Raw genomic sequence first — 226,816 nt, 5'->3', positions numbered from 1 at the left:
CGCCGTAATCAATTGCGGGCTCACTCCCCAGGCAGCACCGGCTTTTTCACTGATAGGCATCCATTGCATCGCGCGTTTAACCGGAACTTCTGCATTCCATGGCGGATTTTTGTAATCCTGTTTTGAACTACAGCCCGCAAGTATTACAACCAAAAAAGCAAACCATCTCAATTTCACGTCATCTATCCTTATAGCCGGAACCTGTCGCTGAGGTGACAACGACATACCTACGCGGCATGATATACATTTGGTTTTGGTTGTAGCAAGGAAATGCCATGTCCCGGTTTCACTTAATTGCCCCGTCGGGCTACTGTATCAACCAGCAGGCAGCATTACGTGGGCTTGCCCGTCTTACTGAGGGCGGTCATCAGGTCGATAACACTGCCGTCATTGCCCGCCGCTGTCAGCGTTTTGCCGGTACCGAAGCAGAGCGCCTGGCGGATGTGAATTCACTCGTTGAGCTAAAAACGCCTGATACTATTGTGATGGCGGTGCGCGGCGGCTACGGTGCGAGCCGTTTGCTGGCGGATATTGACTGGCAGGGGCTGGCCGTTCGTCAGCAGCAGGACCCACTCTTGCTATGTGGTCACAGCGATTTTACGGCCATTCAGTGTGGGCTGCTGGCGAAGAGTCATGTCATCTCGTTTAGTGGCCCGATGCTGGCAGCTAACTTCGGTGCCGAGGAAATGAACGCATTTACCGAGCACCATTTTTGGCAGGCTTTGCGCAATGCCGAATTTACCCTCGACTGGCAAGGCCATGGCCCGGATTGCGCTACCGAAGGCACGCTGTGGGGAGGAAATCTGGCAATGCTCATTTCGCTGATGGGAACGCCGTGGATGCCCGCCATTGAAAACGGCATTCTGGTGCTGGAAGACATCAACGAACACCCGTTTCGCATTGAGCGCATGCTGCTACAACTTTATAATGCCGGGATACTCGCCCGCCAGAACGCCATCATTCTCGGCAGTTTTAGCGGCAGTGCGCCAAATGATTATGATGCCGGTTACAGTCTTGATTCAGTCTGTGAGTTTTTGCGTGCCAAATTATCCGTTCCACTGTTAAGCGGCCTCGATTTTGGCCATGAACAACGCACCGTCACCTTACCTTTAGGAGCTAAAGCCGTGCTGAAAAATGATAAAAACGGCAGTCAACTCACAATCTCCGGACATCCGGTTCTTAAATCGTAAAAAAAGCCGTCCTCAGGGCTAAGTAAAACGCTGTTTCTGTCGTTATTATGTTAGGGTTTATTAATACGAAACAGCGTAATTCAGGAGTAACCGAACGTTGGATGCCGCAGCAATCATTAGCCTTTTTATTTTGGGTTCCGTTCTCGTCACCTGCAGTATCTTGCTTAGTTCATTCTCATCACGTCTTGGTATCCCGATTCTGGTGATTTTCCTCGCTATTGGCATGTTAGCGGGCGTGGACGGTGTTGGCGGCATTCCTTTTGATAACTACCCTTTTGCCTACATGGTGAGTAACCTGGCTTTGGCCGTGATCCTGCTTGACGGCGGGATGCGGACTCAGGCCAGCTCCTTTCGTGTTGCGCTAGGCCCGGCATTATCGCTGGCGACCGTGGGCGTGCTGATTACCTCTGGTTTAACCGGCATGATGGCGGCATGGCTGTTTCATCTGGATCTCATCGAAGGGCTGCTGATTGGCGCGATTGTCGGCTCAACCGATGCCGCAGCGGTATTTTCCCTGCTCGGCGGTAAAGGACTTAACGAACGTGTAGGCTCGACGCTGGAAATTGAGTCAGGTAGTAATGACCCAATGGCCGTATTTCTGACTATTACGCTTATCGAAATGATCCAGAACCACGAGACCGGTTTAAGCTGGATGTTCGCCGTGCATATTATCCAGCAGTTTGGCTTAGGCATCGCTATCGGTCTCGGCGGCGGATACCTGCTCCAGCAGATGATTAATCGTATTTCACTGCCTGCCGGTCTGTATCCGCTGCTGGCCTTAAGCGGCGGGATCCTGATTTTTGCCCTGACTACCGCGCTTGAAGGCAGCGGTATTCTGGCGGTTTATCTGTGTGGTTTCCTGCTGGGAAATCGCCCGATCCGCAACCGATTCGGTATTCTGCAAAACTTTGACGGACTGGCCTGGCTGGCACAAATTGCCATGTTCCTGGTGCTGGGATTGCTGGTGACGCCGTCCGACCTGTTGCCGATCGCGATTCCGGCGCTGATTTTGTCCGCCTGGATGATTTTCTTCGCGCGTCCGTTGTCGGTGTTCGCCGGATTGCTGCCATTTCGTGGTTTCAATCTGCGCGAGCGCATTTTCATTAGCTGGGTTGGTTTGCGCGGTGCGGTACCCATCATCCTTGCCGTCTTCCCGATGATGGCGGGTCTGGAAAATGCGCGTTTGTTCTTTAACGTCGCATTCTTTGTGGTACTGATCTCGTTGCTGTTCCAGGGAACGTCGCTGTCGTGGGCCGCCAAAAAAGCCAAAGTCGTGGTCCCCCCTGTTGGCTGGCCAGTCTCTCGTATTGGTCTCGATATTCACCCGGATAATCCCTGGGAGCAGTTTGTTTATCAACTGAGCGCGGATAAGTGGTGTGTGGGTGCCGCACTGCGTGACCTGCATATGCCAGAGGAAACACGTATTGCCGCACTGTTTCGTGACAACGTGCTGTTTCACCCATCAGGCAGTACCCGCCTGCGTGAAGGCGATGTGCTGTGCGTCATTGGTCGCGAACGCGACCTGCCCGCCTTAGGCAAGCTGTTCAGCCAGTCACCGCCGGTGTCGTTAGACCAGCGTTTCTTTGGTGATTTTATTCTCGAAGCCAGCGCGAAATATGCCGATGTGGCACTGATTTATGGCCTGGAGGATGGCACCGGGTATCGCGATAAGCAGCAAACGCTGGGTGAAATTGTTCAGCAACTGTTGGGTGCTGCGCCGGTCGTCGGTGACCAGGTGGAATTTGCCGGTATGATCTGGACGGTAGCCGAAAAAGAAGACAATGCCGTGCTGAAAGTGGGTGTCCGCGTGGCAGAAGATGAGGATGAATAACGCAGATGTTTTTTGCCGGGTGGCGGCTACGCCTTACCCGGCCTACAAAAGTTACACCGTCACTACCGGCACGCGCAGCGCCAGCGAGCACATTAACTCGTACCCCACCGTACCGGCCGCGGTAGCGACATCATCAATTTTTATCTCTTTGCCCCACAGCTCCACCGGCGTACCGATGCCTGCCTGCGGACACGGCGTCAGATCCACCGCCAGCATATCCATTGACACCGTGCCAACCGTCCCGGTGCGGACACCGTCCACCAGCACCGGCGTACCGCTTGGCGCATGACGCGGATAACCATCGGCATAGCCTGTCGCCACTATGCCGATGCGTTGTTCGCCGCTGGCGGTGTAACGGCCACCGTAACCAACCCGGTCGCCTGCTTTCAGCGTTTGCACACCGATAATCTCACTGCTCAGCGTCATCACTGGCTTAAGTCCGGTATTGGCAATATCCCGCCATTGTCCCGATGGCGACGCGCCGTACAGAATAATGCCCGGACGAACCCAGTCATAATGCGCTTGTGGGTGCCACAGCGTCGCAGCCGAATTCGACAGCGAACGTCTACACTCCAGCCCTTCCGTTGCCTGGGCAATACGCGCCATCGCGTCCCTGATGCCATCCGGATGTTCAGCATCAGCAAAATGCGACATCAGCGTCATTTCACCCACGTTAGGCATTGCCCGTAACAGTTGCCAGACGGTCGCCACTCGCTCGGGTAAGAAACCCAGCCGGTTCATGCCGCTATTCACCTTCAGGTAAATATCCAGCGGTGCGTTCAGGCGGGCATTTTGCAATGCTTTGAGCTGCCAGTTACTGTGGACACAGGTCGTCAGACGATATGTGTCATAGATCGTCAGGTCTTCGGCATGGAAAAAACCCTCCAGCATTAAAATGGGTCCTTTCCATCCCCGCTCCCGCAGGGTAATCGCCTCCTCGAGATTGAGCATAGCGAAACCATCGGTCGTTCCCAGTGCATTCCAGACACGTTCTATACCGTGTCCGTAGGCATTGGCCTTTACGACCGACCAGACACGGGAGTCCGGTGCAGCCTGACGCGTAATAGTCAGGTTTTGTTTCAACGCCTGCAGGTCAATGCTGGCCAGTATCGGGCGGGTCATCTCGCGTCCTTATTAGTTATGTGCGCCGTGTAAATGCCGCGGGCGAGACGGGGTAAATCCCGGACTGTAACGCGCCACGCTCAGATCGTCATAAGGTATGGCTGGCGTGCGACCAGAGAGAATATCGCTCAGCAACTGACCAGATCCACAGGCCATCGTCCAACCCAATGTGCCATGACCCGTATTGAGCAGCAGATTCTTAAAGCGGGTACGCCCCACCACTGGCGTTCCGTCTGGCGTCATCGGACGCAGCCCGGTCCAGAATGTTGCTTGTTCAACATGACCGCCGCGCGGAAAGAGATCGCGCACCACCATCTCCAGCGTTTCACGACGTGGTTGTAGTAGCTCAGTATTAAAACCGACAATCTCTGCCATACCGCCAACACGGATACGCTCATCAAAACGGGTAATGGCGATTTTGTAGGTTTCATCAAGAATAGTGGAAACCGGCGCACCATCATCTTCTGCCACCGGAATGGTTAATGAGTAGCCTTTGAGCGGATATACCGGAATATCAACGATCCCTTTGAGCATCGCCGTGGAGTACGAACCAAAGGCCATAACATAGGCATCGGCTTTGATCACTTCATCGCCACACTGGACACCATAGATTTGTTCGCCTTCGCTGAGTAGCTTATCGACGGGGGTATTAAAACGGAATTTTACACCCGCCTGCTCGGCCATTTGCGCCAGGCGCTGGGTAAACAGCTGACAGTCACCGGTTTCGTCATTCGGTAAACGCAGACCGCCGGTCAGCTTGTGCGCGACCTCTGCCAGCGCCGGTTCGACTTCCGCCAGACGGCTTGCTTCCAACAGCTGATAGGGTACGCCAGCATCTTCGAGCACGGCGATATCACGGGTAGCGTTCTCATATTGTTGAGCGGTTCTAAACAGCTGTAACGTACCGCCCTGACGACCTTCGTACTCAATACCGGTAGAGGCACGCAGCGCTTTCAGGCAATCACGGCTGTATTCCGCCAGGCGCACCATCCGGCCCTTGTTTTCCATGTAGTGGCTGGTGTCGCAGTTGCGTAGCATTTGCCACATCCATTTCAACTGGAACTGCGTCCCGTCGAGGCGCACGGCCAACGGAGCATGACGCTGAAACATCCATTTTATTGCTTTTAGCGGTACGCCTGGTGCCGCCCACGGCGCGGCATAACCAGGAGAGATTTGCCCGGCGTTCGCCGCACTGGTTTCCAGTGCCGGACCCGGCTCACGATCGATGACGGTGACATCGTGTCCAGCCTGACTTAAATACCAGGCGCTGGTCACGCCAACGACGCCACTTCCCAGTATGACAACTCGCATAGCCACTCCGTTAACAGTAAAAGAACAATCTTCTAATTACATCTTGATAACTCAGTTGAAAATATTATTCAACATATGGCTTTTTTATGGTGATGTATCTCACACATAGCAGTGATTGCAGGGAAGTCTCTGCTTTGGCATCTCCTGCTGCGCGTTATTTTTATCCAGCATAAAATTTTGTTGACCGGGCGTTTTTCGACTCTTAGCTGATGTGAAATCGCAAAGAAAAAATTTCTCCTGCAGCACGCTTTTTAACACCATGATCTATGCTTGAAATGAGGTACTCCAGACAGAGAGTGCCGCCAACAATGAGGGTGCGCGAATGGCTACGATTGATTCCATGAACAAGGACAGCACACGGTTAAGCGATGGACCCGACTGGACGTTTGATCTGCTGGATGTCTATCTGGCAGAGATAGACCGCGTGGCGAAACTCTACAGGCTGGATACCTACCCGCACCAAATCGAGGTGATCACTTCTGAGCAAATGATGGACGCCTACTCCAGCGTCGGGATGCCAATCAACTATCCGCACTGGTCGTTTGGTAAAAAGTTTATTGAAACCGAACGCTTGTACAAGCATGGTCAGCAAGGACTGGCCTATGAGATTGTTATTAACTCCAACCCGTGTATCGCGTACCTGATGGAAGAGAACACCATCACCATGCAGGCACTGGTCATGGCGCATGCCTGCTATGGACATAACTCTTTCTTCAAGAATAACTACCTGTTCCGCAGCTGGACGGATGCCAGCTCCATCGTCGATTACCTGATCTTTGCGCGAAACTACATTACCCAGTGTGAAGAGCGTTACGGTGTTGATGAAGTTGAGAAACTCCTCGACTCCTGCCATGCGCTGATGAATTACGGCGTTGACCGCTATAAACGCCCGCAAAAGATCTCACTACAGGAAGAGAAAGCCCGGCAGAAAAGTCGTGAAGAGTATCTGCAAAGTCAGGTGAATATGCTGTGGCGTACGTTGCCGAAGAAAGAGGAAGAGAAGACGATCTCTGCCACGCGTCGTTATCCTTCTGAGCCGCAGGAAAACCTGCTGTATTTTATGGAGAAAAACGCCCCACTGCTGGAGTCCTGGCAACGAGAGGTCCTGCGCATTGTACGTAAGGTGAGCCAGTATTTTTATCCGCAGAAACAGACTCAGGTTATGAACGAGGGATGGGCAACCTTCTGGCACTACACCATCCTCAATCACCTTTATGATGAAGGCAAAGTCACCGAGCGCTTCATGCTGGAGTTTCTGCATAGCCATACCAACGTGGTATTCCAGCCACCGTATAACAGTCCATGGTATAGCGGGATAAACCCTTATGCGCTGGGCTTTGCTATGTTCCAGGATATCAAACGTATTTGTCAGTCGCCCACCGAGGAGGACAAATATTGGTTCCCAAATATTGCGGGTTCCGACTGGCTGGAAACCCTGCATTTCGCAATGCGTGATTTTAAAGATGAGAGCTTTATCAGCCAGTTCCTGTCACCAAAAGTGATGCGCGATTTCCGCCTGTTCACAGTGCTGGATGATGATCGCCATAATTACCTGGAAATTTCAGCGATTCACAATGAGGAGGGGTATCGCGAGATCCGTAACAGGCTGTCATCGCAATATAACCTGAGCAACCTGGAGCCGAATATTCAAATCTGGAATGTCGATCTGCGCGGCGACCGTTCACTGACCTTGCGTTACATCCCACATAACCGCGCGCCGTTGGATAAAGGACGCAAAGACGTGTTGAAGCATGTTCATCGGCTGTGGGGATTTGATGTGATGCTGGAGCAGCAAAATGAAGATGGCAGCGTTGAGCTGCTGGAGCGTTGCCCGCCAAGGATAAACGGCCTGTAAAGCTTATTGCCGGAGGCGGTGTAAACACCTTATCCGGCCTACGACACAGACGCATTGTAGGCCGGATAAGACGCGCTGGCGTTACCATCCGGCATTGAGCGATTAGCGTCCCTGAATAGCTAAATCGCCCGGTAAATTCTTCTGCATACGGTGCCAAATCTCACCACTGTCGTGACCATAGCGGCGCACCGTTTCATAGACCAAATCATGAGCGCCCTGTTCACACAGCTCTGACAGCTTACGGTAGAAATTCAACGCCAGGCCGCGCGCTTCCGGATTGGCGAAATAATGACGACCAATACGCGTATAAAGTCCTTTCATACCGTTGAGGATCAAACCGTAAATCGGATTGCCCGACGCAAATGCCAGACCGCGGAAAATGTTGTAGTCCAGATCGGCAAACGCGTCAGCATGGTCAGCAACCTGATTCGCCGTGGCCAAAACGTCCTGGGCTTTATCAGGATGTTGGCGGAATGCAGTGCGAATAAAGATCGTCGAGATGTTGGTACGCACAGACAGCAGATTATCAATCAACTGCGGAACGCTTTCGTGATCGAGACGCGCCAACGTTTCCAGGATATTCAGTCCGGAGGTTTCCCAGAAGTTATTCACTTTCGTCGGTTTGCCGTGTTGAATGGTCAACCAGCCGTCCCGCGCCAGACGCTGCAATACTTCGCGTAACGTGGTACGTGTTACTCCAATAAGTTCGGAGAGTTCACGTTCAGCGGGCAAAATAGTGCCGGGTGGGAAGCGGTTATTCCAGATACTCTCAATGATGTACTCTTCCGCGAACCCAGCAGGGCTTTGCGCCTTAATGACCATAGCGATAATTCCATTACACAGCAAAACATAGTTACACACATCATACCAGACGGGTTTCTTAGCTGATAGCTGACGTAACGAAGAAAAAGTGGATCAAGGCTTCATTTTCCAGATAAGGCGGATACGCAGTCGGTACGATAAGCCACGTGAAGAGCTTGCCTGCGTTCCCTCGTGCCGCTAAGCTTTGCGGTCAAACATAAAAACATGATTTCATTTTTACAGGTAAGGGAAACTGCCATGGAGCTATCATGGGGCCGCGCTATGTGGCGCAATTTTTTAGGCCAGTCGCCGGACTGGTATAAACTTGCACTGCTCGTCTTCTTAATCATTAACCCGCTTATTTTTTTCATCAATCCCTTTATCGCGGGTTGGTTGCTGGTGGCCGAATTCATTTTTACGCTGGCAATGGCGCTTAAGTGTTATCCACTGTTGCCGGGCGGGCTGTTAGCCATCGAAGCTGTCGTCATCGGCATGACCAGCGCCACTCATGTTCGTGAAGAAGTTGCTGCCAACCTTGAAGTGCTCTTGCTGCTGATGTTTATGGTGGCGGGCATCTACTTTATGAAGCAACTGCTGCTGTTTATTTTTACCCGACTGCTGCTCAGTATTCGCTCCAAGATGCTGCTGTCGCTGGCCTTTTGTGTGGCCGCTGCCTTCCTTTCTGCGTTCCTCGACGCATTGACCGTGGTCGCGGTAGTGATAAGCGTAGCGGTTGGTTTTTACGGTATCTACCATCGCGTCGCCTCTTCCCGTGGGGAAGATAATAATATGCTGGATGACAGCCATATCGACCAGCACAACAAAGCTGTACTGGAACAGTTCCGCGGTTTTCTGCGTAGCCTGATGATGCACGCGGGAGTCGGCACAGCGTTAGGCGGCGTGATGACCATGGTTGGCGAACCGCAGAACCTGATTATCGCCAAAGCGGCTGGCTGGCATTTTGGTGATTTTTTCCTGCGCATGTCGCCGGTCACTGTCCCGGTGTTGATTTGCGGTCTGCTCACCTGCCTGCTGGTTGAAAAGTTACGTTGGTTTGGCTACGGTGAAACATTGCCGGAGGCTGTCCGTGGCGTTTTGCAACAGTTTGACGATGAAAGCCGTCAACAACGTACCCGCCAGGATAAAATCAAGCTGATCATTCAATCGGTTATCGGCGTATGGTTGGTCGTTGCCCTCGCGCTGCATCTGGCAGAAGTCGGACTCATTGGCCTGTCAGTGATTATTCTGGCCACGTCGTTAACCGGTGTCACTGACGAACACGCTATTGGTAAAGCGTTCACCGAGTCGCTACCGTTCACCGCGCTGCTGACCGTGTTTTTCTCCGTGGTGGCGGTAATTATCGATCAGCAGCTTTTTGCGCCGATCATTCAGTTTGTTTTGCAGTCTTCTGAACATGCACAGCTAACCCTGTTTTATCTTTTCAACGGCCTGCTGTCGTCAATTTCAGACAACGTCTTTGTTGGCACAATTTACATCAACGAAGCGAAAGCGGCGCTGGAGCACGGGACGATTAGCCTGAATCAATATGAACTGTTAGCGGTGGCGATTAATACCGGAACCAACCTGCCTTCCGTGGCTACGCCAAATGGTCAGGCGGCATTCTTGTTCCTGCTTACCTCCGCACTGGCACCACTGATTCGCCTCTCCTACGGTCGTATGGTGTGGATGGCATTGCCGTATACGATCGTCCTGACGCTGGTGGGTCTGTTGTGCGTAGAGTTCACGCTGGTCCCAGTGACCGAATGGATGACGCAAACAGGCTGGTTAGCTACACTTTCATAACAATAAACCGGGTAAATCACTGCCCGGTTTGACTTTTTGCATGATAATTATCCGATTACACAATATTTCAATTGCCGCTAGTGGCGCATAAATTGAATTGGTTTAAACTGCGGTCTCTACGCATGTTGCAGGGAAATTATTATGTTGCGATTTTTAAACCAGTGCTCCCGTGGTCGTGGAGCATGGTTACTGTTGGCGCTAACCGCCCTGGCGCTGGAACTCGTCGCGTTATGGTTCCAGCACGTTATGCTGCTTAAACCTTGCGTGTTGTGTATTTACGAACGTAGTGCGTTATTCGGCGTGATGGCTGCAGGCCTGGTGGGTGCTATTGCGCCAAAAACACCGTTGCGCTATGTGGCGATGATTATCTGGATTTACAGCGCCTGGCGCGGGCTTCAGTTAGCGTATGAACACACGATGATTCAGCTTCACCCGTCACCGTTCATGACCTGTGATTTTGCCGCACGCTTCCCGAGTTGGTTACCGCTGGATAAATGGCTGCCGCAGGTATTTATGGCATCCGGTGACTGCGCTGAGCGTCAGTGGTCATTTTTAACCCTGGAGATGCCGCAGTGGCTGTTGGGGATTTTTGCCGCATATCTGGTCGTTGCCGTGTTGGTACTGATTGCCCAGCCCTTTAAACCGAAAAAACGTGACCTCTTCGGTCGTTAACAGAACGCTCCTTCGGGAGCGTTTTTTTTACCTTAAATTCATTGCCTGCCGGCATCTATAAGATGTACATTAAATACATCTTATAGATGCCACATAAAGGAGATGTCTTATGTCCCATTTACGCATCCCGGCAAACTGGAAAGTTAAACGCTCTACGCCCTTCTTTACGAAAGACAATGTCCCGGCAGCTCTGCTTTCGCACCATAACACCGCTGCGGGCGTTTTTGGACAACTCTGCGTAATGGAAGGTACGGTAACGTATTACGGCTTTGCCAATGAAGACGCGAAAGAACCTGAAGTGAAAGTGGTGATTAATGCCGGTCAGTTTGCGACCAGCCCACCACAGTACTGGCATCGCGTGGAATTAAGCGACGACGCGCAGTTCAACATTAATTTCTGGGTTGAGGATGACAACCACGGAGATGAGATGTACCAGGCGAAAAAGTCTTAATCCTTAACGCCTGTTAATCGATGGGCGGCTCAGTCCGCCCATGAAGGTTTGTTCAATATATGGTCCTGCCAGTCATGCACTTCTGATTCCTTCACCGCAATATGACGAACTGAAATACGCTCACCGTGCATCGCGGCTTTAGAGCCGGTCAGCAGCGGGTGCCAGTCCGGCAGACCTTTCCCTTCCGCCAGCAAACGATACGCACAGGTCATCGGCAACCACTCAAAAGTGGGCAGATTATCACGCGTCAGCTTGATGCAGTCAGGCTCATACTCGAATCGACGCTCGTAGTTACGGCACTGGCAGGTTTTGATATTGAGCTGCTTACAGGCAACATTGGTGAAGTAAATTTCATCGGTGTCTTCATCCATCAACTTGTGCAGGCAGCATTGTCCGCAGCCGTCGCACAACGACTCCCATTCGGCGTCGGTCATTTCATCAAGGGTTTTACTTTGCCAAAAAGGTAATTCGCTCATCGGGATGTCCACATCAAAAATCAGGTTGCACCTTATAACCAGTCTGGCACGATGATGCAAGTTTTGCCGCCCGAAAAGGCGGCAAGAAGAGATTACAGCACTCTTGTCGTGAGCGTTTGACCATGGAAACTGATAGCCAGCTCATCACCGCTGTGTAACGGCCCAACGCCTGCTGGCGTCCCAGTCAGCACCACATCACCGGCCCTAAGCGTGAAGAATCGGCTCATGTAAGCAATCAATGGAACAATATGATGGATCATATCCGCCGTAGTGCCCTGCTGGCGCACTTCGCCGTTCACCGTTAATCCGAGCTGGGTATCCTGCGGATCACCGTTAAATTCCGCTACCGGAATAAACCCCGACAGCGGGCAAGAGTTGTCAAATCCCTTCGCTTTCTCCCACGGCTGCCCCGCTTTTTTCATTTTGCCCTGGATATCACGCAGGGTCAGGTCCAGCGCCACACCATAGCCAGCGATGGCTTTGCGCAAATGCTCTTCTGTCGCCTGGCGCAGGTTTGCACCGATCAGCACGGCCAGTTCAACTTCGTGATGAACGGAACCCATATCCGCCGGAATGACCAGCGGTTGGCGCAGGTCGCACAGCGCCGTTTCCGGTTTGATAAACAGCACCGGTTCATCCGGCGTTGCGCTACCCATCTCTTTAATATGGTTTGCATAATTGCTACCTACGCAAACCACTTTGCTCACCGGGTAATCCAGCAGAGCACCATGCCAGTTATGATGTTGATACATTACTTTCCCCTAACGTAGTCATAGATTTCAGGTACTGCATCGATGAGACATGCTGCTGCCGGATGCAGTTTAACGTTTAGCGTCTGGTGTATTTTGTTTTACTGCCGATAAATGCTGTTTGAGTAAATCTTCAGGTGGCGGTGGTATTTGTAAATAATAGCCCTGCTCGGTGAGTGCCTGTTTTACTTTTTCAAGATCGGCATTAACCAGTTTTTTACGACCATCAAGCGGTAAAATCATTGCCAGTTTTGGCTGACCAAATCCTTTCATCAGTTCTTCAGGAACACGCGAGAAATCGTCTTTTTTTTCGACATATAAATAGGTCTGGTCACGTTTGCTGCTTCGGTAGATCACACAAAACATATCTTTTACTCTGAATTCACGGAATGGTGGCTTGCCTCAATATAATACTGACTATAACATGCCTTATAGTCTTCGGAATATCACCCCGCACTGGGGATGATAAATAGCAAATTGAGTAAGGCCAGGATGTCAAACACGCCAATCGAGCTTAAAGGCAGTAGCTTCACCTTATCAGTGGTTCACTTACATGAAGCAGAACCCAAGGTTATTCGTCAGGCGTTGGAAGACAAAATCGCGCAGGCACCTGCTTTTTTAAAACATGCTCCCGTGGTGATCAACGTGAGTGGCCTTGAAAGCCCGGTAAACTGGTCGGCGCTGCAAAAAGTCATCACGTCCACGGGACTGCGCATTATTGGTGTTAGCGGATGCAAGGATGCAAAACTTAAGGCAGAAATCGACGAAATGGGTCTTCCTTTACTGACAGAAGGCAAAGAAAAAGCGATTCGTGCCGCACCTGTTGAAGCTCCGGCACCTGCCGCACCACCACAAAACGTTACTCCCATCACAAAAACACGATTAATAAATGTCCCGGTTCGTTCCGGTCAGCGTATTTATGCTCCACAATGTGATCTGATTGTTACAAGTCACGTCAGTGCGGGCGCAGAGCTTATCGCTGATGGCAATATTCACGTTTATGGCATGATGAGAGGCCGTGCTCTGGCGGGTGCAAGTGGCGATCGGGAAGCGCAAATTTTCTGTACCCACCTGACGGCAGAACTGGTGTCTATCGCAGGTGTTTATTGGCTGAGTGATAAAATCCCAGCAGAATTTTATGGCAAAGCGGCACGTCTGCAATTGGCAGAGAACGCTTTGACAGTTCAACCGTTGAATTGATCCCTTTTTAACAAGGAATTTCTATGGCACGCATTATTGTTGTTACTTCGGGTAAAGGGGGCGTTGGCAAAACCACCTCCAGCGCGGCCATCGCTACAGGTTTGGCCCAGAAGGGAAAGAAAACTGTCGTTATTGATTTTGATATCGGCCTGCGTAACCTTGATTTAATTATGGGTTGTGAACGTCGCGTCGTTTATGACTTCGTCAACGTTATTCAGGGCGATGCGTCGTTAAATCAGGCGTTAATCAAAGATAAACGTACCGAAAATCTCTTTATTCTTCCGGCCTCACAGACTCGTGATAAAGACGCGCTGACACGTGAAGGTGTCGCGAAAGTTCTGGATGATCTGAAAGCGATGGATTTTGACTTCATCGTCTGCGACTCCCCGGCAGGTATTGAGACCGGTGCGCTGATGGCCCTGTATTTTGCCGATGAAGCCATTATTACCACCAACCCGGAAGTGTCTTCTGTACGTGACTCTGACCGTATTCTGGGTATTCTGGCGTCGAAATCTCGTCGCGCTGAAAATGGCGAAGATCCGATTAAAGAGCATCTGCTGCTTACGCGCTATAACCCTGGCCGCGTAAATAAAGGTGACATGCTCAGCATGGAAGACGTACTGGAAATTCTACGAATCAAGCTGGTTGGCGTGATTCCTGAAGATCAGTCAGTCCTGCGCGCGTCTAACCAGGGTGAGCCGGTTATTCTCGACATCAATGCTGATGCCGGTAAAGCCTATGCTGATACCGTAGACCGTCTGTTGGGAGAAGAACGTCCTTTCCGCTTCATTGAAGAAGAGAAGAAAGGTTTCCTCAAACGCCTGTTCGGAGGATAAGTTATGGCATTACTGGATTTTTTTCTCTCGCGGAAAAAGAGCACAGCGAACATCGCTAAAGAGCGACTGCAGATTATTGTTGCGGAACGTCGTCGTAGCGACGCCGAACCGCATTATTTACCGCAGTTGAGGAAAGATATTCTCGACGTTATCTGTAAGTATGTACAAATTGATCCTGAAATGGTCACCGTACAGCTTGAACAAAAAGACGGCGATATTTCTATCCTTGAACTTAACGTGACGTTACCTGAAGCAGAAGAGTCTAAATAACGTCTTTTGTAAATAAGTCATGGTTGAAAAAAGGCAGATTATTCTGCCTTTTTTATTTCTGATCTTAGTCCGGGCTGCGCCCCATTTATTCCAAAGTGAACTTCGGGTAGTTCTCAGCAAAATAGCGACGTAAATACTCCACAGTAATACGGATTTTGGCCGACGTCGCCAGGCGTGACACATAAACAGCCCAAATATTTGCTGGTTGATAATAGTCAGGTAATATATGAACCAGATGCCCACTGGCGATGTTATCGCAGACATCCCACCATGAACGTAGCGCAATCCCCTGACCATCCACACACCATTGGTGAACAACTTCGCCATGATTGGAGGAGAGCGACCCCGTCACCTTAATCGAGTGCACTCCCTCTTTGTTGCGCATTTGCCAGATGCCAAATGGATGATCGCGCTCTTTAATCACCAGACAGGGCAAAGTGGACAGATCGTTCAGTTGTTTCGGTGTACCGTACTGCGCCACAAACTCAGGTGACGCACACAATATTCGATAATTGGTTGCCAGCTTCCGTGCGATCAAATTGGGTGCAATATCATCCCCGATACGGATATCAAGATCGACACCTTCATTAACCAGATCGACTAACCGATCCTCCACGTCAAACCGCAACTCAAGTTGCGGATACTCTTTTGCCAGCGCTGACAACGCTGGCGCCACTACACGGCGACCAAAACCAAAGCTGCTGATAATACGTAACATCCCCTGCGGGATCTGCCGGACATCAGACAGCTCATCCATCATCTGATCCACATCCTGTAGGATCCGCTGGGCCCATTCGTAGATTCGTTCCCCTTCTTCCGTGATGGTGACACGCCGTGTTGTACGGTGTAACAGCACGACGTTCAGTGTCTGTTCCAATAATGCAACACGCTTACTGATAAAAGCGGGTGAAACGCCTAGCTCCTCGGCAACGGCGGCAAAACCCGCGCGGCGGGCAACCAGCATAAAGACGCGTAAATCATTTAACAGCGGCAGATTATTCATGATCTGTGTTTTATGTTTCACCAGTTGGCGGGATTAACTATTAATCAGTCAATTATAGGATAAGGGGAAAGTCAATTTTGATGGCGTACAAGTGAGAGCTGCTATGAAGAAAACCTGTCGTATTGCCGCTATCCCCGGAGATGGCATTGGTAAAGAAGTCCTGCCTGAAGGTATTCATGTGTTACAGGCAGCCGCCGAGCGCTGGGACCTGTCACTCAGCTTTGAGCAAATGGAATGGGCCAGCTGCGAGTACTATACGCATCACGGCAAGATGATGCCGGATGACTGGCATGAACAGTTGAAATCCTTCGATGCTATCTACTTTGGTGCCGTCGGCTGGCCAGACACTGTACCGGATCACATCTCACTATGGGGCTCGTTACTCAAGTTTCGTCGTGAGTTCGATCAATACGTCAACCTGCGTCCGGTACGCCTGTTTCCTGGTGTACCTTGCCCGTTGGCGGGTAAGAAACCCGGCGACATTGATTTCTACGTTGTGCGTGAAAATACCGAAGGCGAGTATTCTTCACTGGGCGGGCGCGTAAGCGAGGGTACCGAACATGAAGTGGTCATTCAGGAGTCGGTCTTCACGCGTCGTGGCGTTGATCGCATTTTGCGTTACGCGTTTGAAATGGCACAGAGCCGTCCACGTAAGACACTAACCTCGGCCACCAAATCAAACGGCCTTGCCATTAGCATGCCTTACTGGGATGAGCGCGTTGAAGCAATGGCTGCCCGGTACCCTGAAATCCGCTGGGATAAACAGCATATCGACATTCTGTGCGCCCGTTTTGTTATGCAACCGGAGCGTTTTGACGTGGTGGTCGCCTCTAACCTGTTTGGCGACATCCTGTCCGATCTAGGTCCCGCCTGTACTGGCACGATTGGCATTGCACCCTCGGCAAACTTAAATCCGGAACGAACCTTCCCATCGTTGTTCGAACCGGTCCACGGTTCAGCCCCGGATATCTACGGCAAGAATATTGCTAACCCAATTGCCGCCATCTGGGCTGGTGCGATGATGCTGGATTTCCTTGGCAACGGCGATGCGAATTATCAGGCCGCCCACGATGGCATTCTGGCCGCAATTGAACAGGTTATTGCCAGCGGCCCTAAAACGCCGGATATGAAAGGCAATGCCACCACTCAACAGGTAGGTGACGCTATCTGCCGGGCACTGCGTTAGAGGTCAAACCACGAAATATGAGCCGCGTCACTGACGCGGTTTTTTTATGTGTTCTGTGCGTCAAATAACCTGCTTGAATTCACTTTTTATTATTTCCGTTCCGTGTTTTATTGCTTCACGCATCAGGCAATTGTTTAATTCATGTAAAGAACAAATAATAAAATTGTTAAATACGAAGCGACAAAATCTTACCCTACAGCATGATAACAACGACAGGCCAATGCCAAACGCGGGCGACTATGCCCAGGAGATCATCCATGTTGAGCAACTTAAAGAAAAAAGATGTGCCACTGATAGCCATCAGCCTGGTGGCTATTCTTTTTATCGCCGCCACACTCAGTCTCTTCCCTCAGCAGTCTGCACAAGTAGCGAATACCATTTTTAACGGTGTCACTCGCATGCTGGGTTCTGCCGTGCAGATCCTGGTCCTCATGGCTATGGGGCTGGTTGTCTGGCTGGCCACCAGCAAATACGGCAATATTCGCCTCGGTGAAGGTAAAGCAGAATACAGTACGCTGTCCTGGCTGTTTATGTTTATTTGCGCCGGATTAGGCTCCTCCACGCTCTACTGGGGGGTTGCTGAATGGGCCTATTACTACCAAACGCCGGGTCTGAACATCGCCCCACACTCACAAAAAGCGCTGGAATTCAGTCTGCCCTACTCCTTTTTCCATTGGGGGATCAGCGCGTGGGCGACCTACACACTGGCCTCGTTAACCATGGCCTACCATTTCCATGTGCGTAAAAATAAAGGGTTGAGCCTGTCCGGGATCATTGCTGCTATCACCGGCGTTCATCCGCAGGGTGTATGGGGAAGACTGGTCGATTTGATGTTCCTGATCGCCACCGTCGGCGCGTTAACCATCTCCCTGGTCGTTACCGCTGCAACCTTCACCCGTGGTTTATCAGCACTTACTGGTTTACCGGATAACTTTACGGTGCAAGCCTTTGTGATCCTGTTCTCTGGCGGCATCTTCTGCCTCAGCTCCTGGATTGGCATCAACAATGGTCTGCAACGTCTGAGCAAGATGGTGGGCTGGGGGGCATTTTTACTGCCATTGGTCGTACTGATTGTCGGCCCAACCGAGTTCATCACCAATAACATCATCAACGCTATCGGCCTGACAACACAAAACTTTTTGCAGATGAGTCTGTTTACCGACCCACTCGGTAACGGTGAATTTACCCGCAACTGGACAGTGTTCTACTGGCTGTGGTGGATCTCCTACACCCCAGGAGTCGCTATGTTTGTGACGCGCGTTTCTCGCGGGCGCAAAATTAAAGAGGTTATCTGGGCGTTAATCCTCGGTAGCACCGTCGGTTGTTGGTTCTTCTTTGGCGTGATGGAAAGCTACTCTATCCATCAGTTTGTCAATGGCGTCATAGACGTGCCGCAGGTCATGGCGACGTTGGGTGGTGAAACGGCTGTGCAGCAGGTACTGATGTCATTGCCTGCCGGGAAGCTGTTCCTGGTCGCGTATCTGGCCATCATGATTATTTTCCTTGCCTCGCATATGGATGCTGTGGCCTACACCATGGCAGCCACCAGCACACGTAACCTACAGGAAGGTGAAGATCCTGAACGTAGCTTACGTCTGTTCTGGTGCGTGGTCATCACATTGATTCCATTATCAATTTTATTCACTGGTGCGTCTCTGGAAACCATGAAGACCACGGTGGTTCTGACCGCCCTTCCCTTCCTCGCCATCCTGTTGGTGAAAGTCGGCGGTTTTCTTCGCTGGGTACGGCAGGATTATGCCCATGTTCCTGCTCACCAAATTGAAAGTCATCTTCCCGAAGCACCGGCCGACGCGCCTGTCACGCCACCGGCTGGGACACTACTCAAAGGCGGCAATTAAGCGCCAGTAAAAATCCTCTTACTCACAAATTAAAGGTAATCCAATGAGCAATCTGAGCCCTGAGTTTATTCTGCCGCAAAATTTTTGTGCTAATCCGCAGGACGCCTGGACTATCCCGGCACGGTTCTATACCGACCCGCAGGCGTTTGAACACGAACAAGAGAACGTGTTTGCCAAAAGCTGGATTTGTGTTGCCCACAGCAGCGAACTGGCAAAGCCAAATGACTATGTCACACGTGAAGTGATTGGTGAGAACATCGTGCTGGTGCGTGGTCGCGATAATGTACTGCGCGCATTCTACAACGTCTGCCCGCATCGTGGTCATCAACTGCTGAGCGGCGAAGGGAAAGCCAAAAACGTGATTACCTGCCCTTACCACGCGTGGGCGTTCAAGCTTGATGGCAATCTGGCTCATGCCCGTAACTGTGAAAACGTCGCCAATTTTGACAGTGAGAAGGCTCATCTGACACCAGTACGACTCGAAGAATACGCCGGTTTTGTATTCATCAACATGGACCCGAACGCCGGTAGCGTAGAAGATCAGCTTCCGGGACTGGCAGCCAAAGTCGTCGAGGCCTGCCCTGACGTGCACGATCTGAAACTCGCAGCGCGTTTCACTACCCGCACACCGGCCAACTGGAAAAATATCGTTGATAACTATCTGGAGTGCTACCACTGCGGTCCGGCCCACCCTGGTTTTTCCGACTCAGTACAGGTTGACCGTTACTGGCATACCATGCACGGCAACTGGACTCTGCAATACGGTTTTGCCAAACCCTCTGAACAGTCGTTTAAGTTCGAAGAAGGTGTTGATGCTGCGTTCCACGGCTTCTGGTTGTGGCCGTGCACCATGCTCAACGTCACGCCAATCAAAGGCATGATGACCGTTATTTATGAATTCCCGGTGGATGCAGAAACCACACTGCAAAACTACGACATCTATTTCACTAATGAAGAGCTGACTGATGAGCAAAAAGCGCTGATCGAATGGTATCGCAATGTCTTCCGCCCTGAGGATTTACGCCTGGTGGAGAGCGTACAAAAAGGTCTGAAATCACGCGGCTATCGTGGACAGGGACGCATTATGGCGGATACCAGCGGTAGCGGAATCTCCGAACATGGCATTGCCCATTTCCATAATCTGATCGCTCAGGTGTTTCAGGATTAATCCGCGAAGGAGTTCGTTATGACCGTTTTTCAGACTTCACTTTTTCGCCAGCAGGCGTTTATCGCCGGACACTGGTGTGATGCCGATGACAGTAACACGTTGTCGGTCAGCAACCCGGCAACAGGGGCCGTTCTGGGGCAAATTCCCAACATGGGAACTTCAGAGGCGCAACGCGCCATTGATGCCGCATCTCAGGCGCTACCGGTCTGGCGAGCAATGACCGCCGCTCAACGTTCCACGTTGCTTAAAGCCTGGCATCATTTAATTCTCGACAACAAAACGGCGCTGGCGCAAATCATGACCGCCGAACAGGGCAAGCCGCTGGCTGAAGCGGAAGGAGAGATTGTCTATGCCGCGTCGTTTATTGAGTGGTTTGCCGAGCAGGCTAAACGTACTAATGGCGAGATTATCCCCTCGCCTGCGGCGGATAAGCGGTTGATGGTGATCCGCCAGGGTATCGGAGTCTGCGCGGCTATTACCCCCTGGAACTTCCCTGCGGCAATGATTACCCGCAAAGCCGGTCCCGCACTAGCCGCAGGTTGTACGATGGTAGTAAAACCGGCCAACGAAACGCCGTTTACCGCTCTGGCGCTGGCAGAACTCGCACGTCAGGCCGGTATTCCGGCGGGGGTTATCAATGTCGTGACCGGAAAGTCTCGCGAAATTGGTGCATTGTTTACCGCTGACGATCGCGTACGCAAACTGTCGTTTACCGGCTCTACCGAGGTAGGGCGCGTACTGATGCGCCAGTGTGCCGATTCTATCAAAAAGGTCTCACTGGAGCTGGGTGGCAACGCGCCGTTTATCGTATTTGAGGACGCGGATCTCGACAAAGCCGTTGAAGGCGCGCTGGTGGCTAAATTCCGCAATGCCGGACAGACCTGTGTTTGTGTGAACCGTTTTTACATTCATCAGGCTGTCTATGACGCGTTTTGTGAGAAATTCGTGGCTCGGGTCGCCGCTCTGAAAGTCGGCAACGGTGAACAACCTGGCGTACAAACCGGTCCGCTAATCAATACTGCTGCCGTAAACAAAGTGCAGTCGCTGCTCGACGACGCGCTGACGCGGGGCGCCACGTTGTTAACCGGTGGTCAACGCCATGCGCTGGGAGGAAACTATTTTACACCCACCGTCATCGGCAACGTGCAGCCGGGCACGCAGTTGTTACAGGAGGAGATCTTCGGACCGGTCGCCGCGCTGGTGAAGTTTGACGATGAACAGGATGTGATCCGCCAGGCAAATGACACCATTTATGGACTGGCATCCTACTTCTACAGCAATGATGCCGCGCGTATCTGGCGTGTTTCTGAGCAACTGGAGTATGGCATGGTCGGTATTAATACCGGACTGATCTCGAATGAAGTCGCCCCTTTCGGTGGTGTGAAGCAATCAGGGCTGGGGCGAGAAGGTTCTGAACACGGTATCGAAGATTACCTGGAAATGAAATATCTCTGCCAGGGGCTGTAACGACAGATTCCGGCGTGCCGGGTAACCCGCGCCGGACAGATTTTTTAGGGAGTACCGCAATGTCTGAATATCAAATGCGAGAAGTTCTGGTCAGTCAGATTGAAACGATTACAGCGCATGTAAAGCGCTTCACCTTAACGGCTGCCTCAGGCGATCTGTTACCTGCGTTCCAGGGCGGCAGCCATATTATTGTGCAAATGCGCGATGGCGAAAATCTCTATAGCAACGCGTACTCGCTGATGAGCTCGCCGTTGGATACCCGCACCTGGCAAATTGCTGTGCGCCTGGAGGAAAATTCCAAAGGCGGTTCACGATACCTGCATCAGCATGTCAAACCCGGCGATACTCTGACGATTTCCACGCCCAATAATCTTTTCGCCCTCGAACCGCAGGCGCAAAAGCATCTGTTAATTGCTGGCGGTATTGGTATTACGCCTTTCCTGTCGCAGATCCCGGAACTCGAAAACGCCAGGGCACAGTGGCAGCTACATTACTGTTCACCCAGCCCAGAAAACTGCGCGTTTCATGATGAACTGAAACAGCACCACCAGGCCGATCGCATTCATCTGCATCTTTCGAGTGAAGGCACACGCCTCGACCTGACACGTCTGCTTGCCGATGTAGAACCCGGTACGCATATTTACACCTGCGGTCCTGCTGTACTTAACGATGCCGTAAGAAGCGAAGCAGCGCGCCACGGCCTGGACAACGATACGCTACATTTTGAACAATTTGCGGTAGAAGATAAGAGCGGTGATGCGTTCACCCTCGTGCTCGCACGTTCCGGCCGTGAGTTTTTAGTTCCGCAAGAGATGACCATTTTGCAGGTTATCGAAAATAACAAAGCCGCCAGAGTCGAATGTCTGTGCCGTGAAGGCGTGTGTGGTACCTGCGAAACGACGATTATTGAAGGGGAAGCGGATCACCGCGATCAATACTTTAGCGACGACGAAAAAGCCAGCCAACAGAGCATGCTTATCTGCTGCTCACGCGCCAAAGGCAAACGCCTGGTGCTTGATTTGTAAGCGTGTCAGGCCGGGTGAGCGATAGCGCTACCCGGCATAGTCTGGTCAACTTACTGCGGATAGTCCAACAACAGCGCGTTAAGTCGCTCGGCCATCAGTTCACCACGCCAACCAGAAATCAGTTCCGGCAGGGACGCCTGCGGTTTTAATTTCCAGTGCCAGTTTAGCAGCTGATTGATTTGACGACGCGAAGCAAGGAGTTCCACGCTGAGATTCTGCTCCGCACTCACTTCGGCCACCAGGGCTTTAATGGCTTTGAATGCCTTGCGATAACCCGGCATATCCATCAGATTCAGCAACGGTTGCGGCAATGCTTCTTCCGGCATTGTCTGCGCTTTCTCGACCAGTGAAATCAGCGTCTTACCATGGAAACGAATTTCACTACCTGAGAGGCCCAGGCTGTCCAGTTCCCCCAGACTTCCCGGCATATAGCGGGCTACCGCCCACAGATGTTCTTCGCGCACCACGAAGTTCACTGCCAGATCACGCTCACGTGCTTTGCGCAACCGCCAGTCGGCCAGTAGTTGCAGGCAAGCGAGCTGACGGGTACGCAACTGCCAGGCATTGGTAATTTCTCGCCACGCATCTTCAGGCGCCAGAATTTCCTGACGACGCTGTTGCATCAAACGACATTCGTCCAGCGCCGCGGGCAACCAGCCGGACGCATCGGTTTCGGCCATCAGTTTTGTGGTGATCGGTAATAAATACCAGACATCTGCTGCCGCATACTCGCACTGCCGCTCGGTCAGCGGTCTGGCCAGCCAGTCGGTGCGTGATTCACTTTTATCCAGCGCCACACCGGTGAACTCTTCCACCATCGCCGCAAAGCCCCACGACAGCGGGCGTCCACAAAAGGCGGCCAGAATCTGTGTATCGATCAGTGGTTGTGGGAGTTCACCAAACGTGTTGAGAAACACTTCCAGGTCTTCACTTCCGGCATGCAGAAATTTAGTGATCGCGGTATCACGCAGAATATCGCGCAATGGCGACCAGTCGGTGATCCCGAGCGGGTCAATCAGAGCAACGTGTTTGCCATCAAACAGCTGGATCAGCCCCAACTGCGGGTAGTAGGTACGCGTGCGAACAAATTCAGTGTCCAGGGCTATCGCCGGAAATTCACGGACGGCTTCGCACAGCGTGGCTAACGCGTCGTCCGTAGTGATCATTTGATAATTCAAATCGTGCTCTCTTAGGTTTTCGCCAAAAAAAACGCCGGATTATCCGGCGTTTTCTGCTGGCTGTCTTAACGCTCAGCCTTTATTGTCCACTTTGCTGCGGGCTTCGTCACGTAATTCTCGTCGCAAAATTTTACCGACGTTAGATTTCGGCAACTCATCACGGAATTCCACCCGTTTCGGAACTTTGTAGCCTGTCAGATGACGACGGCAAAAAGTCACCAGCGCTTCATCGGTTAACGAAGCATCCTTCTTCACCACAAAGATTTTTACCGCCTCACCACTGCTGCCCGATGGTACGCCGACGGCAGCCACTTCCTGAACGCCAGGGTGCTGCATGACGACGTCTTCAATTTCGTTCGGATAAACGTTAAAACCCGACACCAGGATCATATCTTTCTTACGATCGACAATACGCAGGAAGCCTTCGTCATCCATCACTGCGATATCACCCGTGTGCAACCAGCCATTTTTGACAATTTCATCGGTCGCATCCGGGCGCTGCCAGTAGCCCAGCATCACCTGTGGCCCTTTAACACACAGTTCACCCGGCTCTCCCGGCGGAACTTCATTGTCGTCATCATCCACCAGTTTGACCTCAGTAGACGGAACCGGTAACCCGATACTGCCGCTATGATAGTCGATATCGTGCGGGTTAACGCTTACCAGTGGAGCACATTCGGTCAGACCATAACCTTCCAGCAGATATTGGCCGGTCAGCTTCACCCAGCGTTCTGCCACCGCCTGCTGAACGGGCATTCCGCCCCCTGCAGACAGGTGCAGCGACGAAAAGTCCAGTTGCTGGAACTCCTTGTTATTCAGCAACGCGTTAAACAACGTATTGACGCCGGTCATCGCGGTAAACGGGTATTTTGCCAGTTCTTTCACCAGCCCCGGAATATCACGCGGGTTAGTGATCAGCAGGTTTTGTCCACCCAGTTCAATAAACAGCAGGCAGTTCATGGTGAGCGCGAAAATGTGATACAGCGGTAGCGCCGTCACTACCAGCTCTTTACCCGGATGCAGCAATGGGCCGTAAGTGGCATTAACCTGCTCCAGGTTAGCCAGCATGTTACGGTGCGTAAGCATTGCGCCTTTCGCTACGCCGGTGGTACCACCGGTATACTGCAGAAAAGCCAAATCTTCAGACACGACTTCCGGTTTCACATACTGCATGCGGTAGCCGTTTTGCAGCGCACTGCGAAATGAGATGGCATCCGGCAGGTGATATTTTGGCACCAGACGCTTGATATACTTCACGACGAAGTTAACCAGCGTCCCTTTCGCGGTCGACAACTGATCGCCCATACGCGTCAGAATCACGTGTTGAACCGAGGTCTTATCGACCACTTTCTCCAGCGTGTGAGCAAAGTTTGAGACGATGACGATCGCCGACGCACCGCTATCGTTGAGCTGATGCTCCAGCTCGCGAGGCGTGTACAGCGGGTTAACGTTCACCACAATCATGCCAGCACGTAAAATCCCAAACAGGGCAACGGGATATTGCAACAGGTTGGGCATCATCAGTGCCACGCGATCGCCCTTTTTCAGTCCAAGTCCTTGTTGCAAATAAGCCGCAAAAGCCCGACTGCGCTCTTCGAGCTTGCGGAAGGTCATCACCTCCCCCATGTTCATAAACGCAGGCTGATCGGCATAGCGTCTTACTGAGTGTTCGAAGAGTTCCACCAGGGATTGATAACGGTCAGGATTGATCTCCGCGGGAACACCTGCGGGATAACGGTTAAGCCAAACCTTTTTCAATACATCACCTCTAAAATGCGTATTCGTCGTCATCACAACCCCAGACAATAAACAAACTGTTAACATAATATTAACTCAGCGTACCAGTTTGTTTATTACACAACGACAAGGTTGCGAAGCACGTCACTATTTATTTTTCTTATATCCACGTTAATGCAGAAACAGCGGACGAGCCGCTGTTTCTTTTACCATTAAAACAAAGAGTTACTCTGTTACTATCGTCTGAACCTGTGCGGGACCAGGATTGTACCATCCCCATCCGCCGTAGCCACCGTAAGGCCAGCCACGCGCACCGTAGAACCAGGGGTCAATCGGCTGCGGAGGCATCACAATCTGCTGGGTAATATGCCAACGTTTATAACCGGTTACCTGCATAAGCATGAACTTATACGGTGTACTACCAATTTTTCCGTCCACTGTTCCGCTTATGGGTCCGACTACGGTGACCAGTTGCCCACGAAAATCTACCGGGTCGAGGAAGCCGTTAACATCGGCATAAATTCGCCCGCGCGAAGCTTCGCCCAGAATCGGTCGTGCCCCGCTATCGAGCGGCATGGTGGCGATCTCCAGCCGGGATTTCCCCTGCTGGTTTTGAATATCCACCACCTTACCGCCAAAACGTGCTTCCTGTCCGACGTACAGCTGCGGCGCATTCATCACCCGCACCAGATCCTGCTGCGGTGTCGGGCTCGAACCTTTAATCGCATCCGGGATGGTGACACAGCCGCTTAGCGATAACGCCAATACGCCTGCCAGTACACCTTTCATTAACTGCTTTTGGACCACCATGTTGCGACTCCCTTTTCTTAGCGCCTGCCCCGGCACGTTCGGACTACTGCACATCGGCGGCTGTTCGTATTAACCGGGTGATTTACTACTAAGATTCATTCTTTACCAGGAAGTTTCTTCCACGCCACGGTGTTACGTAAATAAACCGGTTCAGCATGTTCAACAGCCACGGTCTTGCCACATGCCAGCATTTGCGTCGCGACCGGCAGCATATCTTCTGCCGCTGGAAGCAATACGTCGCCATCGTTCAGCGTCAGACCACTGTCTTTGCCGAGTTCAGGCCAGGCTGGCCAGCCCGTGCCAACGGTTACCCATTCACCAGAAAGCTGCAGCAGGCGATCGTGAACCTGCTCCGGCGTTAACACCGCTTCTGTCTCTTCGCCGTGCCAGATGCCATCTTCATCACGCTGGTATTCAGCCCAATACACTTCACCCATACGCGCATCAATCGCTGCAAGCACGCGTGTCGAACCGGATTTACGCCAGGCACCCTGTGCCATTGTCGCCAGAGTAGAAACCCCGATCATCGGTAAATTCGCCCCTAACGCCAGCCCCTGAGCGATACCAATACCGATGCGTACACCGGTGAAACTGCCGGGACCGCGACCAAATGCCAGGGCATCAATATCGGTGAGCGTTAAATCGCCAGCGGCCAGGATCTCCCGGACCATCGGCAAAATTCGTTGGGTATGTTCTCGTGGGCAAAGCTCGAAGAGAGCCTTGATAGTACCGTCATTCCACAGGGCAACAGAGCACGCCTCTGTGGCGGTATCGATAGCCAGAATTCGCATGGGTATTTGTGATCAGATCAATAAATTTGGCGCGCATCTTACCACACTCCGTAACAAATTACTCAGCCGATGGTAGAGCAAGAAAGCGAACAGCACGCGCAATATCACGCGTGCGTGGCGCAGGCGGAAGGCTTGCCAGGAAGGTCGCGCCATAAGGGCGCATCACCAGACGGTTATCACAAATCACCAGCACACCGCGGTCATCAGCATCACGGATCAGTCGCCCTACCCCCTGTTTCAGCGTGATAACCGCATCCGGGAGCTGAACGTCTTCGAAAGGATCGCCCCCCCGCAGGCGGCAGTCTTCCATCCGCGCTTTTAACAGCGGATCGTCCGGGGAGGTAAACGGCAACTTGTCGATAATCACCAGCGACAGCGTATCGCCACGCACGTCTACCCCTTCCCAGAAACTACTGGTGGCAACCAGCAAGGCATTACCTGCGCTGACAAACTGCTGCAGCAGTTGCCCTTTACTGGTTTCGCCCTGTAAAAGTACGGGGAGTGTCATGGTGGCACGGAATTGTTCCGCCAGATCGCGCATCATTGCATGCGAGGTACACAGCATAAAGCAGCGCCCGTTGTTCGCTTCAATAATAGGGCGCAACATAGCTGCCAGTTGACGCGCCGCGCCCGGCTGGTTGGTTTGCGGCAGATTGCGTGGTACGCACAACAGTGCCTGACGCGTGTAATCAAAGGGGCTCGGCAGCAGCATCGACTCTGCGTCATCAATACCCAACCGTGCCGTAAAATGGTGGAGATCGTCGTTTACCGACAATGTCGCGGAGGTGAATATCCAGCACCCCGGCTTTTGTTCCATCACTTCTTTGAACTTGTCAGCCACGGTAAGCGGCGTCAATGCGAGCGTAAAATGCCGGGACGTACATTCATACCAGTAGCTGAATCCTGGCTGGTTGATCTCTTTCAGGCGTTTTAATCGGGCACGGTACAGCGTGGCGCGCTCAAACGCGGCATCCAGCAGCGCAGAGCGCCCGAGGGACAATTTCGCCACGTCGTAGCACAGCTCAAGGGTGTCATCAAGCAGTAGAAATGCCCGTTGCACACGTTGGTCAGCCAGCAGCTCTCGTAGGTTTCCACGATAGCCGGGTTCGCCAAGCTGTAAGCGAAAGTCCTGCGCGCTTTGCGCCAGACGATCAGCACATTTTTGTAGCTGCTGGGTGTCTTTCAATTCAGTGCGATATGCAATCGTAATGTCTTTCGCCAGGTCGAGTAGTTGCCGGCTGGAGAGTGATTGACCAAAGTACTGGCTGGCGATATCCGGTAGCTGATGGGCTTCATCGAAGATCATTACATCAGCCTCGGGGATTAATTCACCAAATCCACTCTCTTTCACCACCATATCGGCGAGAAACAGATGGTGGTTGACCACCACCACATCGGCATCCATTGCTTTTTTACGCGCTTTGACCACGAAACACTCTTTATACAGCGGACAGTCGCTGCCAAGACAGTTGTCGTTAGTGCTGGTCACCAGTGGCCAGGCCTGTGAATCTTCCGCCACGCTGACACAGGTGCTGATGTCCCCATCAAGCGTTTGATTTGACCATGAGCGCAGCAGTATGACATCGCTTAACGTTTGTACCGGCAGATCGCCACCCGCCAGCGCCTGCTGTTCGAGGCGTTCCAGACACAGGTAGTTGGAGCGCCCTTTTAGCAACGCCAGCTTACCGGTGAATTTCAGAGCGTTGGCAACGGTGGGAAGATCGCGACTGTAGAGCTGATCCTGCAACGCTTTGGATCCCGTCGACACAATCACTTTCTTTCCAGCACGAAGCGCCGGGGCGAGATAAGCGTATGTTTTACCTGTGCCAGTGCCAGCTTCTACAACAAGCGGTTGTGATTTTTCAATGGCATGACTGACAGCAATCGCCATCTGTCGCTGTGGTTCACGCGGTTTAAAACCCGGTATCGCTTTAGCCAATTGACCGTCTGCTGCAAAATCGTCCGTCACACTGCCCCCTGTTCATTTGAACAGGGATTATGTCAGGCCAGCGGGTCTTTCGCCAGTTGAAGAGGTGACGCGGGCGCAACAATATGGCAGTCTTGGCGCAATCTGAAGCCCATGAAGAAAAATGTAAATAAGGAATGATTTATGACGATTGTGCGCATTGATGCCGAAGCACGTTGGTCTGACGTGGTTATCCATAACAACACGTTGTACTACACCGGCGTACCGGAGAACCTGGACGCTGATGCCTTTGAACAAACTGCAAATACGCTGGCACAAATTGATGCGGTGCTGGAAAAGCAGGGCAGCAACAAGTCACGAATCCTTGATGCCACCCTTTTTCTGGCAGACAAAAGTGATTTTGCCGCAATGAATAAAGCCTGGGATGCGTGGGTCGTTGCCGGTCACGCGCCTGTACGTTGTACGGTACAGGCCGGATTGATGAACCCGAAATACAAAGTCGAGATCAAGATTATCGCTGCGGTTTAGGCAACGTTACTCGTCTTCATCTTCAAAACGCGCCACGATCCGTTCGCCGGTATGGCTGGCGCGTAGCTCTTCAGCAACCAGAGCAATCGCCTGTCCGCTGCTCATCCCCTGCGACATCAGTTCCTGAATACGCTCGACGGCTTTTTGCTGCTGCTCATGACTGAGTGAAGGTAAACCTGCAAACATTGTTAACTCCTGCTAAATTGTCTGCGCTAATTATTTCATGCTACCGGGCAGTTAGCCAGTAGAGTAGCAACGAGTCAGGACTGATGAAGACGTTATCTCCCGCAGTAATCACATTACCCTGGTGTCAGGACGCCGCTGAACGCTATTTTTCGACCTTAAGCCAGCATCCGTGGGCGATGCTGTTACATTCAGGTCATGCCGATCATCCGCATAACCGTTTTGATATTCTGGTCGCCGACCCCGTAGCGACGCTGGTCACGCGTGCTCAGGAGACGGTGGTCAAGGACAGGCAAGGCATTTTGCGCACGCTTGATGACCCGATGACAGTATTACATTCAACGCTAACCGCCCTGGCTATTCAGCCTGATTATCATCCCGACTTCCCGTTCCAGGGCGGCGCGCTGGGCCTGTTTGGCTACGATCTGGGCCGCCGCTTTGAATTGCTGCCGAATATTGCCAAATGCGATATCGCCCTGCCGGATATGGCCGTCGGTATCTATGACTGGGCGTTGATTGTCGATCACCAGCGACAGACTGTATCACTGCTTAGCCATCGCGATGTGCACGCTCGTCTGGCCTGGCTCGAAGATCAACTGCCACCTGTACGCGAGCCATTTACATTAACGTCGGCATGGCGCTCAAATATGAGCCGTGAGCAATACGGCGAAAAGTTTCGTCAGGTGCAGCACTATCTGCACAGCGGCGACTGCTATCAGGTCAACCTGGCCCAACGTTTTCAGGCACAGTATCAGGGCGATGAATGGCAAGCGTTTGTGCAACTCAATCGCGCCAACCGCGCGCCATTCAGTGCGTTTATACGCCTGGAAGACGGGGCGATCCTCAGCCTGTCACCGGAGCGCTTTATTCAACTGGAAAATCAACATATCCAGACGCGCCCCATCAAAGGCACGCTACCCAGACTGGACGAGCCTGATGCCGATCGCCAGCAAGCCGACAAGCTGGCAAATTCGCCAAAGGATCGGGCGGAAAACCTGATGATCGTCGATTTGATGCGTAACGATATCGGACGCGTCGCCGTTCCAGGCTCGGTTAAGGTTCCGGAACTTTTTGTGGTTGAACCCTTCCCGGCCGTACATCATCTGGTCAGTACCATCACCGCACGTTTGCCGCAGACGCTGCACGCGACCGACCTATTACGTGCAGCCTTCCCTGGTGGCTCCATTACGGGCGCACCAAAAGTGCGGGCGATGGAAATTATTGATGAGCTGGAGCCACATCGCCGTAACGCCTGGTGTGGCAGCATCGGTTATCTGAGTTTTTGCGGCAATATGGATACCAGTATCACCATTCGCACCCTGACAGCGACCGGCGGGCAGTTGTACTGTTCAGCTGGCGGCGGCATTGTGGCGGACAGTCAGGAAGACGCGGAATATCAGGAAACATTTGATAAAGTGAATCGTATTTTGCATCAACTGGAGAACTGACACGTGGCAAACAGCAGCCTGACGCTTGATGATTTTTTATCACGTTTTCAACTCCTGCGCCCGCAGGTCAATCATGATGCGCTAAACCAACGCCAGGCTGCCGTACTGATCCCTATTGTCCGTCGCCCACAGCCAGGGTTGCTATTGACTCAGCGCTCCGTTCATTTGCGAAAACATGCCGGGCAGGTCGCCTTTCCCGGGGGCGCGGTGGACAGCAGCGATGCGTCGTTGATTGCCGCCGCACTGCGCGAGGCCCAGGAAGAAGTGGCCATTCCGCCTTCATCCGTTGAGGTCATTGGCGTGCTGCCGCCGGTCGATAGTGTAACCGGGTTCCAGGTCACGCCAGTGGTGGGCATCATCCCGCCCAATTTACCGTATCGAGCCAGTGAAGATGAGGTTTCAGCGGTGTTTGAAATGCCGTTGGCGCAAGCCCTGCATTTAGGTCGTTACCATCCCCTCGATATCTACCGTCGCGGCGATTCACATCGTGTGTGGCTTTCCTGGTATGAACACTATTTCGTCTGGGGAATGACCGCCGGAATAATTCGTGAACTGGCGCTGCAAATTGGCGTGAAGCCCTGACTATACTTATCTTTACGCACACCATAGACAACTTGAAACTCAGGTCACAACATTAGTAAAACCGCGGTTATCTATTAGTTTAATTCATGTGAATAGTTAAGCCGATCGCCGCGTTCCCTCTTACACTATGCGCAGTTATAACATCGTTACTGGAAAGCCCAGTCGCCCTGTAGGAGTATTATCGTGATTAGTCTATTCGACATGTTTAAGGTGGGGATTGGTCCCTCATCTTCCCATACCGTAGGGCCTATGAAGGCGGGTAAACAGTTCGTCGATGACCTGGTCGAAAAAGGATTACTGGACAACGTTACCCGTGTTGCCGTCGACGTGTATGGTTCACTGTCGCTCACGGGTAAAGGTCACCACACCGATATCGCCATTATTATGGGTCTGGCGGGCAATGAGCCTGCTACCGTGGACATTGACAGCATTCCCGGATTTATCCGCGATGTAGAAGCGCGTGGACGCCTGCTGCTTGCACAGGGTCAACACGAAGTGGATTTCCCGCAGAATGACGGCATGCGTTTTCACAACGGCAATTTGCCGCTGCATGAAAACGGGATGCAGATCCATGCGTACAACGGCGAAACCGTCATTTACAGCAAAACGTACTATTCCATTGGCGGTGGATTCATCGTTGATGAAGAACATTTTGGCCAGGATGCAGCGAATGAGGTCAGCGTACCTTATCCGTTCAAATCCGCGACCGAAATGCTGGAATACTGCAACAGCACCGGTCTGTCTCTCTCTGGCATGGTGATGCAGAACGAACTCGCACTGCACAGCAAGAAAGAGATTGAAGATTACTTTGGCAATGTCTGGCAAACCATGCAGGCCTGTATCGATCGAGGAATGAACACCGAAGGCGTTCTGCCTGGACCGCTGCGCGTTCCTCGTCGTGCCTCCGCCCTGCGTCGTATGTTGGTCTCCAGCGACAAGCTCTCCAACGATCCGATGAACGTGATCGACTGGGTGAACATGTTTGCGCTGGCCGTTAACGAAGAAAACGCTGCGGGTGGTCGCGTAGTAACAGCACCCACTAACGGTGCCTGCGGGATCGTGCCTGCCGTTCTGGCTTACTACGATCACTTTATTGAATCTGTCAGCCCGGATATCTACACCCGTTATTTCCTGGCGGCGGGGGCAATTGGTGCGTTGTACAAGATGAATGCTTCTATCTCTGGCGCCGAAGTAGGCTGTCAGGGTGAAGTCGGTGTGGCATGTTCCATGGCTGCTGCAGGTCTGGCTGAACTACTGGGCGCCAGTCCGGAACAAGTTTGTGTGGCTGCCGAGATCGGTATGGAGCACAACCTGGGCTTAACCTGCGACCCGGTTGCCGGACAGGTGCAGGTTCCGTGCATCGAACGTAACGCTATTGCGTCCGTGAAGGCGATTAACGCCGCACGTATGGCGATGCGTCGTACCAGCGCGCCGCGAGTCTCGCTGGATAAAGTCATCGAAACCATGTACGAAACAGGCAAAGATATGAACGCTAAATACCGCGAAACATCACGCGGTGGCCTGGCAATCAAAGTCCAGTGTGACTAATACTTAATTTTCGCCCATCTGCGACGGATGGGCGAATTTCCCCCTTCCCGCTCGTCTACTGTAATTTTCCCCACTACACTTGCTCTGTTGCTGTTGGCTTCTGGGACCAACGGCTTATCGGGCGGCCCGCATGCAAACAGCACAACGGATCATTCAAAACTATCGCCGTAATCGCTTAATCGTCTGCACAATATGTGCACTACTGACGCTTATCCTCACATTAACGGTCCGATTTATTTCGGAGCGCAATATAAATCACCGTTACACCGTCACTTTTGCTAATCATGCCGTTGAGGCACTGGATGATGTGCTGCTTCCACTGCAGGCCGGGCGCGATATGCTGCTCCCGTTGATTGGTCTTCCCTGCTCTGTGGCGCGTTTACCCTTGAGCAAGCATGCTGCCAGGCTACAAACCGTGCGCTCTATCAGTCTGATTCAGGGGGGCATTCTTTATTGTTCCAGTATCTTTGGCTATCGCAATGTGCCTATCCGTCAAATTCAGCCAGAATTACCTAGCCGGGAGGCGCAACTGCTGTTGTCCACCGACCATTCGCTGATTAAAGGTAGTCCCATTCTGACGCAGTGGTATCCGGCCTCTGCGGATGGCGAAAATGGGGTGCTGGAGATCGTCAATATTGATTTATTGTCGACCATGCTACTGGAACCCCAGCCACCGCAAATCACCAACGCCAGTTTAACCGTCGGTAACCGCCACCTGCTCTACGGACAAGGTGTTGTCGAGACCTTGCCTGCACTGAACGATGAAAAACGTTATCAGCTTTCATCGCAACATTTCCCCTTCACGATCAGTGTCACCGGCCCAGGCGCCAGTGAATTGGCGATAAAACATCTGCCGACACAACTGCCGCTGGCTGTGATCCTGAGCCTGTTGGTGGGATACCTTGCCTGGCTGGCAACCGCCAGCAGGATGAGTTTTTCCTGGGAGATTAATCTGGCTCTCGCGGCGCACGAGTTCGAGTTGTTTTGTCAGCCACTGCTGAACGCGCAGACCCAGCAATGTATGGGTGTAGAAATTCTGTTGCGCTGGAACAACCCGCGTCAGGGCTGGATTTCGCCGGAAGTGTTTATTCCTATCGCCGAAGAGCACAACCTGATTGTTCCTCTTACCCGTCATGTCATCGCAGAAACCATTCAGCAACGACACGTTTTTCCAATGAGTAGCCAGTTTCATATTGGTATCAATGTTGCCGCCAGCCATTTCCGTCACGGTACGCTGTTAAAAGACCTCAATCAGTACTGGTTCAGCCAGCATCCCATCCAGCAACTGGTTATTGAACTGACCGAACGCGATGCCTTACTGGATGTGGATTATCGGATTGTGCGCGAGTTGAACCGCCTCGGCGTTAAGCTGGCGATTGACGATTTTGGTACCGGAAACAGTTCGCTCTCCTGGCTGGAAAAATTGCGCCCGGATGTGCTGAAAATTGATAAATCATTTACTTCGGCGATAGGAACCGACGCCGTGAATTCAACCGTCACAGACATTATTATCGCGCTGGGAAAAAGGCTGAATATCGAACTGGTGGCTGAAGGCGTAGAAACGCAGGCACAGGCGCAGCATTTACGTCGTCATGGTGTACATATCTTGCAAGGTTTTTTGTATGCGAAGCCGATGCCGCTTCGTGATTTTCCCAAATGGCTGGCGGGCAGTACACCACCACCCGCCAGGCATAACGGGCGCCATATCATGCCCATTATGCCGTTTCGCTAACTCCGCTTACTCGTCTTCGTCGTGAGCGGGTCGTTCTTTAACAATGCGCACTAAATCCACACGATAGTCATTGGCTTCGACAATCGTAATGCTCAGCGGTGCGACCTCAATAACATCACCTACACGCGGAATGTGACCGTTAGCCGCAATCACCAGCCCTGCTACGGTGGCGATGTCTTCGTCCTCATCCACCAGCGTATCCACATCCAGCGCCTGTTGCAGCGCGTGCAGATCGGTTCCCCCTTTCACCAACCAGCCATCGGCGTCAGCAATGATTTCAGGGGTTTCATCAGCATCCGGGAACTCACCGGCGATCGCTTCTAATACGTCCAGTGGTGTTACCAGCCCCTGCACCACACCAAATTCGTTAGTGACGATGACAAAGCTACCGCGGGCACGACGCAGCACACCTAACAGATTAATCGGATCCAGCGTTTCCGGGACGACGATTGCCGGCGAGGCAGACGCAATCGCTGCAACATCCACACCCTCTTCCAGCGCCACCAGCAGCTCTTTAGCACGCACGATGCCGATAATTTCATCAAGCTCGCCACGACACACCGGGAACAAGCTGTGTGGAGAAGAAAGCAACTGTTCGCGAATTTCCGCTACGCTCAGATCGGCGTCGACCCAACTAATTTCACCACGAGGTGTCATGATGCCGCGTAATGAACGGGATGCCAGTGAGAGAACTCCGTTGATCATATAGCGTTCTTCTTCCACAAATGCGCCTTCCGGGACCGGAACTGGCACCGGATTGTCGGATTCCATCTGCACGCTGGCCTGACGTTTACCCCCCATCAGACGCAAGATTGCATCCGCAGTACGGGCACGCAGCGGCAGTGTCGACTGGTGGCGAATAAAGTTACGACGGGCAATCTGGTTAAACAGTTCGATAATAATCGAGAAGCCAATCGCTGCGTACAGATAACCTTTCGGAATATGGAAGCCAAACCCTTCGGCAACCAGGCTCAAACCGATCATCAGCAGGAAACTCAGACACAGCACCACAACCGTCGGATGTTGGTTCACAAATCGCGTCAGCGGCTTCGAGGCCAGCAGCATCACCGCCATCGCAATCACCACCGCCGCCATCATCACCGGCAGATGGTTGACCATACCGACTGCAGTAATGACCGCATCCAGTGAGAACACCGCATCGAGGATAACAATCTGCGTCACCACAACCCAGAAACTCGCATAGCCTTTTGACTGCCCGGTATCATGTTCACGGTTTTCCAGCCGCTCATGCAGCTCTGTCGTAGCCTTGAACAAGAGGAAGATCCCCCCCAGCAGCATAATCAGATCTCGCCCGGAAAACGCGTAGTCCATGACCGTAAACAGCGGTTTTGTTAGCGTCACCATCCACGAAATAACAGACAGCAGGCCCAGACGCATAATCAGCGCCAGTGACAAACCAATGAGACGCGCTTTATCTCGCTGTTTCGGTGGCAGCTTATCGGCAAGAATTGCAATGAAGACCAGGTTATCGATACCCAGAACAATTTCGAGAACAACAAGCGTGAGCAATCCCACCCAAATCTGCGGGTCCATTAAGAGTTCCATGACAAGCTCCTGCTTAAGGAATGATCAAACTGCGCCCTGAACATCTCAGGCGTTAAAGCAACATGCAGATAAAGTTTGTGGCAAAAAGTGCCAAACTGACAGGCTTGATACGGCCTAAAGGTGAAATGACGTCGGTGACGATCCATATGGTGGGCTACTGCCCTATACTCCTGAGTAATTAAACAGATGCTAAACATAACAGAGACAACTGGTTTTTAGCAAAGATTTACCTTCCTTTGCAATAAGTTGTTTCGGAGATATTTCACCCTTCGAAATTTCTTATGATCGGAAGTTAAATTACGGATCTTCATCACATAAAATATTTTTTTCGATATCTAAAATAATTCACGAAAATCATAGATTTTTCTTTGTAACCCTTATCTGAATCGATTCGATTGCGGACGAGCGATTCAAAATGCATCTTCACGTTGATGTGTTAACGATAATAAAGGAGGTAGCAAGTGACCATTGCTATTGTAATAGGCACACATGGTTGGGCTGCAGAGCAGTTACTTAAAACAGCAGAGATGTTGTTAGGCGAGCAGGAAAACGTCGGCTGGATCGATTTCGTTCCAGGCGAAAATGCCGAAACGCTGATTGAAAAGTATAACGCTCAGTTGGCAAAACTGGATACCAGTAAAGGCGTGCTGTTTCTCGTTGACACATGGGGAGGCAGCCCGTTTAACGCTGCGAGCCGCATTGTCGTCGATAAAGAGCATTACGAAGTTATCGCAGGCGTGAACATTCCCATGCTGGTAGAAACCTTCATGGCGCGTGACGACAACCCCAGCTTCGATGAATTAGTTGCACTGGCGGTTGAAACGGGAAGCGAAGGCGTAAAAGCGCTGAAAGCAAAACCTGTTGAAAAAACCGCTCCTGCCCCCGTCGCAGCACCTAAGGCAGCGGCACCCGCGAAACCGATGGGCCCGAACGACTATATGCAGATCGGCCTTGCGCGTATCGATGACCGTTTAATCCACGGTCAGGTGGCAACCCGCTGGACCAAAGAAACAAACGTAACGCGCATTATTGTCGTCAGCGATGAAGTCGCTGCTGATACCGTGCGTAAAACGTTGCTGACTCAGGTCGCACCGCCAGGTGTGACAGCACACGTGGTTGATGTCGCGAAAATGATCCGCGTCTATAACAACCCGAAATACGCCGGTGAGCGTGTAATGCTGCTGTTCACCAACCCTACCGATGTAGAACGCATCGTCGAAGGTGGCGTAAAAATTACCTCTGTTAACATTGGCGGCATGGCATTCCGCCAGGGTAAAACGCAGGTAAACAACGCGATTTCGGTGGATGAAAAAGACATCGAAGCTTTCAAGAAACTCAACGAACGCGGCATTGAACTCGAAGCCCGTAAGGTTTCTACCGATCAGAAACTGAAAATGATGGATTTGATTGCCAAGGCGAAATAACGACCTGGCATTTACTTAGTTTTCACACTTAAGTCTGTATAGCAATAGGAGAAGTACAATGGAGATTACCACTCTTCAGATTGTGCTGGTGTTCATCGTCGCATGTATCGCGGGTATGGAGTCGGTACTCGATGAATTTCAGTTCCACCGTCCATTGGTGGCCTGTACGCTGATTGGTGCCGTTCTCGGGGATATGAAAACCGGTATTATCATCGGTGGTACCCTGGAAATGATCGCGCTGGGCTGGATGAACATCGGTGCTGCGGTTGCGCCTGATGCCGCACTGGCTTCCATTATCTCTACCGTTCTGGTTATTGCCGGTCACCAAAGTATCGGTGCAGGTATCGCGCTGGCCATCCCGCTGGCAGCAGCAGGCCAGGTTCTGACCATTATCGTTCGTACCATCACCGTAGCATTCCAGCACGCGGCGGATAAGGCGGCCGAAAACGGCAACCTGACGGCGCTCTCCTGGCTGCACGTTTCCTCCCTGTTCCTGCAGGCTATGCGTATCGCTATCCCGGCGGTAATCGTAGCGATTTCTGTCGGTACCAGTGAAGTTCAGAGCATGCTGAACGCAATTCCGGAAGTCGTTACTGGCGGCCTGAATATTGCAGGTGGCATGATCGTCGTAGTGGGTTATGCGATGGTCATCAACATGATGCGCGCAGGCTACCTGATGCCGTTCTTCTACCTTGGCTTCGTCACTGCAGCATTTACTAACTTCAACCTGGTTGCTCTGGGTGTGATTGGTGCCGTAATGGCCATCCTCTACATTCAGCTGAGCCCGAAATATAACCGCGTAGCCGGTGCGCCAGTACAGGCGGCGGGTAACAACGATCTTGATAACGAACTGGACTAGCAGGTGAGCGAAATGGTTGATATGACTAAAACTACCACCGAGAAAAAACTCACTCCGAGTGACATTCGTGGCGTGTTCATTCGTTCTAACCTGTTTCAGGGTTCATGGAACTTCGAACGTATGCAGGCGCTGGGCTTCTGTTTCTCCATGGTACCGGCTATTCGCCGCTTGTATCCGGAAAACAACGATGCGCGTAAGCAAGCCATCAAGCGTCACCTGGAATTCTTTAACACCCATCCCTATGTAGCGGCACCGGTTCTTGGCGTTACACTGGCAATGGAAGAACAGCGTGCGAATGGCGCAGAGATTGACGATGGTGCTATCAACGGTATCAAAGTTGGTCTGATGGGCCCGCTGGCAGGCGTGGGCGACCCGATTTTCTGGGGTACAGTGCGTCCGGTATTCGCCGCGCTCGGCGCGGGCATCGCAATGAGCGGAAGCCTGCTGGGTCCGCTGCTGTTCTTTATCCTGTTCAACCTGGTCCGTCTGGCAACCCGTTACTACGGCGTGGCATACGGCTACCGTAAAGGCGTAGATATCGTTAAAGATATGGGCGGCGGCTTCCTGCAGAAACTGACTGAGGGGGCGTCAATCCTCGGCCTGTTTGTTATGGGGGCCCTGGTGAACAAGTGGACGCATGTGAATATCCCACTGGTGGTTTCCACAATCACCGGTCAGGATGGCCAGACACGCGTGACCACCGTGCAGACAATCCTTGACCAGCTGATGCCGGGCCTGGTTCCTCTGCTGCTGACCTTCGCCTGTATGTGGCTTTTGCGTAAGAAAGTAAACCCGCTGTGGATCATCGTTGGTTTCTTCATCATCGGTATTGCGGGCTACGCTGTCGGCCTGCTCGGCCTGTAAGACTGTTGTAAATCACCGGGGGCTTGCCCCCGGTTTTTTCTATTTAGAGGGTTGAGGATTCATGACTATCACGGACCTGGTGCTGGTTCTTTTTATCTTATCGCTGCTGGCGTATGCCATTTACGATCAGTTCATCATGCCCCGCCGTAATGGCCCCACTCTACTTACTGTTGCCCTGCTTCCACGCAGTCGAGTCGACAGCGTTATCTTCATAGGCTTGATTGTTATTCTGATCTACAACAACATCACCAGCCACGGAGCACAATTCACCACATGGTTATTATGTGCACTGGTGTTAATGGGGTTGTATCTGTTCTGGATCCGTACACCCAAAATTATTTTCAAACAAAAAGGTTTTTTCTTCGCCAATGTCTGGATTGAATATGACCGGATTAAAGAGATGAATTTATCAGAAGATGGTGTGCTGGTGATGCAATTAGAGCAGAGACGGTTACTTATTCGCGTACGAAATATAGACGACCTGGAGAAGATATATAAACTTCTCATTTCAAACCAATAAGTTAGAAATATAGCCTGAACTATGTTTTTTATATCTCAGTGAAAAACAAACATAGCTAAGGCTATATCCCCCCGCCCATATGTTATTTAACTTAACGTTTTATCTATAAATAAATCTAAATGAAAATTGTTTTCATTTAGAAGTCAAATAATATTTCTGCGTTTCTTGTCTTATATTCCAAAAATATGTTAAGGTTGCGCCCGTCGTTGGGGAGTAGCCGATTTCCAGACTCCGGAAATGTACGTGTCAACATACTCGTTGAAAAACGTGGCACGTACGGACTGAACATCACGTTTAGTCAGGCGAGACCATAGGCACATCAACTGCAATGCATATTTGAATGGCTCTGTATAGACAGTGGGTCCGCTCAATGTGCCTGGTTACTGGGGGCAGTGATGTGTTTTATGGAATACCCCGGTCAGGACGCTGTTATGAATATCACTGCAACTGTTCTTCTCGCTTTCGGCATGTCGATGGATGCTTTCGCAGCATCAATTGGCAAAGGCGCCACCTTACATAAACCTAAATTCTCTGAAGCCCTGCGTACCGGCCTTATTTTTGGCGCAGTCGAGACCCTTACGCCGCTGATTGGCTGGGGAATGGGCATGCTTGCCAGCAAATTCGTGTTGGAGTGGAATCACTGGATCGCCTTCATCCTGCTTTTCTTTTTAGGTGGCCGAATGATAATCGAAGGTTTCCGCGACAATGGCGATGAAGACGAAGAGCCACAGCGCCGCCACGGTTTTTGGCTACTGGTTACCACCGCAATCGCCACCAGTCTCGATGCAATGGCCGTCGGCGTGGGTCTGGCCTTTCTTCAGGTGAACATCATCGCGACTGCGCTTGCTATAGGGTGCGCCACATTAATTATGTCTACACTCGGGATGATGATCGGACGTTTTATTGGCCCGATGTTGGGCAAACGCGCGGAAATTCTGGGTGGGGTAGTCCTGATTGGTATCGGTGCCCAGATTCTCTGGGCACACTTTCACGGTTAATCTACACGCTGCCAGATATGAATACTAAAGTCTGTCTGGCAGTCAAATACCGATTTCTTCGCCAGCGCCTCCCAGACTTCCGGTTTTGCTCGCCAGGCAAAAGGCGTCATTTGCAGTAATGCGACCGCCTCACTACCATTGAGCTGCATCTGATAGCCCAGAGCAATACGCTGTTGCAGGACAAAGCCGTCAAGCTGCTCTGTATGTGCCGCATGCAGACGCACCTCATCATAAATCAGCCCCTTAAGCTCCATTAAATGCCGTGGGCCTGGCGTGGCCGTCATCACCCACCCACCCGGTTTAACCACGCGAGCCAGCTCTTCTGCTTTACAAGGTGCGTAGATCCTGATGATGGCGTCCATTGACGCATCGGCAAACGGCAGACGATGACTTGAGGCAACGCAAAAAGTCACTTGTGGATAGCGCCGGGCTGCAGCCTTAATCGCCACTTTCGAAACATCCAGACCAAAGGTCGAGCTATTCGCTATCGCATCCGCGAAAGCGTGGGTGTAGTACCCTTCTCCACAGCCGATATCCAGAATCGACACATCACTTGTTCCCAGCGTCTCGCTGAGCGCATTCACAATCGCATCGCGCAGCGGTTGATAGTGCCCGGCATCCAGAAATGCCCGGCGAGCCTGCATCATTTCCGCACTGTCACCCGGATCGCGCGACCGCTTATGCTGAACCGGCATCAGGTTGACATACCCCTCTTTTGCCACGTCAAACTGATGCCGTCCAGGGCACACAAAACTGTTATTCGCTTGAGTAAGAGGCTGATGACAAAGGGGACAGGAAAACGACATGACAACTCCGGCTGGTGATTTAAGGGCGCAAGTGTAACGCGATTCGCGCCCCGCGAAAATAACTTACAGCGACGGCGAGGTCTGGCTACTACCGTGCATCACCAGCAGATGGTCAGAATCGGCTGGCATCCCGTCGGGTTTCACATTTTCCAGACGCAGGACATCCCCCATGATCTGGCTGAACACCGGGGCCGATACCGCACCGCCGTAGTAAGCGCCGTTTTGTGGGTTATTTATCACCACGACCAGCGCGAATTTCGGATCACTGGCAGGGGCAACCCCTGCCGTATAAGCCACGTATTTGTCGACGTACTTACCGTCATCGCCTATTTTTTTTGCCGTCCCGGTTTTCACCGCAACACGATAATCCCTCACCGCAGCCTTGGTCCCACCTCCGCCGGGTAGCGCAACGCTCTCCATCATATGTTCAACCTGATGCACCAGCGCTTCTGGCATTACGCGGGTTCCTATCACCGGTGGGTCGATACGTGTAATTGAAAGCGGTCGGTAGACGCCAAAACTGCCGATAGTGGCATAGACATGTGCCAGTTGGAGCGGTGTCACCATTAACCCGTAACCGAATGCAAAGGTCGCGCGATCCAAATCGCTCCAGTAACGTCGCTGAGGCATTAAGCCGCTACTTTCTCCGGTGAGACCTAAGCCGGTTGGATCACCGAAGCCAAAGCTTTTATAGGTATCCAGTAGTTTCTGTACCGGCATTGCCAGCGAAAGGTGCGACACACCGGTATCGCTCGATTTCTGCAAAATACCGGTAAGCGATAGCTCAGGGTAAAACCCGACGTCGCGGATACGATGACCATCAACATTAAAGGGGTGGGTATCAATCACGCTGTCAGGCTGCACAATCCCCTGCTGGAGAGCGGTCATGATCACTAATGGTTTGACGGTTGAGCCAGGCTCAAAGGTGTCACTAATTGCACGGTTGCGGAAATCATCCAGTACCGCGCCTTCGCGGTTATTAGGGTTAAAATCGGGAAAACTCGCCATCGACAGGATTTCACCGGTGGCAATACTGATCAGCACCGCCGCACCAGAATCCGCTTTATTCCATGTCACGGCATTGTCCAGCGCATCTTCAGTCACCGTCTGCAGGCGTTCATCAATACTGAGCTGCAATTCGTGCGCGGGAACCGGCATCACTTCCGTGATATTTTCAATCACATGCCCGAACTTGTCTTTGCGCACAAGGCGAGAGCCGGGTTTACCCATCAACTGACTGTTGAAACTTTTCTCCAGGCCTTCAATACCTTGTCCATCAATGTTCGTAAAGCCGATGAGATTCGCCGCCACATGACCTGCGGGATAGAAACGGCGGGATTCTTCGCGCAGATTGATCCCTGGGAGATTAAGATCATCGACCCACTCTGCCTGCTGTGGGGAAATCTGTCGTGCCAGATAGATAAAACGCCCGGTAGGGTTACTGTTTACACGTTCCGCCAGTGAACTGAGTGACAGATGCAGGGTTCTGGCCAGTGCTTGCCAACGCTCGTTATAACCCACGCCCCCCTTGCTTATAATGGTCTTGGGATCGGCCCAAACTGCATTCACTGGCACGCTTACTGCGAGGGGACGTCCTTCTCTGTCGGTAATCATCCCGCGCGGTGAGGCGATGGTGACTTCACGTAACGAACGCATATCCTCCTGCTTGACCAGACTTGTTGGGGTGACGATTTGTAACCACGCAACCCGACCAAGCAACAATCCCAGACTCAACAATATTGCCACACAAAGCAGGGCAAAACGTACGGGAGTAAAATTGCGCGCATCGCCGTCGTTTTTCTTTTTCACCGGGGCTCCAGCATGATAGTTTTTCAGGTGACTGATTTAACGGGAATTACCGGGAGAAAGCGGGAAAAACAATGCTACGAACATCACGCCTTTGCAACAAAGCACTAATGGAGAGGCATTCAGAAATATTTTGACGTAATTTGAATTAAAAAGCCCCGCATAAGCGAGGCTTTATATCTGAATTGGTTGCGCCTGAGCGCTTCAAATAAGTGGTATCGATCAGATAGCTGTTACGTTAACAGCAGCCGGACCTTTCTGGCCGTCCTGAATTTCGAACTCAACGTTCTGGCCTTCAGCCAGAGTTTTGAAGCCGTTACCCTGGATAGCGGAGAAGTGTACGAACACGTCTTTGCTGCCATCAGCCGGAGTAATGAAACCAAAACCTTTGGACTCGTTGAACCACTTAACTTGACCTTTAATCTTTGCCATTTGCAAAATTCCTTAGAGTATTTTCTTCGCCCGCAGGCATAACATAGATAAAACTGAGACATTACTGCTTGAGGCACTAATATAAGGTTCGGCAGAGAAGCGGTATTCAACGTCAACGTGTTTACTCAGGACTTCTTTACTGAAAATGCCACACATAAACAGAACTGTACCTCGTTTAACCCAAACCGTGTTATCACATACAACGTTAATAATGGCAAGCCATTTTTAAACGTGTCTCGATCGGTCGCACAAATCCCGCAGTTCATCAAACAACAACTGCACAGTTATGCGCCAGGCCAGGTAGAGATATATCCCCGCCTCTCACCCTTGCCCCGGCTGGCCTGCGCCGTAGCAGGGACTTTTCTACCATAGCTCATAAGGTTGAACTGTTCCAGATTATCTGTCACGGCCTCTGCCAGATATCATTTTTTATGCTTAGTAATGCATAAAATATCACAAGCATAAAAATGAGATCAGCATTCTGGTTTTGCACCAAAATAATGAAAGAATGATGACAACGCACAAAAAAAAGCAAGAGAAACGTTTCGCTGATAATAAAACGATCGGTATCACAAAAATGACACAATCATATTATTAATCTATGGATAATTATATTTATGTCGAATCAGAGATAAGATATTAATTGGTCAGCGCATCTGGAAAAACGCAGGTTCCACGTGTGCCAACGCAGTAATTGCTGGATTGTTGCAGAAGAAAATAATCTGATATCGTTGACGACAGGATGAAGCATCTGAGAATAGCATCTACAGACTCTCACCCTGTCTTTCTGTTTACTACCGTTCGGCTACCAGGCGAATGATGTCATCATCTTTATCCTGAGTTTGCACCGCAGCAGGCTCTTCTGCTTTTTCCGGTTCGTTAGCTTCACAAAGACGACGGAGCAATGCGTTCTGTCGTTTTTGCTGATCCAACAACGCCTCAAGCAGTTCAATCTGCTCGTTGGTACGCGAACTTGCCCGATTGATGAAAAACCACAATACAAGCCCGATGACCAGAACCACCACCGATACCGCTAAAGACGCAAAACTCAACGCGCCAGAATTCAAAACTTCGTTCATTTCACCACCTCAATGTAGACAGCGTAGTTTACCACTGCCGCACAAGAAGGTAATCAACTGTTACTGAAATGCGCTTACCAGGGAATAAATTTATTGATGGCGCAAATTCCGCTGAAAAATTGTACGTCCTGATCGCACATGATGTTGAACACCTGCGCCCACATCAGTATGCATACCAGCACGACAACTATCAGGACCACCCATCGAATTTTTTTCACTCCAACTCCACTCTCCGAATCTACAGCTTATGTTGATAAATTATCATGAGTTACCTAAACCCTAAGTTAACTGTAACGGCATTAAATGTTTTTAGGAATGATTCACTTGTTTCATCCCATGTACGGGCTAATCTAATAATAACGAGAAAAGATAAGAGGTTGTAATGCGTCTGATTATCCGCGCTATTGTGTTGCTCGCTCTGGTTTGGATCGGTTTATTACTGAGTGGCTACGGCGTTTTGATAGGAAGTAAGGAGACTGCAGCAGGTCTGGGCCTGCAATGTCAGTATCTGACCGCCCGTGGGACCAGCACCGCGCAATACGTCCATACCAACAGCGGCATCATTGGCCTGTCAGATTGTCCCCTGTTGAGGAAAAGCACTGTAGTTATCGATAACGGTTAATATAGCAGCAAAAAGTCAGTATGTTATTTGCTCCGGCTACGGCGTCAGGTCGTAAAAAACCCGATACGCTGTATCGGGTTTTTTGCATATCGCAACGCGTTAAAATCAGAACGGGTAATCGTTATAACCCATTTGCTCTGAAATCTTACGCGCTGCAGTGTGCAGCATTTCGACATATTCGTGCAAACGTTCTTCAGAAAAACGCAGCGTCGGGAATGAGATACTCAGACCTGCAATAACCACACCGAAACGATCAAATACCGGTACACCTATGCAGCGCAGTCCTTCTTCCTGCTCCTCGTTGTCTTCGCCATAGCCCTGCTCACGGACTTTGTCCAGCAATACCAGCAACTCATCGGTGTTCGTGATTGTACGATCGGTACTGCGTTTGTACTCAATACCATCCAGAATTTGTTTCACTTCATCGCGGTCACGCCATGCCAGCAGCACTTTACCAATGGCGGTACTGTACAGCGGATTACGACGACCTACACGGGAATACATGCGCAAATTGTACATCGAGTCGATTTTATGGATGTAGACAATGCTGTCTTCATCCAGCGCACCGAGATGTACCGTTTCTTTGGTCAGACGCGAAAGCTCGCGCATCTGGATGTCAGCGCTACGGATCAGATCAACGTTTTGTAATGCACGCGCGCCCAGCTCAAATAGTTTCAGGGTCAGGGAATATTTCTCAGACTCGCCTTCTTGTGCCACATAACCCAGCGTTTTCATGGTCTGCAAAAAGCGGTAAACGGTGCTTTTAGACATCATGACGCGTTGTGACAATTCGGTAATACCAATTTCGCGCTCTTCACCCAGCGCCTGCAGGATGCCAAAAACCTTCAGCACGGAAGATACAGAATCGGGTTGTTTATCCAGATCTGCGATAGCCATTTACCACCTCATTGCGAGTGTTTTATAAAAATCAGAACCGGTTTTTATTATAATTTCACGTACCAGCCGTCGCAATCTGTCTTTGCTCACTTAGTTACAAATCTGCGACCTAACGCCTGAATATCAATGCTAAAATTATTATTCTCATCATAATTTCCGACAAAATTGACTTCCTATGGAAAAAAATCAGGCTGATGGCCTGCCATTGCCCCAGCGGTACGGTGCAATTTTAACCATTGTTATTGGCATCTCTATGGCTGTACTGGACGGCGCAATTGCTAACGTTGCCCTGCCGACGATTGCCACCGATCTTCAGGCCTCCGCGGCCAGCTCAATCTGGGTCGTTAACGCCTACCAAATCGCAATTGTCGTATCACTCCTGTCACTCTCATTTTTGGGTGATATGTTTGGCTACCGACGCATATACAAGTGCGGACTGGTGGTATTTCTGCTCGCATCACTTTTCTGTGCCCTTTCCGATTCGCTGCACATGCTAACACTGGCGCGTGTGGCTCAGGGTTTCGGCGGAGCGGCATTGATGAGCGTAAATACAGCACTCATTCGCCTGATTTATCCGCAACGTCAGCTTGGGCGAGGCATGGGGATCAACTCCTTTATCGTGGCGGTTTCCTCAGCAGCAGGCCCGACTATTGCAGCAGCGATCCTCTCTATTGCCTCGTGGAAATGGTTGTTTCTGATTAACGTCCCACTGGGAATTATCGCGTTGCTGCTGGCCATGCGCTTCCTGCCACCTAATACACCGCGTAGCAATAAGCCACGTTTTGATCTGCCCAGCGCGGTGATGAATGCGCTAACGTTTGGTTTGCTAATCACCGCACTTAGCGGTTTTGCACAAGGGCAATCACTTACGTTAATTGGTGCTGAGCTCGTAGGCCTCATCGTGGTAGGTTTCTTTTTTATCCGTCGTCAGCTCGCACTGCCAGTACCGTTACTACCGGTTGATCTGCTACGGATCCCCCTTTTTTCACTCTCAATTTGTACGTCGATATGTTCATTCAGCGCGCAAATGCTGGCGATGGTTTCCTTGCCCTTCTTTTTACAAACCGTACTGGATCGTAGCGAAGTCGAAACAGGGTTACTACTGACCCCGTGGCCGCTCGCAACCATGGTCATGGCGCCGCTGGCTGGTTATCTGATTGAACGCGTTCATGCGGGTCTTTTAGGTGCGCTGGGGATGGCCGTCATGGCAAGCGGGTTATTTTCGCTGGTGCTACTGCCTGCCGCACCTTCTGATTTTAATATCATCTGGCCGATGATTTTATGCGGTGCGGGTTTTGGCTTGTTCCAGTCACCGAATAATCACACCATCATCACCTCCGCACCACGTGAACGCAGTGGCGGTGCGAGCGGGATGCTGGGAACGGCACGCTTGCTTGGACAAAGTACCGGGGCAGCGCTGGTTGCATTGATGCTAAACCAGTTTGGCGACAGCGGCACGCACGTCTCGCTGATTACTGCGGGCATCCTGGCAACTGTTGCGGCAATTGTTAGCGGATTACGCATAACCCAACCCCGGATTAATGCATAAAAAAAGCGCGTCTTTCGACGCGCTTTTGCTTTTTCGTTTACCACGGACTACTTCAGGTATTCACCACTACGCAGCGCTTCAATACGTTTATCCAACGGTGGGTGAGTCATAAACAGCTCACTCAACGATTTGGATTTACCGTTGATGCAGAACGCCATCATGCTGGTCGCTTCCTGCGGCTCATAACTGGTTTTCAGACGCTGCAATGCGGCAATCATCTTCTCACGACCAACCAGTTTTGCAGAACCTGCATCCGCATGGAATTCACGATGGCGTGAGAACCACATGGTAATAATGCTCGCCAGAATACCAAACACCAGCTCCAGGACCGTCGCCACGGCAAAATAGATTAATGGATTGCCGTTACTTTCCTCCCCTTCATCGCGGTTCCCGCCCATAAAACCAGCGGCAATCTGCGCAAGAATACGCGAAATGAAGATAACAAAGGTGTTCACTACCCCCTGAATCAGCGTCATGGTAACCATATCGCCATTGGCAATGTGGCTAATTTCATGCGCAATAACAGCTTCAGCTTCATCCGGGCTCATGTTTTGCAGCAGGCCAGTACTAACGGCTACCAGCGAAGCATCCCGGCGTGCGCCGGTAGCAAACGCGTTAATATCCGGCGCATGGTAAATAGCCACCTGTGGCATAGCGATCCCGGCCTGACGAGCCTGTGTCGCTACCGTATTCATCAGCCAGCGTTCTCTCTCATTACGCGGCTGCTCAATAACTTCTCCACCAACGGACTTTAACGCCATCCATTTGGACATCAGCAGCGAAATGAAGGAACCACCAAAACCAAACAGCAGTGCCATAATTAACAAGCCTTGAACGCTGCTTGACTGGATCCCTGTCAGGCTCAATACCAGCCCGAAAACGACCATCACAGCCAGGTTCGTCAGCAGGAAGAGCGCGATTCGCATCATAATTTTCTTTTAACCTCAATTTAACAAAACGCACTATGCGATTACCCATATCGTATGGGTCTTACGGCTATTTTCAAGCATGCCTAGGTGCTAAGTCACCAGAAAGACACAACTTTACATTTTAACGTATCAGACTGACGACTTCATGCGTTTGTTAAAAAAACAGGCACAATTTCTTGTGCCTGTTTGACGTTATTGACTGGTCGCGGGCTGTTCCGCTGGCTTTTCTTTTTCAAGATGCGCCAGGTCGAGCGCGATTTTCACCGTTTCATCCAGATACGGATCTGGCTCCTGGTAATCCTTCGGCAGATCGTCCAGTTTCTTCAGCAACGGCTTACCTTCTCGCTTAAACCGATCGTTGATACGTGCCAGACGCATTGCGTCATCTTCGTTATTCTCTTTCTCACGCTGGGCGTAATTCAAAGAGGCGATGTTGCGCTTATCCTTCATCGCGTTGAAACGCGCAATGTCTTTCATGATGTACTGGAACTCAGGATCGTTCGCAATACGCGCATTGTGCTCTTTCAGCAATTCCGGTCCAAACGGCGTCAGGTTATCGGACTTAGTGTAGGTTGCAGCATCAATGCTGTCCCACGGCAGCGCGTTATCTTCGAACTTCTCACCGGTTTCGGTTTCTTCATTACCTGTCGGCATGATGATATCCGGCGTTACGCCCTTACGCTGCGTGCTGCCACCATTAACGCGGTAGAACTTCTGAATGGTGTACTGAACAGAACCCAGTGCCGGCCATTCCGGACGCAGCATCTGATCGTAAATACGATTCAGAGAACGATACTGCTGTACGGTGCCTTTACCAAACGTCGGTTCACCGACAATCAGCGCACGGCCGTAATCCTGCATCGCCGCGGCAAAAATCTCTGATGCCGAGGCACTGAAGCGATCAACCAGCACGACCAGCGGGCCTTTGTAGTAAACAACGCCATCGGTATCGCTGTCTTCACGCACTTTACCATTGTTGTCGCGAACCTGAACCACCGGACCAGAAGGTATAAACAGACCAGAAAGCGATACGGCTTCGGTCAGTGCTCCACCACCGTTGGTGCGCAGATCGATAATCACGCTGCTGACATTCTGTTTTTCCAGTTTCTGCAGTTGAACTTTGACATCATCTGTCAGGCCAACATAAAAACCCGGAATATCCAGAACACCGACTTTTTCTTTGCCAACGGTTTTCACCGACATTTTAACGGCACGGTCTTCCAGGCGAATACGCTCACGCGTCAGCGTAACAGTACGTGTCTTGGTGCCCTTACCTGCCGGCAGGATTTCAAGGCGAACCTTGCTGCCTTTTGGTCCTTTGATCAGCGCGACAACATCATCCAGACGCCAGCCAATCACATCCACCATGCCTTTACCGGTCTGACCGACGCCAACAATACGATCGCCAACGCTTATCGCTTTGCTCTTAGCTGCCGGGCCACCTGCAACCATGGAGTTAATGACGGTGTAGTCATCATCCATTTGCAGAACCGCGCCAATACCTTCCAGAGACAGGCTCATTTCAGTATTGAACTGCTCAGTATTACGTGGAGACAGGTAGTTAGTATGCGGATCGATTTCGCGTGCAAACGCGGTCATCGCCAGTGAGAACACATCTTCACTGTTTGTCTGTGCCAACCGGCGGATGGCGAATTTGTAACGACGTGTCAGTGTTTCACGGATTTCAGCATCGGTTTTACCCGTCAACTTCAGGCTGAGTTCGTCAAATTTAACCTTACCGTCCCACAGCGCGTTCAGCTCTGCTTCGCTCTTCGGCCACGGAGCTTTACTCCGATCAAGGTTAAAATTGTCGTTACCGGTGAAATCCATTGGACGTGCCAGTACGCTTAATGCGTACTGGTAACGTTCAAACCGGCGCTTCTGCGCCAGATTATAGAGATCGTAAAAGACATCGAGTTTGCCGGTACGCAGTTCATCACCGAGGACGGTTTTCTTTTTGGCAAACTGCTCAATATCGCTCGCCAACAGCACGTTATGGCTGTAGTCGAGCAGATTCAGATAGCGGTCAAAAATTTTCGCCGAAAACGCCTGATCCAGATCGAACTGGCGATAATGTGAACGCGTAAAGCGTGATGTCACACGTTCACTCACCGTCGCATGCTGGGTTTCTTCCTTTAAAACGGGGAGTTGATCGGCACGCGTGATGTCTTCCACAGCGAGTGCCTGGCCTGCAAATGCAAGCAGACCAGCTAACGCAGTAAGCCTAAAAAAAGTGTTCATGCCAGGCCTGGCCTCCGTTTCAGAACACCAGGTGTTCTGCGCGTACAATCAAAGACATACCCGAATTCAGCTGTACACGGACGCCATCTTTGGTGATTTCTAATACGGTGGCATCCATCGCATTGTTACCTGCTTTCACCTTCAGAGACTGCCCTACCGTCAGCACTGAAATATCAGATACTGGGGTATGCTGTTCTTCACGAGGAGCACGCGGTGCTTTTGCAACTGGTTTTTCAGCGCGAGGTTTACGCTCAGCACCCTCTTTACGACGTGGTGCCGGGCGCGGCTTACGTTCACGACGCGGTGCGTCTTCTTTTTCACCCGCAGCGGCCGCCGCTTCGCGTTTTTTCGCCTGTTGCTCTGCACGTTGCGCCTGAACGCGGGCTTTCGCTTCTTCAAGCTGTTTACGCGCATGCTCAACGTGTTGCTCATCCAGCTCACCACATGGGTTACCGTCGAGGTCAACACGCGTTGCGCCCAGCTTAACGCCGTACAGATAACGCCAGCTTGATGTATAGAGACGTAAGGCCGAACGGAGCTGTGTTTTACTGAGGTTCATTTCACCCTCAACACGCTCTACCAAATCCTGAAAAATGCCAATTTTCAGCGGGCGCGCTTCGCCTTCCGCACTAAAACACTGCGGGAAGCGTTCGGCCAGAAACGCGATGACTTCTTTACTGCTATTCAACTTAGGTTGATTTTCCATGAAATTTCCTGATTACAACGGACGTAGCCAACAAGCGCAGGCATGAACAGGCGTCATTATAATGACGTCATCAGTAATTGCTACGTTATCCGTTGATTATCCTGCGACGGTCGCAAAGAATTTTTTGTAATCCGTCGTTGCAAGCACGGTTTCAAGCTGTACCACCAGCGTCCGCAGCCCCTGTTCATCTTCTTCAGTAAAGCGACCAAACGCTGTGCTATCAATGTCCAACACGCCGATAATTTGATTCTCAACCGTAATCGGCAGAACGATTTCCGCATTGCTGGCGGCATCACAAGCGATATGGCCATCAAAGGCATGCACGTCCTCTATACGCTGAACCTGATTCTGCGCCACCGCAGTACCGCACACGCCGCGCCCTACCGGGATGCGTACACAGGCGATTTTCCCCTGGAAGGGACCGAGCACCAGCGTATTGTTCTCAAGCAGGTAAAAACCTGCCCAGTTCACTTCTGCAAGACGTTCGTACAATAACGCGCTGGTATTCGCCAACGTTGCCAGAAAACTGGTTTCACCTGCCATTAATGCCTGAAAATCCCGGTTCAGATCCGTGTATAGCTCTATTTTGTTCATTATGTAATCACTTAGTTGTCTTACTTAAAACTGCAGCCCACTAAAATAAACATTAAATGCGTAAATGCTCAAGATCATTCCCGTCATGGGTTAAGATAACATTACTTCAACACTTTGATTCGCGATACATGGCCCTTACTCATCCACGCATCACGCCGACTAAAAAAATAGCGATCAGGTCCATTGGTGAAGCGCTACCCCGTGCGCATTACCAACGATGTCCTGAATGTGACCTGCTGTTTAGCTTGCCGAAAATGCGTTCGCACCAAAGTGCATTCTGCCCACGCTGTCAGGCTAAAATTCGTGACGGCCGTGACTGGTCGTTAACGCGACTGGCGGCAATGGCTTTCACCATGCTGTTACTGATGCCCTTTGCATGGGGAGAGCCGCTACTGCACATCTATTTATTAGGCATACGCATTGACGCGAATGTGGTACAGGGCATCTGGCAGATGACCCGGCAAGGCGATCCGCTGACCGCATCCTTCGTACTGTTTTGCGTCATTGGTGCTCCCGTGATACTCGTGTCATCAATCGCTTATCTGTGGTTTGGCAATATCCTCGGCATGAACCTGCGCCCGGTATTATTGATGCTGGAAAGGCTTAAAGAGTGGGTCATGCTTGATATCTATCTTGTCGGTATCGGTGTCGCCTCTATCAAAGTGCAGGACTATGCTTTTCTGCTGCCCGGAGTGGGACTCTATGCTTTTATCGCACTGGTGATCCTGAGCATTTTGACGCTATCGCACCTCAATGTTGAGCAGTTATGGGAACGCTTTTATCCACAAAGGCCTGCACGCCGCCCCGACGGACAGCTTCGTGTTTGCCTCGGCTGTCACTTTACAGGTTATCCTGATGCCCGAGGCCGTTGTCCCCGTTGCCATATTCCATTACGCTGGCGCAGAAATCAGAGCATCCAAAAGTGCTGGGCAGCGCTGCTGGCCTCGATTGTCCTGTTGCTGCCTGCTAATCTGCTGCCCATCTCAATCATTTACGTTAACGGTGCCCGTCAGGAAGACACTATTCTGACCGGCATCATGTCCCTGGCGAACAGCAACGTTGGTGTAGCAGCCATTGTTTTTATCGCCAGTATTCTGGTGCCATTCACCAAAGTGATTGTGATGTTTACGTTGTTGTTCAGTATCCAGTTTAAATGTGAACAAGGATTACGCACCCGCATCCTGCTACTCCGTATGGTGACCTGGATTGGTCGCTGGTCGATGCTGGACCTGTTTGTTATCGCCTTAACAATGTCGCTGATAAATCGCGATCAGATACTTGCTTTTACTATGGGGCCGGCTGCGTTTTATTTCGGTGCAGCGGTAATATTGACTATTCTTGCAGTGGAATGGCTGGACAGCCGCTTACTTTGGGATGCACATGAGTCAGGAAACGCCCGCTTCGCAGATTGAAGCGCAGATTAAAACAAAACGCCGTATCTCTCCATTCTGGCTGCTGCCGTTCATCGCGCTGATGATTGCAGGATGGCTCATCTGGGGCAGCTACGAAGATCGTGGCAATACCGTGACCATCGACTTTATGTCCGCAGACGGCATTGTGCCAGGTCGGACTCCCGTGCGCTATCAGGGGGTCGAAGTTGGCACCGTGCAGGATATCAGCCTGAGTAAAGATCTGCGCAAAATTGAAGTTCGGGTCAGCATCAAGTCCACCATGAAGGATGCTCTGCGCAAAGACACGCAATTCTGGCTGGTAACGCCGAAGGCATCACTGGCGGGCGTTTCTGGCCTCGATGCGCTGGTTGGAGGGAACTATATCGGGATGATGCCGGGCACCGGCGAGCCGGAAGATCATTTCGTCGCGCTCGACACGCAGCCAAAATATCGGCTGAATAATGGCGATTTAATGTTGCATCTGCAAGCACCCGACTTAGGTTCTCTCAACAGTGGTTCGTTGGTTTATTTCCGCAAGATCCCGGTAGGCCGGGTCTATGACTACACCATCAACCCCAATCATCAGGGGGTAACCATCGATGTACTGATTGAGCGTCGCTTTACCAATCTGGTGAAAAAAGGCAGTCGTTTCTGGAATGTGTCCGGGGTGAATGCCGATGTCAGCCTGAGCGGCGCAAAGGTAAAACTGGAAAGTCTGGCCGCGCTGGTCAATGGTGCCATAGCCTTTGACTCCCCAGAAGATTCTCAACCTGCCGCCGCCGACGACACGTTTGGGTTATATCAGGATCTCGCCCACAGCCAACGTGGCGTGATCGTCAAACTTGAGCTACCCAGCGGCGATGGACTGAAGGCTGGATCAACCCCGCTGATGTATCAGGGCCTGGAAGTCGGGCAACTGACCAGGCTGGATTTGAATCCAGGTGGTAAGGTTACCGGTGAAATGACCGTCGACCCCAGCGTTGTCACGCTACTGCGCGACGGCACGCGCATTGAGTTACAAAACCCCAAATTATCATTAAACGATATGAGCCTGAGCTCGCTGTTAACAGGAAAAACGTTTGAACTGGTGCCCGGCGAAGGTGAACCACGTAGTCAGTTTGTGGTGATCCCCGGTGAGCAGTCCCTGCTTCATGATCCCGGCGTTATGACGCTTACGCTGACCGCCCCGGAAAGTTACGGCATCGATGCCGGCCAGCCGCTGATCCTTCATGGCGTACAGGTCGGTCAGGTTATCGAGCGGAAGCTATCAAGCAATGGCGTTTCATTTATCGTTGCTATCGAACCGCAGCATCGTGCACTGGTGCAAGGTGACAGCAAATTCGTGGTTAATAGTCGAGTGGATGTCAAAGTGGGCATTGATGGCGTTGAGTTCCTTGGCGCCAGCGCCAGCGAATGGATAAGCGGTGGTATTCGCATTTTACCTGGCACCAAAGGTGAAATGAAAAAAAGCTATCCGCTGTATGCAAACCTTGAAAAAGCTATTGAGAACAGCCTGAGCGATCTGCCAACCACAACCGTCAGCCTGAGCGCCGAGACACTACCAGATGTGCAGGCCGGGTCAGTGGTGCTATACCGTAAATTCGACGTCGGTGAAGTCATTAGCGTACGCCCTCGTGCCGATGCATTTGATATCGATCTGCATATCAAACCGGAATACCGTAATCTGTTAACCAGCAACAGCGTGTTCTGGGCTGAAGGTGGCGCAAAAGTTCAGCTTAACGGCAGCGGCCTGACCGTACAGGCCTCTCCCCTGTCGCGGGCGCTAAAAGGGGCGATTAGCTTCGATAACCTGAGCGGTGCCGGCGCCAGCCAGCGTAAAGGCGACAAGCGTATTTTGTACGCGTCAGAGACCGCTGCACGTGCGGTAGGTGGACAGATTACTCTGCACGCATTTGACGCCGGAAAACTCGCCGCAGGGATGCCAATTCGCTACCTGGGGATTGATATAGGTCAGATCCAGACCCTTGAACTGCTCACCAGCCGTAACGAAGTTCAGGCAAAAGCGGTGTTGTATCCGGAGTATGTCCAGACGTTTGCGCGTAGCGGTACACGTTTCTCGGTAATTACCCCGCAAATTTCGGCGGCAGGTGTGGAACATCTGGATACTATCTTACAGCCCTACATTAACGTGGAACCAGGGCGCGGTAATCCGCGCCGTGATTTTGAACTGCAGGAAGCGACGATTACTGATTCACGTTACCTTGATGGTCTGAGTATCGTGGTAGAAGCGCCAGAAGCGGGATCACTAAATATCGGTACTCCGGTTCTGTTCAGAGGTATTGAAGTGGGGACCGTCACGGGCCTGACGCTGGGTTCACTGTCCGATCGCGTGATGGTGGCCATGCGCATCAGTCAGCGCTACCAGCATCTGGTGCGCAATAACTCCGTGTTCTGGCTGGCATCTGGCTACAATCTCGATTTCGGCCTCACCGGCGGCGTTGTGAAGACGGGTACATTCAATCAGTTTATTCGCGGTGGTATCGCGTTTGCCACCCCACCAGGTACGCCACTGGCGCCGAAAGCGCAGGCGGGTAAACACTTCCTGCTGCTGGAGAGTGAACCGAAAGAATGGCGTCAATGGGGAACCGCCCTGCCACGCTAATTTTTCCCCCGCGCCGGCGTACTCGCGCTGGCGCGGTTAGCTTCATCAGACTTCAAGCAGGAGCGTTGTTGTCCTGTAACTCGAATTATTGAGGGTATATGCTACACTGCGCACTTGTTTTTTTGCCGGTGGTACCAAGTGGCTTATTTTCCTGACGCCTTTCTGACACAAATGCGTGAAGCAATGCCTTCCACGCTCTCTTTTGAAGATTTTCTCGCAGCCTGCCAGCGCCCATTACGCCGCAGTATCCGCATCAATACGCTGAAAATCTCCGTTGCCGATTTTCTCGACTTAACCGCGCCTTATGGCTGGTCACTCACTCCGATTCCCTGGTGTGCTGAAGGCTTTTGGATTGAGCGCAACGATGAAGAATCTGTACCGCTCGGCAGCACAGCTGAACATTTAAGCGGACTGTTTTATATTCAGGAAGCCAGTTCGATGTTACCTGTTGCTGCGTTATTTGCCGACGGCAATATCCCGGAGCGGGTGATGGATGTTGCCGCCGCGCCAGGCTCTAAAACCACGCAAATTGCCGCCAAAATGAATAATCAGGGTGTTATTCTGGCGAATGAATTTTCTGCCAGCCGCGTCAAAGTTCTGCATGCCAATATCAGTCGTTGCGGGATTGCGAACGTCGCACTCACTCATTTTGATGGCCGTGTGTTCGGCGCCGCGTTGCCAGAAACGTTCGATGCCATTCTGTTGGACGCACCGTGTTCAGGCGAAGGCGTCGTACGTAAAGATCCCGATGCACTAAAAAACTGGTCCATCGAAAGCAATCTGGACATTGCTGTTACCCAGCGCGAACTGCTTGATAGTGCCTTTCACGCCCTTCGCCCCGGCGGCACATTGGTTTATTCCACCTGCACACTTAACCGTGATGAAAATGAATCCATCATGAAGTGGCTGATAGAGACTTATCCGGACGCCGTCGAATTTCTTCCGCTGGGTGATTTATTTCCGGAGGCCGGACGCGCCCTGACACCAGAGGGATTCCTGCACGTCTTCCCACAAATTTATGACTGTGAAGGATTCTTTGTCGCACGTTTGCGAAAAACTGCCTCTATACCTGCACTGCCAGCGCCGAAATATAAGGTGGGAAATTTCCCCTTCAGCCCGCTGAAAAGCCGGGAAGCCGCACAAATCACCCAGGCCGCTACCGCCTGTGGATTGCAGTGGCAAGACAATCTGCGCCTTTGGCAGCGTGATAAAGAAATTTGGTTATTCCCGACAGATATTGAACCGCTGATTGGTAAAGTTCGTTTTTCCCGCCTCGGGATTAAACTCGCTGAAACCCACAATAAGGGTTACCGCTGGCAGCATGAGGCTGTTATTGCGCTTGCTAACCCAGAACATCACAATGCATTTGAACTGACGCTTGAAGAAGCGGAAGAGTGGTATCGCGGCAGAGATGTCTACCCACAAACCGCACCAACTACCGACGATGTACTGGTCACGTTCCAGCATCAGCCGATTGGGCTGGCAAAACGTATTGGATCACGGTTGAAGAACAGTTATCCACGCGATCTTGTCCGGGATGGTAAACTCTTTACAGGATAACGCACGTTTTTACTGGCGCTTTTGCTAACGTTGACTACGCTGAAAAAGGGCGGCCTAACTGGTCGTACCACAACAGCAAATCTACGGAGAGCACGATGATGAAAACCAGTGTGCGCATTGGCGCTTTTGAAATCGACGACGCCGAGTTACATGGCGAATCGCCGGGGGACCGAACGTTAACCATTCCTTGTAAATCCGATCCGGATTTATGTATGCAACTGGACGCCTGGGATGCCGACACCAGCGTCCCGGCCCTTCTCAATGGAGAACATTCCGTTCTATTCCGCGAGCACTACGATCGTAAGTCAGATGCCTGGGTCATGCGCTTTGCCTGATTCAAAAAGAACCCGTCGCCAGACGGGTTATTTATTGGCGTTAAAACAATTGAATCTACGTACGCAGGCGGAGAAGACAGCGATGGTTTCCCCCGCAGCCCGCACACTATAAGCGAGTTCCCGGCTTCGCGTTGAATCCATCACCACACCAAATTCAGGCAGCGACCGCAATCCCATCAGGAGCGAACTCAACGCGCCAGCAGCGGTCATGAAAATCAACACCGTTGCGCCATTTGGCGATTTGACTATCGATACCGGAACCTATTCTCTGCTATGAAAGGACAGGCAAGATGAGGTCGTAAGAAAATTTACCCATTGGTTGCAATCTTTTGAACTGCCCGGTGTAACGCCCCAGCCCTTCACGAGTGAGCACACTATGACGCGTTAACTTATTTCTCCTCGCCCCATTAACTGCAATTTCTTCTACACTATTGATACGGCAACACAATTTGAGGATGGGATGTTCACGCTGATTCTATTTGTTTGCTACCTGGATGGCGGTTGTGAAGATATCGTGGTTGATGTCTACAATACGGAACAGCAGTGCCTAATTTCGATGGACGATCAGCGTATTCGCAACGGCGGATGCTTACCTGCCGAAGACTATATCGACAGCTTCTGGCGTCCTGCTCAGGAATATAGTGATTTCTAATTATTGTAACTGCACCAACGTTAGCTCACCGCCAAATACCGCGCCGGTATCAATATAGTGCAGATTATCGCGATCAAGCCGATGGCGCAGAGGCGTATGGCCAAACCAAAAGTGATCTGCGCCATGAATTCCACTGCTTTTATTCATTAATCGCGCACGATCCCACAACACCCGTTGCAAATCGACCTCTTTTCGCCACAGATAATCATTATCCGGGTAATCGGCGTGGGCAATCACGTGTACGCCAGTCTGACAATGCAGTTCCAGAATCCACGGTAATTGCTGACAGGCTTCAAGAGCAAACCTTGCCGCGGGTTGTGCTGCCTGCGCAAACCACGCCCCTCCATTCATAAACCACAACTGCAGATCCCCCGTCACCAGTGCATCCAGCGCCATCTGCTCGTGGTTCCCCCTGACCGCCACGATCCAGTTCCGGCGAAGCAACTGTAGACAGCGCAGACTATCAGGCCCACGATCGGTAACATCGCCGACAGAAACCAGCAGATCCCGCCACGGGTCAAACCGACACTGGCGCAATTTATCCATCAGCATAGAAAAACAGCCGTGAATATCCCCCACGACCCAGATGTGACGCCAGTTTGTTCCCTCTACCCTCTGGTAGACGTTGTCAGGCTGCCCCATATAACCTTCTGCATTCTTGTTACGCTCACCTTTAAGTTTAGCAATAACAGCAACAGGCACCGTACCGTAGAGTTTGCGCAGCAAATGTTCAATTGTTTATATGTAGTTGAGCATTCAGCATTCTTCCTCTGGCGGTAACAACAACTAGCGGTGTCGGTTTTAGTTCATAGCGGTCCAATATCCGCGAAAGAAGGTCTTTAATAAACAGGATAAATCCTGAGCGATGATATTCCTCAATTTCAATAAATGTGTCTTCCTTTATTTCTAACGTAACTGGATTGATATAGTTTAAACCCAGATACTCATTGATTTTATTACATTCATCCAAAGCTGCCTTACTGCAAATCCCTATGGGCAGTTCAAAAAATTCCCTTCGCCGATTGACCCTATAAGGTTTAAGGCGTGCATGGACGTGTCTCTCTGCCTCCTGATAGTTACCTACCTGACAAGCCATCAGACATCAAAGGGCAACGGCACGCCTGTCATCCCATTAAATAACTGCTTAGCCCTCTGTTCTGGCATGTTCTTTGTGAAACCTGTTTTGAAGCGGCTTTTCTGAAAGGCTTCATTCTTCAGAATAAAGACATAGCCACTTGAATCATTCATACATTCTTTCCATTTAATCTAATTCCATAACGAAAAGTTAAATGTGCCCCCCTTTAAACTCACGCCCTGAATTTCTTACACTAACTCTTTCCAGAATTAATAGAATTATTAATGTGTTAAGATGTTATCCTGACTGATAAAACACGACCAATGTTATATTTTCTCTTTATCCGATAAGTCCGTGTACCGGGACGCGAGTTGTAAGTAAAGACGCCGACACTCAGAAAAAAGGACCGAAAAGTACTTGGATGTGTGAAAGAAAATGTTTAGATTGTAGTAACAGCTTACGGAGACCGAAGAGGATTTTTCGTGTATTTCGGGGCTATGTCTTATAACTAGCTGGTTTATAAGGCACATAAAAAGAGACCGAATACGATTCCTGTATTCGGTCCAGGGAAATGGCTCTTGGGAGAGAGCCGTGCGCTAAAAGTTGGCATTAATGCAGGCTAAGTTACCCTGCCATTTAAGAATAGATGACAGCGCCAGGTTTTCCAGTCCGCGACTAAAGTGGTCTGAAAAAAAGGGTGATTGCCACTCGCTACAATGTAAAAACCGCAAGTTCTCCTGTGAGATCCTTGCGGTTTTTTATTGGAAATCAGAGCACTACATCTGACAATTAACAGAGCTTTTCTGCACGCTCGATAAACGGAGCAAGGCTCATTTTTTCGCCAGGTTTAGCTGGATCGTCGATCTGGATAATGTCGATCGGTTTTGCCGTGGTTTTACCGCTCTCAACCTGCTGTCTGGCAACATCATTCAGCGGGTATTGCACCAGCGTGCTGGGGTTGATGACATACAGCGCGTTGCCCGGACGGCAGGTCAGCATCACCTCTTCACGATTAAACGCCCATTTATCTTTGCCAACCTCAAAACGACTGACGGTAATAACCTGCGGCGCAGCCAGTGCCGCTCCCGAACTTGCCAGTAGCAATAAAGAGATAATGATTTTTTTCATACGTTTTGCCAGTCCATCAGAACGGTTCGAGGGTTGCAAACAGGCTGACAATTGCCAGCACAACAGCGCCTATCCCCCATTCCAGCTTCGTCATCCAAATAAAATAGAGGGTCATGCAGCGGTTATCCTGCTGCATACGTGGAACAAGAACATACCGATTCACCAGCGCAATCGCCACCATTAGCATGACCAGGGCACATTTTAACAACAGCAGTTTCCCATAAGCCGCATGCCAGGGAACAGAAAAACCGACAATAAACAGCGCATTCATGATGCCGGTTAACAACACGCCAATAACAAAAAGATGCCCATAGCGGGAGAAGCGCATCATGGTACCGATGGCTTGATCGCGCCAGCGTCCTTGTGCCATTTTCATACAGTAGAATACCGGCAGCAAGCCGCCAAACCAGGCAGCAGCGCATATCAGATGCAGCGCATGGTTAATCTGATGAAGTGTACCAGTTAGACTATCGTGTAGTGTCGCATGCCCAACGCCCGCCAGCAGAATAAACTGAGCAATCGTCAGCATTAGCAGTCGTCGCGGCATACTGCGCGGTACGATAATGGTCACCACCAGTGTGACCAGCGCAAGGATAATTTGCCACAGCCAGACGCCCCCGAATTGTGTTTGCAGGACGGCTTCCCAAACGGTGATGGAGAGGACATCCTGCCAACCCGCGCCCATTAATCCCCCCTGAACCGCCAGCATCAGCGTCGCACTGACAAAGCTCCACGCTGCAGCGTGGCGTTGCAGATGCAAGAAACGACGCATCATCAAACGACGGAGCGAAACAGGAGCCAGCCATGCGCCATAGAGCGCACAGCCAAACACCAGCATCAGCGTGGTAAAATGGATAAAACGCAGTGCAACCCAGGTAAACGCCAGCATCGGTTATTTCACACTAAAACTATATTGTCCTTTCGTCTTGTGCCCATCCACTGACACAACGTGCCAATCTACTGTGTATTTTCCTGCTTCCAGTGACTGAACGAGCGGAATAATCAGTTGAGTTTTATCCTGCTCATTACGCGTTGCCTTACCCGTTTTGATCTGTTCTTTTTGCGGACCAGTCAGCGTTGCCCCGCTGAATGCAGGTTCAACACCTTCAGAAAAATTGAGCGTCAATGCCTGAGGTGATGCTGTAACCTGGGCATTCGCCGCAGGACTTTGTTGTGTCAGGTGCGCATGTGCCAGGGCAGCGGGTGTTGCCAGAATTCCGGCAAGAGCGATGAGAGCATAGCGAAGTGAAGATGCAGATGAAGCCATATCAACTATTCCTTTTTGTTATGTCTAATCTGTAGAGAATAACCTTCAACAATGATCGAGTCGAGAATCATCATTTCAGGCTTGCCATTAATGCGCACTCTTAGTAACTTTTGCGCGCCAATGGAGAGATAAGGAGAAACGTATGAATATTAATCTGGCCAAACTTGAGCAAGCAGAGATGGACAAGGTTAACGTCGATCTGGCTGCGGCAGGCGTCGCATTTAAAGAGCGCTACAACATGCCTGTCGTTGCTGAAGTTGTCGAGCGTGAACAGCCTGCACATTTACGCGACTGGTTCCGTGAACGCCTGATCGCGCACCGTTTAGCTTCCGTTTCCCTCTCACGTTTACCTTACGAGCCTAAAGTTAAATAAACCTTATATTAAGTTACGATTCCTTACATGATGCCTGCTACAGTATAAGCACATTCTTAATCTATTATTTAAGGATGGTTGTAGACACTATGAAAAGGAAATCATTATGTCACACTGGAAAATTGCTGCTGCGCAGTACGAACCACTTCAAAGATCATTAAGCGAACATGTCGCCCATCATTTGCTGTTCATTCATGAAGCGGCAAAACGCCAATGCGAATTGTTGGTTTTTCCATCATTATCCCTGTTGGGATGTGTGGACGAAGACGACGCGCTCCCAGCCCCACCCGATGAAGAGTTATTGCAGCCCCTCGCCCACGCCGCGGCCACGTATCACATGACCATTATTGCCGGGTTGTCGGTAGAGCATCACGATCGCTTTGTGAAGGGAATAGCGCTTTTCTCTCCCTGGATGACCTCGCCGTTAATGTTTCATCAAAGCCATGGTGCCTGTATCGCCAGGCAACAAAATGCCATCAGCGTTGTCGACAGCCAGCCGGAAGGTATTGATATCGACCCGACATTTTCGTTGTTCACAACCGGTCAGTCCGTCAGCGAGCCTGAACTGCTCTCTTCCGCTTCGCGCCTGCAACGTTTTTCGCATAAATTCGCCATTGCGGTGCTGATGGCCAATGCGCGTGGCAGCAGCGCATTGTGGGATGAACGTGGTAGGTTAATTGTACGCGCCGACAGCGGTTCATTACTGTTAACCGGTCAACGCACGCCACGGGGTTGGCAAGGTGATATCATTCCATTACGCTAGTCGCTTTTGGTCTGGAGCCCGGCATGTTGCGCATAATAGATACAGAAACCTGTGGTCTGCAGGGAGGCATTGTTGAGATTGCATCTGTCGATGTCGTTGACGGCACGATCGTCAATCCCGTGAGCCATCTGGTGCGTCCTGACCGTCCCATCAGTCCGCAAGCCATGGCTATCCATCACATCACTGAAGCGATGGTCGCGGATAAACCGTGGATTGAAGATGTCATCCCGCACTATTACGGCAGCGAGTGGTACGTGGCGCATAACGCCAGCTTTGATCGGCGTGTGCTGCCCGAAATGCCGGGGGAATGGATTTGCACCATGAAGCTTTCCCGCCGCCTGTGGCCGGGGATCAAATACAGCAATATGGCGCTCTATAAATCCCGCAAGCTGAGCGTCCAGACACCTCCTGGTCTGCACCACCACCGCGCGCTTTATGACTGCTACATCACAGCGGCACTGCTGATCGACATTATGAAGACGTCCGGCTGGACCCCGGAGCAAATGGCCGATGTCACCGGTCGTCCTGCGTTGCTAACCACATTTACCTTCGGGAAATACCGCGGGAAACCGGTATCTGAAGTCGCGGAACGCGATCCGGGCTATTTGCGCTGGCTGTTTAATAACCTTGACAATATGAGCCCGGAATTGCGCCTAACGCTGAAACACTATCTGGATAACGCCTGAGTTGCCGCCTGACCGGGCAGTGTTCCCTGCGCAAGACCAATTAAAAAAGCGAACTCGAGGGCCACACCTTCATAGGATTTATAGCGCCCGGATTTACCGCCGTGCCCGGAGTCCATATCCGTACACAATAGCAGCAGATGATCGTCGGTTTTCATTTCACGCAGTTTTGCCACCCACTTCGCCGGTTCCCAGTATTGCACCTGGGAATCGTGTAACCCTGTGGTAACCAACAGATGCGGATAATCCTGTGCGGTGACGTTATCGTATGGGCTGTAGCTTTTCATGTAGGTGTAATACTCTTTGTCCTGCGGATTGCCCCACTCTTCAAACTCACCGGTTGTCAGCGGAATTGACTCATCCAGCATGGTGGTCACCACATCGACAAATGGCACCTGAGCAATAACGCCGTGAAAAAGTGTCGGACGCTCGTTGATGGCAACCCCCATCAGCATCCCCCCGGCGCTTCCTCCCATCCCATAACACAATGAAGGTGAGCCGTAACCCAGTTTGAGCAGTGCATCGCAGACGTCAAGATAGTCATTGAAGGTATTTTTCTTGCGCAGAAATTTACCATCTTCATACCATTGCTGCCCTAATTCACCCCCGCCACGCACATGGGCGATCGCGTACACAAAGCCGCGATCCAATAAGCTTAAGCGGCTGCTGCTGAAATCAGCGTCCATGCTTGCGCCATATGAACCATAGCCATACACCAATAATGGATTTTTCCCTTTACGGAAATGCTGCTTGTGGTAGACCAGCGAGACAGGCACCTCTGTACCATCGCGCACGGTTATCCACACGTGTTCACTGCGGTAATTTGCGGCGTCGAAACCGGGGACAGTGGTCTGCTTAAGTACACGGCGCTCGCCAGTATCCATATCCAGCTCGAACAGTGTGTCCGGCGTAGTCATGGAGGAATAGCCATAGCGCAGGCGCGATGTCTCCGGTTCAGGATTATAAGCCAGCCAGGTCACATAGGCGGGATCGTCAAAGGCAATCCCTATTACTTCGTGCGTTTTGCGATTGATCTGCCGCAGGCTGGTTAACCCCTGCTGTCGTTCTTCCACCACCAGCCAGTCAGTAAACAACGTAAAGCCCTCCAGCATAACACTGTCACGCGCTGGGATAAGCGTCTCCCAGGCGTGTTCGTCGCGTACACCGGTACGGTACAGACCGAAGTTTTTACCCTGACGGTTTGAGCGCAGATAAAAGGCGTGCTGATAATGATCGAGACTGTATTCATGGTCTTTCCGACGCGTCAAAAAAACCAGTGGCTCGGCATCAGCCAGTTCTGCATCAATAAGCAGAACCTCACTGGTGGTTGCACTCGCAATATGAATAACAACATAGTGCTGTGAGGTGGTTTTATGCAGGCTGACATAAAACATATCGTCCGCCTCTTCATACACCAGCTCATCACCGGAGGATGGTGAACCGACAGTATGCCGCCAGACCTGATACGGCAGCAATGTGGTTTCATGCTTGCGGACATAATAGAAAGTCTGCGAATCGTTGGCCCAGACTAATTCCGGCTCGACGTTTTCAAGTACCTCCGGGTACCAGTTACCCGTTTGTAAATTGCGAAAACGCACGCCATATTGACGGCGGGAAAGGTAATCCTCCGCCAGTGCCATGATGGTATTATCCGGTGATATTGCCAGACCACCTAATGTATAGAATTCGCTATGGGCTGCGCGCTGGTTTCCATCCAGCAAGGTATCCCATTTATCCCATTCTTCACTGAGGGCAGACTGGCGCTGATAAATAGCATATTCACACCCCGGCTCAAAGATATGGCGGTAGCGGTATCCATTTTTCACATACGGTGCGGACACATCCTGAGGGGGAATACGGTCGATAATCTCTTTCAGAACACGATCCTGCAAAGCTTGCTGCGAAGCCATCACCTGGCGGCCATACGCATTTTCTTGTTGCAGGTAATTCAGTACTTCTGGCTGCGAGCGGGTGTCATCTCGCAACCAGTAATAATTATCAACACGAGTATCGCCATGCTGCGTCATGGCGTGTGGAATACGAGGTGCTTTAGGTAGCATGTCATTGTTCTTTTGCTTAAACATTCTATAAGGGTGGCAAAAGTCAGCAATGATGCAAGCGAAACATGCTCCTGCACAGTAACTATTTAACCCGGCAGAGCCTGTTTTTGCTCCTTAAGATCCTGCTCAATCCCTTCACGAACATCCTGCGGAATCTTCAACGCATCACCCAACGCATTCAGATAACTGCGCTCCATAAAGTGGTCGATATCAATTGCCGCACAGCTCAGAAAGTAGATTTCCAGTGCTTCTTCTTCATTGCGGACCCCCTGAGCCAGACGCTGCGGGTCGAGTGGTTGTTCAATCGCACGCTCAATCAGAACTCGCCCCTGCTCTTCAACTCCTGCTTCACGGAGTTGGTGTTCAATGGCAGCACGCTCTTTGGCATCAATATGCCCATCGCTTTTCGCTGCAAAAACCAGCGCCAGGATCAGACGCTCAGTTCGCTCATCCAGCGGCGAGCTCTGCGCACCGAATTGTGGTTCACCCTGATGCGCCGCACGGACCTTATCTTTGTACTTGTTCCATAACACCGTGCCGGCCACTGCGCCTCCACCGACCAGCAGCGCACTGGTTCCGTATTTACTGAGTAATTTACGTGAGGATTTGTTAGCAACCAGTAATCCTGCCAGACCGCCTAGCGCGCCAGGCACCAGCAGTTTGCTGAGCCCTTGTTCACCAGAAGATGTCGCAGATGATGCTTTTTGCCCAAGAAGAGATTGTAGTTGATTCAGCCAGTTAGCCATTTTGCCCCTCAAGTACAGACGAATAATCATCAAAGCGTACCCGAGGGGATGTCAGGAAGTGTTCAGGTCATCAAAAGATGTGCAAATTCAGCTACTGGCGCACCTGATACTCTGCTGTGCCGGCTTTGCAATCAAGCTTTACCTGATATTGAAGGTCGCTACTTTTGCCACGCACGGTCAGGGGGACTATCCACTGCCCATCTTTACCGACAATATCCTGCGGATTGGCCCATGCTACTGGGTCAAGCTGACCAAGTTTCTTTTGATCGTCGACCCAGCGCACAATACGATTCTGCAGGTAATCACGTTTTACACTGGCCGCGATCCCATCAGCATCCAGACCTTCACAGTTTGGAAACTTAACTGACTTACTTTCCGTATTCGCCGCAAAAACTGATACGCAGGCAGATAACAATAGCAGGCTCAACAGCGCTCTTTTTTTATACATTCTTTTCTCCTTATATCCCCTTCATCCTTCAGGCCGCAGACTCGCGGTGTGAAGGTTGTCAGAGATTGCACAATGATTCAGGGAAAAGCATGGTACAAAATATCAGGAGCGCAAGTCGCTTCAGGCCGCCTGGGTATCATTCTCAGTAGATGTGCCGTTGTCGACCACCTGTGGAGAAGGCAGCTTGCCGTTTTTCAGGATGGCGCTCAGCACCTCTTTTTGCTCAGCCAGCCACAGAGAAAGCGCTTCACGCTGCTCATCTTCCAGCGCTACCGGTGATTGTTCCAGCCATGTGTCGAGCAGATCGGCTGTATCAAGCATCTTGTCATACGCATCGGCTTCCTTTTTGCTGGTAAATGACATTTTTTCCTCACCTTCCCGAATGACTACGTATTTAACTTCAACCGCCATTTTTGCAGCCTCTTAAATTACCTGTATTTATATACAGCATATTCTTTTTCATCCCTGAAATCAACCTGGTAATAAAGACAGACGCAAACGTTTTCGTATATACTGCGCCTAGTTGAAACAGGGGATTAATTTATGACGTTATTAGGCACAGCACTGCGTCCTGCAGCTACGCGTGTGATGTTATTAGGTTCAGGTGAACTGGGTAAAGAAGTGGCGATTGAATGCCAACGCCTGGGTGTGGAAGTCATTGCCGTGGATCGTTACCCCGACGCACCAGCGATGCACGTTGCGCATCGTTCCTACGTCATCAACATGTTGGATGGCGATGCATTGCGCCAGGTTGTCGAGCATGAAAAACCGCATTTTATCGTGCCAGAAATTGAAGCCATCGCCACAGATATGCTGGTAAAACTGGAGCAGGAAGGCCTGAACGTCGTGCCTTGTGCACGTGCGACGCAACTGACCATGAACCGGGAAGGCATCCGTCGCCTCGCCGCCGACGAGTTATCTTTACCCACATCATCTTTTCGCTTCGCCGACAGTGAAATGCGTTTTCGCGAGGCCGTAGACGAAATCGGTTATCCCTGCATCGTAAAACCGGTAATGAGTTCTTCTGGTAAAGGACAGAGCTTTATCCGCTCCGCCGAGCAGCTAACCGAAGCCTGGAACTATGCCCAACAGGGCGGACGGGCTGGCGCCGGGCGTGTTATCGTCGAAGGTGTGGTGAATTTCGATTTTGAAATCACACTGCTTACCGTCAGCGCCATTGACGGCGTACATTTTTGCGCACCGGTAGGTCATCGCCAGGAAGACGGTGACTATCGCGAATCCTGGCAGCCACAGCAGATGAGCGAACTGGCATTAGCCCGGGCACAGGAGATTGCCCGGAAAGTGGTACTGGCATTGGGCGGCCACGGATTATTTGGTGTGGAGCTGTTTGTCTGCGGTGACGACGTCATTTTCAGCGAAGTATCCCCTCGTCCGCACGACACGGGTATGGTGACGCTGATTTCTCAGGATCTGTCCGAGTTTGCCCTACACGTGCGTGCATTCCTTGGTCTTCCTGTTGGCGCAATCCGCCAGTATGGGCCGTCAGCGTCAGCGGTGATCCTGCCTCAGCTAAGCAGCCAAAACGTTACCTTTGATAATGTAGATGCTGCCGTTGGCGCGGGTTTGCAGATACGTCTGTTTGGTAAACCCGAAATCGACGGTACGCGTCGTTTAGGTGTCGTGCTGGCAACGGCAGAAAGTGTTGAAGACGCGGTTGAGCGCGCGAAAAACGCGGCTGCACAGGTAAAAGTGGCAGGTTAAAACAGGATCCGTAGACCGGATGAGGCACTAAAACCCCATCCGGCAAAGCCCGATATCGGCGCTAACGCCTCTTATCGGGCCTTCGGTTTACACATTGATAGCTTACTGCTTTGCACCTTCAACCGCTTCGCGAGCCAGTTTGGTGATACGATCGTAATCACCCGCTTCCAGCGCATCCGCCGGAACCAGCCAGGAACCGCCAATGCACAGCACGCTTTTCAGGGCCAGGTAATCACGGTAATTCGCCGGGGAGATACCGCCAGTCGGGCAGAAACGAACCTGAGAGAACGGACCCGCGATTGCCTGCAGTGCTTTCGTACCGCCGTTCGCTTCAGCCGGGAAAAATTTGAACTCTTTTAAGCCGTAGTCCATACCCAGCATCAGTTCAGAAACGGTGCTGATGCCAGGGATCAGCGGAATCGTTCCTTCGGTTGCTGCTTTCAACAGCGGCTCGGTCAGACCCGGGCTAATCGCAAACTGTGCACCTGCTTCAGTAACTTCAGTCAGTTGCTGTGGATTCAGCACAGTACCCGCACCGACGATAGCATCCGGTACTTCTTTCGCGATTGCACGAATAGCATCCATCGCACATGCGGTACGTAACGTCACTTCCAGAACGCGCACGCCCCCTGCAACTAACGCTTTTGCCATCGGCACAGCGTGTTCCAGTTTGTTAACCACGATAACCGGTACAACCGGGCCAGTGGTCAGGATTGCTTCTGCACTTGTCTTCCAGTTTTTCATCAGAGTTTTCTCTCGCCTGATTACAAATTAAGTCTTAAAAAGTGATACAGGTTGCGCCCTGCTCCGCACCGGACAGCTTTTCACGCAACGCGCTGAACATTTCACGCCCGGTACCCACGCGCGAAGCGCTAAGGTCAGGAATGTGAGGCTGACGAGAGGCAAGTTCCTCTTCATCAACCAGCAGCGTCAATTCACCTGTCTGTCCATTCACACGAATGATGTCGCCATCGCGCACTTTCGCCAGCAGCCCGCCATCGTAGGCTTCTGGGGTTACATGGATTGCTGAAGGCACTTTACCTGAAGCACCTGAAAGTCGTCCATCAGTAACTAACGCAATTTTGAAACAACGGTCCAATAATACACCAAGTGGCGGCATGAGTTTATGTAATTCTGGCATTCCGTTCGCTTTTGGTCCCTGATGGCGCACAACGACTACACAATCCCGGTCAAGCAGGCCCGCATCAAACGCCGGTAATACATCATGTTGACTTTCGAAGACCACTGCAGGCGCTTCAATCACCTGATTTTCAACGGGAACAGCTGAGGTTTTCATCACCGCACGCCCCAGATTGCCACTCAGTACTTTAGTGCCACCGTGATGGGAGAATGGCTGCTCAAAGGTTGCAATCACATTGCTGTCCAGCGATTTTTCCGCACCTTCGCGCCAGTCCAGTTCACCGTTATTCAGCCACGGCTCCAGGGTATAACGCGATAAACCGAATCCGGCTACGGTATTCACATCTTCATGTAACAGACCCGCGTTCAGCAGTTCACGCATTAATACAGGCACACCGCCAGCAGCCTGGAAATGGTTAATGTCTGCCGGGCCATTCGGGTAGAGCCGGGCCATCAGCGGGACCACATCTGACAGGTCGGAGAAGTCATCCCAGTTAATCAGAATACCGGCTGCACGCGCCATGGCCACCAGGTGCATCGTATGGTTGGTTGAACCACCGGTCGCCAGCAGTGCCACAATACCGTTCACGACCACTTTTTCATCGATCATTTTACCGATCGGCATCCACTCGTTACCGTTACCGGTCAGACGTGTTACCTGACGGGCCGCCGCTGCGGTCAATGCTTCACGCAGTGGTGCATCCGGGTGCACAAAAGAGGAGCCTGGCAACTGCATACCCATAAACTCCACGACCATCTGGTTGGTGTTAGCGGTGCCGTAAAACGTACAGGTACCTGGTGCATGATAAGACGCAGCCTCGGATTCGAGCAGTGCCATACGATCGACTTTGCCTTCGGCATACAGTTGACGAATACGCACTTTCTCTTTGTTCGCCAGACCACTCGCCATCGGGCCTGAAGGGATGAAGATGGAAGGCAGATGACCGAAGGAAAGCGCCGCCATGACCAGGCCCGGGACAATTTTGTCGCACACGCCGAGGAACAGCGCGCCATCGAACATATTGTGTGAGAGCCCCACGGCCGCCGACATCGCAATGACTTCACGACTTAGCAAAGAAAGCTCCATGCCGTCCTGACCCTGGGTCACTCCGTCGCACATCGCAGGTACGCCACCAGCAACCTGACCCACCGCATTGGCTTCATGTAGTGCTTTACGAATGATGGCCGGATAGTGTTCATACGGCTGGTGTGCGGAAAGCATGTCGTTATAGGAGGTAATGATCGCGATATTGTTACGCAACATGCTTTTTAGCGAGGCTTTATCCTCTGGCTGACATGCGGCAAAACCATGCGCCAGATTACCGCACGCCAGTTGTGAACGATGGACGGTAGTCGTTTTAGCCTGTTCGATTCGAGCGAGGTAGGCGGAACGCGTGTCCCGGGAACGTTCGACGATACGTTGTGTTACGCGTAACAAATTCGGATTCATAGAGGCTCCTAAAATTTATCTGTCAGAGCTGTTGGGTAAACAATGTATTCAGCATCGCTAAATATTGCTGAATCGCTTGTTAGCCGTAGCTCAGGGGCAAAATCGTTTCAGGCAGTGTAATAAAAAAAACCTCGCGGGTGAATCCACGCGAGGTTTAAAAGTGCAAAAATTATCCTACAATCTGTGTTAGATCATGTTACCGGTAAAATAACACCTAATGGCTAGATGATCTTTTACTCAAATTCGTTCCAGGAACGACCGTCACGGGTGATCATGGCCACAGACGCAACCGGTCCCCAGGTTCCCGCCTGATAAGGCTTCGGCGACTCGTTATCCATCGCCCAGGCTTCGGTAATTGAATCCACCCACTTCCAGGCTTCTTCGACCTCATCGCGACGCACAAACAGAGCCTGAATACCGCGCATGGTTTCCAACAGCAGGCGCTCATAGGCGTCGGCCAGGTGCGTTTGGTTGAAGGTTTCTGAGTAGCTCAGATCCAGCTTAGTGATTTGCAGATTATGTTTGTGGTCCAGACCCGGCACTTTGTTCAATACCTGGATATCAACCCCTTCATCAGGCTGCAAACGAATAGTCAACTTGTTCTGCGGCAGATCCTGCCAGGATTCTTTAAACAGATTCAGCTCAGGTGTTTTGAAGTAAACCACCACTTCAGAGCACTTGGTTGGTAAACGTTTACCGGTACGCAGGTAGAACGGTACACCCGTCCAGCGCCAGTTATCGATATCGACGCGGATCGCCACAAACGTTTCCGTATTGCTGCTCTTATTCGCACCCTCTTCCTCCAGGTAACCCGGTACTTTTTTACCCTGAGCAAAACCGGTGGTGTACTGGCCGCGAACCGTTTTTTCACGCACGTTCGAGCGATCGATGCGACGCAGCGATTTCAGTACTTTTACTTTCTCATCGCGAATGCTGTCGGCGCTCAGATCAGCCGGAGGAGACATTGCGATCATGCATAGGATCTGCAGCAGGTGGTTCTGGATCATATCGCGCATTTGACCTGCCTGGTCAAAATAGCCCCAGCGCCCTTCAATACCCACTTCTTCCGCCACCGTAATTTCTACGTGGTCGATAGTGCGATTATCCCAGTTATTCACAAACAGGGAGTTAGCGAAACGCAGCGCCAGCAGGTTCAGAACCGTTTCTTTACCAAGATAGTGGTCGATGCGGTAAACCTGGCATTCTTCGAAATACTCACCCACCTGGTCGTTGATTTCACGGGACGTCGCGAGCGAAGTACCCAGCGGTTTTTCCATCACGACACGCGCAGGTTTAGCATTAAGTTTTGCCTCACCCAAACCTTTGCAGATCGCGCCAAAGGTGCTTGGCGGCATAGCGAAATAGTTAATCGTGGTACGTGATTTTTGATCCAGCATATCGCCCAGACGGCTAAATGCGGCGGTGTCATTGACGTCCAGATTACAAAAATCCAGACGGCCACTGAGGGTTTCCCATAAACTTTCATCAATTTTTTCTTTCATGAAAGTTTCGAGCGCTTCGCGTACAACCTTGGTATAGGCAGCTTTGTCCCAATCAGCACGCCCTACCCCAATGATGCGGGTATCCGGGTTAATCTGACCGGCCTTTTCCAGTTGATACAGGGAAGGCAGCAATTTCCGTCGCGCCAGGTCGCCCTTCGCGCCGAAAATGACCAGGTCACATGCCTGGGCTGTTTGCGTTACCGCCATGTCATTCTCCTCAATTAAGTGCCTGGTGCTTTTGCCAGACACTGGTTGTAATTTTATTACAATGCACTGTACTGCTTTTACGTGATTCCGTGAACCGTAAACACTTATCCAGCCGTGCTGTTACCGAAAACAGCGGCTAAAGAGGCGCCAGTTCGGCTCAAAATGGATAAAAAAGTCATTTTTTTTCGTACCCATGAAGAAGTATGAAAACCAGACTTCGATCATGTAATGAAAAAAAACAACAACTATTCTATCCATTTTGCCCCGTTCCTTCGCTCCCAGGGGTAATATCTAACAAAATTATCTCCCGATTTCCCCGTATTGCTGAAATCGCTTTTGCCCATGACCCATGAGTCCACCTACATCATGAATATGCTGGAAAAAATCCAGTTAAAACTGGAACATTTGAGCAAGTCAGAACGTAAAGTTGCTGACGTTATTCTTACCTCGCCAGACCAGGCAATCCATTCGAGCATTGCTGCGCTGGCGCTGGAAGCCAATGTCAGCGAACCCACCGTTAACCGTTTCTGTCGCAGCATGGATACGCGTGGCTTTCCTGATTTTAAACTGCATCTGGCGCAAAGTCTGGCAAATGGTACCCCATATGTTAATCGCAATGTGGATGAGGATGACAGCGTTGAATCCTACACGGGGAAAATCTTCGAGTCTGCAATGGCAAGCCTTGACCATGTTCGTCAGTCTCTGGATAACGTGGCGGTAAATCGTGCGGTTGATTTGCTAACTCAGGCGAAGAAAATAGCCTTTTTTGGGCTAGGTTCCTCCGCTGCGGTGGCGCATGACGCCATGAATAAATTTTTCCGTTTTAACGTTCCGGTTATCTATTCTGACGACATCGTTCTGCAACGCATGAGCTGTATGAATTGTAGTGATGATGATGTCATTGTGCTCATTTCACACACCGGAAGAACCAAAAGTCTGGTGGAACTGGCGCAACTGGCAAGAGAAAACGATGCCATGGTGATTGCCCTGACATCTCCTGGTACTCCACTGGCACGTGAAGCAACGCTGGCAATTACCCTCGATGTACCGGAAGATACTGACATTTATATGCCCATGGTCTCTCGACTTGCTCAACTTACCGTGATAGATGTGCTGGCTACAGGATTTACTTTGCGCCGTGGGGCAAAATTTAGAGATAACTTGAAGCGTGTCAAGGAAGCGCTCAAGGAATCGCGTTTTGATAAAGAATTACTCATCAAGAGTGATGACCGCTAAAAGCAATAACAATGTTCTACCCTTTTATCATCCGGGTCGTTCATTTTACCGTTTATGTTCGAGAACGGCCGGATCAATGTTCACGCAACACCTAGTTGTTTCAGTCAACGGAGTATTACATGTCCAGAAGGCTTCGCAGAACCAAAATCGTTACCACGTTAGGCCCGGCAACTGACCGCGATAACAACCTTGAAAAAATTATCGCCGCGGGCGCAAACGTTGTACGTATGAACTTTTCACACGGCTCTCCAGAAGATCACAAAATGCGGGCGGATAAAGTCCGTGAGATTGCCGCCAAACTGGGACGTCATGTAGCTATTTTGGGTGACCTGCAGGGACCTAAAATCCGCGTATCGACCTTTAAAGAAGGCAAAGTATTTCTCAATGTTGGCGACAAATTCCTGTTAGACGCCAACCTCGCTAAAGGTGAAGGCGACAAAGAAAAAGTCGGTATCGATTACAAAGGCCTGCCAGCTGACGTAGTGCCGGGCGATATCCTGCTGCTGGATGATGGTCGCGTACAGCTCAAAGTGCTGGAAGTTCAGGGAATGAAAGTCTTCACCGAAGTCACTGTCGGTGGCCCGCTCTCCAACAACAAAGGCATCAACAAACTTGGTGGTGGTCTTTCTGCTGAAGCACTGACGGAAAAAGACAAAGCAGACATCATTACTGCAGCGCAAATCAGCGTTGACTATCTGGCGGTCTCCTTCCCTCGCTGCGGTGAAGATCTGAATTATGCCCGCCGCCTGGCGCGCGACGCTGGCTGCGATGCGAAAATTGTTGCCAAGGTAGAGCGTGCTGAAGCCGTCTGTGACCAGAATGCGATGGATGACATCATCCTTGCCTCTGACGTGGTAATGGTTGCGCGTGGCGACCTGGGCGTGGAAATCGGTGACCCGGAGCTGGTCGGTATTCAGAAAGCGTTGATCCGTCGCGCACGTCAGCTGAACCGTGCAGTAATTACCGCAACGCAGATGATGGAGTCGATGATCACTAACCCAATGCCAACCCGTGCGGAAGTCATGGACGTGGCAAACGCCGTTCTGGATGGGACTGATGCCGTCATGCTGTCTGCAGAAACAGCCGCAGGCCAGTACCCGGCGGAAACCGTCGCAGCGATGGCTCGCGTATGTCTGGGTGCAGAGAAAATCCCGAGCATCAACGTTTCTAAACACCGTCTTGACGTGCAGTTTGATAACGTTGAAGAAGCCATCGCCATGTCAGCGATGTATGCCGCGAACCACCTGAAAGGTGTTACCGCTATCATCGCCATGACCGAGTCCGGTCGTACTGCGCTGATGACATCCCGCATCAGCTCTGGCCTGCCAATTTTCGCGATGTCTCGTCATGAGCGTACGCTGAATCTGACCTCTCTGTATCGTGGCGTTACGCCGGTCCACTTTGACAGCGAAACTGACGGTGTAGTAGCTGCCAACGAAGCGGTCAATCTGCTGCGCGACAAAGGTTACCTGGTGTCAGGCGATCTGGTGATTGTGACCCAGGGTGATGTCATGAGCACCATCGGTTCCACCAACACCACACGTATTCTGACTGTAGAATAACGACTCTGCTGACTGCCTGATATTATTCGCTTATCAGGACGGGTCAGATACAAAAAAGCCTCTCGAACGAGAGGCTTTTTCTATTTCTTAGGATAAAGATCTTTGCGTTTATACGGTTCAATTTCGCCGGGTTTGCGGGTCTTTAGCAGTTTCAGAATCCAGGTGTATTGTTCGAGATGCGGGGTGACAAAAATCTCCACTTCTTCATTCATCCGTCTGGCAATTGTATGGTCATCGGCCGTGAGAATGTCATCCATGGGTGGGCGTACCTGAATCGTCAGGCGATGCGTTTTGCCATCGTACACCGGGAACAGCGGTACTACGCGCGCATGACAAACCTTCATCAGACGGCCAATTGCCGGTAACGTTGCCTTATAGGTCGCGAAGAAGTCCACAAACTCGCTATGCTCCGGGCCGTGGTCCTGATCCGGTAAGTAATATCCCCAGTATCCCTGCCGTACCGACTGAATAAAAGGTTTAATACCGTCGTTACGTGCATGTAAACGACCGCCGAAACGTCGACGTACCGTATTCCAGACATAGTCAAATACCGGATTGCCCTGGTTATGGAACATTGCTGCCATTTTCTGGCCCTGAGATGCCATCAGCATTGCCGGAATATCAACACCCCAGCCGTGAGGGACGAGAAAAATCACCTTTTCCTCATTACGTCGCATCTCATCGATAATTTCCAGGCCCTGCCAGTCAACGCGGTTCTGAATTTTCTCCGGGCCACGCATTGCTAATTCGGCCATCATAACCATCGCCTGAGGCGCAGTCGCAAACATCTCATCAACGATGGCTTCACGCTCGGCTTCGCTGCGCTCAGGAAAACAGAGAGATAAATTGATAAGCGCTCTACGACGCGAACTTTTCCCCAACCGTCCGGCAAACCGTCCCAGTTTCGCCAGAACGGGATCGCGAAATGACGCAGGCGTTAGTGCAATCCCTGCGATCGCCGCCACGCCAAGCCAGGCGCCCCAGTAGCGCGGATGACGGAATGATTTATGAAACTCAGGGATATACTCAATACTCTTTTTTTTCGTTTCCATGCTCTTCCAGTATCGGGGGCTGCGAAAAAGTAAATCTGCTGATAGTGTAGCGGCGCACCGTGTCCCGTACAAAATAAAAAGCCGGCACGCTTAGCGTACCGGCTCTGTCCGAGTATTTATTAATCGAAGCGTAGCTGAGGCAGAACCTCTTTCACCTGTGCCAGGTACTCGGTACGATCCGAACCGCTCAGCCCTTCCGTACGCGGCAGTTTTGCCGTCAACGGGTTCACAGCCTGCTGGTTGACCCATACTTCGTAGTGCAGGTGCGGGCCAGTAGAACGCCCAGTGTTACCTGACAGCGCAATACGGTCGCCACGTTTCACTTTTTGTCCCGGTTTAACCAGCAGCTTACGCAGGTGCATGTAACGGGTGGTGTAAGTGCGACCGTGACGAACGGCAACATAGTATCCGGCCGCGCCACTACGTTTCGCGACCACCACTTCTCCATCACCGACTGACAGCACCGGCGTACCTTGCGGCATCGCAAAGTCGACACCTTTGTGCGGTGCAACGCGTCCGGTTACCGGATTCAGGCGACGTGGATTGAAGTTTGACGAAATACGGAACTGCTTCGCCGTAGGGAAACGCATAAACCCTTTAGCAAGCCCGGTCCCGTTACGGTCATAAAATTTACCGTCTTCAGCACGGATAGCGTAATAATCTTTGCCTTCAGAGCGCAAACGAACGCCCAGCAGTTGGCTTTGTTCGCGTTTACCGTCCAGCATCTCGCGAGACATCAAAACTGAGAACTCATCGCCTTTCTTCAGCTTGCGAAAGTCCATCTGCCATTGCATCGCTTTAATCACTGCGCTGATTTCAGAACTGGTCAGGCCAGCATCCCGTGCACTGGCGACAAAACTACCGCCCACCGTACCGTTGATTCGGCTGTTGACCCAGTCGCCCTGCTGCATTTCGCTGCTCATTTTGAAACCCGTAGCCGTACGATCATAAGTACGGGTTTCACGGCGGGAGACTTCCCAGGTCAGGCGCTGCAAATCACCTTCCGAAGACAGTGTCCAGGAAAGTTGCTGGCCAATTTTTAGGTTACGTAAATCTTTATCAGATGCGGCAAGCTGGCTGATATCGCCCATATCAATGCCGTACTGGTTCAGAATACTGCTCAGCGTATCGCCAGTAGAGACAACATACTCGTGAACCCCGGCCTCGCCAGAGGTCTTATCATCGAGTTCGTCCTGAGGGATAGCTTCATCTTCCTGAGCGGCTTGATCGATAGGTTCGCTGGCCTCTGGCAGCAGTGAACGTATCTCGCTTTTTTCCAGCTCAATGGTTTTAACGATGGGTGCAGAGTCGGGATGGTATACATAAGGCCGCCAGACTGCGACGGCCAGGGTCAGAACAGTAAGCGACCCCAACATAACACGATGGGGTCGCGGCAAATTATTAAATGCCAGAGCGACAGAGCGGGCTATCTGTTGCACGTATTCACTTCCTCATTAATCTCCTTTCAGGCAGCTCGCATACTGGTTGGCTAATTGGTTCAGAAACGCTGAATAGCTTGCTTTACCCAGTTTGATATTCGTTCCGAGGGGATCCAACGTTCCCATTCGAACGGATGTCCCTCTCGCTACGGCTTCAACGACCGCTGGCCTGAACTGTGGCTCAGCAAAAACGCAGGTTGCTTTTTGCTCAACCAACTGTGTTCTTATTTCATGTAAACGCTGCGCACCAGGTTGAATCTCAGGGTTCACGGTAAAGTGACCAAGCGGGGTTAGCCCGTAGTGTTTTTCGTAGTAGCCATAGGCGTCATGAAAAACAAAATACCCTTTACCCTTGAGCGGTGCGAGCTCGTTACCTACCTGCTTATCGGTTGCGGCTAATTGTGCCTCAAAATCCTTCAGGTTGGCGTCAAGTTTGGCTCGACTTTGCGGCATAAGTTCCACTAATTTATCATGGATTGCAACCGCTGAGGCCCGCGCTATCTCTGGGGAAAGCCAAAGATGCATGTTGTAATCACCATGATGGTGATGCTCGTCACTTTTTTCGCCGTGAGCGTCATTATGCCCATGATCATCATCATCATCGTCAGCGCCTTTCATGAGCAACGGTTTCACGTCATTGAGCTGCGCAATCGTTACCTGTTTTGCGTTAGGAATATTCTTGACTGACTTTTCCATAAACGCCTCCATTTCCGGACCGATCCAAACAACTAAGTCCGCGTTCTGTAAGCGTTTTACGTCTGAAGGGCGCAGCGAATAATCGTGTTCGGAAGCCCCGTCAGGCAGCAGAACCTGGGTGTCTGTAACCCCATCTGCAATCGCTGAAGCAATAAAGCCCAACGGCTTAAGTGACGCCACTACAGCGGCATTTGCTGCCTGAGTTGCACTACCCCAAAGAGCAGCGGATAATGCTGCGAAAAGAAGCGTATTTTTATGTAACATAATGCGACCAATCATCGTAACGAATGTGAGAAATGTGATATTATAACATTCTATAACTTCTGCAAGACTAAAATTGATATGACGACTTTGGTTTCACTGGAAAATGTCTCGGTCTCTTATGGTCAACGCCGCGTCCTTTCTGACGTATCGCTTGAACTTCGACCCGGCAAAATTTTAACGCTTCTTGGCCCGAATGGGGCCGGAAAGTCTACGCTGGTGCGCGTTGTATTGGGGCTGGTAGCGGCTAATGAAGGGGTTATCAAGCGCAACGGGCATTTGCGGATTGGCTATGTACCGCAAAAACTATACCTCGATACCACACTTCCGCTGACGGTGAGCCGTTTTTTGCGCTTACGGCCAGGCACAAAGAAAGCCGACATTCTCCCTGCGCTAAAGCGTGTTCAGGCCGGGCATCTGATGGATGCGCCGATGCAAAAACTGTCTGGCGGGGAAACGCAACGCGTCTTGCTGGCCCGTGCGTTGCTAAATAAACCACAGCTACTGGTGCTCGATGAACCGACTCAGGGAGTGGATGTGAATGGTCAGGTTGCACTGTACGATCTTATCGATCAGTTGCGACGCGAGCTGGATTGCGCCGTGTTGATGGTATCTCATGATCTGCATCTGGTCATGGCAAAAACCGACGAAGTCCTGTGTCTGAACCATCACATTTGCTGCTCCGGCACACCAGAGGTGGTTTCAATGCACCCTGAATTCATTTCTATGTTCGGGCAACGCGGCGCTGAACAACTCGGAATTTACCGTCACAACCATAATCATCGCCACGATTTGCAGGGTCGCATTGTGTTACGCCGGGGAAATGGTCACTCATGATTGAATTATTATTACCCGGCTGGTTAGCCGGGATCATGCTGGCCTGCGCTGCTGGCCCGCTTGGCTCGTTTGTGGTCTGGCGTCGGATGTCTTATTTTGGCGATACGCTGGCGCACGCATCACTGCTGGGCGTTGCGTTTGGTCTGCTGCTGGATGTAAACCCGTTCTACGCGGTTATCGTCGTCACCCTGTTGCTGGCCGCAGGTCTGGTGTGGCTGGAGAAACGCCCTCACCTCGCGATTGATACCCTGCTCGGTATTATGGCGCACAGTGCACTGTCATTAGGCCTGGTGGTTGTCAGCCTGATGTCCAATATTCGCGTGGATCTCATGGCCTATCTGTTTGGCGATCTGCTCGCCGTCACCCCAGAAGATCTGGCGGCCATTGCCATTGGTGTCGTGGTCGTACTGGCTATTCTGTTCTGGCAGTGGCGTAACCTGCTATCGATGACTATCAGCCCGGATCTGGCCTTTGTTGACGGCGTGAAACTGCAACGTGTCAAGCTATTGCTGATGCTGGTCACAGCACTCACTATCGGTGTGGCGATGAAATTCGTCGGGGCGCTGATTATCACATCACTGCTGATAATTCCTGCAGCAACCGCACGTCGTTTCGCCCGTACACCCGAACAGATGGCGGGCGTTGCCGTAGGTGTAGGCATGATAGCGGTGACAGGCGGGCTGACCTTCTCAGCGTTCTATGACACTCCGGCGGGGCCATCCGTGGTGCTTTGTGCTGCACTGCTGTTTATCTTCAGTATGATGAAGAAGCAGGCCAGTTGATTATTTGTTGTTGCCGGATGATCTGCACCCTCCGGCAACAACAAACTTAAGGCATCTCCGGGGGAGTAATACCAAAGTGGTTCCATGCACGTACAGTCGCCATACGTCCGCGCGGAGTCCGTTGTAAAAAACCTTGCTGAATCAAATACGGTTCCAGCACGTCCTCAATAGTTTCACGTTCTTCGCCGATTGCCGCCGCCAGGTTATCCAGGCCGACCGGACCACCAAAGAATTTATCGATCACGGCCAGCAACAGCTTACGGTCCATATAATCGAAGCCTTCAGCATCGACATTGAGCATATCCAGCGCCTGGGCAGCGATATCCGCCGAGATGGTGCCGTCATGCTTCACTTCGGCGAAATCACGCACTCGACGCAGTAAACGGTTGGCAATACGCGGCGTACCGCGTGCCCGGCGCGCCACTTCCAGCGCCCCTTCATCACTCATCTCCAGCCCCATAAAGCGAGCACTGCGTCCAACAATGTGTTGAAGATCAGCGACCTGATAGAATTCCAGTCGCTGAACAATGCCAAAGCGATCACGCAGTGGAGACGTTAACGAACCCGCACGCGTTGTTGCGCCAATCAGGGTAAACGGCGGCAGATCGATTTTAATTGAACGTGCTGCCGGGCCTTCGCCAATCATGATATCCAGCTGATAGTCTTCCATTGCCGGATACAACACCTCTTCCACTACGGGTGACAAGCGATGGATTTCATCAATAAACAGCACATCATGGGGTTCGAGGTTGGTGAGCATAGCCGCCAGATCGCCTGCTTTTTCCAGCACCGGACCGGACGTCGTGCGCAGGTTGACGCCCATTTCATTGGCAACAATATTGGCAAGCGTGGTTTTACCAAGACCCGGAGGACCAAAAATCAGCAGGTGATCGAGGGCATCACCGCGCAGCTTCGCCGCCTGGATAAAAATTTCCATCTGCGAACGTACCTGAGGCTGGCCGATATACTCTTCCAGCAATCTGGGGCGGATCGCACGATCCACCAGATCTTCAGGGGTATTGCTGGCAGCCGAAATCAGGCGATCTGCTTCAATCATCCTTTACCTCACAATGCCGCGCGAAGCGCTTCGCGAATCAGGGTTTCACTGCTGGCATCAGGGCGAGCAACTTTGCTTACCATGCGGCTGGCTTCCTGTGGTTTATAGCCTAACGCTACCAGCGCAGCAACCGCTTCCTGCTCGGCATCATCGCTTACCGGACCAGCAGGTGATGTCAGCACCAGATCGGCTGCCGGGGTAAAGAGGTCGCCATGCAGTCCTTTAAAGCGGTCTTTCATTTCAACAATCAGGCGCTCCGCCGTTTTCTTACCGATACCCGGTAGTTTGACCAGCGCCCCCAGTTCTTCACGTTCTACGGCATTGACAAACTGCTGCGCTGACATGCCGGAAAGGATCGCCAGCGCCAGCTTCGGCCCAACGCCGTTGGTTTTAATGAGTTCTTTAAACAGCGTGCGTTCTTGCTTATTGTTAAAGCCATACAGCAGTTGTGCGTCTTCGCGCACCACAAAATGCGTGAAGATGATCGCTTCCTGCCCGGCTTCCGGCAGCTCGTAGAAACAGGTCATCGGCATATGCACTTCATAGCCTACCCCGCCCGTTTCCAGAAGGACCAGTGGGGGTTGTTTTTCAAGAATGATGCCTCTGAGTCTGCCTATCACATGACGCTCCTGCGTTAAGGGCTAAAAGGTAATGCGCTATCATAAAAAAAGGCTGGATAGATATCCAGCCTCATTTGTCACTAACGTAACCTACCGCGCGCTAAATTCAACCTCGACTCACTCATTTGCATGGCGTTCTGGCTGACATGGCAGTGGGTAATGGCAATCGCCAGCGCATCCGCCGCATCCGCCTGAGGGTTAGCCTGGAGTTTGAGCAGCGTACGCACCATGTGCTGTACCTGGCTTTTTTCCGCGCTACCGATACCGACGACGGTCTGTTTAACCTGTCGGGCAGCGTACTCAAACACCGGAAGATCCTGATTGGTCGCAGCAACAATCGCTACGCCGCGCGCCTGTCCCAGTTTCAGCGCCGAATCGGCGTTTTTCGCCATAAAGACCTGCTCGATGGCAAAATAATCTGGCTGGAACTGGGTGATAATTTCCGTCACACCCGCGTATATCAATTTCAGGCGTGACGGGAGATCGTCAACTTTGGTGCGAATACAACCACTGCCGAGGTAGGTCAACTGTCTGCCGACCTGACGGATGACGCCATAACCGGTAATGCGCGACCCCGGGTCAATGCCGAGAATGATAGACATCACGCATCTCCTGTTATTTTATGGCTTAACCGCATCATTCTAACGTAGCGGCAACCTCATCGGAGATTTCGCCGTTGTGGTAAACTTCCTGCACGTCATCGCAATCTTCCAGCATATCGATCAGACGCATCAGTTTCGGCGCTGTTTCTGCATCCATATCCGCTTTGGTGGATGGGATCATAGAAACTTCAGCCGCGTCCGCTTTCAGACCTGCCGCTTCCAGTGCATCACGCACTTTACCCATCTCTTCCCACGCGGTGTAAACGTCAATCGCGCCGTCGTCGAAGGTTACAACGTCTTCAGCACCGGCTTCCAGTGCCGCTTCCATGATGGCGTCTTCGTCGCCTTGCTCAAAGGAGATCACGCCTTTCTTGCTGAACAGGTATGCAACGGAACCGTCGGTACCGAGGTTGCCGCCTGTTTTAGTGAATGCGTGACGCACTTCCGCAACGGTACGGTTACGGTTATCAGACAGACATTCAATCATCACGGCTGTACCGCCAGGACCGTAACCTTCATAGATGATGGTTTCCATGTTGGAATCTTCATCACCACCCACACCACGCGCAATCGCACGGTTCAGAGTGTCACGAGTCATGTTGTTTGCCAGCGCTTTATCAACAGCTGCACGCAGACGTGGGTTAGCATCCGGATCGCCACCACCCAATTTAGCCGCCGTCACCAGCTCACGAATGATTTTGGTGAAGATCTTACCGCGCTTAGCATCCTGCGCTGCTTTACGATGTCTGGTGTTGGCCCATTTACTATGACCTGCCATAAATAATCTCTCCAAAAAGCGCGCCTTCTCAGGCGACGTTAATTACAAACTCTTCAATCGCCTGCCGGTTACTCCACGACTTGGTTAACTGTGCAGCCTCGTGCGCATTAACCCAACGGTAGGTCAAATGTTCGGTGAACACGATCTCTCGTTCAGTGGGCAGAGCCAGGCAAAACCAGGACTCCGTATTACGTACAATTCCTGGCGCATAGCGATGACGTAAATGACTAAAAATCTCAAACTCCACCGTGCGCTGGCAATCAATTAAGGTCAGTTGCTCACGCGCAACATCAATGGCGACCTCTTCCTTTACTTCGCGCATAGCGGCTTGCGACGCGGTTTCACCCTCTTCAAGGCTGCCGGTGACCGACTGCCAAAAATCAGGATCGTCGCGCCGCTGTAACATCAGCACTCTCCCGGTGTCCTTTGCATAAATCACGACTAACACCGAGACAGGCTGTTTATATGCCATATCAGTTATTCTCGGCCTTCTTAACAACCTGAATGCTCAGTTCCGCCAGCGCAGCTTCGTTGGCAAAGCTCGGCGCTTCGGTCATCAGACACGCGGCAGCTGTCGTTTTCGGGAAAGCAATAACGTCACGGATGTTATCAGTACCGGTCAGCAGCATGGTTAGACGATCCAGACCAAACGCCAGGCCCGCGTGCGGCGGTGTACCGTATTTCAACGCGTCCAGCAGGAAGCCGAATTTCTCGCGCTGCTCTTGTTCGTTGATACCCAGAATACCGAATACGGTCTGTTGCATATCACCGTTATGGATACGTACTGAACCACCGCCTACTTCGTAGCCGTTGATAACCATATCGTACGCATTGGCAACCGCATCTTCCGGCGCAGCTTTCAGCTCAGCCGCCGTCATGTCTTTCGGCGAGGTGAACGGGTGGTGCATCGCGGTCAAACCGCCTTCACCATCGTCTTCAAACATTGGGAAGTCGATAACCCACAACGGCGCCCATTTGGATTCGTCGGTCAGGTTCAGGTCTTTACCCAGTTTCAGGCGCAGAGCCCCCATCGCGTCGGCAACCACTTTCTTATTGTCGGCACCGAAGAAGATCATATCGCCGTCTTGTGCGCCAGTACGTTCCAGAATAGCTTCAATGATTTCAGCATTCAGGAACTTGGCCACCGGGCTGGTTACCCCTTCCAGACCTTTCGCACGCTCGGTGACTTTGATGTATGCCAAACCTTTCGCGCCGTAGATCTTAATGAAGTTACCGTAATCGTCGATCTGCTTACGGCTAAGTGTAGCGCCGCCAGGTACGCGCAGAGCCGCTACACGCCCTTTCGCATCGTTAGCCGGACCAGAGAACACAGCGAACTCAACAGATTTCAGCAGATCAGCAACGTCCACCAGCTCCATCGGGTTACGCAGATCCGGCTTATCGGAACCGTAACGACGCTCAGCTTCAGCAAAGGTCATGATCGGGAAATCACCCAGATCCACACCTTTTACTTCCTGCCACAGATTACGCACCAGCGCTTCCATCACTTCACGCACCTGCGGTGCGGTCATGAAGGAGGTCTCAACATCGATCTGAGTAAATTCAGGCTGGCGGTCAGCACGTAAGTCTTCGTCACGGAAGCATTTTACGATCTGGTAGTAACGGTCGAAGCCAGACATCATCAGCAGTTGTTTGAACAACTGAGGAGACTGTGGCAGTGCGTAGAATTTACCTTTATGTACGCGAGACGGTACCAGGTAGTCACGCGCACCTTCTGGCGTCGCTTTCGTCAGCATCGGTGTTTCGATGTCGAGGAAGCCGTGGTCGTCCATGAAACGACGCACCAGGCTGGTAATTTTGGCACGCGTTTTCAAACGCTGCGCCATTTCAGGGCGACGCAGATCGAGGTAGCGATACTTCAGACGAGCTTCTTCAGTATTTACGTGGTTAGAGTCGAGCGGCAGTGAATCTGAACGGTTGATAATGACCAGATCGGATGCCAGCACTTCAATTTCGCCAGTCGCCATATCAGCGTTGACGTTTTTCGCGTCACGCGCACGCACGGTGCCCGTGACCTGAATGCAGAACTCATTACGCAGTTCGGAGGCCAGCTTTAACGCGTCCGCACGGTCCGGATCGAAAAATACCTGCACGATACCTTCGCGGTCGCGCATATCGATAAAGATCAGGCTACCAAGATCACGACGACGGTTGACCCAACCACACAGAGTCACCTGCTGCCCCTCGTGGGACAGACGTAGCTGTCCGCAATATTCTGTACGCATGAGATATCCCTTAACTTTGCCGCAGGCAGATTGTCACCTGCCCGGCAGATGACGAAGTCGCAGCTTTAGCTGAATGTCACAACTGAATGAAAAAAGGCGGCTATTATACTGGAAATTCTGCCGCACGATAAGAGCCTACTGGGATAGACTCTCAGTCCGGTACTGACTGTACGCGTGTTTCCTAAGCGGGTATTGCGTAATCTCACAAAAAATAACAAAAATTGTCGCCCCTTTCACACAGATTCGCGATTAAGGTGTAACGGAATTCTTTTTTTACTGGAGTCACCATGCTGGAACTGAATGCAAAAACAACCGCTCTGGTCGTCATCGATCTACAGGAAGGGATCCTGCCTTTCGCGGGTGGGCCTCATTCGGCAAACGACGTAGTCGCCCGCGCGGCACAACTGGCGGAAAAATTCCGTACTAACGGTTCACCGGTGGTGATGGTTCGCGTTGGCTGGTCTGCGGATTATGCCGAGGCGCTAAAACAACCGGTTGATGCCCCAACGCCAGCCAAAGCATTACCTGACAACTGGTGGGAATACCCACAAGCGCTGGGAAAATGTGCGACAGACCTGGAGGTCACCAAGCGCCAGTGGGGAGCATTCTACGGTACGGACCTGGAACTACAGTTGCGCCGTCGTGGTATCAACACCATCGTCCTTTGCGGGATCTCTACGAACATTGGCGTCGAATCCACCGCGCGTAACGCCTGGGAGCTGGGTTTTAGCCTGATCGTTGCCGAAGACGCCTGCAGTGCCGCCAGCGCCGACCAGCATCAGGGCAGCATGACGCATATTTTCCCACGCATTGCCCGCGTACGCCGCGTTGACGAGATCCTGCAAGCACTATGATCTATATCGGCTTACCCCAATGGTCACACCCGAAATGGATGCGTCTGGGGATCACCAGCCTTGAAGAGTATGCCCGCCACTTTAACTGCGTGACGCGGGTATTTTAAAAATCACTAAAGAACGCCCAAGAGCATGTGTTTTCTTTTGTGTATTCAATACATTAAAAAATAGTTTCGCATGAAATTCGGTAAACTTCATGTGTGCAATAATGTCCCATTCATGCCCCATAACAGCCATTTTTGTCCCATCCTTGCCCCATAAGTCGAACGTCCGCTGCCTATAACTTCTATACTATCTGTATGTTGTAAATTGGGAGGTTTCTATGTGTGGACGCTTTTCACAGTCAATGACGCGTGAAGACTATCTCGCTCTGCTTGCTGAAGAAGCAGAACGCGATATCCCTTACGATCCCGAACCAATCGGACGTTTTAACGTCGCGCCAGGCACCAAAGTTCTGCTTCTGAGCGAACGTGACGAGAAACTCCATCTTGATCCAGTTATCTGGGGATACGCCCCCGGGTGGTGGGATAAACCCCCACTAATTAACGCACGCTCTGAAACTGCGGCCACCAGCAGAATGTTTAAACCGCTCTGGCAGCATGGTCGTGCAATTTGTTTTGCTGATGGCTGGTATGAATGGAAAAAGGAAGGTGACAAAAAGCAGCCCTACTTCATTCATCGAGCCGATGGTCAGCCGATATTCATGGCAGCTATAGGCAGCACACCATTTGAACGTGGAGATGAAGCAGAAGGTTTCCTGATAGTTACAGCTGCAGCTGACAAAGGACTGGTTGATATTCACGACAGACGACCGTTGGTACTGCTACCGGAAGCCGCGCGCGAATGGATGAGGCAAGATGTTGGAGGGAAAGAAGCAGCGGAAATTGCAGCCGACGGTGTCGTGCCGGATGATAAATTTATATGGCACGCCGTAACGCGTGCCGTTGGGAATGTGAAAAATCAGGGGGCCGAACTAATAACGCCAATATGATTACATCACCGGACAATCATCAAACTCCGCGTTCCTGGCATCATTAATGATGTAAGTAACCACCCCGAATATAGCGGGTGCAGAACTGTAACTGTCATCATCTACTGGCAGTGCCTCCCTTCTCCCGTTCTCCAGATTTATCAGGTGGGGCTGAGGGTGAATTCTGTATCGCTTGATCCTGAATTCCCCGTCTATCGCACATATCAGCAGCGAGCCATCACAAGCAGTAAGTGACGCATCCACAACCAGCAGCGCTCCCTGGAGTATTCCTTCCCTGAAATGTGAACGCGATGCCCGCATGAAATAAGTCGCTGCGGGGTGTCTGATTAGCTGCTGATCGAGGGAGATTCGTGTTTCAACATAATCTGCCGCAGGTGATGGAAATCCCATGTTTACGCCCTCTCTTGAATACCGGATAAAAACACAGTATAAATACTGTATATACATCCAGTAAAGAGGCAATAAGCAATGTTCGTGGAACTCGTTTATGACAAAAGGAATTTTGATGGTCTGCCCGGTGCAAAAGATATCATTCTGGGCGAATTGAGTAAGAGGGTTCACCGGATTTTTCCGGATGCTGATGTCCGGGTTAAACCGATGATGACGCTGCCGGCGATCAACACTGACGCCAGCAAGCATGAGAAAGAACAGATAAGCCGGACAGTTCAGGAAATGTTTGAAGAGGCTGAGTTCTGGTTAATCAGTGAATAAAATTCTGTCCACTACAGCTTGATTGTAAAAACGTGCTGTAGCGGGATCATGACACACTGGGCATGTTAACTGGCCTGTTCCCCCGGAGGCGTAGGCCAGACAGGTTTTGACGTATCAACCCGCATCAAATCCAGCCGGTAGTCCTGCCAGTTTATCAGGTCGGCGGCCTCTTCAGCCGTCGCTTTGCCTGCATCGACCGCGTACTGCAGAGGTCCAATTCGATTGGTTGCCTCTGACAACAGTGACTGTTTTTTGGATTCAGCAAACCACCGCTGCTCTTCTTCAGTTAATTTCGGGACATAATCTGCGGATGGGATGATCACTGGCATCCCATCACTTCCCGGTCTGATTACGCCACCTATGTTCTGGGCGCTAATTAACTCAGTTCGGAGCGACTCAGCAATTTCGACCGCATCTGCAGGAAGAGTCTGGTTATCATCATAAAAACCGTTCTGGCTGGCACTGTAAAAAACTTTCATATTTATCTTCCTTCTGCTTTCCAGTGAAATCCAATGGCAGCAGCGACAGGGGTTGATCCTGCATTTGCCCCCGTCAGATATAAACGCACTCCGGTTGTTGTAGCGGTTCCTACAGACACGATGTAGTTTGCGGGTTGCTGAGATGTTGGCGTCGCCGTTACGGTGAGATTGTTAGTCGTGGTGAACGCTTTAGGGAATACGATATCGGCTATTCCGGAACTGTTCGCAGCGCCAGAGCCGTGCTGAAAAATATGCTGGCCATCACCTAAAGTCTGGTATTGAGGGAAACTTCCAAAACCAAGGTTTGAGAGAGCCTCTGCAATTGCTGCAGCTCCGTCTGCCTTAATATCTGCAAAAGGATGTGCACGGCTTAACAGCAGCGCCTTCAGGGCAGTAAGTAACTGGTTATGTTTTGATTTATCCAGATTAACGCCGGTTGCTTCTACAACTCCCGCCAGTTCTTCCTGCAACATATCAAAATAATCGTTATCAAGATCTGTGGCCGGGGTTCCTGTCTGGGGGTTACCTGCAGTAAAGCCGTTCTTGCCCGCGCCGAATTTATCTTTCTGCGCAGTAGGTGTGTCAATGCGATGCATAATGTCTCCGGTTACGGATATTTGAATATTACGTAGGTATGGGACGGGCACAGTTTATTGATAACGCACTCGGCAACAGTATCGCCCCAGTAACGAATGGGCGTTTCGCAATTGTCTGAGCAGGTCATCCAGGTGGCGTCCGTTGAAGCAGGCATATTTACCTGCCAGTAATAACGCCATTCAGTTGAATAGGTCGCATCCATACACGACGACGTACACTTGAAAGGTCCCTTGTTATAGCGCGTGATAGTGGCGCCGGGCTTCCCCATAGCGGTCAGTTGACGAAGATAGAAATCTTCGTTGATTCCTCCGGTAAGATTAACTTTTGCGTCCAGCCGTTGCTGTCGCAGCCGTACCGTCTGTGTTCCTGATGGTATGCATTCATCAGGCAGACCGCAGCACCGCTCCCATCGGTCAATAAGTTCTGTTGTGGTACGCGGATCAAGCTCCTGCATGAGTTCATCAGCACGCTGATGCACCCTGAGCAAAGAAGGCGCTACGCCACTTATTGCAACATCGTCAACTGACCATGCAGGTCCGGGTGGAAGCAGCGCACTCAGTAACTGGACATAATCATCATTACTCACGCCCACGTTATTACCCCCAGTACAGCCAGTTCATTTTTTGCAACTGGCGTATCAACTGTTGGAGAAAGTAGCTTATGGCTGTACTCACCGGCAGCTATAGAAATCGCCTCGTTTGTACGGGATAGCTCAAGCGTCCCTTCCGGATAGCCGTCACGCAGCAGAAATGAACGAAGCTCGGCCTCAACTGCGGCGCGTATTTCAGGAGTATCCGGGTTCAGGTCAATGGTGTAGTTGACCGTTTTTGGCGTCCCCTTAAATACATAGAGGTCTGAGCCCGCTACGGGTGCCAACGGTTCAATATGTGCCTGAGCCGCAGCAACTGTTGCATCATCAAGAATCGGGTTAATCAGGTCGCTACTGGCAATCATAACGCCAACCGTTCCCGTCCCCATCCAGTGCCGGTAAGTCCACGCGCGTGTTACGCCGGGCACTTCTTTTGCCCAGACAACATAATCTCCGTCAGCGCCGCCTTGCGGGGTCCAGTAGTAGCGTTCCAGGACACGGGCACGCCAGACATCAAGGTCTTCAATATCAAAACCGCCAGTGACCGTATCGGCCATGCCGCCGGAAGGAAGTCCATTAACCGGCGTAACCAGTGAGAGCGCCTCACCATCATCCATATTTCCGGTTATACCTGTCATGCTGCAGACAACGGGTACACGAAGCACGCCACCGGCACTTGTTGCGTCTGCCTGAACGATGTACTGGACGAGATCGTCACGCTGAATTACCGAGCCGGCGCTCACCTTCAGCCCGTTAGTTACGCCATCCCAGCGCATAAAACCTGATGCGGCCACGGCATCTTTTCTCGGGCATCGCTTCATAGCAGCATGCCGATAAAGCCATGACTCATCGCACAGGTCAGGCAGCATATTCATCGCCAGATAATCGATATAGCCATAAACCGTATGCAGCGCCCCCGCATAAACCTTGGCCCTGACATCTTCATCCATGCGGCGAAGCTCATCATTGATGTCAAGGCGTGCAAAAAGGTCTGTGCGGATCATGCTGATGTTTTCGGCCAATGTTGGCCGCTGAAATTCACTGTCCGCCATTGGTGATTACACTCCACAGATCGTTAAAAGAAATCGTTACCGGACCATCCCGTCGCCAGAGAACAATCTTATTCCCCAGTTCATTAATACCGGTTCGCTGGATATCAATGTCGATACGAGATACCACACCGTCATCCAGCATCCATTGAAGAGCTTCACGCAGATAGTTGCGCACGGTATTCACCAGGGCGTTCGTGAGCTTGCTCCGCTGGAGTAGCCACAATTTCGAACCATAACGGTCGTTCGCGACAACCGGCCAGGTATCGCCCCACCATCCCATCGGAACATCAGCGTTATCATCAGGATCGGCGCGGCGGTGGGTGAATAAAGAAATCACTACAGCGCGGGTGAGCGGATCAAGCTGAGAACCGGCGCTTACCCGTTTCCCATTTACCGTAAGCCAGAGTTCCATCACGCCCCCATTTGTTTATCAGGTGTATCGGTGTTATTGCCCTGCCCGTTTTCTCTGTGTTTATGCCCGTTATAAGCAACACGCATCGCCGACATTGTCTGGCCAGAAGTATCACAGAGGTCTTTGATCTGGCCCGTTGACTCAATATCCATTTCAAAGCGGGCTTTAGGCGAGTTTTTAAACGTAATCACCTTGCCACCACCATCAACAACAATCCCGGCGCGTGTCAGCGTGACTGACTGCCCCTGGTCATCGTAGAGAGCAACCTCCCCCGTTTTGAGCCCCTTCATGCGATAGCGACGATCAGACACGGTGATCGCAACGGCGTGAGAACGGTCACCATCAGGAAACAAAACAACAGCCTCAGCCCCCGCTTGTGCACGAGAAGTGAAGCCATAGGGTTCAAGGTGCTCAATACCCGCCTTTTGCTGCCCAGCCAGTAACTCAACATCTATCATCTGGCACTTGGAAGCTGCGTTGATACTCTTCACAACAGCGCGTCCAATGAGTCCCAGAACCTGTCTCTGAAGGCTTTGCATTACTCCCATTAGAACGGGTCCTCTTTGACTTTGCGTTTTTTAGCACGCTTCTGACTGCTCCCTTCGGGCTCAGGAAGATAGGCATCCGGCGGCCCGACGCGTAACTCTGTCAGGGTGCCGTTATTGTCTTTAGTGAATGAGACTTCAGAGATGAGGAGTTCGCGGTTGTTGAAGCCGCAGATCGGATCGAAAACAATAACCCGCTGGTTTGGCTGCCACAGAGAACCATCCCCCTGTCGCCAGCCCCACACCGTGTACGTGGTTTCATCGGTACGTGCAGCGCGTTGTCGCGCCTCGAATTCGGCGCGCGCAATGCAACTGGCGCCAGTCGACTGCCCTGTTTGTTGTACTGCCATAGGGCGGTAACGGCCAATTGAGGCATCTGTTGTTTTTGCACGAAGAGCCGTCGTGGTAGCAGCACCAAAATCATCATCATTTCCGGCGCGCTGACCAGAAACCTGATAAGTGGAAAAACGTTCACGAATACTTTTTTCGGTATCACAGGAAATAACGTTTTTTCCCAGCACCAGAGCTGTATGAGCGCGCGTGGTACCAATGCCGCCGATTACCAGCCTTCCACGCGGATCGTCGTAGGCCAGCGCCTGCTGCTGTCCAAGCATCTTGTTCAGGACTTCAATAACCGTTTCACCGTGGTCGGGTTGCACGCCGGGAATAACACCACCCGGCGCGCCAGCGTTTATCACCGCAATGCCAAAAGGTCTGGCAAGCGCCGAGGCAACCTGAACGAGTGATTGCCCATTGAATTGAGTCGGCTCAGCAGCACAATCAATAAGATCGGCGGTCAGACTACGCCCGCTAATTCCGACACTAATTGATCGCGCATCATAGCGAACCGGCGTTGCTTCAACCCAACCGGTAACCACCAGGTCAGCACCGATTAGAACTTCAACCTTGTCGCCATTTTTAACCCTGGGCTGAAGTGACGCAACACCATCACCACCGGGCCACTGGCGGGTAATCTCTACACTAAAATCTCGGGCCAAACGCTCAATCCCGCAACCAATACGAATTGACGTCCAGCCCCCCCACTCACGACCGTTAACACGGAGAGTCACGTTATCATTCATCGTACAGGAACCCTCAGCGGAGCTACCGGCACAAAGCCCGGGTGAGCCACAGCATTGCGCCTGACAATGTCAGACTCCCGTGAAGCGTTATCGAACCAGGTTGCCGCCAGAACCAGTGCAGGCGTTACCTCATCAGGCGTTCTGATAACGGTCTTTTGGGTCTGTATCAGGCGGTGTTTTATGTCGTTGTTAAGGTCAGACTTCACTCTGCGCAAAGCCAGAAACAAACGATCATCGGTCGTGCGGGATAGTTCTTTATCAATAGCAGTATTCAGCGTGTCACGGATATCGACCAGATCATCCCATGTAGGCACGTCGACAACTGTCGCTTCATCAGGAGCATTATTCAGCTCAGGATGAGTAACAGAAGGCCAGCCAGTGGACTGCTGGCTTTGCTCGCTTGTCGTGACAACCGGAGCAGGTAACGTCGTGACAGCATAAGCCGCTTCGCTTATTGCTGTTGTGCGAACCGCGCTGGCAACATAATTATTTTGCTGTTTCTGGCTCTGCGTCGTCTTGCTGTCCGTTTTCCATACGCCACGCGGTGCCAGATCACTCCCCATGGAGATACCTGAAAAGTTTTTAATCATTGTGAACAGGTCGCTGGCATTACCAGAGAGCCGATTCCCCGAACGCCACATTGCCTGCAACTGGTCAACGAAGCCTTTGCCTGAAGATGGCGGAGGGAGCAGAACAGAGATATCACCCTGCATTAGCCGTGCGGCGGCGGAAATACCAGAATCGACCATCGCCATTTTGTCAGAGACATAGCCAAGCATGCTGGTCGCATCCTCAATCACACCGTTCTGAACGAAATCAGGCATGCCGTCCATACCGAACTGGTCGAAGTTATCGCTAATACAGTCATCAAGGGCAGAACAGGAGGAAACAAGCGTATTGGCCGTTGCGGCCCCAGAAGTCGGATAAGTAAGTTCGCCTGCTTCAACGAACTGCAGATCAAAACGCACCATGCGTCCTTCACTTCTCGTCGTGCTGACACGAATCTCACCATCAACACACACATTGAGTTCACCAAACGTTGGGTGTACCAGTGTTCCCGGTCCCGGTTTATTCAGAGCCTCAATCAGTCGATCGCGCTGCTCAAAACAGTCATCACCGATGACATAGGCTGTAATATTTGGTTTGAATGTTACCTTACCGAGATCTTCGGTATACGGTTTATCCCTGTTTGGGTATTCGTGCGTTTCGACACGACGGCCTACTGTGGCTCCCTCGTCTTCAGTCTTAAATGAAACTCCGCGAAACGATGCTTCCACCAGCCGATCTTTCCACGTCATATAAACTCCAGGCATAAAAAACCCGCATCTAAGCGGGTTTTGCATTTGTATCTAAATTACTTAGATAAAAAAAGTGCGTTACTATAATTTTCTTTCTGGCTTTCGATAAATTTCTTAATATTTTCGTTGGAAAAATCTTTGATAAATGAACCTTTGACCATTGGTATTTCTTGTTTTTCCAACGTCAATGTAAACAAAGGTTGATATTCACTGGTATAACGAACAGCAGAAGTGATTTCCAGTTTAGCATCATCAATAACACCAAGGTTTTCTGCTGTTAGTTTCTCCTCATCTTTCGTTTTGTCTTTATTAATTGCCTTGAGTATCTCTGTAATTTTAGTGTCTAATTCGATTGCAAAATTATCTGGATTCCCTTCGGATATTAAAACCTGTTCACCTTCTTTGAAAATCAACTTTGCGCTGAGTAATTTTTGTTCTTTGTATATATCACCTAATTTTACAGCACCTCCTGCGAGAGGTATTACGTGTTCATTCTTAAATGAAATATTTTCAGAGATAATAAGTGCAGAAAAAACGACTGACACACCAATTATTGCACTTGCTATTATATGAGTTTTCATAATATCCCTATGTAATTTTCTAAAATTATTAGCTATGCGCACCATAGCAAGCTTAAAAATACATTGGTCTATCCGCTCATGCCAGTCTTTCCTATTCTTGTGTAACCCACATCATGATTTACATCTATACCCGATGACCGGGTGTCAGTAACGCGCATACCAGGCGGCGCATCTTTGAAGGATACTGTAATTTCTCCCTCGGCTTTCTTTTGCCCGGTTTGGTTTATTTGATACGGATTATATCCCTGGACAGGAACACCAGTACCATAGGCTCCATAACCACCAGCCCCCCACTGGGCAGCATTAGCAGCTGCTACCGTATCACTTGCACCATCAGTGAACCATTCAATAATAGGCTTAACCTTTGCCCACATGTCCTGAAACCACTGTACTATCGGCCCCCAGTTATTAACAACTGACCCCATCGGAGACCAGTCAAATGCCATTTTTGCCCACCGCATCCAGTCGGAAAATATTGGCTGTACAAATCCCCATAGCGTCTTGAAATATGGTCCAATGACGTCCCAGTTAGAAATGATGAGTCCCGCCGCCAGCGCTATACCCGTGGCTATCATGCCTATTGGCGTCATTGACATTATTCGGCTGACCATGCTGATAGCGCCACCTACCCCCATAAGACCTAGTTTGAGCACAGTCAACCCTGCTGCGAGGCCAACAACACCACGAATTACCCGAGGATTTTCATCAGCAAACGTGGTGAAACGCTCGCTCAGGTCGCCTAGCCATGTAACGATTTTTTTGGTATCAGAAGAGAATGCACCGCCGATAGCAGCCAGACCATTCATTGCTGTACCGGTCATCGCTTCCCAGAGGTTAGCAAGAGTACCGAGCTGCGCCCCAACACGTTTATTCAGGCTGGCCTGTTTATCCATTTTTTGCTGAATCTGATCGTAGCCTTCTTTACCTTTGTCGATGAGGGCATTCACTACCTGCAGAGTTTCCGCATCATCACCAAAAAGGTTTTTCAGTACTGAAGTCTTATCCGTATCAGTTAGTTTGCGCAGTTTTGCTAACTGGCTGAACATTTTATCCAGACCACCAAAGCCGCCCTTCCCGTCAGTAAAATCCAGCCGAATACCTTGTTTTTTTAGCGACTTATTTGTCGCTTTAACCTTTTTAAGATCAAGTCCTGACTGAATGACTTTTCTCAGGGCGTTACCAGATGACTCCCCCTGCATACCCATCTGGTCCATCATGACGCTGATCGGAGCAAGTCCCTGAGCGGCTTTCAATCCGTCCTTATTAACCATCTTCAGAACTGAGCTGGTTTTTGTGAAAAACGACAACATGTTGGTGTCGTCGACACCAAGGTAAAACGCTTTCTGGATGGTATCAAACAGCCCCATCATGTCATCTGATGCGGTCCCAGTTGCGTCCTGCATTTTTGCGGCGAATTCTGCCGCTGCTTCAGGTGTTTTTTTAAGCTGTACGGCAAGGTATGCAGTCGCTTTGCCTACCCCACCCAGAATGTTTTCTGCCGGAATACCCTGTCGAACAAGCATCTGCATCATGTTCTGAAAATCAGCAGTGGTGCCAGGTAACTGATTCCCAAGCCCAACAGCCAGTTTGTTTATTTTTTCAAAACTATTGCCGACTTCTCCGTTCGCCTGCATCATCGCGACCTTCAGCCCAGTAGCCGCATTCTCCTGATCCGCATAGGCTTTCAGCGATACAGTCAATCCAGCAGCCAAACCACCAGCCAGCGCTAATCCACCCTTTGAAGCTTCCTCTGCCTGGCGCTTGAAACCACGGATGTTTTTCTGCATCCGTGAAAGTGCTGGAGATAGCTTATCTACGCCAGTAATCAGAGCCTTAAGCTCAAATTCAGCCATTGCCTTTCTTCTCCTGCTCTATCCTGTTTGCCTGACTGACCAGCAGCGGAATCTCACTGATTGGCATTTTCAGCAATTCAAATGGATTAATGCGCCAGTAGCTGGCGCAGTCAAAAAAACGGTCAGTGAGATATTCGGCTGTCAGGCCTGGAGGAAAAAACCCGCAACCAGCCAGCCTGCGGTATTCAGGTCGCCAGGTTTCATCTGGTCAACCGTACTCAGGGGTACATTTGCCAGCCGTACAATATACTTCGCGATAATATGCGCCTGCAGTTTGATGGATTCGTCCTGATTCATCTGGTAGGGGTAACCAAGTTCACGAACGTCTTTACCCGTCGGTTCGTTAAACTCCAGCACGCTGATCGTTTCACCATGAGCGGTTACTGGATGCTCTAGCTCAAGTTCTTTCATTACTGGTAATCCCCTTCTTCACCGTGGAATTCAAGATCAGCCGTACCTTCTTCGGCGTTGTGGTTTGCCTCACCGTGTAGCCAGGCAGACGACAAGACATAAACCTGACCGTTTGCCAGTTCGGCTGTAATGGTCATCTGGTCTGAGGTAGTGACCTTGTTGACCGGAAAATCTTTCGGCACCTTGAAGGTGCCTTTGATATATGGCGCGCGGTGCGTTTCTTTACGATCCACCGAACCATCAAGGCCAATAACATCATCATTGACCTTAGTGTTCATCGGCACCTCAATACCGCCGGTCATGGATAATTGCTGACCATCAATTTTGAAATAACAAGTACCTGCAATGCGCGGCATTATGCGGACTCCTCTTGATACTGAAGGCGGAACTGGTTAACGACCGCAAACACTCGCAGCTGGTTAACGTAGTCAGGCGGGAACAGGGTGTTGATACGGTTTGGGTTTGTCGCGTCACGTTCAACCTTCAGGTATTGCTTGAACAGGTCGTAATTTTCTACGATCCCGGCGCGCTCCATCTGTCGGTAAGTCGCCAGCAATTCCCCTTTGATAACTGCCGGGGTAACAATCGCCTGACCAGGACCAAAGCGAGTGCCGTCGTTCGCCAGTTTATGGCGCCCATATTTACTGGTGATAACCGATTTCAGCCTGCGCAAGACATAAGCGCTGGTATGCAGCGTCTCGCTGTCGAGATAGCTGTTGTCTGCAACACCGTAGGCGTTTTTCTTGTACGTTGTAACGTCGCGCTGAATGCGCAGCGTGCCGCTTTCAACGTATGAGGTTGCAATCCCATGTGACAGCAGAGACTGCTGCTCGGTCATCGTGAAACGCTTTCCTTTTGGTGCTGGTAGCATGTCCACGAGCTCACCTGTCTGGGTTGGGCGCGCCGGATCGTTACGGATAAAGACGGCATTGCGCGCTGTTCGGCTGGCTGCAAGTTCGTCTGCTGGGGTCTGCGTTTCTTTCTCGTAACCCGCCACAGTGATGTGCTGTTGGTTAAGCTGATCACCGGCAGCAACCAGCTCAGAAAGCGTTCCGAGTTTCGCGGTATAAACGTGGCCATAAAGCTGGCGTGCGTAGCTCCAGCGACCGCTGGTATCGTTCATTTCGCTGACAAATGCATTCACCGAAGCCAAATCGCTGAACGGATGACCAATATAATCAAACGGCTCATCAGCCATAGCGGCAATAGCGCCATTGAGTACCGGAGCCCCCGTTCCGGCAGCGCCAGCAGCGACGGCTACCGCTATGCCTGCAGGCAACACTTCACCACCACCGTAACCGTAATAATTCAGAACGACAGGGATTTCATTCCCGCTCAGACCTTTGTGACGTGCTGTCAGCGTGACCACGCCAGCAGCAGACGAAGCGATAACCGGCAACATAGGATCAGCATTGATTGCATCTTTGATGCTTGATGCCACAGCCTCAACATCATCACCGCTTACAACTGCTGCCTGAATACGAGTACGCCCGACATAAACATTCACCGTGCCGCTCTCAGTTGCTGCGCCAGTTACGGTCAGGGTATACGTGGCCGCCACTCCTGCCGCTGGCTCAGGGACAGCAATGATGTAAAGCTCACCAAAAGGATCGGTTTTACGATACGCAGCAACCATGCGTGCAAGCTGACTACCGGGACCACAAATTTGCTTTGCGTAATCAGCGGACGGCATCAGCACCAGTGAATCAGGCTGAATTGACGCACCTGTATTCGCATGGCCCAGCAGCAATGATGGCGCTGACTCCTGACTTGTATTTGCCGCCGAATTATCCATCTCAGCATAAAACAGTGGCACCAGCGTATTTGCCGGGATAGTGCTGAAACTAACGGTCATTGGTTTCCACCTTTTTTTGTTTAACTTTGTTCACGCGCCTGATATCGCCAGCGGCTTCCCGGCGCAGCCAGTAGCTGCTTTCTTCAACATTTCGCCCTTCAACAGGCAAAAGGTCGCCTCGGGCAGGGTCATGTACTGACCGCCCTTTTAGGGGTTTTACAAACATGGTTTTCCTCAGGAGGGGAGGGTTATCTCTGTGTGATGTTCGGGCTTCCCATCGGGGCTATGTCCCGGATCGATAAAATCAACATCAATCGCCAGCGTTTTAAAATCATCCAGATCGTTCAGCTCGTCCTGCTGACGAGTGTCATCTTCTGAAAGCTCTTTCAACACAGAGAAGTCGAACTGGTAGCTCAGTTCATGCCGGTTCACATCAAGCAACGTACCACCTGCATAGGTGATCGGGTTTCCTCGCTCTTCAGGATTCCAGCCCAGGAGCGCTTTAAACAGTGACTGTCGTACATCGTGAACAACATCATATGAGGCAAACTGACCGCGCTCATCCCGGCCATTGCTGACAAACACAATGATGGAAAACCCTTCGGTTAAATCCTGCCAGTAATCAGTCTGGCTCTTCTGCTCCCCTGGCGAATCATCTCCAGGAACAACATAAGCCGCCGGCAGTTTCATCTTCCCGACTTCCGGCAAGTCCTTAAACTGCGCAGCACCTGCTACACGACTCTGGAATTCCGGGCAACGCGCCCGAAGTGTTGCAATAATCGGGGCCAGTTTCATCAGCGCCGCCTCTCCGGTTTAAGTGATAGCCGCAATTCACGCGCCAAGTAGTAACGCGTCCACGGGCTGTTTTTGTTGAGTGTCTCAACCATAAAATTGTTACGCGGCGCCAGCCGCCAGCCGCTACCACCAGAAGCGCCACGGTGATGACTGCGCTGACGTTTTGCGCCACCGCGCACACCGTAGAAGAGAAATGCCGGGTAAAAATCGCCGGTGATGAGCCGGTTACCCTGCCCGTTCCTCTGGTTCGGTGCGATTCGAGCCATAAAACCTGGTCGTTTAGCACTGGCTTTAGGCACCATGTAACCGATGGATTTAGCCAGGCGGCCTGTCTGGTAACCGGGGTTTTCACCAGGTTCAGAACGGCCACGGCGCATCACCAGACGTCGTGCGTCTCGCATATGGCGCTGGCCGATGGTGACAAAGGCACGCCGAACGCGCGCGCGGTTGAAGCGCATTTCATTCGGCTGCTGAAAATCAACGTGTAAAAAGGGTTCCGCCATTGGAATTCCCCCCGGTATTTTCTGTAAATGAACCCAGTTCGGTGCACTCAAGAAGCAGAAACCGCCGTTTACTGTTTAGATCACGAACACGTTTCACGCGGTACACCTCATCTCCCTTCGCCACTTCAAAATCGCTGGTAATTCCGCGGCGCCAGCGAATGGTGATGTAATGCGTGATCACGTTATCGGTCTGAGCCGTTTCCTGGTATGTCGTCGCGCTGGTTTGCACCACCTTTGCCCAGGCGTTGAATGAAACCGGGTATTCAGGTTCAGTTCCGAAATCATCTGAGGGGACATCGACTCGTTTACGGATCAACACCCGTTTATCCAGTTCACCCGGGTCCGGCAGCATATAAGTCGCACTGGTCTGTGCCTGACGTAGTTTCATTGTGAATAAAACCTGTAAGGAGTCGCGATCCATTTATACGCGAGTGGAGTATCCAGCATCTCAACTTCAGACACTGCAGAGCGATTCTCATAAAAATGAGTCACCAGCATAAGCATCGCAAGACGGAGATCGTCTGGAACGACAAGGCCGTCTATATCTGTTTCAGGAACGCTTTCCCCCTTTCTATATAGCCGCCGATTAAGAAAGGTACTCGTTCTGGCTTCTGCTGCCGCACCCAGAGCATTAAGCAGCGTATCTTCTGAGTCATCATCTTCTTCAAGCTTGAGCTGCCGCTTGATTTCTTCAGTAGACAAAATCATAGGCGTACCTGTAAAAAACCCGCCTAAGCGGGTTGTTTTTTGGCTTTTTTATCAGTTTTTTCGGGCTCCGGTTGTTCCGGTTGTTCCGGTTGTTCCGGTTGTTCCGGTTGTTCCGAGACAATCTCCCGTTCATTCTCGGTGTCAACACCAAGAATCCCAAGTTGAGCGGCAATCTCAATTGCACGGGAAGGCAATTCTTCGTACTCACCAGCCTGGATAGTTTCTACGCGACAACCATCAGGCGACCACTTAAGGCTTTGTTTCAATACAGGCATGCTTCACCTCATAAAATAGGGACCTTAGCCCCAGGTAGTTATGGAGCTACTGGCGCACCAATTTGCAGGAGTTTGATTGCCTGAGAATCAGCAAGCATGCCACCAGTACGTTTAGTGGTATAAAAACCCACGTATGGCTTGTTGGTATACGGATCACGCAAAATACGGGTGCCAATACGGTCAACAATGGTGTAGCCACGTTTGAAGTTACCAAACGCAATTGCCTTAGCATCTGCCGCAATGTCTGGCATCTGTTCATTTTCTGAAATACCGTATCCCAGCAAGGTAGACGGCTGATTCAGCTCCAGTCCAGGACGCCACAGGTAGTTACCTTCGGCATCTTTCAGGATGCGAATTTTGAACAGGCTGTTGTTGTTCATCATGAACTTAGCGCCGTTACGATGTGTTTTGCGCAGGGTATAGACCAGTTTAATGATAGAATCAGCAGTCACTGCAGCAGCCGAGCCGGACAGAATATGCTGCAGCGTACCAAATGCTCGTGTCTTGTCATCATCCAGACTGGACGCATAAGCCAGGAAACCTTTCGGCTTCTTGGTGCCATTCCCGCTGGTAAATGCAATCTCTTCCTGTTCGGCAAACTCAATTGCCAGCTCGCTATTAATCCAGTCTTCAGCGTTGAAAAACACATCATCCAGCATTTTTTGCGTGGCCTGCGGGTTGCCGTAAATCTCCCCCATAAAGGGTTCGATTAGTTTGAGTTTAGATGCGTCAGTCGCAGGACGGGCGTCTGTTTCACCAACCCAACCAGAAGCAGTACCGCCAACATTCACTAACTTTTTATAATCGGAGCCGCCAATAGTGATTACAGTAGCTTCCTGACGCATCACTACCTCATCTTTAAGTAGGGTGAGGATATTGCGGTCAAGCTCTTCAGGAACGGCATAACCACCGTCTTCATCAGTTCCAATCTGCAGCGCCTTACGCTCCAGATCGCGCAGTCCGTCATCATCCCCCTTGCGCATAAATTGCATGAAGGCCGTTTTGTGTTCAGTTGCAGCTTTAGATTGCTGTTGCGGACCGCCAGGACGCTTAACCGCCGCAAGTTCTGTTTCGAGGTCTGATTTGAGGCTTTCCAGCTCGGAGAGTTTCCCGTTAAGGGTCTCAACCTGTCCTGCCAGTTTGCCTTTTTCAGACTCAAGCGCGTCAATACGCTTATCGTTTTTCGATTTGAAGTCATCGAACTTCGACTGCAGTTCCTGCGCGACCTGTTCTACATCTTTGATATCGACTGCCATAAGCATTTTCTCCTGATTAAAAATTGATGTTTTTAAGTGCATTCAGTGCAGAGTCCACGTCATCAGCGTCGCGCAGATTAAGTGTGCTATACCCCCCAGCCATGAATGCTTTGGCCTGGGTTCTTGAGAGCCCTACATCGCGCAGGACTCTTTCGATACTTTTCTGAGAAGGCATTTCGCCGCGAGCAAACGCACTTTTCACATCACTAATTCGTGCCTCATCATTCGACGGGAACGTCACAGGACTCACCTCCCAGAGGTCGATTTCTTTGAGAAGAAATACCTCTTTGGTTCGGTCGTACTCCCAGTCCTTCAGCATGTAGCCAATAGAAAGGCCGGTTAAAGAACCGGCCTTCATGTGAGCATGTGCGCGCTTTGCCAGAGGATCGTCGTCAATGAGAAGTCGCCCCTTCACATACAACCCGACATCATCCTCTTTCATATCGGTATAGATACCGATCGGCTCATCCATCCGATGCTGCCAGAGCATGGCAGGAAGAGATTTCTTCTCACGCCATGCCTCTAGAGACTTGCTGAACGCGCCGGGAACAACCACATCGTCGTAGCTATCCTTCACCCCAAACACAGAGCCATAGCCTTCAAACTCTCCGTTATCGCTGACGGATTTCAGTTTCAGCGGAATGTCCAACCGCTGTTTAGTCATCGGCATCTTGTCGTTCCTCCGTTTTGGCTTGCTTACTTCCGTCAGATGGTTTCGTTGTCATGTTCATTGGTGTTAGATAAACATCGCCACCAGGGCGGGGATTGCGATCCTCAAGTTCAAGGCAGTCATTCGGTGAATACATGCCCCAGTTGATTGCAGTCGCATAGGCATCAAACCGTGACTTCATATCGCCACGAAGTAACGCACCAACATTAAACTTCGCGTAGTACGTTCCCTGCTTTGAATCACGAATGAGTCCGACATTAATACGCTGCTCAATGCGGGTCAGGTAGGGAACCAGTGAATAGTTTATGAACCCCATCCCCAGCTCTTCGATATTGCTGAATGTTGCGCGGTCAGTGTTCTGGACCATATGCATTGGCACCCGAAACAACCGACAAATCTCCTCAAGCTGAAATTTGCGCGTTTCCAGAAACTGGCTGTCTTCGGCGCTAAGAGCCATAGATTTCCAGTCAAGGCCCATTTCAAGAATCATTGGTCGGTGAGCGTTACCCAGCCCTTGGTGCTTTTCTTCAAAATCAGCCTTCAGACGGGCATAAGCGGCATCACTTAATTCACTATCAGTACGTAGCACCCCAGATGTAACAGCACCATTGCTGAACAACCTTGCACCATGTTCCTCAGTTGCAAGACCAAGCGAGATAGCCTCTCTTGCATAGGCTATAGGGTTCAACCCCACCAGCCCATCCAACGTAAGTATACGAATGTGCCAGATATCATCCTGACCCAGCACATCCGTCGAACCATCAGGAAAAGTCACCTGGTAAACAGGCTCCCAATTGCTATTAAGCTTTGGCTGAACGCATCCAGGATCAAGCGGGAGAAGTTCAACGACCTCACCTAACGCCTTAACTTTATAAGCGTAAAAATTTCCACGAAGACACAGGCAAACAACAATTAACTCCCAGAACTCCTGGGGGGTCATGTAACCGTTGGGCTTTAAAGAGACCAACTTCTGGAGGCGCTCTCCCGTGGCCTTTTCCTTACCTTTACCTGCCGTTTTAAAGATATTGCAGGGAAGCATGCCTATGGATTCAGCCAATACACGCACGCAACCAAATACCGCAGTTAGCCGCATAGCTCGCTGGCTGCTTACTCGCTTCCCTGTATAAGTGTCATATGACAGCCCGACCTCCTGCGCCAGATCGGCCGCGGTGTAAACTGGCTGACTACTTTTTGAAAACATACCGGGGAAGAACATCAGTCACCTCCCGATTGTTTCTCTGATGTGGAGGATATAAATTTTGCCACCATCCATGACCAGATCAGGCACAGTAGACCTCCGGCAATATAGCCTGCAGGGGGATAAATCATCCACGCCCCAAATGAGAGCAACAGAGCCCCCAGCACTCCGACCAATGGAGTGAGTATTGTCAGGATCATAAACGCCTCGGTTTAAAGTGAACGAATGCCGCGGGATTCGATACGATCGGAGATAGAGTCCACTTTTTCGTAAAGCATTGAACGTCCAATCGCCATAATCAGCGCCACCGCGCCGTCTATTTTATTTTCGTTTTGCTCCTTGATAGGCTTCACAACATCATCATTGCCTGGCAGATATTTCCCCACCACGTTGCTGATACACCAGCTCATTATCGGGTTGCCGTCGTGATGAAAACGCCCGGACTCAATGGCTGCTTCCAGCTCTTTCATTGGGTCTGACATATTGGTGTAGTTCTGAACGATAGTGATCGGATTAAGACTTTCATCAGCCAGATCATGTGAAAGCCCCGTCGCGCCGAATGGGTCAATCGGTGACTCACTGACTGGGTTGAGCTTGTTTGCCGCCTTGGCCTCTTCAAGGATGTAGCGGTAATCAACTTCAGCGCCATCAGTAACTGTAAGCAGTCCCATTTCAACCCATTTCTGAAATCGCTCCGCAGTACGACGATCTTCGTTCTTTTCAACGCTGAATACTGTGTCGTAGGGAACCCAGAAGCGGGGAGCAACGCTGTAGTAATGTGTCTTGCCGTCAATTTCCCTGGTGAACAACCGCGCCATACTGTTCATATCCAGCTTGCGCGCCAGGTCGAAAGACAGAACACATGGCTGTCCTTCGAATTGCTCCAGCGTAAGTGTCTTATCCTCGCAGTTCTGCCAGGAAACCAGGTTGTAGAAAGCGGCACGGGCTGCAACCCAGATATTGAGGTGTTTAGTTTTAAATACACCAGCCTGACGGGCGTTATTAATAGCTCGCTGTTGCTGGCTGAGGAGAAAATCACGATAGACCGACACGCCCATATTCGGGTTAGCCTTTTCCAGAACTTTAGGATCGGTCCAGTCATCCCCCTCGTCTACGGTGTATATCACTCCGAACAATTCCTCATTCGGTACCGTGCCGTTAAGCATCTCAATCACTTCACGCCGTTTGTCGTAGCATGGCCCCTCAATGTTGTAACCCGCCGTTGTTATCGCCCACATCAGCGGCTGTCGCCGCGCCCCCATACCAGTCAGCATTGTGGTGTAGAGCGAATCAGTAGGGTGTTCGTGATACTCATCGACAATCGCACAGTGCGGTGAAGCGCCGTCCCCAGGGTTACCAATCAGCGGCTCAAAACGCGCGCCATCTTCTGGCCGGTTCAGGTTGGACGCATTAACTTCGATCCCGAACGCTTCCACCAGCAGCGGTGTGCGCTTACACATCAGACGAGCGGGCCTGAATACTTCCCACGCCTGCTTTTCAGTTGTGGCCCCGGAATATACTTCAGCGCCAAACTCGTTATCACAGGTAAAACAGTACAGCGCCACACCCGCCGAAATGGCCGATTTCCCGTTTTTACGCGGTATCTCCGTGTAAACCTCGCGAAATCGACGAAGCTTCGATCCTTTCTGGACCCAGCCAAAGGCGCAGCACACAATAAACAGTTGCCATGCCTCCAGGGTGATCGGCATCCGCTTGAATGCCCACTCTCCTTTTGTATGTGGCAACAGCTGGATAAATTTCGCAGCCTTTTCTGCCATGTCTTTATCGAAGCGGTAACGAAATTTCTTACTCTTTTCAGCCGCCATGTCATCGATATGACGCTGGCAGGCCTGAATGACAAACTGGCACGCCGGAATTTTCCCCCGCACAACGTTGCGGGCGTATTGATTCGCGGCGTTTACGTTGGGGTACGATTTCCGGCTCATGAGTTGATCATCTTCAGGAATGGGTTAGAGGTTTTCTTCTGTCCGGCAAGGCCGATCAGTCGTTGACGACTGCTGGGGTCAAGTCCAAGCATGGAGCCGGTAGAACTCATCTCCGATTCCTGCTCTTTCTTTGCGGTTAGCTCAGGGTTTTTTATCTTCCCCCCCATAGCACCAGTGATAGACAGCCCGTCTCTGGCGATATTTTTAACCGCCCTGCGCCAGAACTCGTAGGCAACACACCAGCGCTCAAGTACGGCAAGATCGGTAACACAGAGTAGCCCCTGTCCACATAATTCTTTCGTGGTCAGTTCCCACATGACGGCCGCCATTGGCAGACCTTCATCCTCAGAAAACCAGTCAGGTGGTGCCACGCCTTTAATCGGTGTGAATACAGGTTCCTCTTTATTCAGGGCTCGTTTGCCGGGGTTCCCTGCCAGCTCCTTGCGCGCCGTTGGCTTGGGGCGACGCCCGGAACGCCCCGCCGTTCCAGCCATAAGCGACACTCCTGGTTAAATTTCATTTTTCGCGGGTATAAAAATACGAGGAGGCGGGCAGTCCGGAAGGCGCGCGGTCACAGAGATTTGACCTCCCCCTCCCCTGGATGATGATGACACCGATTCTCACTTGAGCCGCTCACGCGCAGTCTTCGCGGCGTGACACGACCAGCACAGGCTTTCAAGGTTGCTGTCTTCATCAGTACCGCCGTGGGCCTTCGCTTTGATGTGATCCACGCAGGACGCCTGCTTCACGACTCCCTGACGAAGATGGTTCTGACACAACCCTTTGTCTCGCTTCAGTATGCGGGCTCGTATGACTTCCCACTTCGATCCATATCCGCGCTGCTGTCTGGATTGTCCCGGTTTATAGGATTTCCAGCCCTCGCCTTTGTGATTTTCACAGTAGCCAGATGGGTCTGTTGTGGTAAAACGGCAGCCGCGAACACGGCAGGCTTTTGGTGTTCGAGGTGGCATACTTTCTCCAATAAAAAACCACCAGCAGTGGCCAGTGGTTTTAGTGGGTAACTATTATAAATTAACCAGCTTTGAGCTCTTTCCTTGATATTTTAAGTACCTTTTCGAAAAGTGTCTTAGTCATTGATAATAGATGCTCTTCTGCTTCTTCCGTGTCCCAGCCCTGGTAGTGCACATCATGATCAACCTTACGCTCTTCTGTGAGGTAATCCCTTAACAAGGTTGATACTGATTCTGGTATAAGGAGCTGCCCTGCATGGCTGTACTTAGTGATTAAACTTTTTGCCTTTGAAGCAGCTAATTTCAACTCTTTTACCTGAGCCCCATCAAGCACAACAAAATCAGGAAACTCTGCCGGCCCCTCTCGTTGATATAACCTTAAATCAGAGTAGTACTCCTGTAACACTTTCAATTGGTAGATTGAATCTGTGAGCTCAATGACAGCCGCAGCTCTTTTTTCCCACCATTTTTCACTATAGAACCGTTTCAATGCGAAAAATGTTGCGACCCATGCCCCAAATGCACCTGAGGATAAGGCCAACAGAAATTGCCAAACGTAGTTCATCTATACCCCCGAATTTTTTATCAGAGATATTTTGCACTATCGCAGGCACTCAGTGAATGCCTGCTGTAATACCCATAATGATGACCATTAAAAAAGCCACTCGAAAGTGGCCTTTGTGATGGCAATAAAAAACCGCCCAGAGGTGGTTTAAAAATTTCAGTTACAGATCTTCAAATTGGTTTTATTTGGCATCCATGAAGGACTGGATGGCTGATGCCAAGGTTGCGATTTCCTTAGCTGCACTTTTCAGATCGCACTCGACCTTATCACCGCGAGCCAATGCTGTCGAAGCAGAGGCTGATGCCTTTGCAATCTCTAATGCAGCATTCATCGCGATGATACGCTTATGATTCTCGTCAGAAACGCGGCCATCTGTTGAATTGTAATAACCTTGAAGCATACAACCTCCTTTTAAAATAGAGGCTTAATCTTATCGCGATGAAAGTGGTGATAAAGAGATTTGCCTCTTGTTTTCTACCTATTTTGACAGTTCATCTGCCACGCTATGTTGTGCGCCAGAATGTCCCGCTTCGTCTGCTTATCCAGCACAGCAATATCGTGCTCGGTGAGGTAAATGATGTTCACCCAGTCACAGGCCGTGTCCGTTACTTCAGGTTTTGCGGGTAAAGTTTTCGCGCAACTCACGGTCAACATCGTCATCAGGAAGATGATTAACAGTCTGCTGTACATCCCTGGCTCCTTTTGTTGTTTCTACCCGGCGTTCTGCAACGGCTTCAGTAGCTACCGCACGTTCTTCAGTGCGCTGCTGGTCCGCTTTTGTTTCGGCGAGACTTGTACCGCGTGATTTACCCAGACCAAAAGCACCTGCAATTGCAGCCAGCACAGCAACAACCAGGCCGATAATCATTTCAAGTCCCATAGTGACCTCACACCAGTGCAGCTTTTGCTTTGGCGTAACGTTCACGGCGGTCTTTAATGCCGTTCTGCCCGCCGTTAATAATCTGCGTGACGCGTTCCACATCCCCCGAATAGAGGAGACAACCGCGTAACGTGAAGTACCATGCCGCCGAACGGGCCGCGTGTCGCTCTTGCGTCAATAGTTCCGGAGTGCTCACAAGGTCAAGCTTCAGCGCTGTACCGCATTTGGTGTAGTTCTCACGACCAGTGATTTGCAGCAGGCCACGACCGCGATATTTCCAGCCATCACCCTGACTGTTATTCCCCATGCGGTCACCGTAAACCAGATTGGCTATTTGTGGCTGATGAGCGACCTGTTTACCATCAACACGACCCAGCATTTCACACTGATACGGCGTCAGGCGATTACCGAAGGTTTTCTTCAGCCCTTCAACCGAGTAGTTAAAGTTTTCTACCAGCGAGGTAAAGCCATTGGATTCATGCCCAACTTGTGCAATGAACATGGCCTGATCATTAATCGCTGTAATTCCAAAGTCTTTCATTGCCGCATCAATGTGCGGAAACCAGCGCGCAGAAAGCCCGGCGCTGATACCAGCCGCCTGCTGAAATTGTGATTGGTTCATTTATTGCCTCAGATGATCAACCAGGCGTGCCACGTTGCCTCTGACGGCGACCAGCACAGACAGGAAAATAATGTTGGCCCCGATAGTGGCCCACGATGAATAAGGGTAGATACCGCAAAGATACGCCAGCGGTACGGCGCTATAGATGACCGTAAGCAGCCACGCTAAGCGAGATATCCATGGTCGATGTTGGGAATCACCGCGACGGTAAAACATCAGGGTCAGCACTACCCCAGCGCAAAGCAGCGCGTTGATTGTTGCCGATGGGTCATTTAGTACCACCTGAACCTCCCCGGCGCGTTATCAGCGCCACCAGCGAGCCGACATCCTGGTTGTTCAGGAACGTCAGGATTTTGACAGCTAAAGCCGAAACGATTACGGCACCGATGGCATCCAGAGGCTTATCACTGTAACCAGTCCAGTCAGCCAGCTTTGAACCCACCAGCCCTGAGCAGATGATCCCGGCGATGTAGGACACGACAAAATACGCCAGCCGACGCGTTGCACTAAGGTCCGCAGCTGTTGCAATGTAAAATACAGCTCCGGCAAATGCGCCAAACACCACGCCGTAATCGGTTCCGGACAGAAATCCATAGACGCTAGCTCCCGTCAGGACACCACCAGCCAGCCCAGTACCGGAAATCGGATCGGACATTTAGCCCCCTCTTTATTGCTGTGAGTCCTCTCAGAACGAGGGGAAATAAAAAGGGCTACCAACCGGCAGCCCTTAGAATGCAAAAAACCCGCGCTGTAGGCGGGTTTCATTTGTTTGTTGCTCAGTTCGCTTTAACGTCCCGAGCTTATCACAATTTAAGCATTTTCCGCGCAAGCATTCAAGTAAAATCTGTCGCTATTTGTGCCGAATGCGTCACACATTGGTGCGTAAAGCATCGATTCTGCGAAATTTAACCAAACATCGATCCGACTCTCACATGTACGCAAGCACCATTCAGGGTGTTTCTCGTTCAGGTCTCGGGCCATAGCCTTTTTGCTGAGGCGTTTGATATACCGATCCTCTATCAAGTCATATAAACGCTTATTGCCCGAACGGATTAAAATCTCACTGAGGACTGAGTTGACTACCATTGCTTCCTCATCAGTGCAAAACGCCAGGCCGCTTTTATTCTTCCCTTCAAGAATCTCTCTGAAGAACGCTTCCAGTTCTGGCTTGCTGATACCCGCTTTCTTCATCCGGCGTAGCGCTTCGTTGATTGCCTTTTTAGTGATTTTTCCGGATGCCAGTAACTGGTTAAACATGTTCCCACCACTACCACCGCCGATATAAGACCAGCGGCCCCACATGCGCAACTTACCCTGTATCCAGATGCTTTCCAGAGTACGAAGACGAACCATTTCACCAGCCTTGCCAACTTCAGAAGGATTAATCATTAAGCTTCTCCATTTATGCCAGCACGCCAATTGCCAGCGCTCGATCTATAACCCGAAAAACTAGGACCAGTTGGTCATCGTATTTCGCTTCAAATGCCACGGGATCAGCATGCAACTCGTTGTGATGTGCTCTGCACAGCGGTATCACAAACAGGTCGTGTGCTTTTGTACCCATTCCACCCTGCCCGTGGCCAATCAGGTGGTGGGGGTCGTCTGCGGGTTTATTGCAACAAACACAGGGTTGTGTTTTAACCCAGCGGGTGTACCTCTCATTTACCCAGCGGCGACGTTTTGGCCTGAGCATGAAAGACTCTGGCGACTCCGGATCAACAGAGAGCGTGAGGATCTTCTTCGCCTTCTCCTGCACGAGTCTGGTTGCTGACGAGGAAGGCACTATGTCGCTTTCCCTCATGACAGAACGGATCTTCTCATCCGGAAGGCGCAGCCCTTTGTGCGCAACGCTTTCCGGAATAACATCAGCCAGGTCGTTTCTGACCATCCACCAGCACAGTTCCGGAAGCGTCAGGATATGCGACTCGGGAAAACCAGAATCACGCCGAATGACTTCCAGAATCCAGGATACCAGGTTTCCGGCCGCTATACCTGCAAGCTGTTCGGTATGCTGCCCCGACAAAGTGTGATCGCAATGCCAGCACAGGCGAATGCTTCCTGGTGGGTGCCGCATTGTTGTGAAGTTCTTGTCGTGCCACGTTGAATGTGGCCACTGGCATTCAAACCGATTACTCAGCCATTGCTCAAGGGAAGAAATCCCACCGGCACGCTGAATAACCCTCTCATTCTCGAAGACCTGACGCATTACCGGATCATCAGCCAGCGGCTGAATGGCTGCCGGAACAGCCCCGGTACTGAATGACGCCATTTCTTCTGGTTCAGGCTCGAGCAGAACGCGACCACGCATGAAGAGGTGCATCAGTTCCGCACCGGGACGGAACAGCACAATCCCCATACGATGGGCGATCTCGGGGGTAAGCAGAGCTCTCACGCGACCTGCCCCCTGGCAATGTGTTCTGCCCACAGTCCACCAATCCAGCGCACGCCTTTCGCCGTGAAACGTGCCTGGCTGAATGCATGATTTGAGGTTACGGATGTGCCGGTTTTCACTTCAAAACGGCCCGCATCAATATGCTGATGCCGTGGAGTCATCGTTCCGCCAAGGCGATACATGATGTCGTTCTCAAGGAGGAATAACCGCAGATCTGGCTCTTTGGCCTTAAGCAGTTTTGCCACCTGGCGGAATGACATTGACCCACTGGCTGTACAGTACCGATCAACAAACGCTACCTTCGGCGCCGCGGCAGCCAGTTCGTTAGTCAACTGCTGCTTTTGTTCTGCAAGGTCAGCTGCAAGACGTAGGGCTTCAGAGAATGATTGAGGAATCGTCTGCTGCTGTGCCTGCTCAAGCTCCTGCCAGCGATCAACCAGACGCGCGGTAAACTCCGGCGACAGCTGCGCGACAACGATATAACTGTCCCGCTTCCCTATCAGATAAACCGATACCGACTGATTGAGGTGATTTTTAACTTCCCCCATTGGGGGGAGTTCAATAACACCGCGCTCTGCCAGGCGTTCAATGGACCGTTTAACATGGTCATGTCGTGATTCCACCAGCTCAGCAATATCGCTGCTGGACATGGTTAATGCTGTTGTTGCTAACTGGCTCATACTTTTCTCCATATCAGGCGGCTGCACCCGCCGGTTCATATCTGCTGATCGTTATCTCTACCCGACCTTTCGGCACAACGGGTCCCCATTCCACCAGCATGCGCTTAATCTGGCTGTCGTCTTCCCAGACACCCGCATGCGTCAGCGCGTCAAACAGGGCTTTGTTGTAATTATCGATATCCCGACGGCGCGCATCCGGCGGGTACAGAGTGATTTCTACCGCTGCCAGTTCAGTCGATGGCTTCGGGAGACGTCGTAATTGCTCAATGATCGCCACGCAGGCAGCGCTCTGGTATTTACGACCATCAGCGCTAATGAGGTGACGACCGGCCAGCGGCCCCTTGTTAGGGGCGCGCCAGTAAGTGTTCACGCTCGGAGGGAACGGGAGCACAAGTTTCATGCCACCTCCTGCTGTTGCACTGCACACAGTTCCGGAAGATTTGCCTCCACCAGCGCCCTGGCGAATGGTGGTGGTACCGCATTACCGCAGCGGGCTACCTGCTTATCTTTTGCATAGCGATTTCCACGGTAGTCCTGATCAATAACGTAACCATCCGGGAAGCCCTGCGCTTTGTAGAGTTCATGCGGCTGCAACATGCGCATTCCGATATCAACGATCTGGTATTTAACCCCATCGATCGTTACCAGCCATTCATCGTCACTTTCCCCGCAATACGTCTCGAGAAATGTGCGTACCTCACCCACGTGTTGGCCACCAGCAGTGATTGTTGGCATGGGCACATCAAGGCGTTGCCCGTCGCGGCATGTTCCACGCAGTTTCACCAGATGAGAGGCAACTACCGCATGATGGTCGACAGTGGTCACTGAATGCGCGGGTTCATCCATACTGACACCCGGCCCTGTATAGTTACCGCCGTAGTGTTTCGCCAGGAACGCGCTCACCGTCGCAAATTTATTTCCGCCTGCAGTAACGGTCCTCAGCGGGTTATCCAGTCGCAGCACACGCGGTTCTTGTCCAGGTCGTTCGCCATAACCCATCTGAATCAGCGTAGGCGTTACCAGTTGAGATTTACCGCCACCACCAGCGGTGATGGTTGCGCTCGGTTCGTCTGCCCGGTGGCCGACGCTGGCCCCAAACTGGCGGGCTATCACTGGCGCAACAAGACAGGCGCGGGATTGCTTCAGAATGGTATGAGCAGGTTTATCCAGCGGGCGCGGTTTAGCCTGGTATTCACTACCACCATTACCCGCCAGGAATGGCGTCAGTGCAGCCTCAACAATCCCGAGTGCATGCCCATTCCCACCTGGACGTTTTGATGTGCCAGCGGTTACCGTCGGGACAGGTTCGGTAACTGGCTGCCCGGTTGCGCCAGTGCGGAATTTTGTCAGGTGTGGAACGGCAATCGCATAGCCATGGGTTTTCGTAATGGTTTGCAAAGGCTCGCCCAGCGCCTGACCACGGAAACAGTCGTAACTCGTTTTGGTGCTGGTGTGATTGCACTTCACGATGAACGGCGACGCACTTTCGATAACAAAGCGCTGTATGCCGCGCGCGATCCGCTTCAGAGTGTTCTCCGCCAGCGGTTTTTTGCGGTCGAAGATGGACAGGGCCGGAACATTCCAGTCGATACATTCCGCAGCGGTACGCCATGGCATCAGCCTGCCGCTCTGCACCTCCAGAGACTTAGGATCCCCATGGGTAACAGCAGGCCACTGGATTGGGCAACCATCGCAGCGCATGACCATGAAGAAGCGTTTGCGGATCGTCGGCGCGCCGTAATCACACGCGCGCAGTTCGCGATAATCGACATCATATCCAAGCCCATCCACCAACTGTTGCGCCTGCTCGCTACCTCTTTCAATAGACAGAAACTCACAAACCTCTGACAGTGCCGGGTGATCAGCAGGAATGCCAGTGGACAGCATGCCGACAAATGCATTGAATGTTTCGCCAGTGCGGGCAGGGTCTGGGCGACTATTTCCAGGGTAAACCGGGCCAATAAAATCCGCCATAAGGGCTTCCGGCAAATCAGGTTTAGGCGGGATGTCAATTAACGGTCCCCACGTTTTGAACTCTTCCACGTTCTCCAGCATCATCACGCGCGGTCGCTTCGCCAGTGCCCAACGCAGAACAATCCATGCCAGACCGCGTATCTCTTTTTTCACAGGCTTTGCGCCTTTGGCCTTCGAGAAATGTCGGCAGTCCGGGCTAAACCATGCCAGGCCGACAGGATTACCGCCAGTGGCGGCTACCGGATCCACGTCAAACACGGATTCGCAGTAATGCAGTGTGTCCGGGTGGTTCGTCTTGTGCATCGCAATGGCGTTTTCGTCGTGGTTGATCGCAATATCCACGCTGCGCCCGATCGCCAGTTCAATACCCGTTGATGCGCCACCGCCACCAGCAAAGTTATCAACAATAATCTCACGCATGGGTTACCCCCTGCATGCTGCCGACAAGACCACGCGCAATTGTGATGATTTCGCTGGTGGCCGTTCGTTCCAGCCAGAGTTGATTGATGTTGGCTTTCAGCTTGTTCTGCTGTGATTCATCCAGCATGTCAGCGCCGTCTACCTGGTCGAATACAATTCCAACCTCCAGCGGCCAGATACGGGACTCGGGAAGCGGATCCGATACTGGTTTAGCTTTCTCACGGATGTGCATGCGGATCTGGCGAATATTGGACCAACTTGAAACATTCAGGCTTCCCATAGCAGCAATGAAATCAGTACTGTTCATGCCATATTCACCAGATGCTTCAAGGGCAACAGTACGAATACGTTCCGACACATCCATGCGCGCAGCAGCGTCATCGAATTCAATCGACAACAGCCACTCATCCACACCGAACAAAATACTCTCACGAATAAGCAGCTTCGCTTTGTCGATCGTTAATGGTGATACCTGAGTGAATTCCGGTGCTTCGACAGAATCCGCCGCCCAGGTATGCCCAAACTTCGATTCACTGAATGTGTATTCTTCTTTATCGCCGAACGCAGCTCTAACACATGCCCACGCTTCGACACCGCTGATATCAAAAATATCTTTCTGGGTGAGTGGCAACTCTGTTTCTGGCTTACCAGCTACTGTTGGTGTGGCCGTTGCTGGTTGAGGTTTGCTGGTGGCAAATTGTGCCAAAGCCATAAACGCACGACCTTTTGCCTCCAGTTCTGTGCGGTTGATATAGCTGAACCGCTCACCACGCCATGACTTATCGAAGACAGCTATAGCACCGGCAAAAAACGCGCTGGTGGGTTTTTGTTTTTCGTCAGTAGGTACAAACCACACTGGCAGATCGAACCCAATGCGCCCGCGGATGAATACAATGTGATCGGCATCTTCCGGCCACCACGTTTCGCTCGGCGCAGCTTTTATCAGGAATACATAGCGACCGCCCTTTTCGCGCTGGGCTGCTGCGTAGTTCATGATGTGCGTCATGCCGGTGATCGCCTGTTTCTCGTGATACTGCGAACGTCTATACGGTGGGTTGCCATAACCAGCGCCACCCAGTTCTGTAAGACGTTCAGACCAGTCCTGCGTCAGCGCATTATCTTCGGCGGTGTACCATGCCGGGCACTTCGCGTTGTCGTCGTCAGCAAACAAGTCCAGAACTAATGGCCCAAATAGCGCGTTGATACCCCAAAAAAGCAGATCCGGTGTCCGCCACTGATCGCCAACCTCTTTCAGTTCGTGGGCTGGTTTGTTCCGCAGTGCCGCCAGAGCCTGGCAATATTTGTTTAACGTCATCCTCTGAACCCCTCTGGAATCGTTGTTTCAACCGGACCAAAAGCCATCACATCGCGCTTTTTCGCGCCCCAGTCAGCGCGTTTAGGCCGTCCCTTCTGCTCCCAGCGGGCAGCGCTTTGCAGATAACTCTCGAATTTCTTCGGGCCGAACAGCGTTTCCGGGCGCATGTACTGGTACTGCTCGTCGTTCTCGTGCCAGTGCTCATGCTTCAGGTCGATAACAAGTTGCAGGTCTGCAACGCTGTATCCCTCACGCAGTCGGGCACGGATGTTCTCCAGGGATGTTTTTGATTTCTGATACCGGGATCCGCTGATTTGGTTCAAATGGGTCAGAACCAAAATTGCCTGATCAGTAATCACGACTTCAGGGTCTGGTTGCGCCGCAACCGGACAAGAGGGTTTTGAAGTTACTTGTGGATCTTGTTTTGATTTTACTGACGGATCCCCGCCAGATTCTGACGGGTCAAAACCGCCGTTTTTGACGGATTTCGACGGGTCAGTTTTTGAGGCGTCAAATTTTGATGCGTCAGATTTTGACGTGTCAGAATCTGACAGTTGAGAAAATGCGGCAGCCTGAAGTTTCGCCACATTCAGGCGGTACACGTTCGACGCATTACGGTTACCATTACGGCGCTGTGTACGCGTGAGCCAGCCATCTTTTTCAAGCTTTGCGATTGCCGTTCTGATCGTGCTCGGCCCTGCGCCAAGCTGGCGAGCAATAGTTTCAATGGACGGCCAGCACACGCCCTCATCGCTGCTGAAATCAGCGAGGCGTGCCATGATCGCGACACTAGACAATTTCATGCCCGACGCCGCGCAACCATCCCATACGTAGCCGGTTAATTTAGTGCTCATGATCGTCCGTTATCTCCCTGAACTTTTGCCTGAAATGCTCAAGTGGGCTGAAGCATTCATGTGGATAGCCATCGCGCAGGTAGATAACGCGCTGTGTTTCTGGCTCCCAGCGGATAACACGGACTGGCACTCCACGGTGGTCTTTGAACCTTCGGTTAAGTTCGCGCACAGGCGTTTTGCCCTCCGGTTGTAGACCCCCACAATTGAAACCGCCCTACTGTGGTTACACGGAACCCAGCGGTTTGATAATCTGCGTTCATGCCGAAACAACGGAGTACCCGAAACCGGGATCATCCTGAGTTGCGGTAGACGGTTAAAAGCCGTTAAACTGCTCATGCGGATTATTTCTCCATACTCGAAGAGTTGTTCGCCAAGGCGCCCGGAGCTGCACACTCGCGGGCGTCACTCTTTTCTGGAAGGCAATAGACTCGTGAAATCAGGTTCAGAAACGTCATAAGCGTTACCCGGAACTGGTAGGCGATTTCGTTCAGACTGTCCCACTCCCCTTTATCAACCACACCATCATCGATGTATCGACGATATGCGTTAACCAGGTCACCAAGCCTGCCCACCAGCTCAGCCAGTTTTAAGCCAATCTCTTCGTTCTCTGTTTCTGGTGCCGCACCCGGGATATGGATCCCGTTATCTGTTTGGCGAGAAAACGCATCAGCTATGTAGCTAACACCGGCGGCTTTCTGTAATACCATCGCCCATCCCATAGGGAATATCTGATCCCCGTCGACACGAAGGCGGTTAAACAATGCGTTCTCTGTCACGCCCAACCATTCCGCCGCCTCGGCATAACCACCAGGTAGATCGGTAATCGTTCTTTTAATCGCTACCACCAGCCAGGCTGGCTGACGTTCAACTTTCCAAATAGGTTCGTTACCCACGGTTAACCCCTTATTCCTGTGGTTTTATGTCTGTACTCGCGCCTGTACAGTTCGAATAGCGATGTGGGTAAAGAATTTCTAGCTCATTGATTTTTCCCGAGAAGAAACGGACTAGACGTTCAGCAATATCTAGGGAAGCAATTTGCTGCCCTCGCTCTATCCGACTTAGATTTCCCGGGTCGATATCAACCCCTTTTGCTACACAGGAAAGAGTCATACCTTGCGATTTACGCAAGATTCGTAACGGTGATTGCATATACCCTCCTTTAATTGCGTAATACGCATATTAATTGGAACGTACGACTTGCGCAAGTTGCTTTGCACATCACGCAAAAAAAACATGTAATAGACGCATGAACATAGGAAACCGCATAAGAGAACTTCGCACAGCGAAGGGTCTAAAAATCGCTGATCTTGCTGAAGCCGTTGGTGTCGACGGAGCTAACATCTCGCGCGTAGAAACCGGCAAACAGAAGTCATTTACTGAACAATCACTTAGCAAATATGCTCAAGCTTTAGGCGTTAGCGTTGCTGATCTATTTACTCCAGGCGGAAATAAAACTACTGTATGTGAATACAGTGGTAGTAACCCACATTCTGGAGATGGATCTGTGTTTAGAGTGGAGATTCTTGATGTAAGTGCCAGCGCTGGTGGTGGCTTTATTCAAGGCAGCGATATTATTGATGTCATCAGGTCAATCGAATACAACAATGAACGTGCGCTAGCGATGTTCGGCGGAAGAACGGCAGATCAAGTAAAAGTAATCAACGTTCGAGGCGACAGTATGGCTGAGACTATCGAACCTGGTGATCTTCTCTTCGTTGATATCTCTATTCATGAATTCGATGGTGATGGAATATATGTATTTGGTTTTGATGATAAAATTTACGTCAAACGATTACAGATGATACCTGATAAGTTGTTGGTGATATCGGATAACCCAAAATATAGAGAATGGTCTGTGGATGAGACAAACGAACACCGTTTTTACATTTTTGGGAAGGTAATGATAAGCCAATCTCAATCATTCAAACGCCACGCCTGACACTACATATCAATGTTGAAACCGCCTTTACGGCGGTTTTTTTTACGCCTCGATATTGCGCAAATCGCAATTTAATACTTGCGTTATTCGCAATTTAATTTTATTGTCTACTCCATAGCGAACAGGCAGGACGCCCACGAAGTAGCCGCCGGTGGCACATGAATAACCGGATGATTCGCAGTTTATCTGATAGACCAAAGGGGGTGACAAGTGGGAACGGTTAGAAAACAGGAAGATATCTTGCTGATTAGCTCTGAAATTCTGGGGGTTTTGAAGAGCGAACTCTCTGCACGTGGCATTGAGCCCACTCAAGAAAATTTAAGTTGGGTTTTATCGATTATCCAAAAATCACTTAAACCCAGCCTCAGCAAACTTTTTGTCGAGTAGCGCTTCGAACTTCTCGTAAAGCTTGCTTATGTCGTCCATCGGGTTTTCGGACGTGCTGTAATTTTTATCTGAAGTCATGGCCGCGGTCTGGTATGCGGTATGGGTCTGAACTGATAGCTGGAACAGATACAAAATTTTTTCTTCTTTGGTCATTTTTATTTCCTTCTTGGCTGTGTGAGAACACCAAGATACCACCGCGCCTGATGTGGTTAAAAGCAGGCCAAAGCAATAACAAGTAACTCCCTGTTCTGGCGGCCCGGCGTTTTCCCGTTTGTCCGGTAACCGCCAGCCTTTTTCAGGGAATAACAGCCGGTCACGGTAAGTATTTCGCAGAGTGCTTACCGGGACTGGAAGAGTTACCACTTGGAGACGGTCCTTATAAATGTCCTGGACAGTGGCGGTACCAGCACCGACAACAGCGGCAGACGTTCAACTGTTTAAACGGAGAGATGCCAGCTCGCTCGACGGCAGTGACGGCGGGAAGTAGACCGCTGACAGCTGGGAAAGACCAGCACACAACGATGAGAGCATTGACGAGCAAGGCATAAGTGCTGGTTCGATTCCAGACAGTCCCATTCAGTTGGGAGGGTTGGGCAGGGAAAAGGTTCGTTCGATTCGGACACCGGCAGTGTTCTCTTCGTTGTGGTGAATTGCAGTCCATCGAGACAACCAGAAGATAAGCATCTGGCGCCACAACCTTATTGCTGTGTGTAGTCTTGGCGGTACCAGGGTCTTCAACCTTATACAAGGGGGACGAAGATAATGTTCTACCTCGTTACCGCCCTTTTTACGCAACAGAAAAGGGCATCACCGGGCGACGGGCTCATAACCCAATCCACCCGGGCAAGAGGATGGCGATTGCAGTCGCCGACAAATGCAGATGCCCTTCTCTGTTGTGTATGGAGAAAGTTCGGCGGTGGCAGCCGCCTTAACGAGGGTAAAACCATGAGTAATGACCGCATGACCGTAGTGCCAGATTTTCTTGGCGAACTGGATGCCGGCGTGTTCATGAACAAAATCGCGGCAGCACTTAATACCACCGCGCTTGGCGTTCTGAACAACGGCAACAAAGGCAAAGTAGTCCTCACATTTGATTTTGAGCGCATGGGTAATTCCGTTGAAGAGAAGCGCGTCAAGATCAAGCACAAGCTGAACTACAGCACCCCAACACCGCGTGGTAAAGCCTCAGAAGAGGACACAACCGAAACCCCGATGTGGGTCAACAAAGGCGGGAAGCTCACCATCCTGCAGGAAGATCAGGGCCAGCTGTTTGGGATCACTGGCGCGGTGGATGGAAAGCTTAAAGCGGCTCAGTGATCCGCAACAACAAACTCACTGATACCACTTTGAACATCAGTTAATAAGGAATTTTTATGTCTCAGTTAGACAGCGGTACCTTCAAGCAGGTCAAAGACCTGGTTCTTTCCGGTTATCACCTGAATGATATTCATGGCCTGGCTTGCCCGACCGCATTACTGCCAGAGGGTACTGGCGTTGAAAGCCTCGAGCGCTTTTCTCTGGAGCGTTTCCGCTTTCGTGGCGCAATGACCACAACCAGTATTGACGACTTCGCACGTTATTCTAAAGGTTACGCCAGCGACAGTGAGCCAGCTCGTTGCTTTATTGACGCTGACAACATGACCGCCCGTTCAGTGTTCAACATCGGCACACTGGATAATCCCGGTCACGCCGATAACGTTGCTTCAATCACCCTGAAGAAAACCGCCCCGTTCCGCGCGCTATTGCAGATCGATGGTCAACGCCTGAAGCAAAAGCAAATCGCCGAATGGCTGGAAGACTGGAGCGATTACCTCCTGGCGTTTGATGCTGATGGCAATACGATGCAGATTTCCCAGGCTGCTCAGGCTGTGCGTCGTATCACTATTCAGCAAGCAACACAGCAGGACCATGAAACTGGTGATTTCGCTGGTAAAAAATCGCTGATGCAAAGCGTTGAAGCAAGCAGCAAAGACGTAATGCCTGTGGCGTTCGAGTTCAAATGTGTGCCGTATGAAGGTCTGGGCGAACGCCGCTTTAGCTTGCGTAACAGCCTGCTGACCAGCGATGAACCCTGCTTTGTTCTGCGCATCGTCCAACTTGAAGCCCAGGAAGAAGAGATCGCCAACGAATTCCGCGATTTGCTGATCAGCAAGTTCGAAGGTGAATCAGTGGAAACTTTCATCGGTAACTTTAAAGCCTAATTGCTCTGCATTAAATCCCCGGCGCCGCGGGGATTTATTGAAGCGTAATTCCATTAATTATCGCCACCCGGCGAGGGATTCGTGCAACCAAAATCTGCGCGGTGCAGCGCGCCAATATGGAGAAAACCATGAGCTACATTCAGACATTATCCGGTAAAAAATTTAACTATCTGACCGCCACAATCGACGATATCGATGTTGAGGATATCGCGACTGCTCTTTCCAACATCTGTCGATTCGCTGGGCATCTCCCAGAGTTCTACAGCGTGGCTCAGCACTCTGTGCTTGTGAGCCAGATTGTGCCGCCAGAGTTCGCCTTTGAAGCGCTGATGCACGACGCTGCGGAGGCATATTGCCAGGATATTCCAGCCCCGCTCAAAGCCTTGCTGCCTGACTACCAGCGCATGGAAACTTATATTGATGGTCTTATCCGCTTTAAATTCGGTATCTCTCTTGAACAAGCAGCTGTCGTGAAATATGCCGATCTAACCATGTTAGCTACCGAGCGCCGTGATCTGGAAATCGATGACGGTTCGAAGTGGGAAATTCTCGAAGGTATTCCCTGTTCTGATCTCGTTCAGGTTATCCCTCTCCGTCCTGGTCAAGCCTATGGCCTGTTCATGAACCGCTTTAACGAACTGGTGGAGCTGCGCCAATGCGCCGCATGAAGGTAAAAGAACTCGTAGCGGAGGCTTTTGCCTCCGTTGCTGAATTGCCACCAAAGCATGCACCGCTTATGCGCGAAGTCGCCACCAGACTGGAAGCTACGTTCGCAGCATTAAAAGAGTCTCTGGTGCAACTGGAACAGGAACGTAAAGGTAAAACGCCATGACCGTATTTGAATATCTCCAGGCTCATCCGAATACCACCAGCGGTGAAATCGCCAAAGGTATGAACAAAAAGACACCCGCGGTCGCTGGCGCATTATCGCAACTCTATGGCACCGGCCGGATCGTGAAGTCTGGTGCCCGTAAGGGCATTCCAACATACCGTGTTAACGATATGCCGTTTGGGTGCAGTAACAGCTTAACCATGATGTTTAACCAGTTGTTGAATAGAGCCAGAAAAGGAGCAGCCCAATGACAGCACTCAACAAACAGGCGCTGCGTTACGGCGATAACGTTTTATGGTTCCTGAACGAACTGGCTGCATACGATGCTAGTGATATTGATGGCGGGGAGTTTGATGTTTATGGAGAGGATCGCAACGGATTAGAAGGCTGTTCCACCATTGACGTTACCGAACTGGCAGCGGATGCCGCGAAACTGATAGAAGCCGCAGAGAAGCGCATAGCAGAACTGGAGGCGCGGACGCCATACGGCTATCTAAGGCAGTGTGACGGGCAGATTCAAATATCTATTGGTAGCGAGCAACCTCATAACCGCTCTGGCGGCTACGCTACGCCGTGGTTCGCAATCTACACAGCCGCTGGCATTGGCGTGAAGGGGGAGAGAACGATTAAATGACCAATAAACCAGAACTAACAGGCGGGCGCACTATTGGCTCGCGTATCGCAACTCTACTCGCTGCTGATTCTGTCCCGTTGTCTGATGCGTGGAAAGCGCTGATTGATGCTGCTGATGCAGGGCAGGCAGAGCTACAAGAACTACGTCGCTCCTATTTGGCGCACCGTGGTGAGATTGAGGACGTTCAGGCGCAGCTCTACGAGGCTGAAAACCGGAATGAAGCCGACGCCGCAGAGCTGCAGGAACGCCGCAAGGCTGATAGCGCAGAGCCAGTATTTTTTATTGAGGTTGAGGGGGACGACTGGATTCAGGCGGGACGCATTCCCGGCTCAACGTTTGATTTTAATAATCTGCCGGATGGCGTCAATAAGCTCTGGGCCGCCCCGCCGTCAGCGCCAGTAGTGCCGGATGAAAAACCGATGCCAGAAGCGTCGAAAATGCATGCCATAGACGCTGTAGCTGCAATCGCTGAAGTCAGGGGATGGAACGCCTGCCGCGCCACAATGCTTAAAGCAGCACCAAAACAGGAGAATATTTAACGTGAACAATTTAATGATCGACCTTGAGTCTATGGGTAAAAAGCCGAATGCCCCTATCGTCTCCATTGGTGCCGTATTCTTCGATCCGCAAAGAGGTGAATTGGGTCAGGAGTTTTACACCGCCGTTAACCTTGAAAGCGCTATGGAGCAGGGAGCGGTGCCGGATGGTGACACTATTCTATGGTGGTTAAGACAAAGCTCAGAAGCGCGATCAGCAATCTGTGTTGATGATGCGATGCCGATATCGTCTGCCCTATCTGAACTGAGCCATTTCATTAATCGGCATTCTGATAACCCAAAATATTTAAAAGTTTGGGGCAATGGAGCTACTTTCGACAACGTTATATTGCGCGGCGCATATGAGCGCGCCGGCCAGGTTTGTCCGTGGCAATTTTGGAACGATCACGACGTCAGAACCATCGTCACATTAGGCAGAGTTGTGGGTTTCGATCCAAAGCGAGATATGCCATTCGATGGGGTTGCACATAACGCACTGGCCGATGCGCGACATCAGGCAAAATACGTGTCCGCGATCTGGAATAAGTTGATTCCGGCCACCAGCAGCGATCTGTAATTCCCCTGGGTGCAGCCAGGGTAATGGATAAATAACCATGAGCAATATTCTCCAGTTAGCCCCCAACGAGTGGGTCTGTGAAAGCGTTCTTATCGCGGTTACCGGGCTCAAACCCGGTACCATCCTCCGAGCCAGAAAAGAATGCTGGATGGTTGGGAGGGAGTATATCCACGTATCGCCTGACGGGAATCCTAAACCTTCCAGTGAGTGCATGTATAACAGAAAGGCTGTAGATGCCTGGGTCGCTTCAATGAAAAGCAAGCAGCCAGGGTGATTTGATGCCATGAAAAAGGTAAGCTCGTATCGCTCTTGGGCGTCTGGAGGTAACACCAATGGATAAAGTCACATATCCAACAGGCGTCGAAAACCACGGTGGCACTTTACGCATCTGGTTTAATTTTAAAGGTAAGCGTGTCAGGGAAAGTCTCGGTGTCCCTGACACCGCTAAGAACAGGAAGATAGCCGGGGAACTGCGGACATCAGTATGTTTTGCCATCCGCACAGGAACATTTGATTATGCAACCCAGTTTCCTGACTCCCCTAACCTCAAGGCTTTTGGTGTAAGTAAAAAAGACATTACAGTGAAAGAACTTGAAGAAAAATGGCTGGATCTGAAACGGATGGAAATCTGCGCGAACGCATTCAATCGCTATGAGTCTGTCGCAAGGAATATGGTGCCGAGGATCGGAGGTAATCGCCTGGCGTCAGCAGTAACCAAAGAGGAATTGCTGTATCTCAGGAAAGATTTGCTAACTGGTTACCAGAATCCGACGAAGAACAAATCCCCGGCAAAAGGGCGAAGCGTTGTTACTGTGAACTATTACATGACGACAATGGCCGGAATGTTTCAGTTTGCTGCGGATCACGGTTACTTAGAGGTGAACCCATTCGAGGGAATTAAGCCTCTGAAAAAAGCCAGGGCAGAACCAGATCCTCTTTCTCGTGATGAATTTATTCGCCTGATAGATGCATGCCGGCATCAGCAGACGAAAAACCTGTGGTCATTAGCAGTGTACACAGGAATGCGTCACGGGGAACTGGTCTCCCTGGCCTGGGAAGATATCGACCTGAAGGCGGGAACAATTACCGTCAGGCGTAATTATACGAAACTTGGTGAGTTCACTCTACCGAAAACCGAGGCAAGCACAGATCGAGTGGTGCATCTTATCCAGCCCGCAATCAGTATCCTGAAAAATCAGGCTGAAATGACAAGGCTGGGCAGGCAACATCACATTGAAGTTCAGTTACGTGAGTATGGCCGTGTGGTGAACCATGAGTGTACATTCGTCTTTAACCCGCATGTGGTAAGACGCAGTAAGCAGGTCGGATTTATCTACCGGGTCGATTCTGTAGGCGACTCATGGGAAGCGGCACTAAAGCGCGCAGGAATCAGACACAGAAAGGCGTACCAGTCACGACATACCTATGCGTGCTGGTCATTATCTGCTGGTGCAAACCCGAGTTTTATTGCCAGTCAGATGGGGCATGCGAGCGCCCAGATGGTGTTCAATGTGTATGGGGCATGGATGGCTGACAGCAGCGCAGAGCAGATCGGAATGCTGAATCAGAAGCTGGCAGATTTTGCCCCATTGATGCCCCATAGCCACGAGAACAGTGCGGGAGGATTATTAAAATCAGTAAGTTAACCCCTAACGCCCGTCATGTTAACTGTGTGGAGGGTAATACCACGCTGTACGCCTTGCCGAAAGCCGAGATTGTTGACCGCTGGTTTGCACAAACCAGCGACGATTTTCGCTTCTGTTTCAAATTCCCGGCCACCATCTCGCATCAGGCCGCACTGCGGAATTGCGATGATTTGGTGCAGGCATTCTTTACGCGCATGTCCCCACTGGATGCCCGCATCGGACAATATTGGTTGCAGCTACCTGCCACGTTCGGCCCACGTGACCTCTCTGCTCTGTGGCAATTCCTCGATGCCCTCCCTAAAACGTTTACCTACGGTGTCGAGGTTCGTCATCCGGATTTCTTTGCGAAAGGTGAATCAGAGATTCAGCTCAATCGGGGTCTGCATGAACGCGGGGTTAATCGGGTCATTTTAGACAGTCGTCCGGTCCATGCCGCGATCCCACACACGGAAGCGATACGCGATGCTCAACGTAAGAAACCAAAGGTCCCGGTCCATGCGGTCGTCACGGCAAACCACCCGATGGTCCGTTTTATCGGTAGTGATAACATGACACAGAATAGGCAGTTCTTTGCCGCCTGGCTGGCAAAGTTGTCACTCTGGCAGCAGACCACCACGCCATATCTGTTTTTGCACACGCCGGATATCGCACAGGCTCCTGAGCTGGTAGACACGCTATGGGCGGATTTACGCAATGCCCTGCCAGAGATCGGATCAGCACCCTCGATTCCACAGCAATCTTCTCTTTTCTGAAAATGCCACCTATCATAGACAGTGCCAGCAGCCATTTTAAAAGGGAGTTTGTATGGTAAGCGCGCTTTATGCCGTCCTGGGTGCGTTGTTGTTGATTAAGTTCTCCTTTGACGTCGTTCGCCTGCGCATGCAATACCGCGTAGCCTATGGCGACGGCGGTTTTAGCGAACTACAAAGTGCAATTCGCATTCACGGTAACGCGGTGGAATATATTCCTGTCGCACTGGTGCTGCTGTTATTTATGGAAATGAACGGCGCAGAAACGTGGATGGTGCATCTTTGCGGGCTGATGCTGATAGCCGGGCGACTGATGCATTATTACGGATTCCATCACCGTCTTTTCCGCTGGCGTCGTTCCGGCATGAGCGCCACCTGGTGTTCGCTGTTACTAATGGTGCTGGCGAATCTTTGGTATATGCCCTGGGAGTTGGTTTTCTCCCTGCATTAGCGCACAATACGCCACTTTATTTTTCCCGGATTTTTACGTTATGTCTCACCGCGACACGCTTTTTTCTGCGCCTATCGCCAGTCTGGGTGACTGGACCTTTGATGAACGGGTAGCTGAAGTCTTCCCTGATATGATCCAGCGTTCCGTTCCCGGCTATTCCAATATCATCTCCATGATTGGAATGCTGGCCGAACGTTTCGTACAACCCAACACGCAGGTCTACGATCTGGGCTGCTCTCTGGGTGCCGCGACGCTCTCAGTACGTCGCAATATCCATCATGAGAATTGCAAAATTATCGCTGTTGATAACTCGCCGGCCATGGTTGAACGCTGTCGTCGTCATATCGATGCCTATAAAGCCCCTACGCCTGTTGACGTGGTCGAAGGCGATATTCGCAACATCACTATCGAAAACGCCTCGATGGTGGTGCTGAATTTTACCCTGCAATTCCTTGAACCACCTGAGCGCCAGGCATTGTTGGATAAGATTTATCAGGGGTTGAACCCCGGCGGTGCGCTGGTGCTGTCAGAGAAGTTCAGCTTCGAAGATGCGAAAGTTGGCGAACTGCTGTTCAACATGCACCACGACTTCAAACGCGCCAATGGCTACAGCGAACTGGAAATCAGCCAGAAGCGCAGCATGCTGGAAAACGTGATGCTAACTGACTCTGTTGAAACGCATAAAGCACGTCTGCATCAGGCAGGTTTTGAGCACAGCGAATTGTGGTTCCAGTGCTTCAACTTTGGGTCACTGGTAGCGTTGAAATCTGAGGTTCCTGCATGACAGACTTTGGTAACTTTTATCAGCTGATTGCCAAAAACCATCTTTCCCATTGGCTGGAAACGCTCCCGGCACAAATCGCCGCCTGGCAACGCGATCAACATGGCTTGTTTAAGCAATGGTCGAATGCCGTGGAGTTTCTGCCGGAACTGACGCCACATCGTCTTGATTTACTGCATAGTGTGACTGCCGAAAGCGAAGAGCCGCTCAGCGAAGGGCAGATCAAACGGATTGATACGCTGATGCGTCATCTCATGCCGTGGCGCAAAGGTCCATATTCGCTGTACGGCGTCAATATTGATACCGAATGGCGTTCCGACTGGAAGTGGGATCGCGTTCTGCCGCATTTATCCGATCTGACCGGGCGTACCATTCTCGACGTGGGCTGTGGTAGTGGCTATCACATGTGGCGCATGATTGGCGCGGGTGCTCATCTGGCCGTCGGTATCGATCCTACGCAGTTGTTCCTGTGTCAGTTTGAAGCGGTACGTAAATTGCTGGGTAACGATCAGCGGGCTCACCTGCTGCCGCTGGGTATCGAACAGCTTCCGGCGCTGAACGCGTTTGATACCGTATTCTCTATGGGCGTGCTCTATCACCGCCGTTCGCCACTGGAACATCTCTGGCAGTTGAAAGACCAACTGGTAAAAGACGGAGAGCTGGTGCTGGAAACGCTGGTGGTCGAAGGTGATGAAAATACCGTTCTGGTACCAGGCGACCGCTACGCGCAAATGCGTAACGTCTACTTTATTCCTTCCGCGCTGGCGCTTAAAAACTGGCTGGAAAAATGTGGATTTGTGGATGTCCGTATCGCTGATGTCTGTGTCACCACCACAGAAGAGCAGCGTCGCACTGAGTGGATGATTACCGAATCACTGGCCGACTTCCTCGACCCGAATGACAGCAGTAAAACGGTTGAAGGCTACCCCGCCCCACTGCGTGCGGTTTTGATTGCGCGTAAACCCTAGTCATTTTTGCCGGATGGCACATTTTCTCCAAAATAGTTCGGTTTGCAACAAGGCGGCGACGCAGCAAATCCCCGGGAGCGTAGATAACTGCGTGACCGGGGTGAGCGAGAAAAGCCAACACAGTTGCAGGCCGAAATATGCAGGAGAAGGAGAAAAAAAGGCCCCTGTTGAAATTGCAGGGGCCTGGTACGAGCAAGCATCATATTGGGCGACATGATGCAACGGTAAAAATCAGCTGGCCTGGTGGTGCGCAATGATTGCCTTCATTTCAGCAACCGCCGCCCCGTCTACCGCATAGCGGGAATATTCATCCGCCTGCGTATCCGAAGACATCGACAACCCCGAATTGCGATACCGCATGGGTGAAGCCAGCCATACTCCGGCAGAACTGTGGACTTCCTGCACTCCAGCGTCGAGGAACAGGGATAAATTCGCGGCGCGAACCCCCGCTCCGGCCATAATGATTGGAGCATCCACCTGCGCAATAAGTTCCATTATTTTTGTTAAACCTTGCACTGCATCTGATTTTTGCCCGGAAGTCAGCACTCTGGCGACGCCCAAATCGGACAATTTATTCAGCGCATTTAATGGGTTGGCGCACATATCGAAGGCCCGATGAAACGTGACATTTAGCGGGCCCGCAGCAACCATTATTTTTTCCATACGTGGCATATCGACATTCCCGTCCACATCAAGAATGCCGGTCACCAGCCCTGAAAAACCTAAATCTCTGACCATCGCGATATCATCAAGCATCGCGGAAAATTCACCGTCGGTGTAACAAAAATCGCCCCCGCGCGGGCGGATAATGGGATGAACAGGAATAGAGACATGCTGGCGTACAGAGCGCAACACCCCCAGCGACGGCGTTAACCCCCCTTCTTTAGGCGCCGAGCACAGTTCAATACGATCGGCACCCTGAAGTTGCGCGGTGCGTGCGCACTCCATGCTGTAACAGCAGATTTCCAGTAATGCCATCACTCACTCCTGTTGCTCGCTTGCTACAATCGCTTCAATTGACCACGGATGAAATTTGATGGTGACGCTGCCATCACTGACCGCCAGTGTCGGATTCGGTAAACGCTCACGCTCTCCTTTTGGCGAGCTGGTCTTCACGAAAATCCCCGGCTGACTCAATCCTTCATCAGAAAGCAGCGCCAGCGCACGCGTGTTCAGTGTTTCTGGCGCACCAGGCAGAACGATTTCGATATGCTCCCACCCCTCATGCGGGTAACGTTTTTCACCCGGCCATGGCAACTCAATCACCGTAAACTGCCAGTGCGCGACACAAACCGGCTCATCCAGTTTGAACAGGCAAATCGGTCTGCCATTAATGATATTTTCCGATAACAGCGCACCACACTGTTCAAATCCCCGACGCCAGCGTTCTGCGGTGGTATTTTGATGACAACGCAGAGAAATGTGATCGGCTTCAAGCGATGAGACATCCAGGCCAAGACGGGTGGAAAGCGACGTTAACGCCTGAGTGAAATGCGGTAAATCTGCGGAAATATCATGCAGTTCTTCAACTGCCTGCCAGTTAGCCATATTGAATGCTCATATCCATATTCAAAGCCGCTAATTTACTCTGTTGCGCAGCCCCATCCAACTGCTGATTTTTTCACATGTCGCATGAATAATTATACGTAATGACATTGTTTATATTTCAGGCAGCTGGCGGTACTCGTAATGCTGACGGCAACGGGCATTTGCAGTATACTCCCGCCCTAAATTCTTAAACTGATGCGGTGAATTTTATCCCGCTTCATAAATGTAAGGTATTCCGGTGAATATTCAGGCTCTTCTCTCAGAAAAAGTTAGTCAGGCCATGATTGCTGCAGGCGCACCTGCAGATTGCGAACCGCAGGTTCGTCAGTCAGCAAAAGTACAGTTCGGCGACTATCAGGCCAACGGCATGATGGCAGTTGCTAAAAAACTGGGTATGGCGCCGCGACAACTGGCAGAGCAGGTGCTGACTCATCTGGATCTCAGCGGGATTGCCAGCAAAGTTGAAATTGCAGGCCCTGGCTTTATCAACATTTTTCTCGATCCGGCATTCCTCGCGCAGCATGTTCAGCAGGCGCTGACCTCCGATCGTCTGGGCGTCACTCAACCGGCTAAACAAACGGTTGTTGTTGACTACTCCGCGCCTAACGTGGCGAAAGAGATGCACGTTGGCCACCTGCGTTCCACCATCATCGGTGACGCTGCGGTACGTACGCTGGAGTTTCTCGGCCATAACGTGATCCGCGCAAACCACGTCGGCGACTGGGGCACCCAGTTCGGTATGTTGATCGCATGGCTGGAAAAACAGCAGCAGGAAAATGCAGGCGAAATGGCGCTGGCAGACCTGGAAGGTTTCTACCGCGATGCGAAGAAACACTACGACGAAGATGAAGCCTTCGCCGAGCGTGCCCGTAGCTATGTCGTGAAACTGCAGGGCGGGGATGAATACTTCCGCGAGATGTGGCGCAAGCTCGTCGACATCACCATGTCGCAGAACCAGTTAACCTATGACCGTCTGAACGTCACCCTGACCCGTGACGACGTGATGGGCGAAAGCCTGTACAACCCGATGCTACCAGGCATTGTTGCTGATCTGAAAGCCAAAGGTCTGGCTGTTGAGAGCGAAGGCGCTACCGTCGTATTCCTTGATGAGTATAAGAACAAGGAAGGCGAACCGATGGGCGTCATTATTCAGAAAAAAGATGGCGGCTATCTCTACACCACGACCGATATCGCCTGCGCGAAGTATCGTTACGAAACGCTGCACGCCGACCGCGTCCTCTATTACATCGACTCCCGTCAGCATCAGCATTTAATGCAGGCATGGACTATCGTGCGCAAAGCCGGTTATGTACCAGACTCCGTACCGCTGGAACACCATATGTTCGGCATGATGCTGGGTAAAGACGGTAAGCCGTTCAAAACTCGCGCTGGCGGTACCGTAAAACTGGCCGACCTGCTGGATGAGGCGCTGGAGCGCGCGCGTCGTCTGGTGGCCGAGAAGAACCCGGATATGCCCGCTGATGAGCTGGAAAAACTGGCGAATGCCGTCGGTATCGGTGCGGTGAAATATGCGGATCTGTCGAAAAACCGTACCACCGACTATATCTTCGACTGGGACAACATGCTGGCGTTCGAAGGCAATACCGCGCCGTACATGCAATATGCCTACACCCGCGTACTGTCCGTGTTCCGTAAAGCGGATATCGACGAAAGCGCGCTTGCCAGCGCACAGGTTATTATCAGTGAAGATCGTGAAGCTCAGCTGGCCGCCCGCCTGCTGCAGTTCGAAGAGACGCTGACCGTTGTGGCACGTGAAGGTACGCCGCACGTGATGTGCGCTTATCTGTACGACGTTGCCGGCCTGTTCTCTGGCTTCTACGAACACTGCCCAATCCTCAGCGCTGAAAATGAAGAGATTCGTAACAGTCGTCTGAAACTGGCGCAACTGACGGCGAAAACGCTGAAACTGGGTCTGGATACGCTGGGTATCGAAACCGTAGAACGCATGTAAGCATATTAAAAAATATCAGGCCTGAGTTCGTCATCCGGATTCAGGCCTTTTTTATTTCCGGACATGCTGGTCTGAAACAATTCACAAGGAATGACACATTTCCGTAGAGGGATGGAACATTTTTTGCCTGTCATCCCGTTTACGCCTCCGTATCATTAGGCGGCGAATTAATCGGGTACGGGTCAATGACATTCAGAGATTTTGAGGCGGAAGAAAAACTTTTCCAGCGGCGTGTAATGGTGGCCTTTGGCCTGGTCGTCATCTGTTTTGGCATCCTGATTTATAACCTCTATAACTTACAAATCCGCCAACACCAGTATTACACCACCCGATCGGATGCAAACGACATCAAAATGCTGCCCGTCGCCCCAACACGCGGTATCATTTATGATCGCAACGGTATCCCGTTGGTACGAAATGTCACCTGGTACGACATTTCTGTGACGCCATATAAAATCAGCGATATGGAAGCCCTGCTGAAGCAACTCACGCCGATTGTTGACCTCACGCCAGATGATATTGACCAGTTTCGCCATGAGCTGAAGGCCAGTAGCCGCTATCGCCCGGTAGTACTTAAAAATGCGCTGACCGATGTAGAAATTGCCCGTTTTTCTGTGAACCAGTTCCATTTCAGCGGCGTGACCATCAATAGCTACGAAGATCGCCAGTATCCTTATGGGGCGGAGCTGGCACATGTACTTGGCTACGTATCAAAAATCAACGATAGCGATCTGAGAGCATTGGATAAAAAAGGGCTGGCAGAGAACTACGCCGCCGACCACAACATTGGTAAGCAGGGCATTGAGCACTACTACGAAAATGACCTGCACGGCAAAACGGGTTATCAGGAAGTCGAAGTTGATAATCACGGGCGTATTGTACGTTTGATTAAAGACGTCCCTCCTGTCGCCGGAAAAGATATCCATCTGACGCTGGATTTGCACTTGCAGGAATACATTGAAAGCCTGCTGGTGGGTCAACGCGCCGCAGTGCTGGTTGAAGATCCCCATGATGGCTCCGTGCTGGCAATGGTCTCAAACCCCAGCTACGATCCGAACCCGTTTGTAAAAGGCATCAGCTACCAGGATTACAACGCCCTGTTGCAGGATAAAGATCTGCCGTTAATTAACCGTGTCACGCAGGGGTTATATCCGCCTGCCTCAACGGTAAAACCGTACATGGCGATGTCAGCTTTATTAAACGGGGTGATCACACCACAAACCCACTTCTTTGGCGCCCCGACATGGACACTTCCCGGCACCGAACGACATTACCGCGACTGGAAAAAAACAGGACACGGCATGCTGGATGTGACCAAAGCCATTGAAGAATCAGCGGATACGTTCTTCTATCAGGTGGCGTACATGATGGGGATCGACCGTATTAACAACATGCTTAGCCAGTTTGGCTACGGCAAACCTACCGGTATCGATCTTGATGAAGAGTACAACGGCCTGCTGCCAAGCCGCGACTGGAAACAGCGGGTGCATAAAAAAGCCTGGTACCAGGGAGACACCATTTCGGTCGGCATCGGTCAGGGTTACTGGATTGCCACGCCGATTCAGATGGTAAAAGCGATGGTAGCACTGATTAACAATGGGAAAGTTATTGCCCCTCACCTGCTACAGGATGAAGAGAGCGGAAAAGCCATCACGCCGTATCAGGCTCCCGAAGCATCAACACAAATTGCTTCTGCTTCATCACCCTATTGGGGACTGGTGCGTCAGGCGATGTTTGGCATGGCGAATGAACCGAATGGCACGGGTTACAAATTCTTCCACACCGCGCCCTACGGTATTGCCGCGAAAAGTGGCACATCACAGGTCTTTAGCCTGAAAGAAAATCAGACCTATAATGCGAAAATGATTCCGATACGACTGCGCGACCACGTGTTCTATACCGCATTTGCGCCGTATAAGAATCCAAAAGTCGCCATCGCATTGATTCTGGAAAACGGCGGCAGCGACGGGGTTACCGCCGCGCCGGTCATGCGACAGATTATGGATCATCTGTTTGTGCCGCAGAGTAGTGCCACACAACCAGTGCAGGGTTAAGCCTCCGGAATACTAGCGATAGTTCACAATCACCTGATTGCTCTGAACCTGCAAGGCAGGGATCAGGCGACCGCCACCAGGCACTTCCCAGACAAAGTGCATTGGCTCAATCGCAGGGACGCTATTAAAGCCATTGGTGGTACCGCTTTGTCCATCCAGTTCAACACAACGGGACTGAGAGCATAAGCGCACACGTAACCCCGCAGGCGTAGGCCCATTTAATTCATAGCGCCAGGCGACCAGCGTCATCAGGCCTGAAACGGGCTGGCTGGGAACCAAAGGCGAAGATGAAGCCGACTCCCCACGATAATTTAAGGTAATCCCCATACCGCTTGCCTGCCATGTCCCTTCCCCGGCAGCCTGTACAGCCAGTGGGAAAAGCAACAGCCAAAGAAATTTGCGCATTATTTACCTCCAATGGTCGCGGTCATACGGATATGGCGGTTATCGGAAAGCTCCATATTCGACAACACCACCAACTGCGGAATACTGCGGCGTAAAAAACGCGCCAGGAGAGGTCGCAGCGCGTGATTCACCAGCAATACTGGCGGCGCACCCAACATTTCCTGACGAGACAGCGCTTCCTGCGTCTGTGCCAGCAACCGGTCTGCCAGACCAGGTTCAAGGCCCCCACCGCCCTGTAACGCTTGCAACAACAGGCGCTCAAGCGGTGTATCGAGTCCGATAACCTGAACTTCTTCGTTACCGGGGAACCACTGCTGAGTAATCGCCCGCCCAAGCGCCACACGCACCACTGCGGTGAGTTCATGCGGATCGTTCTGTAACGGGGCATGTTCCGCCAACGTTTCAAGAATGGTGCGCATATCACGAATAGGGACTTTTTCATCCAACAGGTTCTGCAGCACTTTGTGCAGAGTGGTCAGCGTGACCACTCCCGGCACCAGATCTTCTGTCAGTTTTGGCATCTCTTGTGAAACACGATCCAACAGCTGCTGCGCCTCCTGGCGACCAAACAGCTCCGCGGCAAACTGGCCAATCAGATGGTTCAGATGTGTGGCAACCACCGTACTGGCTTCAACAACGGTGAAGCCCTGAATTTGCGCCTGCTCTTTTAGCGCACTTTCAATCCAAATAGCATCCAGACCAAAAGCAGGATCAACCGTTTTCTCCCCAGGCAGCGATCCGGCCGCGGTACCAGGATTGATAGCCAGCCAACGTCCTGGGTAGGCATCGCCACTACCAATCTCGACCCCTTTCATCAGAATACGATAGCGGGCAGGTTGCAGATCCATATTGTCGCGAATGTGTACCACTGGCGGCAGAAACCCCATATCCTGGGCAAATTTCTTACGAATGCTGCGAATACGCCCCAGCAATTCGCCGTCCTGTTGGAAGTCCACCATCGGAATCAGACGATATCCGACCTCCATTCCCAGCGTATCTTCCAGCTGTACATCACTCCACGTCGCTTCTACCACCGAGTTATTTTCCGGCATTTTCACCGGCTGAGCTTCTTCGGGTGCTTTTTGCTCGCGTCCGCGCATCCACCAGGCCAGCCCCAGCAATGCCGCGGTAAACATCAGAAACACCAGGTTTGGCATTCCCGGTACCAGCCCCAGTAAACCGAGGACCGCCGCACTAAGCAGCATCACGCGTGGGTTGCTGAACAGCTGGGTGACCATCTGTTCACCCACGTCCTGATCGGTACTCACGCGGGTGACGATAACCCCCGCCGCCGTTGAGATAACCAGCGCAGGGATCTGTGCTACCAGCCCGTCACCGATGGTCAGCAGGGTATAGCTTTCTGCCGCGCTGCCCATGCTCATACCGTGCTGCAACACCCCAACCAGCAAGCCGCCAACCACGTTGATGACCATGATCAGAATACCGGCGATGGCATCCCCACGAACAAATTTACTCGCACCGTCCATGGAGCCGTAAAAATCGGCTTCCTGCGTCACTTCAGAACGGCGTTTTTTGGCTTCATCTTCACCAATCAATCCCGCATTCAGATCGGCGTCAATCGCCATCTGTTTACCCGGCATCCCGTCCAGCACAAAGCGCGCACCCACTTCAGCGATACGCCCCGCACCTTTGGTGATAACCATAAAGTTAATGATGACGAGAATGACGAAGACCACGATACCGATGGCAAAGTTACCGCCGACCAGGAAGTGACCAAAGGCTTCCACCACCTTACCTGCCGCCGCTGCACCTGTATGCCCTTCCATCAATATGATACGCGTTGACGCGACGTTCAGAGCCAGGCGCAACAAGGTGGTGAACAGCAGAATCGTTGGGAATGCGGCGAATTCAAGCGTGCGCTGAGTGAACATCGCCACCAACAGCACCATGATCGACAGCGCAATGTTAAAGGTGAACAGTAAATCGAGGATGAAGGCCGGAAGCGGCAACACCATCATCGACAGGATCAGCAGAATGAGGATCGGCCCGGCAAGAATTTGCCATTGCGTGGATTTCAGGTTGCCGGGCAGACGCAGCATCGCGACCAGATTAGCCATCAGTATTCTTCTCGTTCATAAAATCCAGTGCTTCAGGCACCGGAAGGTTTCCAGGTTGTGGTGGCGGCGTACCGCCAGCCAGACGCCAGCGTTTTAGCTGCCATACCCATGCCAACACTTCGGCAACGGCGGCATACAATTGGCCAGGTATTTGCTGACCGATCTCAGCATGGCGATATAACGCACGAGCCAGCGGCGGAGCTTCTAACGTTGGGACTCGGTGCTCCGCGCCAATCTCCCGAATACGCAATGCCACCAGTCCGGCCCCTTTAGCCACAACTTTTGGCGCGCTCATCTTGTTTTCGTCGTACTGCAAGGCAACCGAATAGTGCGTAGGGTTGGTCACAATAACATCCGCCTTCGGCACATCTGCCATCATGCGGCGCTGTGCGGCCGCACGCTGCATCTGGCGAATTTTGCCCTTAACGTGCGGATCACCTTCGCTTTGTTTAAATTCGTCACGGATATCCTGACGCGACATCCGCAGTTTTTTCACATGGCTATAAATCTGGAAAAAGACGTCAAACCCCACCATCGGAATGACGCCAAGCACCACCAGTAATGCGCACATACCGACTAAATCCAGCGCATTACCCATCGCCGTAATCGGGGATTCGGCCATCAGGCGCATCATCTCTGGCCAGTTATGCCAGAGATAGAATCCCGCCACGCTACCCACCAACGTGGATTTCAATATGGCTTTAAGCAGTTCCGCCCCGGTTTGCGCCGAGAACATACGCTTAATACCCGGCAGCGGATTCAGCTTTGAGAATTTGGGTTGCAGCGATTTACCACTGAAGATCAAGCCGCCAAGCATCACCGGGGAGATCAAGGCCACCAGCACCACGCCTGTTATCAGCGGTAACAGCGCAATCATGGCGTCTTTAATCAACAGAATGATTTGACTCAGGATCAGGTTAGGGTCATTGACCATACTGTGGTCAAAGCGTAATCCGGTTGACAGCATGCCTGCCAACCGACGGGCGAGCGACTCCCCACCAATCCAGATAACGCACACACCCACCAGCAAAATAAGCAGTGAGGTTAGCTCCTTGGATCGGGGTATCTGCCCTTCTTCCCGTGCTTTTTCAAGTCGGTGGGGTGTGGGGGCTTCTGTTTTGTCGTCGTCGCTTTCTTCTGCCACGCATCAGACCCTGGGTAGAGATATAGGCGTGAATGATGCCAGAACAGACATGCAACAATGGGAAGAGTAAGCGGTAAAAAAGACGGGATTTATGGCTTTAACGCCAATTGCCGATGAATAACATGTAAGCCGGATGAGAAGTTTCCTTCCGCATCCGGCAAATCCACATCAGAAACCGAGGCTATCCAGCAGGTCGTCGACCTGATCCTGGCTTGCCACTACACCAGCTTTTGAGGTGTCAACCTGCGGACCATTCAGCAAACTTTCGTTCTCGCGTTTTGGTCGGGCACCCTGCTCCGGAATGTTTTCCAGCAGCACCATCAGCAGTTGACGCTCAATCTCCTGGATAACATCCATCATGCGCTTGATAACCTGACCGGTGAGATCCTGGAAATCCTGCGCCATCATGATGTCCAGCAATTGGGCATTGGTAAAGCTGGTATGACCGGGGACATCACCAAGGAACTGGCGGGTATCAGTGACCAGTTCACGGGCATCGGACAGTTCAATCGGATTTTCGAACCATTCATCCCAGCGTTTGGTCAGGTTTTTTGCCCCTTTTTCCATGGCATCCTGGTGTGGCTGTGAAGCTTCTACGCTGTTCAGTGCACGCTCTGCCGCCTGTGCAGTCATTTGTACAACGTAGTCCAGGCGATCGCGCGCGTCGGGAATGGCTTCCGCCGCTTCGGCAATGGCCTGATCCAGCCCCAGTTCACGCAGGCTGTCGCGCAGCATTCGGGTTAAACTACCGATGCGCGCAATGATGTCCCCTGCTGAGTGTTCGTCAACAGGTTTAATTTGTGGTTGCATCATCATCACATCCTCACATGCCCAGTTTCTCAAAGATCTTATTGAGTTTTTCTTCCAGCGTCGCCGCGGTAAACGGTTTTACAACATAACCACTGGCACCCGCCTGTGCTGCCGCGATAATGTTTTCTTTCTTCGCTTCTGCCGTCACCATCAGCACTGGCAGAGCAGACATACTGCCGTCAGCACGAATGGTTTTCAGCAGTTCAAGGCCGTCCATGTTAGGCATGTTCCAGTCGGAAATCACAAACCCGAATCCCCCTGCCTGCAGTTTGTTCAACGCGTCCACGCCATCTTCAGCTTCTTCAACGTTGTTGAACCCCAGTTCCTTCAGCAGGTTACGCACAATGCGACGCATGGTGGAAAAGTCATCCACAACCAAAAACCTAAGCTCTTTATCCGCCATAAAAATAAACTCCTGATTCAAATACGTATTGCCTGTCCGGCACTGATTTTCGCCAGCATTTGCTGGCTTACCTGGCTAAGATCGACCACTTCGCTTACACCACCCATATTGATGGCCTCGCGCGGCATGCCGAACACCACACAACTTGCTTCGTTTTGCGCAATGGTCCAGGCGCCAGCCTGGTTCATCGCTAACATTCCGGCGGCCCCATCGTTGCCCATACCCGTCAGGATCACCCCAACGGCATTGCGCCCCGCATGTTTCGCCACCGAATGAAACAGCACATCCACTGAAGGCCGATGCCGGTTAACCGGCGGACCATCATGAATTTTAATCTGGTAGTTCGCCCCGCTACGCGCCAGTTCCATATGCTTGTCGCCAGGGGCGATATACGCATGCCCTGGTAGCACACGTTCTCCGTCTTCTGCCTCTTTCACGGTTATCTGACACAGTTTGTTCAGGCGTTCGGCGAACGAACGGGTAAATCCTGGCGGCATATGCTGGGTAATAAGAATACCGGGACTTGAAAGCGGCAATGGCTGGAGTACATGACGAATTGCCTCTGTTCCTCCGGTTGATGCGCCGATGACCAGCAGTTTTTCCGAACTGAGTAACGGCCCCGCCTTCAATGTCGCTGGCGCTGCCGTGGGTTTGTGGGCGGCCAGCTTTGCGCGTGATGCAGTGCGGATTTTCTCCGCAATCATCTCGCTATATGCCAGCATTCCTTCGCGGATCCCCAACTGAGGCTTGGTAACAAAGTCAATCGCCCCCAGTTCCAGGGCCCGCAGCGTGACCTCAGAACCTTTACCAGTAAGTGAAGAGACCATCACCACGGGCATCGGACGCAGACGCATCAGCTTTTCAAGAAAATCGAGGCCGTCCATGCGCGGCATTTCAACATCCAGTGTCAGAACGTCGGGATTAAATTTTTTGATGAGATCCCGCGCAACCAAAGGATCAGGCGCTGTCGCAACCATCTCCATATCGCTGTGGCTGTTAATAATTTCGGTCATGATTTGACGCATCAATGCAGAATCATCAACCGACAGTACCCTGATTTTACTCATGCTTTATCCTTACCTAGCGCATACACCGTCTGCCCGCGCAGGCTAAACTCGCGCACGAGGTTGCTAAAGTTTTCTGAATGACCGGCAAACAGCAGTCCGTCAGGTTTAAGGAGTGGAACAAAACGGTGCAAAATGTCCTGCTGAGTCGTTTTGTCAAAATAGATCATGACGTTACGACAGAAAATGGCGTCAAACGGGCCTGGCACGTTGTATTTTTTGTCCAGTAAATTCACGCTGGAAAATTCAACATGGCTTGCCAGTTCTTGCCGTACGCGTACCAGCCCTTCATGAGGCCCGGTACCGCGCATGAAATAGCGTTGCAGCTGCTGTGGCGACAACGTTTTTAGTTCGTCAAGACGGTAAATACCGCTTCTTGCCTTTTCCAACACCTCAGTATCGATGTCGCTGGCAAAAACGCGCCAGCGACCCGGCGTCATACCCAGGGTATCGGCCAACGTAATCGCAATACTGTAAGGTTCTTCTCCGGTAGATGCTGCCGCGCTCCAGACGCGATATTCACCGCTGCGTCGACGGGCGTGGTCAGACAGCACCGGAAAGTGATGCCCTTCGCGAAAAAAAGCGGTCAGGTTGGTGGTCAGGGAGTTAATAAAAGCCTGCCACTCAGCACTGCTCTGGTTGGCTTCCAGCATGCTGAGATAGCGACCAAAATCATCCAGTCCCAGGGTACGCAACCGACGAACCAGGCGGTTATAGACCATGTCCCGCTTGTGGTCGGCCAGCACGATCCCCGCGCGCTGGTAGATTAATTGACATATCCGACGAAAATGCGCGTCAGACAGCGCGAGGCGCTGTGTCATCTGTAACAATAATGACGTTTGCCCGGAGGGCAGAGATGATGTCATAGCGCCTTCTCAATCACATTCAGGATACAACGGGCACAACCTGCGGCTGCGCCAATTCTTGTTGTGTTACGGTTTGCTCTTCAAGCTTAAAAAACGCGACACAGGCGGAAAGATTATCTGCCTGGGTAGCTAACTGCTCAGTGGCGGCTGCCGCTTCTTCCACCAGTCCGGCGTTCTGCTGTGTGACAGAATCCATCTGGCTGACGGCTTGCGCCACCTGCTCAATGCCTCTGCGTTGTTCATCGGAGGCCGAGGCAATCTCTCCCATGATGTCGTTAACCCGGGTAACCGAGCTAACAATCTCCGTCATCGTGCGCGCCGCCATATCCACCAGTTGCGATCCCTGGTGAACGCGGGTGACGGACTCTTCGATCAGTCCTTTAATTTCTTTCGCCGCCTGCGCGCTACGGCTTGCCAGATTGCGGACCTCTCCGGCAACCACGGCGAAACCGCGGCCCTGCTCACCGGCACGGGCAGCTTCTACCGCGGCGTTTAACGCCAGGATGTTGGTCTGGAAGGCGATACTGTCAATCACACTGGTGATGTCACCTATCTTCTGCGAGCTGGCAGAAATCTCATGCATCGTGCTGGCAACCTTTGCTGTCTGTTCCCCTCCTTTATGCGCTGTATCGGCTGCACTTTTGGCAATGCCCGAGGCTTGTCGCGCGTTATCCGCATTTTGCCCGACGGTGGCGGTAAGCTGTTCCATACTGGCTGCCGTTTGCGCCAGCGATGCCGCCTGCTGTTCAGTTCGCGAGGACAGGTCGTTATTACCCATCGCAATTTCCGCGATCCCGGTATGCATTGCCGAGCTCCCCTGGCGCACCTCACTGACCGTCTCACGCAGTGCCTGTTGCATCGCTTTCAGGCTGGCAAAAATGGCTGAAATCTCATTACGGCCATATACCGCTATCGGTCGCGCCAGATTACCCGCCGCAATGCTGTCGAAGTGGCTACCGATGATAGCCAGTGGCTGCACAATCATTTTGCGCGACCAGTACAGCGCTGCTGTCGTTAATAGCGCCGCCAGTACCAGCATGGTGGCGAAAATCACTCCAGACATATGGTAACTACGCTGGCTGTGGTCCTCTGCTCTTTGCAATACCTGGTTGATGTTGTTCTGCCACGCCGTAAAATTTGCATCAAAGGCATCCTGTGAAGCCTGTACCGGCGCGGTCAAAAAATCCGACAGCTGATTATTTTCCAGCCAGGTTGCCTGGTGAACCAGATCGCTATGCCATTGACTGAAACTTTTCGCGGTTGCGCTTTGCAGCGCCTTCTCCTCTTCTGCCGTCTCTGTCGTCGCCATAAAGCGTTTAAACACCAATTCGGACTGGGCCAGGCTGTCCTGTGCAATCGTCATCAGCGCTTTGATATCCTCTGGCGGATAGCTCAAAGCTGTCAGCGTTCCTGCTTTATTCAGTGCAGTACTGGCCTGTAATAACACAGCGCGGGTTTGCGCCAGCGCAGCGCGTTGCTGATTACTCTGTTCGACCTGGTTCAGGTTCTGAAAACCATCCCGAAATGCCCAGAAGGACAAGCCATTACTGCCAATCTGCAAAACACCACAGAGGATTAAAATCAAAAACAGCGTGGTCGAAATTCGAATACGATTAAACATCAACGCTCCCATCAGGCGGCGCAGGCCGCGGTTTAGCTGTCAGTCAAAATGTTTCCCAATGCGTATCTTGTTCGGTGGCTAGCTGGCGCGATTGTGACGCCGGAGTCGCTGTTGCAGGTAGTCGTGTTTCTCGCATCTTTGATGATGAAGGACGCGACGCGAGGCGGAATGTCGATACCGACTGGGTCAGGCGACTGGCCTGCTCCTCGAGCGCGGCAGCGGCGGCAGCCGACTCCTGCACCAGTGAGGCGTTCTGTTGCGTTACCCGGTCCATTTCAGACACCGCGAGCGCAACCTGATCTATTCCTCGACTTTGTTCATCGGATGCCGAGGCGATTTCCCCCATGATGTCGGTCACACGCGTGACCGCATTAACGATGTCATGCATGGTTTCCCCGGCGCTTTCTACCAATACAGAACCGGTATCCACCCGCGATACAGAATCTTCAATTAGCGCTTTAATCTCTTTTGCTGCCTGCGCACTGCGGCTTGCCAGGTTACGCACTTCACCGGCAACGACGGCAAAACCACGGCCTTGTTCACCGGCACGCGCAGCTTCTACCGCCGCATTCAACGCAAGAATGTTTGTCTGGAATGCAATGCCATCAATAACGCTAATAATGTCGGCAATTTTCTTCGAACTATCGGCGATTTCGTGCATGGTATTCACAACGCTATCAACCACTTTGCCGCCATGTTGTGCGGTATCAGAGGCGCTTTTCGCCAGTTGAGAGGCCTGACGTGCATTGTCCGCATTTTGCTTCACGGTAGCCGTCAACTGTTCCATGCTGGCTGCTGTTTCTTCCAGCGCGGAAGCCTGTTGTTCAGTACGGGATGAAAGATCGGTGTTACCGCTGGCAATTTCACTGGTACCGGAATAAATCGCATCCGAACCTTCGCGCACCAGGGTTACCGTTTCGGTCAGCGAACGCTGCATATGATCGACCGTGCTGGCCAGTTCGCCAATTTCATTACGACCGCTTACAGCCAGAGTTGCAGTTAAGTTACCGCTGGCAATTTCACGGATATGCGCAATGACGCGGGACAGCGGGTTCAGCAAGGCATGACGGATGCCATACCACACCACTACCAGAATCAGTACCAGCACGACAGCCAGAATGCCGAGTTGCCATTGGGCAAAGTGGTAATCGCTTGCGCTTTGATCAAAGGCTTGTCGGTAGAGTTTCTCGCTAACATCTGCATATTTACCTAACGCTTCACCGAGGGCGTTTTGCATGCCCTGAGTGGGTTGTGCAAAAAATGCATCCATGTTGCCGTTTTCAAGGAACTGAATGAGTTCCACCAGGGCCGCATGGTACTGCTGATATTTTGCATCGACGTTGCCGCTGGCATCCGTCACATCAGGCAACGGCGTGATTTTTTTGAAATTAGCGTAATGCGTTTCGGCTTGCGCCAGCGACGTTTTCGCATTCTTAAGCAGATCGTTCTTCGCGCTGCTCTGCTGGTTGGACGCATCCATCATCATGCGCGCAGAGGAACGACTCAAATTGATGCGTGTTTGCAGCATCAAGTCCCATGTTGAGGTGAGTTCACTTTGCTGCTGTCGTAGATCGTTAGAAATAACAAAACTTTGCTGATTCTGCTGCAATGAAGAAAACAACAGACCACCGGAAACAAGCTGTAGCAGTGCGAAAACCCCCAGCACCATCATCAGCATTGTGACAACGCGGATACGGTTAAACATAAGGCACCTTCCTGAAAACGAGTTATCAACATTATCGGCATTCACTGAGATAACTTTACGTTTGCAAAAAGGAAATCCAGCAGGAAAGTAAGGCCCGGCGGGAGAAGGGAAAAACGGAGGAACAGAAACCACAACGCATTTACATAAAAACATCATAATTATCATGTAAATAACATTTCCAACCCACCTGGTTGACCACTATTTGTATTCCCCCCCTCCCTTTTCGTGTGACACCGATCACATAACCATCCGCCGAATACCACAACAAAATGGATAAAAAATTAAAAAAAGTTGTATCTGCCTGGGCTTTAATTCAATTTATATGATGAATATTTCGTTACCACTTAATAAGTATAAAAAATGAGTAACTGATGAATAAATGTTAAATCCTTACTGAGGGCTTTTTAGTGGCAAATGCAAACAAACTCACGCTCTTTATCGTGATCTTCATGCTGGCGGGGATCCTTTCGGGTGCGGTGATCCACACCTATGCCTCCCCCGGCGTCGTTACCGCCTGGGCTGATAATATTACGCTGCTCACCGACATCTTTTTGCGGCTGATTAAAATGGTCATCGCACCGTTAGTCTTCAGCACTCTGACCGTCGGGATCATGCGTCTGGGAGAAACCTCCACCATCGGACGCGTTGGCGGCAAAGCGATGATCTGGTTTATCAGCTCGTCCGTGCTGTCTATTTTGGTTGGCCTGTTTGTTGTCTCGCTTGAGCAACCCGGAAGCGGGCTGAATCTGGCCATTCCACTGGAAGCTACCGACACCGGACTTGCCGTCGGTGGTATGAGCCTGAAAGGTTTTCTGTCCCATACCATTCCTACCAGTATCGCCGAAGCGATGGCGAATAATGAAATCCTGCAAATTGTTGTGTTCTCAATGTTCTTCGGTATTGGTGGGGCATCGTTGGGAGAGAAATTTAACGCGCCGCTGGTCGCCGCACTGGATGTGGTTTCACACATTATGTTGAAAGTGACGGGCTATGTTATGTACGTCGCGCCGCTGGCAATTTTCGCTGCTATCTCTTCCGTTATCTCCACGCAGGGCCTGGGTATTCTGCTCAACTACGCGTCATTTATTGGCGGCTACTACGTCGCTATTCTGCTGACCTGCCTGGTCCTGTTGGCAGTGGGCTATCTGGTGCTGAAGAAAGAGGTGTTCCGCCTGGTCAGTATGCTCAAAGATCCGGTGCTGGTCGCTTTCACTACCAGCAGTTCGGAAGCAGCCTACCCTAAAACGCTGGAGCAATTAACCAAATTTGGCTGCTCACGCAACATCGTGTCGTTCGTGCTGCCGATTGGCTATTCATTCAACCTGGTCGGTTCGATGGTGTACTGCTCGTTCGCCTCCATGTTTATCGCACAGGCTTATAACATCCACCTTTCCTTCGCGGAAATTACCGTGCTGATGCTGACATTGATGCTGGCGTCAAAAGGGATTGCTGGCGTACCGCGTTCAGCGCTGGTGGTGCTGGCGGCAACCATTCCAAGCTTTAATATTCCTGTTGCAGGGATCCTGTTACTGATGGGTATCGACCATTTCCTTGATATGGGACGCTCAGCGATTAACGTATTGGGTAACGGAATTGCGACAGCGATGCTGGCGCAGAAGGAAGGGTTACTGGAAGAAAGCGTGTCTTCAGAAAACACTACAGAACAAATTAAGGCTTAACTCTTTTAAAACAAGAACAGCAAATCAACAAAGATTACCCCAGCCATAGACTGGGGTATTTCAACAACACCAGGATGATAATTTACATCAATTACCAGCTGTAACGTACGAGCAAACTACCGCTGAGATCGCCATAGTCATTACGTCCTTTTTGACCCGCCACTTGTCCAGTGATGCTCCACTGGCTATTCAGATTCGCCTGGATACCCACTTTCACCTCGGCGCGATCTGCCGGAAGATCCTGCTTCACCTCAGCACCATCAAATGCGACGGCAACATCATCACTGGTGTGTAACCAGTTCACTTCCGCAAACGGCTGGAGCACCGACGTCGTATTCTTTTTCAGCTTACCGTCTATCCGCAGCCCCAAACGCGTGGTCCAGCTGTCCCCGTTTTGTCCATCAATACGCGTTCTATTCTGTGCGACAGCATCGGCTTTAAATTGCTGCCATGTCGCCTGAGCCTGCGGCGTCAGGCTGACGACATTATAGTTTGCAAGTATGATGTCGTACCGATAGCCCGTTTCCAGAGAGACCGCGCTGGCCGTTGAATCATAATCCGTTGACCCGACATCGCCATTATCGACGCTGTTATTGTAGAGCCCGTACTGATACCAACTGTCCACGTACAGGCCGCTGTGAGTCTTCGCATCCGCAAACCAGGTAGCATAAGCGCCAGGAATATAACCAGCTACGTTACCACGTGCAGAGAATTGGCTCCCATCAGCGCCACGGTTGCCTGTACTGTCCGTGTCAGCGTTAATGTAACTCACCATCAGTCCCACCTTCAGGCTCTGCTCGCCATTATCCCAGCTAAGTACATCACCACCGATTTGCAGTTGCGAGTAAGTGTTGTCAATATCCACATGACCGTCTGCAGCGGTTGACGACGCATCACCTGCTTTAAAGCGCATCCACATACTGCCATCATCGGTACGTAATTGACTCCCTTCGCGGTCATAAAGGGTCTGCATTTGCAGATTACGCGCCATCCACTGGTTACCCAGATAAGCGCCAATATCAGCCCGATATTGCGGATCTACCGGTTTATTATCACCACCATCGTCCGGGTCCACCGGCGGGACAGCCTGCGAACGCAAATACCAGTCACCGCCGTCTTCATACAATCGGTATTCATACAAACCCGCCTGCACCTGATTACCCTGAGTAAAAACGCCATCAGACTGACCGCCGACATCAATCACTTCAATACCTTCCGTTGTTAACGCCCCTTCTCCCCCGATGTTATTGACATAGAGCGTCGTGCTACCGGAAGTATCACCAGCGATAATCACTTTATCCGTCGGTGAATTGTCATCCCCTAACTGCGTGTTCAGATAAAGATTACTGTTATCACCGTGATAATTCCCATTAATCGCCAGCGTTTTGAATTGTCCGTTCTGTGAAGGAGTATCAAATGCAATATCTCCGGCATTATTTAATTGAGTTAAAGAAGAATCACCGGTAATTGTCCATTGCGTCTGTTCAGCCAGTGAGAGATTCAGCGAGGAGCCTACCGTCGGATCGGTGTTAACAAATGTCGCCCCCACAAACCGCGAACCAGACGCCATATCCAGTGAAATACTGCCCTCACCCCCGCTAATGATATCGCCCGTAATATCCATTACACCTGAACCGGTCACGGTCCCGCCGGGTACGAGATTTCCCGCTCTGTCGGTAACAAGCGGAACAAAAATAGCGACCCCATCCTGGGTTTTAATTGTGGTGTCACCGGTCAGCAATATTGCCCCGCCCTGCTGAACCACCGCCCCATAACCATTGGCCCCACTCGCTGTCACATCAATGGTCAGGTTTTTACCATTAATGATTCCCGGACGGCTTAAATCATTACTTCCTATCGCCCAAAGCCCGTAAGAGCTATTCTGCCCACTCATGATAATATCGGTATTCGCGATATTAACCGTTGCACCGGAGAACTGGGATGACACGCCGTAACCATCGATCCCATAAATCACATTTCGATTGTCGGCATCCCCTTTAAAATCAAGAGTACTCCCGGAGGCCGCAGCGATACCGCTGGTCGCAGAGCCCGACATGGCAGAACTTCTGCCGTCAACAACGCTGCCTGCGCCAATCATCACATCGCCCCCCTGCGCCATGATGCCCACAGACTGAGCGGTATTGACTGTAAGCGCATCCGCGTGGAATTCGCCCCCCGTCACCCAGAGGGTCGTCGCCTCTCCGGCTGCGCTTATGATGCTGTTTCGGCCTAAATCCATAAAACCTGTGCTCATTGATATTGCATTTACATACGGCCCAGTCACATCAATCGTCAGATTATCAGCAATAAATTCAGAACCTTTTGCTGCGGGGTTTATCGTTACTCCGGCCCCATCATAGAACCCGGTGATTGAGATGGTCGATCCACTACCCAAATCAATGCTTGATCCGGCCCCATTAATAGCGATGCCACGCGTGGTACACCCGCCTGTGCGGCAGTCCAGAGTCGTACTGATATTAATATCCATATTATTGGCGATTAAAGTAGTATCAGCACCCGTAACTGAGATGCCTTCAGCAACACCAGAGGTACCATTGATAGTTACTCTGCTGTTATCTCCCAAATCAACATGATTATTTTTACCCAGCTTTAAACCTGTCACAGAACCATGATCTGTTGCCAGTGCTGTTGCCGTGACAGTGAGTTGATCGGCATCCAATACGCCATCAGTACCTATCTCAATACCGGTTGTGACATTATTGCCTTCTACAACCACCTGGCTATTTTTACCTAAATCAATATTGGCATTACCCGTACTTTGAATCCCCCGCGCGGTGTTGTCTATACTCGTAGCATGGATAAAACCATTATCCATGGTGAACGTACCACTCCCGCCTAATAAATAGACTCCGTGGGCATCGCCTATCCCACCAGTACTATAATCCGTTTCAGTTATAGCCGTAATAGAACTGCCACTACCCAGATCGACGTTACTGTCTTTGCCTGTATTTTTAAATCCATAAACATTATTTTTACCCGAAACATCGATATTAATATCGGATGCTGTTACTTCTGTACCCGGGTTATTACCTGAAATCAAAACTCCGGTGGTATTTTTACTTGAATTCTGTGTGCCATCCGTATCAGTGACATGGATTTCGGTATTCGTGCCTAAATCATTGTGGGTGCCATTATCCAGTGAAACCCCGGTAGACAGGGTTTCACCAGATACGTTGATAATTGCTTTTCCTTTAATCTGTAAGCCATCACCGCCGGTCGTGATACTCTCAACACCCGTGGTATTTGTTTGTCCACTAGCCGTAACGACATCATTATCATTCAACATGATCGATGCACCATTTTGTGGGCCTAACTCTGCAGCATTGACAGCAGCAGTACATATTAATGTTGCCAGGCCTGTTACCTTGATGCTATTACGCATTCCATTATTACCATGGGAAAACTCACCAGCAACCACAAACATATTACGTGCCGTACTCCAGATTATATTATATATAGCATTCATATTTAGTTCCCTCTACGCCAATAGAAAAACCAGGAGGCACAGGTTGATTATATATTCATGAGTGACATAAATAATTTCAAACGATAAATTATTTATATTTCACACGGATAAATTATATTATATGTGTCAGAAAACGGCAGACAGTATAAAGTTTATCCCGTTTCAATTAAAGAAAAAAATACAAATAAACCAAGTGAATGAAATAACAATAAACATTCAAAACTAAAATCAAACAGCCCGTATTACTTAATTTCCCCACGTGAAAAATTAAAAGCAAAACGCCCTCCATAGTGCGGAGGGCGTTTAATATCTGCCAGCTAAATATTACAAAAAATGATAATATTGACTACTTTTATGCCATATGCGAAGCCGCGATATCTAACAGCGCCATCTCTTCGCTGTTCAGCAATTTCTCAATGTTAACCAGAATCAGCATCCGGTCTCCCAACGCGCCCAGTCCCGTCAGATATTCCGTTGACAGCGTAACCGCGAATTCCGGTGCCGGTCGGATTTGATCGGTTGTCAGCGACAGCACGTCAGATACGCCATCCACCACAATCCCAACCACACGCTGACCCAGATTCAGGACAATCACGACGGTGTTTTCGTTGTAATCCACATCGCTCTGGCTGAATTTCACCCGCAGATCAACAATCGGCACAATCACGCCACGCAGGTTAGTCACACCTTTAATAAAGGCTGGCGTATTGGCAATACGCGTAACCTGATCGTAGCCGCGGATTTCCTGCACTTTCAGGATATCGATACCGTACTCTTCATCCCCCAGCGTAAACACGAGGAATTCCTGACCTGACGGTTCGCCGGCCAGTTTAGTTACATTACTCATACCGGTCATATTCTTCCCTTTCTTACTCAATCAGGCGGCTGTGATTGCCACACGTTGTTCGCGGTTTAACCCCTGCAATGCAGAGACATCGACAATCAGCGCGACGCTACCGTCGCCGAGGATCGTTGCTGCGGAAATGCCTGGCACTTTGCGGTAGTTGCTTTCCAGGTTTTTTACCACCACCTGGTGTTGACCAATTAACTGATCGACCAGCAACGCGTAGCGACGCCCTGCACTTTGTAAAATGACTACAATACCCTGAGTTGCTTCGGTTTTTGCACCTTCAACTTCAAAGACTTTCCACAACTCAACCAGCGGTAAATACTCACCTCGCACTTCCAGGACTCGCTCTCCCCCGGCCAGCGGATGGAGATCTTCTTCCCGAGGTTGCAGAGACTCCATCACCGCATTTAGCGGCAGGATAAACACTTCATCGGCTACACGAACAGACATGCCATCAAGGATAGCCAGCGTCAGCGGCAGCAAAATACGGATGGTTGTGCCCTGGCCCTGTTTCGACTGGATCTCAACGTGCCCGCCCATCTCCTGGATATTTCGCTTCACCACGTCCATACCGACACCACGCCCGGAAACATCCGTTACCTGCTCGGCGGTTGAGAATCCGGGAGCGAAGATCAGCATGCCGACTTCGTCATCGCTCATGTTTTCGTGGATTGGCATCCCCTGGGAAATAGCCTTCGCCAGGATACGTTCGCGGTTCAGACCAGCGCCATCGTCGGTCACTTCGATACAAATATTCCCACCCTGGTGTTCGGCGGAAAGTGTCAGATTACCAATCGGATTTTTTCCGGATTCGATGCGTTTTTCCGGCAGTTCAATACCGTGATCAAGGCTGTTACGCACCAGGTGCGTCAACGGATCAATAATGCGTTCGATCAGGCTCTTATCCAGTTCGGTGGAGCTACCGACCTGGGTCAGTTCAACCTGTTTACCCAATTTACCCGCCAGATCGCGCACCAGACGCGGGAAGCGGCTAAACACATATTCCATCGGCATCATACGAATCGACATCACCGATTCCTGCAGATCGCGGGCGTTACGTTGTAACTGCCCCATGCTGGTGATGAGATCGCCATGATTTACCGGATCCAATTCGTTCGAACGCTGAGCCAGCATTGACTGTGTGATGACCAGTTCACCCACCAGGTTAATCAGCTGATCGACCTTCTCAACCGCCACGCGGATGCTGGTCGATTCACTGGCCCGGGCAGGTTTCTCACGCTCTGCTCGCCCATGCGGTGCTTCGTTGGCGGCCGCTTTGACCACCGGCGCAGGTGCTGGTGCAGCAACCGGCAGTGGCTGTGGTTCCACGATATCAGCGACGGCTGGCGTTTCTGCAGCAGTCGGCGCGGCAGTGATGGTTTCGAACTCAATCTGATCCGCTTCAATGACGAAGCAGAGCACAGCAATAATGTCATCTTCAGCGAGGCTACCGTCGATCGTAGCCGACAGCGTATCGGCACCTTTGACCACATCGCTTAAGGTCGCCAGATTCCCCAGTTCCTCTTCCAATAAATCGACTTCACTGGCTTTCAGGCGCGAGAGAATGATCCGCTTTTTGATCTCTTCAGCGACAGGGGCGGCTTGTGCCACCACCTCGTCTTGTATCGCCGTGCTATCAACAACGCTCAGTTTGGCGCTATTGACCACCGGGGGCGCGGTTTCACCTTTTGCTTCGAGCGCTAACTGTCGTAACGCATTACAAATGTACTCAAAGCTGGCGGCATCCGGCTCCTCTGAGTTTTTATAGGCGTCGAGCTGTTCCTGCATAATATCTTTCGTTTCCAAAAACAGGTTGATAATGTCGGCATTGAGCTGCATCTCGCCACGCCGCGCTTCATCCAGCAGGTTTTCCATCAGATGGGTCGTTTCCTGCAAAATGGTAAAGCCGAAAGTGCCCGCCCCGCCTTTAATCGAGTGCGCTGCACGAAAAATGGCATTCAGCTGTTCGGAATCCGGGGCTTCAGGTACCAGATCCAGCAGGTGCTGCTCCATGTCAGCCAACAGTTCGTCAGCTTCATCAAAAAATGTCTGATAAAAATCGCTAATATCCATGCTCACGCTATCACCTCGGATTGGCTGGTGGCGATGTGGGAACGCTTGCCGGCGGCACCGCCGCTGGCTGTTGTAAGACACTTACCGGCTCATTCTGGCTTTCAGCGTTTTCATGCAAAATGGCCTCTTCGGCCTGCTTATTCAGAACCAGCAGGCTTATACGGCGGTTGATGGCGTCCTCGGGACCGCGATCGCTCAGACGCATCGTGGCGGCCATACCTACCACCCGTAATACTTTTCCATCATCCAGTCCGCCGCTGACCAGCTCGCGACGCGATGCATTGGCGCGATCGGCAGACAGTTCCCAGTTGCTATATCCCTTCTCACCGTTGGCATAGGGATAATCATCTGTATGACCCGAAAGACTGATACGGTTTGGGATCCCGTTCAGTACGGGCGCAATCGCCCGCAAAATATCACGCATGTAAGGTTCAACCTCTGCGCTTCCGGTTTTAAACATCGGGCGGTTCTGACTGTCGATAATCTGTATCCGCAGCCCTTCCTGGACCAAATCAATTTTCAGATGTGGGCGCAGTGCACGCAGCTTAGGATCGGATTCAATCAGCTGATCGAGATCGCCACGAAGCTTGCTCAGGCGGCTTTGCTCCATACGCTTTCTCAGATCATCAATATTGGGCTGTTTGTTTACTTCCCCCTGCTGCTGGGTGTAATCATCCCCCCCACCAGGAATTGGGCTTTGGCTGTTCGAGATCCGATTTCCACCCGTCACCGCAGTGGCCAGCGGAGTACGGAAATATTCGGCAATTTGAATCAGTTCTTTAGGGCTGGAGATGGAAATAAGCCACATCACCAGAAAGAAGGCCATCATCGCGGTCATAAAATCGGCGTAGGCAATTTTCCACGAACCATGCGCCCCACCACCGTGATTTTTATGTTTACGTCGCTTTACGACGATAATGGGATGGGCCTGATTTTTCATGCGTCCTCGGTCGTCTGCTGCGCTGCTGGATTTCTCACCGCACGAACATGCTCTTCCAGTTCGATAAACGAAGGACGCTCGCTGGAATACAACGTCTTACGACCAAACTCAACCGCAATCGGTGGCGCGTAGCCATTCAGATTGGAGAGCAGAGTGATCTTCACGCACTGCATCATCTTGGTTGTTTCAGCGCTTTTCTGTCGCAGGACGCTGGCGAGTGGGGAAATAAATCCATAGGCCAGTAAAATACCGAGGAATGTCCCTACCATAGCGTGTGCAATCAGGGCACCCAGTTCAGCCGCCGGACGATCGGCAGAAGCCAGCGCATGCACAACCCCCATCACCGCAGCCACGATCCCGAACGCCGGTAATGAGTCACCGACCATCGCAAGACTGTTAGCCGGAACTTCGGCCTCACTTTCATGCGTCTCAATCTCTTCGTCCATCAGCGCTTCAATTTCAAACGTATTCATGTTGCCGCTGATAATCAGACGCAGATAATCGACGATAAAATCAAGCATCACTGCATCCGCAAGAATACGCGGATAGCTGGCGAAAATTTCACTCTCTTTTGGATTTTCGATATCGCGTTCAAGCGAGAACATGCCTTGCTGACGTGACTTAGCCATCAGGCGGTAGAGTAACGCCAGCAGGTCCATATACATGGCTTTGGTGTATTTCGAGCGCCGAAAAAGCAACGGGATCGCTTTCATCGTCCCTTTGATGGCTTTACCGTTGTTGCCAACGATGAATGCCCCGATACCTGCGCCACCGATGATCACCAGCTCAGCCGGTTGATAGAGTGCCCCAAGGTGTCCGCCGGTCATCATGTAACCGCCGAAAACTGTACCAATAACAACCAGGTAACCTAATAAGATAAGCACGACATCATCCTTTCGCAATTGACTATGACAGGATGCGCAGTCGGGCAGTTAACTCATGGTCAGGACAAAAAAAGCAGCGGTAATCGCTTACCGCTGCTGGAGTGTTCATCCACACCGTATCAGTTAAACAGCCTGTTCGATCTGTTCATCCAGCAGTTGTGGGATAATATCGGCAGCATTCTGGGAAAGTTTACGTCTTTTTACGGCTCGCGATGGCGGCTGACATAAACTACAGGCAAAGCTGCCTGCGGGTTGGTGCGCGTGGGTAATAAAATTTCCGCCGCAGCAGTTACAGGCGGACAATTCAAGCAAACCACTGTCAACAAAACGGACAAGAGTCCACGCACGAGTAAGCGCCAACAATGGCCCTTCTTCTGGCTGCGGGCACTGCTCAAGATATAACCGATACGCCTTAATCACAGCATCAACGCCGCTGCACAAACCGGTTTTAAGCAAAAATTGCCATGCATTACAAAACATCGAAGCATGAATATTTTGTTCCCACGTCATAAACCAGTCGGTGGAAAACGGAAGCATCCCTTTTGGCGGAGGACTACCGCGTAATTCTTTGTACAGCTTGATGAGTCGGCCACGGCTTAATTGCGTTTCGCTTTCCAGCATTTGCAAACGGGCGCCCAATGTGATTAATTCCATCGCTAACTGGATATCACGCGCTTCCTGAACAATGCTTTTTTCGCTCATCATCAAGCCCTTTTCTTACGCGCTGCGTCATCAATGTCGTTAAGCAGGCGTGTTGAAAGCATGATACCGGTATGGATTTGCTGAAGATCGTCAACGCGGGAATCTTGCGTCAAACGCGTTACAGTCTGATGATCGTCGAAACGGAAATGGCATACCAGTTGATTGGTTTCAGCCAATTTGACCATCTGAGGAAGTGTTAATGTTGCCAATGTATCCGCCATCTCTTCGCTGATACCCAAGCGGAACATTGCAGATGCTTTGTCCTGAACGATCAAACGCTGTGCAAGCAATAAATATGACAAATTGATGTCATAAATGTGTTTCAGCAACTCGGATGTATGCATTATTTGCATCCATAATAACCAACATTATTTTCATGCGGCAGAACCGCACCCCGTGATGTCGCCGGGAAGGCCCGGTAAAAAAAAAGCAAAAGGTCAAATACATAGCAACGTGATGGCGCTTACGCGTTGTCTAAACATTCCTTTCTTAGAATGCCGCGTCCCTTACAAGCTCACATCATTTCTTACAAATGTCTAAGATTTTTCCTAATTCGACGCAACTCTACCCGCCACCCGTTACACATACAACGTAGCCATGCTGCGAATTTAAAGAATATGTGACGTAGATCACATAATCAAGCTAAACACTTAACATAAATCCATCAGCCCAGCTTTTATTTTGGCTATTTTTTAAACCATCGTTATCTCATTCAATTCCAGCCATACGAATAATCTGGCAATAAAAGCGAATAGCACTCTGTTCACGCACGTTAATATCACGCCCTGAAATAGCGAGCTGGATCACAGATTTAATATGAAATACCTTTTCAATAAAATCCTTTACAAACAACAACTTAAATATTAAGGCTGATTAATTAATACCGGGCTGTGATAACCGTTTAAATGTTAAGAGATGTGTGTTTTTTATTAACAGATTGTTTTTATTAGCAAGTAGTTTAACTTAAATCAACCGAACAGATTTACAGCTTATATGAAGTGATTATTCTATTTATAAGAATAATTAATGAATAATCATGATGACATTCACACAATTACCCTGCAAAACGTAGCAGTATGGTGGTATACGATTAAACTGATGAGTTCTCATAATTCATGAACAAAAGGAGCGAGTTATGAGCTATGCGCACATACTTGTCGCTGTTGCCGCTACCCCCGAAAGCCACCAGCTGTTAGCAAAGGCTGTTTCAATCGCTCGCCCTGTCAACGCCCGCATTAGTCTAATAACCCTGGTCTCAGATCCCGAACTGTATAACCAGTTTGCCGCCCCAATGCTGGAAGATCTGCGTGAAGTCATGCAAGAAGAAACCCAGAATTTTATCGATCAGTTAAGCAAAGAAGCGCAGTACCCCATTGAGCACACGTTTATTACCTATGGAGCATTGAACGAACACATTCTGGATGTATGCCGCAAACACGCGGTTGATCTGGTGATTTATGGCAACCATAACCACAGTTTCTTTTCGCGAGCCTCCTGCTCAGCGAAAAGCGTTGTCAGCGCAAGCCAGGTTGATGTGTTGCTGGTGCCGCTTGCGGGCGATTAATCACGCCAGTTTGCTGCAGGCTGTCTGCGGGTCAGACGACAGGTTTTCCGTATGACGTGATGCGACGTTTTTCAGATCGCAAATGAATCTCGCCTGCCAGTTGTTGATATCATTTTTAACGATAGTCTGCAGCATTGCCGCATGACGGGAAATGCGCTCGGCAAGCGGCATCGTCAGAGCCTGGTTTAATGCGCCCGCGACATCATCCCGATCATAAGGGTTTACAATGAGTGCAGAAGTCAGCTCATTCGCAGCCCCGGCAAACTGCGAGAGCACCAGGACGCCGGGATTGGCAGGGTCCTGTGCGGCGATATACTCCTTTGCCACCAGATTCATACCATCGCGCAGTGGCGTCACCAGTCCGACATCAGAGTAGCGAAAAACCTTCATCAGTAATTTACGGTCAAAATACTGATTCAGATAGTACAGCGGCGTCCAGCCCAGTTGCCCGTATTTACCATTGATCCGCCCGGCCTCGGTCTCTAACTGGTGACGGATATCCTGATAAGCCTGAACCTCCTCACGCGAGGTAGGTGCTATCTGCGTATAACGAATCTTACCGTGGTGCTGTGGAAACTGTTCCAACAGCGCCTCGTAGGCCTGAAAACGTTCCGGCAGGCCTTTAGAGTAATCCAGCCGCTCAACAGAGAAGATATTTTTCACATTTTTAAGCTCTGCTTTTAACTGTGCCAGTTTCGGCGGTAGCGCTCCTGATGCTTGCCGAGCAATCTCCTCAGGTGCAATACCAATAGGATAAACTTCCGTGCGGAACGCTTTTCCCCAGGCCAGATGCTGTTTTTCTCTGGGCGTAGTGACCTGAGTTTGCGCCGTCAGACAGTCAAGAAAGGCCTGGCGATCGTTGTCGGTTTGAAAGCCCAATAAATCAAAGTCGCACAGTTGCTCAAGCAACGCCTGATGTGGCGGCAACGCATTGAAAATTTCGGGTGTCGGAAAAGGAATATGCAGAAAAAAACCGATGCGATTATTCACACCACGTTTGCGTAGCTCGCTGGCAAAAGGTAACAAGTGATAATCGTGAACCCAGATAATATCGTCATCACTGAGCAGTGGCAGCAGCTTATCAACCAGTAAGGCATTAACCCGCTGGTAGCCTTCCCAGGCACTACGCTGAAACTGTACCAGGTCCAGTCGATAATGGAACGCAGGCCATAACACGGCATTCGAAAACTGGCAGTAATACTCTTCATAATCCTGTTCACTCAGATTAAACGATGCCCAGGTGATGTTGCCACGGGTCACTTTTTTTAATGGCTGCTCCCCATTGCCTGTATCACCGCTCCAGCCAAACCACAGTCCGCCAGCAGCCTTCAGTGCGCCCAGCACACCTACAGCAAGACCACCAGCGCTGCCTTTGTCATCCGGTGAGGCAATGCGGTTAGATACTACGACTAAACGACTCATAGCCACCTCTCCTGTCATTCGTTGCTTCTTGTTCCTGCTGCGGACAGTTGATTTGTTCCAGCCAATGCCAGACGTCTCTGACAGCAGCCAGACGCCACGTCGCCTGAGTCTCCCCACTTCCCACTTTTACCGAGATACCGCCGGCGCGATTGACCACGGCAAAACCTGTTTCATCGGTCAGATCGTCACCAACAAAAACAGGGGTCCGGCCGTCAAACGGTGCTTCCTGCAGAAATGCCGCAATTGCGTCTCCTTTATTGGTGTCCTGAGATTTGATTTCCACAACACACTTTCCAGGCTGCAATGCCAGTTGTGGCCAGATATGGGTAATGCGTTCAGCCAACGCCAGCAGCGCGGCCTCATGCTCAGGCGCCTGCCGGTAGTGCAGAGCGAAAGCCATGCCTTTTGTTTCAAGCGTTGTCCCCGGTAACGTCGCCAGCGCCGCATGCAATAACGCCCCCACTTCGCGCTCAACCGCCGCAGGCAGATGCACAATATGAGTTTGACCATTGATGTCACGGCGTTCTGCCCCATGCACCCCGGCAAGCGGGAAACGATAAGGGGTGGTGAGTGCGTCAAGCTCTGCCATTGAGCGCCCTGAAATCAATGCCAGAGCACCCGCATTTTGCGTGGCCAGGCGATGTAATAACTGCAGAATTGTCTGTGGAACAACAACCTGGTCAGGATGCGGTTTGATTTCAGCCAGTGTTCCATCGAGATCAAAAAAATAAGCACAATTAGTGGGATGCTCAGGGGGTAAGGTTAGCGATGCTGTCACCCGATTCTCCTCCTCGTCATGGTCTGTACGCCGCGCGGATCGCGCCGTATATAGGATGTATGACGGGTATAAGTATAGACAGTGTGACCGTGCTCGCCATTTAGAAAAACAATTGCCAGCCGGGTAGCGGCTGGCAATATGCAGAAGCTAGACTAAAAAGTTGGGATTTAAATCATCAAACAGTACGCTTGGCTTTTTGTTTGTAGCGGTCGAAGATCACCGCTGCCAGCAGGATCAAACCTCGCACCACATACTGTGCGAATGGAGAGATATTCAGCAGGTTCATCGCGTTCTCGACCGTCCCCAGAATTAACACCCCTGCGACGACATATGAGATTTTTCCGATGCCGCCTTTGAGCGAAACGCCGCCTAACACACAGGCAGAAATCACGATCAGCTCATAACCAATAGAGGTCATCGGTTGGCCGCTGGTCATACGTGATGCCAGGATAATCCCCGCAACGGCGGATACCAGACCAGAAAGAATGAAGATAATAATCTTAGTGCGGACGACCGGTACTCCAGCCAGACGTGCAGCTTCCTCATTGCCCCCAATCGCCAGCGTATTGCGACCAAAAGTGGTTTTATTCAACAGCAGGCCAAAAACAATAAAGCAGCCCACGGTTAACCAGATCGGCGCAGGCAACCCTAACCAGTTGGCATAGCCAAGAGTAAAGAAGCGCTCGTCTTCGATACCCACCGCTTTACCGTCGGAGATAATGTAGGCCAGACCACGAACAATTTGCATGGTGGCGAGCGTCGTGATCAGCGCGTTAATTTTTAAACGCGCAATCACGAAACCATTCACCAGGCCGCACAGAACGCCGAGCAACAACCCAGCCGCCACGCCAATCCACAGGCTTTCGGTCATATTAATGACCACTGCAGTCGTCACCCCTGCGCAGGCAATAACGGAGGCTACCGAGAGATCAAAATCGCCGGATGCCAGGCAAAATAACATCCCGCACGCAACCATACCCGACATAGATACCGCCAGCCCCAGCCCCTTCATGTTGATGAAAGTCGCAAAATTCGGCACAAAAATAGCGCAAACCAGGAACAACACGGCAAATACCACCAGCATCCCGTACTGATCCCAAATTCGGCCAAGATTTAACGCCGACTTCGCAGCGCCTGAACCCGATGTAGAAACGGAAGACATCATATTCTCCTTATTCAGGCGACTGCCTGGCTGACTTTAGGCATAGCAAGGCTCAGCGCCTGGCGTTCATCCGCCTGTTCATGAAGTAATTCACCTGCGATCTCACCTTCTCTCATCACCACAATGCGGTCGGCGACGCCAAGAACTTCCGGCAGGTCACTGGAGGCAAACAGCACGGCAACACCGCGCGCAGCCAGGGTATAAATCACGTTATAAATTTCATGTTTCGCGCCAACATCAATGCCGCGGGTGGGCTCATCCAGCAAAATGACTTTCATCTCTTCCGATAACCAACGCCCCAGAATGGCCTTTTGCTGATTCCCGCCAGAGAGGTTCATGATCAGTTGCTCTGCACCTGGCGTTTTGATGTTGAGTGAGCGGATATGATGGTCAGCATTGGTCTCTTCCCAGCCGTTGTTGATCAGACATCCCCCCATGACATGTTTACGGCGCGCACTAATATTGATGTTGTTGCGTACCGAATGGACCGGGATGATCCCTTCGGCTTTGCGATCCTCCGGACACAGCATCATGCCTGCTTCAATGGCGTGACTGGGTTTGCGGATATCTATCGCTTGTTCGTCAATAAACACCTGACCTTGTGTGATGCGCGTTCCGCCGAACAGACCTTTCATTAATTCGCTACGTCCGGCACCAACCAGGCCGAACAGTCCGACAATTTCGCCACTACGCACCGATAAGCTGATCGGGGTGCGCACGCCTGGGGCTTTTACCTCATGTAAACGCAGGCGCTCAGCACCATAAGGTCTGGCTTTCCAGCCATAGATATCCCCAAGATCTCGCCCCACCATCGCCTGTACCAGTGCGTCGTGATCAACCTGCTGCATATCCGTAAACGTTTTGACGTACTGGCCATCCTTAAACACCGTTATGGCATCGCTGAGGGCGAAAATCTCCTCCATACGGTGCGAAACGTACAGAATGATGCGGCCCTCGTTGCGTAGCTCACGAATCACGCGAAACAGATTTTCAATCTCCCTGGCGGAAAGAGAGCTGGTGGGTTCATCAAAAGCGATAATTTTGGCGTTACGCGCCAGCGCCTTCGCAATCTCCACCATTTGCCACTGACCGATGGAGAGATATTTCAACGGAGTATCAGGATCGATATCCATCCCCAGATGTTTTAACTGCAGACCCGCTTCGTAATTCAACAGCGAGCGGTTCACAATCCCACCTTTATGCGGAAGCTGACCTAGGTAAATGTTCTCGGCGACGGTCATTTCCGGCACCAAATGCAATTCCTGGTAAATAATGGCGACACCGGCGTTCAGCGCAGTGGTTGTGTCCGCAAATGAAACCTCCTGTCCGTGGATCGCTATAGATCCCGTGGTTGGCGCGTAGTTCCCGCTGAGAATTTTTAATAATGTTGATTTCCCGGCGCCATTTTCACCCATCAGTGCATGCACCTGACCGGCATAGCAGTCGAAACTGATATCCGTTAGCGCTTTTACGCCAGGGAAGGTTTTGCCGATGCCGCGAAATGAGAGATACGGGGTAGACTGTTGCATAACGTCTCCGTGGATCTAAACTGTTGCCGGATGGCGGCGTAGCCTTATCCAGCCTACTAAGGGCGTTATTTGTAGGCCGGATAAGATCGTTTTACGACTGTTGCGTTATTTGCCGCCTAAGCCTTTTTTCGCCAGTTCTTCTTTGAAGTTGTCGCGAGTAATCAGCACCACATCCGTAACTTCAGTAAACGCCGGCGGCTCTGCGCCTTTAGTCACCCAGTTGTAGAGCATTTCGCTGGATTTATAACCGTGAACATCCGGGCTAGGCAGCAGTGAACCGTAGAATCCAGTCGCTTCGCCTTTAGACAGTTCGCTAATAGCATCGACACCGTTAATACCGATACCAATCACATTTGCTGCTTTAAAACCCTGCCCTTCGGTAGCACGCACACCACCCAGCACAGTGTTGTCGTTCATCCCGACAATCAGCCAGTGCTTAACTTCAGGATGCTGAACCAGCATGGAGTTTGCGGCGTCGAATGCGCCAGGGATATCATTTGATTTGGTTGGGACCTGGTAGATCTGTTTTTCCGGGAAGCCTGCAGCTTTAAGCGCTTCCATCGAACCCGAGGTACGGCGGCGCGCGGTATCCAGTTCGTTTGCAGTAATCGCCATTACAGCGGAAGATTTCACATCCCAGCCACGTTTCTGCATTTCTTTGTACAGTTCCTGGCCCTGGCGTTCACCAATTTTGGTTGCTGCCATCATCACCAATGGCACGGTATCCATTGGCTTACCTTTCGCATTAGCGAACTGATCGTCAACCGCGATGACTTTCATGTCATAGCCACGCGCTTTTGCCATAATTGCAGGCCCGAGTTTTGGGTCCGGCGTACAAATTACAAATCCTTTTGCACCGCTTGCCGCCAGGCTGTCGATAGCATTCAGGGTTTTCTCTCCGTCTGGAACGGCGATTTTAATCACCTCAAATCCAAGGTCTTTACCGGCTTTATCGGCAAACTTCCACTCCGTCTGGAACCAGGGTTCTTCCGGCTGTTTGACCAGAAAACCGAGCTTCATGGATTCAGCGATAGCGGATTGTGACATAATGGCGGCCAGACCGATGGCCGCCAGCGCTTTAGTGAATTTGTGCATGGTTAACTCCAGCTTTAACGTTCTTTTATGTAGGGTAAAATCAAACGATTTTTTGTAATCCGGACGTAAAACAAGGCATTACCTTTTGTTGATAAGATCAATGCCAGTGCTGAGAGTATTTTTAGCGGGAAATTGATTCTCCATAAGAGAGCGGCATCACACCACAGAATTACAGTAATTGCGTACATAAATTCAGCGGGAAATGACATAAAAAAACACAGTTTCCAGAACAGGAAAAATAAGAAATAGCAGATTAGTCCATAACATCAGCCAGTGAATCCTTGTTCCCGAATATCAAAACATCCGGGAGTTCAATGATTACCAGGAGTAATAAATATGGTCAGCGCGATCGCGAACAGGAATGTCATCTTCTGACAGACGAACAGAAAGCGTAAACGCAAAATCAAAAATATGGCCCTGCCCTGATTGGCATCTTCAACAACTACCCTGTGGTCCCCCTGGCAACACGATCGCATCATAGAGAACATCCCGACAGGCGACATAGAATATCAATAGTAACAATGGCTTCAGCCTCTTCAAAACCGGGGGCCAGCAACACCGCCACCTTCTTCATATACAACTCCTCGATTAATCCACCGATATCCAACAACAAATGCCGAATAATTCATTCCGGTAAATTTATTAAAACTGATCTGGCGCAAGAAATTAGGTTGCAGATAATTTCCAGACACATCACCTCACCGGATAATTCCCATAAAAACCAACAGTGATAATCATCAGATGGCACAGAATACCGCGACCTGAAATTTAATTTTCACACATGAAACATCATTTCATTATCATTATTTTTCATAAATACATTATAAATCAGCAAATTACATTCACGTCACTTATATACACAAACGGCATGACTAAGAATATTGTTATGCCAATATGTAAAAAAACATAAATAGGCAGTTTTAAGGATTTTCTTAATGCCAGGCACGCGCTATGCTGATTTACGATCGGAAGCGAATACAATTCGTGATCATCTAAAGGACCGGCGGAACGGATTTATTCTGCTAACAGTATTACTCGTACGTAGATGTGAAGTGCAACGGCAGCCCGTTGTACTGGCGTTGGTGACGTACTCCCCCTTTCTGGAAATAAGGATATTGATATGGCTGCAGTTGGAATTGTTCACAAACTCAACACGCAAATGAACCTTGAGTTTTACGCCTCGAATCTCTACCTTCACCTCAGTGAATGGTGCCACGAGCACAGCCTGACAGGCACTGCGACGTTTCTGCGCACTCAGGCGCAGAGTAACGTGACGCAAATGATGCGTATGTTTAATTTTATGAAAAGCGCAGGGGCTAACCCCATCGTCAAGGCCATCGATGTTCCCGGTGATGAGCTAACTTCGCTTGAAGAACTGTTTCAGAAAACACTGGAAGATTATCAGCAGCGTTCCCGTACGCTTTCGCGTCTGACGGATGAAGCAGAAGCGTTGAACGACGCGCCAACCGTTGATTTTCTTCATGATCTGGAAAAAGAGCAGCAGCAGGATGGCGTGCTGCTACAAACGATTCTTGACGAAGTGCGTAGCGCTAAACGCGCTGGACTGTGTATGGTGCAAACGGATAAGCATCTGCTCAACGTCGTAAACTACCAACATCACTGATATCCGGTCGCGACAAACCTGCGCCTCCCGTTCTGAGAGGCGCAAAAAAACCTTTCTAAAACCTGAAACAACGGTTTATTTTAGTGAGACTCATTCTGCGGGGTGAATTTCAGCTCGATCAACGCAATCGCTTTTTGAATTGCGCGCATCGTAACGGGATCAGCGCCCGCGGGATGGCTGGAAAAGTCGATGCTTTTCAGTTGACTGGACATTTTTTCCCGAACTTCTACCGGGGCAATGACATCAATAACATCCAGGATTTGCTTGATAACCAACTGGCAGGCAACAACGTCCGAGAGCAGTTCCTGATCGGCATTCAGTGTTTGGGACATAGTGAGCTCCTTATAGAAAGGTCGTCATAGTACCCATTCAGCGCTCGAAACGGTAGCGGCGAAAGCAGTACAGCCGCGCTGAAAATAAAAAAACAGATCCAGTTAATTTCGTTTGAGATGGCAAGCACAACATGAGTGAACATTTAGCGGTTGAGAATAAGCGGGGTCTTTCTCCGGCTGCACTACTGGTCGCCGGGGCCTTCTTTATGGAGTTCATCGATGGCACGGTGATTGCGACGGCCCTGCCCGATATGGCAAAAAGCTTCGGCGTGCAGGCCGTTGATCTGAACATCGGCATCAGTGCTTATCTGATCACACTGGCGGTTCTCATCCCTGCCAGTGGCTGGATTGCCGATCGTTTTGGTGCCCGGAAAGTGTTTACCCTGGCTCTGGCGATCTTTACCTTCGCTTCAGTCTTATGCGGACTCGCCACCAGCATTGAAGGCTTTGTGGTCATGCGCATTTTACAGGGTGTCGGGGGGGCACTCATGGTGCCGGTCGGCCGCCTCGCCGTTCTGCGTACCACGCCTAAACATCAGTTGATCACCGCAATCGCCACCCTGACCTGGCCTGCCTTAGTGGCCCCAATAATTGGCCCCCCCTTGGGCGGATTTATTACCAGTTATGCCAACTGGCGCTGGATCTTCTTTATTAACGTGCCACTGGGGTTGTTGGCGATAGCGCTGGCGCTGCGTTTTATCCCGGATATTCATGATGACGAGCGACGCCCGTTCGATGTTCCCGGTTTTATTGCCACATCAGTCGCGATGGTCAGTCTGGTATATGCGATGGAACTGCTGGGAACCCAACAGCCGCAGGGCTGGTTAACCGCGGGACTTCTGGCACTGGGAATCGCCACGTTCCTGTTTGCCTTGCGTCATTTTCGCCAATCCGCGTGGCCGATGATTCGTCTGAATGCCATGCGCGTTCCTACATTTCGTGTCACGATGTACGGAGGCTCTCTGTTTCGTGCCTCTATCAGTGCGGTACCCTTTCTGTTGCCACTGATGTTTCAGGTTGGGTTTGGTATGAATGCTTTTCATGCCGGTTCCCTGGTACTGGCCGTATTTGTTGGCAACCTGACGATTAAACCCGCTACTACGCCGTTAATACGCTGGTTAGGCTTTAAAAAACTGCTGTTGATAAATGGCGCGCTTAATGTGCTGGCGCTATTGGCCTGTGCGCTGATCACGCCGCAAACTCCCGTATGGGTAATTTTACTGGTGCTGTATCTGGGCGGCGTTTTTCGCTCAATTCAGTTTACCGGTGTCAGCACGTTGGCATTTGCGGATGTTCCTGCATCGCAGATGAGCTATGCAAATACACTGTTTAGTACAGCGACGCAACTGGCTGTTGGATTAGGGATTTCGTTGGCGGCTATCGGGATCCGTATCGGGGATCTAGTGAGTGAATGGTTGTCACTGGAGGCGATACCCGGCATCAGTTTCCGGCTGGCATTCGTCGCTATCGCCATGATTTGCCTGATAGGAATGGTTGATACGCTGCGGCTTACCCACGATGCTGGAAGCGCAGTGTCAAATAAGCATCGATAAGCCCGATAGTTCACGCTATCGGGCCAACCGGCTTTAGCCAATAACGTCACGGACAAAGGCTTCGATCGCTTTGTCCTGGCAGTTTTCAAAGAAACACTGCTGGAAACGTGGACCTGAAACGGCAGTTTTCACCAGTTCAGGATCGATAGCCCGCAAGGTATCAAGATAATTTTCTTTTACTACTGCCGCTTTCACCTGGTTCAAAATCCCCGCGTTACGCACCTGCGGCTCTTTCCGCTCCGGCGGATAACCTTCACCATTACGACCGGTAAACGCTTTTTCAAACATATACCGGACGTTCAGTTCAGCCCCCCAGCCAAACCCTTTCGCAAAGGCCAGCGAGAGTGCATTACCGTTGTTGATCTGCGCAAACAGGAACGCATCCGCAGGATCAAGACAGTAGCCGCACACCACGCCAGGATGAATATTCAGTGACATCATTGCCCCCTGACCCGTACCGCAGCCCGTGACAACGAAATCAACCGCTTTTGAATTGAGCAGAATGCTGGCCATGATGCCCAGGTGGATGTAAGTCAGATGGTGATCATTTTCGTCGCTCATCCCAACATTGAACACAGGAAAACCTTTCTCATCCGCAACAGACTTAAGCTCATGGTGAATGATCGCGTTTTTGCTTGCCTGGCTGTTTTCCATCATCAATGCAATTTTCATTGTGTATTCTCCTGAATGCGCCGCGGAGGTCCCGCCGTAAGTCATGACATTTCAGTCACATTACTATTTAGCAAATCAGCTTTCAAATTTTATGAAATTAAGTTTCATAAAATATCGAGATGCTCACGGTTTTTGCGCCAGCCTTCAAATTTGACTCATAAACAGGGTGTCGTTGTGATTAATCGCAGGTGATCTTCTGGCTATTCAGGCCATTGATTAGCCGTGATGTATGTCAGGATAGCGTATCACCGATTTTTCAGAGCGATTTCATGAAGACCTTTATTCTTGCCCTCTTACCGCTCATGCTGACGGGATGCACCATCGCTAAGCAGGCTCAGGTCAGCGAAGCCAGCAGCATTACCGGCGTGGTTCGTCTGACTTACAACCAGGCCATGCTACAAACAGCACGCACCGACGACTATGTTGCTCAGGGAACGGCGACAAAAGAATGTCAGCGCATGGGTTATGCCAGTGCAGTCGGATTTGGCCAGCCAGTTGCGACCTGCAGCGTTTATGCCGGTTCTCTGTGTTTGAATACCAAAATCACGCTGTCCTGGCAGTGTCACGGTGTTGCTGTTCCACAAACTTCCACTTTCCATTATTAATCATTCCGACCAGCACATCTGCTGGTCATCTATTCTATTTTTATTTATATCACCAATTTAATAGCGTTAATGCGTTTTATTCCCATTCGCATTTTTAATAAATAAATTTATTATTTTACCTTTTGCAAATAATTAAATAACAAATTATAGTGACGCCACGTCAATATATAATAACGTTCGTGGAGCAGAACCATGCTGAAAACAGAAATGATCGACAAACTGAATGAGCAAATGAATCTTGAATTATATTCATCCCTGCTCTACCAACAGATGAGTGCGTGGTGCAGCTATCACAGCTTCGAAGGTGCCGCCGCGTTTCTGCGTCGCCACGCCCAGGAAGAAATGACGCACATGCAGCGTCTGTTCGATTACCTGACGGATACCGGCAGCCTGCCGTGTATTAATACCGTTTCTTCACCGTTTGCAGAATATGCGTCCCTGGATGAACTGTTCCGTGTAACCTATGAGCACGAACAATTGATCACGCAGAAAATTAATGAACTGGCGCATGCGGCAATGACCCACCAGGATTATCCAACCTTTAATTTCCTGCAATGGTATGTTGCTGAGCAGCATGAAGAAGAGAAATTATTCAAATCTGTCATCGATAAGTTATCGCTGGCAGGTAAAAGTGGCGAAGGTCTTTATTTCATCGATAAAGAACTGGCAACCCTTGATACACAGAATTAATGTTGTTGGGTAACGGTGGCAGTTTGCCACCGTTATTCGAGAATCTTAGTGGCGGCAGATCTTGCTTTCATGCGTGGAGAAGCCGTCTTCTTTGGCAATAAACTTGCCCTTCGCCGCTAAAAACGCCACCAACTCGCCCGCCGTCATACCTTCTGCTGAACAGGTGTGAAAACGTGCCTGCTCACCAAAACGCGCGGTAATCGCCGCCTCAAGGCTGGCATGTGAATACTGCTCACCAGATTCAATCATCATGTTGAGCACTTCGTGACCGTGAATCGATTCCATACTACCTCCTCAATAAAGCCCGTAGCCTAATGTGAACCGTACAATGCTGCTTTGCGCTAACGCAGGTTTATGCGGGCAGAGGGTAGATAAATATCATTTTTAATACACCTTAACCTCACATATATGTAAACATTAATATACACCACTTGTAACGGTGATTTGACGAAAATACCGTTATGCCTTAACCTGCGCCGCAGATATAACCGTTGATTATCTCTGGGACAGAGGAAAGCGTGAAAAACAGAACCCTGGGTAGTATTTTTATCGTGGCGGGAACCACGATTGGTGCCGGTATGTTGGCAATGCCGCTGGCGGCGGCAGGCGTGGGGTTTAGCGTCACGCTGGTGTTGTTGGTTGGGCTATGGGCCCTGATGTGCTACACCGCGCTGTTGCTGCTTGAAGTGTACCAGCATGTACCGGCAGACACCGGGCTTGGCACACTGGCAAAACGCTATCTTGGTCGATATGGGCAGTGGGTAACGGGCTTTAGCATGATGTTCTTGATGTATGCCCTGACCGCCGCCTACATCAGTGGTGCAGGCGAGCTATTGGCCTCCAGCATCAGTGACTGGACCGGAACCAGCATCTCGCCCACCACAGGCGTATTGCTGTTCACCTTTGTTGCCGGTGGTGTGGTGTGCGTCGGGACCTCACTGGTTGATTTGTTTAATCGTCTGTTGTTTAGCGCCAAAATCATCTTCCTGGTGGCAATGCTCGCGCTGTTGATGCCGCATATCCATAAGATGAACTTGCTTACCCTGCCGCTTCAACAAGGCCTGGCACTCTCCGCGATCCCGGTTATTTTTACCTCATTTGGTTTTCACGGCAGCGTACCCAGCATCGTCAGCTACATGAACGGCAACATCCGTAAACTGCGCTGGGTGTTTATCAGCGGTAGCGCCATCCCGTTAGTTGCCTATATTTTCTGGCAACTGGCCACGCTCGGTAGCATTAACTCGTCGACGTTTATGGGACTTTTAGCCAATCACGCTGGCTTAAACGGTTTGTTACAGGCATTACGTGAAGTCGTGGCTTCGTCGCACGTCGAACTGGCCGTGCATCTGTTTGCCGACCTCGCACTGGCAACCTCTTTCCTCGGTGTCGCTCTGGGGTTATTTGATTACCTGGCAGATCTCTTTCAGCGCCGCAATACCGTGGCTGGCAGAATGCAAACCGGTGTCGTGACGTTCCTGCCACCGCTGGCATTTGCGCTTTTCTATCCGCGGGGTTTTGTCATGGCGCTGGGATATGCAGGCGTTGCCCTGGCCGTGTTGGCTCTGTTGATCCCCTCCATGCTGGCCTGGCGGAGCAGAAAACACAACCCGCAGGCAAACTACCGCGTAATGGGTGGCACGCCGGCGCTGGCGCTGGTCTTTATTTGCGGCATCGTGGTGATAGCAGTGCAATTTTCTATTGCTGCAGGGCTGCTACCTGAAGTTGGTTAACGGGGATTTTTCCTGATGGCGCTTCGCTTATCCGGCCTACCATTGACTTTGCCAGAAGTGTATTAAAGTAAAAGGGGCTTACGCCCCTTTCTTAATGCAGGCAACACTGTTTATATTTTTTACCACTGCCGCACGGGCATGGGTCGTTACGCCCTACTTTGGCATCCACTTTTACCGGGACGTTAGCCGGAGCTTCCTGCGGATGCGCCATCCAGTAAGCATGCAGATCCAGAGCCGCCAGACGAATGGCATCCACGCTCTCTTCAAATGCCTCTGGTGTCAGTTTCTCCACCACCTCGAAGTTTTCTTCTGTCCCGTGTAACGCAATGGCATCGAGAGCGGGTTTCAGTGACTCAGGTAGCATTGACCAATCCGACAACGCGACGCCTCGCATATAGCCAAAGCACCACTCTTCTACGATAGTCAGCTCATGCTCTTCAATTTCACGCAGGCCGAACAGCGGTTCAAACTGCTCGGGGAACTCATCCAGACGATCGGCCGTATCCGCCATATGCTGGAACGCCAGATTCATGAAACGCGCCATTTCTTTTTCGGAGGACCAGCGCGGAACATACTGCGCACCGCCCCAGATAGCGACCAGCCACTGCTCCGGTTCGATCTCATACGGTGAACTGAGCACCGCCGTCAGTAAGCCATCCAGCTCTGACACATCCAGAATAGACTTGTCCGTATTGTACTTAGTCAGCACATCATCCAGCCATTCCAGTTCGCTCTCGTTTAGTGGTCCCGTTTTCATAACGCTTTTCCTTAGTAAAAATTCTTGCCTGTGATTATCTTACATGGCTGGTGGGATAACAGATCCAAATGGGCATGAGCGGCTTACAGGTACCGCCAGTTCAGGTTAACAGGAAACGAGGGAAATTCCGGTAGTTAACGCACAAAAGGGAGCATCAGCCGCCGGGCATCATACGCGGAAAACAGAACAAAACCACCCGAAGGTGGTTTATTGTGGCTCAATACGGTTCAACGTTGCGGTATATCCCGTTTTCGCCACCGCGTTAAGTAGCGTATCGGTAGAAAATCCCTCCGGGACGATAGCCTCTGCCTGCCGGGTCTTGAGCGAAGATTTGGCTTTAATCACCCCATCAGTTTCACGTAGCGCCTGATTGACCGAGATGACACATAGCGAGCAGGTCATATTTTGTATATCCAGCACCACTTTCTGATTGGTAGCCTGAGCCCACAATGGCAACAGTAAACATGCGATTAACGTAATAATCTTCACTCAAACACCTCATAAAACCAGGCCACGATCGTAGGGTAAAACAACACGGGCAGAATCAGCGCCAACGCACACCAGTAGAGGACGCGCGCTTGCTTCAGGGACAGCCATCCGGAACACCACAGTTTTTTAGAAAAGTAGAGTCGCCAGAAAACGCGTAACAGTAGCCCTAAGGACAGCAACATCAGGGGAATGCGCAAAAACTCAAACTGAGTGAACACGGCAAAGCTCGCCGCCGAAATACCAAACAGCAGATACAGCAGCGGCCCCACGCAACATAAGCCAGCAGTGACGGCAACCGCGGCGGCCGTCAGCAGGGTCAATCCCGCTCCTTTAGCGTTGTTCTGTTGCGACATAGCTGTAAGAGAACGCTTTCGGGTCATAGAAATTGATAGGGTCACCGTCTACTTCAGCATAAGGATAACCAAAGTTGTTCATCGCTCCCTGCTCAGTAGCCGGGTACAGTTCAAAGTCACGACCATAGTTGAAGCCAACCCAGTTCATTTCCCAGTTGCCAAACAGATAGGTATTCACCGCCTGGACGTCCGCATCCTGATGCGTTTTTTTCTCTGCCAGACGCATTTTGGTCACATCGGCCGGATCACACGGTAGCCAGCCGTAGCCAGCCAGGTAGAACTCCGCACGGCAATGCTGCCCCCCGCTTACATCGGCAACACCTGCACTATCGGCTTTGCCAAATGCGCTTTTCGAGTAGCGCTCCAGCTTGTTTGCTTTCCCCAGACGAATCCCGAACAATTCACGTGCAGGAATGCCGCTGGCTCGTGCCAGGGCGACAAAAACGGAGCTCATATCGGTGCATTTGCCCTTGAGCTTTCCGCTTTTCAAAATCTCCGCTACATCCCCGGTTCCGCAGCCGATAACGTCATTATCACGCTCCATATGACTGCTCACCCACTCGTATATCAGGCGAGCTTTTTTCAGCGGGTCTTGTTCATTACCGGTAATTTTACGCGCTGTTTCCAGGACCAGCCCATCAATCGGGGTGTGCGCTGTTGGTAGCAAGTAAGGTTTTGCATCCAGCGGGTAAGTAATCTGTTCCGGTGCCTGCCAGTTTTTTAACGCGTCATGCTGCAATGGTTCCCAATCGGCTGTCTCAACGTCGATGTCAACCTTGATCAGCAGTTCTCCCTGTGAGTCGGGCCAACTGGCAAACAACGTTTTCGCGCCATAGACATTGTTGGTTGTGACATACGCCTGCTTATAATTGCCGCTAAAAGCAAGATTTATCATTTGCTGAAACGCAGTATCAACCGGCAATGGGATCCACAACTTCACGACACCACTTGAACCCTTTGGTGGGTTGAGCTTATACGTTTGCGATAGCACAAAGCGCCGACGTGCCACTGGCATGATTGAAGGCTCAGCAGCCTGTACCGTCCGGCTAACAACCGAAGGGCCGACTATACTGGCGGCGGAAAGGAGAACGCTATTTTTGAGAAATTGTCGACGTTGCATTGCTGTCTGTCCATATTGTGAAAATTAAGCGACGGCTGAATAGAAAAAAACCGTATGCGATCATCACAGCAGACAGATGCTGACATAAAAAGGCGAGTCGATGGAGGTTATTCATCAATAACAGACCTGTTAACTGTGAATGAAATAAGAAACTATATGGCCGCCATTAAGCCACTTACTGGCGAGAAAGTACAGTAATGACGGCATGAGGATCCCCCATTCTTATTAAGGATACACCACCCAAAACCTGTCTATATTTAAACGCAGGCATTTCCACATGTAGTATCCCGCTTTCATGTTTCATACGCTGAGGGGAAGTCAAAATGGCGATGAGAATACTGTCTATTGATGGCGGTGGCATCAGAGGCATCCTGCCAGGTATGCTATTAGTCGCACTGGAGAAGAAGTTACAAGATAGAGCAAAAAAACCGACAGCAAGAATCGCTGATTACTTCGATTTAGTCGCAGGCACCAGCACTGGTGCCATCCTCTGTTCTGCCTATGTGTGTCCCGACGCGACAGGAAACCCACAATTTTCCGCTCAGGAAGCCGTCAACTTCTATCTTCAGGACGGCGATGAGATTTTTGACGTCGGCATTTGGAAAACCATCAGTTCATTAGGCGGTGTAAGTGATGAAAAATACCCGGCAACAGAACTGGAGCGAGTATTAAAAACAGCCTTCGGTGATACAAAACTGAGTGAATTATTAAAACCAACCTGCTTTGTTGCTTATGATGTCAGCAGTCGTCTTCCGGTGATCTTCAAACAACACTCTGCCGTAGCCAAAAAACGGGATTTTCTGGTCAGAGATGTTTTACGTGGTACCTCTGCAGCACCAACGTACTTCGAAGCAGCGCGTATTTACTCACTTCCCCCATTGCCGCAAAAGTATGTCCTGGTCGATGGTGGTGTCGTGGCGAACGATCCAGCACTGTGTGCCTATTCCGAGGCAATTAAGTTCTCAAACGTCGCTGGCATCAAAGACATGATCATTGTCTCTCTGGGTACCGGTAAAAAGCTGCAGGGTTATTCATACTCAGAGGTTAAAGACTGGGGACCCTTTGGCTGGGCGAAACCCGCTATCGATATCGCACTCGAAGGCGGTCCGCAGATGACTGCCTACTATTTACAACAAATCGCCTCAACGGTAAAAAACGCGAAATATTACAGGCTTCAACCCGAATTATATGGTGCCGATCCAACACTGGATAACGCATCGCGTGAGAATTTAGAACTGCTGCATAACGCAGGAGTGCAAAATGCAGCGGCATTCGACAAGACGTTAAATGAAATCGCCGCATTGTTAGTTAGCAACGGCGGGGTGTTTAACTTTCAGGGATAAAACTGCCCCTGAGAACAGAGGACTAAGAACCTATTCCAGCAGACGCCATTGGCGCAAACAGTTTGAGCACTGCCCGGCATCGAAATGGCAAGCAAAATAGCCCTAATGGGATAGGCTCTGAATCAAAATATATACACACGGGTGCCAAGTTTCCGGGCTAATCCCTTCGCCCCCTCGCGCATTACCGTATCGTGGTTCCAGCGAAATAACGGTGCCGCCAGTGGGGCAAGTATATTCATCCAGCGAATCGTGGTTCGTACATTCCAGTCGTACCTGACAATAGTCTCCCTACCGGTATCAATAAAAGACCATACCCCGCGCCCTTCAACCTCGCCGCTGGCAGCACCTTCAAGAAGAGAATACTGCAAAATATTTAATACATTGATATCAAAGGTTAAACGATACGGAAGCACACCCTTCCAGGTGTAACGATGCAACGCGCCGACCCCCTGTATATCGCCTCTTTTGAGCTCAACAACACGCTCAAGGCTTCTCCACCATTCTGGCCACTGATCCGGGTGGGAGAAAACATCCCAGACATCCTGCAGTGAAGCCTCAACCCGCCAGACTGTGGAAAACTGATAGTCAGCCATCACCTTCTCTCCCCTGTGGGGTGAAAATCTGCGGCACCTGCCAGTGCGACGAACAGGCATAATCACCTGTGCGCTGTTTTTATTATAGTGCTTAATTACATGGGCAGGCCTCCCGGAATCACCGCCTCCGGTGCCTGAAAATGGTTGTTTACCGCCCGGATAAACGCGTCATCAAACGCTATACTTTAATAGCCACATTATTTATGAGTATTTATCATGAAACTGCCACGGGTATTTTCATGCGCCGTCCTTGCGCTACTGCTGTTGATGTCTTCATCTGTTGCAGCCGGTACATTGCAAAGTCAGGCCCAAAGAGAGCAAGAGTTGAGTGCCGCGTTAGCTGCCGGCAATGGCGTTATCGTGATTGGCGGAGCAGATGATTTTGCGTTTACGTTCCGAGCCCGTAACCGGATCCACAGATCCTTTGCGATTCAGGATGGCATTAACGATCCCTTCATAATGCGCGGTTTTCAGAACCACAACTATAACCCCGCCCGTGATGGGTTCATGAACAACCCGGCCCGGGGAGGGTTTATGCTGAGCACGCCTATACGCCGATAAACGAATGGGCTAATTCATGTTGGTGAATTGGGCGTTTTGGCGGTTTTCCGTTATTGGTGGGTATGGTGACGCAAGCTATTTGTTGTCAGTAAATCTCAGGCACAAAAAAACCACCCGTAGGTGGTTTCACGACACTGCTTATTGCTTTGATTATTCTGTTCTTTCCCATGGTACCCGGAGTGGGACTTGAACCCACACAGCGCGAACGCCGAGGGATTTTAAATCCCTTGTGTCTACCGATTCCACCATCCGGGCTCGGGAAGAAATTGGAGGCGCGTTCCGGAGTCGAACCGGACTAGACGGATTTGCAATCCGCTACATAACCGCTTTGCTAACGCGCCGAAATCTTCTGGCTTTTCAGCCAAACATCCGCAAATGCCGATGTTTTAAATTTGGAGCGGGAAACGAGACTCGAACTCGCGACCCCGACCTTGGCAAGGTCGTGCTCTACCAACTGAGCTATTCCCGCATCACCAAGTAACTTTGTTAATCACTTGATTTTGTTATCGTCTGGCAATCAGTGCTGCCGTTCGATGCGTTGCATTCTACTTACCTGACGCAATGAGTCAACGATATTTTTCACCACTGACGATCGTTTGCTGAAATTTGCGGCGAAACGATCACTGATCAAGCAAATCTCCCCGTGCAGCGCTCAAATACTGGAACATTGACCATAAAGTCAGAATCGCGGCGACAAAGAAAAGTGCAATCCCGGCATACTCTACCCAGATATTTGGACGCCACAGCAGCCATGCCAGTGCTGCCATTTGCGATGTTGTTTTGACTTTACCGATCCAGGACACCGCCACACTGCTACGCTTGCCAAGTTCAGCCATCCATTCACGCAGTGCTGAAATGATAATTTCACGCGCGATCATCGTGGCGGCAGGCAATGTCACCCACCAGCTGTGGTAGTGCTCCGTCACCAGCACCATCGCGATAGCCACCAAAACCTTATCTGCCACCGGATCGAGGAAAGCCCCGAAACGCGTGCTTTGATTCCAGCGGCGTGCCAGAAAACCATCAAACCAGTCTGTAACGGCTGCAATACAGAAAATCAGCGCACAAACGAAGGGAGCCCAGGTGAATGGCAGATAAAACGCCAATACAAAGAATGGGATCAGAATGACGCGAAACAGCGTGAGCAATGTAGGGATATTAAATTGCATATGACGGATAACTATCTGTTGTCAGTGAAATTACCCCTATGTTGCTACAGAGGGCCTAATGTTTCAACGAGTAGAAGATCTTTTCTGCCAGAGCTTGCGAAATACCCGGCACTTTTGCAATTTCTTCGACACTGGCGTTACGAAGCCCTTGCAAACCCCCCATATACTTCAGCAACATTTGCCGGCGCTTAGGTCCAACGCCTTCGATCGTTTCCAGCGTGCTGGTGCTTTTCACCTTCGCCCGTTTTTTACGGTGTCCACTAATAGCGTGATCGTGAGACTCATCGCGGATATGCTGAATAACGTGCAACGCAGGGGAGTCTGGCGGCAGGCTAAAACCCTCACCTTCCGGTTCAAAAAACAGGGTTTCCAGGCCGGCTTTGCGATCTGCCCCTTTTGCCACACCCAGTAACAGAGGGTGCTGTTTATCCCAGGGCACGTCCAGTTCAGCAAAAACCGCTTTCGCCTGCCCTAGCTGGCCTTTACCGCCGTCGATCAAAATAACATCCGGGATCTTACTTTCTTCTATTGCCTTACCGTAACGCCGACGCAGTACCTGGTTCATCGCCGCGTAATCATCACCCGGCGTAATACCCGTAATGTTATAGCGACGATACTCTGCGCGCAGCGGCCCGTTAGCGTCAAAAACCACGCAGGAGGCAACGGTCTGCTCCCCCATCGTGTGGCTAATGTCAAAACACTCCATGCGTTTCACCGCAGGCAGTTTCAGCACGGATGCCAGCGCCGTCAGACGCTGGGTAATCGTGGACTGCTGGGAAAGCCTGGTCGTTAACGCCGTAGCCGCATTGGTACGCGCCAGCTTCAAATATCGGGCGCGATCGCCTCGCGGCTTCGTCTGGACGTTAATCTTCCGCCCGGCCAGCTCAGACAAAGAGTCAGCCAGCAGCGTCTTATCGCTAAGATTGAAATCGAGCAGGATCTCACCAGGCAAAGTACGCACCTGGCTACCCTGCAAATAGAACTGCCCAACGAAGGTTTCAACCACTTCGCCCAGTTCCGTTCCCCCTGGTACTTTAGGAAAATAGCTGCGACTGCCTAACACTTTGCCCTGACGAATGAACAAGACGTGTACGCAGGCCATTCCGGCATCAAATGCCACCCCGATAACATCCAGATCGTCGCCAGTATTGGAGACAAACTGTTTTTCAGTGACACGGCGAACGGCCTGAATTTGGTCGCGGATGCGTGCGGCCTCTTCAAACTCAAGGTTCTGGCTGGCCTTCTCCATCCGGGCGATCAATTGCGTTAATACCTGATCGTCTTTGCCGGATAAAAACAGCCGTACATAGTCAACCTGCTGCGCGTACTCTTCTTCACTCACCAGACCGGCGACACATGGCCCAAGGCATCGGCCAATCTGATATTGCAAGCAGGGGCGTGAACGGTTGCGATAAACGCTATTTTCGCACTGACGTATTGGGAAAATTTTCTGCAATAACGCCAGCGTTTCACGGACGGCATAACCGTTAGGAAAGGGTCCAAAGTATTCACCTTTAGCATGCTTCGCACCGCGATGCGTCGCCAGACGCGGGTGGGTATCACCGCTCAGGAAAATAAAGGGATAGGATTTATCATCGCGCAGTAATACGTTATAGCGCGGTTGATACAACTTGATGTAATTGTGCTCAAGCAATAATGCTTCAGTTTCGGTGTGCGTCACCGTGACATCAATCTGTTGAATTTGTGCCACCAGCGCTTCGGTTTTACGCGACGCGAGGTTGCTGCGGAAATAGCTGGAGAGCCGTTTTTTCAGGTCTTTCGCTTTACCGACATAGATAACCGTCCCGGCGGTATCGTACATACGATAGACACCAGGCTGGCTGGTCACAGTTTTTAGAAACGCTTTAGCATCGAACTGATCGGTCACAGGCTTGTTAATGTCTCCGCATTACACAGGCCATGGCGAATTGCCAGGTGAGTCAGCTCTACATCGCCATGAATGTTTAATTTACTGAACATTCGATAGCGATAGCTGTTCACTGTTTTGGGACTAAGATTCAGCTGCTCTGAGATCTCATTGACCTTCTGGCCTTTGGTGATCATCAGCATAATCTGCAACTCGCGTTCAGACAAACTGGCAAACGGGGTTTCCGTTTTCTCTGGCTCAATCTGGCTAAGCGCCATTTGCTGAGCAATATCGGAAGCAATGTAGCGCTGTCCGGAAAAAACCGAACGAATCGCACTCACGACTTCCTGAGGGGCAGCCCCCTTACTGAGATAGCCCGCGGCTCCCGCCTGCATAACTTTTGCCGGCAACGGGTTTTCGGTATGAACAGTCAACATGATCACTTTAATGTCAGCCGAGGAACGCGCAATTTTGCGGGTTGCCTCCAGACCGCCAATACCGGGCATATTCATGTCCATCAGCACAACATCGACGGCGTTAGCGCGGCACCATTTGACCGCATCTTCGCCGCAGCACGCCTCGCCGACAACTTTAATGCCTTTTATATCTTCCAGAATGCGTCGTATCCCTGCGCGCACCAGTTCGTGGTCATCAACAAGAAAAACGTTGATCAAAGGAATATCTCCAGAATAGGGATAACGCTACCGATAGTTAATCGGTCCTATGTTAACGGGTTTTATCTCAACTTTGAAATCTAAAAAACGCCCGACTTTCGATTTTGCTCTCGTTTTTGGAAATTAGTTTGTACGAACCGTGGAAACTTTCATGGCTGAAGGGCTTTTGCCCGCGGTTATATCTGCATGGCTGTTTCAGAATAGTGACAAAAAATTCATATTCTTACGCTGAATGCTAAATAGGAAGGTAAGCTTGTAACAATAATTAACGAGTAAAATACTCGAAATAAACAAAGAATGGAGAAAATATATGCACTGCAACATCTTGTTTATTTTAATCTCATTGAGTTTTGTTTGCGCAAAAAACAACCTCAGGTATTTTTAGCCGAGCTTATGGTATACTCCGCCGCCTTGACGTTTGCCATCGCACTTTTTCATTGAAACATAACGAGGAAAATAAATGAGTACGCCTGATTTTTCCACTGCTGAGAATAATCAAGAACTGGCTAATGAAGTCACCTGCCTGAAGGCCATGTTAACGCTGATGCTGCAGGCAATGGGACAAGCCGATGCAGGACGCGTGATTCTTAAAATGGAAAAACAGATCGCGCTGATTGAGGACGAAACACAGGCCGCGGTATTTACCAGCACTGTTAAACAAATTAAACAAGCCTATCGTCAGTGATAAGAAACCGGCTGACAGCGATGCTCTCAGCCGGTTTTGCGTCTGACACTCAGAACGACATTTTATTCAGATAAGTCCCGTTGCGGCGGCATAACAGGCAATCTGTGTTTTGTTTGGCGCGTTAAACTTCTTCTGCATATTCTTCTGATGAAAGTTAACGGTATTTTCAGAGATCGACAGAATCATTGCTATCTCGGAAGAGGTTTTCCCCTCAGCGGTCCATTTCAGAATCTCTTTTTCGCGCTTGCTAAAACGCATCTCCGGCGCCATGACCATGTCATCTTCCAGCCGCATAAGTACTGACAGACTTTCTCGTACCAGCAGTTGCATCCTGAGCTCGACTTCATCCTGCGCAAAGCGACTATTACGCAAACTCGCGCGTGACACAGACAAAAAGCCCAGCGCCCGGTTTGGCAACATCAGGCACTGCGTCATCCCCTTGCGCAGACCGTGATTACGTGCGGCATCCCACAGCGGCTGTGCGTCACGGAACAAGGTATCATCCCACGGTAAGTGGCCCTGACTGAAGTTTTCGGGTTTCAGTACCGGATCGATAGCGAAATAATTTTCTGATTGATAATGTGCGACCCATGCTTTGGGATACGTCGTATGAAGTACCGTTTTAGGTCGGGTAAAGGGTACGGGATGACGGACGCAGAGCGCATAAAAGTCGAACTCTAAATGCTGCGTCTGATGTTGTAATTCGTTATAGACATCCTCTGCCGCCGCCATTTCCTGAAAGCGTAACAGCATGCTCCGTCGCCAGGTGAAGAAATCATGATCCTGCATACTAAGTGGTAATGCCCCTGAGATTGATAATCATCCAAATGTATGAAACAAGCTAACACATAAACGTATTTTATATATGCAAATTATCGGACAAATAAGAAATTACTTGAGTGTAACGTAACAGCCCACAATGCTGGCAGGATGAAGCAATAATAATAAATCAGCAATTATAAATAGTTATGCAACAAGCACTCACCAAAAAAAATAATTTCGATGAGTACTCTCTAACCGTTTATTGCATCAGGAACTTTTCAAGAAACTGACGGGTACGTGGTTGCTGTGGATGCGTAAATAAGGATTTTGCGGGCCCCTGCTCCACTATCTTGCCCTGATCCATAAATATCGCCCGGTCAGCAACGTCACGCGCAAAGCTCATTTCATGTGTCACAATGACCATGGTGCGTTTTTCCTGCGCCAGCTGACGAATAGTATTAAGCACTTCGCCAACCAGTTCCGGATCAAGCGCAGAGGTAGGTTCATCAAAAAGAATCACTTCCGGACGCATAGCCAGCGCCCGTGCAATGGCAACGCGCTGCTGCTGACCGCCGGATAACCGGCGAGGATAGCTGCTCTCTTTACCCGCAAGCCCAACCTTTGCCAGAAGTTCACGCGCGCGTGCTGTCGCTTCCGCCTTCGCTTCTCCCTTCACAATTACCGGACCTTCAATAATGTTTTCCAGCACCGTGCGATGTGGAAATAAATTAAAGTTCTGGAACACAAACCCGACATGCTGGCGCAACTGGCGAATCAGTCCTTTCTGCTGGCTTAAGGAACGCGCGGTATCAATAGTGATGTCTCCAACCTTGATGGTGCCCGCCTCTGGCTGTTCCAGCAAATTTATACTGCGCAGCAGCGTGGTTTTGCCTGAACCGCTCGGCCCAATAATCGCCACGACTTCACCAGGCTTAACGTCCAGATCAATGCCGTGCAGTACCGTTTGCCCGTGAAATTTTTTCACCAGGTTTCTGACTTCAATAGCACTCATTTCGGCTCTCTCTCCTGGCGGTTGAGCTGTTCTTCAAAATAGTTCTGCAGCGCAGAAAGCACCGTCGCCATGACCCAGTAAATCAGCGAGGCCGCCAGATACATGGTAAACACCTCCAGCGTGCGTGAAGTAATCAGCTGCGCCTGGCGGAACAGTTCCGGTACCTGGATGGTCGCGGCCAGTGATGTGTCTTTCACCAGACTGATAAAACTGTTGCTCAGCGGCGGCAATGCTACGCGTGCAGCCTGCGGTAGAATCGCTCTGCGCATCGTCTGCCACGGCGTCATACCGATACTCGCCCCGGCTTCCCACTGACCTTTGTCAATGGAGGAGATAGCCGCACGCAGCGTTTCTGCCGCGTAAGCCGCGGTATTCAGCGACAGACCGATCATTGCTGCCGGGATCGGATCCAGCTCAATACCAAACTGTGGCAGACCGTAGTAGATCATAAACAGCTGGGCAATTAACGGTGTACCGCGAAAGATAGAGATATAAAAGCGTGCCAGCCAGCGCACAGGCAACAGTGACGACAAACGCATTAGCGCCAGGATGAACCCCAGCACCAGGCCAAAAAACATCCCGCCGATACTCAGTTGGAGCGTAAATACCGCCCCTTTCAGCAGATACGGCAGCGAATCAATGACCAGTTGGATACTTTCTTGCATGAGTATTTTTCTACCTGGTTGTCATACATGTGGATGGTAGGCAAACAACGCAGGTGCCCCACCGGTATGAATAAAGAGGATTGGCCCTTCATCTTTAAAGCGTTTCTGGCTGATACCGTCAATCAGGCCGGCCATCGCTTTACCCGTATACACCGGATCCAACAAGATGCCTTCCAGACGTGCCAACAGTTTTACTGCCTCCATGCCTTCTTCATTTGGCGTACCGTAACCCGGCGCAAAGTATTCATCCCACAGTAAAATATCTGCCACCGCGGTCAGCTCCAGCTCACTGGCAATTGCCTGCTGAAGCGCAACGACTTTTGGTTTTTGGTCAGCAACGCTGCGTGAAACGGTGACACCGATAAGCTCAACGTTCGGCATCAATTGTTCCAGCCCTACCGCCAACCCGGCGTGCGTTCCTGCACTGCCCGACGCCACCACGACAGATGAAAGTTCTACTGCACCTTCACACTGTTGAGCAATTTCCAGCGCACTTTCGACATAACCCAATGCGCCCAACGCGTTAGAACCGCCAACCGGGATCACATACGGGCGGAACCCCTGCGCTTCAATCCGCGTCGCCAGTTCCTGAAGCTGCGCATTCGGATCGGTCAGCGCATCACACATTTCAATCTGGGTATTGAACAGATCCAGCAGCAGGCGGTTACCGTTGCTGAGATAATTTTCCGCAGTCGTACCTATCGGGTTTTCCAACAGCGCCACACAGTGAAGCCCCAGCTTCGCCGCGACCGCCGCCGTCTGGCGCACGTGGTTCGACTGGATAGCCCCTGCGGTGATCAGTGTGTCTGCGCCTTCACGCAGTGCGTCCGCCGCCAGGAATTCCAGTTTGCGCAGTTTATTGCCGCCCATCGCCATCGGCGTGACGTCATCACGTTTAATAAAAATATCGCGACCGAGATAATCAGAGAAACGCGGGAGATATTCGAGCGGCGTTGGCGCACCAATAAATTCCAGACGGGGAAAGCGCGTTAAGTTATGCAGTGGCATAGAGCCTCCGGTGTTTACTCATCATCTTGTGGGCGGCAAGCAGCCCAAAAGCCTGAGAGTAGAAGTTGTTGTGATGTTCTTTTTATTATGCACGTTCAGGCGCAATGGAATAAAAAAAGGCGCTGTTAAAGGCGCCTTTTTTATCCGGATGATGATTATTTCGTCACATCCGCTCCAAACCATTTTTCGGACAGGGCTTTCAGCGTGCCGTCTTTTTGCATATCGGCAATGGCTGTATCCACGGCTTTCAGCAGATCTTCATTGCCTTTACGCAGCGCCACACCAGATTCCTGGCGGGAGAAAGCTTCACCGGTCACGGCCAGTGTGTCTTTGGTTTTCTTCACCAGATCCAACGCGGCCAGACGGTCAACCAGAATGGCATCAATACGGCCTACGCGCAGATCCTGATATTTGGTCGGGTCATCATCATAGGTACGAATATCTACGCCCTGCACGTTCTGACGCAGCCACTCTTCGTAGTTAGTCCCCAGACCCACACCGACTTTTTTACCTTTCAGGTCCGCAGCGGTCTTAATGACGCCTTCATTACCTTTCTTCACCAGCGCCTGGATACCAGAAACCGTATACGGGGTAGAGAAATCGTATTTTTTCTTACGTTCGTCAGAGATGGTGACCTGGTTTATCACCACATCGATACGTTTGGAATCTAACGACGCCAGCATACCGTCCCATTTGGTCGGCTTGAGCGAAGCTTTCACACCCAGGTGGTTAGCCAGCGCCTCGGCAAACTCTACTTCAAAACCGGTCAATTTGCCGTCGTCACCCTGGAAACTAAAGGGGGGATAAGTCCCCTCCAGCCCCACCAACAGCGTGCCACGCTCTTTCACTTTATTTAGCAGACCTTCGTCCGCAAATGTTTTTGCGCTCATACCCGCGACAAGTGCAACAGCCATTACACCCATCAGCGCCTGACGTCCCAGAAGTGCTAATTTCATAGTTACCCCGAATATTGTCATGAGTGACTGCTATTTATACACAAAATCATTCGAGTTGCATCAAGGCGGCAAGCGAGTGAATCCCCAGGAGCTTACTAAAGTAAGTGACTGGGGTGAGAGAGTGCAGCCAACACAGAGGCAACTTGAAGGATGACGTGTATATGAGCGTAGTGTAGAGCGTTCGCCGTAATTCACAAACACGACTCTGTTACACCTTATTCGTTTTTAATATATATCAGAACTGGCTGTCCAGGCGGATTTCTGCATATGCCCCATATGGGTATGGGCTTTAAACTGCTCATACTTACGTAGCGCAATGCGGTAATTGTTGGTGCTGGTTTCTGGCAACCACGGGGCGAGGTTTTCGTCGAGGAACCCTTCCTGCAGCAGGTCATGAGAAATCTTTTGTTCGGTCAGATGATTGCCGAGACGACGCAGGCGAACAACATATTCGCGCACCGTACCATGGCTCATTTCGGTTTGCTCAAACAAAAATTGTTTAAAGCCGATGATGTCAAAGAAGTCGCTTTGTTCTTTGCAATGCAAATCGCCGCAGAAACGGCATAACGCCACCCACTCTTTTTTCTCCTGCGCCCATTCAGCATCATCAAGCAGCGTGTCCAGGCGGGAGATGGCTATCTTATTCACAATCTGCCCGCGACGAACCAGCGTGATCCTGTCAAGCAACTTAAAGCAATGGGCGCAATGCGTCTGGCTGTGTTTGAAATCTTTAAGGTAGCGGCTTAGTGGCCGTCTTTTTGATTGCTGCACCGTCATGAGAACTCCTGGTAGTCAATACGTTATGCGGCATTGTTCAGGGGCAAAGCTTACCCCTTATAGCTTACCCAGCTTGGTGCGTAGACGTTTGATAGCCTGGCTGTGCAACTGACTGACCCGTGATTCGCCGACTTCCAGAACAGCACCAATCTCTTTCAGATTCAGCTCTTCCTGATAGTACAGCGTCAATACCAACTTCTCGCGCTCCGGCAATGCGTCAATCGCATCCATCACGCGCTGACGGAGGTTCCCCTCAAGAAGCTGTTGTAACGGGTTTTCTTGCTGATGTTCTTCTGTCACCAGCTCAATACTATCGCCATGCTCTTCCCGCCACTCGTCGTATGAGAAGAGTTGGCTGTTATTGGTATCAAGCAACATCTGACGATACTCTTGTACAGGGATCCCCAGACGCTCCGCCACTTCAGTTTCCGTCGCGTTGCGCCCTAATTCCTGCTCCAGTTGCCCCATCGCCTGTGCCACTTCGCGGGCATTGCGCCGAACGCTACGCGGCACCCAGTCCCGGCTGCGTAGTTCATCCAGCATAGCCCCACGAATACGCTGCACTGCGTAAGTGGTAAATGCCGTTCCTTGCAAAGCGTCATATCGGTCAACTGCATTCAATAACCCGATGCCGCCCGCTTGTAGCAGGTCATCCAGTTCCACGCTCGCCGGCAAGCGCACCTGAAGGCGCAATGCTTCGTGACGCACCAACGGTACATAACGCTGCCACAGCGAGTGTTTATCCATTACACCTTCAGCGGTATACAGTGAATTCACGATAAACAGCCCTGCGTTAAATGAGTTATCGGCATGATTATCCGTTTCTGCAGGGGTTTTAATCGGGTGAATAGTGGGTGAAATGGGGGGTTATTTGGGGGTTACGGGTAAAGCGGAATGTAAAAAACCCCGCCGGAGCGGGGTTTGCGCGATAAGTGTAAATTAACGCAGCAGAGACAGGACGTTCTGCGTGGTCTGGTTTGCCTGCGCCAGAACAGAAGTACCCGCCTGCTGCAGAATGTTTGCACGAGACATGTTGGACACTTCGGTCGCGTAGTCAGCATCTTCAATACGGCTACGGGCTTCAGACAGGTTGTTTACGGTGTTACCCAGGTTAGTGATGGTAGAGTTGAAACGGTTCTGTACCGCACCCAGGTCGGAACGCAGGTCAGCGACTTTCGCCAGCGCCGCGTCGATTTTCGCCAGCGGGCTGTCGGTTTTCGCAGTAGCAATTTCGTTCAGCGCTGTACCTGATTTAAAGTTGTGATCTTTTACGCTGGATGCCAGATACTGTTTTCCACCTACGGTGGCAATTTCAGTTTTACCGTTCACGCCACCAAACTGAACAGCAGCTTCTTTGCTAACACCTTTATCGTCAGTGTATGCAACAGTTTTAGCAGTGATTTTGCCATCTTTATAATCAGCAGCATAGTATTTGCCGTTGTTTTCCAAGGCATAGCCACCATCAATCACTTTACCGTTTTTGTCTTCAAAAGACATTTTCACCAAAGTGGTATTGGTATCAGTTGCACCAGTAACACCTGCATCAGCCAGCGCTTTTGCTGCATCTGTTGTATCTGGTTTAGCTGCCGGGGAATCGACCACCTGCTTTTTGGTAACGGTTGTAGTTTCTGCTTTGGTAATGCCTGTTGCATCTTTAGCACCAAAGGTTACTGCACCTGATCCATCGATTACCGCCGCGTACATGCCGTCACCTTTAGTTGGGTCCGTTTCATCCGAACCAGTGACGCTTATATAATGCTGACCATCTTTAAACTCAATTGTCGCCTTACCTTTACCAGCAGTTCCCCCAACTGCAGTATCAATTAACCCTTGGGCAGGTCCAGTAAGAGCGACATCGTCTTTATAGGTCGCTGCACCTACAACTGTAGCGCTAGTCTTATAACCATCCTGCACGCTCAGGCTATCCAGACCCAGAGTTTTGGAGTTGATTTCTTTCAGGTTGATATCGATGGTTTCGCCATCGTTAGCACCGACCTGGATGGTCAGGGTGTTGTCTTTCGCCAGCACTTTCACGCCGTTGAACTGAGTCTGACCGGATACGCGGTCGATTTCGTTCAGACGCTGAGTGATTTCAGCCTGGATGGAGTCGAGGTCAGACTGTGAGTTGGTACCCGTAGAAGACTGAACCGCCAGCTCACGAACACGCTGCAGGTTGTTGTTGATTTCAGACAGAGAACCTTCAGTGGTCTGTGCGATGGAGATACCATCGTTAGCGTTACGGGACGCCTGAGTCAGACCTTTGATGTTAGAGGTGAAGCGGTTAGCAATCGCCTGACCAGCAGCATCGTCTTTCGCGCTGTTGATACGCAGACCGGAAGACAGACGCTCGATAGCGGAGCTCAGAGAAGACTGAGATTTGTTCAGGTTGTTCTGGGTCAACAGCGACAGGCTGTTTGTATTGATGACTTGTGCCATGATCTTTTCCTTATCAATTACAACTTGATGTTATTGGGCTGTTGCCCACGGTTTCTGACCGTAACCCATGTATCGGCACCTTAAATTCGAACTTTAGAAAATTTTTACTTTCCGCCCATTTTTTTCTTAGCCCCGGAAATACCCGCTATATGCACCACTATTCCGCGCATTATTTTTGCAAAACTATTATTAAACTTTGCGCGCAGATTGCCGATAAAGCGGTTAACTACTGTTTGCAATCACAAGGAATTAGGCATGCCTTCATTTACATCACTGGGCGTTGGTTCGAACTTACCGCTGGATACATTGCTGACAAACTTAACCACGGCTGAGAAAAAGCGTTTAACGCCGATTACCCAGCAGCAGAGCGCTAACACCTCGCGTCTGACCGCGTACGGTACGCTGAAAAGTGCATTAGAAAAATTTCAAACGGCGAATACCGCACTGAACAATGCCGACCTGTTTAAAAGCACCACGGCCACCAGCAGCACAGAAGATTTAAAAGTCAGCACCACCGCAGGCGCTGCGCCCGGTAAATATACCGTCAGCGTGACCCAACTGGCACAAGCACAGTCATTATCGACTACGGCGAAAATTACCTCGACCAAAGAGCAGTTGGGCGATACCAGTGTTGATGAACGCACCATAACGATTTCACAACCGGGCCGTAAAGAACCTCTGGAAATCAAGTTAGGCAAAGGCGAAACCTCTCTGGAGGATATTCGTGATGCCATTAACGATGCGGACAGCGGTATTTCGGCCAGCCTGGTGAAGGTTAAGGAAGACGATTACCAGCTAGTGTTAACCGCGGAAAGCGGCACTGAAAGCGAAATGACCATCTCAGTATCGAATGATTCTAAACTGAGTGATTTACTGTCCTATGACAGCAAAGCGGGCAGCGGGAAAATGAAGCAACTGGTCGGTGCGCAAAATGCGCAACTGACCGTCAATGGCATTGATATTGAACGTCAAAGCAATACCGTAACCGACGCACCGCAGGGCATCACGCTCCAGCTGACCAAAGAAGTAAAAGATGCCTCTATCACGGTAACAAAAAGTGATGAAAAGGCCACAACGGCAATCAAAGCCTGGGTGGAAGCCTATAACTCACTGGTCGATACCTTTGGTACGCTGACTAAATATAAAGAAGTTGAACCGGGTGAAGCGGCCAGTGCAGATAACGGCGCGTTACTGGGCGACAGCGTTCTGCGTACCATTCAAAACGGTATTCGTGCGCCATTTGCTAACAGCGGCAGCGAGTCTCCGTTTAAAACCATGTCTGAGATTGGCATTACTCAGGATGGCGGCACTGGCAAGTTAAAAATTGATGAAGAAAAACTGGCTAAGGCACTGAAAGATAACACAGCAGCTACCCGTGAACTGCTGGTTGGAGACGGCAAAGAAACCGGTATTACCACTAAGATTGCCACCGAAGTAAAAAGCTATCTGGCCGATGACGGTATTATCGACAATGCGCAAGACAATATTAACGCCAATCTGAAACTGCTGACTAAGCAGTATCTGACCGTGAGTAATAGCATTGATGAAGTCGTGGCTCGCTATAAAGCACAGTTTACCCAACTCGATTCCATGATGAGTAAGCTGAACAGCACCAGTACCTATCTGGGCCAACAATTTTCAGCGATGAATAATTCCTGATAACACGAGGTAAGCATGTATACCGCGAGCGGTACCAAAGCCTATGCACAGGTCAGCGTGGAAAGCGCCGTGATGAGCGCCAACCCGCATCAGTTGATCGAAATGTTGTTTGATGGCGCCCATAGCGCCCTGGTGCGCGCTCGTCTGTTTATGCAGCAAGGCGATATCGTTGCCAAAGGTGAAGCATTAAGCAAGGCAATCAATATCATCGATAATGGTCTGAAGGCGGGCCTGGACCACGAAAAAGGAGGAGAGATCGCCACCCATCTTTCTTCGCTGTACGACTATATGGTTCGCCGTTTATTGCACGCAAATTTGAATAATGATTGTCAGGCGATTGAAGAAGTCGAAGGGTTACTCGGAAACATCGCGGATGCCTGGAAACAGATTTCACCAAACGCGTCGTCCCAGGAGTCCCGTTAATGACCTCAGCCGTGGAGTTTATCAACCGTTGGCAGCGCATTGCGCTGCTCAGTCACTCGCTGCTGGAACTGGCACAGCGAGGTGAATGGGACCTTTTACTGGAACAGGAAGTTACCTATCTGCAAAGTATTGAAGTGGTCATGGAAGAACAAACTCCATCAGGCATTACGCGAAGCGTTCAGGATTTGATTGCCGGGTATATTAAACAGACGCTGGATAACGAACAGTTGCTCAAAGCATTACTGCAGCAGCGTCTGGATGAACTCAGCACGCTGATCGGTCAGTCAACCCGCCAGAAGACGCTAAATAACGCCTACGGCCGGCTTTCCGGTATGTTGCTGGTTCCGGATGCCCCGACTGCCCCACAATAATTTCCCGTTACGTCTGAATAATCTTCCATACTCCAGAGGTCGGCCAAACGACTTCTGGAGCACGGAAGATGAAAAATCCCACCTTATTGCAGTACTTCCACTGGTATTACCCTGATGGCGGCCAGCTCTGGTCGGAACTCGCCGCGCGCGCGGACGGACTTAACGATATCGGCATCAATATGGTATGGCTACCTCCCGCTTATAAAGGTGCGTCCGGCGGATACTCCGTTGGCTATGACACCTACGATCTGTTTGATTTAGGCGAATTCGACCAGAAAGGCACTCTTGCCACCAAATACGGCGATAAAAATCAGTTACTGGCGGCAATCGACGCGTTAAAGCACAACGATATCGCGGTACTGCTGGATGTGGTGGTCAACCATAAAATGGGCGCGGATGAGAAAGAGCACATTCAGGTTCAGCGCGTAAACGCCGATGACCGCACGCAGATTGACGATCAGATCGTCGAATGCGAGGCCTGGACCCGCTACACCTTCCCTGCCCGTGCGGGTCAGTACTCTCAATTCATTTGGGACTACAAATGCTTCAGCGGCATCGATCATATTGAAAATCCCACCGAGGACGGTATTTTTAAAATCGTTAATGATTATACCGGCGAAGGCTGGAACGATCAGGTCGATGACGAACTGGGCAACTTTGACTACCTGATGGGCGAAAATATCGATTTTCGCAATCATGCCGTGACCGAAGAGCTCAAATACTGGGCGCGCTGGGTGATGGACCAAACCCATTGCGATGGTTTTCGCCTGGATGCCGTCAAACACATCCCGGCGTGGTTCTATAAAGAGTGGATCGAGCACGTCCAGGAAGTTGCGCCCAGGCCGCTGTTTATCGTGGCGGAATACTGGTCCCATGAGGTCGATAAACTGCAAACCTATATTAACCAGGTCGAGGGGAAAACCATGCTGTTTGATGCCCCTTTGCAAATGAAGTTTCACGAAGCGTCCCGCCAGGGACGTGATTACGACATGAGCCAGATTTTCACCGATACGCTGGTGGAGGCCGATCCCTTTCATGCGGTGACGCTGGTTGCGAACCATGACACCCAGCCGTTACAGGCGCTGGAAGCCCCGGTCGAGGCGTGGTTTAAACCGCTGGCCTACGCGCTGATCCTGCTGCGCGAAAACGGCGTGCCGTCGGTGTTCTACCCCGATCTCTACGGTGCACACTATGAAGATACTGGCGGTGATGGCGAAACCTACACCATCGACATGCCGATTATCGAACAACTTGATGAATTGATCCTGGCCCGCCAACGCTTCGCCCACGGCGTACAGACACTCTATTTTGATCATCCAAACTGTATCGCCTTTAGTCGCAGTGGTACGGATGATGACCCCGGGTGCGTCGTCGTGCTGTCCAATGGTGATGACGGTGAAAAGAGCATCGCGCTTGGCGCAAATTACGGCAATAAAACCTGGCGTGATTATCTGGGGAATCGCGAAGAAAGTGTAGTGACCGATGAAAACGGCGTGGCGACGTTTTTTTGCGATGGCGGCAGCGTCAGTGTGTGGGTGATTGAAGACGTGTTGTAGCACTTAACCCCGGTGGCGACAGGCTACCGGGGCGCAACGCTTATGGCAGTGGTGTGGCTAACGGCGTTTTCTTTAACGCCTCGGCACACTCCAGCGTCGGGTGATCTACCCGTTGCAGCGTCATACCGTCATAATCCAGCGTATTGCCATCGCGATCAATTTCATACAGTTCGCGTTTCACCGTCACGTTGGTGAGATCACCGGAGAGCATGGTCAATTTTCCGGGGACGGCAATCACTCGCTGCCACTGCCGGCAATCCAACGTATCCCCCTCTTTCGTGACAATCAGACTGGCGATCGCTTCCGGGCTCACCAGCGCGCGCTGCGGACCTTTAGACTGCCAGTATCCTGCCAGACCGGCAGGGGCTGGTGTTTTCACCACATCATTATAATTTTGTACCTCGGCGCAGCCGGCAAGCACCAACAATGCACCAACGATTGCTAATTTTTTCATCATTCATCCTGCATGCGAAGAAAAGGGGATTGTGGCATTAAAGCCTTGATGTCGCCAGCCTTTCGGCAGCCTGGAGAAAGATTGATCCAGGCGGTGTTACCTCTTATTACTCATAGTCAAAAATTCTGATCGGTGTAATATCCACGCTTCTTGTTACATACCTTCTGAGTTCAGAGGCAAAACGCATGTCATGGCAACACTTCAAACAGGCCTGGTTAATTAAATTTTGGGCCCCTGCCCCTGCGGTTATCGCAGCGGGTATTCTCTCCACTTATTATTTCGGCATTACGGGAACCTTCTGGGCCGTTACCGGCGAATTTACCCGCTGGGGTGGGCAAATCCTGCAACTGTTTGGCGTGCACGCCGAAGAGTGGGGATACTATAAACTGATCCACCTCGAAGGCTCGCCCCTGACGCGTATCGACGGGATGATGATCCTCGGTATGTTCGGCGGCTGTTTCGCTGCCGCACTGTGGGCCAACAACGTCAAATTACGCATGCCGCGCAGTCGGATCCGCATTCTGCAGGCGGTAGTCGGCGGGATGATCGCCGGGTTCGGTGCCCGCCTGGCAATGGGCTGTAACCTTGCCGCGTTTTTTACCGGTATTCCACAGTTCTCGCTGCATGCATGGTTCTTCGCGCTGGCGACGGCAATGGGCTCATGGTTTGGCGCGCGCTTTACTCTGCTACCGATGTTTCGTATTCCGGTCAAAATGCAGAAAGTTTCCGCCGCCTCCCCTCTGACGCAAAAACCGGAACAAGCACGTCGTCGTTTCCGCCTCGGTATGCTGGTCTTTATCGGCATGATCGGCTGGGCGCTACTGACCGCAATGGACAAGCCGAAGCTGGGTCTGGCCATGTTGTTTGGCGTTGGGTTCGGCCTGCTGATTGAACGGGCGCAAATCTGCTTTACCTCGGCCTTCCGCGATCTGTGGATTTCCGGGCGTACCCATATGGCAAAAGCCATTATCTTCGGCATGGCGGTGAGCGCCATTGGCATCTTTAGCTATGTGCAACTGGGCGTTGAGCCGAAGATTATGTGGGCCGGTCCCAATGCGGTGATCGGCGGCTTACTGTTTGGTTTCGGTATCGTGCTGGCGGGTGGGTGTGAGACCGGCTGGATGTACCGCGCGGTTGAGGGCCAGGTGCACTACTGGTGGGTGGGGCTGGGTAACGTTATCGGCTCGACCCTTCTGGCTTACTACTGGGATGACTTTGCCCCTGCCCTTGCCACCCGCTGGGATAAAGTGAATCTGCTCGACACCTTTGGGCCGCTCGGCGGGCTGTTGGTGACTTATCTGCTGTTGTTTATCGCATTGATGCTCATCATCGGTTGGGAAAAGCGTTTCTTTCGCCGTGCCGGGCTGACGTCTGCTAAGGAATCCGCATGAAAAATATCGTCCCTGATTACCGTCTCGACATGGTGGGTGAACCGTGTCCCTACCCGGCGGTCGCCACGCTGGAGGCGATGCCGCAGCTGAAGAAAGGTGAAATTCTGGAAGTGGTCAGCGATTGCCCGCAGTCGATCAACAATATTCCGCTGGATGCGCGTAACCATGGGTATACGGTGCTGGATATTCAGCAGGATGGGCCAACTATTCGTTATCTGATTCAAAAATAAGTGTAGGCCGGATAGCGCTGCGCTTATCCGGCAAACATTCTTTGCACGGTATACCTACACCTGCATCGACATCACTTCCTGGTAGGCTGATACCAGTTTGTTACGCACCTGAATGCCCATCTGCATCGAAACCGACGCTTTCTGCATATCGGTCATCACGTCATTCAGCGCAATGCCTGGTTCACCCAGGGTGAATTTTTCAGCCTGAACGCGAGAGGCGGTTTGCACATCGCTGATTCTGTCCAATGCCGCATGCAGCTGACCGGCAAAGCTTACGGTCGATTGTGGCTGCAAATCCTGCATTTTGGCTGACATTGCCGTGGCCTGTAGCTGGCTGATAACCCCTTCAATCCCCTGTATTGCCGACATTCTGATCCCCTGGATGATTTTTTACGTAGCAGAGATTACCAGTTCGTCAATAAGATAAAGGCGCTAAATAACGATAAAAAACCTCGGTTTTTAACGCATAGAAAAATTCGAAACCGCAAATAATGAGACCGTCAATTTTTCGAGTTTGCTGACCCGGGAGTGAGTCTTGTTCCACTTTGCAAAAAACGCCGTCCACGATAAGCCACGAGGTGCGAGATGAGTGCGACAGCATCGACTGCAACCCAACTAAAACCTCTCGAGTGGTTAAATCGCCTGCGCGCGAATCCCAAAATCCCTCTGATTGTGGCGGGTGCCGCTGCCGTCGCCATCATCGTTGCGATGGTCCTGTGGGCCAAAACACCTGACTACCGCACACTGTTCAGCAACCTATCCGATCAGGACGGTGGCGCTATTGTCACGCAACTGACGCAGATGAACGTCCCTTATCGTTTCACGGAGGGAAGCGGCGCCATTGAAGTCCCTGCTGATAAGGTTCACGAACTGCGTTTACGTCTGGCACAGCAAGGGCTGCCGAAAGGTGGCGCGGTGGGCTTTGAGTTACTGGACCAGGAAAAGTTTGGTATCAGCCAGTTTAGCGAGCAGGTCAATTACCAGCGAGCTCTGGAAGGCGAATTAGCCCGTACCGTTGAAACACTGGGACCGGTAAAACGCGCCCGTGTCCATCTTGCGATGCCCAAGCCGTCACTGTTCGTCCGTGAACAAAAGGCCCCTTCTGCCTCCGTCACGGTAAACCTGGAGCCGGGTCGAGCACTGGACGAAGGTCAGATTAGCGCAGTAACGCATCTGGTCTCCAGCGCTGTCGCAGGCTTGCCGCCGGGCAACGTAACGCTGGTCGATCAGGCCGGACATCTGTTAACCCAGTCGAACACCAGCAGCCGCGACCTGAACGATGCACAACTGAAATATGCCAGCGATGTTGAAGGTCGCGTTCAGCGTCGTATTGAATCAATCCTGTCGCCAATTGTCGGTAATGGCAACGTACATGCGCAGGTTACCGCACAGCTGGATTTCGCCAACAAAGAACAAACCGAAGAGAAGTACAGCCCAAACGGCGACGATTCACAGGCGGTACTGCGTTCACGCCAGCTTAATGTCAGCGAGCAGATAGGAAGCGGAGCGCCTGGCGGCGTACCGGGCGCACTGTCTAACCAGCCCGCACCGGCGAATACGGCCCCGATTAATACGCCACCGGCAAATCAGCAAAATGCGCAGAATGCGCAAACCGCGCAAACGGCGAATAACGCCAATGCTGGCCCGCGCAGCACGCAGCGTAATGAAACCAGCAACTATGAAGTTGACCGTACCATTCGTCACACCAAGATGAATGTGGGTGATGTACAGCGCCTGTCGGTGGCGGTAGTGGTCAACTATAAAACGTTACCGGATGGCAAACCGCTGCCATTAACCGCTGACCAAATGAAACAAATTGAGGACCTGACCCGCGAGGCCATGGGCTTCTCTGAAAAACGCGGCGATACCCTGAATGTCGTGAACTCACCCTTCACCGCAAGTGATGACACGGGTGGAGAGCTTCCGTTCTGGCAACAGCAGTCCTTTATTGAACAGCTGATGGTAGCCGGTCGTTGGTTACTGGTTCTGCTGGTGGCCTGGATCCTGTGGCGTAAAGCGGTTCGTCCGCAGTTGATGCGTCGCAGCGAAGAGGTCAAAGCCGCACAAGAACAAACCCGCATTCGCCTGGAAACGGAAGAAGCGGTTGAAGTTCGCCTCAGCAAAGACGAGCAGACCCAGCAGCGCCGTAACAACCAGCGTCTGGGTGCTGAAGTCATGAGCCAGCGTATCCGTGAAATGTCAGATAACGATCCGCGCGTCGTGGCGCTGGTCATTCGCCAGTGGATAAATAACGAACATGAGTAATCTTAGCGGCACCGATAAAAGCGTCATCTTATTGATGACCATTGGCGAAGATCGCGCGGCGGAGGTCTTTAAGCACCTTTCCACGCGCGAAGTGCAGGCCCTCAGTACGGCAATGGCCAACGTGCGTCAGATTTCCAACAAGCAGTTGACGGAGGTTCTGGCCGAATTTGAACAAGAAGCCGAGCAGTTTGCCGCACTGAACATCAACGCCAACGAATACCTGCGCTCCGTGCTGGTAAAAGCGTTGGGCGAAGAACGTGCCTCCAGCCTGCTGGAAGACATTCTGGAAACTCGAGACACCACCAGCGGCATTGAAACGCTCAACTTTATGGAGCCACAGAGCGCCGCCGATCTTATTCGCGACGAGCACCCACAGATTATCGCCACCATTCTGGTTCACCTCAAACGCAGCCAGGCCGCCGATATTCTGGCGTTGTTCGACGAGCGTTTACGCCACGATGTCATGCTGCGTATCGCTACTTTCGGCGGCGTACAGCCTGCCGCGCTGGCAGAACTGACCGAAGTGCTGAACGGATTGCTCGATGGCCAGAACCTCAAGCGCAGCAAAATGGGCGGCGTGAGAACAGCAGCAGAAATTATCAACCTGATGAAGACGCAGCAGGAAGAAGCGGTTATTACCGCGGTGCGCGAATTCGACGGCGAGCTGGCGCAGAAAATTATCGACGAGATGTTCCTGTTCGAAAATCTGGTGGATGTCGACGATCGCAGCATCCAGCGTCTGTTGCAGGAAGTGGATTCCGAATCGCTGCTGATAGCCCTGAAAGGTGCCGAGCAACCATTGCGCGAGAAGTTCCTGCGCAACATGTCGCAGCGTGCCGCCGATATCCTGCGCGACGATCTTGCCAACCGCGGTCCGGTGCGTTTGTCGCAGGTGGAAAACGAACAGAAAGCGATTCTGCTTATCGTACGTCGTCTGGCCGAAACCGGCGAGATGGTGATCGGCAGCGGCGAGGATACCTATGTCTAACGATCTGCCATGGAGAGTCTGGACGCCTGACGACCTCGCCCCGCCAATGGCGGAGTTCGTACTGGCCGATCATACCGACGATCAGCCGTCCGACGAGACAGAAGTGCCACAGCTATCTGCTGAACAACAGCTTGAGCAGCAGTTGGCGCAAATGCAGCTCCAGGCCCATGAGCAAGGATATAACGCCGGCCTGGCTGAAGGTCGGCAAAAAGGACACGAACAAGGTTATCAGGACGGACTGGCCCAGGGGTTGGAGCAAGGTCAGAACCAGGCTCGCGCCCAACATGCGCCGATTCATGCCCGCATGCAGCAACTGGTCAGCGAGTTTCAGAATACACTGGATGCCCTGGACAGCGTCATTGCATCGCGCCTGATGCAAATGGCACTGGAAGCGGCGCGCCAGGTTATCGGCCAGACACCCATTGTGGATAATGCCGCACTCATTAAGCAAATCCAACAGCTGTTGCAACAGGAGCCGCTGTTTAGCGGTAAACCGCAGTTGCGCGTCCATCCGGACGATCTGCAGCGGGTGGAAGAGATGCTGGGGGCGACCCTCAGCCTGCACGGCTGGCGGCTGCGCGGCGATCCAACGCTGCATCATGGTGGTTGTAAAGTCTCTGCTGACGAAGGCGATCTGGACGCCAGTGTTGCAACCCGCTGGCAAGAGCTCTGCCGTCTGGCAGCGCCGGGAGTCGTGTAATGACCACTCGCCTGACTCGCTGGCTCAACACGCTGGACAACTTCGAAGAGAAAATGTCGCTGCTGCCTGCGGTGCGTCGTTACGGGCGTCTGACCCGCGCCACCGGGCTGGTACTGGAAGCCACGGGTCTGCAGTTACCGCTGGGCGCCACCTGCGTTATTGAGCGTCAGGATGGCAACGAAACCCAGGAAGTCGAAAGCGAAGTGGTTGGCTTTAATGGTCAACGCCTGTTTCTGATGCCGCTCGAAGAGGTCGAAGGCGTTCTGCCGGGTGCGCGCGTTTACGCGAAAAACATCGCCGGCGAAGGGCTGCAAAGCGGGAAACAATTACCGCTGGGCCCTGCCCTGCTGGGGCGTGTTCTCGATGGCAGCGGGAAGCCGCTTGATGGGCTGCCTGCACCCGACACCACGGAAACAGGGGCGCTAATCACCCCGCCGTTTAACCCTCTACAACGTACCCCGATTGAGCACGTGCTGGATACCGGCGTGCGTCCCATCAATGCGCTGTTAACCGTCGGTCGCGGTCAGCGAATGGGGCTTTTCGCCGGTTCCGGTGTGGGTAAAAGCGTCCTGCTCGGCATGATGGCACGCTATACCCAGGCTGACGTCATTGTGGTTGGTCTGATTGGCGAGCGTGGACGCGAAGTTAAAGATTTTATTGAAAATATTCTTGGCGCCGAGGGACGTGCGCGATCGGTGGTGATTGCCGCCCCGGCGGACGTTTCCCCACTGTTGCGTATGCAGGGAGCAGCCTACGCCACTCGCATCGCCGAAGATTTTCGCGACCGCGGTCAGCACGTGCTGCTGATTATGGATTCCCTCACCCGTTATGCGATGGCGCAGCGTGAAATTGCCCTGGCGATCGGCGAACCTCCGGCAACGAAAGGCTATCCGCCGTCGGTGTTTGCTAAATTACCCGCACTGGTTGAACGGGCCGGAAACGGTATTCATGGCGGCGGTTCCGTAACCGCATTTTATACCGTACTGACCGAAGGCGATGACCAACAGGACCCTATTGCTGACTCCGCCCGTGCCATTCTCGACGGCCATATTGTCCTGTCCCGTCATCTGGCAGAAGCGGGTCACTATCCAGCCATTGATATTGAAGCCTCAATTAGCCGCGCAATGACCGCATTAATCAGCGAGAAACATTATGCGCGGGTGCGCAATTTTAAGCAGCTACTGTCCAGTTTCCAGCGTAACCGCGATCTGGTCAGCGTAGGAGCCTACGCCAAAGGCAGCGATCCCATGTTGGATAAAGCCATTGCCTTATGGCCACAGCTGGAAGCATTTTTACAGCAAGGCATCTTTGAACGAGCCGACTGGGAAGACTCCCTGCAGGCTTTGGATCTGATTTTCCCTGGTGTGTGATTAAGCAGGAGAGCATAGGTCATGGCACAACATGGTGCGCTGGCAACACTTAAAGACCTGGCTGAAAAAGAAGTCGATGATGCGGCAATCTTATTAGGCGAGATGCGCCGCGGATGTCAGCAGGCGGAAGAGCAGTTGAAGATGCTGATCGATTATCAGCATGAATATCGCAACAACCTTAATAGCGATATGGGTCAGGGTATTACCAGTAATCGCTGGATTAACTATCAACAATTTATTCAGACGCTGGAAAAAGCGATTGAGCAACATCGCCAACAACTCAACCAATGGACGCAGAAAGTAGATCAGGCGTTGAGCAGTTGGCGCGATAAAAAGCAGCGACTGCAGGCATGGCAGACGCTGCAGGACAGGCAAACCACAGCCGCTTTACTGGCTGAAAACCGCCTGGATCAGAAAAAAATGGATGAATTTGCTCAGCGTGCAGCTATGAGGAAACCCGAATGATTACTTTACCCCAACTGATTACTACCGACACCGACGTAGCCGCAGGTCTTCAGTCTGGCAAAGCGGTAGGTTCCCCCGAAGATTTTTTAGCGCTGCTGGCAGGTGCACTAGGTGCAGGCGATGCACAGGGTAAAGACGCCCCGCTGTCACTGGCCGATTTACAGGCCGCAGGTAGCAAACTGCAAAAAGGGGTATTGCAAAAGAATGGTGATACCACGCAGACGGTAAACTTAGCCGATCTGCTGGCACAAAAAGAGGTCCAAACCGAGGCATCGCTGGCCGACCTGACTGATGCACAACAGTTGCTGTCTGCACTCACGCCGTCATTGAAGGTTAATGCTCTGACGACACTGGGCAAAACCGCACAGCAGGATGAAAAAATAGCCCGTCTGAGCGATGACGATCTCGCCAACCTGAGTGCGCTGTTCGCTATGCTACCGGGGCAACAGATAACCACTCCGGCTGTTGATGCAACGCCAGCCCCGACGGATGCGACGCTGTCGGTGCTGTTACGGGGTAATACCCCCAGCACGACATCCGATAGCGCCAGTGAATTACTGAGCGGTGAAGGGAAAAAAGGTAAAGCAGATACAGCGATGCATGCCAGTGGCGTGGATCAGACCAACAATGCGGGTTTAACCCCATTAACGGCAGCGGCAGCCACGCGGGCGGAGATTGAAAGTTCACCATCACCAACCAGCGTTGGCGCAACAATAGCTCCGCTGGCTGGCACACAGACACATGCGCAGCCGGTACCGATCGCCGCGGCACCGGTATTGAGTGCCCCGCTGGGAAGCCATGAATGGCAGCAATCACTGAGTCAGCACGTCACGCTGTTCACCCGACAGGGCCAGCAAAGTGCGGAACTGCGCTTGCATCCGCAGGATCTGGGGCAAGTGCAGATTTCCCTCAAGCTCGATGACAACATGGCGCAACTGCAAATGGTCTCGCCTCATAGCCACGTTCGCGCGGCGCTGGAAGCGGCATTACCCATGCTGCGCACGCAGTTGGCTGAAAGCGGGATCCAACTGGGGCAAAGCAGTATCAGCAGCGAGAGCTTCGCTGGACAGCAACAGTCGTCTTCACAGCAACAACAGGCTGGGCGTGCGCATGGACAAGATATTTTTGCGCCCGAAGATGATGCTGTTCTGGCCACACCTGCTGCACTGCAAGCCGCAGCTCGCGGTGATGGTGCAGTAGACATCTTCGCCTAACGCCAGAGGTAGCATGATTATCCGCGTCTTTTCCACGCTTTGTCGTGGTCAGGACACGGGATAATCAGCCTATAAGCTGTACCGAAACAGGAAGCCCGTATCTGATGACTGACTCCGCGATTAACAAAAAGAGTAAACGCGCTATTTGGATCCCTCTGCTGGTGTTAATTACTCTCGCCGCCCTCGCTACTGCGGGCTATAGCTACTGGCGCATGCAGCAGCAGCCGTCCGCCAGCGTAAAAGCGGAACCGGCTCCACCGCCTGCCCCAGTGTTCTTTGCACTGGATACGTTTACCGTCAATTTAGGTGATGCGGATCGCGTGCTGTATATCGGTATCACACTGCGTATGAAAGACGAGGCGACACGTTCACGTCTGAACGAATATCTGCCAGAAGTGCGCAGCCGTCTGCTGTTATTGTTCTCCCGCCAGAACGCAGCCACGCTCGCAACAGAAGAAGGCAAACAGCAGCTGATTGCCGCTATCAAAGAGACGCTCGCGACTCCGCTCGTTGTCGGGCAGCCGAAACAGGTTGTCACCGACGTTCTTTATACAGCTTTTATTCTGCGGTAAAGACATGGGCGACAGTATTCTTTCTCAGGCTGAAATCGACGCATTGCTTAACGGCGATAGCGAAACTAAAGACGAACCCATTTCCGGTATCGCAAAAGAAAGCGATATTCGTCCTTACGATCCCAACACCCAGCGCCGCGTCGTTCGTGAACGTTTGCAGGCGCTGGAGATCATTAACGAACGCTTTGCGCGCCAGTTCCGTATGGGGTTATTTAACCTGCTACGCCGCAGCCCGGATATTACCGTGGGCGCGATCCGTATCCAGCCCTACCACGAGTTTGCGCGTAACTTACCGGTTCCGACCAACCTGAACTTAATCCACCTGAAGCCGCTGCGCGGTACGGGTCTGGTGGTGTTTTCACCGAGTCTGGTGTTTATCGCCGTAGATAACCTGTTTGGCGGCGATGGCCGCTTCCCGACGAAAGTCGAAGGCCGTGAATTTACGCACACTGAACAACGCGTGATCAACCGTATGCTGAAACTGGCGCTGGAAAGCTACAGCGACGCGTGGAAAGCGATCAACCCGCTGGAAGTGGAATATGTCCGTTCCGAGATGCAGGTGAAGTTTACGAATATCACCACCTCCCCGAACGACATCGTGGTGAACACCCCGTTCCACGTTGAAATCGGCAACCTGACGGGTGAATTTAACATCTGTCTGCCATTCAGCATGATTGAGCCTTTACGCGAACTGCTGGTAAACCCACCGCTGGAAAACTCGCGTAATGAAGATCAGAACTGGCGCAATAATCTGGTGCGTCAGGTTCAGCATTCTGAGCTGGAACTGGTAGCAAACTTTGCTGACATTCCGTTGCGGCTGTCCCAGATTTTGAAACTGAAACCCGGCGATGTACTGCCAATTGAAAAACCCGACCGCATTATTGCTCATGTGGACGGCGTGCCTGTGCTGACCAGCCAATATGGCACCGTAAATGGTCAGTATGCGCTACGCGTAGAACATTTGATAAACCCGATTTTGAATTCGCTGAATGAGGAACAGCCCAAATGAGTGACATGAATAATCCGTCCGATGAGAACACTGGTGCATTGGACGATCTGTGGGCTGACGCGTTAAACGAGCAAAAAACGACGACCACCAAAAGTGCGGCCGATGCGGTATTCCAGCAGTTAGGTGGCGGCGACGTCAGCGGTGCGCTGCAGGATATCGACCTGATCATGGATATTCCGGTCAAGCTGACCGTTGAATTGGGCCGCACCCGCATGACCATCAAAGAGCTGCTGCGCCTGACGCAGGGTTCGGTCGTCGCGCTGGACGGTCTGGCGGGCGAGCCGCTGGATATTCTGATCAACGGTTATTTGATTGCTCAGGGTGAAGTTGTGGTAGTCGCAGATAAATACGGTGTACGTATTACCGACATTATTACCCCATCTGAACGTATGCGCCGTCTGAGCCGTTAACGATGAACACCCAGGCCACCGTCTCTCAGCCTGCTACTGTACCAGGTTCACCGTTAGTGCAGGTCAGCGGTGCGCTGCTGGGGATCATTGTGTTGATCCTGGGCGCCGCCTGGCTGATTAAGCGCCTGGGATTTGCTCCCAAAAGCGTCAGTACGCGTGGACTGAAAGTTTCAGCCAGTACCTCATTAGGCCCACGTGAGCGGGTGGTAATTGTAGAGGTCGAAGACGCACGTCTGGTGTTGGGCGTTACAGCGTCGCAGATCAACGTTCTGCATACCCTTCCCCCGGCACCTGCCAGTGCAGAAGAAAAAGCGGCCTCCCCTGCGGATTTCCAGGCCATGATGAAGAGTTTGCTGAAGCGTCCTGGGAGATCCTGATGCGCCGTTTGTTATCCCTCACGCTGCTCGGCTTGTGGCTGTTCAGCCCTGCTGCCGTTGCCCAACTGCCTGGCCTGGTTAGCCAGCCGCTGCCCGGCGGCGGACAAAGCTGGTCGTTACCGGTGCAAACGCTGGTATTTATCACCTCGCTGACGTTCCTGCCTGCTATTTTGCTGATGATGACCAGCTTCACCCGTATCATCATCGTGTTTGGTCTGTTACGTAATGCGCTGGGAACACCGTCAGCACCGCCGAACCAGGTTTTACTTGGACTGGCGCTGTTTTTGACTTTCTTCATCATGTCGCCGGTGATCGACAAAATCTACGTTGATGCGTATCAACCCTTCAGCGAAGAGAAGATCTCCATGCAGGAAGCCATGGAGAAAGGCGCACAGCCGTTGCGTGAGTTTATGCTGCGTCAGACCCGTGAAGCCGATCTGGCCCTGTTCGCCCGCCTGGCAAACAGCGGCCCGTTACAGGGGCCTGAAGCCGTGCCGATGCGCATTTTGCTGCCAGCTTATGTTACCAGTGAGTTGAAAACGGCATTCCAGATAGGTTTTACCATTTTCATTCCATTTCTGATAATCGATCTGGTTATCGCCAGCGTGCTGATGGCGCTCGGGATGATGATGGTGCCCCCTGCTACCATTGCACTCCCATTCAAGCTCATGCTGTTTGTGCTGGTTGACGGTTGGCAGTTGCTTGTCGGCTCGCTGGCACAAAGCTTTTACAGTTAGAGGCGCGAAATGACTCCTGAATCGGTCATGATGATGGGCACTGAGGCGATGAAAGTCGCCCTCGCCCTTGCCGCACCTTTGTTGCTGGTTGCCCTCGTCACGGGTCTTATCATCAGTATCCTGCAGGCGGCAACCCAGATTAACGAAATGACGCTGTCCTTCATTCCGAAAATAGTCGCGGTCTTTATTGCCATCATCGTTGCAGGTCCGTGGATGCTTAACTTGCTGCTCGACTACGTGCGTACGCTGTTCAGCAATATCCCCTACATCATCGGGTAAGCGACGCTATGTTGCAGGTGACCAGCGTTGAGTGGCTCCACTGGCTGAATCTTTACTTCTGGCCCCTGCTGCGCATACTGGCGCTCATTTCGACGGCTCCGATACTCAGTGAACGCGCCATCCCCAAGCGAGTAAAACTGGGGCTGGGGTTGATGATTACCATGGTTATCGCTCCGCTGCTTCCCCCCGTAAACGTGCCTATCTTTTCTGTCGGCGCGATATGGCAGGCGATGCAGCAAATCCTGATTGGCATCGCGTTAGGGTTCACCATGCAATTTGCGTTTGCCGCGGTGCGTACCGCCGGGGAAATCATCGGGCTGCAAATGGGTCTCTCCTTCGCAACCTTCTTCGACCCGGGCAGCCGCCTGAATATGCCCGTTCTGGCACGTCTGATAGATTTGCTGGCGATGCTGCTGTTCCTCACCTTTAATGGTCACTTGTGGCTTATCTCACTGTTGGTGGATACCTTCCATACTCTGCCTATCGGTGGCCATCCGGTTAATAGCAATGCCTTTCTCGCGCTGGCGCGGGCGGGAGGGCTCATCTTCCTCAATGGCCTGATGCTGGCTCTGCCGGTGATGACACTGCTGCTCACACTCAACCTCGCACTCGGTTTGTTAAACCGTATGGCGCCACAGCTATCGATATTTGTCATTGGTTTCCCACTCACCCTGACCGTGGGTATTTCATTAATGGCCGCGCTAATGCCATTAATTGCGCCCTTCTGTGAGCGCTTATTCAGTGAGATTTTTAATTTGTTGGCTGACATCATTAGTGAAATGCCTTCAAAATAATAACCCTTATTTTTTATCCTGTTTTACTAAGGATTGTCCTAAATCCAAATACAGGTAACATCCACCAGGATAACGCTGTCGCGGTTTATTTGTTTTTGCCTCACTCACATAACGCAACATTTACTTTACTTTAAGATGTTTCCTGGCAAATTATACGCAACTTTACGGGATAGTAAATTCGCCTGAAAACAGCGAAAGCGTCATATTGGGTCGTTATTATTCCGTTTAGTTGTGATGAAATAATCAGGTAAGGGGAATTATCGTTACGCATTGAGTGAGGGTATGCCATGTCAACGATTATTATGGATTTATGCAGTTACACCCGACTAGGGTTGACCGGATATCTGGTAAGTCGGGGGGTGAAGAAAAGGGAAATCAACGATATTTCAAGCGTTGATGAGCTCAGCATCGCCTGTGTCTCACTGCAGCCGTCTGTGGTGTTTATTAATGAAGACTGCTTTATTCACGATCCGGACAACAGCCAGAGAATTAAGCAAATCATTAATCAACATCCCAGCACTTTATTTATTGTGTTTATGGCAATTGCCAATGTCCATTTTGATGAGTATCTCTTAGTAAGAAAAAATTTATTAATCAGCTCTAAGTCGATTAAACCAGATTCACTGGATGAACTTCTTGGCGATATTCTGAAAAAGGAAGTGGATATTGTCATTGATGTGAACCTGCCAACACTATCATTAAGCCGCACCGAATCCAGCATGCTACGTATGTGGATGGCCGGTCAGGGAACAATACAGATATCCGATCAAATGAATATCAAAGCGAAGACAGTCTCATCCCATAAGGGGAATATAAAACGAAAGATCAAGACACATAATAAGCAAGTTATCTATCACGTTGTACGACTCACGGATAACGTCACCAATGGTATCTTTGTGAACATGCGTTAGGACGTTCTGACTGGTGGGTTCGCCACCAGTCAGAATCAGCACCTGAATTACTCCACTTTTTCCACAAAGATACCATCCTGATGGCCTGACTCATTAAAGAACCAGATACCGAGCGGGTAGTCTTCCAGAGAAACCAGGTACATGGTGCCTTCACTAAACTCTTCAATCGCCAGTACCCGGCCTGGCCGACGCGGCCCGCCGTCCGTTTTGACTGTAACCCGATCATTCACCTTCATCGTTTTCCTCCTGTGGCTTTGTGCCAGTGTAGAACAAATTCCTTTTCCTGGCAGCGCCCTGCTCGCGTGATTGCGGGTTTTCTCGACGGTCTATACTTAACTTGTACGTATCAGAGATTCTGATACGTGCTCCGGTATCCTTAACGGTTGAGAGGTATGAGGATGAAAACCGCGAAAGAGTACAGCGATACGGCCAAACGTGAAGTCAGCGTCGATGTGGACGCACTATTGAAAGCTATCAACGAAATCTGCGAAAGCGAAATTCACCGCAGCCATGATGACCCCGATCGTGTCAGCGTTGATGGCCGGGATTATCATACATGGCATGAACTGGCCGACGCGTTCGAGCTTGATATCCATGATTTTAGCGTGACGGAGATCAATCGCTGACTTTGGGCGAAAAAAATCCCGGCCCTTATCGGGCCGGGATCAAGCTTGCTTATGCAAGAAGCACTTGAAAATTCGTTACACCAGGAAATCTGATGCGAAACCAACCTTATCTGCAATTTTTTTGCCTGACAAGTAAATAATTCTCACCAAAATGATAAATATAACTAATGGTTGAGAGATCACCAGGTTACACCAGCCTGTGATATTCAGGCATCCTGGCGTAGCGGACTGCGTTCGCCAGGAACCAGTTCATCTTCACGAAATGCCTCCCGTTTGACGCCAAAACCGTCATACCAGCGGCACTCCACCATTCCGCTGGCATACCCGGTAACGATCATGCGTGGGCCACCCTCTTTCGCGGTGACTTCCTCACTGACAGAAAAGACCATACCTGCCTCCTGTATCAAGAGAAACCTTTTCACCTTAGACGACAAAGAGACGTTTTGCGTAATCTACCACGCGACAATTAGTGCGAAACTCCGCGTAATCTGGCCACCATGTTTACCAGCATTACCACGATCCCACCAATAATAAAGCCGAGCACCAGATTAAGCAGGGTCGGAAGCATGAGTGCAATGAATGAACTCTGTTGCTGGGCAAAGTGCTCAATCGCATGATGCAGCGGTGCGATACCGTGTACCACAATGCCGCCGCCAACTAAAAACATCGCCAGCGTGCCAACCACGGAAAGTGATTTCATGAGCCAGGGAGCAACCACCAGCAATCCCTTCCCCAGAGCCTGAGCAAGTGCGCTGCGCTTTTCTGCCAGCCAGTAGCCAATATCATCGAGCTTCACAATAATACCGACCAGACCATACACGCCAACGGTCACCACCAAAGCAATACCCGACAAAACCAGTACCTGATTCAACAACGGTGCATCCGCCACAATACCCAACGTAATGGCCACAATCTCCGCAGATAAAATAAAGTCAGTACGTACCGCCCCTTTGATTTTATCTTTCTCAAACGTCAGCGGGTCCTGTGCGGCAAGAGATGTCAGACGCTGCTGTCGTTCTTCTGGCGTTTCCTGGTGTTTTCGCGCTTCCAGGGTGTGAAGCACTTTTTCCACCCCCTCAAAACAGAGGAACGCCCCACCAATCATCAATAAGGGCGTGATCGCCCATGGAATAAAGGCGCTGATCAATAGCGCCAGCGGCACCAGGATAACTTTGTTGACGAAAGATCCTTTAGCCACACTCCAGACCACCGGAAGCTCGCGGTTCGCCCGCACGCCCGACACCTGTTGCGCGTTAAGCGACAAATCGTCTCCCAGCACACCCGCCGTTTTTTTCGCGGCCAGTTTTCCCATCATTGAGATATCGTCCAGAAGCGTGGCGATGTCATCAAGCAAGGTGAGTAAGCTACTTCCTGCCAAAATTTTAATCCTCAATATTATTTTTTTGCAGTCATAAGTATGAAGTAAAACACGCCATGCTGAAACTGGCCTTTCTGGTCAACAAATATTTAACAACGGCAGGCAATTATAAATCTCGCCAGCATGATAGTTTTGACGTTTACTATGTTGCACCTTTTTATTTCCACCGTGAGGGATTATGCGTTTCAGGCAATTGTTACCACTTTTCAGTGCGCTCTTCGCGCTGTACATCATTTGGGGTTCCACGTACTTCGTTATTCGCATTGGTGTTGAAAGTTGGCCGCCGTTGATGATGGCTGGCGTGCGCTTTCTCTCTGCAGGCATTTTATTAACCGCATTTTTACTGATTCGCGGACATAAGCTGCCACCACTGCGCCCACTCCTGAATGCGGCACTGATTGGTATACTGCTATTGGCGGTGGGCAATGGCCTCGTTACTGTCGCAGAACATCAAAACGTCCCTTCCGGTATTGCCGCTGTGGTGGTTGCTACCGTCCCGCTGTTTACCCTGTGCTTTAGCCACTTTTTTGGCATCAAAACACGCAAACTGGAATGGATGGGGATCGCCATTGGACTCGCCGGGATCATCATGCTTAACAGCGGTGGTAACTTGAGCGGTAATCCCTGGGGGGCGGTATTAATCCTGATTGGTTCAATGAGCTGGGCGTTTGGCTCCGTGTACGGCTCTCGCATCACCTTACCCGTTGGCATGATGGCCGGTGCCATTGAAATGTTAGCCGCGGGTATTGTGCTGATGTGCGCGTCGCTGCTCTGTGGAGAAAAGCTGACCACGATACCAACCTTCTCCGGTTTTATGGCGGTGGCATACCTCGCTCTGTTCGGCTCAATTATTGCGATTAACGCTTATATGTTCCTTATCCGTAATGTAAGCCCGGCTTTGGCGACCAGCTATGCCTACGTCAATCCGGTGGTGGCGGTTCTGTTAGGCACGGGCCTGGGAGGTGAAAGCCTGGCGTTGATCGAGTGGCTGGCGCTCGGGATCATTGTTTTTGCCGTGGTATTGGTGACGCTGGGGAAATACTTATTCCCTGTCAAAGCGGACGCGGTCGCAGCCCCATCGGAAAAGTCGTTACAGTAAATGAATACCCTGAGTGTCGATCTGCGCGGTGGCTCCGCCGCCGCAGATCCATTCGATAACCCGTTCAGACAGTGCCTCGTTATCCAGTTTCTCACGCCCACGCAGGGCGCATTCCCAGACAATCAAGACCCGCCATCCCAACGCCTGCAATTTATCGCAGTCCCGCTTATCACGTTCCACATTTTTTCCAATCTTCTCCAGCCAGAACGCCGTACGGGTTGCCGGGACTTTAAAGAGATAGCAGTTGTGATGATGCCAGAAACAGCCGTGGGTAAAAATCACACACTGATAGTCATCCACGACAAAATCGGGACGGCCAGGTAACGTCGCATCCTGCACGCGAAACGTTACCCCTTGCTCCGTCAGTATGTTGGCCAGACGTTTTTCGATCGCCGTATCGCGGGTCCCTATCGCCCGCATATTTTTACTGCGCGTCGCCTTATCGTGAACGTCTGCCATGCTGCTGTTCTTTCTCGCGTAACGCAACCGCCTGTTTGATCTTCGGCTCCAGCAGTTTGGCTACCGCCGCAAATGCCGGGACGACCACCGAATTACCGAACTGACGGTAAGCCTGGGTATCTGATACAGGAATGCGAAACTGGTACCCCTGAGGAGACTCAAACCCCATCAGGCGTGCGCACTCTCTTGGTGTTAATCGACGAGGGCGATGTTGCTGATTGGCGGGATCATCGAAATCCTGTTCCCCCAGCGCCATATCCCAGCCACGGTCTATCAAAATTTCTGCCCCATCCTTATAGTAACGTGCGGATAATGTACGCGTTACGCTATCGGGGTTGCCGGGATAGACCATACCGTAACCAAACCCATTACCCCGTGCCTGATGTTTTTTCGCATAGCGATACAGGTATTTCCACAGCACCGGTGTCAGCACATATTTCGCATCAACGGTCGGTTCAAGCAACTCTGCGAGCGTCGTTCGACGCTGAGGGTAGCGGCTGACAATATCGCGTAAAGTAAAGTCTGACTTCAGGTTCAGATCCCGGCGAAAACCGACGAGCACAATACGTTCGCGATGCTGGGGTAAAAAATGTTGCCCATCGATAATCTTCGGGTCATCCGGGCCATTATCTGCTGCATCCGCCACGTCATAGCCCAGTTCATCCAACGTTTGCATGATGATACGAAACGTTTTTCCCTGGTCGTGACTCTTCAGGTTTTTGACGTTTTCAAGCACAAATATCGCTGGTCGACGCGCATCAATGATTCGCACCACGTCAAAAAAAAGTGTGCCTTGCGTATCGCACGCAAAACCGTGGGCGCGTCCTAACGCGTTTTTCTTTGATACACCCGCCAGAGAAAATGGCTGGCAAGGGAAGCCGGCCAGCAGGACATCGTGATCGGGAATGTATTGACGAATATGCTCTGCAGCCTGCTCGTCACTCACCCCCTCATGATGGCTGAGGGTGATATCGCGAATATCTTCATTAAAATGGTGCTGCTCAGGATCACAATAGTTGTTCGCTTTATAGGTGCGAACAGCATGTTTGTTCCATTCACTGGTAAACACACACTGCCCGCCTATCGCTTCGAAACCACGGCGAATCCCGCCTATTCCGGCAAAAAGATCGATAAACCGAAAGGCATAATGCGGATGATGTGCAGGCGGCGTCGGGAGTAAAGAATACAGGTGAGCAAACTCACGATCGCTAAGACGATGCCATGTTTCATTGGCGACCACACGCTTAAAGATAGCCGGGCTCCAGTGGTTTTCGCCGACGCCATTGAGATGAGCAACCAGTGTTTTCACATCATATATTTCAAGCAACTTAGCCAAAATCACCTGAACGGTAACTCCGGTATCATCTGTCATTGGTTTCATGGAGCCTGCTACTGAAAAATAATCCTGCATACGTTTAACCGGCCGAAATGGATAGTCGACAGGTTAACATAAATTGGCGCGATTGACGTTTCAGCAGTGATGACTACTGATAAGCTTTAAAGGGTTGAATCGCCGCAAGATCCAACATTTCATAGTCTCCTTTTAATTCTGCGCTGAGTTTCGCCATATATGTCAATAAGAAGTCAGCATTATGCTGCGCCAGATGCCGCCCTTGTTCGGTTTGCATTGTCAGTGGCAACGTCAGCAGTTTGGTCTGGAAATGATCGAGCGCGTACTGTTTATCATCCAGGTTGCGCTGCCGGGCAAACGGATCCTCCGCATCAAACAATGCCACACCCAGCGAGCCAGAAACGGCGAACACACGCGCCAGACCGATAGCACCGAGCGCCTCAAGTCGATCGGCATCCTGAACGATTTTGGCTTCAAGGGTAGTGGGCGTAATTTTTGCGCTAAAACTGTGCGCAGCAATAGCATGACTCACCGCATGTAGCCGATCCTGAGGAAATTCAGGAAATTCCTGTGACAGTACACGACAGGTTTCCTGTGCGGCCAGTACCGATGAACGATGACGCTCCGGATGGTTTTTCGGTAAGCTGACAAGATCGTGGAAATAGCACGCGGTTAGTACGACCAGCCAGTCAATACCTGCATCAGTACTCAACTTTTGCGATGTCATCCACACGCGGCGAAAATGAAAGATGTCATGGGCGGCATCTTGCCCTGAATGATTCTCACGCAGCCATGCTTCAAATTGTGACTGCCAGTATTGTAGTTTCACGCTAATTCTCTGTGCAGAAAGAAAACCACCTTAGCAACAATTTTCATCACAGACCACTACCAGTCTTAGATTCACCATTATTAAAAATATTTCAATTTATTTTTAGATAAGAGTCCTTCAGCTTTCAATACAAACATCCAAACCATATATTAATTACACACGCTATCTGAAACACATAAATATCGTCAATTTAATACATTTTATGTATATAAAATTAAAAGCCATAACGCAATGATAAACATACATTTATTATTAAAATAATATTTAATTAATCATACTAAACGCATTATACAAAACCATTACTGAAACATTTTGAAATTCTTTATATATAATTGTTACATGTTATCTTTTAAATTAAATGAACTTCATAGATAGTATCAAAATGTGTTTTTTGGGATGAACTACATATTCATATAAATTATTACCATAAGGAAATACATAATGAAAAGAAAAGTATTGGCTCTGCTCCTCCCTGCTTTATTAGCTGCAGGCGCAGCAAATGCGGCTGAAATCTATAATAAAAACGGCAATAAACTGGATCTGTACGGAAAAGTAGATGGTCTGCGTTATTTCTCTGACGATGCAGGCAATGACGGCGATCAGACCTATGCGCGTTTCGGCTTTAAAGGTGAAACACAGATCAATGATATGCTCACCGGTTACGGTCAGTGGGAATATAACATTCAAGCCAACGGCAGCGAAGGTGATAAAGGCGATTCCTGGACTCGTCTGGCTTTCGCTGGCTTAGGATTTGGAGAGAACGGCACCTTCGATTACGGTCGTAACTATGGCGTGGTCTACGACGTGGAAGCCTGGACCGATATGCTGCCGGAATTTGGGGGTGATAGCTACACCCAGACCGACGTGTATATGACCGGTCGTGCTAACGGTGTTGCCACTTATCGTAACAAAGGCTTCTTTGGTCTGGTTGACGGTCTGAACTTCGCCCTGCAGTATCAGGGTAATAACGAAGGTGAAGGTACCTTGACTGGTCAGGAAGGTTCCGGTAACAGCAGCGAAGACCGTAAACTGGCGAAAGAAAACGGCGACGGTTTCGGTATGTCTACCTCCTATGACTTCGACTTCGGTTTAAGCCTGGGTGCGGCGTACTCCAGCTCAGACCGTACCAATGATCAAGTTGCTCGTGGTCACAATGATGGCATTAATCACCGAAACAACTATGCTGGCGGCGACAAAGCTGATGCCTGGACCGTTGGTGCGAAATATGATGCCAATGATATCTATCTGGCTGCGATGTATGCAGAAACCCGCAACATGACCTACTATGGCGGCGGTGATGGCCAACTCAGTGGCGGTATCGCTAACAAAACGCAGAACTTTGAAGTTGTGGCTCAGTACCAGTTCGATTACGGTCTGCGTCCGTCTGTATCTTACCTGCAGTCCAAAGGTAGTGATTTAGGTGGTCAGAAGGTCAGTCGTGGTAATTGGCGTTACGTTGACAAAGACCTGGTCAAATATGTTGAAGTGGGTATGACTTACTACTTCAACAAGAACATGTCCACCTACGTTGATTACAAAATCAACCTGCTGGATGAAGACGACAACTTCTATGAAAAAAACGGTATCTCAACTGACGATATTGTTGCCCTTGGCTTAGTCTACCAGTTCTAATTTTGTACAATACGTATCGGGCCAGCTTCATATGAAGCTGGCTTTTTGTTTATTTGAGGGGGATTTGCCCCCCAGCAGAGCTGCCCGTAATCCGGTTTTCGGGACCGATTTCATTGGTAATATTATCAATAAGTTAACTTTTTTAGCTGGTATCCCCGCAATATTTCCTCTTCATAAAATTCAACTAGTTACTCGTTTCCCCATACTTAATATACCAACACTTTCTGAGCTAAAACCTATACTTCAAAGTACAGCCTGAAGGTGAAAATGTGTGGAAGATTTTCCCCGTCAATGTCGCGTGAAGACTATCTCGCTCTGCTCTCTGAAGAAGCTGAACGCGACATTCCGTACAATCCAGAACCCATCGGACGTTTCAACGTAGCGCCAGGCACTAAAGTTCTGCTTCTGAGCGAACGTGATGAACAACTGCATCTTGATCCTGTGCTTTGGGGGTACGCCCCTGGATGGAGGGATAAACCGCCGCTAATTAACGCACGCTCTGAAACTGCCGCCACCAGCAGAATATTTAAGCCACTCTGGCAACATGGCCGTGCTATTTGCTTTGCTGATGGCTGGTTTGAGTGGAAAAAGGAAGGAGACAAGAAACAGCCCTACTTCATTCATCGGGCCGATGGTCAGCCGATATTCATGGCAGCGATTGGCAGCACACCATTTGAACGTGGAGATGAAACAGAAGGATTTCTGATCGATAGTGACGGCTGCCGCCGATAAAAAACTTTAACGTTTACATAACCGAGGATGCGTCCATGTCCAGTCGTCATTGAATCTCCCCCCTTTTCCGACGTTGTTACTATAATCTGAATTGTGCATTATCCAACCTACCACTCCCTGGCTTGTCCAGCCATCTGGACAATTCTCTGTATTAGTAACTACCACAAACTTCAACGCAACTTTTTCTTTATTCGAATCATTTTCTAAAGATAATGTTTTTGCGGAAAGTTCAAAGCTACTTGTCTCAAGCTTGTCCACTCGGTTCGAAATGTTTTGAGCCATATCTATTGGCATTCTTTCATCTTGTGGTAAAAAAACTGTGTAGTTACCTAGATTGGTGGCCAGTGTTATTACTTGCTCTTCATACGTTTTAACCCCTGAACTCTGTGCCTTAGCAGTTCTCGAACAAGAAATACTAATGCTTGGTTCAACTTTGGTGTACGTTTCTTCAGTTATATTTTTAAGCTGTCCATCAACTTGTGATTTACATAAAACACCATCATCAGGAGTAGGGAACAATCCTTTTAACTCTAATTTCGTTGCTGAACCGCTTTGCAAATAAAATACGACGGATTTTGCGTTTGGTATTTCATGCGTCACCACTGCTCCAGTCGCAGCGATCCGCAAGCATGAGTCTATTGTTTCCAAGGACTTGGTAGCTATTTTCTCTTCGTACGAAAATTTTCTCTCGGCAGCAGTTGCTACTGACGAGTAATTTTTACAAAAGTTTCTAAAGCCTTCTTCTGTCGAAGAATAACTCCCAGTAAATTTAACTGGAATGGCTTTTATCACCATATCCAACCCAATCCCGCCACCTGATGTTTTTGTGGAACCACTCTGGTCACAATATTGGTCAAATGCACTATTTAGAAATGCTGACGACTGGCTCGATATATTATACTCTTTTAGAGTGTTGGCTAACCCAACACAGCTATTCATATCTGCAAATGAAATGAGTGGAATGAAAGCCAGGCTTATAGAAAATATTTTTTCTGTTTTCATCGGCTCACCCACGATATTGGTTGCAAATTTAAAAACACTTCATTATATGATCGTTCACATTTCAATTACTGGAATAGTAGTTTTGTATGAATTTTATGAGCACCTTAAATACTCACGCGCTCTCTAATGCATAATAAATCAGAATATCTCGTTGTATACCGGGGCGAGAACATCTCCCCCTTCATCTGCCATTGTTGCTTCACTGTTTATCCTGATGGGCGAATCGGCACTGTTTTCAGGAACAAGCATAACTACCGGGTTTAACTGCAGACCTTTAACAGTAAACTCGCCATCAATGGCAGCAATCACCACAAAAAGATATTCTGACTGAAAGAATTACAGCCTTACCTGTACCAGCAGCGTCCACCATTATCCGCCTGACTGGCATCGGGCAGTTCCTCACAATCAGGAAGAGTTACACCTTGCTTAGTGATCATGCGATATCCATCGGAGCTGGTATAATCGTCATTCTGCCGTTCATGATGGTGATGATGGTGTTCCTTACGGTCTTGCTCACGTTTCGCATCAGCGTAACGTTGTGCAAAATCTGCAGAACAGCCAGATAATAAGGCTGTCAGTGCAATAAATGTGATTGTCTTTTTCATGTGTTGTGTCTCTTTTATTATTAATCAGCGAACAACTACCGATGCAACAGCATCGTCCTGTCCCCAGACCAGGGTCGCGTAATGCTCCCCCTTACGATATTTAGTACCGTCCTGAGAAATGCGCGTCCATCCGTCAGACTCCATTACATCGACAGCCTCTCCACGGAAAGATCCAACCACCATCTGATTTAAATGAGTGCGGATTACATCCGGAGAATTATTGCCACCATGGCGACGGGTATTTCGTTCATTCTGTTCCGCAGTTTTGTGAATATCACAAGTGGTTCCTGCATTCATTTCAGTACAACCGGAACGCTCAAGCTGAGCGCGGTAATGAGCATTAATAGCTAATGCAGGTGATGAATGAATTACAGCAACAATGGCAAAAACAATTAACTTTTTCATGGTTTACCTCTTACTGGATTGTTAGTACTTACAACACCCGTGCGATATGCCTGAATTTCAGTTTCTGTACAGGCTAATAATGTCAGGCGTAGTAACTCTTCCGCCTTTTTACCTTCCGGTTTTTTTGACATGCCTCTTGAACTCATAACTGAATTAAACCCAGCAAGAGCTGTATCCGTATCTTTATTAGCCTTTATTATTACATCTGAAATTGATTTCCCTTCAGCTTTTTCCTTACGCCCATTAATGCTACATTCATCAAGCAAGCTTGCTGTTGATTCAAGCTCGACAGAGTCTGGCTTTACATTCGCTTCTTTGAATATATTTTGTGCTTTTTCCTGTGATGTTTCCTCGCCAGGTTTTTGTGAACAGGCCAATAGCGCAAGTATTAATACTGGAAAAATCAAAACCATTCTCATAGACAACCTCATTGCCTTGGTGCAAAACACAAACTGACTGCCTTTATCTGGTCTGTTTTAAAATAGGTGTAGGTACTGCAAAACAGACCAGATAAGTCTTTAAAAAACCCCACTACTGCGCGGGGCGTGGGAGTTAAGTCCACAAAGAACAGTTGGCTAATGGTTTTCTCAATGTATATCTTTAATATTTACTTTCATAACAACCTCGCAATTAAAACATTATAAAATGATGCTTTAATGTATACCGCCATTATTGAAACTCAATGATAAAAAAGGTTACCACGCATGCAGTCACAGCATATTAGCTCAGCCATCAAACTCATTAAGATGCACATCAAGCACATGTTTCGATATGTGATAGATATCACTATTTATATGAGGCATGCAAATTATTTCAATCACCTGCTACTTAATAGGAATATTCTGACTCTACATTTTACGTGCAAGCCAAAGTAAACATTCACTCGTAATCATACAGTCATAACCATTGGCCACATAAAAAGTTGAAGGTAATTTACGGCGAGGTTACTAAATTATTAATGGAAGGCTGATATATATATCATCGAGTTGTTTCAGTGATGTACTGCAAATGAAGTGATATTGTATCTCAAGCCTGTTACCTTTCGTTAAGGCCCCCCCCCCCAATGGCAAGTATACGACTGGGGTTAATAGTTTTATGATAATTAATTCATAGTATAACAATACTCATTACCACATTTAAGAGCAGCTACCTACTCCCAGGTAAACACGATAACCAGCTCTTTCTACTAATTAATAAAACCAGTCGCCAGCGTTTTCCCTGGTATCCTGAAGGAGTGATTCAATTTTCTTTTTGTCGTCCTTGTCACCGCCAAAAATACTTAACCCATCCGACCCGGCACGGCGAATTGTGAGCCTGCAATTGTCATAGTGATCATTCAGGTGCTTAAGCAATTCTTTCTCCAGTGCTGATGCTGCGTCCACGGAAATGATCACCGTTTTAAGAGCACAAATTGTTAATTTCCTGTCAGTAGCAGAAAGAAAGGACCACAGACTCAGGTGGTTGAATTCACTATACTTTTGTGAAAATTATTTTCTTTCTGCTGACATAATTCAGGTAAATTAGCGCATGCTGGATTTCGACGAATAAAGGCTACATTTTCCATCTGACGGAGATCATCGTCGGGAACCGAATTTAAACCCAGATAGCGACATCACAATATCAAGGCAGCAAGTCATTCCTTACCTTGCGGTGGCATAGCCGGTGGCATATACCAGTTCTCTTTGGCCACCATCACACTATTTTCCGGTTGCAGCACAAAGTTAGGGGACATAATCTGCACATTAAATTCATTGAAGACATCCTGAATATTGCTGTGTAGTTCGTTACGGGCATCTGCCAGCGACACACCCGGTAACAGGCATACCTGCAACTCGTAGGCAATATACCAGTCCATCAGATTCAATTGACGAACCAATGGTGGCTGTGAAAGATCAACGCCATTGGCTCGCTTGCCCGCCAACTCCAGCATTGCATGGACCTGACGCCAGGGAGTGTCATAACCAATAGTGACACCAACAGTTAGGTTGACACCTCCGTTAACGCTTAGTGAGCTCAAATTAGTAATTTTCCCGCTTACCACTACCGCATTAGGTACCGTGACCACATAATTTTCACGGGTGATGATTTTTGTCGCCAGCATACCGATTTCGCTTACCAGCCCCTCGTTATCAGCCACCCGAATCATGTCCCCTTTTCGCAGAGCACGAGAGTAGATCAATACCAGTCCACTCATTGCGTGGTTCATAACCCCGGCCGAACCCAGTGTAAGCATCAGTCCAAAGAATACACTGATGCCTTTAAATGCCAGGGAATTGGCCCCGGGTAAGAAAGGATAAGCTGCTGATAACGCAAAGAGCCATACCACTACGGATATCAACTTACGGGTGGCTCCTACTGTCTCTGGATGAATACCCGGCAATTGTAAACGCCCTGCTTCCACTTGGTTGAGTACCGCCTTTAACAGCTTCAGAATTAATGCTGTGATGAAAAAAATGATTACTACGATCATTAACCCCGGCAGGGCCGAGACGATGGACAGTGCAATCCCTTGCACCACGCGAACAGGCCAGTCACCCAATGATTCACCCCAGACGCGCGTCCAGGGAAACAGGCCGAACACCCAACTGAGCCAGACATACAATGCCACGATGCCGATCAGAATTATTAGGATGGTATATAGGCGTGTTTCGATTGCGCCAATAAAGCGTCTCCAGTGTTGGGGGATCACGCTACGGTTCTCAATAATGCGCCGACGATACACACGGCTCACCCAGCGACAGGAACGGTATGAACAGTACCAGAACAAAACCAGTCCCAGGAATCCCACTGCAGTCTTCACTGCTGAAAGTACCAGCCAGCCACTGTTAAACTGATCGCTCAGCGCTTTTCGTTGCTTCTCCATGCGCACCAACACACGATTTGCCGCCTGATCGAGTGTGAGATCATCCCCTTCATCCAGGTCACCAGCGCTCAGCAACATCACTGGTTTACCGTTCATCACGATAAGCCTTCCCGGTTGGTTATAACGGGTGACAGAAACGATTTTTAGCGGCTCACGCACATCGGTTTCAGTGAAGTTTCGCAATGTATTACGGATACGTAGCACCCGCTCCTCCGGCGTGCTCAAACCGAACTTCGCCTGAAGCATTACTATCGGTTGATGGAAGATATATACGGTGCGGGCACGTTCTTGCTCAGAAGGTTGCTGCCGGGGTTCAGCGGCAATCGAAGTGAAAGCGATCAGAGTAGCAAAGCAGGTTAAGAAAGCGAGCAGGATCCTTTTCATCACAAGCACCCCAAAGGCTAATTGTCTTGTTATTATCTGAATCGAAATACGGTTTCATCCTCTCTTGAGCATAGACTAGCGTTTTGCTTATGCAACGCCTGTAAGAAATGGTTTTACTTGTATTATCGATGAAATGAACTCAGCAGTTTGAGGGGATTTAACGCAATCATTCCGTACAGTCATTCAACCTGAATATAACTCAATGCCTACCTCCGTCTTTTCTGATACACACTGAAAACGTGTTGATTGTTGTCACTCAGAATGAAGTCGAGTTAACCTCACGTTTTCGCAAGTACGTTCACTCCTGGCTCCATCGAACAACTTTGCAGCAGAATAATTGAACTTGGGGTAGGTGAGCATAAAGCAGAATGAATGAAAAACATGCTGGTTGGTTATTTGTCGCGGTACTGTCGTTACATGATGCTATATTCAGATGGCGCGACCAGGATGGCATGGAGAGAATCACGCTCAGTTTCCGGCAGACGTTGTTTCATGATGCGATGAGCGCTCCCGCCAGACAATCCAGGCAACTGCCGCTTCCCATGACATATATCCGTTATTGCCATGTTTTGCCCTGCGAAGGTCAACTGCATCACCAAACCTTTCAATGATGAATTTTTCAAATTCTCTGCGTTTTTCTTCGTCGTTTGTTGAATCCATGTTCTCCCCAGCAGCATACTACTACTCGCTCTTAATGCATAAAAAATAACATATCCGTTAGAGAGTGAAAAACCCGCCATAGCGGGTGTGATTTTGATGGTGAGTGCCATTTTTCGGCAACTATTTCTGACAAACCTTCTTAGATTTGCTGACAGAGCCATCATTACAAACAAACTTTTCGCCCGCGTACCGATACTCATCTTGATTGATGTATTCGTTATGGTTCTCGCTAATGTCGGTGAGAAGGCGCAGCACCTGCCCGTTCTCCGCCGCCAGCTCCCTGCGCTTGCTCTCGGCGTTAGCTAGCTGTATAGCCAGTTCTTCGTTTTGGGATTGCAGCTCTTCAATACCCGCTTTTGCAATATCACTGGCAGGAAAAAAACAGATAGAAAACTGCCGTGTACTTTTCATGATCTCAAAGCCAGGGGAATATCTGATTACGAAGGTTCGAGTAAGGACAAACAACTATTCTCAGGTCACAAAACTGAAAGCCAAGTTGTGGTTTATGACAGAAAAGTGAAAATTTCTCCCACACTGGATCTTCCAGTATTGGGTAAATCAGAAGATGATGATGGCGAGTTTTATACCAAGTAAATATACCAACACTATACCAAGTGTGACATGAGTCGTTGAATGGAATTTAGCTAAGTGTTTGAATAGTGGCGGAGAGAGGGGGATTTGAACCCCCGGTAGAGTTGCCCCTACTCCGGTTTTCGAGACCGATTTTATCGGTACTATTTTCAATAACTTAACTTTTCTCGCTGGTATATCCACAATATTTCCACTTCATAAAATTCAACTAGTTACTCATTTATCCATACTTAATATACCAACACTTTATGAGCTAAAACCTATACCTCAAAGTACGGCTTAGAGGTGAAAATGTGTGGGAGATTTTCCCAGTCAATGTCGCGTGAAGACTATCTCGCCTGCTCTCTGAAGAAGCTGTACGCGGCATTCCATACAATTTTGAACCAACTAGCCGATTGAATGCGGCAAGATATCAAAATCCTTCTTTATATAGCCTGCGGTTACGCGTGTTATATAGAATGTGAAAACAATGAAAATAAAGTAATAAATATTAAGGCAAATTGGCATCCTCGACTAACTCTGTCAATTTATCTATAGGTAACGGCTTTGAGTAATACCATCCCTGTACACCGCACTCAGGGAACATTTCAGTTAAATAATTAACCTGAGTTGATGTTTCTACACCTTCGAATACGACTTTATGGGTTATATCTTTAAAAATCTCAACTAATCCTGATAATACATTATTACTTATAGAGTATTCATCAATAGAGTCTGTAATTGATTTATCAATTTTAATTTCATCTATTTGCAAACTTGACAGCCAGTTTAAATTTGAATAGCCTGTCCCGAAATCATCAATGGCTATTGAAATGCCTTTATCATTAAATAAAGAAATTACCTTTTGGAGTGAATTTAGATCCGCACTTTGTCTTTCTGTTAATTCCATCATTATCATTCCAGGCTCTATATTTAATTCATCGATCATCTGAAACACTTTTCCTTGAAAAGATTCAGACAAAAGATCTTGAGAACTAACATTAATGCTTATAAAAACATTAAATTTTTCAGAAAGAGACCTGGCTTCTTTTACTACCATTCGAAATACAAGGTTACTTACATCTTGAATTAAACCATGCTCCTCAGCAATAGGAATAAATATATCAGGTGGAATACTACCAATATCATAATCATCCCATCTAATTAGTGCCTCCACACCAATAATCTTACCAGTTTTTATTTTATAAATAGGTTGATATACAAGATATAATGATTCACTTCTTATGGCGTTTTTTAATCTTGATGCTAATGATTGTTTACGTGCAACCCTTTGGTTATAAACAACACCTAAAAGGACACCTGTTACAGTAGATGTGAATGCAATCAACAAGATTATTAACGAATTATCGAAACTCACCCAAGGAAATTTAACTCCTCCCATGACACAGATGTCATGCTTCCCATTACAACTTTGCGTAGTAATAAGTCCTAATTGATAGGACTTATCATGTTTAGCCCCCTCAAGCAGATCGACTTGATCACCAAACTTAAACAAATGAAGAGAGTGGTCTCTATTGCCGACAATGGCAGAAAACCCCTTCTCTTCATGGTCTGTAACAAATCCGTTAAAAGCAAATGGTGAAATCGTTATAGCTAACTTCTGGTTGCTTAGTAAATCAGCTTTAACATTATTTTCCAACAACACGCCAAAAAACCACGTCAAATTATCCTTTTCGACTTTTCTATCGTATATATTGAGTGATAATGGTGCTGGCAACTTTCCCCACAACGCAGTACAAGTAATTGCCCCATTAGAAATAAATGATATATCCTTTATAAGTGCATAAGGCCATAGAGCGACTCTTACAACATGAAGTTGTAGTTCACTACAGGGACTATAAGCATCAAATATCTCATAATCATCATTTATTTTATCAATCTGTTGAATGAGACTAACACTTCTATTCAATACTCGTTCTGTATATGAATCGATACGTTCCTTATATATATAATAAGTAGAAACCTCAGTTAACGAGGAAAAAATCAAGAATGAAAATGTGATTGATATCACATAGGGCTTAAGTTTAGTCAATTTGTAATTATTTATCATATCAACCTCTAATATATCTTAACCCTTTGTGACACCATACATTCCACTATCAATTTACAATGTCGAAAATACAATTAAAATAGGTTATCGGCCATAATGGATTTTTCTTTATACTTTTCATTAGAAACTAACATCATAATATAGTACAAAACTATATAAGTGAGATCTATGTCTGCATTTCAATCAAGTAAATGTCCCCCTACATTTACAAACATTGTGATAATGATAGCACCCATGGGGGACTGAGTATGAGGGAGAGTTCTTCCCCGATGCTGATATTCGGATAAAACCGATGATGACACTGCCGGCGATCAACACTGATGCCAGCAAGCAGGAGAAAGAACAGATAAGTCAGACAGTTCAGGAAATGTTTGAAGAAACTGAATTCTGGTCAGTAAGCGCATAAAGCCTTTCAACATCCGCTACAGCATCGCTTCGTAAAAGCTGCAGCGGATTGATTCCCAACACAGCACCCTATTGTTCAGGTTTGTCCGGCCAGGCAATTTCCAGCGGATTACTGGTATCAATCCTGCTTATCAGTACCGAATATCTTTCCCATTCAGTGAGCAGTGCTATTTCTTTATCGGTTGCCATGCCTAACCTGACTGCCCGTTCAAGTGGTGTAATCGCGGCATCGGCTTCCATAAGCAGCGCCTGTTTTTTTGCTTCTGCCTGCCGCTTTAGTTCTTCATCTGTGTACTGGCGTGGAATAACTTTTTCCCCGTCAAAAACCCATCCCCCGAAGATGTCACAACCATCAGGAATACTGTCAACATCAACAACCGTCAAACCACCGGGATAAAGCCGTGATGCATCTTCGCTGATACTACGAATAATGCCAGTATCGTTTTCGATTGCCAGGCTGTATTTCTTTGTGAATTGAGACAGCGATTTATACCAGTCCTTTCCTGTGGCATCGATAAAATACTGAATATCATCACCCAAAAAATACTCGTCAGGAATATAGCGTTGTAAATTAGTTAATTTCATTTTTTAATCACCAATCGTTACCCAGCCACCATTTCGCCATACTTGCAGAGGACGATATAAAGCGATACCGACCTGATTGCTCTCGTTTCCGTTCCCGCCAGTCAGGACGCAGCCAGAAGGAGCTTCCACCAGTCCGCCATCCATAACCATACTGCTCTGTGCACCACGTTTCACACCAGTAATAAAATTTTGGTTAACCCATGTTTTCGCCTCATTAATGCGATTGTTTATCCAAATATTTATCCAGCCCGAATTACCGTTCTCTCCCCATGCAGCGCCGTAAATATTTGCATCAGCCTGGATGATACCCGACCCAAATCTTATACTGGCCTGCGGAATACTGAACTCGCCAGTTTCCAGATCGAACGTAAATTGTTTAACAGGACCACCACCCCACGGAACACCAAAAATACGAAACCTTCTGTCAATAAGGTCCATATTCACAGATGCCCCCGTTGTGGTATTAATAATTGTGTACTGCGGGCTGTCTGAACTGGATGTTTTTAGGACAATATCACTTTCTACCAGCGTCAGTCCCCCGGTCATTGTGTCGCCGTTTTTATCAACGGCATTAGCAGCCTTATCAACCGTGGGCTTTAAACCGATATTCTGGACAAACAACTGCGGATTAGGAATATCATTGCCGTTCCGGTCTTTAGCCAGTCGCGCATTCGCATTATCCATCGCGATTTTGACAGCCAGTGGAGTCGCTGACTGTGTTTCACTGGTGCTGTTCACCGCACTGTTAAGCTGGAGCAATCCCTTTTGTTGTGTAGAACCATCAACGACACCAATTGACTCCCGCGATGTTTTTTGTGCTTCCGCGCCACGCGCTTTTATCTCTTTCAGGTTCTGATCTATACGCAGAAATAATCCGTCTCCTGTGGAAACATTCAGCGTGATGCTTGAGGTATCTGATACTGCCAGGCGAAACTGCATATTTACACTGACACCACCAACAGGTTTATCGATCGATGGGCAGTTTGCCACCGCGTAAAGTTCTCCGGTATCCGTCATTAAACCGACTTCACGAACGGTAAATCCACCAATCCCGGTCGGCAGAACGATTTTCGCCATTAACTGCGTGGACTGTTCCGGGGACACAACCAGATCAGCGATATCTCCCCGGTAAGTTTCATTAATCAACCGGACTTGCGCCGGATCAGGCCTGACCTGCTTGCCATTACTGTCACCCACCACAAAGTGAGTCAGTGCAATCAGACGACCACTGGCAAGCGCCTCTGCCTCCAGTTCTTTACCCCGGTTAGTGATAATTGAGTAGTAATCAGCCATGAGATTCCCCGGCAAAAATGTCCACATCGATATGCGCTGTTGTCGCACCCGAAAAATAAAAAGCACCGTCCATACCCACATTCGCCATCACATCAATTTTGCTCAGATAGCTACGCAGGTTCTTGGCACGGTCAGTAAGCTGGCGTATCTGATGATAGAGAGCGTCACTGACCCCTTCACTGCTCTGTACTTCGATCCGGAAGGTGTAAGGTACAGCGCGTGGGGTGTCTTCCCACCACTCAACCACGGTCGTGGGCAGGTTCACTGACCCAAGAGAACGGCGTACCGCCCCGGCCGTTCCCCTGTGCTGATGAACATAAGCGGCATCTTTTATCACCTGCCGCTTTTGCGCCTCTGTCCAGCTGTCATCCCAGAAATCAACAGCATGCTCCCAGGCCAGCCAGGGGAGAAGATGCGCCGGGCAGGTATCAGGGTTTTTGGACTTGCGCACCATATTGGTATCGAGAGTGGCGATTTGCTCAGCGCTGGCCTGCTCCTGCGCCCGCTCTTCATGAAATGCGCCAGGAGGCAGCAGGGATCGAAACTTAGCCGTCATTGCTGCTGACCTCCCTGCGGGTGACATTGATGGCGGTACACCACGGTGCTTTACCCGCTTCCGCTTCCAGATCTGCCACCGGAGAAATCAGTCTTACCCTGACCACACCGGATTGCTGCAGAGCTGCATAAATGGCGGACAGGGGGACGACGGTTTTAATCCGATGGGAAAGCGTGGTGTATGACCGTAAAACATCGATGGCATTATTCAGCACTGTACTGGCGTCCGGTCCTTCCGGAATTTCCAGTTCTGCCGTAACAGCATAGTTTGCAATCGTGGCACTTTTTATCGTCACATAGTCCGTTAACGGGCGGATTTCATCCGCATTCAGTGTGCTGTTAACCTTATCAAGCAGGGGCTGTCCCGCTGTCCCATCCCCGGTACGGGACAGGACATAGACATCAACGTAGCCGGGCCGGTTATGGGTTTCCGGCCCATAGGCATCTGCATCCAGCACATCCGTATCGGCAGACTTTGCATGAAAGCGGTAAGCGTTACGCGCGCCTGCCGTATTCAGCTGTGCCCATGAAAGCTGGATACGTTCGCGAAATGCCGCATCGCCTTCCAGCTCAGGCTCCACAGGCGGAACAGCAAGTGGATCGCCGGGCTTAATCACCTGCCGCTTAACGTTGAATGCGGCACCTATCTGGTCAAGGTCAGCCTCTTTTGCACTCGCGAGAAATACCGCCCGCACGGCATCATTAACCCGCTGAAAAGCCAGCGTCAGCTGATAGGCATTCACTTCCCCCTGTTTAAACGTCGGATCGGATTCCACCAGCGCATCAAACTGCTCATCAAGTTCCCGCAGGCGCGCCAGCCACCGGGTGAAGATTTCCGTCGCATCCGGCACCACAATGGCATCCGGTACGTCCAGTTCTGACAGGTTGATCACGTCATAGCTGCTTGCCATAAATCGTTATGTCTCCCGTTCTGACAGGTAAATTGGTTTCCTTGTTGATCCCCTCGATA

251 protein-coding genes, 3 tRNA genes, 7 pseudogenes and 1 riboswitch (1 of these 262 cut by a window edge) are annotated in these 226,816 nt (G+C 50.7%); of the genes and pseudogenes, 97 read left to right on the top strand and 164 right to left on the bottom strand.

The annotated features are described in order from the left end of the window. Positions 1–177, bottom strand: partial view of a membrane-bound lytic murein transglycosylase EmtA gene (gene emtA, locus ACLJXE_RS16940; RefSeq protein WP_410751454.1) — the start only. It extends 435 nt beyond the left edge of the window; the window shows 177 of its 612 coding nt (coding positions 1–177); its start codon is at positions 175–177; its stop codon lies beyond the left edge, outside the window. 98 nt (positions 178–275) lie between these two features. On the opposite strand from emtA, the gene ldcA reads away from it, so the two are divergent. Further along, positions 276–1,190, top strand: a complete 915-nt coding sequence (gene ldcA, locus ACLJXE_RS16935) for a muramoyltetrapeptide carboxypeptidase (protein ID WP_410751453.1) — start codon at positions 276–278, stop codon at positions 1,188–1,190. A 97-nt stretch (positions 1,191–1,287) separates the two neighbouring features. Beyond that, a complete protein-coding gene (locus tag ACLJXE_RS16930; RefSeq protein WP_040232328.1) occupies positions 1,288–3,021 on the top strand; it encodes a potassium/proton antiporter in 1,734 nt (577 codons plus the stop codon). 51 nt (positions 3,022–3,072) lie between these two features. Here ACLJXE_RS16930 and dadX read toward each other — a convergent pair whose 3' ends face one another. Continuing rightward, the gene (dadX, locus tag ACLJXE_RS16925) at positions 3,073–4,143 is read right to left on the bottom strand and encodes a catabolic alanine racemase DadX (RefSeq protein ID WP_410751452.1); all 1,071 of its coding nucleotides are present in this window, start codon (positions 4,141–4,143) and stop codon (positions 3,073–3,075) included. Positions 4,144–4,155: 12 nt separating this feature from the next. Continuing rightward, the gene (locus ACLJXE_RS16920; protein WP_410751451.1) at positions 4,156–5,454 is read right to left on the bottom strand and encodes a D-amino acid dehydrogenase; all 1,299 of its coding nucleotides are present in this window, start codon (positions 5,452–5,454) and stop codon (positions 4,156–4,158) included. Positions 5,455–5,776: 322 nt separating this feature from the next. On the opposite strand from ACLJXE_RS16920, the gene ACLJXE_RS16915 reads away from it, so the two are divergent. After that, on the top strand, positions 5,777–7,309 hold the full coding sequence (locus tag ACLJXE_RS16915) for a SpoVR family protein (protein WP_410751450.1): 1,533 nt from the start codon (positions 5,777–5,779) through the stop codon (positions 7,307–7,309). A gap of 102 nt (positions 7,310–7,411) precedes the next feature. On the opposite strand, the gene fadR is transcribed toward ACLJXE_RS16915, so the two are convergent. Beyond that, on the bottom strand, positions 7,412–8,131 hold the full coding sequence (gene fadR, locus ACLJXE_RS16910) for a fatty acid metabolism transcriptional regulator FadR (protein ID WP_005122254.1): 720 nt from the start codon (positions 8,129–8,131) through the stop codon (positions 7,412–7,414). A 237-nt stretch (positions 8,132–8,368) separates the two neighbouring features. On the opposite strand from fadR, the gene nhaB reads away from it, so the two are divergent. The 3 genes from nhaB (at position 8,369) to ACLJXE_RS16895 (ending at position 11,036) form a co-directional block, all read left to right on the top strand. After that, positions 8,369–9,913: a Na(+)/H(+) antiporter NhaB gene (gene nhaB / locus ACLJXE_RS16905; protein ID WP_410751449.1), complete on the top strand. Its 1,545-nt coding sequence runs from the start codon at positions 8,369–8,371 to the stop codon at positions 9,911–9,913. A gap of 141 nt (positions 9,914–10,054) precedes the next feature. Beyond that, complete coding sequence (dsbB, locus tag ACLJXE_RS16900; RefSeq protein WP_286630888.1) at positions 10,055–10,585, top strand: disulfide bond formation protein DsbB; 531 nt, start codon at positions 10,055–10,057, stop codon at positions 10,583–10,585. A gap of 109 nt (positions 10,586–10,694) precedes the next feature. Then, on the top strand, positions 10,695–11,036 hold the full coding sequence (locus ACLJXE_RS16895; RefSeq protein ID WP_003020940.1) for a DUF1971 domain-containing protein: 342 nt from the start codon (positions 10,695–10,697) through the stop codon (positions 11,034–11,036). Positions 11,037–11,065: 29 nt separating this feature from the next. Here ACLJXE_RS16895 and ACLJXE_RS16890 read toward each other — a convergent pair whose 3' ends face one another. The 3 genes from ACLJXE_RS16890 to ACLJXE_RS16880 all read right to left on the bottom strand — a co-directional run bounded on the left by ACLJXE_RS16890 (position 11,066) and on the right by ACLJXE_RS16880 (position 12,627). Further along, a complete protein-coding gene (locus ACLJXE_RS16890) occupies positions 11,066–11,512 on the bottom strand; it encodes a YcgN family cysteine cluster protein (protein WP_135322144.1) in 447 nt (148 codons plus the stop codon). Between the two features lie 92 nt (positions 11,513–11,604). Further along, entirely contained in the window at positions 11,605–12,264 is a 660-nt protein-coding gene (locus ACLJXE_RS16885; protein WP_410751448.1) for a fumarylacetoacetate hydrolase family protein, read from the bottom strand. 69 nt (positions 12,265–12,333) lie between these two features. Next, on the bottom strand, positions 12,334–12,627 hold the full coding sequence (locus ACLJXE_RS16880) for a YcgL domain-containing protein (protein ID WP_137381645.1): 294 nt from the start codon (positions 12,625–12,627) through the stop codon (positions 12,334–12,336). Between the two features lie 126 nt (positions 12,628–12,753). Between ACLJXE_RS16880 and minC the strand changes: the two genes are divergently transcribed. From minC to minE, 3 genes are read left to right on the top strand one after another with little or no spacing between them, the layout of a single operon-like run. Beyond that, positions 12,754–13,461, top strand: coding sequence for a septum site-determining protein MinC (gene minC, locus ACLJXE_RS16875; RefSeq protein ID WP_410751447.1), 708 nt, complete (start codon positions 12,754–12,756; stop codon positions 13,459–13,461). Between the two features lie 23 nt (positions 13,462–13,484). Continuing rightward, on the top strand, positions 13,485–14,297 hold the full coding sequence (gene minD, locus ACLJXE_RS16870; RefSeq protein ID WP_005122235.1) for a septum site-determining protein MinD: 813 nt from the start codon (positions 13,485–13,487) through the stop codon (positions 14,295–14,297). A gap of 3 nt (positions 14,298–14,300) precedes the next feature. Next, positions 14,301–14,567, top strand: a complete 267-nt coding sequence (gene minE / locus ACLJXE_RS16865) for a cell division topological specificity factor MinE (RefSeq protein ID WP_003833739.1) — start codon at positions 14,301–14,303, stop codon at positions 14,565–14,567. 85 nt (positions 14,568–14,652) lie between these two features. On the opposite strand, the gene ACLJXE_RS16860 is transcribed toward minE, so the two are convergent. Beyond that, on the bottom strand, positions 14,653–15,570 hold the full coding sequence (locus tag ACLJXE_RS16860; RefSeq protein WP_410751446.1) for a LysR substrate-binding domain-containing protein: 918 nt from the start codon (positions 15,568–15,570) through the stop codon (positions 14,653–14,655). A 103-nt stretch (positions 15,571–15,673) separates the two neighbouring features. Here ACLJXE_RS16860 and ACLJXE_RS16855 point away from each other — a divergent pair, with 103 nt between their 5' ends. From ACLJXE_RS16855 to ACLJXE_RS16835, 5 genes are all read left to right on the top strand, one after another. Next, a complete protein-coding gene (locus ACLJXE_RS16855) occupies positions 15,674–16,756 on the top strand; it encodes a tartrate dehydrogenase (protein ID WP_410751445.1) in 1,083 nt (360 codons plus the stop codon). A gap of 257 nt (positions 16,757–17,013) precedes the next feature. After that, the gene (locus ACLJXE_RS16850) at positions 17,014–18,615 is read left to right on the top strand and encodes a BCCT family transporter (protein WP_410751444.1); all 1,602 of its coding nucleotides are present in this window, start codon (positions 17,014–17,016) and stop codon (positions 18,613–18,615) included. Between the two features lie 43 nt (positions 18,616–18,658). After that, a complete protein-coding gene (gene yeaW / locus ACLJXE_RS16845) occupies positions 18,659–19,783 on the top strand; it encodes a carnitine monooxygenase, oxygenase subunit YeaW (protein ID WP_410751443.1) in 1,125 nt (374 codons plus the stop codon). An 18-nt stretch (positions 19,784–19,801) separates the two neighbouring features. Further along, positions 19,802–21,250, top strand: coding sequence for an NAD-dependent succinate-semialdehyde dehydrogenase (locus ACLJXE_RS16840; protein WP_286630881.1), 1,449 nt, complete (start codon positions 19,802–19,804; stop codon positions 21,248–21,250). Positions 21,251–21,309: 59 nt separating this feature from the next. Then, the gene (locus ACLJXE_RS16835) at positions 21,310–22,275 is read left to right on the top strand and encodes a PDR/VanB family oxidoreductase (RefSeq protein WP_410751442.1); all 966 of its coding nucleotides are present in this window, start codon (positions 21,310–21,312) and stop codon (positions 22,273–22,275) included. Between the two features lie 50 nt (positions 22,276–22,325). On the opposite strand, the gene rnd is transcribed toward ACLJXE_RS16835, so the two are convergent. The 5 genes from rnd to ACLJXE_RS16810 form a co-directional block, all read right to left on the bottom strand. Further along, on the bottom strand, positions 22,326–23,441 hold the full coding sequence (gene rnd / locus ACLJXE_RS16830; RefSeq protein ID WP_286630879.1) for a ribonuclease D: 1,116 nt from the start codon (positions 23,439–23,441) through the stop codon (positions 22,326–22,328). Positions 23,442–23,525: 84 nt separating this feature from the next. Beyond that, positions 23,526–25,211, bottom strand: a complete 1,686-nt coding sequence (fadD, locus tag ACLJXE_RS16825; RefSeq protein WP_410751441.1) for a long-chain-fatty-acid--CoA ligase FadD — start codon at positions 25,209–25,211, stop codon at positions 23,526–23,528. A 204-nt stretch (positions 25,212–25,415) separates the two neighbouring features. Next, positions 25,416–26,000 (bottom strand): Slp family lipoprotein, encoded by a 585-nt coding sequence (locus tag ACLJXE_RS16820; RefSeq protein WP_137381866.1) that lies wholly within the window; start codon positions 25,998–26,000, stop codon positions 25,416–25,418. A gap of 95 nt (positions 26,001–26,095) precedes the next feature. Next, a complete protein-coding gene (gene tsaB, locus ACLJXE_RS16815; protein ID WP_410751440.1) occupies positions 26,096–26,791 on the bottom strand; it encodes a tRNA (adenosine(37)-N6)-threonylcarbamoyltransferase complex dimerization subunit type 1 TsaB in 696 nt (231 codons plus the stop codon). Positions 26,792–26,849: 58 nt separating this feature from the next. After that, positions 26,850–28,760, bottom strand: a complete 1,911-nt coding sequence (locus ACLJXE_RS16810; protein WP_410751439.1) for an ATP-dependent DNA helicase — start codon at positions 28,758–28,760, stop codon at positions 26,850–26,852. Positions 28,761–28,901: 141 nt separating this feature from the next. Here ACLJXE_RS16810 and ACLJXE_RS16805 point away from each other — a divergent pair, with 141 nt between their 5' ends. Then, positions 28,902–29,246, top strand: coding sequence for a RidA family protein (locus ACLJXE_RS16805; RefSeq protein WP_042307863.1), 345 nt, complete (start codon positions 28,902–28,904; stop codon positions 29,244–29,246). 6 nt (positions 29,247–29,252) lie between these two features. Here ACLJXE_RS16805 and ACLJXE_RS16800 read toward each other — a convergent pair whose 3' ends face one another. Continuing rightward, the gene (locus ACLJXE_RS16800) at positions 29,253–29,432 is read right to left on the bottom strand and encodes a YoaH family protein (protein ID WP_003020986.1); all 180 of its coding nucleotides are present in this window, start codon (positions 29,430–29,432) and stop codon (positions 29,253–29,255) included. Positions 29,433–29,512: 80 nt separating this feature from the next. On the opposite strand from ACLJXE_RS16800, the gene pabB reads away from it, so the two are divergent. The 4 genes from pabB (at position 29,513) to ACLJXE_RS16780 (ending at position 34,739) form a co-directional block, all read left to right on the top strand. Then, positions 29,513–30,877 (top strand): aminodeoxychorismate synthase component 1, encoded by a 1,365-nt coding sequence (gene pabB, locus ACLJXE_RS16795; RefSeq protein ID WP_410751472.1) that lies wholly within the window; start codon positions 29,513–29,515, stop codon positions 30,875–30,877. Positions 30,878–30,880: 3 nt separating this feature from the next. Continuing rightward, positions 30,881–31,459 (top strand): CoA pyrophosphatase, encoded by a 579-nt coding sequence (locus ACLJXE_RS16790; protein WP_286630876.1) that lies wholly within the window; start codon positions 30,881–30,883, stop codon positions 31,457–31,459. Positions 31,460–31,642: 183 nt separating this feature from the next. Then, a complete protein-coding gene (gene sdaA, locus ACLJXE_RS16785; RefSeq protein WP_286630875.1) occupies positions 31,643–33,007 on the top strand; it encodes an L-serine ammonia-lyase in 1,365 nt (454 codons plus the stop codon). A 130-nt stretch (positions 33,008–33,137) separates the two neighbouring features. Beyond that, complete coding sequence (locus ACLJXE_RS16780) at positions 33,138–34,739, top strand: EAL domain-containing protein (protein WP_286630874.1); 1,602 nt, start codon at positions 33,138–33,140, stop codon at positions 34,737–34,739. 6 nt (positions 34,740–34,745) lie between these two features. Here the strand turns inward: ACLJXE_RS16780 and yoaE are convergent, their stop codons facing one another. Beyond that, positions 34,746–36,305 carry a CNNM family cation transport protein YoaE gene (gene yoaE, locus ACLJXE_RS16775; protein WP_410751438.1) on the bottom strand — a complete coding sequence of 520 codons (1,560 nt, stop codon included), beginning with the start codon at positions 36,303–36,305 and terminating at the stop codon, positions 34,746–34,748. Then, on the bottom strand, positions 36,293–36,451 hold the full coding sequence (locus ACLJXE_RS16770; protein WP_410751437.1) for a protein YoaL: 159 nt from the start codon (positions 36,449–36,451) through the stop codon (positions 36,293–36,295). The genes yoaE and ACLJXE_RS16770 overlap by 13 nt, the downstream gene beginning before the upstream one ends. Positions 36,452–36,766: 315 nt before the next feature. On the opposite strand from ACLJXE_RS16770, the gene manX reads away from it, so the two are divergent. The 5 genes from manX to mntP all read left to right on the top strand — a co-directional run bounded on the left by manX (position 36,767) and on the right by mntP (position 40,970). After that, positions 36,767–37,729 carry a PTS mannose transporter subunit IIAB gene (gene manX, locus ACLJXE_RS16765; RefSeq protein ID WP_410751436.1) on the top strand — a complete coding sequence of 321 codons (963 nt, stop codon included), beginning with the start codon at positions 36,767–36,769 and terminating at the stop codon, positions 37,727–37,729. A 58-nt stretch (positions 37,730–37,787) separates the two neighbouring features. After that, a complete protein-coding gene (locus ACLJXE_RS16760; RefSeq protein WP_005122174.1) occupies positions 37,788–38,588 on the top strand; it encodes a PTS mannose/fructose/sorbose transporter subunit IIC in 801 nt (266 codons plus the stop codon). Between the two features lie 12 nt (positions 38,589–38,600). Further along, entirely contained in the window at positions 38,601–39,452 is an 852-nt protein-coding gene (locus ACLJXE_RS16755; RefSeq protein ID WP_006684184.1) for a PTS mannose transporter subunit IID, read from the top strand. A gap of 61 nt (positions 39,453–39,513) precedes the next feature. Continuing rightward, positions 39,514–39,972 carry a DUF986 family protein gene (locus ACLJXE_RS16750; RefSeq protein ID WP_286630872.1) on the top strand — a complete coding sequence of 153 codons (459 nt, stop codon included), beginning with the start codon at positions 39,514–39,516 and terminating at the stop codon, positions 39,970–39,972. A 196-nt stretch (positions 39,973–40,168) separates the two neighbouring features. Beyond that, positions 40,169–40,397, top strand: a riboswitch (yybP-ykoY riboswitch). Positions 40,398–40,403: 6 nt separating this feature from the next. Next, positions 40,404–40,970, top strand: a complete 567-nt coding sequence (mntP, locus tag ACLJXE_RS16745; RefSeq protein WP_286630871.1) for a manganese efflux pump MntP — start codon at positions 40,404–40,406, stop codon at positions 40,968–40,970. Here mntP and rlmA read toward each other — a convergent pair. The 6 genes from rlmA to mgrB form a co-directional block, all read right to left on the bottom strand. Further along, positions 40,967–41,776 carry a 23S rRNA (guanine(745)-N(1))-methyltransferase gene (rlmA, locus tag ACLJXE_RS16740; RefSeq protein WP_410751435.1) on the bottom strand — a complete coding sequence of 270 codons (810 nt, stop codon included), beginning with the start codon at positions 41,774–41,776 and terminating at the stop codon, positions 40,967–40,969. The two genes, mntP and rlmA, sit on opposite strands and share 4 nt — an antisense overlap. 63 nt (positions 41,777–41,839) lie before the next feature. Then, positions 41,840–43,585, bottom strand: coding sequence for a peptidoglycan glycosyltransferase FtsI (gene ftsI, locus ACLJXE_RS16735; RefSeq protein WP_410751434.1), 1,746 nt, complete (start codon positions 43,583–43,585; stop codon positions 41,840–41,842). Positions 43,586–43,804: 219 nt separating this feature from the next. Beyond that, positions 43,805–44,014 (bottom strand): transcription antiterminator/RNA stability regulator CspE, encoded by a 210-nt coding sequence (gene cspE, locus ACLJXE_RS16730; protein ID WP_001062678.1) that lies wholly within the window; start codon positions 44,012–44,014, stop codon positions 43,805–43,807. Positions 44,015–44,026: 12 nt separating this feature from the next. Continuing rightward, positions 44,027–44,170 (bottom strand): DUF2627 domain-containing protein, encoded by a 144-nt coding sequence (locus ACLJXE_RS16725; RefSeq protein ID WP_003034983.1) that lies wholly within the window; start codon positions 44,168–44,170, stop codon positions 44,027–44,029. A 638-nt stretch (positions 44,171–44,808) separates the two neighbouring features. After that, entirely contained in the window at positions 44,809–45,093 is a 285-nt protein-coding gene (locus tag ACLJXE_RS16720) for a YebO family protein (protein ID WP_410751433.1), read from the bottom strand. Positions 45,094–45,167: 74 nt separating this feature from the next. Beyond that, positions 45,168–45,311, bottom strand: coding sequence for a PhoP/PhoQ regulator MgrB (gene mgrB / locus ACLJXE_RS16715; RefSeq protein WP_003034977.1), 144 nt, complete (start codon positions 45,309–45,311; stop codon positions 45,168–45,170). Positions 45,312–45,475: 164 nt separating this feature from the next. Between mgrB and ACLJXE_RS16710 the strand changes: the two genes are divergently transcribed. Next, positions 45,476–45,715 carry a YobH family protein gene (locus ACLJXE_RS16710; protein ID WP_061068061.1) on the top strand — a complete coding sequence of 80 codons (240 nt, stop codon included), beginning with the start codon at positions 45,476–45,478 and terminating at the stop codon, positions 45,713–45,715. Between the two features lie 105 nt (positions 45,716–45,820). Here the strand turns inward: ACLJXE_RS16710 and kdgR are convergent, their stop codons facing one another. Further along, the gene (gene kdgR / locus ACLJXE_RS16705) at positions 45,821–46,612 is read right to left on the bottom strand and encodes a DNA-binding transcriptional regulator KdgR (protein ID WP_005120190.1); all 792 of its coding nucleotides are present in this window, start codon (positions 46,610–46,612) and stop codon (positions 45,821–45,823) included. 175 nt (positions 46,613–46,787) lie between these two features. Here kdgR and ACLJXE_RS16700 point away from each other — a divergent pair, with 175 nt between their 5' ends. After that, positions 46,788–48,161, top strand: coding sequence for an MFS transporter (locus ACLJXE_RS16700; protein WP_410751432.1), 1,374 nt, complete (start codon positions 46,788–46,790; stop codon positions 48,159–48,161). Between the two features lie 47 nt (positions 48,162–48,208). Here the strand turns inward: ACLJXE_RS16700 and htpX are convergent, their stop codons facing one another. From htpX to ACLJXE_RS16680, 4 genes are all read right to left on the bottom strand, one after another. Beyond that, a complete protein-coding gene (gene htpX / locus ACLJXE_RS16695) occupies positions 48,209–49,090 on the bottom strand; it encodes a protease HtpX (protein WP_271450102.1) in 882 nt (293 codons plus the stop codon). 192 nt (positions 49,091–49,282) lie between these two features. After that, on the bottom strand, positions 49,283–51,331 hold the full coding sequence (gene prc, locus ACLJXE_RS16690) for a carboxy terminal-processing peptidase (RefSeq protein ID WP_286630864.1): 2,049 nt from the start codon (positions 51,329–51,331) through the stop codon (positions 49,283–49,285). Between the two features lie 19 nt (positions 51,332–51,350). Continuing rightward, positions 51,351–52,037, bottom strand: coding sequence for an RNA chaperone ProQ (gene proQ, locus ACLJXE_RS16685; protein WP_005120752.1), 687 nt, complete (start codon positions 52,035–52,037; stop codon positions 51,351–51,353). A 96-nt stretch (positions 52,038–52,133) separates the two neighbouring features. Then, positions 52,134–52,631 (bottom strand): GAF domain-containing protein, encoded by a 498-nt coding sequence (locus ACLJXE_RS16680; RefSeq protein WP_286630862.1) that lies wholly within the window; start codon positions 52,629–52,631, stop codon positions 52,134–52,136. Positions 52,632–52,759: 128 nt separating this feature from the next. Here ACLJXE_RS16680 and yebS point away from each other — a divergent pair, with 128 nt between their 5' ends. The 5 genes from yebS (at position 52,760) to ACLJXE_RS16655 (ending at position 59,192) form a co-directional block, all read left to right on the top strand. Then, a complete protein-coding gene (gene yebS / locus ACLJXE_RS16675) occupies positions 52,760–54,043 on the top strand; it encodes a membrane integrity lipid transport subunit YebS (protein WP_410751431.1) in 1,284 nt (427 codons plus the stop codon). Continuing rightward, positions 54,012–56,645 (top strand): PqiB family protein, encoded by a 2,634-nt coding sequence (locus ACLJXE_RS16670; RefSeq protein WP_286630860.1) that lies wholly within the window; start codon positions 54,012–54,014, stop codon positions 56,643–56,645. Before yebS ends, ACLJXE_RS16670 begins: the two co-directional genes overlap by 32 nt. A 138-nt stretch (positions 56,646–56,783) precedes the next feature. Continuing rightward, a complete protein-coding gene (rsmF, locus tag ACLJXE_RS16665; RefSeq protein ID WP_410751430.1) occupies positions 56,784–58,205 on the top strand; it encodes a 16S rRNA (cytosine(1407)-C(5))-methyltransferase RsmF in 1,422 nt (473 codons plus the stop codon). A gap of 98 nt (positions 58,206–58,303) precedes the next feature. Continuing rightward, positions 58,304–58,540, top strand: coding sequence for a YebV family protein (locus ACLJXE_RS16660; RefSeq protein WP_101742234.1), 237 nt, complete (start codon positions 58,304–58,306; stop codon positions 58,538–58,540). A gap of 460 nt (positions 58,541–59,000) precedes the next feature. Beyond that, entirely contained in the window at positions 59,001–59,192 is a 192-nt protein-coding gene (locus ACLJXE_RS16655; RefSeq protein WP_005120744.1) for a YebW family protein, read from the top strand. On the opposite strand, the gene pphA is transcribed toward ACLJXE_RS16655, so the two are convergent. From pphA to yobA, 6 genes are all read right to left on the bottom strand, one after another. Next, positions 59,193–59,834, bottom strand: a complete 642-nt coding sequence (gene pphA, locus ACLJXE_RS16650) for a protein-serine/threonine phosphatase (RefSeq protein WP_410751471.1) — start codon at positions 59,832–59,834, stop codon at positions 59,193–59,195. Between the two features lie 88 nt (positions 59,835–59,922). After that, on the bottom strand, positions 59,923–60,288 hold the full coding sequence (locus tag ACLJXE_RS16645) for a GIY-YIG nuclease family protein (RefSeq protein WP_410751429.1): 366 nt from the start codon (positions 60,286–60,288) through the stop codon (positions 59,923–59,925). Next, positions 60,288–60,440 (bottom strand): GIY-YIG nuclease family protein, encoded by a 153-nt coding sequence (locus ACLJXE_RS16640; RefSeq protein WP_410751428.1) that lies wholly within the window; start codon positions 60,438–60,440, stop codon positions 60,288–60,290. Before ACLJXE_RS16640 ends, ACLJXE_RS16645 begins: the two co-directional genes overlap by 1 nt. Positions 60,441–61,056: 616 nt before the next feature. Then, a complete protein-coding gene (locus ACLJXE_RS16635; protein WP_040232386.1) occupies positions 61,057–61,395 on the bottom strand; it encodes a YebY family protein in 339 nt (112 codons plus the stop codon). 16 nt (positions 61,396–61,411) lie between these two features. Continuing rightward, positions 61,412–62,284, bottom strand: coding sequence for a copper homeostasis membrane protein CopD (gene copD, locus ACLJXE_RS16630; protein WP_410751427.1), 873 nt, complete (start codon positions 62,282–62,284; stop codon positions 61,412–61,414). Between the two features lie 3 nt (positions 62,285–62,287). Continuing rightward, entirely contained in the window at positions 62,288–62,662 is a 375-nt protein-coding gene (gene yobA, locus ACLJXE_RS16625; RefSeq protein WP_410751426.1) for a CopC domain-containing protein YobA, read from the bottom strand. Between the two features lie 142 nt (positions 62,663–62,804). Between yobA and ACLJXE_RS16620 the strand changes: the two genes are divergently transcribed. From ACLJXE_RS16620 to exoX, 3 genes are all read left to right on the top strand, one after another. Beyond that, on the top strand, positions 62,805–63,035 hold the full coding sequence (locus ACLJXE_RS16620) for a DNA polymerase III subunit theta (RefSeq protein WP_005120732.1): 231 nt from the start codon (positions 62,805–62,807) through the stop codon (positions 63,033–63,035). A 106-nt stretch (positions 63,036–63,141) separates the two neighbouring features. Then, complete coding sequence (locus tag ACLJXE_RS16615; RefSeq protein WP_410751425.1) at positions 63,142–63,798, top strand: carbon-nitrogen hydrolase family protein; 657 nt, start codon at positions 63,142–63,144, stop codon at positions 63,796–63,798. Between the two features lie 23 nt (positions 63,799–63,821). Further along, positions 63,822–64,484 carry an exodeoxyribonuclease X gene (exoX, locus tag ACLJXE_RS16610; RefSeq protein WP_410751424.1) on the top strand — a complete coding sequence of 221 codons (663 nt, stop codon included), beginning with the start codon at positions 63,822–63,824 and terminating at the stop codon, positions 64,482–64,484. Here exoX and ptrB read toward each other — a convergent pair. The 4 genes from ptrB to yebG form a co-directional block, all read right to left on the bottom strand. Continuing rightward, entirely contained in the window at positions 64,466–66,541 is a 2,076-nt protein-coding gene (ptrB, locus tag ACLJXE_RS16605; protein WP_410751423.1) for an oligopeptidase B, read from the bottom strand. The genes exoX and ptrB overlap by 19 nt on opposite strands. Before the next feature lie 86 nt (positions 66,542–66,627). Next, positions 66,628–67,287: a tellurite resistance TerB family protein gene (locus ACLJXE_RS16600; RefSeq protein ID WP_410751422.1), complete on the bottom strand. Its 660-nt coding sequence runs from the start codon at positions 67,285–67,287 to the stop codon at positions 66,628–66,630. 91 nt (positions 67,288–67,378) lie between these two features. Continuing rightward, positions 67,379–67,735 (bottom strand): protein YebF, encoded by a 357-nt coding sequence (gene yebF / locus ACLJXE_RS16595; RefSeq protein WP_410751421.1) that lies wholly within the window; start codon positions 67,733–67,735, stop codon positions 67,379–67,381. 120 nt (positions 67,736–67,855) lie between these two features. Beyond that, positions 67,856–68,146 carry a DNA damage-inducible protein YebG gene (gene yebG / locus ACLJXE_RS16590; RefSeq protein WP_410751420.1) on the bottom strand — a complete coding sequence of 97 codons (291 nt, stop codon included), beginning with the start codon at positions 68,144–68,146 and terminating at the stop codon, positions 67,856–67,858. Positions 68,147–68,278: 132 nt separating this feature from the next. Between yebG and purT the strand changes: the two genes are divergently transcribed. After that, complete coding sequence (gene purT, locus ACLJXE_RS16585; RefSeq protein ID WP_410751419.1) at positions 68,279–69,457, top strand: formate-dependent phosphoribosylglycinamide formyltransferase; 1,179 nt, start codon at positions 68,279–68,281, stop codon at positions 69,455–69,457. Positions 69,458–69,559: 102 nt separating this feature from the next. On the opposite strand, the gene kdgA is transcribed toward purT, so the two are convergent. The 3 genes from kdgA to zwf form a co-directional block, all read right to left on the bottom strand. Next, positions 69,560–70,201: a bifunctional 4-hydroxy-2-oxoglutarate aldolase/2-dehydro-3-deoxy-phosphogluconate aldolase gene (gene kdgA / locus ACLJXE_RS16580; RefSeq protein ID WP_286630847.1), complete on the bottom strand. Its 642-nt coding sequence runs from the start codon at positions 70,199–70,201 to the stop codon at positions 69,560–69,562. Between the two features lie 34 nt (positions 70,202–70,235). Continuing rightward, positions 70,236–72,047, bottom strand: coding sequence for a phosphogluconate dehydratase (gene edd, locus ACLJXE_RS16575; RefSeq protein ID WP_410751418.1), 1,812 nt, complete (start codon positions 72,045–72,047; stop codon positions 70,236–70,238). A 233-nt stretch (positions 72,048–72,280) separates the two neighbouring features. Next, positions 72,281–73,756: a glucose-6-phosphate dehydrogenase gene (gene zwf / locus ACLJXE_RS16570; RefSeq protein WP_286630845.1), complete on the bottom strand. Its 1,476-nt coding sequence runs from the start codon at positions 73,754–73,756 to the stop codon at positions 72,281–72,283. A 366-nt stretch (positions 73,757–74,122) separates the two neighbouring features. Between zwf and ACLJXE_RS16565 the strand changes: the two genes are divergently transcribed. Together ACLJXE_RS16565 and pyk are read left to right on the top strand one after the other, a co-directional pair. Then, positions 74,123–74,992, top strand: a complete 870-nt coding sequence (locus ACLJXE_RS16565; protein ID WP_137381864.1) for a MurR/RpiR family transcriptional regulator — start codon at positions 74,123–74,125, stop codon at positions 74,990–74,992. 119 nt (positions 74,993–75,111) lie between these two features. After that, positions 75,112–76,554, top strand: a complete 1,443-nt coding sequence (gene pyk, locus ACLJXE_RS16560; protein ID WP_410751417.1) for a pyruvate kinase — start codon at positions 75,112–75,114, stop codon at positions 76,552–76,554. 80 nt (positions 76,555–76,634) lie between these two features. Here pyk and lpxM read toward each other — a convergent pair whose 3' ends face one another. The 3 genes from lpxM to znuA all read right to left on the bottom strand — a co-directional run bounded on the left by lpxM (position 76,635) and on the right by znuA (position 80,005). Beyond that, positions 76,635–77,606: a lauroyl-Kdo(2)-lipid IV(A) myristoyltransferase gene (lpxM, locus tag ACLJXE_RS16555; RefSeq protein ID WP_410751416.1), complete on the bottom strand. Its 972-nt coding sequence runs from the start codon at positions 77,604–77,606 to the stop codon at positions 76,635–76,637. A gap of 119 nt (positions 77,607–77,725) precedes the next feature. Then, positions 77,726–79,045 (bottom strand): murein DD-endopeptidase MepM, encoded by a 1,320-nt coding sequence (mepM, locus tag ACLJXE_RS16550; RefSeq protein WP_071887356.1) that lies wholly within the window; start codon positions 79,043–79,045, stop codon positions 77,726–77,728. 15 nt (positions 79,046–79,060) lie between these two features. Then, positions 79,061–80,005: a zinc ABC transporter substrate-binding protein ZnuA gene (gene znuA / locus ACLJXE_RS16545; protein ID WP_410751415.1), complete on the bottom strand. Its 945-nt coding sequence runs from the start codon at positions 80,003–80,005 to the stop codon at positions 79,061–79,063. A 78-nt stretch (positions 80,006–80,083) separates the two neighbouring features. Between znuA and znuC the strand changes: the two genes are divergently transcribed. Both znuC and znuB read left to right on the top strand, forming a co-directional pair. Then, entirely contained in the window at positions 80,084–80,839 is a 756-nt protein-coding gene (znuC, locus tag ACLJXE_RS16540) for a zinc ABC transporter ATP-binding protein ZnuC (RefSeq protein ID WP_410751414.1), read from the top strand. After that, the gene (gene znuB, locus ACLJXE_RS16535) at positions 80,836–81,621 is read left to right on the top strand and encodes a zinc ABC transporter permease subunit ZnuB (RefSeq protein ID WP_410751413.1); all 786 of its coding nucleotides are present in this window, start codon (positions 80,836–80,838) and stop codon (positions 81,619–81,621) included. The genes znuC and znuB overlap by 4 nt, the downstream gene beginning before the upstream one ends. 46 nt (positions 81,622–81,667) lie before the next feature. On the opposite strand, the gene ruvB is transcribed toward znuB, so the two are convergent. From ruvB to aspS, 6 genes are all read right to left on the bottom strand, one after another. Then, positions 81,668–82,678 carry a Holliday junction branch migration DNA helicase RuvB gene (gene ruvB, locus ACLJXE_RS16530; protein WP_286630843.1) on the bottom strand — a complete coding sequence of 337 codons (1,011 nt, stop codon included), beginning with the start codon at positions 82,676–82,678 and terminating at the stop codon, positions 81,668–81,670. Positions 82,679–82,686: 8 nt separating this feature from the next. Beyond that, positions 82,687–83,298: a Holliday junction branch migration protein RuvA gene (gene ruvA / locus ACLJXE_RS16525; protein WP_410751412.1), complete on the bottom strand. Its 612-nt coding sequence runs from the start codon at positions 83,296–83,298 to the stop codon at positions 82,687–82,689. Between the two features lie 80 nt (positions 83,299–83,378). Continuing rightward, on the bottom strand, positions 83,379–83,900 hold the full coding sequence (gene ruvC / locus ACLJXE_RS16520; protein WP_410751411.1) for a crossover junction endodeoxyribonuclease RuvC: 522 nt from the start codon (positions 83,898–83,900) through the stop codon (positions 83,379–83,381). 34 nt (positions 83,901–83,934) lie between these two features. Then, on the bottom strand, positions 83,935–84,678 hold the full coding sequence (locus tag ACLJXE_RS16515; protein ID WP_003833836.1) for a YebC/PmpR family DNA-binding transcriptional regulator: 744 nt from the start codon (positions 84,676–84,678) through the stop codon (positions 83,935–83,937). Positions 84,679–84,706: 28 nt separating this feature from the next. Continuing rightward, entirely contained in the window at positions 84,707–85,150 is a 444-nt protein-coding gene (gene nudB, locus ACLJXE_RS16510; protein WP_286630841.1) for a dihydroneopterin triphosphate diphosphatase, read from the bottom strand. Position 85,151: 1 nt separating this feature from the next. Further along, entirely contained in the window at positions 85,152–86,924 is a 1,773-nt protein-coding gene (gene aspS, locus ACLJXE_RS16505; protein ID WP_410751410.1) for an aspartate--tRNA ligase, read from the bottom strand. A 287-nt stretch (positions 86,925–87,211) separates the two neighbouring features. Between aspS and ACLJXE_RS16500 the strand changes: the two genes are divergently transcribed. The 3 genes and pseudogenes from ACLJXE_RS16500 (at position 87,212) to ACLJXE_RS16490 (ending at position 88,769) form a co-directional block, all read left to right on the top strand. Beyond that, entirely contained in the window at positions 87,212–87,778 is a 567-nt protein-coding gene (locus tag ACLJXE_RS16500; RefSeq protein WP_410751409.1) for a hydrolase, read from the top strand. Then, positions 87,775–87,870 (top strand): annotated as a pseudogene (locus ACLJXE_RS16495) (hypothetical protein); the annotation flags it as partial. The gene ACLJXE_RS16500 and the pseudogene ACLJXE_RS16495, both read left to right, overlap by 4 nt. Positions 87,871–88,100: 230 nt before the next feature. Next, positions 88,101–88,769 carry an SOS response-associated peptidase gene (locus ACLJXE_RS16490; protein WP_410751408.1) on the top strand — a complete coding sequence of 223 codons (669 nt, stop codon included), beginning with the start codon at positions 88,101–88,103 and terminating at the stop codon, positions 88,767–88,769. On the opposite strand, the gene ACLJXE_RS16485 is transcribed toward ACLJXE_RS16490, so the two are convergent. Beyond that, complete coding sequence (locus ACLJXE_RS16485; protein WP_410751470.1) at positions 88,770–89,216, bottom strand: S24 family peptidase; 447 nt, start codon at positions 89,214–89,216, stop codon at positions 88,770–88,772. A 21-nt stretch (positions 89,217–89,237) separates the two neighbouring features. Here ACLJXE_RS16485 and ACLJXE_RS16480 point away from each other — a divergent pair, with 21 nt between their 5' ends. After that, positions 89,238–89,480 carry a DinI-like family protein gene (locus tag ACLJXE_RS16480; protein ID WP_199970023.1) on the top strand — a complete coding sequence of 81 codons (243 nt, stop codon included), beginning with the start codon at positions 89,238–89,240 and terminating at the stop codon, positions 89,478–89,480. Between the two features lie 65 nt (positions 89,481–89,545). Here ACLJXE_RS16480 and ACLJXE_RS16475 read toward each other — a convergent pair whose 3' ends face one another. The 44 genes from ACLJXE_RS16475 to ACLJXE_RS16260 form a co-directional block, all read right to left on the bottom strand. Then, positions 89,546–89,959, bottom strand: coding sequence for a tail fiber assembly protein (locus tag ACLJXE_RS16475; RefSeq protein ID WP_410751407.1), 414 nt, complete (start codon positions 89,957–89,959; stop codon positions 89,546–89,548). A 2-nt stretch (positions 89,960–89,961) separates the two neighbouring features. Beyond that, entirely contained in the window at positions 89,962–90,555 is a 594-nt protein-coding gene (locus tag ACLJXE_RS16470; RefSeq protein WP_410751406.1) for a hypothetical protein, read from the bottom strand. A gap of 11 nt (positions 90,556–90,566) precedes the next feature. Further along, complete coding sequence (locus tag ACLJXE_RS16465; RefSeq protein WP_410751405.1) at positions 90,567–91,148, bottom strand: YmfQ family protein; 582 nt, start codon at positions 91,146–91,148, stop codon at positions 90,567–90,569. After that, on the bottom strand, positions 91,139–92,197 hold the full coding sequence (locus tag ACLJXE_RS16460) for a baseplate J/gp47 family protein (protein WP_088582998.1): 1,059 nt from the start codon (positions 92,195–92,197) through the stop codon (positions 91,139–91,141). Before ACLJXE_RS16460 ends, ACLJXE_RS16465 begins: the two co-directional genes overlap by 10 nt. Continuing rightward, the gene (locus tag ACLJXE_RS16455) at positions 92,184–92,609 is read right to left on the bottom strand and encodes a phage GP46 family protein (protein WP_049015482.1); all 426 of its coding nucleotides are present in this window, start codon (positions 92,607–92,609) and stop codon (positions 92,184–92,186) included. The genes ACLJXE_RS16460 and ACLJXE_RS16455 overlap by 14 nt, the downstream gene beginning before the upstream one ends. Next, complete coding sequence (locus ACLJXE_RS16450; protein ID WP_410751404.1) at positions 92,609–93,157, bottom strand: phage baseplate assembly protein V; 549 nt, start codon at positions 93,155–93,157, stop codon at positions 92,609–92,611. The genes ACLJXE_RS16455 and ACLJXE_RS16450 overlap by 1 nt, the downstream gene beginning before the upstream one ends. Further along, the gene (locus ACLJXE_RS16445; RefSeq protein ID WP_410751403.1) at positions 93,157–94,236 is read right to left on the bottom strand and encodes a phage baseplate assembly protein; all 1,080 of its coding nucleotides are present in this window, start codon (positions 94,234–94,236) and stop codon (positions 93,157–93,159) included. The genes ACLJXE_RS16450 and ACLJXE_RS16445 overlap by 1 nt, the downstream gene beginning before the upstream one ends. Next, positions 94,233–95,534 carry a DNA circularization protein gene (locus ACLJXE_RS16440; protein WP_410751402.1) on the bottom strand — a complete coding sequence of 434 codons (1,302 nt, stop codon included), beginning with the start codon at positions 95,532–95,534 and terminating at the stop codon, positions 94,233–94,235. Before ACLJXE_RS16440 ends, ACLJXE_RS16445 begins: the two co-directional genes overlap by 4 nt. A gap of 56 nt (positions 95,535–95,590) precedes the next feature. Continuing rightward, positions 95,591–96,115: a hypothetical protein gene (locus tag ACLJXE_RS16435; RefSeq protein ID WP_211941512.1), complete on the bottom strand. Its 525-nt coding sequence runs from the start codon at positions 96,113–96,115 to the stop codon at positions 95,591–95,593. A 68-nt stretch (positions 96,116–96,183) separates the two neighbouring features. Then, a complete protein-coding gene (locus ACLJXE_RS16430; protein WP_410751401.1) occupies positions 96,184–97,968 on the bottom strand; it encodes a phage tail tape measure protein in 1,785 nt (594 codons plus the stop codon). Then, the gene (locus tag ACLJXE_RS16425) at positions 97,961–98,143 is read right to left on the bottom strand and encodes a hypothetical protein (protein ID WP_317983869.1); all 183 of its coding nucleotides are present in this window, start codon (positions 98,141–98,143) and stop codon (positions 97,961–97,963) included. Before ACLJXE_RS16425 ends, ACLJXE_RS16430 begins: the two co-directional genes overlap by 8 nt. Further along, a complete protein-coding gene (locus ACLJXE_RS16420) occupies positions 98,110–98,379 on the bottom strand; it encodes a phage tail assembly protein (RefSeq protein WP_410751400.1) in 270 nt (89 codons plus the stop codon). Before ACLJXE_RS16420 ends, ACLJXE_RS16425 begins: the two co-directional genes overlap by 34 nt. Further along, entirely contained in the window at positions 98,379–98,735 is a 357-nt protein-coding gene (locus tag ACLJXE_RS16415) for a phage tail tube protein (protein WP_001137307.1), read from the bottom strand. The genes ACLJXE_RS16420 and ACLJXE_RS16415 overlap by 1 nt, the downstream gene beginning before the upstream one ends. Beyond that, a complete protein-coding gene (locus tag ACLJXE_RS16410) occupies positions 98,735–100,234 on the bottom strand; it encodes a phage tail sheath subtilisin-like domain-containing protein (protein ID WP_410751399.1) in 1,500 nt (499 codons plus the stop codon). The genes ACLJXE_RS16415 and ACLJXE_RS16410 overlap by 1 nt, the downstream gene beginning before the upstream one ends. Further along, the gene (locus ACLJXE_RS16405) at positions 100,224–100,400 is read right to left on the bottom strand and encodes a DUF2635 domain-containing protein (RefSeq protein WP_075847817.1); all 177 of its coding nucleotides are present in this window, start codon (positions 100,398–100,400) and stop codon (positions 100,224–100,226) included. The genes ACLJXE_RS16410 and ACLJXE_RS16405 overlap by 11 nt, the downstream gene beginning before the upstream one ends. 8 nt (positions 100,401–100,408) lie before the next feature. Then, entirely contained in the window at positions 100,409–100,969 is a 561-nt protein-coding gene (locus ACLJXE_RS16400) for a hypothetical protein (protein ID WP_410751398.1), read from the bottom strand. Then, positions 100,969–101,472: a hypothetical protein gene (locus ACLJXE_RS16395; RefSeq protein WP_196615642.1), complete on the bottom strand. Its 504-nt coding sequence runs from the start codon at positions 101,470–101,472 to the stop codon at positions 100,969–100,971. The genes ACLJXE_RS16400 and ACLJXE_RS16395 overlap by 1 nt, the downstream gene beginning before the upstream one ends. After that, positions 101,447–101,860 (bottom strand): phage head closure protein, encoded by a 414-nt coding sequence (locus tag ACLJXE_RS16390; RefSeq protein WP_410751397.1) that lies wholly within the window; start codon positions 101,858–101,860, stop codon positions 101,447–101,449. Before ACLJXE_RS16390 ends, ACLJXE_RS16395 begins: the two co-directional genes overlap by 26 nt. After that, positions 101,857–102,180 (bottom strand): head-tail connector protein, encoded by a 324-nt coding sequence (locus tag ACLJXE_RS16385; protein WP_088583010.1) that lies wholly within the window; start codon positions 102,178–102,180, stop codon positions 101,857–101,859. The genes ACLJXE_RS16390 and ACLJXE_RS16385 overlap by 4 nt, the downstream gene beginning before the upstream one ends. Positions 102,181–102,203: 23 nt before the next feature. Then, entirely contained in the window at positions 102,204–102,455 is a 252-nt protein-coding gene (locus tag ACLJXE_RS16380; protein WP_410751396.1) for a hypothetical protein, read from the bottom strand. 38 nt (positions 102,456–102,493) lie between these two features. After that, positions 102,494–103,711: a phage major capsid protein gene (locus tag ACLJXE_RS16375; RefSeq protein WP_088583012.1), complete on the bottom strand. Its 1,218-nt coding sequence runs from the start codon at positions 103,709–103,711 to the stop codon at positions 102,494–102,496. A 16-nt stretch (positions 103,712–103,727) separates the two neighbouring features. After that, positions 103,728–104,381, bottom strand: a complete 654-nt coding sequence (locus ACLJXE_RS16370; protein WP_116359855.1) for an HK97 family phage prohead protease — start codon at positions 104,379–104,381, stop codon at positions 103,728–103,730. Continuing rightward, a complete protein-coding gene (locus ACLJXE_RS16365) occupies positions 104,368–105,597 on the bottom strand; it encodes a phage portal protein (RefSeq protein ID WP_088583014.1) in 1,230 nt (409 codons plus the stop codon). The genes ACLJXE_RS16370 and ACLJXE_RS16365 overlap by 14 nt, the downstream gene beginning before the upstream one ends. Further along, complete coding sequence (locus tag ACLJXE_RS16360) at positions 105,597–105,779, bottom strand: hypothetical protein (RefSeq protein WP_234662058.1); 183 nt, start codon at positions 105,777–105,779, stop codon at positions 105,597–105,599. The genes ACLJXE_RS16365 and ACLJXE_RS16360 overlap by 1 nt, the downstream gene beginning before the upstream one ends. A 12-nt stretch (positions 105,780–105,791) precedes the next feature. After that, a complete protein-coding gene (locus tag ACLJXE_RS16355; RefSeq protein ID WP_410751395.1) occupies positions 105,792–107,525 on the bottom strand; it encodes a terminase large subunit in 1,734 nt (577 codons plus the stop codon). After that, positions 107,522–108,019, bottom strand: a complete 498-nt coding sequence (locus ACLJXE_RS16350; RefSeq protein WP_075848475.1) for a phage terminase small subunit P27 family — start codon at positions 108,017–108,019, stop codon at positions 107,522–107,524. The genes ACLJXE_RS16355 and ACLJXE_RS16350 overlap by 4 nt, the downstream gene beginning before the upstream one ends. A gap of 126 nt (positions 108,020–108,145) precedes the next feature. Continuing rightward, on the bottom strand, positions 108,146–108,496 hold the full coding sequence (locus ACLJXE_RS16345) for an HNH endonuclease (protein WP_053286220.1): 351 nt from the start codon (positions 108,494–108,496) through the stop codon (positions 108,146–108,148). Between the two features lie 61 nt (positions 108,497–108,557). Further along, positions 108,558–109,061 carry a hypothetical protein gene (locus ACLJXE_RS16340; protein WP_345754799.1) on the bottom strand — a complete coding sequence of 168 codons (504 nt, stop codon included), beginning with the start codon at positions 109,059–109,061 and terminating at the stop codon, positions 108,558–108,560. Between the two features lie 181 nt (positions 109,062–109,242). Then, positions 109,243–109,461: a hypothetical protein gene (locus ACLJXE_RS16335; protein ID WP_345754798.1), complete on the bottom strand. Its 219-nt coding sequence runs from the start codon at positions 109,459–109,461 to the stop codon at positions 109,243–109,245. Between the two features lie 74 nt (positions 109,462–109,535). Further along, positions 109,536–109,715, bottom strand: coding sequence for a hypothetical protein (locus tag ACLJXE_RS16330; protein WP_325791889.1), 180 nt, complete (start codon positions 109,713–109,715; stop codon positions 109,536–109,538). Beyond that, on the bottom strand, positions 109,672–109,941 hold the full coding sequence (locus ACLJXE_RS16325) for a hypothetical protein (protein WP_265877030.1): 270 nt from the start codon (positions 109,939–109,941) through the stop codon (positions 109,672–109,674). Before ACLJXE_RS16325 ends, ACLJXE_RS16330 begins: the two co-directional genes overlap by 44 nt. Before the next feature lie 7 nt (positions 109,942–109,948). Further along, positions 109,949–110,563, bottom strand: coding sequence for a glycoside hydrolase family 19 protein (locus tag ACLJXE_RS16320; protein WP_115207177.1), 615 nt, complete (start codon positions 110,561–110,563; stop codon positions 109,949–109,951). Continuing rightward, on the bottom strand, positions 110,564–110,845 hold the full coding sequence (locus ACLJXE_RS16315) for a phage holin family protein (RefSeq protein ID WP_044702861.1): 282 nt from the start codon (positions 110,843–110,845) through the stop codon (positions 110,564–110,566). After that, positions 110,832–111,218: a phage holin family protein gene (locus ACLJXE_RS16310; protein WP_001283172.1), complete on the bottom strand. Its 387-nt coding sequence runs from the start codon at positions 111,216–111,218 to the stop codon at positions 110,832–110,834. Before ACLJXE_RS16310 ends, ACLJXE_RS16315 begins: the two co-directional genes overlap by 14 nt. Positions 111,219–111,373: 155 nt before the next feature. Then, a complete protein-coding gene (locus ACLJXE_RS16305; RefSeq protein ID WP_410751394.1) occupies positions 111,374–111,952 on the bottom strand; it encodes a DUF1133 family protein in 579 nt (192 codons plus the stop codon). A 13-nt stretch (positions 111,953–111,965) separates the two neighbouring features. Continuing rightward, a complete protein-coding gene (locus ACLJXE_RS16300) occupies positions 111,966–112,955 on the bottom strand; it encodes a DUF968 domain-containing protein (RefSeq protein ID WP_410751393.1) in 990 nt (329 codons plus the stop codon). Beyond that, positions 112,952–113,635 (bottom strand): phage regulatory protein/antirepressor Ant, encoded by a 684-nt coding sequence (locus ACLJXE_RS16295; RefSeq protein WP_001704138.1) that lies wholly within the window; start codon positions 113,633–113,635, stop codon positions 112,952–112,954. The genes ACLJXE_RS16300 and ACLJXE_RS16295 overlap by 4 nt, the downstream gene beginning before the upstream one ends. A gap of 13 nt (positions 113,636–113,648) precedes the next feature. Then, a complete protein-coding gene (locus tag ACLJXE_RS16290) occupies positions 113,649–114,035 on the bottom strand; it encodes a RusA family crossover junction endodeoxyribonuclease (RefSeq protein ID WP_003034741.1) in 387 nt (128 codons plus the stop codon). After that, entirely contained in the window at positions 114,032–116,029 is a 1,998-nt protein-coding gene (locus tag ACLJXE_RS16285; RefSeq protein ID WP_410751392.1) for a DNA cytosine methyltransferase, read from the bottom strand. Before ACLJXE_RS16285 ends, ACLJXE_RS16290 begins: the two co-directional genes overlap by 4 nt. After that, the gene (locus tag ACLJXE_RS16280; protein WP_410751391.1) at positions 116,022–117,344 is read right to left on the bottom strand and encodes a phage N-6-adenine-methyltransferase; all 1,323 of its coding nucleotides are present in this window, start codon (positions 117,342–117,344) and stop codon (positions 116,022–116,024) included. Before ACLJXE_RS16280 ends, ACLJXE_RS16285 begins: the two co-directional genes overlap by 8 nt. Continuing rightward, positions 117,341–118,198 (bottom strand): conserved phage C-terminal domain-containing protein, encoded by an 858-nt coding sequence (locus ACLJXE_RS16275; protein WP_191027936.1) that lies wholly within the window; start codon positions 118,196–118,198, stop codon positions 117,341–117,343. Before ACLJXE_RS16275 ends, ACLJXE_RS16280 begins: the two co-directional genes overlap by 4 nt. Next, on the bottom strand, positions 118,188–118,367 hold the full coding sequence (locus ACLJXE_RS16270; RefSeq protein WP_003034732.1) for a DUF4222 domain-containing protein: 180 nt from the start codon (positions 118,365–118,367) through the stop codon (positions 118,188–118,190). Before ACLJXE_RS16270 ends, ACLJXE_RS16275 begins: the two co-directional genes overlap by 11 nt. A 172-nt stretch (positions 118,368–118,539) precedes the next feature. Next, on the bottom strand, positions 118,540–119,091 hold the full coding sequence (locus tag ACLJXE_RS16265) for a YmfL family putative regulatory protein (RefSeq protein WP_048221268.1): 552 nt from the start codon (positions 119,089–119,091) through the stop codon (positions 118,540–118,542). Positions 119,092–119,101: 10 nt separating this feature from the next. Then, complete coding sequence (locus ACLJXE_RS16260) at positions 119,102–119,347, bottom strand: helix-turn-helix domain-containing protein (protein WP_048221267.1); 246 nt, start codon at positions 119,345–119,347, stop codon at positions 119,102–119,104. A gap of 97 nt (positions 119,348–119,444) precedes the next feature. Between ACLJXE_RS16260 and ACLJXE_RS16255 the strand changes: the two genes are divergently transcribed. Then, positions 119,445–120,137 (top strand): XRE family transcriptional regulator, encoded by a 693-nt coding sequence (locus ACLJXE_RS16255; RefSeq protein WP_061549226.1) that lies wholly within the window; start codon positions 119,445–119,447, stop codon positions 120,135–120,137. A gap of 348 nt (positions 120,138–120,485) precedes the next feature. On the opposite strand, the gene ACLJXE_RS16250 is transcribed toward ACLJXE_RS16255, so the two are convergent. Next, the gene (locus ACLJXE_RS16250) at positions 120,486–120,677 is read right to left on the bottom strand and encodes a hypothetical protein (RefSeq protein ID WP_096757391.1); all 192 of its coding nucleotides are present in this window, start codon (positions 120,675–120,677) and stop codon (positions 120,486–120,488) included. 792 nt (positions 120,678–121,469) lie between these two features. Here ACLJXE_RS16250 and ACLJXE_RS16245 point away from each other — a divergent pair. The 14 genes from ACLJXE_RS16245 (at position 121,470) to cmoB (ending at position 129,899) form a co-directional block, all read left to right on the top strand. Further along, positions 121,470–121,841 carry a hypothetical protein gene (locus tag ACLJXE_RS16245; protein ID WP_001515608.1) on the top strand — a complete coding sequence of 124 codons (372 nt, stop codon included), beginning with the start codon at positions 121,470–121,472 and terminating at the stop codon, positions 121,839–121,841. Positions 121,842–121,897: 56 nt separating this feature from the next. Further along, positions 121,898–122,725 carry a YfdQ family protein gene (locus ACLJXE_RS16240; protein WP_106902745.1) on the top strand — a complete coding sequence of 276 codons (828 nt, stop codon included), beginning with the start codon at positions 121,898–121,900 and terminating at the stop codon, positions 122,723–122,725. A gap of 128 nt (positions 122,726–122,853) precedes the next feature. Beyond that, positions 122,854–123,393, top strand: a complete 540-nt coding sequence (locus tag ACLJXE_RS16235) for a hypothetical protein (protein WP_046669975.1) — start codon at positions 122,854–122,856, stop codon at positions 123,391–123,393. Continuing rightward, positions 123,381–123,557: a hypothetical protein gene (locus ACLJXE_RS16230; protein ID WP_001253787.1), complete on the top strand. Its 177-nt coding sequence runs from the start codon at positions 123,381–123,383 to the stop codon at positions 123,555–123,557. The genes ACLJXE_RS16235 and ACLJXE_RS16230 overlap by 13 nt, the downstream gene beginning before the upstream one ends. Then, positions 123,554–123,808, top strand: a complete 255-nt coding sequence (locus ACLJXE_RS16225; protein ID WP_286470626.1) for a hypothetical protein — start codon at positions 123,554–123,556, stop codon at positions 123,806–123,808. The genes ACLJXE_RS16230 and ACLJXE_RS16225 overlap by 4 nt, the downstream gene beginning before the upstream one ends. Further along, positions 123,805–124,191: a hypothetical protein gene (locus ACLJXE_RS16220; protein ID WP_286470625.1), complete on the top strand. Its 387-nt coding sequence runs from the start codon at positions 123,805–123,807 to the stop codon at positions 124,189–124,191. Before ACLJXE_RS16225 ends, ACLJXE_RS16220 begins: the two co-directional genes overlap by 4 nt. Next, entirely contained in the window at positions 124,188–124,730 is a 543-nt protein-coding gene (locus tag ACLJXE_RS16215) for a hypothetical protein (RefSeq protein WP_286470624.1), read from the top strand. Before ACLJXE_RS16220 ends, ACLJXE_RS16215 begins: the two co-directional genes overlap by 4 nt. A gap of 1 nt (position 124,731) precedes the next feature. After that, positions 124,732–125,304: a 3'-5' exonuclease gene (locus ACLJXE_RS16210; RefSeq protein ID WP_410751390.1), complete on the top strand. Its 573-nt coding sequence runs from the start codon at positions 124,732–124,734 to the stop codon at positions 125,302–125,304. Between the two features lie 37 nt (positions 125,305–125,341). After that, on the top strand, positions 125,342–125,578 hold the full coding sequence (locus ACLJXE_RS16205) for an excisionase family protein (protein WP_065944758.1): 237 nt from the start codon (positions 125,342–125,344) through the stop codon (positions 125,576–125,578). 58 nt (positions 125,579–125,636) lie between these two features. Beyond that, positions 125,637–126,950 (top strand): tyrosine-type recombinase/integrase, encoded by a 1,314-nt coding sequence (locus ACLJXE_RS16200; protein ID WP_104651430.1) that lies wholly within the window; start codon positions 125,637–125,639, stop codon positions 126,948–126,950. Continuing rightward, positions 126,929–127,702 carry a DUF72 domain-containing protein gene (locus tag ACLJXE_RS16195; RefSeq protein ID WP_410751469.1) on the top strand — a complete coding sequence of 258 codons (774 nt, stop codon included), beginning with the start codon at positions 126,929–126,931 and terminating at the stop codon, positions 127,700–127,702. The genes ACLJXE_RS16200 and ACLJXE_RS16195 overlap by 22 nt, the downstream gene beginning before the upstream one ends. A gap of 52 nt (positions 127,703–127,754) precedes the next feature. Beyond that, a complete protein-coding gene (locus ACLJXE_RS16190) occupies positions 127,755–128,150 on the top strand; it encodes an MAPEG family protein (RefSeq protein ID WP_003034689.1) in 396 nt (131 codons plus the stop codon). Between the two features lie 40 nt (positions 128,151–128,190). Then, on the top strand, positions 128,191–128,934 hold the full coding sequence (cmoA, locus tag ACLJXE_RS16185) for a carboxy-S-adenosyl-L-methionine synthase CmoA (protein ID WP_271441785.1): 744 nt from the start codon (positions 128,191–128,193) through the stop codon (positions 128,932–128,934). Further along, on the top strand, positions 128,931–129,899 hold the full coding sequence (cmoB, locus tag ACLJXE_RS16180) for a tRNA 5-methoxyuridine(34)/uridine 5-oxyacetic acid(34) synthase CmoB (RefSeq protein WP_286629283.1): 969 nt from the start codon (positions 128,931–128,933) through the stop codon (positions 129,897–129,899). Before cmoA ends, cmoB begins: the two co-directional genes overlap by 4 nt. 231 nt (positions 129,900–130,130) lie before the next feature. Here the strand turns inward: cmoB and cutC are convergent, their stop codons facing one another. Together cutC and ACLJXE_RS16170 are read right to left on the bottom strand one after the other, a co-directional pair. Then, positions 130,131–130,877: a copper homeostasis protein CutC gene (gene cutC, locus ACLJXE_RS16175; protein ID WP_410751389.1), complete on the bottom strand. Its 747-nt coding sequence runs from the start codon at positions 130,875–130,877 to the stop codon at positions 130,131–130,133. Between the two features lie 3 nt (positions 130,878–130,880). Continuing rightward, positions 130,881–131,447 carry a VOC family protein gene (locus tag ACLJXE_RS16170; protein ID WP_410751388.1) on the bottom strand — a complete coding sequence of 189 codons (567 nt, stop codon included), beginning with the start codon at positions 131,445–131,447 and terminating at the stop codon, positions 130,881–130,883. Positions 131,448–131,685: 238 nt separating this feature from the next. Here ACLJXE_RS16170 and argS point away from each other — a divergent pair, with 238 nt between their 5' ends. After that, positions 131,686–133,419, top strand: a complete 1,734-nt coding sequence (gene argS / locus ACLJXE_RS16165; RefSeq protein ID WP_410751387.1) for an arginine--tRNA ligase — start codon at positions 131,686–131,688, stop codon at positions 133,417–133,419. A gap of 185 nt (positions 133,420–133,604) precedes the next feature. Continuing rightward, entirely contained in the window at positions 133,605–135,473 is a 1,869-nt protein-coding gene (mrdA, locus tag ACLJXE_RS16160) for a penicillin-binding protein 2 (RefSeq protein ID WP_410751386.1), read from the top strand. 12 nt (positions 135,474–135,485) lie between these two features. On the opposite strand, the gene flhe is transcribed toward mrdA, so the two are convergent. The 9 genes from flhe to tar all read right to left on the bottom strand — a co-directional run bounded on the left by flhe (position 135,486) and on the right by tar (position 145,569). Further along, entirely contained in the window at positions 135,486–135,878 is a 393-nt protein-coding gene (flhe, locus tag ACLJXE_RS16155) for a flagellar protein FlhE (protein ID WP_137381557.1), read from the bottom strand. Continuing rightward, complete coding sequence (gene flhA, locus ACLJXE_RS16150) at positions 135,878–137,956, bottom strand: flagellar biosynthesis protein FlhA (RefSeq protein WP_202038384.1); 2,079 nt, start codon at positions 137,954–137,956, stop codon at positions 135,878–135,880. Before flhA ends, flhe begins: the two co-directional genes overlap by 1 nt. Beyond that, on the bottom strand, positions 137,949–139,100 hold the full coding sequence (gene flhB, locus ACLJXE_RS16145) for a flagellar biosynthesis protein FlhB (RefSeq protein WP_286629277.1): 1,152 nt from the start codon (positions 139,098–139,100) through the stop codon (positions 137,949–137,951). The genes flhA and flhB overlap by 8 nt, the downstream gene beginning before the upstream one ends. A 168-nt stretch (positions 139,101–139,268) precedes the next feature. Then, positions 139,269–139,913: a protein phosphatase CheZ gene (gene cheZ / locus ACLJXE_RS16140; protein WP_286629325.1), complete on the bottom strand. Its 645-nt coding sequence runs from the start codon at positions 139,911–139,913 to the stop codon at positions 139,269–139,271. Positions 139,914–139,923: 10 nt separating this feature from the next. Further along, positions 139,924–140,313, bottom strand: coding sequence for a chemotaxis response regulator CheY (gene cheY, locus ACLJXE_RS16135; RefSeq protein ID WP_005127682.1), 390 nt, complete (start codon positions 140,311–140,313; stop codon positions 139,924–139,926). 17 nt (positions 140,314–140,330) lie between these two features. Further along, a complete protein-coding gene (locus tag ACLJXE_RS16130; protein ID WP_005127683.1) occupies positions 140,331–141,380 on the bottom strand; it encodes a chemotaxis response regulator protein-glutamate methylesterase in 1,050 nt (349 codons plus the stop codon). Further along, positions 141,377–142,243: a protein-glutamate O-methyltransferase CheR gene (gene cheR / locus ACLJXE_RS16125; RefSeq protein ID WP_286629275.1), complete on the bottom strand. Its 867-nt coding sequence runs from the start codon at positions 142,241–142,243 to the stop codon at positions 141,377–141,379. The genes ACLJXE_RS16130 and cheR overlap by 4 nt, the downstream gene beginning before the upstream one ends. Positions 142,244–142,262: 19 nt before the next feature. Next, positions 142,263–143,864 carry a methyl-accepting chemotaxis protein IV gene (gene tap / locus ACLJXE_RS16120; RefSeq protein WP_410751385.1) on the bottom strand — a complete coding sequence of 534 codons (1,602 nt, stop codon included), beginning with the start codon at positions 143,862–143,864 and terminating at the stop codon, positions 142,263–142,265. Between the two features lie 43 nt (positions 143,865–143,907). Beyond that, positions 143,908–145,569 carry a methyl-accepting chemotaxis protein II gene (gene tar, locus ACLJXE_RS16115; protein ID WP_410751384.1) on the bottom strand — a complete coding sequence of 554 codons (1,662 nt, stop codon included), beginning with the start codon at positions 145,567–145,569 and terminating at the stop codon, positions 143,908–143,910. A 407-nt stretch (positions 145,570–145,976) separates the two neighbouring features. On the opposite strand from tar, the gene ACLJXE_RS16110 reads away from it, so the two are divergent. Further along, a complete protein-coding gene (locus ACLJXE_RS16110; protein ID WP_410751383.1) occupies positions 145,977–147,248 on the top strand; it encodes a dicarboxylate/amino acid:cation symporter in 1,272 nt (423 codons plus the stop codon). Positions 147,249–147,339: 91 nt separating this feature from the next. Here ACLJXE_RS16110 and ACLJXE_RS16105 read toward each other — a convergent pair whose 3' ends face one another. The 7 genes from ACLJXE_RS16105 to flhD all read right to left on the bottom strand — a co-directional run bounded on the left by ACLJXE_RS16105 (position 147,340) and on the right by flhD (position 156,528). Then, the gene (locus ACLJXE_RS16105; RefSeq protein ID WP_410751382.1) at positions 147,340–150,735 is read right to left on the bottom strand and encodes an autotransporter outer membrane beta-barrel domain-containing protein; all 3,396 of its coding nucleotides are present in this window, start codon (positions 150,733–150,735) and stop codon (positions 147,340–147,342) included. Positions 150,736–151,087: 352 nt separating this feature from the next. Next, the gene (gene cheW, locus ACLJXE_RS16100; protein ID WP_003839146.1) at positions 151,088–151,591 is read right to left on the bottom strand and encodes a chemotaxis protein CheW; all 504 of its coding nucleotides are present in this window, start codon (positions 151,589–151,591) and stop codon (positions 151,088–151,090) included. A gap of 21 nt (positions 151,592–151,612) precedes the next feature. After that, on the bottom strand, positions 151,613–153,664 hold the full coding sequence (cheA, locus tag ACLJXE_RS16095; protein WP_410751381.1) for a chemotaxis protein CheA: 2,052 nt from the start codon (positions 153,662–153,664) through the stop codon (positions 151,613–151,615). 4 nt (positions 153,665–153,668) lie between these two features. Continuing rightward, the gene (motB, locus tag ACLJXE_RS16090; protein WP_271442788.1) at positions 153,669–154,598 is read right to left on the bottom strand and encodes a flagellar motor protein MotB; all 930 of its coding nucleotides are present in this window, start codon (positions 154,596–154,598) and stop codon (positions 153,669–153,671) included. Continuing rightward, positions 154,595–155,482: a flagellar motor stator protein MotA gene (gene motA / locus ACLJXE_RS16085; protein ID WP_005127691.1), complete on the bottom strand. Its 888-nt coding sequence runs from the start codon at positions 155,480–155,482 to the stop codon at positions 154,595–154,597. Before motA ends, motB begins: the two co-directional genes overlap by 4 nt. Before the next feature lie 123 nt (positions 155,483–155,605). Next, complete coding sequence (gene flhC / locus ACLJXE_RS16080) at positions 155,606–156,184, bottom strand: flagellar transcriptional regulator FlhC (protein ID WP_005127694.1); 579 nt, start codon at positions 156,182–156,184, stop codon at positions 155,606–155,608. A gap of 2 nt (positions 156,185–156,186) precedes the next feature. After that, positions 156,187–156,528 carry a flagellar transcriptional regulator FlhD gene (gene flhD, locus ACLJXE_RS16075; protein WP_040232414.1) on the bottom strand — a complete coding sequence of 114 codons (342 nt, stop codon included), beginning with the start codon at positions 156,526–156,528 and terminating at the stop codon, positions 156,187–156,189. 791 nt (positions 156,529–157,319) lie between these two features. Here flhD and uspC point away from each other — a divergent pair. After that, positions 157,320–157,748: a universal stress protein UspC gene (uspC, locus tag ACLJXE_RS16070; RefSeq protein ID WP_271455731.1), complete on the top strand. Its 429-nt coding sequence runs from the start codon at positions 157,320–157,322 to the stop codon at positions 157,746–157,748. Here the strand turns inward: uspC and otsA are convergent, their stop codons facing one another. From otsA to ACLJXE_RS16040, 6 genes and pseudogenes are all read right to left on the bottom strand, one after another. After that, positions 157,749–159,170 (bottom strand): alpha,alpha-trehalose-phosphate synthase, encoded by a 1,422-nt coding sequence (gene otsA, locus ACLJXE_RS16065; RefSeq protein ID WP_410751380.1) that lies wholly within the window; start codon positions 159,168–159,170, stop codon positions 157,749–157,751. Continuing rightward, the gene (otsB, locus tag ACLJXE_RS16060; RefSeq protein ID WP_410751379.1) at positions 159,145–159,948 is read right to left on the bottom strand and encodes a trehalose-phosphatase; all 804 of its coding nucleotides are present in this window, start codon (positions 159,946–159,948) and stop codon (positions 159,145–159,147) included. The genes otsA and otsB overlap by 26 nt, the downstream gene beginning before the upstream one ends. Positions 159,949–160,123: 175 nt before the next feature. Further along, the gene (gene araH, locus ACLJXE_RS16055; RefSeq protein WP_271442710.1) at positions 160,124–161,110 is read right to left on the bottom strand and encodes an arabinose ABC transporter permease AraH; all 987 of its coding nucleotides are present in this window, start codon (positions 161,108–161,110) and stop codon (positions 160,124–160,126) included. Between the two features lie 14 nt (positions 161,111–161,124). Beyond that, positions 161,125–162,639, bottom strand: coding sequence for an L-arabinose ABC transporter ATP-binding protein AraG (gene araG / locus ACLJXE_RS16050; RefSeq protein ID WP_410751378.1), 1,515 nt, complete (start codon positions 162,637–162,639; stop codon positions 161,125–161,127). A 105-nt stretch (positions 162,640–162,744) separates the two neighbouring features. Continuing rightward, a complete protein-coding gene (locus ACLJXE_RS16045; RefSeq protein WP_202038375.1) occupies positions 162,745–163,734 on the bottom strand; it encodes an arabinose ABC transporter substrate-binding protein in 990 nt (329 codons plus the stop codon). A 318-nt stretch (positions 163,735–164,052) separates the two neighbouring features. Further along, positions 164,053–164,308 (bottom strand): annotated as a pseudogene (locus ACLJXE_RS16040) (hypothetical protein). A gap of 546 nt (positions 164,309–164,854) precedes the next feature. Here ACLJXE_RS16040 and ACLJXE_RS16035 point away from each other — a divergent pair. Beyond that, the gene (locus ACLJXE_RS16035; RefSeq protein WP_410751377.1) at positions 164,855–165,358 is read left to right on the top strand and encodes a non-heme ferritin-like protein; all 504 of its coding nucleotides are present in this window, start codon (positions 164,855–164,857) and stop codon (positions 165,356–165,358) included. Positions 165,359–165,438: 80 nt separating this feature from the next. Here ACLJXE_RS16035 and ACLJXE_RS16030 read toward each other — a convergent pair whose 3' ends face one another. Continuing rightward, on the bottom strand, positions 165,439–165,690 hold the full coding sequence (locus ACLJXE_RS16030; protein ID WP_410751376.1) for a DUF2766 family protein: 252 nt from the start codon (positions 165,688–165,690) through the stop codon (positions 165,439–165,441). Positions 165,691–165,821: 131 nt separating this feature from the next. On the opposite strand from ACLJXE_RS16030, the gene ACLJXE_RS16025 reads away from it, so the two are divergent. Continuing rightward, positions 165,822–167,243, top strand: coding sequence for an MFS transporter (locus ACLJXE_RS16025; RefSeq protein ID WP_410751375.1), 1,422 nt, complete (start codon positions 165,822–165,824; stop codon positions 167,241–167,243). 33 nt (positions 167,244–167,276) lie between these two features. On the opposite strand, the gene ACLJXE_RS16020 is transcribed toward ACLJXE_RS16025, so the two are convergent. Continuing rightward, positions 167,277–167,915, bottom strand: a complete 639-nt coding sequence (locus ACLJXE_RS16020) for an RpiB/LacA/LacB family sugar-phosphate isomerase (RefSeq protein WP_410751374.1) — start codon at positions 167,913–167,915, stop codon at positions 167,277–167,279. Positions 167,916–168,184: 269 nt separating this feature from the next. Here ACLJXE_RS16020 and ACLJXE_RS16015 point away from each other — a divergent pair, with 269 nt between their 5' ends. Beyond that, a complete protein-coding gene (locus ACLJXE_RS16015) occupies positions 168,185–168,520 on the top strand; it encodes a YecR-like lipofamily protein (protein WP_286629261.1) in 336 nt (111 codons plus the stop codon). Positions 168,521–168,712: 192 nt separating this feature from the next. Further along, positions 168,713–169,210: a non-heme ferritin gene (ftnA, locus tag ACLJXE_RS16010; protein WP_410751373.1), complete on the top strand. Its 498-nt coding sequence runs from the start codon at positions 168,713–168,715 to the stop codon at positions 169,208–169,210. A 45-nt stretch (positions 169,211–169,255) separates the two neighbouring features. Here ftnA and ACLJXE_RS16005 read toward each other — a convergent pair whose 3' ends face one another. Then, a complete protein-coding gene (locus ACLJXE_RS16005) occupies positions 169,256–169,495 on the bottom strand; it encodes a YecH family metal-binding protein (RefSeq protein WP_005127720.1) in 240 nt (79 codons plus the stop codon). A gap of 233 nt (positions 169,496–169,728) precedes the next feature. Between ACLJXE_RS16005 and tyrP the strand changes: the two genes are divergently transcribed. Next, positions 169,729–170,940 carry a tyrosine transporter TyrP gene (tyrP, locus tag ACLJXE_RS16000; RefSeq protein ID WP_410751372.1) on the top strand — a complete coding sequence of 404 codons (1,212 nt, stop codon included), beginning with the start codon at positions 169,729–169,731 and terminating at the stop codon, positions 170,938–170,940. 91 nt (positions 170,941–171,031) lie between these two features. On the opposite strand, the gene ACLJXE_RS15995 is transcribed toward tyrP, so the two are convergent. The 4 genes from ACLJXE_RS15995 to ACLJXE_RS15980 all read right to left on the bottom strand — a co-directional run bounded on the left by ACLJXE_RS15995 (position 171,032) and on the right by ACLJXE_RS15980 (position 173,659). Beyond that, the gene (locus tag ACLJXE_RS15995) at positions 171,032–171,697 is read right to left on the bottom strand and encodes a YecA family protein (protein ID WP_286629259.1); all 666 of its coding nucleotides are present in this window, start codon (positions 171,695–171,697) and stop codon (positions 171,032–171,034) included. Between the two features lie 207 nt (positions 171,698–171,904). Beyond that, positions 171,905–172,186, bottom strand: a complete 282-nt coding sequence (locus tag ACLJXE_RS15990) for a heavy-metal-associated domain-containing protein (protein ID WP_410751371.1) — start codon at positions 172,184–172,186, stop codon at positions 171,905–171,907. Continuing rightward, a complete protein-coding gene (locus ACLJXE_RS15985) occupies positions 172,183–172,539 on the bottom strand; it encodes a mercuric transporter MerT family protein (protein WP_410751370.1) in 357 nt (118 codons plus the stop codon). The genes ACLJXE_RS15990 and ACLJXE_RS15985 overlap by 4 nt, the downstream gene beginning before the upstream one ends. Further along, positions 172,517–173,659 carry a transglutaminase domain-containing protein gene (locus ACLJXE_RS15980; protein ID WP_410751369.1) on the bottom strand — a complete coding sequence of 381 codons (1,143 nt, stop codon included), beginning with the start codon at positions 173,657–173,659 and terminating at the stop codon, positions 172,517–172,519. Before ACLJXE_RS15980 ends, ACLJXE_RS15985 begins: the two co-directional genes overlap by 23 nt. A gap of 323 nt (positions 173,660–173,982) precedes the next feature. Between ACLJXE_RS15980 and ACLJXE_RS15975 the strand changes: the two genes are divergently transcribed. Beyond that, positions 173,983–175,002, top strand: coding sequence for a patatin-like phospholipase family protein (locus tag ACLJXE_RS15975; RefSeq protein WP_410751368.1), 1,020 nt, complete (start codon positions 173,983–173,985; stop codon positions 175,000–175,002). Between the two features lie 122 nt (positions 175,003–175,124). Here ACLJXE_RS15975 and ACLJXE_RS15970 read toward each other — a convergent pair whose 3' ends face one another. Continuing rightward, positions 175,125–175,595 (bottom strand): SRPBCC family protein, encoded by a 471-nt coding sequence (locus tag ACLJXE_RS15970; protein ID WP_410751367.1) that lies wholly within the window; start codon positions 175,593–175,595, stop codon positions 175,125–175,127. A 216-nt stretch (positions 175,596–175,811) separates the two neighbouring features. Between ACLJXE_RS15970 and ACLJXE_RS15965 the strand changes: the two genes are divergently transcribed. Continuing rightward, positions 175,812–176,156 (top strand): hypothetical protein, encoded by a 345-nt coding sequence (locus tag ACLJXE_RS15965; protein WP_410751366.1) that lies wholly within the window; start codon positions 175,812–175,814, stop codon positions 176,154–176,156. Between the two features lie 168 nt (positions 176,157–176,324). On the opposite strand, the gene ACLJXE_RS15960 is transcribed toward ACLJXE_RS15965, so the two are convergent. The 6 genes from ACLJXE_RS15960 to uvrY all read right to left on the bottom strand — a co-directional run bounded on the left by ACLJXE_RS15960 (position 176,325) and on the right by uvrY (position 179,866). Beyond that, positions 176,325–176,411: transfer RNA gene (locus ACLJXE_RS15960), tRNA-Leu, on the bottom strand. A 12-nt stretch (positions 176,412–176,423) separates the two neighbouring features. After that, positions 176,424–176,497: transfer RNA gene (locus tag ACLJXE_RS15955), tRNA-Cys, on the bottom strand. 52 nt (positions 176,498–176,549) lie between these two features. Next, positions 176,550–176,625: transfer RNA gene (locus ACLJXE_RS15950), tRNA-Gly, on the bottom strand. A 151-nt stretch (positions 176,626–176,776) separates the two neighbouring features. Continuing rightward, positions 176,777–177,325 (bottom strand): CDP-diacylglycerol--glycerol-3-phosphate 3-phosphatidyltransferase, encoded by a 549-nt coding sequence (gene pgsA / locus ACLJXE_RS15945; RefSeq protein ID WP_003030490.1) that lies wholly within the window; start codon positions 177,323–177,325, stop codon positions 176,777–176,779. A gap of 55 nt (positions 177,326–177,380) precedes the next feature. Beyond that, the gene (gene uvrC, locus ACLJXE_RS15940) at positions 177,381–179,213 is read right to left on the bottom strand and encodes an excinuclease ABC subunit UvrC (protein ID WP_286629253.1); all 1,833 of its coding nucleotides are present in this window, start codon (positions 179,211–179,213) and stop codon (positions 177,381–177,383) included. After that, positions 179,210–179,866: a UvrY/SirA/GacA family response regulator transcription factor gene (gene uvrY / locus ACLJXE_RS15935; RefSeq protein WP_137381533.1), complete on the bottom strand. Its 657-nt coding sequence runs from the start codon at positions 179,864–179,866 to the stop codon at positions 179,210–179,212. Before uvrY ends, uvrC begins: the two co-directional genes overlap by 4 nt. A 350-nt stretch (positions 179,867–180,216) precedes the next feature. Between uvrY and ACLJXE_RS15930 the strand changes: the two genes are divergently transcribed. Together ACLJXE_RS15930 and ACLJXE_RS15925 are read left to right on the top strand one after the other, a co-directional pair. Continuing rightward, on the top strand, positions 180,217–180,330 hold the full coding sequence (locus ACLJXE_RS15930) for a hypothetical protein (RefSeq protein ID WP_410751365.1): 114 nt from the start codon (positions 180,217–180,219) through the stop codon (positions 180,328–180,330). Continuing rightward, a complete protein-coding gene (locus tag ACLJXE_RS15925) occupies positions 180,327–180,551 on the top strand; it encodes a DUF2594 family protein (protein WP_005127733.1) in 225 nt (74 codons plus the stop codon). Before ACLJXE_RS15930 ends, ACLJXE_RS15925 begins: the two co-directional genes overlap by 4 nt. Before the next feature lie 66 nt (positions 180,552–180,617). Here ACLJXE_RS15925 and sdiA read toward each other — a convergent pair whose 3' ends face one another. The 8 genes from sdiA to ACLJXE_RS15885 all read right to left on the bottom strand — a co-directional run bounded on the left by sdiA (position 180,618) and on the right by ACLJXE_RS15885 (position 188,167). Then, positions 180,618–181,340 (bottom strand): transcriptional regulator SdiA, encoded by a 723-nt coding sequence (gene sdiA, locus ACLJXE_RS15920; protein ID WP_286629252.1) that lies wholly within the window; start codon positions 181,338–181,340, stop codon positions 180,618–180,620. Positions 181,341–181,572: 232 nt separating this feature from the next. After that, complete coding sequence (gene tcyN / locus ACLJXE_RS15915; protein WP_137381531.1) at positions 181,573–182,325, bottom strand: L-cystine ABC transporter ATP-binding protein TcyN; 753 nt, start codon at positions 182,323–182,325, stop codon at positions 181,573–181,575. Beyond that, positions 182,322–182,990: a cystine ABC transporter permease gene (tcyL, locus tag ACLJXE_RS15910; RefSeq protein WP_115601818.1), complete on the bottom strand. Its 669-nt coding sequence runs from the start codon at positions 182,988–182,990 to the stop codon at positions 182,322–182,324. Before tcyL ends, tcyN begins: the two co-directional genes overlap by 4 nt. Before the next feature lie 21 nt (positions 182,991–183,011). Next, positions 183,012–183,998: a D-cysteine desulfhydrase gene (gene dcyD, locus ACLJXE_RS15905; RefSeq protein ID WP_410751364.1), complete on the bottom strand. Its 987-nt coding sequence runs from the start codon at positions 183,996–183,998 to the stop codon at positions 183,012–183,014. Positions 183,999–184,153: 155 nt separating this feature from the next. Then, on the bottom strand, positions 184,154–184,954 hold the full coding sequence (gene tcyJ / locus ACLJXE_RS15900; protein WP_410751363.1) for a cystine ABC transporter substrate-binding protein: 801 nt from the start codon (positions 184,952–184,954) through the stop codon (positions 184,154–184,156). Between the two features lie 225 nt (positions 184,955–185,179). Next, positions 185,180–185,731: a flagella biosynthesis regulatory protein FliZ gene (gene fliZ / locus ACLJXE_RS15895; protein WP_040232441.1), complete on the bottom strand. Its 552-nt coding sequence runs from the start codon at positions 185,729–185,731 to the stop codon at positions 185,180–185,182. Positions 185,732–185,788: 57 nt separating this feature from the next. Continuing rightward, entirely contained in the window at positions 185,789–186,508 is a 720-nt protein-coding gene (gene fliA / locus ACLJXE_RS15890; protein ID WP_005127740.1) for an RNA polymerase sigma factor FliA, read from the bottom strand. A 162-nt stretch (positions 186,509–186,670) separates the two neighbouring features. Next, a complete protein-coding gene (locus ACLJXE_RS15885) occupies positions 186,671–188,167 on the bottom strand; it encodes a FliC/FljB family flagellin (RefSeq protein WP_286629248.1) in 1,497 nt (498 codons plus the stop codon). 255 nt (positions 188,168–188,422) lie between these two features. Here ACLJXE_RS15885 and fliD point away from each other — a divergent pair, with 255 nt between their 5' ends. The 4 genes from fliD to amyA all read left to right on the top strand — a co-directional run bounded on the left by fliD (position 188,423) and on the right by amyA (position 192,176). Continuing rightward, positions 188,423–189,826, top strand: coding sequence for a flagellar filament capping protein FliD (gene fliD / locus ACLJXE_RS15880; protein ID WP_286629247.1), 1,404 nt, complete (start codon positions 188,423–188,425; stop codon positions 189,824–189,826). Between the two features lie 15 nt (positions 189,827–189,841). Further along, positions 189,842–190,249, top strand: coding sequence for a flagellar export chaperone FliS (fliS, locus tag ACLJXE_RS15875; RefSeq protein WP_005127744.1), 408 nt, complete (start codon positions 189,842–189,844; stop codon positions 190,247–190,249). After that, positions 190,249–190,620, top strand: a complete 372-nt coding sequence (gene fliT / locus ACLJXE_RS15870; protein ID WP_005127745.1) for a flagella biosynthesis regulatory protein FliT — start codon at positions 190,249–190,251, stop codon at positions 190,618–190,620. Before fliS ends, fliT begins: the two co-directional genes overlap by 1 nt. Positions 190,621–190,688: 68 nt before the next feature. Next, positions 190,689–192,176 (top strand): alpha-amylase, encoded by a 1,488-nt coding sequence (gene amyA, locus ACLJXE_RS15865; protein WP_286629246.1) that lies wholly within the window; start codon positions 190,689–190,691, stop codon positions 192,174–192,176. Between the two features lie 40 nt (positions 192,177–192,216). Here amyA and yedD read toward each other — a convergent pair whose 3' ends face one another. Continuing rightward, a complete protein-coding gene (gene yedD, locus ACLJXE_RS15860) occupies positions 192,217–192,630 on the bottom strand; it encodes a lipoprotein YedD (protein WP_410751468.1) in 414 nt (137 codons plus the stop codon). A 164-nt stretch (positions 192,631–192,794) separates the two neighbouring features. Here yedD and yedE point away from each other — a divergent pair, with 164 nt between their 5' ends. Both yedE and yedF read left to right on the top strand, forming a co-directional pair. Next, positions 192,795–194,021, top strand: a complete 1,227-nt coding sequence (gene yedE / locus ACLJXE_RS15855) for a selenium metabolism membrane protein YedE/FdhT (RefSeq protein WP_286629324.1) — start codon at positions 192,795–192,797, stop codon at positions 194,019–194,021. Then, the gene (gene yedF, locus ACLJXE_RS15850; protein ID WP_000790504.1) at positions 194,018–194,251 is read left to right on the top strand and encodes a sulfurtransferase-like selenium metabolism protein YedF; all 234 of its coding nucleotides are present in this window, start codon (positions 194,018–194,020) and stop codon (positions 194,249–194,251) included. The genes yedE and yedF overlap by 4 nt, the downstream gene beginning before the upstream one ends. A 54-nt stretch (positions 194,252–194,305) precedes the next feature. Here yedF and fliE read toward each other — a convergent pair whose 3' ends face one another. Further along, positions 194,306–194,620, bottom strand: a complete 315-nt coding sequence (gene fliE, locus ACLJXE_RS15845) for a flagellar hook-basal body complex protein FliE (protein WP_286629245.1) — start codon at positions 194,618–194,620, stop codon at positions 194,306–194,308. Positions 194,621–194,836: 216 nt separating this feature from the next. On the opposite strand from fliE, the gene fliF reads away from it, so the two are divergent. The 14 genes and pseudogenes from fliF (at position 194,837) to rcsA (ending at position 206,342) form a co-directional block, all read left to right on the top strand. Next, positions 194,837–196,516 carry a flagellar basal-body MS-ring/collar protein FliF gene (gene fliF / locus ACLJXE_RS15840; RefSeq protein ID WP_410751362.1) on the top strand — a complete coding sequence of 560 codons (1,680 nt, stop codon included), beginning with the start codon at positions 194,837–194,839 and terminating at the stop codon, positions 196,514–196,516. Then, positions 196,509–197,504 (top strand): flagellar motor switch protein FliG, encoded by a 996-nt coding sequence (gene fliG, locus ACLJXE_RS15835; protein ID WP_410751361.1) that lies wholly within the window; start codon positions 196,509–196,511, stop codon positions 197,502–197,504. Before fliF ends, fliG begins: the two co-directional genes overlap by 8 nt. Further along, complete coding sequence (fliH, locus tag ACLJXE_RS15830; protein WP_286629243.1) at positions 197,497–198,204, top strand: flagellar assembly protein FliH; 708 nt, start codon at positions 197,497–197,499, stop codon at positions 198,202–198,204. The genes fliG and fliH overlap by 8 nt, the downstream gene beginning before the upstream one ends. Further along, positions 198,204–199,574 (top strand): flagellar protein export ATPase FliI, encoded by a 1,371-nt coding sequence (gene fliI / locus ACLJXE_RS15825; protein ID WP_005127755.1) that lies wholly within the window; start codon positions 198,204–198,206, stop codon positions 199,572–199,574. The genes fliH and fliI overlap by 1 nt, the downstream gene beginning before the upstream one ends. Before the next feature lie 21 nt (positions 199,575–199,595). Next, positions 199,596–200,039 carry a flagellar export protein FliJ gene (gene fliJ / locus ACLJXE_RS15820; RefSeq protein WP_005127756.1) on the top strand — a complete coding sequence of 148 codons (444 nt, stop codon included), beginning with the start codon at positions 199,596–199,598 and terminating at the stop codon, positions 200,037–200,039. Beyond that, the gene (fliK, locus tag ACLJXE_RS15815) at positions 200,036–201,253 is read left to right on the top strand and encodes a flagellar hook length control protein FliK (RefSeq protein WP_410751360.1); all 1,218 of its coding nucleotides are present in this window, start codon (positions 200,036–200,038) and stop codon (positions 201,251–201,253) included. Before fliJ ends, fliK begins: the two co-directional genes overlap by 4 nt. A 104-nt stretch (positions 201,254–201,357) precedes the next feature. Continuing rightward, positions 201,358–201,825 carry a flagellar basal body-associated protein FliL gene (gene fliL / locus ACLJXE_RS15810; protein ID WP_048211308.1) on the top strand — a complete coding sequence of 156 codons (468 nt, stop codon included), beginning with the start codon at positions 201,358–201,360 and terminating at the stop codon, positions 201,823–201,825. A gap of 4 nt (positions 201,826–201,829) precedes the next feature. Then, positions 201,830–202,834 (top strand): flagellar motor switch protein FliM, encoded by a 1,005-nt coding sequence (gene fliM, locus ACLJXE_RS15805; RefSeq protein WP_003030434.1) that lies wholly within the window; start codon positions 201,830–201,832, stop codon positions 202,832–202,834. Beyond that, positions 202,831–203,244 (top strand): flagellar motor switch protein FliN, encoded by a 414-nt coding sequence (gene fliN / locus ACLJXE_RS15800; RefSeq protein WP_005127761.1) that lies wholly within the window; start codon positions 202,831–202,833, stop codon positions 203,242–203,244. The genes fliM and fliN overlap by 4 nt, the downstream gene beginning before the upstream one ends. Before the next feature lie 2 nt (positions 203,245–203,246). Continuing rightward, complete coding sequence (fliO, locus tag ACLJXE_RS15795; protein ID WP_286629240.1) at positions 203,247–203,621, top strand: flagellar biosynthetic protein FliO; 375 nt, start codon at positions 203,247–203,249, stop codon at positions 203,619–203,621. Continuing rightward, on the top strand, positions 203,621–204,358 hold the full coding sequence (fliP, locus tag ACLJXE_RS15790) for a flagellar type III secretion system pore protein FliP (protein ID WP_410751359.1): 738 nt from the start codon (positions 203,621–203,623) through the stop codon (positions 204,356–204,358). The genes fliO and fliP overlap by 1 nt, the downstream gene beginning before the upstream one ends. Positions 204,359–204,367: 9 nt before the next feature. Beyond that, complete coding sequence (fliQ, locus tag ACLJXE_RS15785) at positions 204,368–204,637, top strand: flagellar biosynthesis protein FliQ (RefSeq protein WP_003030425.1); 270 nt, start codon at positions 204,368–204,370, stop codon at positions 204,635–204,637. Positions 204,638–204,645: 8 nt separating this feature from the next. Continuing rightward, a pseudogene (gene fliR / locus ACLJXE_RS15780) lies at positions 204,646–205,489 on the top strand (flagellar biosynthetic protein FliR). 229 nt (positions 205,490–205,718) lie between these two features. After that, a complete protein-coding gene (gene rcsA, locus ACLJXE_RS15775; RefSeq protein WP_040232455.1) occupies positions 205,719–206,342 on the top strand; it encodes a transcriptional regulator RcsA in 624 nt (207 codons plus the stop codon). 47 nt (positions 206,343–206,389) lie between these two features. On the opposite strand, the gene dsrB is transcribed toward rcsA, so the two are convergent. Then, complete coding sequence (gene dsrB, locus ACLJXE_RS15770; RefSeq protein WP_005127768.1) at positions 206,390–206,578, bottom strand: protein DsrB; 189 nt, start codon at positions 206,576–206,578, stop codon at positions 206,390–206,392. A 162-nt stretch (positions 206,579–206,740) separates the two neighbouring features. On the opposite strand from dsrB, the gene yodD reads away from it, so the two are divergent. Continuing rightward, positions 206,741–206,968 (top strand): YodD family peroxide/acid resistance protein, encoded by a 228-nt coding sequence (gene yodD / locus ACLJXE_RS15765; protein ID WP_137381521.1) that lies wholly within the window; start codon positions 206,741–206,743, stop codon positions 206,966–206,968. A 206-nt stretch (positions 206,969–207,174) separates the two neighbouring features. On the opposite strand, the gene ACLJXE_RS15760 is transcribed toward yodD, so the two are convergent. After that, positions 207,175–207,357: a YodC family protein gene (locus ACLJXE_RS15760; protein WP_061068109.1), complete on the bottom strand. Its 183-nt coding sequence runs from the start codon at positions 207,355–207,357 to the stop codon at positions 207,175–207,177. Positions 207,358–207,434: 77 nt separating this feature from the next. Further along, on the bottom strand, positions 207,435–208,346 hold the full coding sequence (locus ACLJXE_RS15755; RefSeq protein WP_353655421.1) for a DUF808 domain-containing protein: 912 nt from the start codon (positions 208,344–208,346) through the stop codon (positions 207,435–207,437). Positions 208,347–208,524: 178 nt separating this feature from the next. Between ACLJXE_RS15755 and yedA the strand changes: the two genes are divergently transcribed. Then, on the top strand, positions 208,525–209,445 hold the full coding sequence (yedA, locus tag ACLJXE_RS15750; RefSeq protein ID WP_410751358.1) for a drug/metabolite exporter YedA: 921 nt from the start codon (positions 208,525–208,527) through the stop codon (positions 209,443–209,445). Here yedA and ACLJXE_RS15745 read toward each other — a convergent pair. From ACLJXE_RS15745 to ACLJXE_RS15735, 3 genes are all read right to left on the bottom strand, one after another. Then, a complete protein-coding gene (locus ACLJXE_RS15745) occupies positions 209,437–209,904 on the bottom strand; it encodes a very short patch repair endonuclease (protein ID WP_410751357.1) in 468 nt (155 codons plus the stop codon). The genes yedA and ACLJXE_RS15745 overlap by 9 nt on opposite strands. Then, complete coding sequence (locus tag ACLJXE_RS15740; RefSeq protein ID WP_410751356.1) at positions 209,885–211,315, bottom strand: DNA cytosine methyltransferase; 1,431 nt, start codon at positions 211,313–211,315, stop codon at positions 209,885–209,887. The genes ACLJXE_RS15745 and ACLJXE_RS15740 overlap by 20 nt, the downstream gene beginning before the upstream one ends. Positions 211,316–211,388: 73 nt before the next feature. Next, on the bottom strand, positions 211,389–212,084 hold the full coding sequence (locus ACLJXE_RS15735) for a phosphohydrolase (protein WP_410751355.1): 696 nt from the start codon (positions 212,082–212,084) through the stop codon (positions 211,389–211,391). A 441-nt stretch (positions 212,085–212,525) separates the two neighbouring features. Between ACLJXE_RS15735 and ompC the strand changes: the two genes are divergently transcribed. Both ompC and ACLJXE_RS15725 read left to right on the top strand, forming a co-directional pair. Beyond that, the gene (gene ompC, locus ACLJXE_RS15730; protein WP_410751354.1) at positions 212,526–213,716 is read left to right on the top strand and encodes a porin OmpC; all 1,191 of its coding nucleotides are present in this window, start codon (positions 212,526–212,528) and stop codon (positions 213,714–213,716) included. Positions 213,717–213,983: 267 nt separating this feature from the next. Then, a pseudogene (locus ACLJXE_RS15725) lies at positions 213,984–214,424 on the top strand (SOS response-associated peptidase family protein); the annotation flags it as partial. A gap of 30 nt (positions 214,425–214,454) precedes the next feature. On the opposite strand, the gene ACLJXE_RS15720 reads toward ACLJXE_RS15725, so the two are convergent. From ACLJXE_RS15720 to ACLJXE_RS15675, 10 genes and pseudogenes are all read right to left on the bottom strand, one after another. After that, positions 214,455–215,450 carry a hypothetical protein gene (locus ACLJXE_RS15720; protein ID WP_410751353.1) on the bottom strand — a complete coding sequence of 332 codons (996 nt, stop codon included), beginning with the start codon at positions 215,448–215,450 and terminating at the stop codon, positions 214,455–214,457. A 104-nt stretch (positions 215,451–215,554) separates the two neighbouring features. Further along, positions 215,555–215,623, bottom strand: a complete 69-nt coding sequence (locus ACLJXE_RS15715; protein ID WP_410751467.1) for a hypothetical protein — start codon at positions 215,621–215,623, stop codon at positions 215,555–215,557. A gap of 16 nt (positions 215,624–215,639) precedes the next feature. Beyond that, positions 215,640–215,762, bottom strand: a pseudogene (locus ACLJXE_RS15710) (DNA polymerase V subunit UmuD); the annotation flags it as partial. Positions 215,763–215,794: 32 nt separating this feature from the next. Further along, positions 215,795–216,055: a membrane lipoprotein lipid attachment site-containing protein gene (locus tag ACLJXE_RS15705; protein ID WP_286629231.1), complete on the bottom strand. Its 261-nt coding sequence runs from the start codon at positions 216,053–216,055 to the stop codon at positions 215,795–215,797. Positions 216,056–216,079: 24 nt separating this feature from the next. After that, positions 216,080–216,460, bottom strand: a complete 381-nt coding sequence (locus ACLJXE_RS15700) for a hypothetical protein (RefSeq protein WP_410751352.1) — start codon at positions 216,458–216,460, stop codon at positions 216,080–216,082. After that, positions 216,457–216,879, bottom strand: coding sequence for a hypothetical protein (locus ACLJXE_RS15695; RefSeq protein ID WP_410751351.1), 423 nt, complete (start codon positions 216,877–216,879; stop codon positions 216,457–216,459). The genes ACLJXE_RS15700 and ACLJXE_RS15695 overlap by 4 nt, the downstream gene beginning before the upstream one ends. A gap of 771 nt (positions 216,880–217,650) precedes the next feature. Continuing rightward, a complete protein-coding gene (locus ACLJXE_RS15690) occupies positions 217,651–217,842 on the bottom strand; it encodes a DinI-like family protein (protein ID WP_410751350.1) in 192 nt (63 codons plus the stop codon). Positions 217,843–218,093: 251 nt separating this feature from the next. Next, on the bottom strand, positions 218,094–219,707 hold the full coding sequence (locus ACLJXE_RS15685; RefSeq protein ID WP_410751349.1) for a mechanosensitive ion channel family protein: 1,614 nt from the start codon (positions 219,705–219,707) through the stop codon (positions 218,094–218,096). A 413-nt stretch (positions 219,708–220,120) separates the two neighbouring features. Then, complete coding sequence (locus ACLJXE_RS15680) at positions 220,121–220,477, bottom strand: hypothetical protein (protein ID WP_410751348.1); 357 nt, start codon at positions 220,475–220,477, stop codon at positions 220,121–220,123. Positions 220,478–220,487: 10 nt separating this feature from the next. Continuing rightward, a complete protein-coding gene (locus ACLJXE_RS15675) occupies positions 220,488–220,778 on the bottom strand; it encodes a hypothetical protein (protein ID WP_410751474.1) in 291 nt (96 codons plus the stop codon). On the opposite strand from ACLJXE_RS15675, the pseudogene ACLJXE_RS15670 reads away from it, so the two are divergent. Continuing rightward, positions 220,761–220,961 (top strand): annotated as a pseudogene (locus tag ACLJXE_RS15670) (hypothetical protein); the annotation flags it as partial. The gene ACLJXE_RS15675 and the pseudogene ACLJXE_RS15670 sit on opposite strands and share 18 nt — an antisense overlap. 487 nt (positions 220,962–221,448) lie before the next feature. Here the strand turns inward: ACLJXE_RS15670 and ACLJXE_RS15665 are convergent. Then, positions 221,449–223,008, bottom strand: a complete 1,560-nt coding sequence (locus tag ACLJXE_RS15665; RefSeq protein ID WP_199970771.1) for an EAL domain-containing protein — start codon at positions 223,006–223,008, stop codon at positions 221,449–221,451. Positions 223,009–223,270: 262 nt separating this feature from the next. Here ACLJXE_RS15665 and ACLJXE_RS15660 point away from each other — a divergent pair. Further along, positions 223,271–223,414, top strand: a pseudogene (locus ACLJXE_RS15660) (DinI-like family protein); the annotation flags it as partial. Between the two features lie 68 nt (positions 223,415–223,482). Here ACLJXE_RS15660 and ACLJXE_RS15655 read toward each other — a convergent pair. Genes ACLJXE_RS15655 through ACLJXE_RS15640 form a run of 4 tightly spaced genes read right to left on the bottom strand, consistent with a single transcriptional unit; the run spans position 223,483 to position 226,757 of the window. After that, positions 223,483–223,998, bottom strand: coding sequence for a tail fiber assembly protein (locus tag ACLJXE_RS15655; protein WP_149691525.1), 516 nt, complete (start codon positions 223,996–223,998; stop codon positions 223,483–223,485). Between the two features lie 3 nt (positions 223,999–224,001). Then, positions 224,002–225,291, bottom strand: coding sequence for a phage tail protein (locus ACLJXE_RS15650; protein ID WP_343287094.1), 1,290 nt, complete (start codon positions 225,289–225,291; stop codon positions 224,002–224,004). Continuing rightward, positions 225,284–225,847, bottom strand: coding sequence for a phage tail protein I (locus tag ACLJXE_RS15645; RefSeq protein WP_137379073.1), 564 nt, complete (start codon positions 225,845–225,847; stop codon positions 225,284–225,286). The genes ACLJXE_RS15650 and ACLJXE_RS15645 overlap by 8 nt, the downstream gene beginning before the upstream one ends. Beyond that, positions 225,837–226,757, bottom strand: coding sequence for a baseplate J/gp47 family protein (locus ACLJXE_RS15640; protein WP_086523764.1), 921 nt, complete (start codon positions 226,755–226,757; stop codon positions 225,837–225,839). The genes ACLJXE_RS15645 and ACLJXE_RS15640 overlap by 11 nt, the downstream gene beginning before the upstream one ends. Between the last annotated feature and the right edge of the window lie 59 nt (positions 226,758–226,816).

It is taken from the genome of Citrobacter sp. U14242, from assembly GCF_046555775.1.
In the GTDB taxonomy this organism is placed as follows: domain Bacteria; phylum Pseudomonadota; class Gammaproteobacteria; order Enterobacterales; family Enterobacteriaceae; genus Citrobacter.
Note: the sequence above shows the minus strand (reverse complement) of the source record. Positions and strands in the feature narration are given on the sequence as shown.

Coding starts and splice junctions, on each gene's coding strand:
- ldcA (WP_410751453.1), top strand. CDS start 276: ATGTCCCGGTTTCACTTAATTGCCCCGTCGGGCTACTGTATCAACCAG.
- dadX (WP_410751452.1), bottom strand. CDS start 4,143: ATGACCCGCCCGATACTGGCCAGCATTGACCTGCAGGCGTTGAAACAA.
- ACLJXE_RS16920 (WP_410751451.1), bottom strand. CDS start 5,454: ATGCGAGTTGTCATACTGGGAAGTGGCGTCGTTGGCGTGACCAGCGCC.
- ACLJXE_RS16915 (WP_410751450.1), top strand. CDS start 5,777: ATGGCTACGATTGATTCCATGAACAAGGACAGCACACGGTTAAGCGAT.
- fadR (WP_005122254.1), bottom strand. CDS start 8,131: ATGGTCATTAAGGCGCAAAGCCCTGCTGGGTTCGCGGAAGAGTACATC.
- nhaB (WP_410751449.1), top strand. CDS start 8,369: ATGGAGCTATCATGGGGCCGCGCTATGTGGCGCAATTTTTTAGGCCAG.
- dsbB (WP_286630888.1), top strand. CDS start 10,055: ATGTTGCGATTTTTAAACCAGTGCTCCCGTGGTCGTGGAGCATGGTTA.
- ACLJXE_RS16895 (WP_003020940.1), top strand. CDS start 10,695: ATGTCCCATTTACGCATCCCGGCAAACTGGAAAGTTAAACGCTCTACG.
- ACLJXE_RS16890 (WP_135322144.1), bottom strand. CDS start 11,512: ATGAGCGAATTACCTTTTTGGCAAAGTAAAACCCTTGATGAAATGACC.
- ACLJXE_RS16885 (WP_410751448.1), bottom strand. CDS start 12,264: ATGTATCAACATCATAACTGGCATGGTGCTCTGCTGGATTACCCGGTG.
- ACLJXE_RS16880 (WP_137381645.1), bottom strand. CDS start 12,627: ATGTTTTGTGTGATCTACCGAAGCAGCAAACGTGACCAGACCTATTTA.
- minC (WP_410751447.1), top strand. CDS start 12,754: ATGTCAAACACGCCAATCGAGCTTAAAGGCAGTAGCTTCACCTTATCA.
- minD (WP_005122235.1), top strand. CDS start 13,485: ATGGCACGCATTATTGTTGTTACTTCGGGTAAAGGGGGCGTTGGCAAA.
- minE (WP_003833739.1), top strand. CDS start 14,301: ATGGCATTACTGGATTTTTTTCTCTCGCGGAAAAAGAGCACAGCGAAC.
- ACLJXE_RS16860 (WP_410751446.1), bottom strand. CDS start 15,570: ATGAATAATCTGCCGCTGTTAAATGATTTACGCGTCTTTATGCTGGTT.
- ACLJXE_RS16855 (WP_410751445.1), top strand. CDS start 15,674: ATGAAGAAAACCTGTCGTATTGCCGCTATCCCCGGAGATGGCATTGGT.
- ACLJXE_RS16850 (WP_410751444.1), top strand. CDS start 17,014: ATGTTGAGCAACTTAAAGAAAAAAGATGTGCCACTGATAGCCATCAGC.
- yeaW (WP_410751443.1), top strand. CDS start 18,659: ATGAGCAATCTGAGCCCTGAGTTTATTCTGCCGCAAAATTTTTGTGCT.
- ACLJXE_RS16840 (WP_286630881.1), top strand. CDS start 19,802: ATGACCGTTTTTCAGACTTCACTTTTTCGCCAGCAGGCGTTTATCGCC.
- ACLJXE_RS16835 (WP_410751442.1), top strand. CDS start 21,310: ATGTCTGAATATCAAATGCGAGAAGTTCTGGTCAGTCAGATTGAAACG.
- rnd (WP_286630879.1), bottom strand. CDS start 23,441: ATGATCACTACGGACGACGCGTTAGCCACGCTGTGCGAAGCCGTCCGT.
- ACLJXE_RS16820 (WP_137381866.1), bottom strand. CDS start 26,000: ATGGTGGTCCAAAAGCAGTTAATGAAAGGTGTACTGGCAGGCGTATTG.
- tsaB (WP_410751440.1), bottom strand. CDS start 26,791: ATGCGAATTCTGGCTATCGATACCGCCACAGAGGCGTGCTCTGTTGCC.
- ACLJXE_RS16805 (WP_042307863.1), top strand. CDS start 28,902: ATGACGATTGTGCGCATTGATGCCGAAGCACGTTGGTCTGACGTGGTT.
- ACLJXE_RS16800 (WP_003020986.1), bottom strand. CDS start 29,432: ATGTTTGCAGGTTTACCTTCACTCAGTCATGAGCAGCAGCAAAAAGCC.
- ACLJXE_RS16780 (WP_286630874.1), top strand. CDS start 33,138: ATGCAAACAGCACAACGGATCATTCAAAACTATCGCCGTAATCGCTTA.
- yoaE (WP_410751438.1), bottom strand. CDS start 36,305: ATGGAACTCTTAATGGACCCGCAGATTTGGGTGGGATTGCTCACGCTT.
- ACLJXE_RS16770 (WP_410751437.1), bottom strand. CDS start 36,451: ATGGATCGTCACCGACGTCATTTCACCTTTAGGCCGTATCAAGCCTGT.
- ACLJXE_RS16760 (WP_005122174.1), top strand. CDS start 37,788: ATGGAGATTACCACTCTTCAGATTGTGCTGGTGTTCATCGTCGCATGT.
- ACLJXE_RS16755 (WP_006684184.1), top strand. CDS start 38,601: ATGGTTGATATGACTAAAACTACCACCGAGAAAAAACTCACTCCGAGT.
- ACLJXE_RS16750 (WP_286630872.1), top strand. CDS start 39,514: ATGACTATCACGGACCTGGTGCTGGTTCTTTTTATCTTATCGCTGCTG.
- mntP (WP_286630871.1), top strand. CDS start 40,404: ATGAATATCACTGCAACTGTTCTTCTCGCTTTCGGCATGTCGATGGAT.
- rlmA (WP_410751435.1), bottom strand. CDS start 41,776: ATGTCGTTTTCCTGTCCCCTTTGTCATCAGCCTCTTACTCAAGCGAAT.
- cspE (WP_001062678.1), bottom strand. CDS start 44,014: ATGGCAAAGATTAAAGGTCAAGTTAAGTGGTTCAACGAGTCCAAAGGT.
- ACLJXE_RS16725 (WP_003034983.1), bottom strand. CDS start 44,170: ATGTGTGGCATTTTCAGTAAAGAAGTCCTGAGTAAACACGTTGACGTT.
- ACLJXE_RS16720 (WP_410751433.1), bottom strand. CDS start 45,093: ATGAACGAAGTTTTGAATTCTGGCGCGTTGAGTTTTGCGTCTTTAGCG.
- ACLJXE_RS16710 (WP_061068061.1), top strand. CDS start 45,476: ATGCGTCTGATTATCCGCGCTATTGTGTTGCTCGCTCTGGTTTGGATC.
- kdgR (WP_005120190.1), bottom strand. CDS start 46,612: ATGGCTATCGCAGATCTGGATAAACAACCCGATTCTGTATCTTCCGTG.
- ACLJXE_RS16700 (WP_410751432.1), top strand. CDS start 46,788: ATGGAAAAAAATCAGGCTGATGGCCTGCCATTGCCCCAGCGGTACGGT.
- htpX (WP_271450102.1), bottom strand. CDS start 49,090: ATGATGCGAATCGCGCTCTTCCTGCTGACGAACCTGGCTGTGATGGTC.
- prc (WP_286630864.1), bottom strand. CDS start 51,331: ATGAACACTTTTTTTAGGCTTACTGCGTTAGCTGGTCTGCTTGCATTT.
- proQ (WP_005120752.1), bottom strand. CDS start 52,037: ATGGAAAATCAACCTAAGTTGAATAGCAGTAAAGAAGTCATCGCGTTT.
- ACLJXE_RS16680 (WP_286630862.1), bottom strand. CDS start 52,631: ATGAACAAAATAGAGCTATACACGGATCTGAACCGGGATTTTCAGGCA.
- yebS (WP_410751431.1), top strand. CDS start 52,760: ATGGCCCTTACTCATCCACGCATCACGCCGACTAAAAAAATAGCGATC.
- ACLJXE_RS16670 (WP_286630860.1), top strand. CDS start 54,012: ATGAGTCAGGAAACGCCCGCTTCGCAGATTGAAGCGCAGATTAAAACA.
- ACLJXE_RS16660 (WP_101742234.1), top strand. CDS start 58,304: ATGAAAACCAGTGTGCGCATTGGCGCTTTTGAAATCGACGACGCCGAG.
- ACLJXE_RS16655 (WP_005120744.1), top strand. CDS start 59,001: ATGTTCACGCTGATTCTATTTGTTTGCTACCTGGATGGCGGTTGTGAA.
- pphA (WP_410751471.1), bottom strand. CDS start 59,834: ATGGGGCAGCCTGACAACGTCTACCAGAGGGTAGAGGGAACAAACTGG.
- ACLJXE_RS16645 (WP_410751429.1), bottom strand. CDS start 60,288: ATGGCTTGTCAGGTAGGTAACTATCAGGAGGCAGAGAGACACGTCCAT.
- ACLJXE_RS16640 (WP_410751428.1), bottom strand. CDS start 60,440: ATGAATGATTCAAGTGGCTATGTCTTTATTCTGAAGAATGAAGCCTTT.
- ACLJXE_RS16635 (WP_040232386.1), bottom strand. CDS start 61,395: ATGAAAAAAATCATTATCTCTTTATTGCTACTGGCAAGTTCGGGAGCG.
- copD (WP_410751427.1), bottom strand. CDS start 62,284: ATGCTGGCGTTTACCTGGGTTGCACTGCGTTTTATCCATTTTACCACG.
- yobA (WP_410751426.1), bottom strand. CDS start 62,662: ATGGCTTCATCTGCATCTTCACTTCGCTATGCTCTCATCGCTCTTGCC.
- ACLJXE_RS16620 (WP_005120732.1), top strand. CDS start 62,805: ATGAATATTAATCTGGCCAAACTTGAGCAAGCAGAGATGGACAAGGTT.
- ACLJXE_RS16615 (WP_410751425.1), top strand. CDS start 63,142: ATGTCACACTGGAAAATTGCTGCTGCGCAGTACGAACCACTTCAAAGA.
- exoX (WP_410751424.1), top strand. CDS start 63,822: ATGTTGCGCATAATAGATACAGAAACCTGTGGTCTGCAGGGAGGCATT.
- ptrB (WP_410751423.1), bottom strand. CDS start 66,541: ATGCTACCTAAAGCACCTCGTATTCCACACGCCATGACGCAGCATGGC.
- ACLJXE_RS16600 (WP_410751422.1), bottom strand. CDS start 67,287: ATGGCTAACTGGCTGAATCAACTACAATCTCTTCTTGGGCAAAAAGCA.
- yebF (WP_410751421.1), bottom strand. CDS start 67,735: ATGTATAAAAAAAGAGCGCTGTTGAGCCTGCTATTGTTATCTGCCTGC.
- yebG (WP_410751420.1), bottom strand. CDS start 68,146: ATGGCGGTTGAAGTTAAATACGTAGTCATTCGGGAAGGTGAGGAAAAA.
- purT (WP_410751419.1), top strand. CDS start 68,279: ATGACGTTATTAGGCACAGCACTGCGTCCTGCAGCTACGCGTGTGATG.
- kdgA (WP_286630847.1), bottom strand. CDS start 70,201: ATGAAAAACTGGAAGACAAGTGCAGAAGCAATCCTGACCACTGGCCCG.
- edd (WP_410751418.1), bottom strand. CDS start 72,047: ATGAATCCGAATTTGTTACGCGTAACACAACGTATCGTCGAACGTTCC.
- zwf (WP_286630845.1), bottom strand. CDS start 73,756: ATGGCGGTAACGCAAACAGCCCAGGCATGTGACCTGGTCATTTTCGGC.
- ACLJXE_RS16565 (WP_137381864.1), top strand. CDS start 74,123: ATGAATATGCTGGAAAAAATCCAGTTAAAACTGGAACATTTGAGCAAG.
- pyk (WP_410751417.1), top strand. CDS start 75,112: ATGTCCAGAAGGCTTCGCAGAACCAAAATCGTTACCACGTTAGGCCCG.
- lpxM (WP_410751416.1), bottom strand. CDS start 77,606: ATGGAAACGAAAAAAAAGAGTATTGAGTATATCCCTGAGTTTCATAAA.
- znuA (WP_410751415.1), bottom strand. CDS start 80,005: ATGTTACATAAAAATACGCTTCTTTTCGCAGCATTATCCGCTGCTCTT.
- znuC (WP_410751414.1), top strand. CDS start 80,084: ATGACGACTTTGGTTTCACTGGAAAATGTCTCGGTCTCTTATGGTCAA.
- znuB (WP_410751413.1), top strand. CDS start 80,836: ATGATTGAATTATTATTACCCGGCTGGTTAGCCGGGATCATGCTGGCC.
- ruvB (WP_286630843.1), bottom strand. CDS start 82,678: ATGATTGAAGCAGATCGCCTGATTTCGGCTGCCAGCAATACCCCTGAA.
- ruvC (WP_410751411.1), bottom strand. CDS start 83,900: ATGTCTATCATTCTCGGCATTGACCCGGGGTCGCGCATTACCGGTTAT.
- ACLJXE_RS16515 (WP_003833836.1), bottom strand. CDS start 84,678: ATGGCAGGTCATAGTAAATGGGCCAACACCAGACATCGTAAAGCAGCG.
- nudB (WP_286630841.1), bottom strand. CDS start 85,150: ATGGCATATAAACAGCCTGTCTCGGTGTTAGTCGTGATTTATGCAAAG.
- aspS (WP_410751410.1), bottom strand. CDS start 86,924: ATGCGTACAGAATATTGCGGACAGCTACGTCTGTCCCACGAGGGGCAG.
- ACLJXE_RS16500 (WP_410751409.1), top strand. CDS start 87,212: ATGCTGGAACTGAATGCAAAAACAACCGCTCTGGTCGTCATCGATCTA.
- ACLJXE_RS16490 (WP_410751408.1), top strand. CDS start 88,101: ATGTGTGGACGCTTTTCACAGTCAATGACGCGTGAAGACTATCTCGCT.
- ACLJXE_RS16485 (WP_410751470.1), bottom strand. CDS start 89,216: ATGTATATACAGTATTTATACTGTGTTTTTATCCGGTATTCAAGAGAG.
- ACLJXE_RS16480 (WP_199970023.1), top strand. CDS start 89,238: ATGTTCGTGGAACTCGTTTATGACAAAAGGAATTTTGATGGTCTGCCC.
- ACLJXE_RS16475 (WP_410751407.1), bottom strand. CDS start 89,959: ATGAAAGTTTTTTACAGTGCCAGCCAGAACGGTTTTTATGATGATAAC.
- ACLJXE_RS16470 (WP_410751406.1), bottom strand. CDS start 90,555: ATGCATCGCATTGACACACCTACTGCGCAGAAAGATAAATTCGGCGCG.
- ACLJXE_RS16460 (WP_088582998.1), bottom strand. CDS start 92,197: ATGGCGGACAGTGAATTTCAGCGGCCAACATTGGCCGAAAACATCAGC.
- ACLJXE_RS16455 (WP_049015482.1), bottom strand. CDS start 92,609: ATGGAACTCTGGCTTACGGTAAATGGGAAACGGGTAAGCGCCGGTTCT.
- ACLJXE_RS16450 (WP_410751404.1), bottom strand. CDS start 93,157: ATGGGAGTAATGCAAAGCCTTCAGAGACAGGTTCTGGGACTCATTGGA.
- ACLJXE_RS16445 (WP_410751403.1), bottom strand. CDS start 94,236: ATGAATGATAACGTGACTCTCCGTGTTAACGGTCGTGAGTGGGGGGGC.
- ACLJXE_RS16440 (WP_410751402.1), bottom strand. CDS start 95,534: ATGACGTGGAAAGATCGGCTGGTGGAAGCATCGTTTCGCGGAGTTTCA.
- ACLJXE_RS16435 (WP_211941512.1), bottom strand. CDS start 96,115: ATGAAAACTCATATAATAGCAAGTGCAATAATTGGTGTGTCAGTCGTT.
- ACLJXE_RS16430 (WP_410751401.1), bottom strand. CDS start 97,968: ATGGCTGAATTTGAGCTTAAGGCTCTGATTACTGGCGTAGATAAGCTA.
- ACLJXE_RS16420 (WP_410751400.1), bottom strand. CDS start 98,379: ATGAAAGAACTTGAGCTAGAGCATCCAGTAACCGCTCATGGTGAAACG.
- ACLJXE_RS16415 (WP_001137307.1), bottom strand. CDS start 98,735: ATGCCGCGCATTGCAGGTACTTGTTATTTCAAAATTGATGGTCAGCAA.
- ACLJXE_RS16410 (WP_410751399.1), bottom strand. CDS start 100,234: ATGACCGTTAGTTTCAGCACTATCCCGGCAAATACGCTGGTGCCACTG.
- ACLJXE_RS16405 (WP_075847817.1), bottom strand. CDS start 100,400: ATGTTTGTAAAACCCCTAAAAGGGCGGTCAGTACATGACCCTGCCCGA.
- ACLJXE_RS16400 (WP_410751398.1), bottom strand. CDS start 100,969: ATGAAACTGGCCCCGATTATTGCAACACTTCGGGCGCGTTGCCCGGAA.
- ACLJXE_RS16395 (WP_196615642.1), bottom strand. CDS start 101,472: ATGGCGGAACCCTTTTTACACGTTGATTTTCAGCAGCCGAATGAAATG.
- ACLJXE_RS16390 (WP_410751397.1), bottom strand. CDS start 101,860: ATGAAACTACGTCAGGCACAGACCAGTGCGACTTATATGCTGCCGGAC.
- ACLJXE_RS16385 (WP_088583010.1), bottom strand. CDS start 102,180: ATGATTTTGTCTACTGAAGAAATCAAGCGGCAGCTCAAGCTTGAAGAA.
- ACLJXE_RS16380 (WP_410751396.1), bottom strand. CDS start 102,455: ATGCCTGTATTGAAACAAAGCCTTAAGTGGTCGCCTGATGGTTGTCGC.
- ACLJXE_RS16375 (WP_088583012.1), bottom strand. CDS start 103,711: ATGGCAGTCGATATCAAAGATGTAGAACAGGTCGCGCAGGAACTGCAG.
- ACLJXE_RS16370 (WP_116359855.1), bottom strand. CDS start 104,381: ATGCCGATGACTAAACAGCGGTTGGACATTCCGCTGAAACTGAAATCC.
- ACLJXE_RS16365 (WP_088583014.1), bottom strand. CDS start 105,597: ATGTTCTTCCCCGGTATGTTTTCAAAAAGTAGTCAGCCAGTTTACACC.
- ACLJXE_RS16360 (WP_234662058.1), bottom strand. CDS start 105,779: ATGATCCTGACAATACTCACTCCATTGGTCGGAGTGCTGGGGGCTCTG.
- ACLJXE_RS16355 (WP_410751395.1), bottom strand. CDS start 107,525: ATGAGCCGGAAATCGTACCCCAACGTAAACGCCGCGAATCAATACGCC.
- ACLJXE_RS16350 (WP_075848475.1), bottom strand. CDS start 108,019: ATGGCTGGAACGGCGGGGCGTTCCGGGCGTCGCCCCAAGCCAACGGCG.
- ACLJXE_RS16345 (WP_053286220.1), bottom strand. CDS start 108,496: ATGCCACCTCGAACACCAAAAGCCTGCCGTGTTCGCGGCTGCCGTTTT.
- ACLJXE_RS16340 (WP_345754799.1), bottom strand. CDS start 109,061: ATGAACTACGTTTGGCAATTTCTGTTGGCCTTATCCTCAGGTGCATTT.
- ACLJXE_RS16335 (WP_345754798.1), bottom strand. CDS start 109,461: ATGCTTCAAGGTTATTACAATTCAACAGATGGCCGCGTTTCTGACGAG.
- ACLJXE_RS16330 (WP_325791889.1), bottom strand. CDS start 109,715: ATGTTGACCGTGAGTTGCGCGAAAACTTTACCCGCAAAACCTGAAGTA.
- ACLJXE_RS16325 (WP_265877030.1), bottom strand. CDS start 109,941: ATGGGACTTGAAATGATTATCGGCCTGGTTGTTGCTGTGCTGGCTGCA.
- ACLJXE_RS16320 (WP_115207177.1), bottom strand. CDS start 110,563: ATGAACCAATCACAATTTCAGCAGGCGGCTGGTATCAGCGCCGGGCTT.
- ACLJXE_RS16310 (WP_001283172.1), bottom strand. CDS start 111,218: ATGTCCGATCCGATTTCCGGTACTGGGCTGGCTGGTGGTGTCCTGACG.
- ACLJXE_RS16305 (WP_410751394.1), bottom strand. CDS start 111,952: ATGATTAATCCTTCTGAAGTTGGCAAGGCTGGTGAAATGGTTCGTCTT.
- ACLJXE_RS16295 (WP_001704138.1), bottom strand. CDS start 113,635: ATGAGCCAGTTAGCAACAACAGCATTAACCATGTCCAGCAGCGATATT.
- ACLJXE_RS16290 (WP_003034741.1), bottom strand. CDS start 114,035: ATGAAACTTGTGCTCCCGTTCCCTCCGAGCGTGAACACTTACTGGCGC.
- ACLJXE_RS16285 (WP_410751392.1), bottom strand. CDS start 116,029: ATGCGTGAGATTATTGTTGATAACTTTGCTGGTGGCGGTGGCGCATCA.
- ACLJXE_RS16280 (WP_410751391.1), bottom strand. CDS start 117,344: ATGACGTTAAACAAATATTGCCAGGCTCTGGCGGCACTGCGGAACAAA.
- ACLJXE_RS16275 (WP_191027936.1), bottom strand. CDS start 118,198: ATGAGCACTAAATTAACCGGCTACGTATGGGATGGTTGCGCGGCGTCG.
- ACLJXE_RS16260 (WP_048221267.1), bottom strand. CDS start 119,347: ATGCAATCACCGTTACGAATCTTGCGTAAATCGCAAGGTATGACTCTT.
- ACLJXE_RS16255 (WP_061549226.1), top strand. CDS start 119,445: ATGAACATAGGAAACCGCATAAGAGAACTTCGCACAGCGAAGGGTCTA.
- ACLJXE_RS16250 (WP_096757391.1), bottom strand. CDS start 120,677: ATGACCAAAGAAGAAAAAATTTTGTATCTGTTCCAGCTATCAGTTCAG.
- ACLJXE_RS16245 (WP_001515608.1), top strand. CDS start 121,470: ATGAGTAATGACCGCATGACCGTAGTGCCAGATTTTCTTGGCGAACTG.
- ACLJXE_RS16240 (WP_106902745.1), top strand. CDS start 121,898: ATGTCTCAGTTAGACAGCGGTACCTTCAAGCAGGTCAAAGACCTGGTT.
- ACLJXE_RS16235 (WP_046669975.1), top strand. CDS start 122,854: ATGAGCTACATTCAGACATTATCCGGTAAAAAATTTAACTATCTGACC.
- ACLJXE_RS16230 (WP_001253787.1), top strand. CDS start 123,381: ATGCGCCGCATGAAGGTAAAAGAACTCGTAGCGGAGGCTTTTGCCTCC.
- ACLJXE_RS16225 (WP_286470626.1), top strand. CDS start 123,554: ATGACCGTATTTGAATATCTCCAGGCTCATCCGAATACCACCAGCGGT.
- ACLJXE_RS16220 (WP_286470625.1), top strand. CDS start 123,805: ATGACAGCACTCAACAAACAGGCGCTGCGTTACGGCGATAACGTTTTA.
- ACLJXE_RS16215 (WP_286470624.1), top strand. CDS start 124,188: ATGACCAATAAACCAGAACTAACAGGCGGGCGCACTATTGGCTCGCGT.
- ACLJXE_RS16205 (WP_065944758.1), top strand. CDS start 125,342: ATGAGCAATATTCTCCAGTTAGCCCCCAACGAGTGGGTCTGTGAAAGC.
- ACLJXE_RS16200 (WP_104651430.1), top strand. CDS start 125,637: ATGGATAAAGTCACATATCCAACAGGCGTCGAAAACCACGGTGGCACT.
- ACLJXE_RS16190 (WP_003034689.1), top strand. CDS start 127,755: ATGGTAAGCGCGCTTTATGCCGTCCTGGGTGCGTTGTTGTTGATTAAG.
- cmoA (WP_271441785.1), top strand. CDS start 128,191: ATGTCTCACCGCGACACGCTTTTTTCTGCGCCTATCGCCAGTCTGGGT.
- cmoB (WP_286629283.1), top strand. CDS start 128,931: ATGACAGACTTTGGTAACTTTTATCAGCTGATTGCCAAAAACCATCTT.
- cutC (WP_410751389.1), bottom strand. CDS start 130,877: ATGGCATTACTGGAAATCTGCTGTTACAGCATGGAGTGCGCACGCACC.
- ACLJXE_RS16170 (WP_410751388.1), bottom strand. CDS start 131,447: ATGGCTAACTGGCAGGCAGTTGAAGAACTGCATGATATTTCCGCAGAT.
- mrdA (WP_410751386.1), top strand. CDS start 133,605: ATGACATTCAGAGATTTTGAGGCGGAAGAAAAACTTTTCCAGCGGCGT.
- flhe (WP_137381557.1), bottom strand. CDS start 135,878: ATGCGCAAATTTCTTTGGCTGTTGCTTTTCCCACTGGCTGTACAGGCT.
- flhA (WP_202038384.1), bottom strand. CDS start 137,956: ATGGCTAATCTGGTCGCGATGCTGCGTCTGCCCGGCAACCTGAAATCC.
- cheZ (WP_286629325.1), bottom strand. CDS start 139,913: ATGATGCAACCACAAATTAAACCTGTTGACGAACACTCAGCAGGGGAC.
- cheY (WP_005127682.1), bottom strand. CDS start 140,313: ATGGCGGATAAAGAGCTTAGGTTTTTGGTTGTGGATGACTTTTCCACC.
- ACLJXE_RS16130 (WP_005127683.1), bottom strand. CDS start 141,380: ATGAGTAAAATCAGGGTACTGTCGGTTGATGATTCTGCATTGATGCGT.
- cheR (WP_286629275.1), bottom strand. CDS start 142,243: ATGACATCATCTCTGCCCTCCGGGCAAACGTCATTATTGTTACAGATG.
- tap (WP_410751385.1), bottom strand. CDS start 143,864: ATGTTTAATCGTATTCGAATTTCGACCACGCTGTTTTTGATTTTAATC.
- tar (WP_410751384.1), bottom strand. CDS start 145,569: ATGTTTAACCGTATCCGCGTTGTCACAATGCTGATGATGGTGCTGGGG.
- ACLJXE_RS16105 (WP_410751382.1), bottom strand. CDS start 150,735: ATGAATGCTATATATAATATAATCTGGAGTACGGCACGTAATATGTTT.
- cheW (WP_003839146.1), bottom strand. CDS start 151,591: ATGACCGGTATGAGTAATGTAACTAAACTGGCCGGCGAACCGTCAGGT.
- motB (WP_271442788.1), bottom strand. CDS start 154,598: ATGAAAAATCAGGCCCATCCCATTATCGTCGTAAAGCGACGTAAACAT.
- flhC (WP_005127694.1), bottom strand. CDS start 156,184: ATGAGCGAAAAAAGCATTGTTCAGGAAGCGCGTGATATCCAGTTAGCG.
- flhD (WP_040232414.1), bottom strand. CDS start 156,528: ATGCATACATCCGAGTTGCTGAAACACATTTATGACATCAATTTGTCA.
- uspC (WP_271455731.1), top strand. CDS start 157,320: ATGAGCTATGCGCACATACTTGTCGCTGTTGCCGCTACCCCCGAAAGC.
- otsA (WP_410751380.1), bottom strand. CDS start 159,170: ATGAGTCGTTTAGTCGTAGTATCTAACCGCATTGCCTCACCGGATGAC.
- araH (WP_271442710.1), bottom strand. CDS start 161,110: ATGTCTTCCGTTTCTACATCGGGTTCAGGCGCTGCGAAGTCGGCGTTA.
- araG (WP_410751378.1), bottom strand. CDS start 162,639: ATGCAACAGTCTACCCCGTATCTCTCATTTCGCGGCATCGGCAAAACC.
- ACLJXE_RS16045 (WP_202038375.1), bottom strand. CDS start 163,734: ATGCACAAATTCACTAAAGCGCTGGCGGCCATCGGTCTGGCCGCCATT.
- ACLJXE_RS16035 (WP_410751377.1), top strand. CDS start 164,855: ATGGCTGCAGTTGGAATTGTTCACAAACTCAACACGCAAATGAACCTT.
- ACLJXE_RS16030 (WP_410751376.1), bottom strand. CDS start 165,690: ATGTCCCAAACACTGAATGCCGATCAGGAACTGCTCTCGGACGTTGTT.
- ACLJXE_RS16025 (WP_410751375.1), top strand. CDS start 165,822: ATGAGTGAACATTTAGCGGTTGAGAATAAGCGGGGTCTTTCTCCGGCT.
- ACLJXE_RS16020 (WP_410751374.1), bottom strand. CDS start 167,915: ATGAAAATTGCATTGATGATGGAAAACAGCCAGGCAAGCAAAAACGCG.
- ACLJXE_RS16015 (WP_286629261.1), top strand. CDS start 168,185: ATGAAGACCTTTATTCTTGCCCTCTTACCGCTCATGCTGACGGGATGC.
- ftnA (WP_410751373.1), top strand. CDS start 168,713: ATGCTGAAAACAGAAATGATCGACAAACTGAATGAGCAAATGAATCTT.
- ACLJXE_RS16005 (WP_005127720.1), bottom strand. CDS start 169,495: ATGGAATCGATTCACGGTCACGAAGTGCTCAACATGATGATTGAATCT.
- ACLJXE_RS15995 (WP_286629259.1), bottom strand. CDS start 171,697: ATGAAAACGGGACCACTAAACGAGAGCGAACTGGAATGGCTGGATGAT.
- ACLJXE_RS15985 (WP_410751370.1), bottom strand. CDS start 172,539: ATGTCGCAACAGAACAACGCTAAAGGAGCGGGATTGACCCTGCTGACG.
- ACLJXE_RS15980 (WP_410751369.1), bottom strand. CDS start 173,659: ATGCAACGTCGACAATTTCTCAAAAATAGCGTTCTCCTTTCCGCCGCC.
- ACLJXE_RS15975 (WP_410751368.1), top strand. CDS start 173,983: ATGGCGATGAGAATACTGTCTATTGATGGCGGTGGCATCAGAGGCATC.
- ACLJXE_RS15970 (WP_410751367.1), bottom strand. CDS start 175,595: ATGGCTGACTATCAGTTTTCCACAGTCTGGCGGGTTGAGGCTTCACTG.
- ACLJXE_RS15965 (WP_410751366.1), top strand. CDS start 175,812: ATGAAACTGCCACGGGTATTTTCATGCGCCGTCCTTGCGCTACTGCTG.
- pgsA (WP_003030490.1), bottom strand. CDS start 177,325: ATGCAATTTAATATCCCTACATTGCTCACGCTGTTTCGCGTCATTCTG.
- ACLJXE_RS15925 (WP_005127733.1), top strand. CDS start 180,327: ATGAGTACGCCTGATTTTTCCACTGCTGAGAATAATCAAGAACTGGCT.
- sdiA (WP_286629252.1), bottom strand. CDS start 181,340: ATGCAGGATCATGATTTCTTCACCTGGCGACGGAGCATGCTGTTACGC.
- tcyN (WP_137381531.1), bottom strand. CDS start 182,325: ATGAGTGCTATTGAAGTCAGAAACCTGGTGAAAAAATTTCACGGGCAA.
- tcyL (WP_115601818.1), bottom strand. CDS start 182,990: ATGCAAGAAAGTATCCAACTGGTCATTGATTCGCTGCCGTATCTGCTG.
- dcyD (WP_410751364.1), bottom strand. CDS start 183,998: ATGCCACTGCATAACTTAACGCGCTTTCCCCGTCTGGAATTTATTGGT.
- tcyJ (WP_410751363.1), bottom strand. CDS start 184,954: ATGAAATTAGCACTTCTGGGACGTCAGGCGCTGATGGGTGTAATGGCT.
- fliZ (WP_040232441.1), bottom strand. CDS start 185,731: ATGACGGTGCAGCAATCAAAAAGACGGCCACTAAGCCGCTACCTTAAA.
- ACLJXE_RS15885 (WP_286629248.1), bottom strand. CDS start 188,167: ATGGCACAAGTCATCAATACAAACAGCCTGTCGCTGTTGACCCAGAAC.
- fliD (WP_286629247.1), top strand. CDS start 188,423: ATGCCTTCATTTACATCACTGGGCGTTGGTTCGAACTTACCGCTGGAT.
- fliS (WP_005127744.1), top strand. CDS start 189,842: ATGTATACCGCGAGCGGTACCAAAGCCTATGCACAGGTCAGCGTGGAA.
- fliT (WP_005127745.1), top strand. CDS start 190,249: ATGACCTCAGCCGTGGAGTTTATCAACCGTTGGCAGCGCATTGCGCTG.
- amyA (WP_286629246.1), top strand. CDS start 190,689: ATGAAAAATCCCACCTTATTGCAGTACTTCCACTGGTATTACCCTGAT.
- yedD (WP_410751468.1), bottom strand. CDS start 192,630: ATGAAAAAATTAGCAATCGTTGGTGCATTGTTGGTGCTTGCCGGCTGC.
- yedF (WP_000790504.1), top strand. CDS start 194,018: ATGAAAAATATCGTCCCTGATTACCGTCTCGACATGGTGGGTGAACCG.
- fliE (WP_286629245.1), bottom strand. CDS start 194,620: ATGTCGGCAATACAGGGGATTGAAGGGGTTATCAGCCAGCTACAGGCC.
- fliF (WP_410751362.1), top strand. CDS start 194,837: ATGAGTGCGACAGCATCGACTGCAACCCAACTAAAACCTCTCGAGTGG.
- fliG (WP_410751361.1), top strand. CDS start 196,509: ATGAGTAATCTTAGCGGCACCGATAAAAGCGTCATCTTATTGATGACC.
- fliH (WP_286629243.1), top strand. CDS start 197,497: ATGTCTAACGATCTGCCATGGAGAGTCTGGACGCCTGACGACCTCGCC.
- fliI (WP_005127755.1), top strand. CDS start 198,204: ATGACCACTCGCCTGACTCGCTGGCTCAACACGCTGGACAACTTCGAA.
- fliJ (WP_005127756.1), top strand. CDS start 199,596: ATGGCACAACATGGTGCGCTGGCAACACTTAAAGACCTGGCTGAAAAA.
- fliK (WP_410751360.1), top strand. CDS start 200,036: ATGATTACTTTACCCCAACTGATTACTACCGACACCGACGTAGCCGCA.
- fliL (WP_048211308.1), top strand. CDS start 201,358: ATGACTGACTCCGCGATTAACAAAAAGAGTAAACGCGCTATTTGGATC.
- fliM (WP_003030434.1), top strand. CDS start 201,830: ATGGGCGACAGTATTCTTTCTCAGGCTGAAATCGACGCATTGCTTAAC.
- fliN (WP_005127761.1), top strand. CDS start 202,831: ATGAGTGACATGAATAATCCGTCCGATGAGAACACTGGTGCATTGGAC.
- fliO (WP_286629240.1), top strand. CDS start 203,247: ATGAACACCCAGGCCACCGTCTCTCAGCCTGCTACTGTACCAGGTTCA.
- fliP (WP_410751359.1), top strand. CDS start 203,621: ATGCGCCGTTTGTTATCCCTCACGCTGCTCGGCTTGTGGCTGTTCAGC.
- fliQ (WP_003030425.1), top strand. CDS start 204,368: ATGACTCCTGAATCGGTCATGATGATGGGCACTGAGGCGATGAAAGTC.
- rcsA (WP_040232455.1), top strand. CDS start 205,719: ATGTCAACGATTATTATGGATTTATGCAGTTACACCCGACTAGGGTTG.
- dsrB (WP_005127768.1), bottom strand. CDS start 206,578: ATGAAGGTGAATGATCGGGTTACAGTCAAAACGGACGGCGGGCCGCGT.
- yodD (WP_137381521.1), top strand. CDS start 206,741: ATGAAAACCGCGAAAGAGTACAGCGATACGGCCAAACGTGAAGTCAGC.
- ACLJXE_RS15760 (WP_061068109.1), bottom strand. CDS start 207,357: ATGGTCTTTTCTGTCAGTGAGGAAGTCACCGCGAAAGAGGGTGGCCCA.
- yedA (WP_410751358.1), top strand. CDS start 208,525: ATGCGTTTCAGGCAATTGTTACCACTTTTCAGTGCGCTCTTCGCGCTG.
- ACLJXE_RS15745 (WP_410751357.1), bottom strand. CDS start 209,904: ATGGCAGACGTTCACGATAAGGCGACGCGCAGTAAAAATATGCGGGCG.
- ACLJXE_RS15740 (WP_410751356.1), bottom strand. CDS start 211,315: ATGCAGGATTATTTTTCAGTAGCAGGCTCCATGAAACCAATGACAGAT.
- ompC (WP_410751354.1), top strand. CDS start 212,526: ATGAAAAGAAAAGTATTGGCTCTGCTCCTCCCTGCTTTATTAGCTGCA.
- ACLJXE_RS15720 (WP_410751353.1), bottom strand. CDS start 215,450: ATGAAAACAGAAAAAATATTTTCTATAAGCCTGGCTTTCATTCCACTC.
- ACLJXE_RS15705 (WP_286629231.1), bottom strand. CDS start 216,055: ATGAAAAAGACAATCACATTTATTGCACTGACAGCCTTATTATCTGGC.
- ACLJXE_RS15700 (WP_410751352.1), bottom strand. CDS start 216,460: ATGAAAAAGTTAATTGTTTTTGCCATTGTTGCTGTAATTCATTCATCA.
- ACLJXE_RS15695 (WP_410751351.1), bottom strand. CDS start 216,879: ATGAGAATGGTTTTGATTTTTCCAGTATTAATACTTGCGCTATTGGCC.
- ACLJXE_RS15685 (WP_410751349.1), bottom strand. CDS start 219,707: ATGAAAAGGATCCTGCTCGCTTTCTTAACCTGCTTTGCTACTCTGATC.
- ACLJXE_RS15680 (WP_410751348.1), bottom strand. CDS start 220,477: ATGGCACTCACCATCAAAATCACACCCGCTATGGCGGGTTTTTCACTC.
- ACLJXE_RS15675 (WP_410751474.1), bottom strand. CDS start 220,778: ATGAAAAGTACACGGCAGTTTTCTATCTGTTTTTTTCCTGCCAGTGAT.
- ACLJXE_RS15665 (WP_199970771.1), bottom strand. CDS start 223,008: ATGATAAATAATTACAAATTGACTAAACTTAAGCCCTATGTGATATCA.
- ACLJXE_RS15655 (WP_149691525.1), bottom strand. CDS start 223,998: ATGAAATTAACTAATTTACAACGCTATATTCCTGACGAGTATTTTTTG.
- ACLJXE_RS15650 (WP_343287094.1), bottom strand. CDS start 225,291: ATGGCTGATTACTACTCAATTATCACTAACCGGGGTAAAGAACTGGAG.
- ACLJXE_RS15645 (WP_137379073.1), bottom strand. CDS start 225,847: ATGACGGCTAAGTTTCGATCCCTGCTGCCTCCTGGCGCATTTCATGAA.
- ACLJXE_RS15640 (WP_086523764.1), bottom strand. CDS start 226,757: ATGGCAAGCAGCTATGACGTGATCAACCTGTCAGAACTGGACGTACCG.